The organism is Micromonospora sp. CPCC 205558 (genome assembly GCF_036902955.1).
GTDB lineage: Bacteria > Actinomycetota > Actinomycetes > Mycobacteriales > Micromonosporaceae > Micromonospora.
Genome location: NZ_JBAKHR010000005.1, coordinates 57,672 through 288,357 on the forward strand (window position 1 = coordinate 57,672; position 230,686 = coordinate 288,357).

General features: G+C 72.4%; 209 protein-coding genes and 2 pseudogenes (2 of these 211 only partly in view). 86 read left to right on the plus strand and 125 right to left on the minus strand.

Features of this window, described 5'->3' with window-relative positions; genetic code table 11:
- The 3 genes from V6U86_RS05330 to V6U86_RS05340 all read right to left on the minus strand — a co-directional run.
- Positions 1–44, minus strand: partial view of a hypothetical protein gene (locus V6U86_RS05330; RefSeq protein ID WP_334499070.1) — the 5' portion only. Its footprint begins 175 nt before the window's first position; only the first 44 of its 219 coding nucleotides appear in the window; the start codon lies at positions 42–44; its stop codon lies beyond the left edge, outside the window.
- Positions 45–60: 16 nt separating this feature from the next.
- Positions 61–1,086 (minus strand): sulfite exporter TauE/SafE family protein, encoded by a 1,026-nt coding sequence (locus V6U86_RS05335; protein WP_334499870.1) that lies wholly within the window; start codon positions 1,084–1,086, stop codon positions 61–63.
- Between the two features lie 144 nt (positions 1,087–1,230).
- Complete coding sequence (locus V6U86_RS05340; RefSeq protein ID WP_124770783.1) at positions 1,231–1,695, minus strand: RrF2 family transcriptional regulator; 465 nt, start codon at positions 1,693–1,695, stop codon at positions 1,231–1,233.
- A gap of 267 nt (positions 1,696–1,962) precedes the next feature.
- On the opposite strand from V6U86_RS05340, the gene V6U86_RS05345 reads away from it, so the two are divergent.
- On the plus strand, positions 1,963–2,631 hold the full coding sequence (locus V6U86_RS05345; protein WP_334499075.1) for a YceI family protein: 669 nt from the start codon (positions 1,963–1,965) through the stop codon (positions 2,629–2,631).
- Between the two features lie 45 nt (positions 2,632–2,676).
- Here V6U86_RS05345 and V6U86_RS05350 read toward each other — a convergent pair whose 3' ends face one another.
- The 4 genes from V6U86_RS05350 to V6U86_RS05365 all read right to left on the minus strand — a co-directional run bounded on the left by V6U86_RS05350 (position 2,677) and on the right by V6U86_RS05365 (position 7,118).
- Positions 2,677–3,561 (minus strand): acyl-CoA thioesterase, encoded by an 885-nt coding sequence (locus V6U86_RS05350; RefSeq protein ID WP_196924479.1) that lies wholly within the window; start codon positions 3,559–3,561, stop codon positions 2,677–2,679.
- Positions 3,558–5,006, minus strand: a complete 1,449-nt coding sequence (gene pyk / locus V6U86_RS05355) for a pyruvate kinase (protein ID WP_124770786.1) — start codon at positions 5,004–5,006, stop codon at positions 3,558–3,560. Before pyk ends, V6U86_RS05350 begins: the two co-directional genes overlap by 4 nt.
- Before the next feature lie 234 nt (positions 5,007–5,240).
- On the minus strand, positions 5,241–6,623 hold the full coding sequence (locus V6U86_RS05360; RefSeq protein WP_334499081.1) for an FAD-binding oxidoreductase: 1,383 nt from the start codon (positions 6,621–6,623) through the stop codon (positions 5,241–5,243).
- Positions 6,624–6,755: 132 nt separating this feature from the next.
- The gene (locus V6U86_RS05365) at positions 6,756–7,118 is read right to left on the minus strand and encodes a YciI family protein (RefSeq protein WP_334499084.1); all 363 of its coding nucleotides are present in this window, start codon (positions 7,116–7,118) and stop codon (positions 6,756–6,758) included.
- Between the two features lie 240 nt (positions 7,119–7,358).
- On the opposite strand from V6U86_RS05365, the gene V6U86_RS05370 reads away from it, so the two are divergent.
- Positions 7,359–8,231, plus strand: a complete 873-nt coding sequence (locus V6U86_RS05370) for an aldo/keto reductase (RefSeq protein WP_334499086.1) — start codon at positions 7,359–7,361, stop codon at positions 8,229–8,231.
- Between the two features lie 56 nt (positions 8,232–8,287).
- Here V6U86_RS05370 and V6U86_RS05375 read toward each other — a convergent pair whose 3' ends face one another.
- Positions 8,288–9,112, minus strand: coding sequence for an esterase/lipase family protein (locus V6U86_RS05375; protein ID WP_334499089.1), 825 nt, complete (start codon positions 9,110–9,112; stop codon positions 8,288–8,290).
- 204 nt (positions 9,113–9,316) lie between these two features.
- Between V6U86_RS05375 and V6U86_RS05380 the strand changes: the two genes are divergently transcribed.
- Positions 9,317–10,675, plus strand: a complete 1,359-nt coding sequence (locus tag V6U86_RS05380; protein WP_334499091.1) for a pentapeptide repeat-containing protein — start codon at positions 9,317–9,319, stop codon at positions 10,673–10,675.
- A 15-nt stretch (positions 10,676–10,690) separates the two neighbouring features.
- Here the strand turns inward: V6U86_RS05380 and V6U86_RS05385 are convergent, their stop codons facing one another.
- Positions 10,691–11,272, minus strand: a complete 582-nt coding sequence (locus V6U86_RS05385; RefSeq protein WP_334499093.1) for a TetR/AcrR family transcriptional regulator — start codon at positions 11,270–11,272, stop codon at positions 10,691–10,693.
- 220 nt (positions 11,273–11,492) lie between these two features.
- On the opposite strand from V6U86_RS05385, the gene V6U86_RS05390 reads away from it, so the two are divergent.
- The 4 genes from V6U86_RS05390 (at position 11,493) to V6U86_RS05405 (ending at position 15,178) form a co-directional block, all read left to right on the plus strand.
- The gene (locus V6U86_RS05390; protein WP_334499095.1) at positions 11,493–12,959 is read left to right on the plus strand and encodes an MFS transporter; all 1,467 of its coding nucleotides are present in this window, start codon (positions 11,493–11,495) and stop codon (positions 12,957–12,959) included.
- Positions 12,960–13,065: 106 nt separating this feature from the next.
- Entirely contained in the window at positions 13,066–14,052 is a 987-nt protein-coding gene (locus V6U86_RS05395) for an SEC-C domain-containing protein (RefSeq protein ID WP_334499098.1), read from the plus strand.
- A gap of 202 nt (positions 14,053–14,254) precedes the next feature.
- Complete coding sequence (locus V6U86_RS05400) at positions 14,255–14,701, plus strand: nitroreductase family deazaflavin-dependent oxidoreductase (protein WP_334499100.1); 447 nt, start codon at positions 14,255–14,257, stop codon at positions 14,699–14,701.
- Between the two features lie 69 nt (positions 14,702–14,770).
- The gene (locus V6U86_RS05405) at positions 14,771–15,178 is read left to right on the plus strand and encodes a hypothetical protein (protein WP_334499101.1); all 408 of its coding nucleotides are present in this window, start codon (positions 14,771–14,773) and stop codon (positions 15,176–15,178) included.
- A gap of 15 nt (positions 15,179–15,193) precedes the next feature.
- Here V6U86_RS05405 and V6U86_RS05410 read toward each other — a convergent pair whose 3' ends face one another.
- From V6U86_RS05410 to V6U86_RS05430, 5 genes are all read right to left on the minus strand, one after another.
- On the minus strand, positions 15,194–15,523 hold the full coding sequence (locus tag V6U86_RS05410; protein ID WP_244235774.1) for a hypothetical protein: 330 nt from the start codon (positions 15,521–15,523) through the stop codon (positions 15,194–15,196).
- A 71-nt stretch (positions 15,524–15,594) separates the two neighbouring features.
- Positions 15,595–15,906 carry a hypothetical protein gene (locus V6U86_RS05415; RefSeq protein ID WP_210786230.1) on the minus strand — a complete coding sequence of 104 codons (312 nt, stop codon included), beginning with the start codon at positions 15,904–15,906 and terminating at the stop codon, positions 15,595–15,597.
- Positions 15,907–15,933: 27 nt separating this feature from the next.
- On the minus strand, positions 15,934–16,281 hold the full coding sequence (locus V6U86_RS05420; RefSeq protein ID WP_334499106.1) for a hypothetical protein: 348 nt from the start codon (positions 16,279–16,281) through the stop codon (positions 15,934–15,936).
- Positions 16,282–16,604: 323 nt separating this feature from the next.
- Entirely contained in the window at positions 16,605–16,868 is a 264-nt protein-coding gene (locus V6U86_RS05425) for a DUF6244 family protein (protein WP_030489032.1), read from the minus strand.
- A gap of 297 nt (positions 16,869–17,165) precedes the next feature.
- Positions 17,166–17,384, minus strand: coding sequence for a winged helix-turn-helix domain-containing protein (locus tag V6U86_RS05430; RefSeq protein WP_334499110.1), 219 nt, complete (start codon positions 17,382–17,384; stop codon positions 17,166–17,168).
- Positions 17,385–17,736: 352 nt separating this feature from the next.
- Here V6U86_RS05430 and V6U86_RS05435 point away from each other — a divergent pair, with 352 nt between their 5' ends.
- Genes V6U86_RS05435 through V6U86_RS05445 form a run of 3 tightly spaced genes read left to right on the plus strand, consistent with a single transcriptional unit; the run spans position 17,737 to position 18,982 of the window.
- Positions 17,737–17,892, plus strand: a complete 156-nt coding sequence (locus V6U86_RS05435; protein ID WP_334499112.1) for a hypothetical protein — start codon at positions 17,737–17,739, stop codon at positions 17,890–17,892.
- Positions 17,889–18,527: a hypothetical protein gene (locus V6U86_RS05440; protein ID WP_334499114.1), complete on the plus strand. Its 639-nt coding sequence runs from the start codon at positions 17,889–17,891 to the stop codon at positions 18,525–18,527. Before V6U86_RS05435 ends, V6U86_RS05440 begins: the two co-directional genes overlap by 4 nt.
- Positions 18,521–18,982 carry a hypothetical protein gene (locus tag V6U86_RS05445; RefSeq protein ID WP_334499116.1) on the plus strand — a complete coding sequence of 154 codons (462 nt, stop codon included), beginning with the start codon at positions 18,521–18,523 and terminating at the stop codon, positions 18,980–18,982. Before V6U86_RS05440 ends, V6U86_RS05445 begins: the two co-directional genes overlap by 7 nt.
- Before the next feature lie 168 nt (positions 18,983–19,150).
- On the opposite strand, the gene V6U86_RS05450 is transcribed toward V6U86_RS05445, so the two are convergent.
- Complete coding sequence (locus V6U86_RS05450) at positions 19,151–19,801, minus strand: hypothetical protein (RefSeq protein ID WP_334499118.1); 651 nt, start codon at positions 19,799–19,801, stop codon at positions 19,151–19,153.
- A gap of 287 nt (positions 19,802–20,088) precedes the next feature.
- On the opposite strand from V6U86_RS05450, the gene V6U86_RS05455 reads away from it, so the two are divergent.
- Positions 20,089–22,629: an NACHT domain-containing protein gene (locus V6U86_RS05455; protein WP_334499120.1), complete on the plus strand. Its 2,541-nt coding sequence runs from the start codon at positions 20,089–20,091 to the stop codon at positions 22,627–22,629.
- Here V6U86_RS05455 and V6U86_RS05460 read toward each other — a convergent pair.
- The 3 genes from V6U86_RS05460 to V6U86_RS05470 form a co-directional block, all read right to left on the minus strand.
- Positions 22,619–24,145, minus strand: coding sequence for a hypothetical protein (locus tag V6U86_RS05460; protein ID WP_334499122.1), 1,527 nt, complete (start codon positions 24,143–24,145; stop codon positions 22,619–22,621). The two genes, V6U86_RS05455 and V6U86_RS05460, sit on opposite strands and share 11 nt — an antisense overlap.
- A 363-nt stretch (positions 24,146–24,508) precedes the next feature.
- Positions 24,509–25,477 (minus strand): hypothetical protein, encoded by a 969-nt coding sequence (locus tag V6U86_RS05465; protein ID WP_334499124.1) that lies wholly within the window; start codon positions 25,475–25,477, stop codon positions 24,509–24,511.
- Complete coding sequence (locus tag V6U86_RS05470; RefSeq protein WP_334499126.1) at positions 25,474–28,026, minus strand: FtsK/SpoIIIE domain-containing protein; 2,553 nt, start codon at positions 28,024–28,026, stop codon at positions 25,474–25,476. Before V6U86_RS05470 ends, V6U86_RS05465 begins: the two co-directional genes overlap by 4 nt.
- Positions 28,027–28,231: 205 nt before the next feature.
- On the opposite strand from V6U86_RS05470, the gene V6U86_RS05475 reads away from it, so the two are divergent.
- The gene (locus tag V6U86_RS05475; RefSeq protein ID WP_334499128.1) at positions 28,232–29,764 is read left to right on the plus strand and encodes a M1 family metallopeptidase; all 1,533 of its coding nucleotides are present in this window, start codon (positions 28,232–28,234) and stop codon (positions 29,762–29,764) included.
- Positions 29,765–29,888: 124 nt separating this feature from the next.
- On the opposite strand, the gene V6U86_RS05480 is transcribed toward V6U86_RS05475, so the two are convergent.
- The 4 genes from V6U86_RS05480 to gltB all read right to left on the minus strand — a co-directional run bounded on the left by V6U86_RS05480 (position 29,889) and on the right by gltB (position 38,260).
- Positions 29,889–30,386, minus strand: a complete 498-nt coding sequence (locus V6U86_RS05480) for a hypothetical protein (protein WP_334499130.1) — start codon at positions 30,384–30,386, stop codon at positions 29,889–29,891.
- 70 nt (positions 30,387–30,456) lie between these two features.
- Positions 30,457–31,854, minus strand: coding sequence for an MFS transporter (locus V6U86_RS05485; protein ID WP_334499132.1), 1,398 nt, complete (start codon positions 31,852–31,854; stop codon positions 30,457–30,459).
- A gap of 174 nt (positions 31,855–32,028) precedes the next feature.
- Complete coding sequence (locus tag V6U86_RS05490; RefSeq protein WP_334499135.1) at positions 32,029–33,564, minus strand: glutamate synthase subunit beta; 1,536 nt, start codon at positions 33,562–33,564, stop codon at positions 32,029–32,031.
- The gene (gltB, locus tag V6U86_RS05495) at positions 33,557–38,260 is read right to left on the minus strand and encodes a glutamate synthase large subunit (RefSeq protein WP_334499137.1); all 4,704 of its coding nucleotides are present in this window, start codon (positions 38,258–38,260) and stop codon (positions 33,557–33,559) included. Before gltB ends, V6U86_RS05490 begins: the two co-directional genes overlap by 8 nt.
- 144 nt (positions 38,261–38,404) lie before the next feature.
- Between gltB and V6U86_RS05500 the strand changes: the two genes are divergently transcribed.
- The gene (locus V6U86_RS05500; RefSeq protein ID WP_334499139.1) at positions 38,405–39,250 is read left to right on the plus strand and encodes a GNAT family N-acetyltransferase; all 846 of its coding nucleotides are present in this window, start codon (positions 38,405–38,407) and stop codon (positions 39,248–39,250) included.
- An 18-nt stretch (positions 39,251–39,268) separates the two neighbouring features.
- Here the strand turns inward: V6U86_RS05500 and V6U86_RS05505 are convergent, their stop codons facing one another.
- Positions 39,269–40,456 (minus strand): FAD-dependent oxidoreductase, encoded by a 1,188-nt coding sequence (locus V6U86_RS05505; protein WP_334499141.1) that lies wholly within the window; start codon positions 40,454–40,456, stop codon positions 39,269–39,271.
- A gap of 15 nt (positions 40,457–40,471) precedes the next feature.
- A complete protein-coding gene (gene lgt, locus V6U86_RS05510) occupies positions 40,472–41,653 on the minus strand; it encodes a prolipoprotein diacylglyceryl transferase (RefSeq protein ID WP_334499143.1) in 1,182 nt (393 codons plus the stop codon).
- Between the two features lie 102 nt (positions 41,654–41,755).
- Here lgt and V6U86_RS05515 point away from each other — a divergent pair, with 102 nt between their 5' ends.
- The gene (locus tag V6U86_RS05515; protein ID WP_334499146.1) at positions 41,756–42,334 is read left to right on the plus strand and encodes an NUDIX hydrolase; all 579 of its coding nucleotides are present in this window, start codon (positions 41,756–41,758) and stop codon (positions 42,332–42,334) included.
- Between the two features lie 90 nt (positions 42,335–42,424).
- On the opposite strand, the gene trpA is transcribed toward V6U86_RS05515, so the two are convergent.
- Genes trpA through trpC form a run of 3 tightly spaced genes read right to left on the minus strand, consistent with a single transcriptional unit; the run spans position 42,425 to position 45,310 of the window.
- Positions 42,425–43,228, minus strand: a complete 804-nt coding sequence (gene trpA, locus V6U86_RS05520; RefSeq protein WP_334499148.1) for a tryptophan synthase subunit alpha — start codon at positions 43,226–43,228, stop codon at positions 42,425–42,427.
- 1 nt (position 43,229) lies between these two features.
- A complete protein-coding gene (gene trpB / locus V6U86_RS05525) occupies positions 43,230–44,468 on the minus strand; it encodes a tryptophan synthase subunit beta (protein ID WP_334499151.1) in 1,239 nt (412 codons plus the stop codon).
- Positions 44,469–44,506: 38 nt separating this feature from the next.
- On the minus strand, positions 44,507–45,310 hold the full coding sequence (gene trpC, locus V6U86_RS05530; protein WP_030334428.1) for an indole-3-glycerol phosphate synthase TrpC: 804 nt from the start codon (positions 45,308–45,310) through the stop codon (positions 44,507–44,509).
- Between the two features lie 486 nt (positions 45,311–45,796).
- On the opposite strand from trpC, the gene V6U86_RS05535 reads away from it, so the two are divergent.
- Positions 45,797–46,066 (plus strand): hypothetical protein, encoded by a 270-nt coding sequence (locus tag V6U86_RS05535; protein WP_334499879.1) that lies wholly within the window; start codon positions 45,797–45,799, stop codon positions 46,064–46,066.
- Between the two features lie 27 nt (positions 46,067–46,093).
- Here the strand turns inward: V6U86_RS05535 and V6U86_RS05540 are convergent, their stop codons facing one another.
- The 4 genes and pseudogenes from V6U86_RS05540 to V6U86_RS05555 all read right to left on the minus strand — a co-directional run.
- A complete protein-coding gene (locus V6U86_RS05540; protein ID WP_334499153.1) occupies positions 46,094–46,690 on the minus strand; it encodes a Trp biosynthesis-associated membrane protein in 597 nt (198 codons plus the stop codon).
- Between the two features lie 291 nt (positions 46,691–46,981).
- A complete protein-coding gene (locus V6U86_RS05545) occupies positions 46,982–48,535 on the minus strand; it encodes an anthranilate synthase component I (protein WP_334499155.1) in 1,554 nt (517 codons plus the stop codon).
- A complete protein-coding gene (gene hisI, locus V6U86_RS05550; RefSeq protein WP_334499881.1) occupies positions 48,532–48,966 on the minus strand; it encodes a phosphoribosyl-AMP cyclohydrolase in 435 nt (144 codons plus the stop codon). The genes V6U86_RS05545 and hisI overlap by 4 nt, the downstream gene beginning before the upstream one ends.
- A 231-nt stretch (positions 48,967–49,197) precedes the next feature.
- Positions 49,198–49,482, minus strand: a pseudogene (locus tag V6U86_RS05555) (phosphoribosyl-AMP cyclohydrolase); the annotation flags it as partial.
- Positions 49,483–50,080: 598 nt separating this feature from the next.
- Between V6U86_RS05555 and V6U86_RS05560 the strand changes: the two are divergent.
- The 3 genes from V6U86_RS05560 to V6U86_RS05570 all read left to right on the plus strand — a co-directional run bounded on the left by V6U86_RS05560 (position 50,081) and on the right by V6U86_RS05570 (position 52,281).
- Complete coding sequence (locus tag V6U86_RS05560; protein WP_334499157.1) at positions 50,081–50,836, plus strand: ABC transporter ATP-binding protein; 756 nt, start codon at positions 50,081–50,083, stop codon at positions 50,834–50,836.
- Entirely contained in the window at positions 50,833–51,588 is a 756-nt protein-coding gene (locus V6U86_RS05565; protein WP_334499159.1) for an ABC transporter permease, read from the plus strand. The genes V6U86_RS05560 and V6U86_RS05565 overlap by 4 nt, the downstream gene beginning before the upstream one ends.
- A 96-nt stretch (positions 51,589–51,684) precedes the next feature.
- Positions 51,685–52,281 (plus strand): TetR/AcrR family transcriptional regulator, encoded by a 597-nt coding sequence (locus V6U86_RS05570; RefSeq protein WP_334499161.1) that lies wholly within the window; start codon positions 51,685–51,687, stop codon positions 52,279–52,281.
- A gap of 241 nt (positions 52,282–52,522) precedes the next feature.
- Here the strand turns inward: V6U86_RS05570 and V6U86_RS05575 are convergent, their stop codons facing one another.
- The 3 genes from V6U86_RS05575 to V6U86_RS05585 form a co-directional block, all read right to left on the minus strand.
- The gene (locus V6U86_RS05575) at positions 52,523–53,272 is read right to left on the minus strand and encodes a DUF2470 domain-containing protein (RefSeq protein WP_334499164.1); all 750 of its coding nucleotides are present in this window, start codon (positions 53,270–53,272) and stop codon (positions 52,523–52,525) included.
- Positions 53,273–53,354: 82 nt separating this feature from the next.
- Positions 53,355–55,136 (minus strand): ABC transporter ATP-binding protein, encoded by a 1,782-nt coding sequence (locus tag V6U86_RS05580; protein ID WP_334499166.1) that lies wholly within the window; start codon positions 55,134–55,136, stop codon positions 53,355–53,357.
- A gap of 232 nt (positions 55,137–55,368) precedes the next feature.
- Complete coding sequence (locus V6U86_RS05585; protein ID WP_334499168.1) at positions 55,369–57,252, minus strand: ABC transporter ATP-binding protein; 1,884 nt, start codon at positions 57,250–57,252, stop codon at positions 55,369–55,371.
- Positions 57,253–57,423: 171 nt separating this feature from the next.
- Here V6U86_RS05585 and V6U86_RS05590 point away from each other — a divergent pair, with 171 nt between their 5' ends.
- From V6U86_RS05590 to V6U86_RS05600, 3 genes are all read left to right on the plus strand, one after another.
- Positions 57,424–58,053: a TIGR03085 family metal-binding protein gene (locus V6U86_RS05590; protein WP_334499170.1), complete on the plus strand. Its 630-nt coding sequence runs from the start codon at positions 57,424–57,426 to the stop codon at positions 58,051–58,053.
- Positions 58,054–58,241: 188 nt separating this feature from the next.
- Positions 58,242–59,117, plus strand: a complete 876-nt coding sequence (locus V6U86_RS05595; protein WP_334499173.1) for a terpene synthase family protein — start codon at positions 58,242–58,244, stop codon at positions 59,115–59,117.
- A gap of 137 nt (positions 59,118–59,254) precedes the next feature.
- Complete coding sequence (locus tag V6U86_RS05600; RefSeq protein WP_334499175.1) at positions 59,255–61,081, plus strand: AMP-dependent synthetase/ligase; 1,827 nt, start codon at positions 59,255–59,257, stop codon at positions 61,079–61,081.
- A 66-nt stretch (positions 61,082–61,147) separates the two neighbouring features.
- Here the strand turns inward: V6U86_RS05600 and yczR are convergent, their stop codons facing one another.
- A complete protein-coding gene (gene yczR, locus V6U86_RS05605) occupies positions 61,148–62,602 on the minus strand; it encodes a MocR-like transcription factor YczR (RefSeq protein WP_334499177.1) in 1,455 nt (484 codons plus the stop codon).
- Positions 62,603–62,661: 59 nt separating this feature from the next.
- Between yczR and yczE the strand changes: the two genes are divergently transcribed.
- Together yczE and V6U86_RS05615 are read left to right on the plus strand one after the other, a co-directional pair.
- A complete protein-coding gene (gene yczE, locus V6U86_RS05610) occupies positions 62,662–63,423 on the plus strand; it encodes a membrane protein YczE (RefSeq protein ID WP_334499179.1) in 762 nt (253 codons plus the stop codon).
- Positions 63,424–63,524: 101 nt separating this feature from the next.
- Positions 63,525–63,986, plus strand: coding sequence for a hypothetical protein (locus V6U86_RS05615; protein WP_334499181.1), 462 nt, complete (start codon positions 63,525–63,527; stop codon positions 63,984–63,986).
- 5 nt (positions 63,987–63,991) lie between these two features.
- Here V6U86_RS05615 and hisF read toward each other — a convergent pair whose 3' ends face one another.
- From hisF to hisD, 12 genes are all read right to left on the minus strand, one after another.
- Positions 63,992–64,759, minus strand: a complete 768-nt coding sequence (gene hisF, locus V6U86_RS05620; RefSeq protein ID WP_334499183.1) for an imidazole glycerol phosphate synthase subunit HisF — start codon at positions 64,757–64,759, stop codon at positions 63,992–63,994.
- A gap of 73 nt (positions 64,760–64,832) precedes the next feature.
- Positions 64,833–65,828 (minus strand): NADP-dependent oxidoreductase, encoded by a 996-nt coding sequence (locus tag V6U86_RS05625; RefSeq protein WP_334499185.1) that lies wholly within the window; start codon positions 65,826–65,828, stop codon positions 64,833–64,835.
- Between the two features lie 46 nt (positions 65,829–65,874).
- Positions 65,875–66,306, minus strand: coding sequence for an organic hydroperoxide resistance protein (locus tag V6U86_RS05630; protein WP_334499883.1), 432 nt, complete (start codon positions 66,304–66,306; stop codon positions 65,875–65,877).
- 5 nt (positions 66,307–66,311) lie between these two features.
- Positions 66,312–66,758 carry a MarR family winged helix-turn-helix transcriptional regulator gene (locus tag V6U86_RS05635; protein ID WP_334499187.1) on the minus strand — a complete coding sequence of 149 codons (447 nt, stop codon included), beginning with the start codon at positions 66,756–66,758 and terminating at the stop codon, positions 66,312–66,314.
- An 81-nt stretch (positions 66,759–66,839) separates the two neighbouring features.
- Entirely contained in the window at positions 66,840–67,229 is a 390-nt protein-coding gene (locus V6U86_RS05640) for a RidA family protein (protein ID WP_334499189.1), read from the minus strand.
- Entirely contained in the window at positions 67,226–67,951 is a 726-nt protein-coding gene (gene priA, locus V6U86_RS05645; protein WP_334499191.1) for a bifunctional 1-(5-phosphoribosyl)-5-((5-phosphoribosylamino)methylideneamino)imidazole-4-carboxamide isomerase/phosphoribosylanthranilate isomerase PriA, read from the minus strand. The genes V6U86_RS05640 and priA overlap by 4 nt, the downstream gene beginning before the upstream one ends.
- 14 nt (positions 67,952–67,965) lie before the next feature.
- Positions 67,966–68,289, minus strand: coding sequence for a hypothetical protein (locus tag V6U86_RS05650; protein ID WP_334499193.1), 324 nt, complete (start codon positions 68,287–68,289; stop codon positions 67,966–67,968).
- A gap of 36 nt (positions 68,290–68,325) precedes the next feature.
- Positions 68,326–68,958 carry an imidazole glycerol phosphate synthase subunit HisH gene (hisH, locus tag V6U86_RS05655; protein ID WP_334499195.1) on the minus strand — a complete coding sequence of 211 codons (633 nt, stop codon included), beginning with the start codon at positions 68,956–68,958 and terminating at the stop codon, positions 68,326–68,328.
- Positions 68,959–68,971: 13 nt separating this feature from the next.
- On the minus strand, positions 68,972–69,142 hold the full coding sequence (locus V6U86_RS05660) for a hypothetical protein (RefSeq protein ID WP_167362522.1): 171 nt from the start codon (positions 69,140–69,142) through the stop codon (positions 68,972–68,974).
- A 115-nt stretch (positions 69,143–69,257) separates the two neighbouring features.
- On the minus strand, positions 69,258–69,869 hold the full coding sequence (gene hisB / locus V6U86_RS05665) for an imidazoleglycerol-phosphate dehydratase HisB (RefSeq protein ID WP_030334475.1): 612 nt from the start codon (positions 69,867–69,869) through the stop codon (positions 69,258–69,260).
- A gap of 37 nt (positions 69,870–69,906) precedes the next feature.
- Positions 69,907–70,995: a histidinol-phosphate transaminase gene (locus tag V6U86_RS05670; RefSeq protein WP_334499204.1), complete on the minus strand. Its 1,089-nt coding sequence runs from the start codon at positions 70,993–70,995 to the stop codon at positions 69,907–69,909.
- Complete coding sequence (gene hisD, locus V6U86_RS05675; RefSeq protein ID WP_334499206.1) at positions 70,992–72,314, minus strand: histidinol dehydrogenase; 1,323 nt, start codon at positions 72,312–72,314, stop codon at positions 70,992–70,994. Before hisD ends, V6U86_RS05670 begins: the two co-directional genes overlap by 4 nt.
- Positions 72,315–72,420: 106 nt before the next feature.
- On the opposite strand from hisD, the gene V6U86_RS05680 reads away from it, so the two are divergent.
- Positions 72,421–73,125, plus strand: coding sequence for an LON peptidase substrate-binding domain-containing protein (locus V6U86_RS05680; protein ID WP_334499208.1), 705 nt, complete (start codon positions 72,421–72,423; stop codon positions 73,123–73,125).
- Here V6U86_RS05680 and V6U86_RS05685 read toward each other — a convergent pair.
- The 25 genes and pseudogenes from V6U86_RS05685 to mraZ form a co-directional block, all read right to left on the minus strand.
- On the minus strand, positions 73,040–73,870 hold the full coding sequence (locus tag V6U86_RS05685; protein ID WP_442934882.1) for a DUF2567 domain-containing protein: 831 nt from the start codon (positions 73,868–73,870) through the stop codon (positions 73,040–73,042). The genes V6U86_RS05680 and V6U86_RS05685 overlap by 86 nt on opposite strands.
- 56 nt (positions 73,871–73,926) lie before the next feature.
- Entirely contained in the window at positions 73,927–75,612 is a 1,686-nt protein-coding gene (locus V6U86_RS05690) for a MinD/ParA family ATP-binding protein (RefSeq protein ID WP_334499210.1), read from the minus strand.
- Positions 75,613–75,707: 95 nt separating this feature from the next.
- Complete coding sequence (locus V6U86_RS05695; RefSeq protein WP_334499212.1) at positions 75,708–76,739, minus strand: hypothetical protein; 1,032 nt, start codon at positions 76,737–76,739, stop codon at positions 75,708–75,710.
- A gap of 42 nt (positions 76,740–76,781) precedes the next feature.
- Positions 76,782–77,726, minus strand: coding sequence for an RluA family pseudouridine synthase (locus tag V6U86_RS05700; RefSeq protein ID WP_124854348.1), 945 nt, complete (start codon positions 77,724–77,726; stop codon positions 76,782–76,784).
- Positions 77,723–78,337, minus strand: coding sequence for a signal peptidase II (gene lspA / locus V6U86_RS05705; protein ID WP_334499215.1), 615 nt, complete (start codon positions 78,335–78,337; stop codon positions 77,723–77,725). The genes V6U86_RS05700 and lspA overlap by 4 nt, the downstream gene beginning before the upstream one ends.
- A gap of 64 nt (positions 78,338–78,401) precedes the next feature.
- On the minus strand, positions 78,402–78,821 hold the full coding sequence (locus tag V6U86_RS05710; protein ID WP_124770807.1) for a TraR/DksA family transcriptional regulator: 420 nt from the start codon (positions 78,819–78,821) through the stop codon (positions 78,402–78,404).
- Positions 78,822–79,047: 226 nt separating this feature from the next.
- Entirely contained in the window at positions 79,048–80,547 is a 1,500-nt protein-coding gene (locus V6U86_RS05715; RefSeq protein WP_334499219.1) for a potassium/proton antiporter, read from the minus strand.
- Between the two features lie 22 nt (positions 80,548–80,569).
- Positions 80,570–80,881 carry a DUF167 domain-containing protein gene (locus V6U86_RS05720; protein ID WP_442934883.1) on the minus strand — a complete coding sequence of 104 codons (312 nt, stop codon included), beginning with the start codon at positions 80,879–80,881 and terminating at the stop codon, positions 80,570–80,572.
- Positions 80,882–80,885: 4 nt separating this feature from the next.
- Positions 80,886–81,653, minus strand: coding sequence for a hypothetical protein (locus V6U86_RS05725; protein ID WP_334499223.1), 768 nt, complete (start codon positions 81,651–81,653; stop codon positions 80,886–80,888).
- Between the two features lie 80 nt (positions 81,654–81,733).
- Positions 81,734–82,543: a DivIVA domain-containing protein gene (locus V6U86_RS05730; protein WP_036411965.1), complete on the minus strand. Its 810-nt coding sequence runs from the start codon at positions 82,541–82,543 to the stop codon at positions 81,734–81,736.
- Between the two features lie 44 nt (positions 82,544–82,587).
- Positions 82,588–82,893 carry a YggT family protein gene (locus V6U86_RS05735; RefSeq protein ID WP_124778504.1) on the minus strand — a complete coding sequence of 102 codons (306 nt, stop codon included), beginning with the start codon at positions 82,891–82,893 and terminating at the stop codon, positions 82,588–82,590.
- A gap of 29 nt (positions 82,894–82,922) precedes the next feature.
- On the minus strand, positions 82,923–83,615 hold the full coding sequence (locus V6U86_RS05740) for a cell division protein SepF (protein WP_238660713.1): 693 nt from the start codon (positions 83,613–83,615) through the stop codon (positions 82,923–82,925).
- Positions 83,616–83,806: 191 nt separating this feature from the next.
- The gene (locus tag V6U86_RS05745) at positions 83,807–84,550 is read right to left on the minus strand and encodes a YggS family pyridoxal phosphate-dependent enzyme (protein WP_334499227.1); all 744 of its coding nucleotides are present in this window, start codon (positions 84,548–84,550) and stop codon (positions 83,807–83,809) included.
- Positions 84,551–84,559: 9 nt separating this feature from the next.
- Positions 84,560–85,675: a cell division protein FtsZ gene (ftsZ, locus tag V6U86_RS05750; protein ID WP_088988414.1), complete on the minus strand. Its 1,116-nt coding sequence runs from the start codon at positions 85,673–85,675 to the stop codon at positions 84,560–84,562.
- Between the two features lie 245 nt (positions 85,676–85,920).
- A complete protein-coding gene (locus V6U86_RS05755; RefSeq protein WP_334499230.1) occupies positions 85,921–86,739 on the minus strand; it encodes a cell division protein FtsQ/DivIB in 819 nt (272 codons plus the stop codon).
- Positions 86,736–88,301: a UDP-N-acetylmuramate--L-alanine ligase gene (gene murC, locus V6U86_RS05760; RefSeq protein ID WP_334499232.1), complete on the minus strand. Its 1,566-nt coding sequence runs from the start codon at positions 88,299–88,301 to the stop codon at positions 86,736–86,738. The genes V6U86_RS05755 and murC overlap by 4 nt, the downstream gene beginning before the upstream one ends.
- Entirely contained in the window at positions 88,298–89,404 is a 1,107-nt protein-coding gene (murG, locus tag V6U86_RS05765) for an undecaprenyldiphospho-muramoylpentapeptide beta-N-acetylglucosaminyltransferase (protein WP_334499235.1), read from the minus strand. Before murG ends, murC begins: the two co-directional genes overlap by 4 nt.
- Positions 89,404–90,858 (minus strand): FtsW/RodA/SpoVE family cell cycle protein, encoded by a 1,455-nt coding sequence (locus tag V6U86_RS05770; RefSeq protein ID WP_334499893.1) that lies wholly within the window; start codon positions 90,856–90,858, stop codon positions 89,404–89,406. The genes murG and V6U86_RS05770 overlap by 1 nt, the downstream gene beginning before the upstream one ends.
- Positions 90,859–91,307: 449 nt before the next feature.
- Entirely contained in the window at positions 91,308–92,432 is a 1,125-nt protein-coding gene (gene mraY / locus V6U86_RS05775) for a phospho-N-acetylmuramoyl-pentapeptide-transferase (protein ID WP_334499237.1), read from the minus strand.
- Positions 92,429–93,826, minus strand: coding sequence for a UDP-N-acetylmuramoyl-tripeptide--D-alanyl-D-alanine ligase (locus V6U86_RS05780; protein ID WP_334499239.1), 1,398 nt, complete (start codon positions 93,824–93,826; stop codon positions 92,429–92,431). The genes mraY and V6U86_RS05780 overlap by 4 nt, the downstream gene beginning before the upstream one ends.
- Positions 93,823–95,385 (minus strand): UDP-N-acetylmuramoyl-L-alanyl-D-glutamate--2,6-diaminopimelate ligase, encoded by a 1,563-nt coding sequence (locus V6U86_RS05785; RefSeq protein ID WP_334499241.1) that lies wholly within the window; start codon positions 95,383–95,385, stop codon positions 93,823–93,825. Before V6U86_RS05785 ends, V6U86_RS05780 begins: the two co-directional genes overlap by 4 nt.
- Positions 95,386–95,437: 52 nt before the next feature.
- On the minus strand, positions 95,438–97,645 hold the full coding sequence (locus tag V6U86_RS05790; RefSeq protein ID WP_334499244.1) for a peptidoglycan D,D-transpeptidase FtsI family protein: 2,208 nt from the start codon (positions 97,643–97,645) through the stop codon (positions 95,438–95,440).
- A gap of 3 nt (positions 97,646–97,648) precedes the next feature.
- Positions 97,649–98,254 carry a hypothetical protein gene (locus V6U86_RS05795; protein ID WP_334499246.1) on the minus strand — a complete coding sequence of 202 codons (606 nt, stop codon included), beginning with the start codon at positions 98,252–98,254 and terminating at the stop codon, positions 97,649–97,651.
- Positions 98,244–99,352 (minus strand): annotated as a pseudogene (gene rsmH / locus V6U86_RS05800) (16S rRNA (cytosine(1402)-N(4))-methyltransferase RsmH). Before rsmH ends, V6U86_RS05795 begins: the two are co-directional and overlap by 11 nt.
- 206 nt (positions 99,353–99,558) lie before the next feature.
- Positions 99,559–99,990 (minus strand): division/cell wall cluster transcriptional repressor MraZ, encoded by a 432-nt coding sequence (gene mraZ / locus V6U86_RS05805; protein ID WP_030488958.1) that lies wholly within the window; start codon positions 99,988–99,990, stop codon positions 99,559–99,561.
- 355 nt (positions 99,991–100,345) lie between these two features.
- On the opposite strand from mraZ, the gene V6U86_RS05810 reads away from it, so the two are divergent.
- From V6U86_RS05810 to V6U86_RS05820, 3 genes are read left to right on the plus strand one after another with little or no spacing between them, the layout of a single operon-like run.
- Positions 100,346–101,593, plus strand: a complete 1,248-nt coding sequence (locus tag V6U86_RS05810; protein ID WP_124859488.1) for a MurT ligase domain-containing protein — start codon at positions 100,346–100,348, stop codon at positions 101,591–101,593.
- Positions 101,583–102,302 carry a type 1 glutamine amidotransferase gene (locus V6U86_RS05815; RefSeq protein WP_334499253.1) on the plus strand — a complete coding sequence of 240 codons (720 nt, stop codon included), beginning with the start codon at positions 101,583–101,585 and terminating at the stop codon, positions 102,300–102,302. The genes V6U86_RS05810 and V6U86_RS05815 overlap by 11 nt, the downstream gene beginning before the upstream one ends.
- On the plus strand, positions 102,299–102,982 hold the full coding sequence (locus V6U86_RS05820) for a TVP38/TMEM64 family protein (protein WP_334499256.1): 684 nt from the start codon (positions 102,299–102,301) through the stop codon (positions 102,980–102,982). The genes V6U86_RS05815 and V6U86_RS05820 overlap by 4 nt, the downstream gene beginning before the upstream one ends.
- A gap of 148 nt (positions 102,983–103,130) precedes the next feature.
- Here V6U86_RS05820 and leuS read toward each other — a convergent pair whose 3' ends face one another.
- The gene (gene leuS / locus V6U86_RS05825; protein ID WP_334499259.1) at positions 103,131–105,971 is read right to left on the minus strand and encodes a leucine--tRNA ligase; all 2,841 of its coding nucleotides are present in this window, start codon (positions 105,969–105,971) and stop codon (positions 103,131–103,133) included.
- Positions 105,972–106,377: 406 nt separating this feature from the next.
- Here leuS and V6U86_RS05830 point away from each other — a divergent pair, with 406 nt between their 5' ends.
- Genes V6U86_RS05830 through V6U86_RS05840 form a run of 3 tightly spaced genes read left to right on the plus strand, consistent with a single transcriptional unit; the run spans position 106,378 to position 111,218 of the window.
- On the plus strand, positions 106,378–107,430 hold the full coding sequence (locus tag V6U86_RS05830) for an AAA family ATPase (RefSeq protein ID WP_334499261.1): 1,053 nt from the start codon (positions 106,378–106,380) through the stop codon (positions 107,428–107,430).
- Position 107,431: 1 nt separating this feature from the next.
- Positions 107,432–108,730: a DUF58 domain-containing protein gene (locus V6U86_RS05835; protein WP_334499263.1), complete on the plus strand. Its 1,299-nt coding sequence runs from the start codon at positions 107,432–107,434 to the stop codon at positions 108,728–108,730.
- 16 nt (positions 108,731–108,746) lie between these two features.
- A complete protein-coding gene (locus tag V6U86_RS05840) occupies positions 108,747–111,218 on the plus strand; it encodes a transglutaminase TgpA family protein (protein ID WP_334499265.1) in 2,472 nt (823 codons plus the stop codon).
- A 446-nt stretch (positions 111,219–111,664) separates the two neighbouring features.
- Here the strand turns inward: V6U86_RS05840 and V6U86_RS05845 are convergent, their stop codons facing one another.
- From V6U86_RS05845 to V6U86_RS05885, 9 genes are all read right to left on the minus strand, one after another.
- On the minus strand, positions 111,665–112,063 hold the full coding sequence (locus tag V6U86_RS05845) for a DUF3040 domain-containing protein (RefSeq protein ID WP_030334542.1): 399 nt from the start codon (positions 112,061–112,063) through the stop codon (positions 111,665–111,667).
- Between the two features lie 116 nt (positions 112,064–112,179).
- Complete coding sequence (locus V6U86_RS05850; RefSeq protein ID WP_334499271.1) at positions 112,180–113,439, minus strand: DNA polymerase IV; 1,260 nt, start codon at positions 113,437–113,439, stop codon at positions 112,180–112,182.
- 61 nt (positions 113,440–113,500) lie between these two features.
- Positions 113,501–114,673: an alkaline phosphatase family protein gene (locus V6U86_RS05855; RefSeq protein ID WP_334499274.1), complete on the minus strand. Its 1,173-nt coding sequence runs from the start codon at positions 114,671–114,673 to the stop codon at positions 113,501–113,503.
- Complete coding sequence (locus V6U86_RS05860; protein ID WP_334499898.1) at positions 114,670–115,437, minus strand: methyltransferase domain-containing protein; 768 nt, start codon at positions 115,435–115,437, stop codon at positions 114,670–114,672. Before V6U86_RS05860 ends, V6U86_RS05855 begins: the two co-directional genes overlap by 4 nt.
- An 80-nt stretch (positions 115,438–115,517) precedes the next feature.
- A complete protein-coding gene (locus V6U86_RS05865; protein WP_334499276.1) occupies positions 115,518–115,694 on the minus strand; it encodes a hypothetical protein in 177 nt (58 codons plus the stop codon).
- A gap of 93 nt (positions 115,695–115,787) precedes the next feature.
- Positions 115,788–119,171 (minus strand): error-prone DNA polymerase, encoded by a 3,384-nt coding sequence (locus V6U86_RS05870; RefSeq protein ID WP_334499900.1) that lies wholly within the window; start codon positions 119,169–119,171, stop codon positions 115,788–115,790.
- 225 nt (positions 119,172–119,396) lie between these two features.
- Positions 119,397–120,959 carry a DNA polymerase Y family protein gene (locus tag V6U86_RS05875; protein ID WP_334499278.1) on the minus strand — a complete coding sequence of 521 codons (1,563 nt, stop codon included), beginning with the start codon at positions 120,957–120,959 and terminating at the stop codon, positions 119,397–119,399.
- Positions 120,956–121,681 carry a hypothetical protein gene (locus tag V6U86_RS05880; protein ID WP_334499280.1) on the minus strand — a complete coding sequence of 242 codons (726 nt, stop codon included), beginning with the start codon at positions 121,679–121,681 and terminating at the stop codon, positions 120,956–120,958. The genes V6U86_RS05875 and V6U86_RS05880 overlap by 4 nt, the downstream gene beginning before the upstream one ends.
- 102 nt (positions 121,682–121,783) lie before the next feature.
- Positions 121,784–122,233 carry an SAV_6107 family HEPN domain-containing protein gene (locus V6U86_RS05885; RefSeq protein WP_007463070.1) on the minus strand — a complete coding sequence of 150 codons (450 nt, stop codon included), beginning with the start codon at positions 122,231–122,233 and terminating at the stop codon, positions 121,784–121,786.
- 444 nt (positions 122,234–122,677) lie between these two features.
- Between V6U86_RS05885 and V6U86_RS05890 the strand changes: the two genes are divergently transcribed.
- The 6 genes from V6U86_RS05890 to V6U86_RS05915 are packed head-to-tail and all read left to right on the plus strand — an operon-like array spanning position 122,678 to position 127,946.
- Positions 122,678–123,166, plus strand: a complete 489-nt coding sequence (locus V6U86_RS05890) for a YbaK/EbsC family protein (RefSeq protein ID WP_334499288.1) — start codon at positions 122,678–122,680, stop codon at positions 123,164–123,166.
- On the plus strand, positions 123,163–123,924 hold the full coding sequence (locus V6U86_RS05895; RefSeq protein ID WP_334499289.1) for a monooxygenase: 762 nt from the start codon (positions 123,163–123,165) through the stop codon (positions 123,922–123,924). Before V6U86_RS05890 ends, V6U86_RS05895 begins: the two co-directional genes overlap by 4 nt.
- A complete protein-coding gene (locus tag V6U86_RS05900; RefSeq protein ID WP_334499290.1) occupies positions 123,921–124,472 on the plus strand; it encodes a GNAT family N-acetyltransferase in 552 nt (183 codons plus the stop codon). Before V6U86_RS05895 ends, V6U86_RS05900 begins: the two co-directional genes overlap by 4 nt.
- The gene (locus tag V6U86_RS05905; protein ID WP_334499292.1) at positions 124,469–125,326 is read left to right on the plus strand and encodes a carotenoid biosynthesis protein; all 858 of its coding nucleotides are present in this window, start codon (positions 124,469–124,471) and stop codon (positions 125,324–125,326) included. The genes V6U86_RS05900 and V6U86_RS05905 overlap by 4 nt, the downstream gene beginning before the upstream one ends.
- Positions 125,323–126,447 carry a glycosyltransferase gene (locus tag V6U86_RS05910; RefSeq protein WP_334499294.1) on the plus strand — a complete coding sequence of 375 codons (1,125 nt, stop codon included), beginning with the start codon at positions 125,323–125,325 and terminating at the stop codon, positions 126,445–126,447. The genes V6U86_RS05905 and V6U86_RS05910 overlap by 4 nt, the downstream gene beginning before the upstream one ends.
- A gap of 11 nt (positions 126,448–126,458) precedes the next feature.
- Positions 126,459–127,946: a phytoene desaturase family protein gene (locus V6U86_RS05915; protein ID WP_334499296.1), complete on the plus strand. Its 1,488-nt coding sequence runs from the start codon at positions 126,459–126,461 to the stop codon at positions 127,944–127,946.
- A 6-nt stretch (positions 127,947–127,952) separates the two neighbouring features.
- Here the strand turns inward: V6U86_RS05915 and V6U86_RS05920 are convergent, their stop codons facing one another.
- Positions 127,953–128,642, minus strand: coding sequence for a CDP-alcohol phosphatidyltransferase family protein (locus tag V6U86_RS05920; protein WP_334499298.1), 690 nt, complete (start codon positions 128,640–128,642; stop codon positions 127,953–127,955).
- A 44-nt stretch (positions 128,643–128,686) separates the two neighbouring features.
- A complete protein-coding gene (metF, locus tag V6U86_RS05925) occupies positions 128,687–129,604 on the minus strand; it encodes a methylenetetrahydrofolate reductase [NAD(P)H] (protein ID WP_334499300.1) in 918 nt (305 codons plus the stop codon).
- A gap of 340 nt (positions 129,605–129,944) precedes the next feature.
- Between metF and V6U86_RS05930 the strand changes: the two genes are divergently transcribed.
- Positions 129,945–130,334 carry a helix-turn-helix domain-containing protein gene (locus V6U86_RS05930; RefSeq protein ID WP_334499302.1) on the plus strand — a complete coding sequence of 130 codons (390 nt, stop codon included), beginning with the start codon at positions 129,945–129,947 and terminating at the stop codon, positions 130,332–130,334.
- A 9-nt stretch (positions 130,335–130,343) separates the two neighbouring features.
- A complete protein-coding gene (locus V6U86_RS05935; protein WP_334499304.1) occupies positions 130,344–131,426 on the plus strand; it encodes a polyprenyl synthetase family protein in 1,083 nt (360 codons plus the stop codon).
- Positions 131,427–131,612: 186 nt separating this feature from the next.
- On the opposite strand, the gene V6U86_RS05940 is transcribed toward V6U86_RS05935, so the two are convergent.
- Positions 131,613–132,002 (minus strand): Rv2175c family DNA-binding protein, encoded by a 390-nt coding sequence (locus V6U86_RS05940; RefSeq protein ID WP_334499306.1) that lies wholly within the window; start codon positions 132,000–132,002, stop codon positions 131,613–131,615.
- Between the two features lie 188 nt (positions 132,003–132,190).
- Between V6U86_RS05940 and pknB the strand changes: the two genes are divergently transcribed.
- Both pknB and V6U86_RS05950 read left to right on the plus strand, forming a co-directional pair.
- Complete coding sequence (gene pknB, locus V6U86_RS05945) at positions 132,191–134,182, plus strand: Stk1 family PASTA domain-containing Ser/Thr kinase (protein WP_334499309.1); 1,992 nt, start codon at positions 132,191–132,193, stop codon at positions 134,180–134,182.
- Positions 134,182–135,054, plus strand: coding sequence for a deoxyribonuclease IV (locus V6U86_RS05950; protein WP_334499311.1), 873 nt, complete (start codon positions 134,182–134,184; stop codon positions 135,052–135,054). Before pknB ends, V6U86_RS05950 begins: the two co-directional genes overlap by 1 nt.
- Before the next feature lie 105 nt (positions 135,055–135,159).
- Here V6U86_RS05950 and V6U86_RS05955 read toward each other — a convergent pair whose 3' ends face one another.
- The 4 genes from V6U86_RS05955 to V6U86_RS05970 all read right to left on the minus strand — a co-directional run bounded on the left by V6U86_RS05955 (position 135,160) and on the right by V6U86_RS05970 (position 140,043).
- The gene (locus V6U86_RS05955; protein ID WP_334499313.1) at positions 135,160–136,194 is read right to left on the minus strand and encodes a threonine aldolase family protein; all 1,035 of its coding nucleotides are present in this window, start codon (positions 136,192–136,194) and stop codon (positions 135,160–135,162) included.
- A gap of 44 nt (positions 136,195–136,238) precedes the next feature.
- A complete protein-coding gene (locus V6U86_RS05960) occupies positions 136,239–137,645 on the minus strand; it encodes a class II 3-deoxy-7-phosphoheptulonate synthase (RefSeq protein WP_334499315.1) in 1,407 nt (468 codons plus the stop codon).
- An 87-nt stretch (positions 137,646–137,732) separates the two neighbouring features.
- On the minus strand, positions 137,733–138,236 hold the full coding sequence (locus tag V6U86_RS05965; RefSeq protein WP_334499317.1) for a nuclear transport factor 2 family protein: 504 nt from the start codon (positions 138,234–138,236) through the stop codon (positions 137,733–137,735).
- A gap of 181 nt (positions 138,237–138,417) precedes the next feature.
- The gene (locus V6U86_RS05970) at positions 138,418–140,043 is read right to left on the minus strand and encodes a glycosyl hydrolase family 18 protein (RefSeq protein ID WP_334499319.1); all 1,626 of its coding nucleotides are present in this window, start codon (positions 140,041–140,043) and stop codon (positions 138,418–138,420) included.
- 169 nt (positions 140,044–140,212) lie between these two features.
- Here V6U86_RS05970 and V6U86_RS05975 point away from each other — a divergent pair, with 169 nt between their 5' ends.
- The 5 genes from V6U86_RS05975 to V6U86_RS05995 all read left to right on the plus strand — a co-directional run bounded on the left by V6U86_RS05975 (position 140,213) and on the right by V6U86_RS05995 (position 144,095).
- Positions 140,213–140,707: a glutathione peroxidase gene (locus tag V6U86_RS05975; RefSeq protein WP_334499321.1), complete on the plus strand. Its 495-nt coding sequence runs from the start codon at positions 140,213–140,215 to the stop codon at positions 140,705–140,707.
- A 323-nt stretch (positions 140,708–141,030) separates the two neighbouring features.
- Complete coding sequence (locus tag V6U86_RS05980) at positions 141,031–141,705, plus strand: NADPH-dependent F420 reductase (RefSeq protein WP_334499323.1); 675 nt, start codon at positions 141,031–141,033, stop codon at positions 141,703–141,705.
- 70 nt (positions 141,706–141,775) lie between these two features.
- Positions 141,776–142,447 carry a class I SAM-dependent methyltransferase gene (locus V6U86_RS05985; protein WP_334499325.1) on the plus strand — a complete coding sequence of 224 codons (672 nt, stop codon included), beginning with the start codon at positions 141,776–141,778 and terminating at the stop codon, positions 142,445–142,447.
- Between the two features lie 107 nt (positions 142,448–142,554).
- Positions 142,555–143,421, plus strand: coding sequence for a DUF4397 domain-containing protein (locus V6U86_RS05990; RefSeq protein ID WP_334499327.1), 867 nt, complete (start codon positions 142,555–142,557; stop codon positions 143,419–143,421).
- The gene (locus V6U86_RS05995; RefSeq protein WP_334499330.1) at positions 143,418–144,095 is read left to right on the plus strand and encodes a class F sortase; all 678 of its coding nucleotides are present in this window, start codon (positions 143,418–143,420) and stop codon (positions 144,093–144,095) included. Before V6U86_RS05990 ends, V6U86_RS05995 begins: the two co-directional genes overlap by 4 nt.
- 27 nt (positions 144,096–144,122) lie before the next feature.
- On the opposite strand, the gene V6U86_RS06000 is transcribed toward V6U86_RS05995, so the two are convergent.
- The 5 genes from V6U86_RS06000 to V6U86_RS06020 form a co-directional block, all read right to left on the minus strand.
- Positions 144,123–144,473, minus strand: coding sequence for a DUF2203 domain-containing protein (locus V6U86_RS06000; protein WP_334499332.1), 351 nt, complete (start codon positions 144,471–144,473; stop codon positions 144,123–144,125).
- Positions 144,474–144,519: 46 nt separating this feature from the next.
- Positions 144,520–145,338, minus strand: a complete 819-nt coding sequence (gene proC, locus V6U86_RS06005) for a pyrroline-5-carboxylate reductase (protein ID WP_334499334.1) — start codon at positions 145,336–145,338, stop codon at positions 144,520–144,522.
- A gap of 72 nt (positions 145,339–145,410) precedes the next feature.
- Positions 145,411–146,439, minus strand: coding sequence for a 6-phosphofructokinase (locus V6U86_RS06010; RefSeq protein ID WP_334499902.1), 1,029 nt, complete (start codon positions 146,437–146,439; stop codon positions 145,411–145,413).
- Positions 146,440–146,600: 161 nt separating this feature from the next.
- Entirely contained in the window at positions 146,601–147,104 is a 504-nt protein-coding gene (locus tag V6U86_RS06015; RefSeq protein WP_334499337.1) for a pyridoxamine 5'-phosphate oxidase family protein, read from the minus strand.
- A gap of 77 nt (positions 147,105–147,181) precedes the next feature.
- Positions 147,182–147,679, minus strand: a complete 498-nt coding sequence (locus V6U86_RS06020; protein ID WP_112582786.1) for a polyadenylate-specific 3'-exoribonuclease AS — start codon at positions 147,677–147,679, stop codon at positions 147,182–147,184.
- 264 nt (positions 147,680–147,943) lie between these two features.
- On the opposite strand from V6U86_RS06020, the gene V6U86_RS06025 reads away from it, so the two are divergent.
- Positions 147,944–148,636 carry a Crp/Fnr family transcriptional regulator gene (locus V6U86_RS06025; RefSeq protein WP_091407574.1) on the plus strand — a complete coding sequence of 231 codons (693 nt, stop codon included), beginning with the start codon at positions 147,944–147,946 and terminating at the stop codon, positions 148,634–148,636.
- A 151-nt stretch (positions 148,637–148,787) separates the two neighbouring features.
- Here the strand turns inward: V6U86_RS06025 and V6U86_RS06030 are convergent, their stop codons facing one another.
- Positions 148,788–148,955: a hypothetical protein gene (locus tag V6U86_RS06030; protein WP_334499339.1), complete on the minus strand. Its 168-nt coding sequence runs from the start codon at positions 148,953–148,955 to the stop codon at positions 148,788–148,790.
- 202 nt (positions 148,956–149,157) lie between these two features.
- Here V6U86_RS06030 and V6U86_RS06035 point away from each other — a divergent pair, with 202 nt between their 5' ends.
- Entirely contained in the window at positions 149,158–150,378 is a 1,221-nt protein-coding gene (locus tag V6U86_RS06035; RefSeq protein WP_334499342.1) for an MFS transporter, read from the plus strand.
- A 56-nt stretch (positions 150,379–150,434) separates the two neighbouring features.
- On the opposite strand, the gene V6U86_RS06040 is transcribed toward V6U86_RS06035, so the two are convergent.
- Positions 150,435–150,692, minus strand: coding sequence for a hypothetical protein (locus V6U86_RS06040; RefSeq protein WP_081884176.1), 258 nt, complete (start codon positions 150,690–150,692; stop codon positions 150,435–150,437).
- Between the two features lie 136 nt (positions 150,693–150,828).
- On the opposite strand from V6U86_RS06040, the gene V6U86_RS06045 reads away from it, so the two are divergent.
- Positions 150,829–154,302: an adenylate/guanylate cyclase domain-containing protein gene (locus tag V6U86_RS06045; protein ID WP_334499914.1), complete on the plus strand. Its 3,474-nt coding sequence runs from the start codon at positions 150,829–150,831 to the stop codon at positions 154,300–154,302.
- A gap of 32 nt (positions 154,303–154,334) precedes the next feature.
- Here V6U86_RS06045 and V6U86_RS06050 read toward each other — a convergent pair whose 3' ends face one another.
- Positions 154,335–155,027 (minus strand): lysophospholipid acyltransferase family protein, encoded by a 693-nt coding sequence (locus V6U86_RS06050; protein WP_334499346.1) that lies wholly within the window; start codon positions 155,025–155,027, stop codon positions 154,335–154,337.
- Positions 155,028–155,351: 324 nt separating this feature from the next.
- On the opposite strand from V6U86_RS06050, the gene V6U86_RS06055 reads away from it, so the two are divergent.
- Positions 155,352–156,206, plus strand: coding sequence for a DUF308 domain-containing protein (locus V6U86_RS06055; protein WP_334499348.1), 855 nt, complete (start codon positions 155,352–155,354; stop codon positions 156,204–156,206).
- 158 nt (positions 156,207–156,364) lie between these two features.
- Positions 156,365–157,861: an alpha,alpha-trehalose-phosphate synthase (UDP-forming) gene (locus tag V6U86_RS06060; protein WP_334499350.1), complete on the plus strand. Its 1,497-nt coding sequence runs from the start codon at positions 156,365–156,367 to the stop codon at positions 157,859–157,861.
- Positions 157,862–157,882: 21 nt separating this feature from the next.
- Here the strand turns inward: V6U86_RS06060 and V6U86_RS06065 are convergent, their stop codons facing one another.
- The 6 genes from V6U86_RS06065 to V6U86_RS06090 all read right to left on the minus strand — a co-directional run bounded on the left by V6U86_RS06065 (position 157,883) and on the right by V6U86_RS06090 (position 163,252).
- Positions 157,883–158,677: an alpha/beta hydrolase gene (locus V6U86_RS06065; protein ID WP_334499916.1), complete on the minus strand. Its 795-nt coding sequence runs from the start codon at positions 158,675–158,677 to the stop codon at positions 157,883–157,885.
- A gap of 132 nt (positions 158,678–158,809) precedes the next feature.
- On the minus strand, positions 158,810–160,216 hold the full coding sequence (locus V6U86_RS06070; protein WP_334499352.1) for a flavin-containing monooxygenase: 1,407 nt from the start codon (positions 160,214–160,216) through the stop codon (positions 158,810–158,812).
- A 117-nt stretch (positions 160,217–160,333) separates the two neighbouring features.
- Positions 160,334–161,026: an endonuclease/exonuclease/phosphatase family protein gene (locus V6U86_RS06075; RefSeq protein ID WP_334499354.1), complete on the minus strand. Its 693-nt coding sequence runs from the start codon at positions 161,024–161,026 to the stop codon at positions 160,334–160,336.
- Between the two features lie 10 nt (positions 161,027–161,036).
- The gene (locus V6U86_RS06080; RefSeq protein ID WP_334499356.1) at positions 161,037–161,984 is read right to left on the minus strand and encodes an ROK family glucokinase; all 948 of its coding nucleotides are present in this window, start codon (positions 161,982–161,984) and stop codon (positions 161,037–161,039) included.
- A gap of 76 nt (positions 161,985–162,060) precedes the next feature.
- Positions 162,061–162,765, minus strand: a complete 705-nt coding sequence (locus V6U86_RS06085; RefSeq protein WP_334499358.1) for a hypothetical protein — start codon at positions 162,763–162,765, stop codon at positions 162,061–162,063.
- Between the two features lie 31 nt (positions 162,766–162,796).
- On the minus strand, positions 162,797–163,252 hold the full coding sequence (locus V6U86_RS06090; protein WP_334499360.1) for an SRPBCC family protein: 456 nt from the start codon (positions 163,250–163,252) through the stop codon (positions 162,797–162,799).
- A gap of 117 nt (positions 163,253–163,369) precedes the next feature.
- Here V6U86_RS06090 and V6U86_RS06095 point away from each other — a divergent pair, with 117 nt between their 5' ends.
- The 7 genes from V6U86_RS06095 (at position 163,370) to V6U86_RS06125 (ending at position 171,957) form a co-directional block, all read left to right on the plus strand.
- Positions 163,370–165,184: an AMP-dependent synthetase/ligase gene (locus tag V6U86_RS06095; protein WP_334499362.1), complete on the plus strand. Its 1,815-nt coding sequence runs from the start codon at positions 163,370–163,372 to the stop codon at positions 165,182–165,184.
- 14 nt (positions 165,185–165,198) lie between these two features.
- Positions 165,199–166,890: a sensor histidine kinase gene (locus V6U86_RS06100; protein ID WP_334499364.1), complete on the plus strand. Its 1,692-nt coding sequence runs from the start codon at positions 165,199–165,201 to the stop codon at positions 166,888–166,890.
- A gap of 7 nt (positions 166,891–166,897) precedes the next feature.
- Positions 166,898–167,566, plus strand: a complete 669-nt coding sequence (locus V6U86_RS06105; RefSeq protein ID WP_030337723.1) for a response regulator transcription factor — start codon at positions 166,898–166,900, stop codon at positions 167,564–167,566.
- Between the two features lie 190 nt (positions 167,567–167,756).
- Positions 167,757–168,566, plus strand: a complete 810-nt coding sequence (locus tag V6U86_RS06110; protein WP_334499919.1) for an SAM-dependent methyltransferase — start codon at positions 167,757–167,759, stop codon at positions 168,564–168,566.
- 79 nt (positions 168,567–168,645) lie between these two features.
- Positions 168,646–170,304: a putative bifunctional diguanylate cyclase/phosphodiesterase gene (locus V6U86_RS06115; RefSeq protein ID WP_334499921.1), complete on the plus strand. Its 1,659-nt coding sequence runs from the start codon at positions 168,646–168,648 to the stop codon at positions 170,302–170,304.
- A 385-nt stretch (positions 170,305–170,689) separates the two neighbouring features.
- Positions 170,690–171,274 (plus strand): TetR/AcrR family transcriptional regulator, encoded by a 585-nt coding sequence (locus V6U86_RS06120; protein WP_334499372.1) that lies wholly within the window; start codon positions 170,690–170,692, stop codon positions 171,272–171,274.
- A gap of 20 nt (positions 171,275–171,294) precedes the next feature.
- Complete coding sequence (locus tag V6U86_RS06125; RefSeq protein ID WP_334499374.1) at positions 171,295–171,957, plus strand: lysophospholipid acyltransferase family protein; 663 nt, start codon at positions 171,295–171,297, stop codon at positions 171,955–171,957.
- Between the two features lie 13 nt (positions 171,958–171,970).
- Here the strand turns inward: V6U86_RS06125 and V6U86_RS06130 are convergent, their stop codons facing one another.
- From V6U86_RS06130 to V6U86_RS06150, 5 genes are all read right to left on the minus strand, one after another.
- The gene (locus tag V6U86_RS06130; RefSeq protein WP_334499376.1) at positions 171,971–173,095 is read right to left on the minus strand and encodes a glycosyltransferase family 4 protein; all 1,125 of its coding nucleotides are present in this window, start codon (positions 173,093–173,095) and stop codon (positions 171,971–171,973) included.
- Positions 173,092–174,351 (minus strand): M48 family metalloprotease, encoded by a 1,260-nt coding sequence (locus V6U86_RS06135; protein ID WP_334499378.1) that lies wholly within the window; start codon positions 174,349–174,351, stop codon positions 173,092–173,094. The genes V6U86_RS06130 and V6U86_RS06135 overlap by 4 nt, the downstream gene beginning before the upstream one ends.
- Positions 174,352–174,452: 101 nt before the next feature.
- Complete coding sequence (locus V6U86_RS06140; protein ID WP_334499381.1) at positions 174,453–174,671, minus strand: hypothetical protein; 219 nt, start codon at positions 174,669–174,671, stop codon at positions 174,453–174,455.
- Between the two features lie 381 nt (positions 174,672–175,052).
- Entirely contained in the window at positions 175,053–175,331 is a 279-nt protein-coding gene (locus V6U86_RS06145) for a DinB family protein (protein ID WP_334499383.1), read from the minus strand.
- Positions 175,332–175,513: 182 nt separating this feature from the next.
- Positions 175,514–176,965 carry an NYN domain-containing protein gene (locus V6U86_RS06150; protein ID WP_334499385.1) on the minus strand — a complete coding sequence of 484 codons (1,452 nt, stop codon included), beginning with the start codon at positions 176,963–176,965 and terminating at the stop codon, positions 175,514–175,516.
- Positions 176,966–177,092: 127 nt separating this feature from the next.
- On the opposite strand from V6U86_RS06150, the gene V6U86_RS06155 reads away from it, so the two are divergent.
- From V6U86_RS06155 to V6U86_RS06175, 5 genes are all read left to right on the plus strand, one after another.
- Positions 177,093–178,847, plus strand: a complete 1,755-nt coding sequence (locus V6U86_RS06155; RefSeq protein ID WP_334499387.1) for a DEDD exonuclease domain-containing protein — start codon at positions 177,093–177,095, stop codon at positions 178,845–178,847.
- Between the two features lie 127 nt (positions 178,848–178,974).
- The gene (locus V6U86_RS06160) at positions 178,975–180,768 is read left to right on the plus strand and encodes a RelA/SpoT family protein (RefSeq protein WP_334499924.1); all 1,794 of its coding nucleotides are present in this window, start codon (positions 178,975–178,977) and stop codon (positions 180,766–180,768) included.
- A gap of 53 nt (positions 180,769–180,821) precedes the next feature.
- Positions 180,822–181,364 (plus strand): NUDIX hydrolase, encoded by a 543-nt coding sequence (locus V6U86_RS06165; RefSeq protein WP_334499390.1) that lies wholly within the window; start codon positions 180,822–180,824, stop codon positions 181,362–181,364.
- Entirely contained in the window at positions 181,361–182,230 is an 870-nt protein-coding gene (locus tag V6U86_RS06170; protein ID WP_334499392.1) for a nucleotidyltransferase family protein, read from the plus strand. The genes V6U86_RS06165 and V6U86_RS06170 overlap by 4 nt, the downstream gene beginning before the upstream one ends.
- A 79-nt stretch (positions 182,231–182,309) precedes the next feature.
- Positions 182,310–182,597: an Lrp/AsnC family transcriptional regulator gene (locus V6U86_RS06175; protein ID WP_088988344.1), complete on the plus strand. Its 288-nt coding sequence runs from the start codon at positions 182,310–182,312 to the stop codon at positions 182,595–182,597.
- A gap of 87 nt (positions 182,598–182,684) precedes the next feature.
- Here the strand turns inward: V6U86_RS06175 and V6U86_RS06180 are convergent, their stop codons facing one another.
- From V6U86_RS06180 to ctaE, 5 genes are all read right to left on the minus strand, one after another.
- A complete protein-coding gene (locus tag V6U86_RS06180; RefSeq protein ID WP_334499394.1) occupies positions 182,685–183,380 on the minus strand; it encodes a DUF4142 domain-containing protein in 696 nt (231 codons plus the stop codon).
- A gap of 192 nt (positions 183,381–183,572) precedes the next feature.
- Entirely contained in the window at positions 183,573–185,204 is a 1,632-nt protein-coding gene (gene qcrB, locus V6U86_RS06185) for a cytochrome bc1 complex cytochrome b subunit (RefSeq protein WP_334499396.1), read from the minus strand.
- Positions 185,201–186,289, minus strand: coding sequence for a cytochrome bc1 complex Rieske iron-sulfur subunit (gene qcrA / locus V6U86_RS06190; protein WP_334499398.1), 1,089 nt, complete (start codon positions 186,287–186,289; stop codon positions 185,201–185,203). The genes qcrB and qcrA overlap by 4 nt, the downstream gene beginning before the upstream one ends.
- A gap of 64 nt (positions 186,290–186,353) precedes the next feature.
- On the minus strand, positions 186,354–187,190 hold the full coding sequence (qcrC, locus tag V6U86_RS06195) for a cytochrome bc1 complex diheme cytochrome c subunit (protein WP_334499401.1): 837 nt from the start codon (positions 187,188–187,190) through the stop codon (positions 186,354–186,356).
- A gap of 70 nt (positions 187,191–187,260) precedes the next feature.
- Positions 187,261–187,860 (minus strand): aa3-type cytochrome oxidase subunit III, encoded by a 600-nt coding sequence (ctaE, locus tag V6U86_RS06200; RefSeq protein ID WP_124772807.1) that lies wholly within the window; start codon positions 187,858–187,860, stop codon positions 187,261–187,263.
- Positions 187,861–187,968: 108 nt separating this feature from the next.
- Between ctaE and V6U86_RS06205 the strand changes: the two genes are divergently transcribed.
- The 4 genes from V6U86_RS06205 to V6U86_RS06220 all read left to right on the plus strand — a co-directional run bounded on the left by V6U86_RS06205 (position 187,969) and on the right by V6U86_RS06220 (position 191,325).
- Entirely contained in the window at positions 187,969–188,889 is a 921-nt protein-coding gene (locus tag V6U86_RS06205) for a cytochrome c oxidase assembly protein (RefSeq protein WP_442934884.1), read from the plus strand.
- A gap of 347 nt (positions 188,890–189,236) precedes the next feature.
- Positions 189,237–189,632, plus strand: coding sequence for a hypothetical protein (locus tag V6U86_RS06210; RefSeq protein ID WP_334499405.1), 396 nt, complete (start codon positions 189,237–189,239; stop codon positions 189,630–189,632).
- A gap of 91 nt (positions 189,633–189,723) precedes the next feature.
- Positions 189,724–190,773: an anthranilate phosphoribosyltransferase gene (gene trpD, locus V6U86_RS06215; protein ID WP_334499407.1), complete on the plus strand. Its 1,050-nt coding sequence runs from the start codon at positions 189,724–189,726 to the stop codon at positions 190,771–190,773.
- A 348-nt stretch (positions 190,774–191,121) separates the two neighbouring features.
- Positions 191,122–191,325: a hypothetical protein gene (locus V6U86_RS06220; protein WP_334499409.1), complete on the plus strand. Its 204-nt coding sequence runs from the start codon at positions 191,122–191,124 to the stop codon at positions 191,323–191,325.
- Between the two features lie 142 nt (positions 191,326–191,467).
- Here V6U86_RS06220 and V6U86_RS06225 read toward each other — a convergent pair whose 3' ends face one another.
- Both V6U86_RS06225 and ctaC read right to left on the minus strand, forming a co-directional pair.
- Positions 191,468–191,893, minus strand: coding sequence for a cytochrome c oxidase subunit 4 (locus V6U86_RS06225; protein ID WP_334499411.1), 426 nt, complete (start codon positions 191,891–191,893; stop codon positions 191,468–191,470).
- A gap of 9 nt (positions 191,894–191,902) precedes the next feature.
- Entirely contained in the window at positions 191,903–192,874 is a 972-nt protein-coding gene (gene ctaC / locus V6U86_RS06230; RefSeq protein ID WP_334499413.1) for an aa3-type cytochrome oxidase subunit II, read from the minus strand.
- A 288-nt stretch (positions 192,875–193,162) separates the two neighbouring features.
- Between ctaC and V6U86_RS06235 the strand changes: the two genes are divergently transcribed.
- Both V6U86_RS06235 and V6U86_RS06240 read left to right on the plus strand, forming a co-directional pair.
- A complete protein-coding gene (locus tag V6U86_RS06235) occupies positions 193,163–194,314 on the plus strand; it encodes a cysteine desulfurase family protein (protein ID WP_334499415.1) in 1,152 nt (383 codons plus the stop codon).
- A complete protein-coding gene (locus V6U86_RS06240; RefSeq protein ID WP_334499417.1) occupies positions 194,311–194,544 on the plus strand; it encodes a sulfurtransferase TusA family protein in 234 nt (77 codons plus the stop codon). The genes V6U86_RS06235 and V6U86_RS06240 overlap by 4 nt, the downstream gene beginning before the upstream one ends.
- 255 nt (positions 194,545–194,799) lie before the next feature.
- Here V6U86_RS06240 and V6U86_RS06245 read toward each other — a convergent pair whose 3' ends face one another.
- From V6U86_RS06245 to V6U86_RS06255, 3 genes are all read right to left on the minus strand, one after another.
- Complete coding sequence (locus V6U86_RS06245) at positions 194,800–195,780, minus strand: carbohydrate kinase family protein (protein ID WP_334499419.1); 981 nt, start codon at positions 195,778–195,780, stop codon at positions 194,800–194,802.
- A gap of 200 nt (positions 195,781–195,980) precedes the next feature.
- The gene (gene erpA / locus V6U86_RS06250; protein ID WP_007463211.1) at positions 195,981–196,349 is read right to left on the minus strand and encodes an iron-sulfur cluster insertion protein ErpA; all 369 of its coding nucleotides are present in this window, start codon (positions 196,347–196,349) and stop codon (positions 195,981–195,983) included.
- 175 nt (positions 196,350–196,524) lie between these two features.
- Positions 196,525–197,670: a glycerate kinase family protein gene (locus V6U86_RS06255; protein ID WP_334499424.1), complete on the minus strand. Its 1,146-nt coding sequence runs from the start codon at positions 197,668–197,670 to the stop codon at positions 196,525–196,527.
- Positions 197,671–197,738: 68 nt separating this feature from the next.
- Between V6U86_RS06255 and nadA the strand changes: the two genes are divergently transcribed.
- The 6 genes from nadA (at position 197,739) to V6U86_RS06285 (ending at position 208,061) form a co-directional block, all read left to right on the plus strand.
- Positions 197,739–198,914 carry a quinolinate synthase NadA gene (nadA, locus tag V6U86_RS06260; RefSeq protein WP_334499428.1) on the plus strand — a complete coding sequence of 392 codons (1,176 nt, stop codon included), beginning with the start codon at positions 197,739–197,741 and terminating at the stop codon, positions 198,912–198,914.
- Between the two features lie 212 nt (positions 198,915–199,126).
- On the plus strand, positions 199,127–200,482 hold the full coding sequence (gene murA / locus V6U86_RS06265) for a UDP-N-acetylglucosamine 1-carboxyvinyltransferase (RefSeq protein ID WP_030337972.1): 1,356 nt from the start codon (positions 199,127–199,129) through the stop codon (positions 200,480–200,482).
- A gap of 72 nt (positions 200,483–200,554) precedes the next feature.
- Positions 200,555–201,148, plus strand: a complete 594-nt coding sequence (locus V6U86_RS06270) for a DUF3043 domain-containing protein (RefSeq protein ID WP_334499433.1) — start codon at positions 200,555–200,557, stop codon at positions 201,146–201,148.
- A gap of 157 nt (positions 201,149–201,305) precedes the next feature.
- Positions 201,306–201,866 carry a helix-turn-helix domain-containing protein gene (locus V6U86_RS06275; protein WP_334499435.1) on the plus strand — a complete coding sequence of 187 codons (561 nt, stop codon included), beginning with the start codon at positions 201,306–201,308 and terminating at the stop codon, positions 201,864–201,866.
- A 382-nt stretch (positions 201,867–202,248) separates the two neighbouring features.
- A complete protein-coding gene (locus tag V6U86_RS06280; RefSeq protein WP_442934891.1) occupies positions 202,249–207,018 on the plus strand; it encodes a WG repeat-containing protein in 4,770 nt (1,589 codons plus the stop codon).
- A 44-nt stretch (positions 207,019–207,062) separates the two neighbouring features.
- Positions 207,063–208,061, plus strand: coding sequence for an aldo/keto reductase family protein (locus V6U86_RS06285; RefSeq protein ID WP_334499439.1), 999 nt, complete (start codon positions 207,063–207,065; stop codon positions 208,059–208,061).
- A gap of 116 nt (positions 208,062–208,177) precedes the next feature.
- On the opposite strand, the gene V6U86_RS06290 is transcribed toward V6U86_RS06285, so the two are convergent.
- Positions 208,178–208,972 carry a site-2 protease family protein gene (locus V6U86_RS06290; protein ID WP_334499441.1) on the minus strand — a complete coding sequence of 265 codons (795 nt, stop codon included), beginning with the start codon at positions 208,970–208,972 and terminating at the stop codon, positions 208,178–208,180.
- Entirely contained in the window at positions 208,972–209,172 is a 201-nt protein-coding gene (locus V6U86_RS06295) for a hypothetical protein (RefSeq protein ID WP_334499443.1), read from the minus strand. The genes V6U86_RS06290 and V6U86_RS06295 overlap by 1 nt, the downstream gene beginning before the upstream one ends.
- A 145-nt stretch (positions 209,173–209,317) precedes the next feature.
- Here V6U86_RS06295 and V6U86_RS06300 point away from each other — a divergent pair, with 145 nt between their 5' ends.
- From V6U86_RS06300 to V6U86_RS06315, 4 genes are all read left to right on the plus strand, one after another.
- Complete coding sequence (locus V6U86_RS06300) at positions 209,318–211,108, plus strand: serine/threonine-protein kinase (RefSeq protein ID WP_334499445.1); 1,791 nt, start codon at positions 209,318–209,320, stop codon at positions 211,106–211,108.
- 458 nt (positions 211,109–211,566) lie between these two features.
- A complete protein-coding gene (locus V6U86_RS06305) occupies positions 211,567–213,555 on the plus strand; it encodes a bifunctional adenosylcobinamide kinase/adenosylcobinamide-phosphate guanylyltransferase (RefSeq protein ID WP_334499447.1) in 1,989 nt (662 codons plus the stop codon).
- Complete coding sequence (locus V6U86_RS06310) at positions 213,545–214,318, plus strand: adenosylcobinamide-GDP ribazoletransferase (protein ID WP_334499449.1); 774 nt, start codon at positions 213,545–213,547, stop codon at positions 214,316–214,318. Before V6U86_RS06305 ends, V6U86_RS06310 begins: the two co-directional genes overlap by 11 nt.
- Before the next feature lie 67 nt (positions 214,319–214,385).
- Entirely contained in the window at positions 214,386–215,684 is a 1,299-nt protein-coding gene (locus tag V6U86_RS06315) for a DUF2314 domain-containing protein (protein ID WP_334499451.1), read from the plus strand.
- Positions 215,685–215,766: 82 nt separating this feature from the next.
- Here V6U86_RS06315 and gcvT read toward each other — a convergent pair whose 3' ends face one another.
- Entirely contained in the window at positions 215,767–216,897 is a 1,131-nt protein-coding gene (gcvT, locus tag V6U86_RS06320) for a glycine cleavage system aminomethyltransferase GcvT (RefSeq protein ID WP_334499453.1), read from the minus strand.
- A 162-nt stretch (positions 216,898–217,059) separates the two neighbouring features.
- Here gcvT and V6U86_RS06325 point away from each other — a divergent pair, with 162 nt between their 5' ends.
- On the plus strand, positions 217,060–218,634 hold the full coding sequence (locus V6U86_RS06325) for a leucyl aminopeptidase (RefSeq protein WP_334499455.1): 1,575 nt from the start codon (positions 217,060–217,062) through the stop codon (positions 218,632–218,634).
- Between the two features lie 48 nt (positions 218,635–218,682).
- On the opposite strand, the gene V6U86_RS06330 is transcribed toward V6U86_RS06325, so the two are convergent.
- Positions 218,683–219,012 carry a hypothetical protein gene (locus V6U86_RS06330; RefSeq protein WP_334499457.1) on the minus strand — a complete coding sequence of 110 codons (330 nt, stop codon included), beginning with the start codon at positions 219,010–219,012 and terminating at the stop codon, positions 218,683–218,685.
- A gap of 177 nt (positions 219,013–219,189) precedes the next feature.
- Between V6U86_RS06330 and lpdA the strand changes: the two genes are divergently transcribed.
- Both lpdA and sucB read left to right on the plus strand, forming a co-directional pair.
- Entirely contained in the window at positions 219,190–220,581 is a 1,392-nt protein-coding gene (gene lpdA / locus V6U86_RS06335) for a dihydrolipoyl dehydrogenase (RefSeq protein ID WP_334499459.1), read from the plus strand.
- A 66-nt stretch (positions 220,582–220,647) separates the two neighbouring features.
- Positions 220,648–222,486, plus strand: coding sequence for a 2-oxoglutarate dehydrogenase, E2 component, dihydrolipoamide succinyltransferase (gene sucB, locus V6U86_RS06340; protein WP_334499461.1), 1,839 nt, complete (start codon positions 220,648–220,650; stop codon positions 222,484–222,486).
- 63 nt (positions 222,487–222,549) lie between these two features.
- Here sucB and V6U86_RS06345 read toward each other — a convergent pair whose 3' ends face one another.
- Entirely contained in the window at positions 222,550–223,485 is a 936-nt protein-coding gene (locus V6U86_RS06345) for an SDR family NAD(P)-dependent oxidoreductase (RefSeq protein ID WP_334499463.1), read from the minus strand.
- Positions 223,486–223,638: 153 nt separating this feature from the next.
- Here V6U86_RS06345 and V6U86_RS06350 point away from each other — a divergent pair, with 153 nt between their 5' ends.
- Both V6U86_RS06350 and V6U86_RS06355 read left to right on the plus strand, forming a co-directional pair.
- Positions 223,639–224,976 carry a low temperature requirement protein A gene (locus V6U86_RS06350; protein ID WP_334499465.1) on the plus strand — a complete coding sequence of 446 codons (1,338 nt, stop codon included), beginning with the start codon at positions 223,639–223,641 and terminating at the stop codon, positions 224,974–224,976.
- A gap of 92 nt (positions 224,977–225,068) precedes the next feature.
- Positions 225,069–225,593 carry a hemerythrin domain-containing protein gene (locus V6U86_RS06355; protein ID WP_334499467.1) on the plus strand — a complete coding sequence of 175 codons (525 nt, stop codon included), beginning with the start codon at positions 225,069–225,071 and terminating at the stop codon, positions 225,591–225,593.
- Here V6U86_RS06355 and V6U86_RS06360 read toward each other — a convergent pair.
- Positions 225,548–225,934 (minus strand): MerR family transcriptional regulator, encoded by a 387-nt coding sequence (locus V6U86_RS06360; RefSeq protein WP_334499470.1) that lies wholly within the window; start codon positions 225,932–225,934, stop codon positions 225,548–225,550. The genes V6U86_RS06355 and V6U86_RS06360 overlap by 46 nt on opposite strands.
- A 56-nt stretch (positions 225,935–225,990) precedes the next feature.
- Here V6U86_RS06360 and V6U86_RS06365 point away from each other — a divergent pair, with 56 nt between their 5' ends.
- A complete protein-coding gene (locus V6U86_RS06365) occupies positions 225,991–226,980 on the plus strand; it encodes an aldo/keto reductase (protein ID WP_334499472.1) in 990 nt (329 codons plus the stop codon).
- Positions 226,981–227,141: 161 nt separating this feature from the next.
- Entirely contained in the window at positions 227,142–228,047 is a 906-nt protein-coding gene (locus tag V6U86_RS06370; RefSeq protein ID WP_334499474.1) for a TIGR01777 family oxidoreductase, read from the plus strand.
- A 137-nt stretch (positions 228,048–228,184) separates the two neighbouring features.
- Here V6U86_RS06370 and V6U86_RS06375 read toward each other — a convergent pair whose 3' ends face one another.
- Complete coding sequence (locus V6U86_RS06375; protein ID WP_334499477.1) at positions 228,185–229,426, minus strand: extracellular catalytic domain type 1 short-chain-length polyhydroxyalkanoate depolymerase; 1,242 nt, start codon at positions 229,424–229,426, stop codon at positions 228,185–228,187.
- Positions 229,427–229,643: 217 nt separating this feature from the next.
- Here V6U86_RS06375 and V6U86_RS06380 point away from each other — a divergent pair, with 217 nt between their 5' ends.
- Positions 229,644–230,686, plus strand: partial view of a DUF2079 domain-containing protein gene (locus tag V6U86_RS06380; protein ID WP_334499479.1) — the 5' portion only. The gene runs 802 nt beyond the window's last position; only the first 1,043 of its 1,845 coding nucleotides appear in the window; its start codon is at positions 229,644–229,646; its stop codon lies beyond the right edge, outside the window.

The window sequence follows — 230,686 nt, forward strand, 5'->3', positions numbered from 1 at the left end:
AGCCGGCCGACCACGGCCCGGCGCGGCACCCGCAGGTCGGTCATCCGGTTGTGGTTGGCCTCAGCGACCGGGCACCGAGGCGGCGGGGACAGCGGTGGCGGGGGCAGCGGAGGCGGGGGCAGCGCTCGCGGCGTCGGCGGTGGTGGGGGCAGCGCTCGCGGCGTCGGCGGTGGTGGGGGCAGCGGCGGCCGGGGCAGCGCTGGCCGCCTCGGCGGCTTCGGCGCGGGCGCGGCGGGTCCGGCGTAGGGCACGCACGGCCAACACCAGGGCGGCCAGCCAGCCGGCGGCCAACAGGGCGTACACGGCGGGGCGGGCGGGGCCGCCCAGTTCGGCGGAGCGGATCAGGGTGCGGGCGTTGGTCAGCACGATCACTCCGCCGACTGCCGCGCCGAGCAGTTGGGCGGGCACGATTCGCACCAGCCAGGCGGCCAGCGGGGCGGCGATGAGCCCGCCGATGAGCAGCGCGGCGACGGTGGGGAGCAGGAATCCCTCCGAGCCCAGCCCGATCAGGAAGCCGATGCTGGCCGCGCCGGCCACGACGAACTCGGCAGTGTCCACCGAGCCGATCACCTTGCGGGGCTCCATGCGGCCGGAGACCAGCAGCGCGGGGGTGGCCACCGGGCCCCACCCGCCGCCGCCGGTCGCGTCGACGAAGCCGGCAACCAGGCCCAGGGGGCCGAGGAAACGACCGCGTAGCCGCCCGCCGACCCGGTCGGTACGCAGTGGTCGGGCGAAGCGGATCAGGAGGTACGCGCCGAGCGTGAAGAGGATGCCGGCCATCCACGGTGCGGCGGCCTCGGTGGAGATCGAGCTGAGCACTGTGGCTCCGGCGAAGGCGCCGATCGCGCCGGGCAGGGCGATGCGGGTCACGACCCGCCAGTCGACGTTGCCGAACCGCCAGTGCGCGACCCCGGCGGCGAGCGTGGTGCCGATCTCGGCCAGGTGCACCGAGGCCGAGGCGGCGGCCGGGGCGACCCCGGCGACCAGCAGCAGAGTGGACGAGGTCAAGCCGTACGCCATGCCGAGCGAACCATCGATCAGTTGCGCGACGAGCCCGACCAGAGCGAGGACCAACAGCTTGCGCACGAGCGCCCCCAGACTTTTCGGCATCTCCTATCGACTTGGTCGACAATGCGGGATGGGGCAGCCGGGGTCAAGCCCCCGATCGGTGGATGGGACGCGCAGAGTCAGCGCCCCAGGTGACGCGGAGCTGGCAGGCGAGCCGGCGCGTCAGATCCAGGCGCGCGGGTCGGCGGCCAGCTCGGTGACCCGCCCAGGCAGGGTGCCCGCGGCCACGTCGGCGACGCTGACCAGTTCCAGGATCTCCCGCTCGCTCGCCCGCAACGCGATCCAGACCTCCTGGAGGGCGCGAGCCGGGCCGTGGTAGCCGAGCTGCTCGGGGCGCTGCCCGCGGACGTGGGCGAGGGGCCCGTCGATCACCCGGATCACCTCGGCGAGGGAGATCTCCTCAGCGGGGCGGGCCAGCCAGTAGCCGCCCTCCGGGCCGCGCTGGGCGTGCACGATGCCGCCCCGGCGCAGCTGGAGAAGGATGCTCTCCAGGAACTTCGGCGGGATCTCCTGGGCACGGGCGATCTGGTCGGCCGTGACCGGCCGGCCGCGCCCGGGGCCGCTAGCCGTCGCGGCAAGCTCGGCGGCCGCGCGGAGGGCATAGTCGACCCGGGCGGAGAGGCGCATGTCGGCAAGGTTAGCCCGTGGTCAACCGGGCAGGCGGGCGACCCTCGGCCGATCGGCCACGAATCGATGGAAAGTAGCGCCGTTGGCGCCCGTGTGAGCCATCGGCAGGGACCGGTGAGCCGCATCATGATCCACCGCACGGTGGGGGGCGAAATGCCGGTCCGGAGCGTCCCTATGCTGGGCAGGAGTACGGATGTCTGGTCGTTTACCCGGCCGCCAGCAACATATTGATAAACACCCGGGTGCGCTCGGGGGGAAGGCAACACGATGACCGATATCGCCACACGCACCTGGGATGGCATGACCATCCCGGTCGCCGGCACCTATCTTCTCGATCAGGCGCACAAGCGGATCGGTTTCCTGTCCCGGCACATGATGGTCAGCCCGGTACGCGGCGAGTTCGCCGAGGCCACGGCGCAGATCTTCGTGGCGGAGGACCCGCTGCTCTCCTCGGTCACGGCCACCATCATGTCGGCCAGCATCACCACCGGGAGTGTCGACCGGGACACGCATCTGAAGAGTGCCGACTTCCTCGACGTGGAGCGTTTTCCCACCCTCGAATATCGAAGCACCGGAATCAAATGGCGGGGCAACGAGGATCCCATATTCCAGTGGGCGCGCCTGCGCAACCACCGGTTGGGCGGACGAGGCCGGAGTCAGATTGCTCCGCCGCAGTCCGACGGTCTTCCCGGACGATTCGTCCTCACCGGTGAATTGACCGTGAAGGGCATCACCCGGGCCGTCGACCTGGAGGTGAATTTTGGTGGCGCTCGTCGCGATCCGTACGGGCAGAACATCTTCGGATTCAGCGCGACGGCCGAAATGAACCGCGAGGACTACGGCCTGATCTGGAATGTCGTCCTGGAGAGCGGCGGGGTGCTGGTCGGCAAGACGGTGCAGATCGAGATCGCCGGAGAGGCCATCTACCAGGACTGACCCGCCTCATCCCCGCCAGGTGCCTGGCGGGGATGTATCGACGCGTCAGGCGCCGACGCGGCGCAGCAGACCCTCCTGGACGGCGCTGGCGATCTGCCGGCCGTCGGTGGTGAACATCCGGCCGGTGGCCAGCCCCCGCGCCCCCGACGCCGACGGGCTGAGGCAGTCGTAGAGGAACCACTCATCGGCCCGGAACGGCCGGTGGAACCACAGCGCGTGGTCCAGGCTCGCGCCGACCAACCCGCCCGGCCCCCACACCTCGCCGTGCGCGGAGAGCACCGAGTCCAGCAGGGTGAGGTCCGAGGCGTAGGTGAGCGCGCAGGCGTGCAGCAGCGGGTCGTCCGGCAGTTTGCCGTCGATGCGCATCCAGACGCGCTGGTGCGGGTCGGCGGGCCGGTCGCCGGGGCGGACCCAGCCGGGCTCACCCACGTAGCGCACGTCGATCGGTCGCGGAATCTGGCCCCAGATGCCCAGCCGCTCCGGGTAGCGGGAGAGGCGGTCGGTCATCGTCGGCACGTCCTGCGGCGGTGGCACGTCCAGCGGGGCCGGGGCCTGGTGGTCCAGACCCTCCTCGGCCCGCTGGAACGACGCCGACATGAAGAAGATCGGCTTGCCGTGCTGGAGGGCGACCGCGCGGCGGACCGAGAAGGACCGGCCGTCGCGGATGTTCTCCACCTCGTACGCGATCGGCTCGACCGGGTCGCCGGGGCGGACGAAGTAGCCGTGCAGCGAGTGCACGAACCGCTCCGGGTCGACGGTGCGGCCGGCGGCGACCAGGGCCTGACCGGCGACCTGGCCGCCGTACACCCGTTGTGGGCCGACCGGGGGGCTCATCCCCCGGAAGGTCATCTCCCCGGTCGGGTCGAGGTCGAGCACTTCCAGCAGCTGGTCCACCGCCGCCTGGCCGACCGCGACCCGACCGTCGCTCACTGCAGGGCCCGCGCCGACGCGGCGTCGACCAGCGAGCCGAGCTGGTGTACGCGCAGGGTGTTGGTCGAGCCGGGGGTGCCGGGCGGGCTGCCCGCCACGATCACCACGTAGTCACCGGGGTTGGCCCGGTCGAGGCCGAGCAGCGCCTGGTCGACCTGGCGGAACATGTCGTCGGTGTGCTGCACGAACGGCATCAGGAAGGTCTCCACGCCCCAGGTGAGGGCGAGTTGGTCGCGCACCTCGGGGACCGGCGTGAAGGCCAGCAGCGGCAAGTCGCAGTGCAGGCGGGACAGCCGTCGCACGGTGTCACCGGTCTGCGAGAAGGCGACAAGCGCCTTGGCGTTGATGGCCCGGGCGATCGACGAGGCGGCGACGGTGAGGGCGCCACCGTGGGTACGCGGGTCGTGCTGCAACCGCGGCACCCCGATCGAGCCGGCCTCGGTGGTCGTCACGATCTTGGCCATGGTGCTGACGGTGAGCACCGGGTACTTGCCGACGCTGGTCTCGCCGGAGAGCATCACCGCGTCCGCGCCGTCGAGCACCGCGTTGGCGACGTCGGACGCCTCCGCCCGGGTGGGGCGGGAATTTTCGATCATGGAGTCGAGCATCTGGGTGGCCACGATGACGGGCTTGGCGTTCTCCCGGCACAGCTGCACGGCGCGCTTCTGCACCAGCGGCACCTCGTCCAGCGGCATCTCGACACCGAGGTCACCACGGGCGACCATGACGCCGTCGAAGGCCAGCACGATGGCCTCCAGGTGCTCCACCGCCTCCGGCTTCTCGACCTTGGCGAGCACCGGGCGGAACACGCCCTCCTCGGCCATGATCCCGTGCACGAGCTTGATGTCCTCGGCCGAGCGGACGAAGGAGAGCGCCACCAGGTCGACGCCGAGACCCAGGGAGAAGCGCAGGTCCTCGGCGTCCTTGTCCGACATGGCGGGCACGCTGACCGCCACGTTGGGCAGCGACACGCCCTTGTTGTTGGAGACCGGGCCGCCCTCGGTGACGAGGCAGCGGATGTCGTTGCCGGTGACGTCGGTGACCTCGACGGCGACCCGGCCGTCGTCGATCAGCAGCCGGTCACCGGGCTTGACCTCCTGCGGCAGCTTGCGGTAGGTGCAGGAGACCCGCTCCTTGGTGCCGATGATGTCGTCGCCGGTGATGACGACCGAGTCACCGGTGCGCCACTCGTGGGGGCCGTCGGCGAACCGACCGAGGCGGATCTTGGGGCCCTGCAGGTCGGCGAGGACGGCGACCGGCTTACCTGCTGCCTCCGACGCTTCCCGGACCAGTCGATAGACCGCCTCGTGGTCGGCGTGGCTGCCGTGGCTGAAGTTCAGCCTCGCCACGTTCATGCCGGCCTCGACGAGACCCCGGATGCGCTCCGGGGACGAGGTGGCGGGACCAAGAGTGCAGACGATCTTCGCGCGGCGTGTCACGCCCATCAGGCTAGTCTCTCCTTCGGGTCGGACTCGGGGCCGACCCCTTGCAGGCAGCGGAACATGTGTCCAACGACGCGCGGCGCGCGTCGGGCCGGCGGGCAGAACCGCACCGGGAACGTTGTGGCGACGGGCATCAGCGACCGCGCGCCGGGAATCGTACGCCTCCGTTGGCGTGTGCTGTCGGGGTGCTCCCGGCGGCGGCTCACCGCGGATGCCCCGAGGGCGGCAGGCGACGGCTCATTCCGGGTGTCCCGAGGGCGGCAGGGTGGGCACCGCGTGCAGCAGGTCACGGGGGTCGTAGCGGCGCTTGGCGTGGCGCAGCCGCGCCCAGTTCGCGCCGTAGGCGAGCCGGACCCGCTCGGTCTCCTCCGGGGCGAGCAGGTTGGGGTAACCACCGGGTAGGGCGTGCGGTGCGAGCGCGGTCGAGGTCCGCTCGGCCCACTCGCGGTGCGGGTCGGCCTGGTCGCCGGGCGCCCACACCGCGATGATCTCGGCCATCAGGTGGTCGGTGCGCAGCCCGAACGCCGTGTCGGCGGTGCGGACCCGGCTGGCCGCGCCGTGGAAGTGGTGCACGGCCAGCGCGGAGAACGGCGAGGTGACCTGCCGGGCCGCGTCGACGAGCGTGTCCACCGCGCCGTCGGTGAGCGCGGGCAACCAGCGGGTCCGCAGCAGGTAGTGGTTGCCGTCGACCATCCCGCCGTCGAACATCCGCAGCGCGTCCGCGTACGGCATCGGACCGATCTGGTCGACCAGCGGGGTGCCCAGCGCGCGCAGCCGGTCCATCCACGGCAGCCCGGCGTCCAGGTCCGGGCCGCTGTAGAACGGGCAGACGAAGATCACCGGCTCGCCGGCCGGGCCGGGCAGGAAGCCGGTCATCACGGTCAGCTCGTCCGGGGCCTCGGCGACCAGCGCGCCGTAGCCGCGCAGCACGGCCGGCGCCTCGGACAGCGCGAACATGATCATGCCGGCCAGTACGCCGGGCAGCCGGTGCGCGCGGAAGCGCAGCTCGGTGACGATGCCGAGGTTTCCACCGCCGCCGCGCAGCGCCCAGTACAGCTCGGCGTCGTGCCGGGGGTCGGCGGTGACCCGCCGGCCGTCGGCGAGGACCACCTCCGCGCCGAGCAGACTGTCCAGCGCCAGACCGAACCGGCCGCACAGCGGGCCGTACCCGCCGGCGAGGGTGAGCCCGGCCATTCCCACGTCGCCAACCGTGCCGGTGGGCACCACCAGGTCGTAGGGGCGGGCGGCGGCGATCACCTCGGCCACCGTGGCGCCGCCGCCGATGGTCACCGTGGCCGCGTCCGGGTCGACCCGGACGGCGCACAGCCCGGTCAGGTCGAGCACCAGAGCGCCGTCGCGCAGCGCCCGACCGGCCCAGTCGTGCCCGCCGGAGCGGACCGAGACGGGCAGGTGACACCGGGCGGCGACGCGGACCGCCTCGGCCACCTCGTCGGCCTCCCGGCACTGGGCGACCAGCGCGGGCGTACGCGCCACCGCGCCGTTCCAGAGCCGGGTGGTGGTGGCGAAACCGGGCTCGCCCGGCTCGTGCAGCCGGTCGCCGAGCAGGGCACGCAGTCGGGCGGCTGCCGACGCGACATCACCGGTGGCGGCGGAGATCATGGCGACTCCTCGACCGGGGCCGACCCACGACACCGGGTACGCCCCGGCGGCGGCCCGCGCTGGGCGCGACCGTAACACCGGCGGGCACGCGAGCGCCGTCGCCATCACGACAGCCACCGATGGACCGGGGACTCAGCTCCCCGCTTTCACCAGCGGAAACTCCAGGGAACCAGCCGGGCAGAGGAAGGTCAGCACCTCCACCCGATAGAGCCCGGCCTGCATCGCCGGGTCGGCCTCCAGCACGCTGCGGACGTCGTCGACGCTGCCGGTGCGGGCCAGCCCGAAGCCGATCGGCGGATCCGGCTCGCGCGCCGGCCCGTCCACCGAGCCGGCGACCAGGATGATGCCGCGTCGCTGCAACGCCTGCATGTGCTCGGCGTGCTCGGCCTGCAACCGCTGCACCGTCTCGGCGGGCAGGGCCCGCCCGGCCGAGCCGGGATAGATCACGATGCACTCGTACGTGTCGAGCGCGAAGTTGACCTGCGGCACTCCCATGGGTGCTCCCTCCGCCGTCGCCGGAACGCACCGGCTCCGGCCAGCGTCGCACGGACACCCCGGTGATACCGGGCGCTTCCCGGCAACTCGGCTCGGCGCGCCCACGGCGTGTCCGCGCCCACACTCGGCCGACCGGCGGCATGGCCGTGGGGTTCCGGGGGATGATCTATCGGTGGCGGGTGGGCTCTTCACGCCCGCGCTGTCCACGCCCGCCACGACGAAACGATTGGGGATCGGGCCATGGCGACAAATATCAGTGAGCAACCCGCGAAGGCGTCCGGCACCTACCGGATCGGTGGCGACGTCACCGTCAACCGGCTCGGCTACGGGGCCATGCAGATCACCGGCCCGGGTGTCTGGGGTGACCCGAAGGACCCGGCCGAGGCGGTACGCGTGCTGCGCCGCGCGATCGAGCTGGGCGTGACGTTCATCGACACCGCCGACTCGTACGGGCCGTTCGTCTCGGAGTTGTTGATCCGGGAGGCCCTGCACCCGTACGCCGACGACCTGGTCATCGCGACGAAGGGCGGGTTCACCCGATCCGGGCCGGGCGACTGGCGGGCGGTCGGCCGTCCGGAGTACCTGCGCCAGCAGTGCGAGCTGAGCCTGCGCCACCTCGGCCTGGACAGCATCCCGCTGTACCAGCTGCACCGGATCGACCCGAAGGTGCCGCTCGCCGATCAGCTCGGTGAGCTGGCCCTGCTGCGCGAGGAAGGCAAGATTCAGCACATCGGGCTGTCCGAGGTGAGCGTCGCGCAGATCGAGGAGTCCCGGGCGATCACCACGATCGCGTCCGTCCAGAACCTCTACAACCTCGCCAACCGCCGCGCCGAGGACGTGCTGGAGTACTGCGAGCGCAACGACCTCGCGTTCATCCCGTGGTACCCGATCGCGACCGGTGAGCTGGCCCGCCCGGGCGGCCCACTGGACGCCATCTCCACCGCGCACGGCGCGTCGCCCGCGCAACTCGCGCTGGCCTGGCTGCTGCGCCGCTCGCCGGTGATGCTGCCCATCCCCGGCACGTCCTCGGTGGCGCACCTGGAGGAGAACGTGGGTGCGGCCGACGTGCGGCTCACCGACGACGAGTTCGAGGCGCTCGCCAAGGCGAGCTGACCCGCCGGTCCGGACGCCGCCGGGTCAGCCGGCGGCGTCCGGGTAGCCGCAGTGGGTCAGAGCGCGAGGCAGTTGGGTCGTACCGGGCTGTCGACCAGGGCGCCGCGAACGATGGTGTACGCCGTGCCGTCGAGCACCAGGCCGAGGTGTCCCACCACCCGCAGCGGGCAGTACGCCTGGATCAGCACGTTCGTCGCGCCGTCGTTGACGGCGGCGTTGCCGGTCGGGCGGACCAGCTCGTCCTGGAGGGTGCGGATGGTGGTGTAGCGCACCGCGCCCGGGGTGTCGTCGCCGGCGTTGAGGTCGGCGAGGAACGCCGAGCCGATGGTCATCTGCTGGCAGGCCACGACGCCGGCGCAGTTGCCCAGGCCCAGGAACGCCACGATGTTGGCGACGTACGTGCCGTACTGCGGTGTTCCCAGGCTGACGTACCGGCCGACGGTGCCGGTGCCACCGAGTCGCTTGAGGTAGTACCGGCTGACCAGGCCCCCTTCGGAGTGGGCGACGAGGTCGACAGTCGCCGCACCGGTGCTGGCGCGTACCTGGGCGACATAGGTGGCGAACGCGCGGGCCGAGGTGGGGATGTCGCCGAGGCCCAGCCCGGGCAGTTGGTAGATGAAGGTGCGGTAGCCGTCGGCGCGCAGCCGGGCGGCGATCGGCTCGTACGCGACGGCGATGCCGCTGAGCCCGCCGACCACGATGACGGGGTTGGCCGCCGTGGCGGCGAAGGGGTTGGCCGCCGTGGCGGCGAAGGGGTTGGCCGCCGTGGCGGCGAAGGGGGTGGGGGCCGGATCGGCGGAGGCGGCGGTCGCCGTGGCGGTGGACGCGAGCAGCGCGGCGGTGGCGAGGGCCAGGACGAGGGCGGTCTTTCGGAGCAGCATCGCTGCACCTCCGGGGGGAGGCGCCCGGCGAACCGGGCAGGTGGGTGGGGGTGTCCGGTCGACCGTGCGACGATCATCCCCGTAACAATTCAGAAACGTCAATGACTTGTTACGCGTCGGTAACCCGTTGTTCCGGCGGGGGCGTAAACGGTCATACCGCCGGGCTCCATATCGAACGTCCACCGTGGCTGGCATGCTGTCGCCGTGGCTGTCGACGAACCCGCCGAGCGTGAGCTGCGGGTGATGCCGTGGTGGCTGGTCCTGGTCGGCCTGCTGGCCGCCGTCGGGCTGGGCTGGCTGGTACTGGACCTGCTGCTCACCGAGGCCGACCGCGCCAGCCAACCGGACACCCGCGCCACGCTGCGCATCGACGCGATCCGCACCGGTTTGACAGTCGTCGCCGGCACCGGCGGGGGGCTCGCACTGCTGCTCGCCGCCCGCCGCCAGTGGATCACCGAACGCGCGCAGCGGCATCAGGAGAGCGTCGCCGCACGGGACCAGGCACATCGGGACCGGGTACAGGCGCACGCCGAGGCGGTGGCCGACGCCGCGCAGCGCCACCAGGACCGGCAGTCCGCAGCAGCCGAGCACGACGCGGCGGAGCGGCGACTGACCGAGCTCTACACCCGGGCGGTCGAGCTGCTCGGTAACGACAGCGCGGCGGTACGCCTCGGTGGCCTGCACGCGCTGGAGCGCCTCGGTCAGGACAATCCGGGGCAGCGCCCGACGATCGCGGCGGTGCTCTGCGCGTACCTGCGGATGCCGGCGCCCGACGGCGAGCCGCGCGAGACGGAGGTTCGGCGCAGCGCGCAGCGCGTGCTCACCCGGCACCTGCGCGCGGACGACGACGCCTTCTGGCCGGAGTTGACGCTCGACCTGGCCGGCGCCACGCTCGTCGACTTCGACGCCGCCGGCTGCACGCTCGTCGACGCGAACTTCACCGAGGCGGTGTTCACCGGCACGACCACCTTCGCGGGCGCGACGGCACGGGGGCGTGTCCTGCTGGGGGCGGCGACCTTCGGCGACGTGGTCTTCGAGGGGCTCGCGGCCGAGGGCGAGGCCATCCTGGACGGCGTTCGTGTGGGCGGTCTGGCCAGCTTCGACGGGGCCCGGTTCACCGACGGCCTGTCCTGCCGGCGAGCCACCTTCGCCGGTTTGACCTCATTTCGCCAGGTGACCTTCGGTCAGCCGACCAGCTTCGACGCGACCCGCTTCGCGGACGCCGCCACCTTCCGGGAGGCCGTCTTCGACGGCGCCCTGTCGATGGAGCACACCGAGTTCGGCGGGTCGGCCGGCTTCCACTCCGTCCGCTTCACGAACATGGCGCTGTTCCGCTGGACGATGTTCGGCGCGGAGGCGCTGTTCGACCGGGCCCACTTCCTCGACGCCGCGAACTTCGGCCGGGCTCGATTCCACAGCATGGCCAGCTTCCGCGACGCGCGGTTCAGCCGGCCACCGCAGGTCGAGCAGGCTCGGGCGGTGGCCGACAGTGGTCATCGCTGGCCGGCGGGCACGACTGTGGAGCGCCTAGACGACGAGTGGCTGCTGCTGGTCGACCGCTGATCGGTCGAACGGTCGTCAGCGCGACTCGGCCTGCGGGCGCAGGCCGTCGAGGGCCACGCCGAGCACCCGGTCGCGTTGCCCCGGGGACGGAAACTGGGCCATGGTGAGGCCACTGATCAGCCGCACCACGTCGTCGAAGCCGATGTCGTCACGGACCACGCCGGCGGCCTGGGCCCGACGCATCAGTGGCTTACCGGCGGCGAAGATCTCCGTCCGGCAGCTGGCGAAGATCTCGGAGTCGTGCAGCAACTGCTCGGCGAGCGCGCGCTTGGTGGCGGCGTACGCGACGAAGCGGTGCAGCCAGGCGACGAGCGCGTCCCAGGGTGGCAGCTCGGCCAGCCCTTCGGCCGAGTGGCACAGCTCCCGGACCCCCTCGACGTAGACGGCCTCGAAGAGGTGCCGGCGGGTCGGGAAGTTGCGGTAGAGCGTGCCGATGCCCACTCCGGCCCGGCGGGCCACGTCCTCCAGAGAGGCGGCGGCGCCGTTCTCGGCGAACGCCTCACGAGCCGCAGCGATCAGGGAGTCGTAGTTGCGCCGCGCATCGGCCCGCTTGGGCCGCCGGTCGAAGACCTCGGGCGCCTGCCCCGCGCTGCTCATGACGTGCGTCACCTCACCCTGGTTGCATCCGGAGGCAACCCTCCGCTAGCTTAGTGGAGGCACCCCTCCGGAATCCCGGAGGCCTGCCTCCGGTTAGCTTACCTCGGGATCCGCACGATCGCCGCCTGGCCACCCCCGATCGCCCGGACCCGACAAGCCCGCCCGCCAGAGACGACGGGTGACAAACCTCCCTCCGTACCGTTATCAGGAGTCTTCTCTCGTGGCAGTGACATCCCGACGCAGCTCGCGTCGGCTCACCTTCACCGTGCTCGCGGCCGGCGCCGGGTTCTTCGCGATGCTCCAGTCGCTGATCACCCCGGTGCTGCCGACCATCCAGCAGGACCTGCACACCTCCCAGAACACCGTGACCTGGGTGCTGACCGCCTATCTGCTCAGTGCGTCGATCTTCACGCCGATCCTCGGACGGGTCGGCGACATGATCGGCAAGGAGCGGATGCTGGTCGCCTCGCTCGCCGCACTCGCCCTCGGCTGCCTGGTGGCCGCCATCGCCCCGAACATCGGCGTCCTCATCGTCGCCCGCGTCGTGCAGGGCATCGGCGGCGCCGTCTTCCCACTCTCGTTCGGCATCATCCGTGACGAGTTCCCGGCCGCGCGGGTCTCCACCGCCGTGGCCGCCATCTCGGCGATCGTCGCCGTCGGCGGCGGACTGGGCATCGTCCTGGCCGGCCCGATCGTCAGCACGCTGGACTACCGCTGGCTGTTCTGGATCCCGATGGTCGTGGTCGGGCTGACCGCCGTGGCCGCGCACCTGTTCGTACCCGAGTCGCCGGTCCGTACCCCCGGACGCATCGACTGGCGTGCCACAGTGCTGCTCTCCGGCTGGCTGGTCGCGCTGCTGCTACCGATCAGCCAGGGCGCCACCTGGGGCTGGACCTCCACCCGGGTGCTCGGCCTGCTGGCGCTCGCCGTGGTGTTGCTGGCCGGCTGGCTGATCGCCGAGGTGCGCTCGCCCAACCCGCTGATCGACATGCGGATGATGCGCCTGCCCGGCGTGTGGACCACCAACCTGGTCGCCCTGCTCTACGGCGCGTCGATGTTCTCCGTGTACGCGTTCCTCCCACAGTTCGTGCAGACCCCGACCGCGGCCGGCTACGGCTTCGGCGCCAGCATCAGCCAGGCCGGTCTGCTCATGCTGCCGATGCTCGTCGCGATGTTCGTCGCCGGTCTCGTCGCCGGCCGACTCCAGGCCGTCTTCAGCGCCAAGGCGCAGCTCGCCACCGGTGCCGCGTTCAACGTGGTCGCCGCCGCGATGCTCGCCGCCGCGCACGACACCCGCTGGGAGGTCGCCCTCGCCGGTGGCCTGGTCGGCCTCGGCATCGGCCTGGCGTTCGCGTCGATGGCCAACCTGATCGTCGCCAGCGTGCCGGCCAGCCAGACCGGCGTGGCGACCGGCATGAACGCCAACATCCGCACCATCGGCGGCGCGATCGGCGCGGCCGTGGTCAGCGGCGTGATCACCGCGCACCCGCAGGCCAACGGCCTGCCCCGGGAGGCCGGCTTCACGATGGGGTTTCTCGTCCTCACGGCGATCGCCCTGGCCGCCGCGCTCGCGGCCCTCGCCGTCCCGTCCGCCCGGCGGGCGTCGGCCGGTCGCCGGCCGTCCACCGCGACGATCGTCGAGTCGGAGCTAGCCGGCGAGTTCGCCACCATGCCAGCGACCCGCTAAGGGTCCGTGTCGCAGCCCGGGCGGTTCGCCGCCCGGGCTGCGCCCTGTTCAGGAGTACGCTGACCGCTCCCCCACCCACCGACCCGTCGTCTTTCAGGATGCGCCCATGTCCGAGTTGCTGACCGCCGACCGCATCGACGAGATCGGCGTCCTGGGCTCCAAGAGCCCCGACCCGGCCGCCTTCGTCGCCGAACTGGTGGGCGCTGTCGACGAGGGGCGGGTCGCGGACCCCGCCGACATCGGGTACGCCCTGCTGGTCGCCGTGGACATCCTGGAGCAGGCCGGGGACCGGGCCGACGCGCTCGCCCTCGCCACCCGCGCCATCGCCGAACAGCCGGACGACAACGCGTACGCCCGAGCGGTGCGCGGCGGCCTGCTGCTGCGCCTCGGGCGCACCGACGAGGGCATGGTCGAGCTGACCGCCCTGCGCCCGCTGCTGGAGACCGACCCGGCGGCCACGTACCTGATCGACGAGCTGGCCGAGTCCGGCCAGGCCGAGACGGCGTTGGAATGGCTCACCGGGGCCCTGGACGCCATCCTGGACCGGACCCGCACCCAGCAGCACGAATCCGAGGACGCCCAGGACGAGGCCGCGGCCATGATCTACGGCCTGGCCCAGCGGCGGCACAACCTGCGCGAAGAGCTGGGTCTACCCCACGACGAGTACGACAACCTCGCCGACCGGCTGCGCGCCGCCAGCGACCACGCGCTCGGCGCCGTCGACGACGGCCCGGCGACGCTGCTGTTCTGGCCGCAGGCGGAGTTCGACTCCCTGCTGGTGCGCTGGCCATCGCTGGTCGACAGCTACCCGCCCACCTGGGACGAGCACCGCGCCAGCCTCGAACGTGCCCTCGTCGACGCGTCCGGGATGGGCGGCGCCGACCTGGGCGTGGTCGTCGGCACGGTCGCCGACCTGGCGGCCTTCGCCGAACGCACCGGCAGCGACCCCACCAGCGAGGAAACTCTCGACGAGTACGCGGACAGCCTCGACGAGGCCGGCGTGACCGCCTGGCCACCCGGCCGTAACGACACCTGCTGGTGCGGCTCCGGCGCCAAGTACAAGAAGTGCTGCCTGCCGCGCTCGCGCGGCTGACCCTCCCCCGCCGGCTCGGTCCCTGCGGCCCCGGGAGGCCATGTCCCTGGAGAGCCTGATGCCTGTGAGTCATCACGATGACTCACAGGCATCACGTTCGACCACAACCGCCGGCACCCTCTTGAGCGCAGGCCACCGCATAAGCCCCGCGTATGATCGACACCCCGTTCGACCGTCCAGGCTCGACGATGGAGGCGATGGCGTGACCACACACGAGCAGCACGAGACGGTCGAGGACAGCCCGGTCGGCTGGGTCGCCAGCCACATCCGCCGCTACGTGCGGACCGACGGCGCGGACGGGGGCACCTTCCACGGCGTACCCTCGCTGCTGCTCACCACCCGCGGACGCCGATCGGGCACGCTGCGCCGCACGGCCCTGATGTACGGGCGAGACGGTGACGACTACCTGTTGGTGGCGTCCAACGGCGGCGCGGCCAACCACCCCGCCTGGTACCTGAACCTGACCGCCGACCCGGCGGTGGAGATCCAGGTCGGGGCGGAGCGGATCGCCGGGCGGGCCCGGACCGCGACCGCCGAGGAGCGCGTCCGGCTGTGGCCGGTGATGACGAAGGTCTTCCCGACGTACGCCCGCTACGAGCGGGAGACCGACCGGGAGATCCCGGTCATCGTCATCGAACGCGTCGATTGATATCCGTAATTGCCGCAGAGGGCTATGGTGACGCCAGGTAAGCACCCCACTCCGGCAAGGAGGACCCTCGTGCGCCGCATCATCACCACCATCGCACTACTCGGACTGTCTCTCTCAGTCGCGCTCGCGCCAATGCCAGCCAGCGCGGCAAGTAGCGTCGAAGTCACGTCCGGAACTCTGGTCGCGCGCGGCGTCGCCGTGGACCTCACCCTCACCGTGGTTTGCCAGGCCGGCATGTCCGGCACCTCGAACCTCACCCTTCGGCAGCGGTCGGGCGACCACGTCGCGCACGGGACGGGCTGGGCACCCCTCCGCTGTTCCGGTGAGCCCCAGGTCGTCACGGGGCGGGTCTTCGCGGATGCGGGCGGCTACGCCTTCAACAAGGGCGTGGCGCTCGCCAGCGGACACTTCGAACTGTGCGAGCAGGAGAACTGCGAATTCCTGGACTTCAACAACACGTTCCGCGTCACCCGCTGAACCGGTCCAGGGGCTCTAGCCAGGAAAGCGGATGACCGGAAGGTCACCGCCATCGCCGTACGCCTTACCTTCGCTGGTAAGCACCGAGGCGTCGTGTTCCAGGACAGCCATCACGGCGGCGGCGAGGTCAACCCGACCGGTGACGGAGCGCCAGTACGCCAACTCCTGCCAGTCCTCACCCCAGGTGGGCAGCACCGCGCAGGCGGACCGTTCGAGGAGCCGATGCAGCAGTTGTCGATCGCCGGGATCGTCCACCACCGCGAGCGCCTCGGCCGCGACCACAGCCGGCACCCCGAACCGGACCCCGTCGTGAGCCACCTCGTGGATGGGTTCGGCGACATCCATGGACCCGGCCACGTAGGCGAGCAGCGCGGACCGGTCCAGTATCAGCCGGACCGCCGGCGCGTCGGGAGTCGTCACGCCGCCGGGGCCTGGCTGCCGGAGCCGTCGAGCATTTCCGCTGCCGCACGGCGGGAACGGTCCCGCAGCGCGGCACGTCGACCAGGCGACCACTCCTGCTCGACCTGAGCGCGTTGGGCCCTGGCGCGAGCCTGTCCCTCCGCCGTGACGGTCATGCCCCGGCGGGCCAACTCGGCGTCGAGATCCTCGGCACGCATCCGTGCCCGAATCGTGTCGACTACGTAGGCGCTGGCATTGGGCTCACGCTCCAAGCGCTCCGCCACGTCCTGCGGAAGCGAGAACGACTTCTTGCTCACCGACCCGGTCATACCAGGAAGCCTATCGAATCGCACCACCTATCCACAGCGACACGCGGGGTCACCCTTGCTCAGGTGCCCTTGGGCTGGGCGGCACGCGATGACAAGGCGTCCGCGATGGCGGCGAATTCGCGCAGTGCCGCCTCCAGGTCTTCGACGATCTCCCTGCGCGATCACCTCCGGCGGCAGTAGCGCGTCGGCGTCCTCCAAGGAGGCGTCCTTGAGCCAGGTGATGTCGAGGTTCACCTTGTCTCGGGCGATCAGTTCCTCGTAGGAAAAGGCCCGGAACCGCTCGGTCTCGACCCGCTCGGCGCGGTCCTTGCCGGGCAGGTAGCAGTCGACGAAATCCTGGAGATGTTCGCGGCGCATGTCCAGCGCCGCACGCACCTCACCCAGGTGATCGTGTACGGCCTTGTTGCCCTGATCCCCGGCTTAGCTCAAAGGTCAAGCCACTTCCCACGGCACCCCATGCAGCTCACCCGGCTCGGTACGCTGCCGCCATTAGGGCGTCTCCCCCATTGCACCAGGGAGGAGCCGCCATACCTCCCTGGTCAGCGCCGAGTGCCCTTACCTGGCCGGCGATCGTTGCGTAACTCATTCACATTGCGATGCGCCCGCGGCGTGATCAGCCGCGAAATCCTCGCCCGCAACCCCTGGTCCTGAGGTGGAATTACGCTGTAGCCAAGCCTCTCCGCTACCACCACCCGTGGTCAGTTTCCCAGCGCTCGGACCTTGGCGATCGTCTCCTGGACGTGCTGCTTGGCCGGGTCGCCGCCCTGAGACGCCTGCGCGAGCGCCTGACGGTACGAGTCGATCATGCCGACCAGCGGACCGGCGGCCACACCCTCCAGCGCACCGGCCACAAGTGCCCGCGCCTCGGCCGCGTCCTGTGCTGCCGCTGCGGTCTTGGCCTTCGCCTCGTCCAGCTTCTGCGACGCCGCCGCCAGTCTCGCGATGATCTGTGCTGCGCTCACGCGCACCTCCCCGTGATCGACCATCGCCTCCGCCACCGCACCGGCAGAGACCACCTGGGAGCGTACGAGATTCGTGCACCTAGCGCGACCGGCCGCTCGCCCCCGCGTCACCTCGTGAGCAGAGATCGCCCCGAGCAGGCGACTCTGACGGAGCTTGTCCATGAGGCTTCGACCGGGCCGGATAGCGACTGCCGCCTGCGCCGCTCTGCCGCTCCAGATCTTGGACAGTTTCCGTTATCTCGTAACGGAAACTGTCCAAGATCTGGGGAGACGCGGGGCTGGCGGGCGCTCGGACGTTCAGCGTTCGGCGACGAACACGCCGAGCCCGTGAACGCCCTGCACCCAGCCCTGGGTCTGAAGGACCAGGATGGCCTGGCGAACCACGGTCGTCGAGACACCGTGCTGATCCTTGAGCTGCACAGTGGAGGGCAACTGGTCCCCCGGCGCAAGCTCTCCGGACTCGATCTGGCTCCGGATGTGGTCCGCGAGCCGTTCCCACTTTGGTTTGACGGGCATTTGGACTCCCAGGTCTGCCCCGCCATTTGATCACGCGCTACAACTCGTGACAAGTAACGTGTTGTCGTGCTTGCTTTCCGTGACTAGTTGTGTAAAGTTCGAATCGACCGGCTTTCAGGTCTGCAACCCGGAGTTGGTCGTTCCCACCGCGCAGGAAGCGCCCGGCCGCTCGGTCCCCCCGTTCGGCCGGGCGTGCCGGGGTGTGCCCGCACGCCACCCCGACGCAAGAACCGTGAGCAGCTAGGAGACGACCCGACGGGAGCCCTCGATGCCCGATCGACCCGACGAATCCCCTACCGACCCACCAGCCCCAGCCCCAGCCCCAGCCCCAGCCCCAGCCGAGCATCGCCTTATGTCCGATCAGGACGTCGAGGACGCCGACGACGTCCTCTTCGCCCATCCGCCCCGCGTCGTGCGGCGTTGGCTCTGCGAGTGCGGCGTCGACTGCCCCTGTACCGATGTGCGCTTCGCCCTGCTGGTCAAGTCCAGCGCTGAGGCCGGCGAGTGAGCACCGATGCCGTAGACGACCTACGTGCCGCCTGGCTGGCGACGATCTCCGCCGCCGATCGGGCCGGGGCGCAGTTGCACGGGGCGGGGCCGCCCGGCCGGCGGCTGCCCTGGCAGGACGCGGTCACCGAGTGCTGGCGTGCGCTGAGCCTGGTCTACGCCGGCTTGCCCGCCGATCGCACGTCACCGGGAGGCTCGGTCGGGGACCTGCTCGCCGGTCTGCGCGCCTCCCGGGTCGACGCAGACCGGGCCGCCGCGCTGGCCGCCCGTGTCCGCTGGCAGTTGGGCGCGACCGAGGACCGGCCGCGGCGTACCCGGGAAGTGGCGGATGTGGTCGCGGCCCGGCACCTGGCGGCGGCGATCATCCGGTTGGACCTGGTTGTTGCCCGGCTCGCGGTCGGCGGCTGCCGGATCGAGCGATCGGTGGCGGCACTTACTGGAGAGCCTGTGACACCGCGCCGACCCAACAGCCACGACAACGACGCCGACCACGACAGGGCCAGCGACGCCGGCAGCGCCGAACTGATCGCACGTGGCTGCCGGGCGGCGTGCGCTCTGGTGACTAGGCGGCGCCAACTGGCCAGGCAGCGTCCGCACACGAGAGCATTCACGATGATCAGGGGCCGACGATGGTGACCGAATCGCATGCGGCGCTACGCGGCCTGCTGACCGGGCGGCTGCACGGCCACGAACGGCGGCTGGGCCGGTTTGCCGAGTCGGACTGGCGGCGGTACGCGGATCTGCTCGCCGGTGCGCTGTTGGTGGCGGTACGGCGGCGGTTCGTCGCGGGGCAGGATCGCGCGCCGGTGATCAGGTTCGTGGCGTCCGCTCGGGAACGCTACGACGCGACCGGGCGCGACGTAGATCCGGTGCTGGCCGAGGCGCTGGTGTGGGCGGCGCTCGGTGAGCGTCCGCCCGTGCCCCATGACGTGGCGGCGATCGTCGCGCGGACGGTGTTACTGCTCGCCCTGCTCGAAGACGAAGGTCTCACCGACCGCGAACTCGACGAGATCCTCGTGGCCGCCGCACACGGCACCGACGACTCGACGGCCAGCACGGATCGCGCCACAGTCGAATCCGACCGGCAGTGAGCGCAAGGGGCGAAAGATTGACACGAGTTAGCTGAAGTCGGGGTGTCCCGATGGCACGGATACCCCGACTTCAGTGAAACCGAGTGGATCATGCCCGGCGGCGGGCTGGACATGCCAGCAGCGGGCGGGACAGGCCGCTGACAAGCCGCCGGACGGCCGCGCAGCGCGCTACGGCGACGGCGGGCCGTTCTGCGCCCGGGTGATCAGGTCGTGCAACGGCTTGGTCCCGCTGCCGACCATCACACCGGTCACGACGGCATCGACCCAGACCGCCACCCCGTTCCAGTCGGCACCGGCGACCGCGTGCAGCACATAGAAGCCGCCGGCGCTGGACGCCACGGTGGCCAACCCGCTCGCGAGGCCCCACGCGACGATGGTGCGGTTCGCCTTCGCCCGCGCCACCTTGGCCGTGGCCACGGCGACCGCCGCCTGTTCGGCCTCGGTGGGGCCGCCAACCCGACTGTTCATGTCGGTCACCGTCCGGGACAACGCGGCCTCGGCGGCGCGTCCGGGCAACCACCGTGAGAACGGTTCGACGATCCGCTCGACGGCTGCGGCGAAGACCAACAGGGTGAGGAAGACGCCAGTGGTGTCCTCGGGCTGGATTTTCGCCGCGGAGGCGCCGCTACGCCAGATCAGCCACCCGGCGGCAGCGCCGACGGCGATCAGCCCGAAGCCCGCGACCACCGCGCCCGGGCCGGCCTGCTGCGACGCGGCGACGACCGACCGCCCTGGTTCCTGGTCTGGGCCAGGTGCCGTCGTCCCTGCGACAGCATCGGCTTCGGGTGGCGAAGCGGTCGCGCGCTCCCGCACGGACACCGGATCAACGTGAGTGGACGTCAGTCCCTGCAACTCCCTGACCAACCTTTCGACCTGCCGCCCAGGAGAGACGATCAGGAGCGCCGGTCTCCCCAGCGGATTGCGTACCGACAGCGCTCGGGGCGCGAGACTACGGCACCGGTCCCGGCACAGTGGAGGCGACGGCCGGAAGGCACGGCGTCGAGGCCTGCTTCCACCGTCGAACGGATCATGCCGGTCGTTTCGGCGAGTCGAGCCTCGGCCGCAACACCAGGTAGCAGCGTTAGCGCACCATCGACGGTGTGGACATGGCGCTGCAGTGGCTGCGGATGGTGTGGGGCTGGCTGGACGAGGTCGATCTGGCGCTGGGCGTCCTACTGGGCATTGTGGTGGTTTCGGGTTGGGTGAGGATCCGGATGCATCGGCTACGGCGCGGAGCGCCGGAAGAGCGGTACCGCCGGTGGTTCATCACGGAGCACCGGGTGTACAACCCCTACCTGGCCGCGCCGGAGACGCTACGACTCGAACGGACCCTGGTGCCGCTGTTCGTCACCGAGGATGGGCAACCGGACCGGGCCGCCGACGCCGGCGAGCGGATCGCCGACCGGGACAGCCATGTCGTCCTTCTGGGTGACGCCGGGTCCGGTAAGACGACCACGCTGAAAGCGTTCGGGATCGCGGCCCTCGGCGGCATCGACAATCGCGGTGGAGACGGGCGAAACCGTGAGGTGCCGTTCCTGGTGCCGGTGCGGCTGCTCCGCGGCGTCGTACATCCGGGCACGCTGACCGACTACATCCTTGCGATGCTGCGGTCGCAGAAGGGGCTGGCGCTGACCAAGGAGGAGGCCCAGCAGCTCCTCGCCCAGGTGTTGCAGCAGCGGCGCTGCGTGGTGCTGCTCGACGGGCTGGACGAGGTGACGCCAACCATGTACTCGGCCGTCCGGGACGAGGTGTACCGGTTCCTCAACGACCACACGCCGGAGCTGCCGACCGCCAACGCCCGCATCGTGATCACCTGCCGGCGGCTCACGTTCCTGCGGATCGCCGACGACTGGCGGCCGGAGCGGCTCGGTGCGCACCGCAGCTATGTGCTGGCACCACTGCGGGACACCGAGATACTCGCCTACCTGCGGGCCTTCCCGGATCGGTTCCCAGAGGTGGACGGACCGCAGCGGTTCATGCAGCAGCTCCGCGCCTCGGGCACGCTGGGCATGCACCGCAACCCGCTGGTCCTCTCGATGTCGGTCGGCCTGTACGCGGGGCGGAAGTTCCCCGCCATCGCACACTCGACGGCCCGGCTGTACGACGAGATGATCGACGAGATGCTCGGCCGGCACAGCTTCCGGGCCGATGACCTCTCCAGCGGTGCGAACGAGTTCGACCAGGCCGACAAGCTTCGAGTTCTGCGGGAGTTCGCGCTGCGGGCGGCGCTCGGCCCGCCAGGGTTCGGGCCGTTCGACCGGTTGGCGCTCGTCGACTTCGTGTCAGCGACGGGATATCGGCTACGGCAGAACCTCAACGGTCGAGCCGGCGACTTCGTCGACGAGATCATCCATCGGTCTGGGCTGCTCAGTCGGGTCGCCGACGAGCAGTACGAGTTCGTGCACCGCTCGTTGCAGGAGCACCTGGTCGCCGCCGAGCTGCTGCGCCAACGCGACGACGGCCTACGACTGCTGCGCGAGCGGGCGATGGAGCGCGAGTGGCGTCGAGTGGTGCTCTTTTACACCGCCGTGGCGGACCAGGCCGTCGTCACCGGCTTCATCGAGGATCTGGGCGACGTCGACCCGGCCCTCGCCTGCGCCTGCCTGGCGGGAGCGGACTGCCTCAACCCGGTCGGATTCTCGGTGCTGGAGCGGATGGCCGAGCCCCTGCGCGACCCGAGGCCCGCGGTGATGCTCCCCGCCCTGGCAGCGGTGCTGAACGCCACGGCATCGCCGCGGGCGGCGATCCGCGACGCCGCCCGCGATCTGGCCTTCACCTGGCTGACGAAGGTCGCCGGCGAGGCGGACGCGGCGGACGCGCTCGGCGGCACCCACGAGACGCTGCTCGACGTGGTGACGATGCTGGTGGAACGGTTGGGAGAGAGTGCCGTCAGCCGCCTCATGGTGGCCCGGTTGGTGGGCGTCGTGCCCGATGATCCACGATTCGTCGAGCCGTTGTGGCGCTGCCTGCGCACCGCCGAGGGCGCAGGCACCGACGACCCCTCCCTCGTACCGTTGGTCGACCGACTGCTCCGGCTCGCCACCGACCCGGCCTGCTTCCACACGTTGCAGCGTCAACCTGCCGCGCACCCGAGGTTCGCCACCGCCCCTCTGCGCCAGCAGGTGTATCCGTTCCGGCGCGGGCTGGACCGGGAGTCGAACCTGGTGACCCTGTTGTGCTGGGCCAGGGAGGTCGCCGCGGAGGCAGCTGACGTCAACCGTTTCCTGGAGGCCAAGGCCACCGACCCGGGGCGCTGGGCCAGCCTGGAGGCGGACTGGCGTCACCGGGCCGCCTCGGTCGTCGTTCCGGCCTTCCGGGCGCACCGGGTCGACCGCCACCCGGCCGAGCGGGCAACGGGCGCGGCGCTGACCCTGCTCTCGGTAGCGGCGCTCGTCGCCGTCGGTTGGGATCTGGCCCGGCCCGGCGGCTTGTTGGGCCCGTTCGGCGGCACCGCGGCGGTCCTGCTGGCGACGGTGGAGCTGGGGTTGGCGCTGACCATGCTCGGGCTGCAACCCCGGATCCGGATGCGTGGCGTACGGATGTGGCGACCCAACGAGTGGATCGACGCCTACGAGGACCCCCGCAGCCGACACTGGCTGGTGCCTGACGTCGGCGAGGGCCGGCCGGTGGGCGGCGTCACGGCGTGAGGTACGGCGGGGCGTCGGCCGGCAGCCGGGGGCCGGTCCTGCCGAGTTGCCGGTACGTCACGACCTTGCCGGTGGCCCGCCCGTCGCCGTTGGCCCGGCCGCCGAACGACAGGGTGCCGGACGCGCCAGCGACCTTGTGCGCCAGCGCGAGGTTGCTGAACTGGGTCTGTACGTCTGCGGCTCCCGGCAGGTTGTCCCTCCCGGTGGCCATCCGGATCGCTTTCACAGCGCTCGCGACGGCGTCGTGGTACATCACCGCGTAGCCGTCGTTCAGGTCGTCGGACGGGAACTTCTCATCGACGTGGTAGGCCTTGAGGAAGTCCGCGAAGCCCGCCGGCGTACCGGGTCGCTTGCCGATCCAGCCCGGCGCGTCGGCCGAGGAGGCCCAGATCACCGAGACGTTGGCCTCGTCGAGGAGACTCACCTGCTGCGACGAGAGCTGAAAGCCGGTGGCACCGACCATGACGGTGAGTGGGTGGTTGCGGCAGGTCCGCTCCCGCAGCGCCGCGGCCAGGCTCGGAAAGTCGGCGACCCGGCCGGCGTAGAACACCATCTGGAGTTTGATGGCGTCGTCGGCCACCGCGTTGCACAGGTTCGTCACCACCGGGCTGAAGACGTTCGGCATGGCCGGGTTGCCGACCGTACCGCCGGCGAAGGCCTGCGGAGGAGCTTTGAGATAATCCTTCAGCACGTTGGTGAAGGCCTCTGTCAGCGTCAACGGGTAGGGGTCCTTGTTCTGGTCGTAGACGACGATCCCGTTGCGGGGAAGCGTGTCCCGGTTCTTGTCCAACAGGTCTTTCAGCGACATCGCGTAGTCGACGTTGCTCGGGGACACACTGTGGAACGTCGAGTATCGCTCTGCGCTGAGGCTGGTCGCGGAGGTGACAGCCCCGACCATGGGGATGCCCCGCTGGGACAACGCCGACGCCACCCCTTCGGTGCCCGTGAAGCTGGAGCCGAGACCCACGACGGCCACCACCGGATGCTCGGCGTCGCCGAGCGCCACGATCGCCGGAACGAGTGCGTCGAGAGCCGGTTGCCTGCTGCCCTGGTTGACCAGGAGCAACTGCACGGCGGGTGCGTTCTGGTCGCCGAAGGCCGGCGAGGTGTTGGCCCGGCGCAAGGCCACGTAGGCGCCCTGCAGACTGAATTTGATCGGTTCGAGGGTCATGGCCGAGGCGGCGGGTTTCGGCGCGATGCTCAACGGCGTCAGCAGCACGACCCGGACGTAGCGACGCGACTGGGCGACCTCTCGATTGATGACGAGAATCTTCTCGGCGACGTCCCGGATCGCGGGGTCGAGCGTGGCACTGTCGGTGACCGGGCCAAGGCACTCCTGGGTGCTGTCGTCCAGCAGGCCGATGCAACCGGTCGCCGAGGGCGTCGGGCTGCTCGTTCCGGACGGCTCGGACTCGTCGTTGCAGAAGGCCAGCATGCCGACGAGCGCGACCAGCGCAAGAGCTATGACCCCGGCCATCCCGAACCGCAACGCATTCGTTCCCGTCGAACTGAACACCGACTACCTCCATTGGGCGCGAGCCTTTGGATGCAATTTCTACCGGCACGCCAGATCTGAGGCTCCTACACTTCATTCATCGGCCTGGCGCGGCGACCAGCAGATACAGACACCGTCTCCACCATCGGTCACGCCCAACGAATGGACTCGCTTCAGTCATCTAAATGACTCGGCACCGCGACCGGCCTTTCGATTCACCGCTCACGACACTCCGAGTTGAGACGATCAGAGCCTCAGCAACCGGAATGCGCACCGATAGCGCTCGGGGCACGAAACTGTGGCACCGACGCGAACACGGTGGACGGCCGGTCTACCGCAGACTCCCGTGCGAGGTGATGACCCATCGCCGGGCGCACCCACCCGTCAGCGCAGGCCGCGGAGCAGCAACAGGTAGGAGCAGTAGGCCATCGGCACCAGCAGGAAACAGATCAGGAACCCCAGCGGCAGGTACCGCGGCGGGGTGCCGGCGACCATCGCGGGCCGCCCCCACCGACCCAGCACCAGGTACCCGCCGAAGAACGCCACCGCCGGCAGCCCCGCACAGATCCACGCGCCGAGGGTGAAGCCGTCGACCAGACCGACCCCGGAGGCGAGCACCAGCATCAGCATCAGCACACCGGCCGCCGCGCTGCACCCGGCGTAGACGGCGACCGCCCGGGCCAGCGGCGACCACGTCGGCAGCAGCAGCGGCCGCTGGGCCAGCAGCTCCGCCTGGTGCCCGTGCCGGTCGGCCTCGTCGGCCATCCGCCGGGCCAGCTCCAACTCCACCGCCGGGTCGACCGCCGCCGCGCGCTGCGCCGGCACCCCGCCGCCCGCCGGGCTCACCGCCGTCGGCAGCGCCAGCCGCGCCTCCCCCACCGGCAACTCGGGGTACGCCCCGACCCCCGCCCGCCCCGGCGCGCCGGCTGCGCCGTCGGGTGCCCCGTCCCCGGATCCGGGCCTCACCGACGCGCCCGCCGAGCCGGCCGGCGCGGTGGAGGGGGCGGACCCCCCGGCGGACACCCCTCCAGAGCCGGTCGTCGGCACCGGGCCGGCAGCGGAGGCCGACCCGGAGCCGGGCGGCGGGGCGGGCCAGGTGGTGGCCTCGCCTGGCGTCCCCGTCCCCTGGCTCGGTCCCGGGCCAGCGGACGGGGGTGGTTGGTCGACACCGATCGCCTGGCCCAGCCGGTCGAGGCGCTGCCCCTGGGCGGTCAGCCGCTGCTGGAGGTAGTCGACGGCGGCGTGCAGGTCACGGCGGCGCGCGGACTCGGTGGCGGCGTGTTGTTCCCCGGCACGGCGCTGCTCGGAGAGCTGCCGGGCCAGCGCCGCGTACTCCTCGAAGGACACTGTCACCGTTCCCCGTCCGGCTCGTGCCCGTCGCCGACGAACGGGACTATCAGCCGGATGCGCTGGTCGTGCCGGTCGATCAGCAGCGCCCGGTCGGCGCGGGGCGTGTAGGTCAGGTCGTGCGCGCCAAGGTGCAGGGCCAGCTCGGCGCCGGGCACGTTGAGCGCGACCAGGCAGGCGACGTCGTCGCGGTTCTGGGTGCCGCCGAGGTCGTCGGCGAGCCGGCGGAGGCCCCGCCACCAGCCGAGCAGGTGCACCCCCTGCCCGGGGCCCTGACGCAGGACGGCACGCAGGTCGTCCAGGCCGGAGCGGAACGTGCCGGGGTCGGTGACGCCGAGGATGGGCGCGGCGGCGTCCATGCCGAACACCACCAGGTATTCGCGGCCGGTGGGCTCGGCGGCCAGCGCGGTGATCCGGTCGCGCAGCCCCGCCGCGTCGAGGCGCTGCACCGGGTGGCCGGCGGCCCGCAGCGCGGCCTCGGTGTCGTCGGCTACCGGGTCGGCGGCGCTGACCAGGCAGGCCAGCTGGAACCGGGCGTCGCCCGGGGTGTGCTGGCGGGCCAGGCTGAGCGTCGCGCCGCGCAACACGTCCGCGCCGATCGGTGCGGTGCCCACCACGGCGAGGTGCCGGCCGGGGGTGCCGTCCATCAGGAACAGCGCGGTGGTGCCGTGCACGTCGACGGTTCGGCCGACCAGGGCCATCGGGCGTCGACCACCGGGGCGCAACCCGGCGAACGTGGGGTCGTCCTCGATCCGCGCGGCTTCGTACCCCTTGAAGACCGCCGGTGCCCGCGAGCCCTGCGGGCGGGCCTGCCACAACTGGTGGCGCAGCGCGGCGAGGTCCGCCGCGGCGGCGTGCGCGTCGGGGAAGCGCAGCTCGGTGTCGGCGCCGACCGCGCCGGCGGCGGTGTTGACCACGGCGGAGCCGATCGGCAGGGCCGCGGCGGCGTCGTTGAGCTGGTCGAGCACCCCGCCACCGCCGGGCAGCGCCACCCGCAACGCGAACTGCCCGAAGATCGCCTCGGCCCGCCCGTAGAGGGCTTCGATGCCGGTCATGCTCTGGCTGGCGAGCACCAGGTGGATGCCGTACGAGCGGCCTTTGCGGGCCAACTCCTCCAGCAGGTCGACGGACTCGCGGGCCAGCGCGTCGTTGCCGGCGAGCAGCACATGGAACTCGTCGATGACCGTCACGATGCGCGGCAGCGGATTGTCCCGGGGCAGGTCGGCGAGCTTGGTGACGCCGTGCCGTTTCAGCGCGGTGGCCCGGCGCTGGGCCTCCCGGCGCAGCTCCCGCAGCACCGCGAGACCGTACTCGCGGTCGGACTCGATACCGACGGCGCGGGCGTGCGGCAGCCAGGACGGGTCCCGACCGGTGGGCACGAACTCGGTGAAGCTCACGCCCTCCTTGAAGTCGAGCAGGTAGAGCTGCAACTCGGCCGGCGAGTAGCGGGCGGCCAGCCCGTAGAGGACGTCGAGGAGGAAGACGGTCTTGCCGGCGCCGGTGCGCCCGCCGACCAGCCAGTGCGGGGTGGCGTCGTCGAAGGCGAGCGTCAGCGCGGTGTCGAAGGTCGCGGTCGACCCGCCGCCGGCCCGGCCGATCACCGTACGCAGACCGTTGCTGGCGGACTCGGCCCAGCGCCGTTCGGGCAGCAGGTCGGTGAAGTGCAACGCGTCGGCGCGGCGGGTGGCGGTGCCGAGGTGCTCGGCGAGCGCGCGTACCGAGGCGGGCGGCGGGTCGCCGTCGAGCAGGACCGGTGCGGCGAGCCCGCTGCCGTCGGCGCTGAACGGCGCGCCGGGCGGATCGCCGACGTGCGCGTACCCCTGGTTGAGACGTACCCCGGTGGTGCCGCCCAGCGGCGGCGCGGTCTCGCCGGGCAGCCGGGACGGGTAGCCGGCGAGCAGCACGCACACGGCGGCGGCCGGGCCGGCGTGGGTGAGCGCGGCGAGCCGGGCCAACTCGCGGGGCGGCGGCACGGCGGTGGCGACCACCACCAGCAGGCGGCGGGCGGCAGGCTGACCGTGCTGGGCGGCGCGGGCGTGCTTCTCGGCGGCGTCCAGCAGCGCGGCCACCTCGGCCTCGCTGGTGGCCGGCGCGTCGAGCACCCCGGCGTCGAGCAGTGGGCGCAACGGACCGAAGGTGGCGCCGAGCGCGACGGTGTCGATGCCGGCGACACGGACCTGACCGGGTGGCGCGGTGGCGACCAGCCGCAGCACCAGCGCCCGCAGCAGCCCGGCGACCTGCGGTTCCCGGGCGTCGGTGTCCAGGGCCAGGTGGTAGCCGCCGCCGAGCGGAACCAGCACCGGAAAGCCGCCGTCCGAGGTGGACGCCTCGCCGATCCGCACCGCGGCCGGCGCGTCGGTCAGCGGCGTGACACCCGGGGCGGGGTTGGCCAGCGCACCACCGAGGCGGGCGAGGCGGGCCACGAGATCGTCGACACCGGCCGACGCGACGGCGGTCGGCGCCGCCCCCAGGACACCGCGGACGGTGTCCAGATGGGCCCGGGCCGCCCGGTGGGAGTTGACCGCCTGCCCGTACGCCGACGCGAGCCTGCCCACCCTCTGCCCCCAACGCCACGGCCGCCTGGTCCCAGGAACCCTAACGGACACCGGCTGCACCCGGACAGTCCTGCGAGGACGTGTCACGCCGGACCGGTCCGACCAACGTTCCGCCGGAGCACCTCCGATGGGTGCGGCGGGCCGGCGACGTTCACAGTTGTCGATTAGGTTGGGTGGCGAACACCCGATGGAGGGAGTCCACCCCGTGCGACGAGTCCTCACGGCGGCCACCACCGCCCTGACCCTCACCACTGCCGGCACCATGCTCGCCGGCACCCCCGGCCAGGCCGCTCCGACGGCCTGGGGCCGCCCCGTCGTCTCCGCCGCGCCGCAACCCGGCACGCCCGGACTGGGCGACAGCTACTTCCCCGACTACGGCAACGGCGGCTACGACGTCGAGCACTACGACGTCCGGCTGCGCTACGAACCGGCCACCGACCTGCTCACCGGCACCACCACGATCCTCGCCACCGCCACTGAGGACCTCTCGACGTTCAATCTGGACTTCCTGCTCGACGTCGAGTCGGTCCGGGTCAACGGCTGGGCGGCGACCACCAGCACCGCAGGGGTGCACGAGTTGGTGGTCACCCCGGCCCGCACGGTGACCCGGGGCCAGCAGCTCACCATCGTGGTGCGCTACTCCGGCGTCCCGTCGGAGGCCCTGGTCGACGGTTACACCGGTTGGACGCGTACCGACGACGGTGCTCTCGCCGTCAACGAGCCCGAGTCGGCGTGGTGGTGGTTCCCGAGCAACGACCACCCGCTGGACAAGGCCACCTACGACATCTCGGTGTCGGTGCCCACCGGCGTCGAGGTGATCAGCAACGGCGTGCAGCCGAGACCGCCGGCGGCCGAGGCCGGCAACCGCACCCGGTGGATCTGGCGGACCACCTCCCCCACCGCCACCTACCTGGCCTTCATGGCCATCGGCCAGTACGACATCGTCACCGACACCACACCGGGCGGCCAGCCGGTGATCAACGCGTACAGCACCTCGCTGGGTGCGCTCGGGCCGGCCGCGCGGGCCAGCATCGAGCGGACCGCCGAGATCGTCGACTGGGAGAGCGGGATCTTCGGCCCGTACCCGTTCGAGGCGCAGGGTGGTGTGGCCGGGCCGGTGGACGGCATCAGCTTCGCGCTGGAGACACAGACCCGACCGGTGTACGGGCCGGGTTTCTGGCGACGCGGCGCCAACACGTACGTGGTGACGCACGAGCTGGCCCACCAGTGGTTCGGCGACTCGGTCTCGGTGGCCGACTGGCGCAACATCTGGCTCAACGAGGGCTTCGCCTCGTACGCCGAGTGGCTCTGGTCGGAGGAGCAGGGCGAGGGCACCGCCCAGGAGGTCTTCGACTTCACCTATGCCAGCTACCCGGCCGACGACGAGTTCTGGCAGGTGCTGCCCGGCGACCCGGGTGCCGCTCGGGTCTTCGACAACGCCGTCTACGACCGGGGCGCGATGGCCCTGCACCAGCTGCGGCTGGCCGTCGGCGACGACGCGTTCTTCGAGATCCTGCCGGCCTGGACGGCCGAGCACCGGTACGGCAACGGCACCATCGAGCAGTTCCAGGCCCTGGCCGAACGGATCTCCGGTCTGGACCTGGACGAGGTGTTCACCACCTGGCTGTTCACCGCCGGCCGGCCCGACGTGGCCAGCGCCGCCCGCAAGGCCGCCCCGCCGACCGAGCCGAAGTCCTGGGCCAAGATCCGCGAGTCGCGCCACCTGCTGTCGCGCTAGCCCCACCACCAGCGTCGATCATGGAGTTGTGGTGCCGTACACATCGGACAGGGGCACACCTTCCGCCCACCACAACTCCATGATCGACCGGCGGGGCCGGAGCGGCCCGGCCGGCGACAGGGGCTTACGGGGTTGAGGCTGCCGCCTCTTCGACGGCGCGGATGTGCCGGTACGCGAACCAGAGCGGCGGGAACGCCCCGACGGCGAAGGACAGGTCGACGACAGTCCAGAACCAGGGGATGTCCCGGATCGGGCCGCAGATCAGCGCCAGCGGAACGATGCCGGCACAGGCGATCATGCCGACCTGCACCACCCAGACGTTGCGCACCGGGTCGCGCAGCGGCCCCCAGAACGCCACCGCCAGCACCAGGTGGGCGAAGGCCAACCAGTCGGTGCCGTAGAGCAGGAACGGGTAGTCCTCGCCGGCCGTCACGAGCCCGGTGTGCACCCGCTCGATCCAGGCGACAAGCGCGGGCAGTTGGCCGGCGAGCGGGTCCAGGCCGCGCAGCAGCCAGCGCACCTCGATCTCCAGCGGAAACGCGGTGACACCGCTGAGGAAGAGCCCGATCAGCACGATCCACAGCCATCGGCGGGTACGCCGTAGCCGCTCCTCAATCTCCATGATCGGAGCGTAACGACGATCTTCGTGCCGCCCTGTCCCGGAAACGGGCCGCCGGGGAGTGACAGCTGTCTCAGCGGTTCGCCACCCGCCCGGCGGTGGCCAGCTCCCTGAGCCGGACCTCGCCCGACCCGACCCCACCGGCTTCGGCGGGCGCGATGGCACAGACCGCCCCCGTGGGCCGGACGATGCGGGCGGCCCGGAACGCCGCTCGTCGTACCGGATGGCGGGGCCGCGGCACGACCAGCGCGAGGGTCGCCGTGCGCCCGCGCTGCCGGTCCAGGGCGACGCCCGCCGCCGCCGTGGCGATCGCCGCAGCCGATCCGGCGAGGACGAGCGTCTGACGGGGCCCGGCGTGTTCGGCGAGCCAGCCGAGCAGCGGGGCGCCGACCGCGGCGGAGACCGAGCCGGTGACCGCCAGTGCGGCGAGCACCCGACCACGCATCGCGCCGTCGGTGTCGAGTTGGGCGCGGGTGCCGACGGTGGTGTCGATGACCACCGCGGCGGCGGCGATCGGCAGGATCACCGCGGCGAAGCTCCAGGTGCCCGGTGCGAGGCCGGCGACGATCTGCAACCCGCTGGCGAACAGGCCCGCGACGACCAGGGTCCGGTAGCCCAGGGAGCGTCGACGGGCCGCGATGAGCGCCCCCACCACCGTGCCGACCGCGAAGACTGTCGACAGGAAGCCGTACCCGGAGGCACCGGCGCCCAGCGGCCCGTCGCTCATCGCGGCCATGGTCACCTGGTAGTTGCGGCCCAGGCTGCCGAGCACGAACGACAGGGCGAGCGCGAGGAGCAGCACCGGCTGCCCACGCAGATAGGCGAACCCGGCGCGGACACCGCCCCGGTTCGGTCCGGCGTCGGGCACCGCGAGTCCGGGCACGACTCCCGGTCGCACGGCGAACAGCGCCACCACCACGGCGACGAAGCTGGCCGCGTTGATGCCGAACAGCAGGGCGGGGCCGACGGCGGCCACCACCACGGCGCCGAGGCTCATGCCGAGGATGCGGCCGGCGGAGTTGGTGAGCGAACCGAGCGCCAGGGCGTTGCCCAGCGTCTCCCGGTCGACGAGGCTGGCGGCCCAGCGTCCCATCACCGGGCCTTCGATCGCCGAGACCGCACCGGTGGCCAGGGAGATCGCGAAGATCAGCGGCAGGCCGCCGACGCCGGTCAGGGCGACCGCCGCCAGTCCGGCGGCGAGCATCGCGTGGGCGCCCTGGGCGGCGATCAGCAACGGGCGGGCCGGCACCCGGTCGGCCAGCACGCCGCCCCAGACGCTGAGCAGCAACGTGGGCGCCGCCTGGAGCAGCACGGCGAAGCCCATTGACGTCGCGGAGCCGGTCTCCTTCAGGACGTACCAGTTGACCCCGAGGACCTGCATCCAGGTGCCGATGACCGAGACGAAGCCGGCGAGTGCCCAGATCCGGTAGTTGCGGTGGCGCAGCGCGGCGAAGGTGGCACCTCTGGCCACGACGAACCTCCAGCGATCGGCAGCATGATCCAACACACCGATCGCGACGCGGTTCGGCAGCCGACAAGTCTTGCCGGCTTAAACCCTTTTGCCCACTTCTGTGAGCGGCTTCACCAGCGGGAATGCCCGGCCGGTGCGGCAGCAGACCTGCCGCACCGGCCGAACGCCCGCACCTCAGCGAGCCGCGAGAGCCTGCGTGGCCGGGCCCACCGGGGCCGGCAACACACCAGCACCGCCCAGATAGCCGTGGATGGCGGCGGCGACCGCCCGCCCCTCGGCGATCGCCCAGACGATCAGCGAAGCGCCCCGGTGCATGTCACCGGCCACGAACACCCCGTCGGCCTCGGTCTGCCAGTCGTCGCGGGCGTCGATGGCGCCCCGAGGGTTGCGCGCCACGCCGAACTGGGCCAGCAGCGGCTGCTGCTCGGTGCCCTCGAAGCCGATCGCCAGCAGCACCAGATCGGCCGGCAGCTCCCGCTCGGAGCCCGGCACCACCGTGACGATCCGCCGGCCGTCGCGCTTCTCCACCGTCACCTCGGCGATCCGCACCGCCCGCACCTGGCCGGTGCCGTCGTCCACGAACTCCTGCACCGCCACGGCGAAGACCCGCTCGCCGCCCTCCTCGTGCGCCGGGTAGCTGCGCAGCACCCACGGCCACGTCGGCCACGGGTCCCGTGCCTCGTCGCGCTCCTGCGGTGGCTGCGGGTACAGGTCGAGCTGGTGCACGCCCGCAGCGCCCTGGCGGTGCGCCACGCCGAGACAGTCGGCCGCCGTGTCACCGCCACCGATGATCACCACGTGCTTGCCGGCCGCGTCGATCGGGGTGCCGTCCGGCAGCACCGCCCGCGCCAACCGACGCTCACCGGTGGCCACCACGCCGGCCTGGTCGGTGGCCGCGGTGGCGACCGCGCGATTCGCCGCGACCAGGTGCGCCATCGCCTGGTGTACGCCCCGAAGCGCACGCCCGGGGGTCTCCGGGGTGTCCCGGCCCTGCAACGCCCCACAGGCCAGCAGCACCGCGTCGTGCTCGGCGCGCAACTGCTCGGCGGTGACGTCCACCCCGACGTTCACGCCCGTGCGGAAGCGCACCCCCTCGGCGGTGAGCTGGGTCAACCGGGCGTCGATGTGCCGCTTCTCCAACTTGAAGTCGGGGATGCCGTAGCGGAGCAGACCACCGATCGCGTCGTCACGTTCGTACACCGTCACCGCGTGACCGGCGCGGGCCAACTGCTGGGCGGCGGCGAGGCCGGCGGGCCCGGAGCCGACGACGGCGACCGACCGACCCGACGGTGCCGGCACCGCGCGGGGCGTGAACCCGCGCGCCGCGGCGGCGTCGGCGATCTCCACCTCGACCTGCTTGATGGTCACCGGTTGACCGCCGGAGATGCCGAGCACGCAGGCCGCCTCGCAGGGCGCCGGGCAGAGCCGACCGGTGAACTCCGGGAAGTTGTTGGTGGCGTGCAGCGACTCCACAGCGGCGTCCCAGTTGCCGGTACGCACCAGGTCGTTCCAGTCCGGGATGCGGTTGCCCAGCGGGCAGCCGTCGTGACAGAACGGGATGCCGCAGTCCATGCATCGGGTGGCCTGCTCACGGACCAACTCCTCGCCGGCCGGCGGGTACACCTCCCGCCAGTCGGTGATCCGCACCGGCACCGGGCGGCGGGCCGGCAGCCGCCGGTCGTAGCGCAGGAAACCGTTCGGGTCAGGCACGTGCCACCTCCTGGGCAGCCACCCGCGGGGCGGGCGGCACCGGCGCGGCGGGCGCGCTGAGCGCGCCCATCACCGCGTCGTCGACGTCGTGGCCGGCTGCTTCGGCGGCCCGCATGATCTCCAGCACCCGGCGGTAGTCGCGGGGCACCACGGCGGTGAACTCGGCGACCGCCTCCGGCCACCGCTTGAGCAGGTCCTCGGCGACCGCCGACCCGGTCTCGGCCACGTGCCGTTGGACCAGTTCGTGCAGGAGCGACTGCTCCTGCTCGCCCAGCGGCATCAGGTCGACCAGTTCCGCGTTGACCCGGGCTCGGTCCAGGTGGTGCACGAACGCCGTGCCGCCGGACATGCCGGCCGCGAAGTTCCGGCCGGTCGCGCCGAGCACCACAACGGTGCCGCCGGTCATGTACTCGCAGCCATGGTCACCGACGCCCTCGACCACGGCGGTGGCGCCGGAGTTGCGTACCGCGAACCGCTCCCCCACCCGGCCACGCAGGAAGACCTCGCCCGCCGTGGCCCCGTACAGGATGGTGTTGCCGGCGATGATCTGATCCTCGGCCCGCCGCCCCGGCTCGGCGTCCGGGTCGAGGAACGGCGCGGCGGCGTCCGGACGGACGATGAGCCGCCCCCCGGAGAGGCCCTTGCCCACGTAGTCGTTGGCGTCGCCGTGCAGGCGCAGGGTCACCCCGCGCGGCAGGAACGCGCCGAACGACTGCCCAGCCGTGCCGTGCAGCACGAACTCGATGGTGTCCTCGGGAAGGCCGGCGCCGCCGAAGCGACGGGTCACCTCACCGCCGAGCATCGCGCCGACGCTGCGGTGCTCGTTGCGCACCGCCACCTCGACCCGCACCGGCGCACCATCCGCCAACGCCGGGCGGGCCAGCGCGATCAGCTCGTTGTCGAGCGCCTGCTCCAGGCCGTGATCCTGCGCGCGGACCCCGCGACGGGCCGCACCGGCGGGCAGCTCCGGCAGGTGCAGGACGGGCGCCAGGTCCAGCCCGTGCGCCTTCCAGTGCGTCACCGCCGGGCCCACATCGAGCAGCTCGGCCTGCCCGATCGCCTCCTCGATCGACCGGAAGCCCAGCTCGGCCAGGTAACCCCGGACCTCCTCGGCGAGGAACAGGAAGAAGTTCTCCACGAACTCCGGCTTGCCGGTGAAACGCTCCCGCAGCACCGGGTTCTGGGTGGCGATGCCAACCGGGCAGGTGTCCAGGTGGCACACCCGCATCATCACGCAGCCCTCGACGATCAGCGGCGCGGTCGCGAAGCCGAACTCCTCCGCGCCGAGCAGCGCCGCGATCAGCACGTCCCGGCCGGTCTTGAGCTGGCCGTCGACCTGCACGGTGACCCGGTCGCGCAGCTTGTTGAGCAGCAACGTCTGCTGCGCCTCGGCCAGCCCCAGCTCCCAGGGGGTGCCAGCGTGCTTGAGCGAGTTCATCGGAGAGGCGCCCGTGCCGCCGTCGTGGCCGGAGATCAGGATGACGTCCGCCTTGAGCTTCGCCACTCCGGCGGCGACGGTGCCGACACCGACCTCGCTGACCAGCTTGACGTGCACCCGGGCCGCCGGGTTGACGCACTTCAGGTCGTGCACCAGCTGGGCGAGATCCTCGATGGAGTAGATGTCGTGGTGCGGCGGCGGGGAGATCAGACCCACGCCGGGGGTGGCGTGCCGGGTCCGGGCGATCCACGGCCAGACCTTGTTGCCGGGCAGCTGACCACCCTCGCCCGGCTTGGCGCCCTGGGCCATCTTGATCTGGAGGTCGTCGGCGTTGACCAGGTATTCGCTGGTCACGCCGAACCGGCCGCTGGCGATCTGCTTGACCGCCGAACGGCGGGCCGGGTCGTGCAGCCGCTCGACGTCCTCGCCGCCCTCACCGGTGTTGGACTTGCCACCGAGACGGTTCATGGCGATGGCGAGCGTCTCGTGCGCCTCCGCCGAGATCGACCCGTACGACATGGCGCCGGTGGCGAACCGCTTGACGATCTCGGTGGCCGGCTCGACCTCCTCGATCGGCACCGCCGGGCGGACTCCGGTGCGCAGGGTGAACAGCCCGCGCAGCGAGCCGGCCTGCGCGGCGAGCGCGTCGACCTTGGCCGTGTACTGCCGGAAGACGTCGTACTGCCGGCTGCGGGTGGCGTGTTGCAGCAGGAAGACCGTCTCCGGGTTGAACAGGTGCAGCTCACCCTCGCGGCGCCACTGGTACTCGCCGCCGACCTCCAGCCGGTCGGAGACGGCGGTGCCGGCCGGGGGCCAGGCCAGCGCGTGCCGGGCGGCCACCTCGGCGTGCACGCCGGCCAGCCCCACCCCGCCGATCCGGCTGGGGGTGCCCCGGAAGTAGCGCTCGACCAGCCGGGTGTCCAGGCCGACCGCCTCGAAGACCTGCGCCCCGCAGTACGAGGAGACCGTCGAGATGCCCATCTTGGACATGATCTTCAGGACGCCCTTGCCGAGCGCCTTCGCGTAGTTGCGCACCGCCCCGGCCGGTTCCACCCCGACGAGCGCACCCGTGGAGATCATGTCCTCCACCGACTCGAACGCCAGGTACGGGTTGACAGCCGCCGCGCCGTAACCGATCAGCACCGCCGCGTGGTGCACCTCCCGGCAGTCGCCGGACTCCACGATCAGCGCCGCCTGCGTACGCGTCTGCTCGCGCACGAGGTGCTGGTGCACGGCGGCGGTGAGCAGCAGCGACGGGATCGGCGCCAGGTCGGCGTTGGAGTCCCGGTCGGAGAGCACCAGGATGCGGACGCCGTCCTCGATCGCCTCGGAGACGTGCCGGCAGATCTCGGTCAACCGTGCCTTGATCCCGGTGGCGCCCTCCCGGATCCGGTACAGCCCGGAGACCCGGACCGCCTTGAAGCCGGGCAGGTCGCCGTCCTCGTCGATGGAGAGGATCTTCGCCAGCTCGTCGTTGTCGATGATCGGGTGCGGAAGCACGATCTGCCGGCAACTCGCGGCACCGGGGTCGAGCAGGTTGCCCTCCGGCCCGATCGTCGACGCCAGGCTGGTCACCAACTCCTCGCGGATGGCGTCCAACGGCGGGTTGGTGACCTGGGCGAAGAGCTGGTGGAAGTAGTCGTAGAGCAGCCGCGGCCGGGTGGACAGCGGCGCGATCGGGGTGTCCGTACCCATCGAGCCGAGCGGCTCGACGCCGGTGCGGGCCATCGGCCCGAGCAGGATCTTCAGCTCCTCCTCGGTGTAGCCGAAGGTCTGCTGCCGGCGGCGCACCGAGTCGTGCGTGTAGACGGTGTGCTCGCGGGCCGGCAGGTCGTTCAGCTCGATCAGCCCGGCGTGCAGCCACTCGCCGTACGGCTGGCCGGCGGCCAACTCGGACTTGATCTCCTCGTCGTGCACGATCCGCCCGGCCACGGTGTCGACCAGGAACATCCGGCCCGGCTGGAGCCGCCCCTTCGCGACCACGTGGGACGGGTCGAGGTCGAGGACACCGGCCTCGGAGCCGAGCACCACGAGCCCGTCGTCGGTCTGCCACCAGCGCCCCGGGCGCAGCCCGTTGCGGTCCAGCACCGCGCCGACGATCTCGCCGTCGGTGAAGGCCACCGACGCCGGACCGTCCCACGGCTCCATCAGGCTGGCGTGGAAGCGGTAGAAGGCACGTTTTGCCGGATCCATCCCGGGGTCGTTCTCCCAGGCCTCGGGGATCATCATGAGCACCGCGTGCGGCAGGCTCCGCCCGGCCAGGTGCAGCAGCTCCAGCACCTCGTCGAAGTTCGCCGAGTCGGAGGCGGCGGGCGTGCAGACCGGGAAGACCCGTCGAATGTTGCCCGGGACGTTCGGTGAGCGCAGCAGCGCCTCACGGGCCTGCATCCAGTTGCGGTTGCCCCGGATGGTGTTGATCTCGCCGTTGTGGGCGATGAACCGGTACGGGTGCGCCAGCGGCCAGGACGGGAAGGTGTTGGTGGAGAAGCGGGAGTGCACCAGCGCGATCGCGCTGTGCACCCGCTCGTCGCGCAGGTCGGGGTAGAACGCCGGCAACTGGTCGGGCGTGAGCATGCCCTTGTAGACCATGGTGCGGCTGGACAGCGACGGGAAGTACGCCGGGACGCCCCGCTCGGCGGTCTCCCGTTCGGCCTGCTTCCGCAGACAGAACGCCACCCGGTCCAGTTCGATGCCGCGCAGCGGTGAGCCGGCCGGCCCGGCGGGCGCGTCGGTGAGGCGACGCGCGGCCAGGAAGATCTGGCGGACCCGGGGCATCGCCGCAACGGCGGTCTCGCCGAGGTCACTCGGGTCGGTGGGCACGTCCCGCCAGCCGAGCAGATCGGCGCCCTCGACCAGCGCGTACTTCTCGACCACCCGGCGGGCGCGCGCCTCGGCGGCATCGTCGTCGGGAAGGAAGACCAGCCCGGTGGCGTACTCGCCAGCCGGGGGAAGCGCGACGTCGGCGACCGCGCGCAGGAACGCGTCGGGCACCTGGATCATGATGCCGGCGCCGTCGCCGGTGTTCGGCTCCGCGCCGCGGGCGCCCCGGTGGTCCAGCCGACAGAGCGCGCCGAGCCCGTTGGCGACGACCGAGTGTGAACGCCGGCCGTGCAGGTCCGCCACGAAGGCCACGCCGCAGGCGTCGTGCTCCTGCGCTGGGTCGTAGAGGCCCTGGGCGGCCGGACGAGGGTGGGGCGTCGGGGACGCCTGCGGGCTGTGCGGGTGCGGCTGTGCTGTGTCCGCGTACGGCTGAGCCACCGGGCCTCCTGTCGTCACTCAGGTTGGATCATGGTGGGGACGACGTCGGCCCGTGGGTCTATTGAGTCTACGTTAGGGCCGGGGTCGCACGGCCACCCGAGATTGATCACACCGTCCACTGGCTGGGACGTGTAGTCTCGCGCGGTGGATCCGCTACACAAGCACGTCTTCGACCGGTTGGAACGCTTCTACGACGCGGTGCCCCGCGACGCCGCCGGTGCGGAAGAGCATGGCGGGCTGGTGTTGTTCGTCCGCGAGGGTGCCGGCTGGCCGTTTTACGCCCGCCCACGGATCGACGCCACCGAGCCGCCGTCGCTGGCCGACGTGAACTCCGTGCGCGAGCGCCAGCGGAAGCTGGGCCTGCCGGAAGCCTTCGAGTGGGTGCACGAGACGACCCCCGAGCTGTTGGCGGTGGCCCGCTCGGCAGGGCTCCACGTGCTGGAGGCGCCGCTGATGGTGCTCGACCCGAGCGCGCTGCCCGACCCGGCGACGCTGTCCGACGCGGCGGTGCGGGTGCTGGCAGCGGACTCCCCCGGCTTCGCCGCCGATGTCGCCGCCCGGCGCGCGGTGGCAGCGGTGTCGTTCGCCGCCGCCGGCACCGCCCCCGGTGAGGCCGGCCCGGCTGAACGTGACGCCGCAGTCACCGAGCTCGAACTGGCCGCGCTCGACGAGGAGCGCGCTCGGATCGCCGACGGCCGACGGATCTCCGCGCTGGCCGGCACGCCGACCGAGGGTGCGCTGGCCAGCGGCATGGCGATGCGGGTGGACGACGTCGCGGAGATCGCCGGGGTGGCCACCCTGCCGTCCGCCCGGCGACGCGGGCTGGGCGCAGCCCTCACCGCCACCCTCGCCCGGGAACTGCTGGCGGCCGGCACCGACCTGGTCTTCCTCTCCGCGGGCAGCGAAGAGATCGCGCGGGTCTACCTGCGGGTCGGCTTCCGCCGAATCGGCACCGCCTGCATCGCCGAGCCCGCGGCACTCATCTCCTGACCCGCCCGGCGACCGAGGTCAGGTCGGTGGGCGCCACTGGGCGGCGGAGGCGGCGGCACTGGAGAGCAGCCGCGAGTTGATCGTGCCCAGTGCGGCGTCCCGGGCGCGCAGCGCCAATCGGCCCCGGGTCTGCAGCACCGCCGACATCCGCCGGGTCTGCCGGACCACGGTCGCGGCCCGGGGGCGGCGCACCCGGTCGTACGCCACTACGGCGTCGGGCAGCCGGGCCTCCCGTAGCAGCGACGCGAGTGTGGCGGCGTCCTCGAACGCGAGGCAGGCGCCCTGCCCGAGGTGCGGCGGCATGGCGTGCGCCGCGTCGCCGAGCAGCACCACCCCACCGGGCCCGACCGGAAAGCTGTACGCCCGGGGCAGCGGGCGCAGCTCGCGAACCTCCTGTTGGACCAGGTCGGCCGGGTTGGTGGCATCGAGCAGCGCGCCGACCGGCGCCGGCCAGCCCGCGTACCAGCGGCGCAGCAGAGCGAGCTGGGTCTCCGGTGGTTCCGGGCGTGGCGCCCCGGCGGCGGTGGCCACCCAGTAGATGCCGCCGCGGCTGGACCCGCCCGAGGAGCCGCGCTCACCCAGCGACGCGGCCACGAACCGGTAACCCGCGCCGAGAATCTCACCGGCGAGCGGCTGGTCGTCTGGCAGTCGAGGTGCCTGGTACCAGGGAATGACGGCCCGCCAGGCGGCGCACCCGGAGCTGACCACCCGCGACTCGGGCGCGAGTTGGCGGCGGATGCCGCTGTCCGTGCCATCGGCGGCGACCACCAGATCGGCCTCGATGGTGTGCCGGCCGTCGCTCACACCCGGTCGCTCGCCCGGCTCGACGCGGACGTGGCGCACGGTCACCCCGGTACGCAGCTCGACCCGGTCGCCGAGGCCGGCGATCAGGGCGTCGTGCAGATCCTCCCGGTGCACCACCACCGGCATCCGGTCGGCCGGAATGGGCCGGGGCTGCACGAGCCAGTGCCCGTCCGGGCGACGGACTCCACCGTCGGGCAACGGGGTGGCGATGGCGGCCAGGCCGGCGCCAAGGCCGAGGGCCTGCAGCGCGCGGACGCCGTTGGGCCAGAGCACCACGGCGGTCGGCTCGGGGCGGACCCGTTCGGCGCGCTCCAACAGCGTGACCTGCCAGCCGGAACGGGCCAGCGCGCCGGCCACCGCGAGGCCACCGACCCCTGCGCCGACCACCACCGCGCTTCGCATCGGTGCCGCCCCCGCTCAGCTGTCCCGGTCGGCGGGACGTGCGCCCGTGGCGTCGGCCCGGTCGGTGCGAGCAGCGGACGGCTCGTCCGTCGGCTCGTCGTCGCTCGAACTGAGGTCGGCGGCCACCGCGTCGTCGGACGGCTCGCCGTCCTCCTGCCGGGAGTCGTCGCCCGTCGCCGCCGGTACGACGCCGGTGTCCTGCCAGGCGGCGTACTGCTCCTCGCTCACCACCCGGTAGCCCTCCGGCGCGGCAGCCCGCGCCGGAGTCTCCCGCTCGGAGAGGTCGACCTGGGACAGGTCGGACGTGGGGGGCGGGGTCGTCGTCGCCGCCGCGCCGAGCGGGATCAGGTAGTCGCGAGGGCCGCGCACCAGGACGAAGTAGATCAGGGCGCCGAGGAAGACCAGGGCGGCGGTCCAGACGTTGAGCCGCACGCCGAGGATCTGGTTGGCCTCGTCGGTGCGCATCAGCTCGATCCAGAACCGGCCGGCGGTGTAACCCATCACGTAGAGCGCGAACGCCCGGCCCCGGCCCAGCTTGAACCGGCGGTCGAGAATGAGCACCAGGGCCACGACGCCGAGGTTCCACAGCGCCTCGTAGAGGAAGGTGGGCTGGTAGAGGCCCGGTTCGAGGATGGGCTGCCCGGCGTCGTCGCGGAGCGCGTGCCCGGGGTTGTCCGGGTCCATCCGATGGATCTCCAGGCCCCACGGCAGGGTGGTCCGGCCACCGAAGAGTTCGTTGTTGAACCAGTTGCCGACCCGGCCGACGGCCTGGGCCAGCGGCAGCCCGGGGGCCAGCGCGTCGGCCACCACGCTGAGCGGAATGCCGAGCTGCCGGGCCGCGATCCAGGCGCCGACCGCGCCACCGGCGACCGCGCCCCAGATGCCGAGACCGCCCTCCCAGATGGCGAACGCCTTCATCGGGTCCCCACCGGCGCCGAAGTACTTCTCCGGTGAGGTGATCACGTGGTAGATCCGGGCGCCGATGATGCCTGCGGGCACCGCCCAGACGGCGATGTCGAGCACCGCGCCGGGCGCGACGCCGCGCTGCCGCAGCCGGCGCTCCGTCACCCAGCAGGCCAGCACGATGCCGGCGATGATGCAGAGCGCGTAGGCCCGGATCGGCACCGGCCCGAGCTGCCAGACGGCGGTGCTGGGACTGGGCAGGGCCGCCTGGGGGGAGAGCGAGGCGAGGGTCACGGGTGCACACGCTACCGCTGCACACCCCCGCAGCGGCACCCCGGGCGGCGGGAGCGCGCATCCCGGTGACTTCTGGTTTGCACCGCCGTAGGCTCTTTGTCCATGAGCGCGCTCACCTGGGCGGTAGCCGCGGTCGTCGCCGACGACACCGGTCGGGTGCTGCTCTGCCAGCAGGGCCGGGGAACGCGCCGCTACGCGTTGCCCGGCGGGAGGCTGCGCCCGGCCGAAGGCCCGGTGCGGGCGGCCCTACGGGACATCCGCGCGGAGACGGGCTGGGACATCGAGCTGATCGACCTGGTCGGCGTCTACCACCTGGCCGGCCCGCCGGGCGAGGCTGCGGCCGGTCGCGCCGGGCCGCTGCCGGACGTCCTCGTGCACGTGTTCCGGGCCCGCGCGACCGGGGTCCGACCCGCCACCGACCCACCGCCGGGCTGCCGGTTGTCCTGGCACTCCCCCGATGCGCTGCCCAGGGTGGTCACCCCGCTCACCCGGGCCGCCGTCACCGACGCGACCGCCGGCCGTTCCGGCGTGCTCCGCGACGTCCCCTGGCTGCCCGACACCGTCGCCGCGCCACCCCCCGCTCAGGAGTGGCAACCGACAGCTGACCAGGGCGGCCGACCGGGATCGGGACAGCCACCGGAGCAACGCGGCGAAGCTGCGGACAGTTCCTTGCGCCCCTGACGATTCCGGAAGCGTCCCGAGGCCCGCCGCGTGGTCGCGGACCAGACGTGGCCGGGCCATCCGGCGCAAGATCTCCCCGGGGTGGGGCGTTCAGTGGGTGGGGTTACGGACACCCTCGGCGAGTTCGGCACTGAGCGTGCGCAGCGCCGCCAGCCCATCGGCCTCGGTGGGCGCGTCGAGCACACACCGGACCAGCGCGCTGCCCACGATCACCCCGTCGGCGTAACCGGCGACGGTGCCGGCCTGCGCACCGGTGCCCACGCCCAGGCCGACACCGATCGGCAGGTCGGTGACCGCGCGGGTGCGGGACACCAGCGTCGGGGCGGCGGCGGAGGTACGCGCCCGCGCACCGGTCACCCCCATGACGGCTGTCGCGTAGACGAAGCCGCGGCAGTGCTGCACCGTCATCGCCAGCCGGGCGTCGGTGGACGACGGCGAGACCAGGAACGTGCGGTCCAACCCGTGCGCGTCCGAGGCCGCCAGCCACTCGTCGGCCTCGTCCGGGATGAGGTCCGGGGTGATCAGGCCGGTGCCGCCGGCGGAGGCGAGGTCACGGGCGAAGACGTCCACGCCGTAACGCTCGACCGGGTTCCAGTAGGTCATGGTGACCACCGGAGCGCCGGTGGCCGCCACCGCCTCGACGATGCGCATCGTGTCCGCGGTGCGTACGCCCCCGGCCAGCGCGATGTCACTGGCCCGCTGGATCACCGGCCCGTCCATCACCGGGTCGGAGTAGGGGATCTCCACCTCGATGACGTCGACGCCGGCCTCGACCATGGCGGTCATCGCGGCGATGCTGCCCTCGACGGTGGGGAAACCGGCCGGCATGCAGCCGACCAGCAGTGCCCGTCCGTCGGCGCGGGCCTTGTCGAAGGCCACCCCGATCCGGCTCATCTCACTGCTCCTTGTCGAGGATGCCGAAGTAGTCACCGGCGGTGTGCACGTCCTTGTCGCCCCGCCCGGACAGGTTGACCACGATGGTGGGCTCCCGGCCCAGCTCCGCGGCGAGCTTCGGGGCCAGCGCGACGGTGCCGGCGAGCGCGTGCGCGCTCTCGATCGCCGGGATGATGCCCTCGGTGCGGCAGAGCAGTTCGAAGGCGGCCATCGCCTCGTCGTCGGTGACCGGCAGGTAGCTCGCCCGACCGGTGTCGTGCAGCCACGCGTGCTCCGGCCCGACGCCGGGGTAGTCCAGGCCGGCGGAGATCGAGTGCGACTCCAGGGTCTGCCCGTCGGCGTCCTGGAGAACGAAGGTGCGGGTGCCGTGCAGCACCCCGGTGGACCCACCGGTGATGCTCGCCGCGTGCCGGCCGGTGGTCACCCCGTCGCCACCGGCTTCGAAGCCGTACAGCCGCACGGCCTGATCGCCCACGAACGCGTGGAAGATGCCGAGCGCGTTGGAGCCGCCGCCGACGCAGGCGGTGACGGCGTCCGGCAGCCCGCCGGTGAGGTCCAGGCACTGCTGGCGAGCCTCGTCACCGATGCCCCGGACGAAGTCGCGCACCATCGCCGGGAACGGGTGCGGGCCGGCGGCGGTGCCGATCAGGTAGTGCGTCTCGTCGACGTTGGCCACCCAGTCGCGCATCGCCTCGTTCATCGCGTCCTTGAGGGTGCGCGAACCATTGGTCACCGGGACGACCGTCGCGCCGAGCATCCGCATCCGGGCCACGTTGAGCGCCTGCCGCTCGGTGTCGACCTGGCCCATGTAGACCACGCACTCCAGGTCGAACAGGGCGGCGGCGGTCGCGGTGGCGACACCGTGCTGGCCGGCACCGGTCTCCGCGATCACCCGCGTCTTGCCCATCCGCTTGGTGAGCAGCGCCTGGCCGAGCACGTTGCGCACCTTGTGCGCACCCGTGTGGTTGAGGTCCTCCCGCTTGAGCAGCACCCGCGCGCCGACCTTCGCCGAGAACCGCCGGGCCTCGTAGAGCAGCGACGGCGTGCCGGCGTAGTCGCGCAGCAGCGCGCCGAACTCGGCCCGGAAGGACTCGTCCGCCATCGCCGTGCGCCATGCCCCGTCGAGCTCGTCCAACGCGGCAACCAGGGCCTCGGGAACGAACCGACCGCCGAAGCGGCCGAAGTGGCCGGCGGAGTCGGGCTGCGGGCCGGCCACCGGGGCCAGCGCGTCGGCGCTCATCGGGATTCCTCTCGGTGGGACGTCGGACCGGCGCGGGGTCAGCGCACCGGCCGGGGCGTTGCCGGGTGATTGCCGGCGTTGACCAACTCGGCGACCGCCTCGCGAGGGCTCTTCTGCGTGACCAGGCCCTCGCCCACGAGGACCGCGTCAGCGCCCGCGGAGGCGTACCGGATCAGGTCGTGCGGGCCACGAACGCCGGACTCGGCGATCTTGACAACGCTGCTGGGCAGGCCCGGCGCGATCCGCTCGAACACCGACCGGTCAACCTCCAGGGTACGCAGGTCACGGGCATTGACCCCGATCACCTGCGCGCCGGCCTCCAGCGCGCGGTCGGCCTCTTCCTCGTCGTGCACCTCGACCAGAGCGGTCATGCCCAGCGACTCGATCCGCTCCAGCAGGCCCATCAGGACGTTCTGTTCGAGTGCGGCGACGATCAGCAGGACCAGGTCGGCGCCGTGCGCACGGGCCTCGTGGATCTGGTAGCTGGAGACCACGAAGTCCTTGCGCAGGACCGGCACGGTGACCGCGGCACGGACAGCCGCCAGGTCGTCCAGCGAACCGCCGAACCAGCGCCCCTCGGTCAGCACGCTGATCGCCCGCGCCCCGCCGGCCGCGTAGTCGACCGCGAGATCGGCCGGATCGGCGATCTCGGCCAGCCGGCCCTTGGACGGCGACGAACGCTTCACCTCGGCGATCACGGCCACGCCGGGCTTACGCAGCGCCGCGTACGCGTCCATGGGCGGCGGCGCCGCCGCTGCCAGTTCACGGATCCGCTCCAGCGGAACCTGCTCCTGGCGTCGGGCGACGTCTTCACGTACGCCAGCCAGGATCTCGTCGAGCACGCTTACGGACGCTGCCTGGCCGGCCTCGTCCCCCTCCGCGTGCGCATGCTCAGCAGTCACGAACGGACTCCCCTCTCCGGGCGTCATGGGCCGATGCTAGGGGCAGCCGATCGACGCCGAATGCCGGGGGTATGGCGCGGCTCACGAAAAGGGCTGCGGCATAATGGCCGACCTGCCGTGAATGGGTTGTCACGCAGCGCCACCTCCGGTATCGACCACCGTCACGCGGTATGGAGCCTGGCGGCCACGGTCAGACCGGGCCGATCCATCGATCATGCCATCAGTTTCCGTCCGACGCCCGACGGCAACGATGTCGATCGATGCTGTGAGCAAGCTCAAGGCCGAACGGACGGTCCCTGGTCGCGGCCGAGGCGGGACAGTTGACCGGGCGGTCACCGCGGCGAAACGTCGACGGGCGAGCATCGTCCTCGGGCAGACTCGATGGCGCGCCTGCCCGACCGCCGCAACTCCTCCTGCGAGGTGACCATGAACATTTCCGAGCCGCACCAGACCATCGGACTGACCACCATCTCGCGGACGGTGGCGTCACTCGCCGTCGGGGTGGTGCACACCGTGGAACGGGCCGTGGTGGGCGAGGGCCGGATGCGGACGGCACGGGGCAACGCCTGGGAGGCGGTCTGCGCCGACCGGGCCCGCGCCGACCAACGCGCCGAGCTGAACCGCCTGGTCGCCGAGCTGACCGCCGCCCGCGCCGCCAGTCGCCGCGCCCAGTGGGAACGCCAGCCGGTCGGCTGACAGCCGCCGGCCGCCGCAGCCGCCGCGTCAGTCGTCCGTCGGGTCCTCGCCCCGGTCCAGCGCGTTCCACGCCTCGGTGGTCCGCCGCCCCGCCAACGGCGTCGGCGGCCCGGCCGGGTCGCTCTGCGCCGGCGCGGCCTCCGGGGCGGTCCGCGTCGGACGTTCGTACCGCGCGCCCATCGCCGGCCAGTCACCGCCACGCCACGCCGTCCACCAGCCGCCCACGGCGGCCAGCAGACCACCGAGCAGGCAGAGCGCCGGCCACTGCCGGCTCACCGAGCCACCCATGTCGGCTACCAGCCCATACCCGCCGCCGGCCGCCACGGCCAGAGCGAGCACGCCGAGCAGCACACCGAGCACCCGCCGCAGGCGGCCCCGGGTGGCCAGCACCGCGCCGCCCCCGGCCAAGGTCACCAGGGCCAACGCCGGCAACCAGGGCAGCAGACTCGCACCGCTGCGGGTGTCGCGCACCGGCGGCAGCGGCGCCGGACGCACCGACAGCTCTACCGACCAACTGCGTGTCGCCGCCCACAGCGCCAGGCCCGCGCCGGCCAGGCAGAGCAGCACGGCGTACGTCAACGCGCGCCGACCCGCGACAGACCGCTCACCGCCGCTCGCGCTCACCGAGCGGGCCGTTCGTTCGCGACTGCGGGGCTCCGCTGCGCTGCACTCCTCGCGCTCACCGAACCGGCCCTTCGTTCGCGACTGCGGGGCTCCGCTGCGCTGCACTCCTCGCGCTCACCGAACCGGCCCTTCGTTCGCGACTGCGGGGCTCCGCTGCGCTGCACTCCTCGCGCTCACCGAACCGGCCCTTCGTTCGCGACTGCGGGGCTCCGCTGCGCTGCACTCCTCGCGCTCACCGAACCGGCCCTTCGTTCGCGACTGCGGGGCTCCGCTGCGCTGCACTCCTCGCGCTCACCGAGCGGGCCTCAGAGTTTCGGCGGCTGCGATCGCGGCCAGCACTGCCGCGGCCTTGTTCCGCGTCTCCTGGTCCTCGGCGGCCGGGTCCGAGTCGGCGACCACTCCCGCCCCGGCCTGCACATAGGCGCGGCCGTCGCGGATCAGCGCGGTCCGGATGGCGATCGCCATGTCCAGGTCGCCACCGAAGCCGAAGTACCCGACGGTGCCGCCGTAGAGGCCACGACGGACCGGCTCCAACTCCTCGATGATCTCCATGGCGCGCACCTTCGGCGCCCCGGAGAGCGTGCCGGCGGGGAAGGTCGCGGCCAGCGCGTCGAACGCGGTCTGGTCGTCCCGCAACGTGCCGGTGACCGTGGAGACGATGTGCATGACGTGGCTGTACCGCTCGATGGTCGCGAACTCCGGCACCTCCACGCTGCCAGGCTGACAGACCCGCCCCAGGTCGTTGCGACCGAGGTCGACCAGCATCACGTGCTCGGCCCGTTCCTTCGGGTCGGCGAGCAGCTCGGCGGCGAGCGCGGCGTCGGCCGCGGGGGTGCCGCCCCGCGGCCGGGTGCCGGCGATCGGATGCAGCAACGCCCGGCGCCGCCCTTCCGCGCCCCCGCTGACCTTCAGATGCGCCTCCGGAGACGAGCCGACGATGTCGAACCCGTCGAAGCGGAGCAGGTACATGTACGGGCTGGGGTTGCTGGTGCGCAGCACGCGGTAGACGTCCAGCGGGTCGGCGTGGGTCGTCCGCTCGAAGCGCTGGGAGAGCACGATCTGGAAGCACTCGCCGGCCCGAATCGCTTCCTTGGCCGCCTCCACCGCCTTCGGGTAGCCGCCGTCGGGCGTACGGCAGAGCACCTCGCCGACCGGCTGACGCTCAACTGTGGAGATCATCGGCGGGATGGGCCGGGACAGCGCCGTGGTCATCGCGTCCAACCGGCCCACCGCGTGGTGATAGGCGGCGGCGACCTGCGGGGCGCGGTCCGGGGCGTCCAACGGCGGCAGCACCGCGTTGGCGACCAGGATCGCCGAGCCGTCGTAGTGGTCGAGCACCACCAGGTCGGTGGCGAGCATCATGCCCAGCTCCGGGATGCCCAGGTCGTCCTCGGTCAGCTCGGGCAACCGCTCGAAGCGCCGGATCAGGTCGTAGCCGAGGTAGCCGACCATGCCCCCGGTCAACGGCGGCAGACCGTCGGACGGGTCCCCGACCGGGCCGGCCAGCGCCGCAACCGTCTCCCGCAGCATCCGCACCGGGTCACCCTCGGTGGCCAGCCCGGTCGGCGGCTGGCCGAGCCAGGTCGCCACGCCGTCGCGTTCGATGAGTGTGGCGCTGCTGCGTACGCCGATGAACGAGTACCGCGACCAGGCCATGCCCGCCGAGCCGACGCCCTGCTCGGCCGATTCCAGCAGGAACGTGCCCGGTCCACCGGCCAGCTTCCGGTAGACCCCGACCGGGGTCTCCGCGTCGGCCAGCAGCCGCCGGGTGACCGGCACCACCCGCCACTCGGCGGCCAGTGCGGTGAAGGTGGCCAGGTCGGGGCTGAGGGTGCCGTCGGTCATGGGAGTGCCTCCGGCGTAGTGACGGGCAGCTCGGTGAAGAAGCAGGTCCGGTGGCCGGTGTGGCAGGCCGCGCCGACCTGCTCCACGCTCACCAGCAGCGCGTCCCCGTCACAGTCCAGGGCGACGGACCGCACGTACTGGTGGTGCCCGGAGGTGGCGCCCTTGACCCAGTATTCGCGTCGGCTACGCGACCAGTAGGTGGCCCGGCCGGTGGTGAGGGTGCGGTGCAACGCCTCGTCGTCCATCCAGGCGACCATCAGCACCTCACCGGAGTCGTGCGCGCGCACCACGGCGGCGACCAGACCGTCGGCGGTGCGGCGCAGCTGGGCGGCGATGGCCGGGTCGAGCCGGGAGGGACGCCCGGGCGCGGGCGCGGCCAGCTCGTTCGGATCGCTGGGTACGCCGGTCACCGGCGGGTCAGGTACGGGCACAGTTACCAATTCTCCCGCACGCGGCGCGGGCGCCGCCGACCGCTCCCGCCAGGGCTGCGGCCCGGGCCCCGAGGGGTGGGGTTGCGGCAGCCCCGAGGGGTGGGGTCGCGGCGCGGGCCCGGCTGGCCGGGCCAGTTGGGCGACATAACGGTCCAACCGGCCGTCGACCAGGGCGGCGGCGAGGTCCGCGCCGGCCGTCTCGGCGATTTCCTCCGCGTACGGCCGAATCAACGGCAGCGTTCCGGCGACCAGCCGCACGGCGGCGGCCCAGAGCTGCCCGGTAGCGCCGGGGCGCAGCCCGAGGCAGAGCAGCATGTCCGCCCGGTAGCCCGGTGGGGTCACCGGCAGGTCCAGGGCCGCCGCGAAGGCATTCCGGCGGGAGTGGACCCGCACGGACGGGTTGGCCGGGCGCAACACCGAGGGGCAGAGCCGTGCCAGGTCGGCGACGGCGAGGCGGACCCCGAGGCGATCGTTGACCGCGCGGGCGGCGGCGGCCTTACCCAGCGTGGCGATCATCTCTTCCAGCCGGGGTGGCTCGGCGGGTTGACACAGCACCGGCAGATCGATCCTGGGACGCCAGTGCGGGTCGGCCCAGAGCAGCCGGGCCGGCGCGGTGACCGGCAGCCCGAACGCCCAGTCGGCCGGTTCGCCGAGGCGGTGCACCCAGGACCGGACGTCACGGGCGGCCACCGAGACGTGGGTGACCTGGCCTGCGGTCTCGGTCAGGTAGGCCCGGCGGACCGCGTACGGGGTGCCACCGACCAGCACGTCGAGGTCGACGTCGCTGTGTGCGGTGGCGGCGCGGCGGGCGTGGCTGCCGCGCAACAGGATGCCGACGACCGGCCGCTCGGCGGCTTGCCGCAACCGCGCGGCCCAATCCTCAAGAAAACCGCTATCCGGTAACGGAGCGTGACCCACCGCGCCATCGTGCCGCACGTCCGATCGGTACGCAATGCCCGTTGCCGGACTTCGTGTCCGGTCCGAAGCCTACTGCCCGTTCTCGCGCTCCCCGCGACGGTCGACAATCGGCCGCCGGTCCCGGGCCGTTGCGCCGGGCACGGTATTTCACCTAGCGTTGAGTTCAACAGGCGATGAGTTTCTGTGGAGGTGTGTGATGGACGATGCGATAGCCGTCCACGACCTGGTCGTCGACCGGGGTGGGCGGCGGGTGCTGGACGGCATCAGCTGCCGGGTCCCGCGCGGCGCGGTCACCGGCCTGCTCGGCCCCAGCGGCAGCGGCAAGACCACATTCATGCGCGCGGTGGTCGGGGTGCAGCTGGTCGCCGGCGGGACGGTCACCGTGCTCGGCCAACCGGCGGGCACCCCCGCGCTGCGGCACCGGGTGGGCTACCTCACCCAGGCACCGAGCGTCTACGCCGACCTGACCGTCCGGGAGAACGCCCGTTACTTCGCGGCCCTGTACGGGCGTGGGCGCGCCGAGGCCGATCGGGCGATAAGCGATGTCGGGCTGGCCGAGGCGGCCGGTCAACTGGTCGGCACCCTCTCCGGCGGTCAACGCAGTCGGGCCTCGCTCGCCTGCGCCCTGGTCGGGGAGCCGGAGCTGGTCATCCTCGACGAGCCGACCGTCGGGCAGGACCCGGTGCTGCGGGCCGACCTGTGGGCCCGGTTCCACGCGATGGCCGCCGCCGGCACCACGCTGCTGGTGTCCAGCCACGTGATGGACGAGGCAGCCCGTTGCGACCGTCTGCTGCTGATCCGCCAGGGGCGGTTGATCGCCGACGACAGCCCGGCCGCGATCCGCGCCGCCGCCGGGGTGGACGACCTCGACGAGGCGTTCCTGCGGCTCATCCGGGCCGGCGAGGCCGCCGCCACCAGCACCGACGCGACCGCCGCACGGGAGACACGATGAACCCGCGAATCCTCGCCGCCACCACCGGCCGCATCCTGCGTCAGCTCCGGCACGACCGGCGGACCATCGCGCTGCTCGTGGTGGTGCCGGCCGTTCTCCTCACCCTTGTCTATTTCATGTACGCCGACCAACCGACCCCGCCCGGCCAGCCGACGACCTTCGACCGGATCGCGCTGGTGATGCTCGGCATCTTCCCCTTCGTGATCATGTTTCTGGTGACCAGCATCGCCATGCTGCGGGAACGCACCTCGGGCACGCTGGAGCGCCTGCTCACCACCCCGCTGGGCAAGCTCGATCTGCTCTTCGGGTACGGCATCGCGTTCGGGCTGGCCGCCGCCGTGCAGGCCGCCGTCGCCGCCGCCGTCGCGTACTGGATCTTCGGTCTGGAGACCGCCGGCAGCATCGGGCTGGTGATCGGGATCGCCGTGCTCGACGCCGTGCTCGGCGTCGCCCTCGGGCTGCTGTGCAGTGCCTTCGCCCGCACCGAGTTCCAGGCAGTACAGTTCCTGCCAGTCGTGGTGATCCCCCAACTGCTGCTCTGCGGGCTGTTCGTGGCCCGCGACCAGATGGCCGGTTGGCTCCAGGCGCTCAGTGACGCCTTCCCCCTGTCGTACGCCATCGAGGCGTTGCAGGAGGTCGGCGCCCACGCCGAACCGACCGGCCGGATGTGGCGGGATGTCGCGGTGGTGCTCGGCGCGGTGGTGCTGGCGCTGGTGCTCGCGGCGGCCACCCTGCGCCGCCGCAGCGGCTGACCGCCCACGCCGGGGACGGCGGCCAGCACGGCGGTCGACCCCAGCGTGGGCCGGGCTGGCCCACGACGGGCCCAGGCGGACGAACGAAGGGCGGCGATGACGCGGCGAACCGGCCGGCGACCCGGCAAACCGGGCACCCGGGAGGCGATTCTCGACGCGGCGCGGACGGCGTTCGCCGAACGTGGTTTCGACGCCACCTCGATCCGGGCCATCGCCGGTACGGCGCAGGTCGACCCGGCGCTGGTGCACCACTACTTCGGCAGCAAGGACCAGCTCTTCCTGGCCGCGATGAACTTTCCGGTCGACCCCGGTCAACTGGTGCCGAAGGTGCTCGCCGGTGACCGGGATGCCGCCGGTGAGCGGATGGTGCGCGTCTTCCTCGGCGTCTGGGACTCCCCGGCCGGCAGCGCCGCGCAGGCACTGCTGCGCTCCGCGGTGAGCAACGAGTGGACCGCTCGACTGCTGCGGGAGTTCGTCACCACCCAGGTGCTGCGCCGGGTGCTCGAAAACCTCGACGTCGATCCGGCCGAGCTACCGCTGCGGGGCTCCCTGGTAGCCACCCAGATGATCGGCCTGGCCATGATGCGGCACGTGGTACGCCTTGAGCCGGTCGCCTCGGCAGACCCGGAAACCCTGGTGGCCGTGGTCGGCCCCACCATCCAGCGCTACCTAACCGGCCCCCTACCAAGCTAGCGCCCCACCCCGGCGTCGGCGTCGGCGTCGACCCCAGGCCCTGCGTCGACCCCGGGCCCTGCGTCGATCTTGCACTTCCTGTCCCAGCAAAAGGGACAAGCTTGCGCATTTCAACAACCGAAAGTGCAAGATCGACGCAGGGCAGGGCAGGGCAGGGCAGGGCAGGGCAGGGCAGGGCAGGGCAGGGCGGGGCGGGGCGGGGCGGGGCGGGGCGGGGCGGGGCAGGGCAGGGCAGGTCGGGTCAGCGTGGCGGGCGGGCGTCGGCCGTGAGTCGCAGCGGGGGTAGTAGGCGGGGCAACTCGGCTGGATCGGTTATCGGGCCCGGGAAGGCCAGCCGGACCCGACGCCGGGCACCGGGTTGGCCGAGGGCGACCACCAGTCCGTAGCGGTCGATGCGCACCACCCGGGGTGGCGCGCCCGGGGTCTGCGCGGTCAACCCGAGCTGCCGGCGCAGGTACTCCGTCACCTGGGCGCCGTGGCACTCGGCGAGGTCGGCGAGCAGGCGGGCCTCGACCGGGTGCACCGGGTCCGGCTCAGCCTCGGCGTACTCCACCGGGTCGATCCGGTGCACGACGCCGGCCCGCTCCCAGCGGACCTCGACCACCTCGAAGCGGAACAGCCGGAACCGGGTGCCGAGGTCGAGCAGGTCACCGGTCGGCTCCACCGCGGCGAAGTCGACAGCCGCCCGGCGGGCCTCGTCGCCGCGCAGCTCGGCCGCCCAGCCGGACACCCAGGCCCGACCCAGGCCGGGCGCGCCGGCGGCGGGCGGCAGGTCGAGCACGTCGAGCACCACCGCAACGTCGCTGCCCCCGGCGGCCGGTTGCAGGGCTGCGGCCAGGTGACTGGCAACCGGCACCAGCAGCAGCACCCGCCCATCCGGGTCGGTGACGTGCCGGGCGTGGTGCGGGCCCGGCCGGTGGGCCAGGTGCACGAGACCGGGCAGGCGACCGGCGACGAGGGTACGGACGATCTCGGCGGAGTTGGGCCGCATGGCGCGACCTCCTTCAAAGGTTAGGCTTACCTAACCCGGAGCCTAGAGCACCCGACCGTCGACGTCCACCACACCACGCATCTCACCGGGTCTGCTCCAGCCACGAGGCGTAGAGCAGCCCGTACACCGAGTCGGCGTCCCGGACCAACTCGTCGTGCGGGCCGCGCTGCACCACCCGCCCCCGGTCCACCACGATCACCTCGTCGGCGGCCTGCGCCGTGGAGAGCCGGTGCGCGATCGCGAGGGTGGTCCGACCACGGGTGACCGCATCCAGCGTGCGTTGCAACCGCACCTCCGTCGCCGGGTCCACCGCGCTGGTCGCCTCGTCGAGCACCAGCAGATCCGGGTCGGCCACATACGCGCGGGCCAACGCGACAAGCTGACGCTCCCCGACGCTGAGCGCCTCGCCGCGCTCCCCTACCGGCGTGTCCAACCCCGCCGGCAGACCCTCCAGCCAGTCCGACAGGCCCAGCTCGGTGAAGGCGGTGCCCAACTGCTCGTCGGTCAACTCCGGACGGGCAAACCGGACATTGTCCCCCACCGTCGCGTCGAACAGGAACCCGTCCTGCGGCACCATCACCACCCGGGAACGCAGCGAATCGAACCGGACGTCCGTCAACGGCACCCCGGACAGCCGCACCACCCCGGCCGACGGATCCATCAGACGGGTCAGCAACTTGGCGAACGTGGTCTTGCCGCTACCGGTCTCACCGACGACCGCCACCCGACTCTTCGCCGGGATCTCCAGGTCGATGTCGTGCAGCACCGGCGGGCCACCCGGATAGGCGAACCGCACCCCGGCGAACCGGATGTCCAACGGCCCGCCCGGCAGCTCCCGCCCCTGCTCCCCCGGGTCGGCCACGTCCGGGGCGACGTCCAGCACGTCCAGCACCCGACGCCACCCGGCGATCGCGTTCTGCGCCTCGTTGAGCACCTCGGTGGCGATCTGCACCGGCTGGATGAAGAGCGTCACCAGGAAGAGGAACGCCGTCAGCTGGCCGATCGACAGCGTGCCGTCCACCCCCAACAGCACGCCGAGCACCACCACGCCGGCCAGCGCCAACCCCGCCGCCAACTCCCCCACCGAGCTGCCCACGATGCTGATCCGGATCGCCCGCTGCTGAGCCAGCCGCTGGCTGTCGATCGCCTCGTCCAGCCGCCGCTCAGTGCGCCCGGCGATCCCGTACGCCCGGATCACCGGCGCGCCCACCACGCTCTCGCCGATCGCGCCGAGCAACGTCCCGGTGCGTTGACGCACCGTCGCGTACGCGCCGCCGAGGCGACGTTGCAACTGCCGGATGACGAACACCGCCGGCAGGAACGCGGCCAGCACCACAAGTGTCAACTGCCAGGAGTACGCCAGCATGACGGCGGTGGTGACCACCAGCTGACCCAGGTTGACCAGCAGGATCACCCCGCCCCACTGGAGGAACTGGGTGATCTGGTCGACGTCGCTGGTCACCCGCGAGACCAGCGAACCCCGCCGCTCCGACTGCTGGTGCAACATCGACAGGTCGTGCACGTGTCGGAACGCCCGCGTCCGGACGTTGGCCAGCGCCGTCTCGCTGACAGTGAACAGCCGGCGCATCATCAGGTAGCCGCAGATCGTGGTGATCGTCAGGATCGCCGCGGTGATCGCCACCACGGACCAGACCACGTTCAGATTCAGACCACCGACGAGGCCCCCGTCGATACCCTGCTGCACGGCGACCGGCACGGCGACCCGACCGACCATGTAGACCAGCGCCAGGCCCAACGTGCCGGCCAGACCGATCCGCAGCTCCGGCGAGAGCGCCAGGCCCCGGCGCAGGGTCTGCCAGGTCGTCTCGTCCCTCTCAACCCGCTCTTCGGTCTTGACGCTCACCGGTCTTGCCTTTCGTTCGCGACTGCGGGGCTCCGCTTCGCTGCACTCCTCGCGCTCACCGGTCTTGCCTTTCGTTCGCGACTGCGGGGCTCCGCTTCGCTGCACTCCTCGCGCTCACCGGTCTTGCCTTTCGTTCGCGACTGCGGGGCTCCGCTTCGCTGCACTCCTCGCGCTCACCGGTCTTGCCTTTCGTTCGCGACTGCGGGGCTCCGCTTCGCTGCACTCCTCGCGCTCACCGGTCCACCTCGATTTCCAGGCCCGACGGCAGCGGCGCCACGTCGTCGCCGTACGAACTTTCCTGCGCTCGCTCGACCTCGGCCTGCTCGTAGGCGGTGACCAGGTCGACGTACCCGGGAACGGTGGCCAACAACTCGCTGTGGGTGCCCCGGGCGACCACCCGTCCCTGTTCCACGTAGATGACCTCGTCGGCGAGCGCGATGGTCGCCCGGCGGTACGCCACCACCAGGATCGACGCGGCTGGAACCCCCGCCTCCGCGGTCGACGACCGAAGTCCCGCCAGGATGGCCGCCTCCACTCGAGGATCGACCGCGCTGGTCGCGTCGTCGAGCACCAGCAGGCGCGGTCGACCGGCCAGCGCGCGGGCCAGGGTGAGCCGCTGGCGCTGACCGCCGGAGAGTGAGGTGCCCCGCTCGCCGACCATGGTGTCCAGGCCATCGGGCAGCGCGGCGACGAACCCGTCCGCCTCGGCCAGCCGCAGCGCCGCCCAGACCACCTCGTCGTCGACACCGGGCCGGTCGAGGGCGATGTTGGCGCGGACCGTGTCGTCGAAGATGAAGGGCACCTGGGCGACCAGGGCCATCGTGCCGGCCAGCGACGCGGAGGTCAGCTCGCGCACGTCCACGCCGTCCAGGCTCACCGTGCCGGAGTCCGGGTCGACGAGCCGCACCGCCAGCGAGGCGATTGTGGACTTGCCGGCACCGGTCGGCCCCACCAGAGCCACCGTCCGGCCGGACGGCACCGTGAAGCCGACCTCGCCGAGGACCTGCGCGCCGGGCGGGTGGGCTTCGGCCGGCGGGTAGGAGTAGTGCACGTCGCTGAAGGTGAGGGTGGCCGGGCCGGCGTCGGCCGAGTCCAGCACCCGCTGCCCGTACGGCATCTCGCCGGTGGCGTCGAGCACCCGGCGGACCCGGTCCCAGCCGGCGACGCTGCGCGGTAGCTCGGCCAGCACCCACCCGATGGCCCGCACCGGAAACGCCAGCACGGTGAAGAGGAAGGCCACGCTGACCAGCTCGGTCACGCTGATCGCGCCCTGACGCAACCGGAACGCCCCGACCACCAGCACGGCGAGGGTGCCGAGGCTGGGCAGCGTCTCCAGCAGCGGGTCGAAGATGCCGCGCAGCCGGCCGACCGCGATCAGCGAGTCGCGCAGCTCACCGGCGCGGCCCGCGAACCGGGCGGTCTCCTGGGCCTCGCGGCCCATCGTCTTGACCACCAGGGCGCCGTCGAAGCTCTCGTGGGCGATCCCGCTCACCTCCGCGCGCAGGCGCTGCGCCCGCGCCTGCCGGGGAGCCATCCGGCGGGAGTAGACGACGTTGAGCGCGAACAGCGCGGGGAAGACGGCGAGGCCGACCAGGGCGAGCGCCCAGTCGGTGGCGAAGAGGGACACGATCGCGCCGACCAACATCACCAACGTGCCGACGGCGAACGGCAGCGGCGCGATCGGGTACCAGGCCGCCTCGACGTCGGAGTTGGCGTTGGACAGCAGCGTGCCGGTGGAGTTGCGGTGGTGCCAGGACAGCGGCAGCTCCAGGTACCGACGGGTGACCCTGCGGCGGTAGGAGGCCTGGAGGCGGTACTGCATGTAACCGGCGCCGATCCGGCGGCCGAAGATGCCCGCCACCCGCAGCACGCTGATCCCGAACAACGCGGCCGCGGCCAACGCCAGGGTGCCGGCACCGACCTCGCCGCGTTCGATTGCCGGAAGCGCCACCTCACCGATGACCGACCCGACCACCCGGGCGCTGACGATGATCATCCCGCCGAAGAGCACGCTGCCGATCACGGCCACCGTGAAGATCCTCGGCTGCTCACGGATCGCCTGCCGCAGGACCCCCAGCCCTCGACTGAGAACGTCCCGACTTGTCTTGCTCGCCACGCTCTCCCCCGCCGTAAGCCGCAATTATCTCCCTCATCCTTACCGGTCGGGGCCAGTGCCGCCGACCCAGACGGGATATGTCGACCGTCACGTACCGGACGGCCGCCGACGCCGACGCCGGACGGAGGCCGCCACCGCGCGCCGACGGGTCACCGGGCCTACGATCGGGCCATGCCGCGGTACGCCCGAGTCGAGCGCGAGGCGCTGGCCGATCTCCTGCTGGCCCTCGGGCCGGCCGCACCGACGATCAACGAGGGCTGGGCGACCCGTGACCTCGCCGCGCATCTGGTGCTGCGGGAGCGCCGTCCGGACGCGGCGGGTGGGATCGTGCTGCCGCCGCTGCGCGGCTACGCCGAGCGGGTCCGTCAGCGACTCGCCGCACGGCCCTACCCCGAACTGGTGGCGCAGGTGCGGCGACCGCCGCTGTGGAGCCCGGTCAGCAACCCGGTCACTGACGAGCTGGCCAACACGATGGAGTTCTTCATCCATCACGAGGATGTCCGACGGGCCGGCTCCGGGTGGCAGCCGCGCGATCTGCCCACCGGCCTGCAGAGCGCGCTCTGGAAACGCGCGTTCCCGATGGCCCGGCTGGCACTGCGCCGCTTTCCGGCTGACCTCTACGTGCAGGCGCCCGGCCATGGCGAGGTCTCCGTCGGTCGCGGCGGGGAGCGGCTGCGCCTGGTGGGCTCCCCGGCGGAGTTGGCGCTGTTCTTCTCCGGCCGGCAGCGGGTGGCCCGAGTCCAACTGAACGGTTCAGCGGAAGCGGCTCGACGGCTGCGCGCCGCCAACCTGGGGATGTGACCCCATGTACGTAAACGGTCACCGAAAGACTGTCGGATTCCCCACACCCAACGAAGCGCCCTGACTCTTTCTCCCGTACGCTTCACCGCGCCGGCGGCACGGAGTGGGGGCACACTGTGCGGGAGTTCGCGATTTCGGCGCTGCGGGAACCACCGTTCCCCATGGAGCGCCATGGTGCCACGGACCAGGTGGCGAGTGAGAGCATCGAGTGGGCAAGCACGTTCGGGCTGGTCGATTCCGGCCAACGTGTACGCCGCCTGGCACGGGCCGACGCCGCCGGACTGGCCGGCCGCGCCTGCCCGGACGGCTCGGTGGAGGGGTTACGGCTGCTCACCGACCTGATCAGCTGGCTCTTCGTGATGGACGACGCCTGCGACGAGGACGGCCTGGGCGCCGACCCGGTCCGGCTGGGACCGGCGATCAGCACCCTGCTCGACGTGCTTGACCGGTGTGGTGACCTGGAGGTCGTACCGCCAGCCGTCGGGCCGCTGGGTGATGCGCTGCACGACCTCTGCCGCCGGACCCGGCTGCACGATGACGCTGGACTGCTGCTGCGGTTCGTCAGTCAGATGCGGGAGTACCTGCTGGCGTTGCTCTGGGAGGCGGGCAACCGGGAACGTCGGCGTGTGCCCGAGATGGCGGAGTACGTCCAACTGCGCCGGCACATCGGCGGCGTGCACCCCTGCCTCACCCTGACCGACCTGGCGTCCACGCGACCCTCCGGGCCGACCCAGCGCGTCAACCCGGGGCTGGTCGCCCTGGACCTCCTGGCTGTGGATCTGGTCTGCTGGTGCAACGACCTCTTCTCCTACGGCAAGGAGAGCCAGGCCGACCCGGACGGGCACAACCTGGTCACGGTGATCGCCCAGGACAGCGACGCGGACGAGGCGACCGCGCTCCGGGGTGCGGCACACCGGTTCAACCAGGGGTTGGCGACGTACCTGGACGTGGAGGAGACGCTCCGGGCCGCCGGTGACGACGAGATCCGCGACGCGTTGGCCGCCCGGCGCAACTGGGTCCGGGCCACCTACGACTGGTCAATGGTGGCTGCCCGGTACGCCTGATCGGCCCTACCGGTGGGTGGGATGGGACGGCCGGACGATCACCAGGGCTAGCCGATGCATGGCGACAGGCAATACTCTTCGGTAACCATCATGACGTGACGACCGTCACGCCACCACCCCCGAAGGCGGCTACAGCGATGGCTCTCGATGTACCGTACCGCTCCATCCCGGACATGTTCCTCAAGCGCGTGGCGGCCACCCCCGACCGGCACGCGTTCGCGTCCCCGAACCCCGACGACTCGGGGCCCGTCTGGCTGACCTGGGCGCAGGTCGGCCAGCGCGCAAAGGCGGTCGCCGCCGGCCTGCACGGCCTGGGCGTCAGCCAGGAGGACCCGGTCGCGATCCTCGCCAACACCCGGCTGGAGTGGGTGATCGCCGACCTCGGCATCATGTGCGCCGGTGGCGCGACCACCACCGTCTACCCGACCACCGAGCCGGCGGACGCGACGTACATCATCGCGGACTCCGGGTCGAAGGTGCTGTTCGCGGAGAACCCGGCCCAGGCGGCGAAGATCGCCGGTGCGGCCCTGCCCGCGCTCACCCACGTGGTGCTCCTCGACGGCGCCGTCGACCCGACCGCCGCGATTGCGCAGTTGACGCTCGCCGAGTTGGAGGAGCGCGGCGCCCAGGCGCTGGCCGCGGAGCCGGATCTGATCGACATGCTCGTGGCCGGCATCGGCCCGGACCACCTGGCCACGCTGATCTACACCTCCGGCACCACCGGCCAACCCAAGGGCGTCGAGCTGCTGCACGGCGGCTGGTGCTGGGAGGCCGTGGCGCAGGCGGAGGTCGGGCTGCTGCGCGACGACGACCTGCAGTACCTGTGGCTGCCGTTGGCTCACTCGTTCGGCAAGACCCTGCTCTGCGGCGCCATCCACGTCGGCCTGCCCACCTACGTGGACGGTCGGGTGGACAAGCTGGTCGACCTCCTCTCGGTCATCCGTCCGACGCTGATGTGCGGCGCTCCCCGGGTGTTCGAGAAGGTCTACAACAAGGCGGTGACCACCGCGCAGGGCGCCGGCGGCGCGAAGGCGAAGATCTTCGCCTGGGGCGTCCGGGTCGGCAAGGAGAAGGTGGCCCTGGAACAGGCCGGCAAGCCGGTGTCGGGCGGGCTGAAGCTGCGCTACGGGCTGGCCGAGAAGCTGGTGTTCAGCAAGCTCCAGGCCCGCCTGGGCGGGCGGATGCGGGTGCTGGTGTCCGGCGCCGCACCGCTCAGCCCGGAGATCGCCACCTTCTTCGCCGCCGCGAACCTGCCGATCTCCGAGGGCTACGGCCTGACCGAGACCAGCGCCGGCAACTTCGTCAACCCGCCGGCCGGGCTGCGGATCGGCACGGTGGGCCAGGCGATGGGCGACCTGGAGTGCCGAATCGACACCGACGGGGAGATCCTGGTGCGTGGTCGGCCGGTGATGCGCGGCTACCACAACCTGCCGGAGGAGACCGCCGCCGCGTTCACCGAGGACGGCTTCTTCCGCACCGGGGACATCGGCACTCTGGACGAGCAGGGCTACCTGCGCATCACCGACCGCAAGAAGGACCTGGTCAAGACCTCGGGCGGCAAGTACATCGCGCCGTCGCACATCGAGGGAATGTTCAAGGCCATCTGCCCGTACACCTCGCAGGCGGTTGTCGTCGGTCAGGCCCGCAACTTCTGCACGATGCTGGTCACCCTGGACCCGGACGCGATCCGCGGCTGGGCCGCCGGCGGCCCGCTGGAGGGGCGCAGCTACACCGAGATCGTCGCGTCGGCCGAGGCCCGGACGATGGTCGAGGAGTACGTCGCCGAGCTCAACTCCAAGCTCAACCGCTGGGAGACGATCAAGAAGGTGGCCATCCTGCCTCGCGACCTGACCATCGAGGACGGCGAGATCACCCCGTCGTTGAAGATCAAGCGGCGTGGTGTGGAGAGCAACTTCGCCGCCGAGATCGACAAGATGTACGCCGGCACCCTCGCCGAGCTCTGACACGCCGTCGGTGGGCCGGCACCCGAGCGGGTGCCGGGCCACCGGCGGTCGTGGCAGCGGGGGCGCTCAGGCGATGGCGGCCGGCTCGCGCCACCGCTGGCGACCGGCCCGGTCCAGGTCGTAACGGATCGCCGCGATCCGCCCGACGGCCTCCACGAGGTCCGCCGCGGGCAGGGTGAACGGCAGCCGCAGGAAGCGCTCCAGGGTGCCGTCCAGGCCGAACCGGGGGCCGGGTGCCAGTCGTACGCCGACCTCCTCAGCGGCCCGGGCCAGCGCGCTCGAAATCGGGCCGTCCAGCTCGGCCCAGAGCGTCACACCACCCCGTGGCACCGTGACCCGCCACTCGGGCAGTTGGTGCGCCAGCGCGCCGAGCAGCGCATCCCGCTGCACGGCCAACTGGACGCGGCGGTCGGCGACGATGGCCTCGGCGTCGGCGAGCAGGTGCACAGCGACCAGTTGGTCCAGCACCGGGCTGGCCATGTCGACCCCGACCCGTACGGCGGCCAGTCGCTGCACCTGCGGCGCGGACGCGCGCACCCAGCCGATCCGCAGGCCACCCCAGTAGGGCTTGCTCATCCCCCCGATGCTGATCACTCGGCTGTGCCGGTCGTAGGTGGCGACCGGGGGCGGCAGGGCGGTGTCGTCCATCGACAGGTCCACGAAGGACTCGTCGATGACCAGGTCGGTGCCGACCGCGTGCGCGGCGGCCACCACGCGCTCGCGCAGCGAGGCGGGCATCAGGTGCCCCGTCGGGTTCTGGAATTCCGGAATCAGGTACGCCAGCTTCGGCCGGGTCTGCCGGAGGCTGCCCAGCAGCAGGTCGGGCTCCCAGCCGGCGTCGGCGGCCAGACCGTGGGTGGTGATCCGGGCCCTCCGGCCGGCCAGCGCGGCGAGGGCGTTGGGGTAGGTCGGGGACTCGACCAGCACGGCGCCGCCCGGGGCCAGCGCGAGCCGCAACACCAGATCCAGTGCGTGCTGGGTGCCGCTGGTGACCATGATCTGGTCGGCCGAGGTGGGCAGACCCCGAGCGGTGTACGCGTCGGCCACCGCCTCGCGTAGCTCGATGATGCCGGTCGGGTGGTAGCCGGCCCCGCTCAGGTAGCGGGGCAGGTCCTCGGTGGCGGCCCGAGCGGCCGACAGCAGCTGCGGCGGGGCGGCCAGCGCCGCGACGCCGAGGTCGAGCATCTCCCGGTCGTCCAGCGGGGTCCACAGGCCGGTGCTGGCCACCCGGTGGTTGCCGGGCAGCATCGTCCAGCTGCCGGCGCCCCGACGGCTGGCCAGGTGCCCGGTCTCGCGCAGCTGCCGGTAGGCGGCGGTGACCGTGGTCCGGCTGATCCGCAGCGCCTCGGCCAGTTCCCGTTCGGCCGGCAGGCGGACGCCCAGCGGCAGCCGGCCGTCGGCGAGCAGCCCGCGCACCGAGCCGGCCAGCGCGGCGTAGTCAGGGCTGCGTCGGCGACCCGGCAGGGCATGCCACTGCCCGAGCAGACGGGCCAATTGGACACCGCGTACCTGCCCGCTCATAGCCACTCCTCGGATATTGGCTTCTTCCTCGCGGAGGATTGGCACCTAGGGTGGCATGCATGGCACTGCTTGGCAATCTGCGGCACCGGCCGGTTCGACGGCTGGTCCAGCTCTACCTCGGGCTCGCGCTCTACGGGGTCAGCATGGCCCTGATGATCCGCTCCCACCTGGGCCTCGACCCGTGGGACGTGTTCCACCAGGGTCTCTCCAAGCTGACCGAGCTCTCCTTCGGCACGGTCACCATCGGCGTCGGCGCGCTGGTGCTGCTGCTCTGGATCCCGCTGCGGCAGCGACCGGGCCTCGGCACGGTCAGCAACGTCGTGGTGATCGGCCTGGTCGTGGACGCCACCCTGGCCCTGCTGCCCGCGGGTGGCCCGCTCAGCGTCCGGATCGCGATGCTGATCACCGGCATCGTCGCCAACGGTGCCGCCACCGCTCTGTACCTCGGCGCCCGGTTGGGCCCCGGCCCTCGCGACGGCTTGATGACCGGGTACGTGGCCCGCCGGCCCGGCCGGTCGGTCCGGCTGGTGCGCACCGTCATCGAGGTCACCGTGCTGGCGCTGGGCTGGCTGCTCGGCGGCACGGTCGGTGTGGGCACCGTCGCGTACGCGCTGGCCATCGGTCCGTTGGCCCAGTTCTTCATCCCGCTGTTCGCCGTGCCGGAAGCTCCGGCACCCGAGAGCCCCATGCCGGAAGCTCCGGCACCCGAGAGCCCCGTGCCGGAAGCTCCGGCACCCGAGAGCGCCGTGCCGGAGGGCACCACACCCGACAGTGCCGCGCCCCCGCCGGGTAGCCCCGCGCCGGCCACCCCCGCCGGCTGAACCCTCACCGACCGTCCGCGAACCGGTACGTGGCGGTGGTGCCGGACACCGGTTGGAGGGTGGGTGTTCCCTTCCGCGACGCGCGCCGTCATCATCTCTGCATGGGGGAGAACGGTTGGCGCTGGACGGACGCCTGGATCTTCGTGTCGCTCGTCATCGCGAGCGGCGCGGGACGGCACCGTCGGTCAGCCACAAGTCGACGGCCAGAGGGCGTCCGCCTGGCCGACGTGCTCTCCACCGCCGACCACCTCAACCACGCGATCCCGCAACGGCACGAGGTGGAGGCCGCGGTCCAGCGGCTGGTCGGCGCCGGGTTGGTCAGCGTCGCCGACGGCTGGTTCCGGATCACCGCCGAGGGTGAGCAGCTGTGGCGTACCCGCCCGCGCGCGGGGGTGGCGACCATGGTGGACACCGTGCAGGGTGTGTTGACCCGCCGGCACGAGCCCGGCAGCGCCGACTGGATCCTGGACGAGGCCGACCACGCGGCTGCCGTCCAGGAGTACGCGGTCCGCTCGATCCCCACCCCGCGCCGGTCACTGGAGGGGCACTCCGGCGAGCGCTGACCGGGTCAGCGCACCGGATGGCCGCCGAGGCGCAGCGCGTCCTTGACCTCGGCCACGGTCAGCTCGCCGAAGTGGAAGACGCTGGCGGCGAGCACCGCGTCCGCGCCGGCGCCGATCGCTGGCGGAAAGTGGGCCACCTCCCCGGCGCCCCCACTGGCGACCACGGGCACGTCCACGACCGCCCGCACCGCGGCGATCAACTCCAGGTCGAAGCCTGCCTTGGTGCCGTCGGCGTCCATCGAGTTGAGCAGGATCTCCCCCGCCCCCAACTCGGCGCCCCGGTGCGCCCACCACACGGCGTCGATGCCGGTGCCGCGCCGACCCCCGTGGGTGGTGACCTCGAAGCCACTGGGCGTGCCGCCGTTCGGCGACCGACGCACGTCGAGGGAGAGCACGAGCACCTGCCGGCCGAACCGGTCGGCGATCTCGGCGATCAGCTCCGGACGGGCGATGGCGGCGGTGTTCACGCCGACCTTGTCTGCTCCGGCGCGCAGCAGGGTGTCCACGTCGGCGACCTGCCGGACCCCACCGCCGACGGTCAGCGGGATGAACACCGACTCGGCGGTGCGGCGCACCACGTCGAGCATGGTGCCCCGGTCGCTGGAGGACGCGGTGACGTCGAGGAAGGTCAACTCGTCCGCGCCGGCCCGGTCGTACGCGGCGGCCAGCTGCACCGGGTCGCCGGCGTCACGCAGGTCGAGGAAGTTGACCCCCTTGACCACCCGCCCGGCGTCCACGTCCAGACAGGGGATCACCCGTACCGCCACCGTCATGCCGCGAGCCTATCCTCCGCACGCGCGACGGCGGTCGACCCGATCGGGTCGACCGCCGTACACGAGTTGTGCGTCACACCTTGACGAGCATCTTGCCGAGGTTCTCGCCGCGCAGCAGGCCGAGGAACGCCGCCGGGGCGTTCTCGATGCCGTCCACGATCGTCTCGTCGTAGGAGAGCGTGCCGTCGCGCAGCCAGCCCGAGACGTCGCGCACGAACGCCGCCCGCACGTCGTTGTGATCGTTGACCAGGAAGCCGCGCAGGGTGAGCCGCTTGCCGATGACCAGGGCCAGGTTGCGCGGGGCGGCCGGCGGCTCGGTGGCGTTGTACTGCCCGATCATGCCGCAGATGGCGGCCCGACCGTGCAGGTTCATGACCGAGATCGCCGCCTCCAGGTGGTCGCCGCCGACGTTGTCGAAGTACACGTCGACGCCGTCCGGGGCGGCCGCCCGCAGCGACTCGCGAACCCCGTCGTGGTAGTCGAAGGCGGCGTCGAAGCCCAGCGCCCGGAGCCGCTCGACCTTGGCCGGCGAGCCGGCACTGCCGATGACCCGGCCGGCGCCCTTGAGCTTGGCGATCTGGCCGACCAGGCTGCCCACCGCGCCGGCCGCGGCGGAGACGAAGACCGTCTCGCCGGGCTTCATCGCGGCCACCTCCAGCAGCCCGGCGTACGCGGTCAGGCCGGTCATGCCGAGCACGCTCAGGTACGCGCTGGCCGGTGCCACGCTCGGGTCGACCGGGCGGGCGGCCGTCGCGTCGAGCAGCGCGTACTCGCGCCAGCCGAGCCCGTGCTGGACGGTGGTCCCGACGGCGATGTCCGCCGCCTCGCTGGCCACCACCTCGCCGATCGCGGCGCCGTCGAGCGGCGCGTCGAGCGCGAACGGCGGCACGTACGACTTGACGTCGTTCATCCGTCCGCGCATGTACGGGTCGACGGACATGTACTGGTTGCGGACCACGATCTGGCCCGGTCCGGGCGTCGGGACGTCGGTCTCGACGAGCCGGAAGGTGTCTTCGGTGGGCCAACCCTGGGGGCGGCTGGCCAGGTGGATCTCGCGGTTGCTGGTCACAGGGTGGTCGTCCTCTCGTCCACGGACAGGGGGCTGGGCCGCGAGGTCACGCGGGCTGGGTCTCGCGGACGGTCAGCGTGACGTCGATGTTCCCGCGGGTGGCGTTGGAGTACGGGCAGACCTGGTGGGCCTGCTCGACCAGCTGCTCGGCGGCCTCGCGGGGCACGGCGGGCAGGTCGACGACGAGCTGCACGGTGAGCCCGAAGCCGCCGCTGCCGTTCGGGCCGATGCCCACCTCGGCGCCGACCACGGAGCCGGTCACGTCGGCCTTGGCCCGGCGGGCCACCAGCCGCAGCGCGCCGTGGAAGCAGGCCGCGTAGCCGGCGGCGAAGAGCTGCTCGGGGTTGGCCGCGCCGCCCGCGCCGCCCATCTCCTTCGGCACGGCCAGGTCGAGCGTGAATGTGCCGTCGGAGGTCTCGACGTGGCCGTCCCGGCCGTCGCCGGTGGCGGTCGCGGACGCGGTGTAGAGCACCTGCATGATGGTCACTGCTCCTTCTGTCGGTGGATGGTGTCGGTGACCCGGGTGAGGGTGTCGCGCAGCGCGACCAGCTCGTCGAGGCCCAGCCCGGTGGCCTGCGCGATCCGCAGCGGGACGTCACAGACCCGCTCGCGTAGCGCCCGGCCCTGCTCGGTGAGGCCCACCTCGACCCGCCGCTCGTCGCGGACCGACCGTCGCCGCGCCACCAGGCCCGCCCCCTCCAACCGCTTGAGCAGCGGGGAGAGCGTGCCGGAGTCCAGCCGCAGCTCGGCGCCCAGCTCGGACACCGAGCGCGCCTCGTCGGGGCGTTCCCAGAGCACCAGCAGCACCAGGTACTGCGGGTAGGTCAACCCGAACTCGTCGAGGATCGGCCGGTAGACGTCGGTCAGTGCGCGCGACGCGGCGTAGAGCGCGAAGCACGCCTGCCGGCGCAGCGCCAGGTCATCGGTCACCATCGGACCGTAGCGCACAATTAAGTTGTGCACAATTTATCTGGCTGTGGGTCGGCCAGCAGACCGAGCGGGCCACGTACCTCAGCGATCGCCGAGGTACGCCTCCAACTCCACTTCGACCAGATGCTCCGGGTCCAGCAGACCGGCCACCACCACCAGGGTCGCCGCCGGCCGGACCGCGCCGAAGACCGCGTTGTGGGCCCGACCCACCTCGTCGGCGTGCAACCGGTCCGTCACGTACATCCTGGTCCGGACCACGTCCCCCGGCTCCGCGCCCACCTCAGCGAGCGCGTCCAGCCCGATCCGCAGCGCCTGCGCGGTCTGCGCGGCCGGATCACCCACGTGCACCACCCGGCCGTCCACCGTCGCCGTGCAACCGGCCGTCCAGGCCCGCTCACCGGCCCGGACCACCCGGGAATACCCGTAACGCTGCTCCCACGGGCCACCCGATCCGAGCCGGGTCGTCGTCACGCCTGCGCCAGCGTCCGCAGCGCCTCGGCCACCGTGAAAGCACCCGCGTAGAGCGCCTTGCCGGCGATGACCCCCTCCACCCCGGCCGACTCCAGGGTCGCCAACGCCCGCAGGTCATCGAGGGTGGACACCCCACCGGAGGCGATCACCGGCCGGTCGGTACGGGCACACACCTCGCGCAACAGATCCAGGTTCGGCCCGCGCATGGTGCCGTCCTTGGTGATGTCGGTGACCACGTACCGGCTCGCGCCCGCCTTGTCCAACCGCTCCAGCACCTCGTACAGGTCGCCGCCGTCGCGGGTCCAACCTCGCGCCGACAGGGTGTGACCCCGCACGTCCAGCCCGATGGCCACCCGGTCGCCGTACTCCGCGACCACCCGGTCACACCAGACCGGATCCTCCAGGGCGGCGGTCCCGATGTTCACCCGGGCAGCCCCGGTGCCCAGCGCCGCGCGCAGCGACTCGTCGTCCCGGATGCCCCCGGAAAGCTCCACCTTCACGTCCAACTGGCGCACCACCTCGGCGAGCAGGTGCGCGTTGGTGCCCCGACCGAAAGCCGCGTCCAGGTCGACCAGGTGGATCCACTCCGCGCCGTCCTGCTGCCAGGCCAACGCGGACTCCAACGGGTCACCGTAGACGCTCTCGCTTCCGAGGGCGCCCTGCACGAGCCGGACGGCCCGGCCGTCAGCGACATCCACGGCGGGCAACAGGGTGAGGCTCAAGGTCTTCTCCTCGATCAGGTACGACGGTCCAGGGCGATCACGACGATCGCCGGCAGTACGAGCAGCAAGAGCACGATCAGCGCGATACGCAACGCCAGGTTGTCAACGAACGTCCAGATCAGAATCAACGCCGCGCCGGTGAGCAGCACGATCGCGGCCCGCTCACCACGACTGTGCCGGGCCAGCCGCCCGGAGCGACCCCGCCGCAGCCGTGGCGTCAACCGACGGACCACCGCCCGACGGCGCTGCCGGCGAGCGACCCGGCGCTGCCGGACCGCCCGCTCCCGGGCCTGCTCCGCCTCCCGCTCAGCCCGCCGGCGGGCCCGCTCGCGGCTCATTGCGACGCCCGCCGTTCGGGCGCCGCGCGACGACGCTCAATCACCGCTGGGCAACGTGGCGAGCCAGTTGCGCAGCAGCGCGGCACCGGTTTCGGCGGACTTCTCCGGGTGGAACTGGGCCGCCGACAACGAGCCACGCTCCACCGCCGCGACGAAATCCGTGTCGTGGTGGGCGGTGGTCACCGTGGCACCGGCAGCGGCCAGCGCCGCCGGATCGCCCATCGCGTACGAGTGGACGAAGTAGAAGCGGCTCTGCTCCGTCAACCCGGCGAACAGCACCGACTCCCGAGGAGCCCGGACCGTGTTCCAGCCCATGTGCGGCAACCGGGTGGCGGCCAGCCGGGTCACCCCGCCGGGCAACAGCCCCAGCCCCTTGGTCACCACGCCGTGCTCGTCGCCGTGCTCGAAGAGCACCTGCATGCCCACGCAGATGCCGAGCACCGGCCGACCAGCAGCCACCCGCTCGGCGATCACCGGGCCGGCGCCCAGCGCCTCGATCCCCGCCATGCACGCGGCGTACGCGCCCACACCCGGCACCACCAGGCCATCGGCGGCAGCCGCCGCGGCCAGGTCGTCGGTCACCCGGACATTCGCTCCCGCGGCGGCCAGCGCCCGCTCCGCCGAGCGCAGGTTGCCCGAGCCGTAGTCGAGCACCACCACGTCACTCACGCCGTCACCCCGATCACCCGTTCTCGGGCAGCAGCCGCAGAACCCCGGCGACCGTGGCGAGCACCGCGAGCGCCGCGGTGATCAGCACGGCGGCTTTCGGCGCGCCCTGCCGGTAGAGCGACCAGGTGCCACCCACCAGCACCCCGGCCAGGATCAGCAACAACGTCGGCAACGCCGCACCCATCAGAGCCACCTTCCATTCGCGACTGCGGGGCTCCGCTTCGCTGCACTCCTCGCGCTCATCAGCCACCTTCCATTCGCGACTGCGGGGCTCCGCTTCGCTGCACTCCTCGCGCTCATCAGAGCGCACCCTTCGTGCTGGGGATCGCCCCGGCGGAACGCGGGTCGATCGAGGTCGCCTCGCGCAACGCCCGCGAGACCGCCTTGAACTGCGCCTCCACCACGTGGTGCGCGTCCGGGTGGCCGCCTGGCCGGGCCGCCCGCAGCACATCGACGTGCAGCGTCACCCGGGCCGCCTGGCCGAAGGACTCCCAGATGTGCCGGGTCATGCTGGTCGCGTACACCGGCCCGATGTACGGGGCGAGCACCGGCTCGTCGTGCACCACGTACGGCCGACCGGAGAGGTCCACCGCAGCCCGGACCAGCACCTCGTCCATCGGCACAGTCGCCGACCCGTACCGCCGGATGCCGGCCTTGTCGCCCAGCGCCTGGTCGAACGCCGCACCCAGGGCGAGCGCGGTGTCCTCGATCGTGTGGTGCGCGTCGATCTCCAGGTCACCCACGGTGCGCACGGTCAGGTCGAAACCGCCGTGCCGGGCGATCTGGTGCAGCATGTGGTCGTAGAAGCCGACGCCGGTGCTGATCTCAGCGGCGCCGGTGCCGTCGAGATCGATCTCGACGAGGACCTTGGTCTCCTTGGTGATCCGCTCCACCCGGGCGGTCCGACTCATTGCTCACCTCTCGGTTGCGACTGCGGGGCTCGCGAGCTCACTCCTCGCGCTCCCGCCGCACAGTCTCCATTGCAGAAAGGAAGGCGTCGGTCTCGGCGGCGGTGCCGGCGGTCACCCGCAGCCAGCCGGGCAGGCCGACGTCGCGGACCAGCACCCCCTGTGCCAGCAGGGCGTTCCAGACGATGGTCTGGTCGCCGCCCACCTCGAAGAGCACGAAGTTGGCGTCACTGTCGGCGACCCGCAACCCCCGCTCGCGCAGCGTCGCCACGATCCGGTCCCGCTGAGCCATGATCGCGCTCACCGTACCGAGAAGGGCATCGCGGTGGGCCACCGCCGCGCGTGCGGCGGCCTGGGTGAGCGCGGAGAGATGGTACGGCAGACGGACGAGCTGCACGGCCTGCACCACCGCCGGGTCGGCGGCCAGGTAACCCAGCCGGCCACCGGCGAACCCGAACGCCTTGCTCATCGTCCGGGTGACCACCAGCCGCGGGTGGCCGGGGAGCACCGCGAGGGCGCTGACCGTCCCGGGCCGGGCGAACTCGGCGTACGCCTCGTCGACGACCACCATGCCGGGCGCGACGTCGAGCACCGCGGCGATCACCGCCGGGTCCAGTGCGGTGCCGGTGGGGTTGTTCGGCGAGCAGAGGAAGACCACGTCCGGCTGGTGCTCGCGGACCTGGGCGACCGCCTCCTCGGCGGTCAACCCGAAATCGACGCCGCGCTCGGCGGGCACCCACCGGGTGCCGGTGCCGAGGGCCAGCAGCGGGTGCATCGAGTACGCCGGAACGAAGCCGAGCGCGCTGCGCCCCGGACCGCCGAACGCCTGCAACAGCTGCTGCTGGATCTCGTTGGAGCCGTTGGCCGCCCACACCTGCTCGACGGTGAGACCGTGCCCGAGATATTCGGCCAGGTCGGCGCGGAGCGCCACCGCGTCCCGGTCCGGGTAACGGTTCAGCTCGCGCAGCTCGGCCGCGAGCGCCTTGCCGATCGCCTCGACGACCGGCTCCGGCACCGGGTGGGAGTTCTCGTTGGTGTTGAGCCGCACCGGCACGTCCAGTTGCGGCGCCCCGTACGGCGACAGCCCTCGCAGGTCGGCACGGATCGGCAGCTCGTCCAGACTGGTCACGCCGACCCTCCCGGGAAACGGGCCTGGACCGCCTGGCCGTGCGCGGGCAGGTCCTCCACGTTGGCCAGGGTGACCACGTGCGGGGCCACGTCGCGCAGCGCGGCCTCGGTGTATTCGATGAGGTGCACGCCGCGTAGGAAGGACTGCACGGACAGGCCGGAGGAGTGCCGGGCGCAACCGCCGGTGGGCAGCACGTGGTTGGAGCCGGCGCAGTAGTCGCCGAGCGACACCGGTGACCAGGCGCCCACGAAGATCGCCCCGGCGTTGCGGACCCGCAGCGCCCACTCCCGGGCGTCGACCGTCTGGATCTCCAGGTGCTCGGCCGCGTACGCGTCGACCACCCGCAGCCCCGCCTCGAGGTCGTCGACCAGGACCACGCCGCTCTGCTCACCGGTCAGCGCCGTGGTGACCCGCTCGGTGTGCTTGGTCGCCGGCACCTGCCGGGCCAACTCCGCCTCGACCGCCTCGACCAACGCCACCGACGGGGTGACCAGCACGCTCGCCGCGAGCGGGTCGTGCTCGGCCTGGCTGATCAGGTCGGCGGCCACGTGCGCCGGGTCGGCCGTGTCGTCGGCCAGGATGGCGATTTCGGTCGGCCCGGCCTCGGCGTCGATGCCGACCACGCCGCGCAGCAGCCGCTTGGCGGCCGTCACCCAGATGTTGCCGGGCCCGGTGATCAGGTCGACGGGGTCGCACCGCAGCTCACCCGCCGGGTCCACCGCCGCGCCGTACGCCAGCATCGCCACCGCCTGGGCGCCGCCCACGGCGTACACCTCGTCGACGCCGAGCAACGCGCACGCGGCGAGCACCCGGGGATCGGGCAGCCCACCGTTGTCCTGCTGCGGCGGGCTGACCACCACCAGCGAGCGCACCCCGGCCGCCTGGGCGGGCACCACGTTCATCACCACTGTCGACGGGTACATCGCCAGGCCACCGGGCACGTAGAGGCCGACCCGGTCGACCGGCAGCCACCGCTCGGTGACCGTGCCGCCGGGCACCACCTTGGTGGTGTGGTCGGCACGCCGCTGGTCGGCGTGCACCCGACGGGCCCGGGCGATGGACTCCAGCAACGCGGCACGCACCGCCGGGTCGAGCACCCCTTCCGCCTCGGTGATCGCCTCGACCGGCACCCGCAGCACCTCCGGGGAGACGCCGTCGAACCGTTCACTCGCCTCCCGGATCGCCGGGTACCCATGCTCACGGACCGCCTCCACCAGGGGCCGGATGCGCTCGACGGCGACGGACACGTCGAGCTGGGCACGGGGCAGCAGGCGGCGCGGGTCTCCGAGACCGTCGCGCAGGTCGATCCGATTCAGCACCCTTGCGAGTCTAGGCGGCCGGCCCGACGCCCACCCGAGCCGCCCGTACGCCGGGACGGTGAGCCGGGACACGCCCCGGTGGGCGAGATTGGTTAGGCTCGACCATGTGACCGCACGGCTGCCGGTGTTCCCGCTCGCAACGGTGCTCTTCCCCGGGTTGGTGCTGCCGCTGCACATCTTCGAGGAGCGCTACCGGGCGCTGGTCCGACACCTGGTCGGCCTGCCCGAGGGTGCCCCGCGTGAGTTCGGCGTGGTGGCCATCCAGGCCGGTTGGGAGGTCGCGCCCGCCGGTCCCGGCGCCCCGGCCACGCCGGGCGTCGGCGAGGTCACGCTGCACGAGGTGGGCTGCACCGCCGAGCTGCGCCAGGTGACCGAGCTGGCCGATGGTGGTTTCGACATCGTCACGGTCGGCCGCCGCCGGTTCCGGATCGCCGAGGTCGACGACAGCGCCGAGCCCTACCTCACCGCCGACGTGGAGTGGCTGCCCGACCCGGGCGGCCCGGACGAGCTGGCCGATCTGCTGGCCGCCCGGGTGATCGCGGTGTTCCGGCAGTACCTCAGCCTGATCCGCTCCGACCCGGAGGAGATCTCCGAGCAGCTGCCGGAGGACCCGACCGTGCTCTCGCACCTGGTCGCGGCGACCGCGGCACTCACCGTCGACGACCGGCAGCGGCTGCTGGCGATCGACGACACCGCCTCCCGGCTCCGCGCCGAGCTGCGGCTGCTCAACCGCGAGGCGGCTCTGCTGCGTCGGGTGCGGGCGGTTCCGGTGCCGCTGGCGGAGCTGGCGTCCCCGCCGACACCCAACTGAAATCCGCCGGCTCGGGCTCCGGGCGTAGCCCCGGCCACCGGGACCAGCCGGCCAGCAGGGTGTACATCACCGCGGCCCCGAACGCTGGCAGCAGCAGGTTGCCGTGCGGCACCGGCAGCACCCCGAGCAGCCAGTCCACCCCACCGGCGCGCAGGTCGGCGGGTTTGTTGAAGGCCTGCCCGGGCGGGGCGGTCACCAGCAACCGGTCGAAGGTGGCCAGGCCGATCCGTCGCCCCACCTGCCAGGCCACCGGCGCGGCGACCAGCGTGCCGAGCACCGCGGCGACCAGCCCGACCGGGCCCCGCCGCCGACGCAGCATGAACCACAGGGCGAGCGCCACGATCAGCCCGAAGGCGAGCCCGAGCAGGCTGAACCAGCCGTCGGCCGCGATCGGCTGCTCCGGTTGCGGCTCGGCGTAGATCGCCCCCTCGGCGGTCTTGAGCACCGGAGTGTCCGGCGCGAGCGCGGCCCACAGCAGCCCGAGTGGGACACCCAGCGCGGCCAGCGCGAGCACGGCACCCACCACCGCCGCCACGGCACGCAGCGGACGACGCGGTTCGTCGAACCGAAGTTCCAGCGAGCTCTGGTACGCCGTCGAGGCGGGCAGCTGGTCTGGGCCGAACTCGGCCGGCGTCGTCCCGGCCGACGGGTCGACCTCCGGCGGATTCGCCGCCGGCGTACGGGTTGGCGCGGGTCGGTCGCGCTCGTCGACGGGCCGCTCAGGGTCGGGGTTGTCCGGGCTCACCCGATGATCCTCTCAGGCCCGGTGCGACGTCGGGGCTCGGGTGGGGGCAGACCAGCTCACCGGGCGAACGGCTCCACCATCATCGCCGCGGCCCGCAGCCACGCCTGCCGGGTCTCCGGCTGGAGCTGGTGGTACTCGATCGACGACCCGGTCTCCAGAGCCGGGTCGTACGGCACGACGGCCACCCCACGGGTACGGGTGGCGAAGTGCCGCTCCAGGTCGTCCTGGAGCGTCGAGCGACCCGGGGTCGGGCAGGAGATGAGGGTGATCGCGTTGTCCGCCAACTCACCCATGCCCTCCTCGTGCAGCAGGTCGAGCATCCAGTCCGCGCTGAACGCCGCGTCCTCCCGGGGCACGGTGGTCACCACCAGCTGGTCGGCGGCCTGCATCACGGTGCGCCAGTTGGGGCTCTCCACGTTGTTGCCGGTGTCCACGCAGACCACGTCGTGGGTACGCCGCAGCAACTCCAGCACCCGCCGGACGGTGAACTGGTCCAGTCGTTGGGCGAAGCGTGGGCTCTCCTCGCCGGCCAGCACGTCGTACGAGCCGTCCGAGGCGTGCCGCAGGTAGTCGTCCAGCCGGTCGAGCAGGGTCGCGCCCTCCAGGATCTCGATCTGGGCCAGGTCGCTGATCAGGTGCCGGATCGTCCGGGCGTGCCGGGCGCTGCCGGCGCGCAGGCCGAGGGTGCCGCGCAGCTCGTTGTCGTCCCAGGCCAGCACGCCCTGACCGCGGACGCTGCCGACCGTCGCCGCGGCGAGCACGGTGGCGGTCGTCTTGTGCACCCCGCCCTTGGGGTTGGCGAAGGCGAACACCCGGGGCGTACCGAGGTCCCGCTGGAGCACCCCGTTGGCGCGCTCCTGCTCCTGGTCGACGGCCTGCGGGCGCCACTCGATCCGGGCCGGGTAGGCACGTTCGGCGACCGCTGAGCCGACCGCCGGGGCGGGTGGCGGCGGGGCGACCGGTGGCGCGGGTGGCACGACGACCGGCGGTGGGGCGACCGGCGAGGGTGGTGGCGCGACCGCCGGGTAGCCGGTCTCCGGCTGGTAGCCGGTCTCCAGCAGGGCGTACCGCGACTGCGGCGGCGGCTCACCCGGCCGGTAGCCGTTGTCCAGCAACGCGTAGCGCGACGGGACCGGGTCGGGGCCGCGCGGCGGCGGCTCGGGCTCGGCCCGGTAGCCCGGCTCGGCCCGGTAGTCCGGTGTGGCCCGGTAATCCGGCTCAGCCCGGTAGCCCGACGGCTCAGCCCGGTAGCCCGACGGCTCGGCACGGTAGCCCGGCTCAGCCCGGTAGCCCGGCTCGGCACCGTAACCGGGCTCGGCACGGTAGTCGGGCTGCTCGGCCCGGTACGCCGGCTCCGCTCGAAAGTCCGGCTCGGCCCGGTAACTCGGCTCGGCCCGGTACGCCGGCTCGCCGCGATAGTCCGGCTCAGACCGATAGTCCGGCTCAGACCGATACGTGGGCTCCGCCCGATAGGCGGGGTCGACCCGGTAGGTCGCCTCGGCCCGGTAACCCGGCTCCGCGCCGTACGACAGGTCGGCGGGATGCCCGATGGCGGGTGCCCGCCCGGCGTAGCCGTTGGGGGCCGCACGCCGTGGCAGCTGCTCCGGCGGCGGCTCATCGCCGCGCCGTTCCGGCTCGGTCTGCTCGGCGCCGCGACCACCCAACCGGGCACGATCCAACAACGCGCGCCACCGCGGCGCTGGTTCGGCCGGCCGGCCCCAGCCGGTCTCACTGCCCTCCACGGCCCGCCCTCCCAGCGCCATCGATCTCCGTCTGACAGGCTACGAACCCAACCCTATTCGGACCACACCTCAGAACGCACACCAGCCGGCGCAGATCACGACGACGGTGACGGCGACGGCGGCTCGGCGACGGCGGCGTCCGGCGAGGTGGTGACGCTCGACGGCGTCGGCTCGGTGGGCTCCGGCTCCGACGGTTCAGGTGACGGGATCGTCACGGCTGGTGCGGGTTCCGACGATTCGCCCACGGCGGCCGAGGGCGCTGGTGTGCTGATCACTGGCGCGGGCCGCTCAGACGGGGTCGGTGCGGGGCTCGGCCCGGTGTCGGCCGGCGGGCGCACCACGTCACGCTGCTCGGGCAGGGGCGGCGTGAAGACCGTGCGGTCCAGCCGGTACACCTCGGGGGCGGGGTCGACGGCGCGCACGTCCGGCCGGGCCGCGACGCCGCGCAGCGCCACCGGCGTCGCGCGAACCACCGCCGCGTAGACGCAGGCGCAGCCGGTGCGGTACGCGGCCGCCTCGGCGGCGGCCACCTCGGCGCCGCTGGCGTACTGCTCCCGCAGCTCTCGCTCGCCCACCCCGTCGCCGACGACCGTGGCGGCCCTCGCCCGGTAGTCGGCGGCCTCGGTCTCCTTGCGGGTCGCCACCTGTCGCATCCCGGCGACCACGTCGTCGGGCACCCGCAGCGCGGGGATCTTGACGATCTCGGTCTGCCGGCCGGGCAGCGGGACCCGCCCGAAGACGGTGGAGACCCCGACGTCGCCGAGCACCGTCGCCAGCCGCTGCGGAGGCAGGTACGCGTCGAGCGTGACCAGCGCGTACGTCCCGCCCTCGGTGGCCGGGGCGGACGCGGGCAGCGCGGCCAGGTCGGCCGCGGCCGACCGCAGGTAGGCGGGGACGGAGTCGCCGTCGACAACGCCGACCCGGGTCACCTCGCCGACCGTCCGGTCGCCAACCGGGGCGTCGTCGACGGCCCAGACGGCGGTGCCGAGCACCGCCGCCGCGGAGAGGACCGCGGCCCAGCTGAGCACGCCGGACCGCCCCGACCGGTCGCCCAGCCGGGCCACGGCCCGGGTCAGCGGCGGCAGCAGCTGCTGGTCCAGCTGCCGCAGCAGGTTGCCGGCGCGCACGGGCGGGATCCCCTCTGTGGATCGGTGTCGGGCGGTCGCCGCTCAGTCACGCAGGATCTGGAGCGCACGGTCCAGGTCGTCAGGGTAGTCGCTGACGAACCGGACCTCGTCCCCCGTTCGGGGGTGCAAAAAGCTCAGTTCGCGGGCGTGCAGCCACTGTCGGGCCAGGCCGAGACGGGCCGAGAGGGTGGGATCGGCGCCGTAGGTGAGGTCACCCACACAGGGGTGCCGCAGGGTGGAGAAGTGCACCCGGATCTGGTGGGTCCGGCCGGTCTCCAGCCGCACGTCGACCAGGCTTGCCGCCGGGAACGCCTCCAGGGTGTCGTAGTGGGTGATGCTCGGCTTGCCGCCGGAGACCACCGCCCACCGGTAGTCGTGGGTGGGGTGCCTGTCGATCGGCGCGTCGACGGTGCCCCGCAGCGGGTCCAGGTGACCCTGCACCACCGCGTGATAACCCTTGTCGACCTCGCGGTACTTGAAGGCCCGCTTCAAGGCCGTGTACGCCTGCTCGCTCTTGGCCACCACCATGATCCCGGTGGTGCCCACGTCGAGCCGGTGCACCACGCCCTGCCGTTCGGCGGCGCCGCTGGTGGAGATGCGGTGCCCGATCGCGGCGAGCGCGCCGATCACCGTCGGCCCGGTCCACCCGGGGCTGGGGTGCGCGGCGACCCCCACCGGCTTGTCGACAACGACGATGTCGTCGTCGGCGTAGACCACCCGCAGGCCGGGCACCGCCTGCGGGACCACGGTCGGCGGTGCGACCGGGGCGGGCAGCGTGACGTCCAGCCAGGAACCGGCCTTGACCTTGTGTGAGTTGGGCCGGGCGGCGCCGTCGACCAGCGCGTCTCCGGCGTCGACCAGGGCTGCGGCGGCGGTGCGGGAGAGCCCGAACAGGCGGGACACGGCCTGGTCCAGGCGCATGCCGTCGAGGCCGTCCGGCACGGGCAGGGAACGGTGGTCGCCGCCAGCGGCGAACGCGGAGGTCATGCTCGCTCCCGCTGCTCGGTGCCCGACGCGGCGTCCGTCGTGGCCGGGTCGCCGTCGCGGCCGGCGCGCCGGCCGTCTCGCTGGCGGCCGGTCAGCTCCAACAGCACGGCCAGCAGCACGCCGCACACCAGCGAGCTGTCCGCCAGGTTGAACACCGGCCAGACCTGACCGTACGGGTCGAAGAGGCTGATCATGTCGACCACGTGCCCGTGGAAGGGGGATGGCGCCCGGAAGATCCGGTCGACGAGGTTGCCCAACGCGCCACCCAGCACCAGGCCGAGGGAGATCGCCCAGGGCAGCGAGCGCAGGCGCAGTGCCATCCAGACGATCCAGCCGACCACCCCGATGGTGATCAGCGGGAAGACCCAGGTGTGGTCGGCGCCGATGCTCCAGGCCGCGCCGCTGTTGCGGGTCAGGCTCAGGTAGACGAACCCACCGAGCAGCCGGACCGGCTCCCGGTCGGTCAGCGCAGCCAGCGCGAGGTGCTTGGTGACCAGGTCGGCCAGCAGGGCCACCAGGGCGACTCCGGCGAGAATCGCGACGGCCCGGGGCCGGCGTGTGCCGCCGCCCGGGTCGGTGCGGCCGGGTTCGGCGGACGGTGCTGCGGTCATGCGCTCCCCATCGACAGTCTTGGCGGTGATCGCTCACCGTCTCATCGCCGCCGGGGAGCGGACCTCAGCGCCGCTCCTCCAGCTGCTTGCACGTCACACACTGGGTGGCCGACGGGAAGGCGGCGAGGCGCTCGACCGGGATCGGGTTGCCGCACCGCTCGCACCAGCCGTAACCACCCTCGTCGAGGCGCTCCAGAGCGCGCTCGACCTGCGTGATCCGTTCCAGAATGCTGTTGGCGAGAGAGATCTCCTGCTCCCGCTCGAGCGTCTTGGTGCCCGTGTCGGCCTGGTCGTCCCCGGCCGAGTCGGTCAGCCGATCGCGCTGCAGCTCGGTGATCTCACTCAGCGTCTGATCGTACTCGGCACGAAGCTCGTCCCGCCGCGCCGCCAGCGCCGCCCGGATCTTCTCGGTCTCCGCGGTGCTGCGGGTGGCCTTGGCCACCGGCTTGCGCCCGGCGGTCCTGGTGTCGGCTGGCTTCGCCATGGGTCGCTCCCTCGGCCGGGGAACCGCGCGGTCCGCGGCGCCTGGGTCAGGGGGCGCCAACCAGGGCGTCCCCTATGTACGAAAAGGGGCGCGCGGCGACGATGGCCGCGCACTCCGGAGGTTGGCAAGAATACGGAACGTACAGGCGTCCGACAACGTGCCGCACCGTCGCACCGTCTAACAGCCCCTAGGTCTGCCAAACCAGGGCAAAGGGAACGCTAGCAGATCAATTGACCGCCTCATCCCCGTACTCACCAAACCATCGGGCCAGGTGACCCCGCCGACTGACCGCCCGCAACCGCCGTTCCGCAGCGTCGCGCACCCCGGCGGTCGCCACGATCAGCAGACTGTCGCCGGTCTTCAGCCGGGTGTCCGGTGCGGGCACGAAGCCCACCCCGTCGCGCAGCACCAGCGTCACCGACGCGCCCAACGGGAGCCGCAGCTCGTCGACGTGCACGCCCGCCAGTCGAGAGCCCGGCGGCACCTCCATCTGGAGCAGGTCCGCCCGCATCCGCTCCAGCGGCGCGGTCTCCACGTGGATCTCGGCGGCCTCGGCCGGCGCGGTCACCCGCAACCGGCGGGCGAACGGCCCCAGCGTCCCGGTCTGCACCAGCGTGAAGATCACCACCAGCACGAAGACCACATCGAAGAGCCGCTCCGCGCCGGGCACCCGCTGGGAGAGCGGAATGGTGGCCAGCACGATCGGCACCGCCCCGCGTAGCCCGGCCCAGGACAGGAACGCCTGTTCTCGAAGGCCGACCCCGAACGGCAACGCCGAGACGGCCACCGACAGCGGCCGGGCCAGCAGCACCAGAGCCAGCCCGGCGACCACCGCGGGCAGCACCGCCGCGCCCAGCCGGCCCGGCGAGGCCAGCAACCCGAGCAGCACGAACAGACCGATCTGGGCGAGCCAGGCCAACCCGTCCGCGAAGCCGAGAATCGCCTGCCGGTGCGAAAGGCGGGCATTGCCCAGCAGCACCCCGGCAACGTAGACGGCGAGGAAACCCGAGGCGTGCAGAACCGCCCCCGCGGCGTACGCCAGCACGGTGAAGCCCACCGCGGCGATCGGGTAGAGCCCGGCCGAGGGCAGCGCCGCCCGGCGCAGCGCCCAGATGCCGGCAACGCCCGCCGCCACCCCCACCGCCGCACCGACACCCAGCTCGTAACAGATCAGCGCGACCTCGTACCACCACGGGTGCGCGAAGCCCTCGTGGGACAGCAGCACCACCAGCAGCACCACCGGGGCGTCGTTCATCCCCGACTCGGCCTCCAGCGTCGCCACCAGTCGGGGCGGCAACCGCAGCCGGCGCAGGGTGGCGAAGACGGCAGCCGCGTCGGTGGACGAGAGCACCGCGCCGTAGAGCAGCGCCAACCGCCAGTCCAGCCCCAACAGCAGGTGCACGGCGACGCCAACCGCCACGATGCTGACGATCACGCCGACAGTGGAGAGCGCGGAGGCCAGCCCGAGCACCGGGCGCAGCGTGGCCCACCGGGCGGTGAGGCCGCCCTCCGCGATGATCACGATCAGCGCGCAGAAGCCGAGGGTGCGGGTCAGCTCGACGTCGTCGAAACGGATGCCCAGCCCGCCCTCGCCGATCGCCACGCCCAACGCCAGATAGACCAGGAGGCTGGGCACACCGAGCCGGGTGGAGAGTCGCACCGCCCCGACAGCGACCAGCAGCACGCCCGCACCGAGCAGCAGCGCGATATCCAACCCCGGCGTCACGGCTGCCTTGCCTGGGCTGTCCTCACTCGGCGGATCCGTCGCGCAGGCGGCGCAACACCTCGGGCATCTCGGGGGCGGGCCGATCGACGATGAAGAGCTTGTCCCGGCTGGCCGCGCCGGAACGCAGCGACACCGCGGCCGGTCGGACGCCCAGCGCGCCGGCCAACGCCCGGCGGGCCGCCTCGGTGGCCCGGCCGTCGACGGGCGGGTCGTGGACCGCGATCACGAGGGCCGGCCCGTGCGGGCCGTCGAAGCGGCCACCCACCCGGTCCCGGGATGCGTTGGGCTTCACCCGTACCGCCACGGTGAGCGAGTCCTGCGCGGGCACCGGCACCGCTTCAGAACGGCCGGACGTCGGAGAGGAGAGCGGTCGCCGGCGCGCAGTGCGCGCACGGAGTGAAGCCGAGCTCCACGGCCTCGGCGACCGGCAAGGTTTCGGGCTGCCAACCAGCAAGGTGGGGGCAGGTGTCGAGGTGGTAGCGGGGGCGGCCGTCGACGACCTCGACACTGTCGAGCAGTCGCGCCACCCGGGCCGCCTCGGCGGTCGTGATCTGCTGGGCGGCCGGCTCGTCGACCGCCGGGACCGCGCGGCCGAACTCGTCGTCGGTCGACGCCGCGATCGGCGACGCCGGGCTGACGGGCCGGGCCCGCGAGGGCACCTCGTCGGCCGCGGTCACGGACGTCGAACCCGTGTCGACGCGCGGCGGGTCGAAGGGCGACGCCTCGTCGTTCGGCGACGCGTGGTCAATCGGCGACGCGTGGTCGACCGGCGGCCCGGGTGGTTGCCGCCACCCGGTGCCGCCGGTACCAAACGTCGTGGGCACGTGCTGGACCGGCACCTCCGGCTCGACCAGCGGCGGCCCGTACGCGACACCCGGCGTGGCCTGGCTGGCCGTGCGAGGTGCGTCGGGGTGCCGCCGGTCGGTCCGGCCGGGATCCGCCATGGCGCGGTTGGCGGCTGCCTGGCGGGCGCCCACCACCAACGCCACGGCGGCCAGCAGACTGGCCGCGATGGAGATGACCAAGAGGAAGCTGGAGCCACCGGCCAGGCCGAGCACCAGTAGCACCACCGCGACGAGGATGAGCAGAAGACTTGCGACTATCACGGCTCACCCCCGCCGCGTCGAACCGTCCAGGCCTGGCCGGCGACCGTCACCATTGGCGGACAGCGATCGCCGGCCGGTGCTCAGCGTCCGGCTTCGAGAGCGCCGGAGCGCCCGCCGCCGCCGTACGAGCCAGCGAGGCCCGCTGCCGCCAGCCCGTTGCCGCCAGCGACCCGGCCGGCTTCGGAGCGGGTCATCTCAGCCTCAAGGCCCTGGCCACGACCGTCGAGGTCACGCAGCTGGCTCTCCAGGTACGCCTTGAGCCGGGTGCGGTACTCGCGCTCGAACTGCTTGAGCTCCTCGATGTGCTTCTGCAGCGCCGTGCGCTTGGCGTCCAGGCCGCCCATGGCCTCCTGGTGCCGCTGGCGGGCGTCCCGCTCAAGGGCGTCAGCCTTCGCGCGCGCCTCCCGGGTCACCTCCTCGGCCTTGCTGCGAGCCTCGGACAGCAGCTGGTCGGCCTCGCGGCGCGCGTCGGACACGTGGTCGTCAGCGGTGCGCTGGGCCATCATCAGCACGCGCAGGGCCTGCTGCTCACCGTCACCGGTGACGCCGCCAGCCGGGCCGCCGGTCGCCCGGACCTGCTCCAGCTCGGCCTGCATCGCGCGGGCGGCCTGCTCGGCCGCCGACTTGTCGCGCTGCACCCGGTCCAGTTGGGCCTTGACGTCGTTGAGCTCCGCCGCCAGTCGGGCGTCGCCGCCGGGGCCTGCGGGGGCACCGCCACGGCCGCCGCGCTCCACCTGGGCGCGCAGCTCGTTGTTTTCCTCGATGAGACGGGCGAGCTCGCGCTCGACCTCATCCAGGAAGGCGTCGACCTCCTCCTCGTCATACCCCCGCTTGCCGATCGGCGGCTTTTTGAAGGCGACGTTGTGGACGTCGGCCGGGGTCAGCGGCATCGAAACTCCTCGGGTCAGTTGCGGCCGCGAAAGCGCGTCGGTCATCAGGCAGATGCCGTGATCGACGGCCCTAACACGAACTCCATCAGCACGAACAGGATAACCAGGAGCACAAGGGAGGCCAGGTCGATGCTCACGGTACCAATTCGCAGCGGAGGGATCACACGCCTCAACGCGTTGAGAGGGGGATCAGTGACGCTCCACACGGATTCCAATCCTGCCGATGCTCCACGGCCTGGTTGCCAGCGCCGGCCGTACTGCAGGACGGCGCTCAACACGAACCGGGACAGAAGAAGCAGCAGGAAGACATAAAGGATCAGGTACAGCACCTGCAGTAAGATCGACAACACGGTCAGCGACGTCCCTCGGGTCGGGCGGGTCAACTCAGACTGAAAAAGCCGCCCTCAGCGATCTTGGCTTTGTCCTCAGCGGTGACCTGGACGTTAGCCGGTGAGAGCAGGAACACCCGATTGGTCACGCGCTCGATCGTACCGCGCAGGCCGAACGCCAGTCCGGCGGCGAAGTCCACCAGACGGCGGGCGTCGGCCTCATCCATCTCGGTGAGATTGATGATCACGGGAACGCCGTCGCGGAAGTGCTCACCGATGGTGCGCGCCTCCCGGTAGGTGGTGGGGTGCAGCGTGGTGATCTGGTAACGCTGCTCCTCCTCGGGCAGGGCCCGCTCACGCGACGTGACCTGCGGAGCGAGAGCCAGGTTGTCCCGAGTGTGGTAGGTCAGCGCGCCGGAGGTCTCGCCCGCCGACGACCGGGTGATCGACCGTACGCTGGACCGCTCGATCCGCTCCGGACGCTCACCGTCACCGCGCTCAGACTCGCTCAACCGCCCGCTCGGCCGCTCGGAGAGTCGACCCCGCCCGCTGTCGCGCGGCCGGGGAGCCGGCGGCTCCTCGGTGTCGTCCTCGTCGTCGTCGGCGAACTCCTCGGCGTACCGGCTCTGCCGGTAACGCGAGTCGCGGTAGCCACCCTTGTCGTAGCCACCGTCGTCGTAGGCCCGCTCGTCGTCTTCTTCGACCAGACCGAGCCAGACCCCCGCCTTGCGCAGTGCACCCATCCCGCGCCCTTCCGTCCGCCGTGCGGCACGCGCCCCCGTGCCATGTCGCCCGTCGCGAGTGGACAACCATGCCCATCGGACCGGAACGGCAATCCCCCGGCGCGCGATTCGCGTCGCGCGCCACGACCCCCGACTAGGAGACGCCCGCCCCTGAAACAACACTGATGTAATTTGCTTGTCTCGCGGTCAGGCTACCGCAGCGTGGGACGCATTCCGAGCAACGCGCTACCGACGCGGACATGTGTCGCGCCGTAACGGATCGCGATTTCGAAATCTCCGCTCATACCGGCGGACAACGCGGTGGCTCCCGGATGGACAGCCCGAAAGGCGTCGGCAACCTCGGCGAGCCGGGCGAACGCCCGCTCCGGCTCCCACCCCAGCGGGGCGACCGCCATCAGACCGACCAGACGCAGCCCTGGCGCATCGGCCACCGCCTCCGCCACCGGCCCCAACCCGGCGCCCGGATCCGCCGAATCGGGCAGTGCTCCGCCCCGGGCCGCGTCGCCGTCGATGCTCACCTGAACCAGGGCGTCGAGCGGCGCCTGCCGGTCGGCGGTCGCGGTGGCCAACGCCCGGGCCAGCCGGACACTGTCGACGGAGTGCACCACGTCGGCGTAACGGACCACCGACCGGGCCTTGTTGCGCTGCAACTGGCCGATGAAGTGCCAGCGGGGACGCACCCCGGAGGCAGCCACCTCGGCAGCCTTGCCGGCTGCCTCCTGGTCGCGGTTCTCCCCCATGTCGGTCACCCCGAGCCCGGCCAGCGCCAACACGTCGCTGGCCGGGTAGGTCTTCGTCACCGCGATCATCGTGACCTCGGCGCGATCCCGGCCGGCCTGCGCGCAGGCGTCATCGATCCGGGACCGGACCTGTGCCAGACCGGCCGCGAGTTCCGCGCGCCGATCCGGTCGTACCGTGGCTGAGCTGTCGGTCATCGGCGGTGCTCAGGACCCGTTCTTGAGGAAGTCGGGAACGTCCACGTCGTCGAAGAGCACGCGACGCGGCGACTGGGCCGGAGCCGGGTTGGTGGCCGGCGCTGGCACCGGAGTGCTCTGCGGTGCCGGCTGGTTGGTGTTGGTCTTGCGGGTCGGCTCGGCCGCCTTGTACGCGGGCGTGCCGCCGTCGAAGCCCGCCGCGATGACCGTCACCCGCACCTCGTCACCGAGCGCGTCGTCGATGACCGCGCCGAAGATGATGTTGGCGTCCGGGTGGGCCGCGTCGGTGACCAGCTGGGCCGCATCGTTGATCTCGAACAGGCCCAGGTCGGAGCCGCCGGCGATGGAGAGCAGCACGCCCCGTGCGCCGTCCATGCTCTGCTCCAGCAGCGGGCTGGAGATGGCCGCCTCGGCCGCCTCGACCGCGCGGTTCTCACCGCGGGCGCTGCCGATGCCCATCAACGCGCTGCCGGCGCCGCTCATCACGCTCTTGACGTCGGCGAAGTCCAGGTTGATCAGACCCGGGGTGGTGATCAGGTCGGTGATGCCCTGCACACCCGAGAGCAGCACCTGGTCGGCCGTGCGGAACGCGTCCATCATGCTGATGTTGCGGTCGCCCAGGGCCAGCAGCCGGTCGTTCGGGATGACGATCAGCGTGTCGCACTGGTTGCGGAGTTCGTCTATCCCCGACTCGGCCTGCACCTGGCGGCGCTTGCCCTCGAAGGAGAACGGCCGGGTCACCACGCCGATGGTCAGCGCGCCGAGCTTGCGGGCGATGTTGGCCACCACGGGCGCGCCACCGGTGCCGGTGCCGCCGCCCTCGCCGCAGGTCACGAAGACCATGTCGGCGCCCTTGAGCACCTCCTCGATCTCGTCGCGGTGGTCCTCGGCGGCGTTCTTCCCGACGTCGGGGTTGGCCCCGGCACCCAGGCCACGGGTCAGCTCCCGACCGACGTCGAGCTTGACGTCGGCGTCGCTCATCAGCAGCGCCTGCGCATCGGTGTTGATCGCGATGAACTCGACGCCCTTGAGCCCAACCTCGATCATCCGGTTGACGGCGTTGACGCCGCCACCCCCGATGCCGACGACCTTGATGACCGCCAGATAGTTGTGCGGAGGTGTCATCTCCGGTCCTTTCCTTCGAGATTGGCTTCGGCCGACCGGGTACGGCGTGGCCAGCCCAGCGGCCGACGACAGCTGTCACCAGCGAGGATCAGGGGTGAACCCTAACCCTCTACTAGAGGCTTACAGTTATGTCAACCACTGATCCTCTTCGGGGCAACGTAAGCGCCACCGCCCGATGAGCCAAGGACCCGGGCGGCGTGTCGCCGAGCGGAGCGCGACGGGTCACGTCCGCGCGCGCTCACCGGTCAACGAAAGGTCACCACATCCGGCGCGCTCACGTCGATCTGGTCGGTGTCCTCATCGAGCAGCGCGGTGGCCACCCGGGCCTTGTCCGTGCCCCGGGTCGAGTCGCCCCAGACCACCGTTCGATCTCCCCGTAACCGGAGGCTGATCCGGGCCAGCCCTGCCACGTTCACGTCCACCAGCTCCGCGCGCAGCTGCGGCGTCAGCGCGACGAGCACCTCCAGCGCGGCCCGGGTGCCCGGGTCGTCGGCGGCCGGCCGGGCCACCGTCACCTGCGGCAGGCCAGCGGGGCGTCGCTCCATCGTCCGGAACGCCACCCCGCTCCGGTCGATCACGGCGAACGCCTCCCCCTGCGGCACCACCGCCACCGCGGTCCGCTCGGTCACCCGCACCACCAGCGCGTCGGGCCAGTCCCGGGAGACCGTGGCCCGCTCCACCGCCGGCAGCGCGCCGACCCGCCGGGCGGCGGCGGCCAGGTCCACCTGGGCCAGTGGCACCCCGTCCGGAACGCCGACCGCGTCGTGCACCTGCACCGGAGTGACCAGGTCGGCACCCTCCACGCGCACCTCGCGCACGCCGAACAGCCCGGTGCCGAGCACCGTCCAGGCCACCAGCCCGGCCAGGGCGAGCACACCGGCGGCCACCGCCCACGGCAGCGCCGCACGCATGCGACGCTGCCGCGCCCGCGCCATGAACCGCCGGGTCGATGGCGGCACCGCGTCGCTGCCCGCCCGGACCAGCTGCCACCGCCGGGCCGGACCTCGGCGCGGGGCGCCGCCGTCGGCGGCGCTGGTTCGCCCTCGGGCCGGGCCGGAGCTCATCCGGCCGTGGGCGCCGAGCCGCCGGGCACGGCGGTGCCACCGAGAGCCGCGCCGTCGCCACCGGACGTGGCCCCACCTGGCACCGGATCACCGATCGCCGGGGCGGTGGCCACCGGGTCGACGGTCGCGGTCGACGCCGAGCCGCCCGTACGCTCACCCAGAGCGGCCAGCAGCTCGTCGCCCATCAGCGAGATCGGCGGGGCGCCCATGGTGACCACCACGTCCCCCGAGCGGGCCCGACGGGCCACCTCGACCGGGGCCTGCTCCCACGACTCCACGAAGACCTTGCGGTCGGCGGGCAGCTCCACCGCCGCGATCAGCGCCGCCGAGCCCTCGCCGGGCTGACGCAGCTCACCGGGCCCGAAGACCTCCAACAGCACCACCTCGTCGGCGATGGCCAACGCCGCCGCGATCTCCGCCTGGTTGTCGCGGGTGCGGTACAGCCGGTACGGCTGGAAGACGACGATGAGCCGGCCGTCCCCCGCGACCTCGCGCAGCGTCTGCATCGCCAACGTCATCGAGGTCGGGTGGTAGGCGTACTCGTCGTAGACCAGCACGCCATCCGCGACACCCTTGCGCTCGAAGCGCCGTCGCACGCCGGGGAAGACCGCCAGCGCGGCCTCCGCCGCCTCCAGCGGCAACTCCAGCAGGTACGCGGTCAGCACCGCGGCGGCGCTGTTCAGCCCCATGTGCCGCCCCGGCACCGGCAGCCGGAACTCGCCCAGCGACCGGCCGTCGATCGCGGCCAGGTAGCGCACCCCGCGTGCGGAGGAGACCACCTCGGTCAACCGCAGGTCGGCGTCGTCCGCCTCGCCGTAGGTGAACACCCGCCGCCCCTCGGACCGCAGGCTCTCGGCCAGCCGCCGACCGCCCGGGTCGTCGGCGCAGGTGATGATGAACCCGTCCGGGTTGGTGAGGCGGGCGAACTCCACGAACGCCGCCTCCAGCGTCGCGTAGTCACCGTAGGTGTTCAGGTGGTCCGCCTCGACGTTCGTGATGATCGAGACGTACGGGCGGTAGATGAGGAACGAGCGGTCGCTCTCGTCCGCCTCGACCACGAAGTGCTCGCCGGTGCCGTGGTGGGCGCCCGAGCCGACCTCGGAGATCTCCCCGCCGATCACGAAGGACGGGTCCACCCCGGCCTGCTGAAGCACCATGGTCACCATCGAGGTGGTGGTGGTCTTGCCGTGCGTGCCGGCGACCGCCACCGCCCGGCGGCCGGTCATCGCCGCGGCGAGCGCCTCCGAGCGGTGCAGCACCCGCAGGCCACGCCGACGCGCCTCGACCAGCTCCAGGTGGTCCTGTGGGATGGCCGACGAGTAGACGACGGTGTCCACGCCGTCGAGGTTGGTCACCTCGTGGCTGAGGTGGATGGTGCCGCCGAGCGCCCGCAGGCCCGCCAGCGACGGCCACTCACGCAGGTCGCTGCCGGAGACCCGGATGCCGCGGGTGAGCAGCAGCCGGGCCACGCCGAGCATGCCCACCCCACCCACTCCGATCAGGTGGACGGCGCCCAGGTCCTCGGCGGTGAGCGTGCCGGCCGGGGTGAACTGCGCGGTCATCGGGCCACCGCCGCCAGCACGAAGGAGCGCAGGGCCTCGTCGCCGTCGCGCCGGCCGTACGCCCCGGCGGCGGCGCCCATCGTGTAAAGCCGCTGTGGGTCGCGGATGAGGGGGACGACGGTGCGCTCCAGCCAGTCCGGGGTGAGCTCCGCGTCGTCGACCAGCAGCCCGCCGCCGGCCTCCACCACGGGCAACGCGTTGCGCCGCTGCTCCTGGTTGCTGTGCGGGTACGGCACAAAGATGGTGGGCAGCCCGATCGCGGACACCTCGGCGACGGTCATCGCCCCGCCCCGGGCCAGCATCAGGTCGGCGGCGGCGTAGCCCAGCTCCATCTCCGACAGGTACGGCAGCGTCACGTACGGCACCGGCAGGTCGGTGGGGATCGGCACCGGCTCGTTGCGGGCCCCCATCACGTGCAGCACCTGCACGCCGTTGCGGGCCAGCTCCTTGGCCGCCCCGGAGACCGCCAGGTTGATCGAACGGGCGCCGGACGAGCCGCCGGAGACGAAGAGCACCGGCAGGTCCGGGCGCAGCCCGAAGTGGGCGCGGGCGGCGTTGCGCAGCGCGTACCGGTCCAGACCGGTGATGGCGCGCCGCAGCGGCACCCCGACCACTGTGGCGTCCCGCAGCGACTCGGCCTGGCTCGGCTGGTTCGGGAAGCCGACGGCGACGTTCTTGGTGAACTTCATGCCCAGCCGGTTGGCCACACCCGGTGGCACGTTCACCTCGTGGATCACCATGGGCAGCTCACGACGCCACGCGGCCAGGTAGGCCGGCACCGAGACGTACCCGCCGAAGCCGACGACCACCTCGGCGCGCACCTCGTCGATCACCTTGCCCGCGGCGCGCGCCGCGGTCCACATCCGGCCCGGGGTGCGGACCAGGTTCATGTTGACCGACCGGGGCAGCTGGTACGCCGGGATCTGCCGCAGGTCGTAGCCCTGCGGCGGGATCAGATCGTTCTCCATGCCCCGGGGTGTGCCGAGGCAGGTGATCCGGACGCCCGGGTCGTGTCGGCGCAGGCAGTCGGCGAAGGCGAGCAGCGGGTAGACGTGCCCCCCGGTGCCACCTCCCGCGAGCACCACCGAACGCAGCGGACCCATCAGCGTCTCCTCTCGCTCGCCGTACCCCTGCGGCTTCGGTCCTGTCGGACCCCGCGCGGCGCGGCCTGGTCGTCATGGCGCCGCTCGCGGGACCGGGGCACGGACCCTCGGCCAGCGGGCGGCGTCGCCGGTCGGCGACGCCGGCCGGGAAGCGGCGGCAACGGGGCCCAGAGTAGTCGGACCCACCGGGCTGGCGGACGGGCATGCAGTGCTCTGGCCGCATCGGGTTCGGCGCGGGCGAAGGACGCCAGCATGCCGATGCCGGCCAACGTCACGACCAGGGCACTTCCGCCGTCGGAGATGAACGGCAACGGCAGACCGGTGATCGGCAGCAGCCCCACCACCCCACCGATATTGATCACGGCCTGGCTGACCAGCCAGGTGGTCACGGCGGCGGCGGCGAGTCGGCGGAACGGGTCGTCGACCCGCCGGGCGATCCGGAACCCGGTGTACGCGAGGACCGCGAACAGGCTGAGCACCACGACGCTGCCGATCACGCCCAGCTCCTCGGCGATGATCGCGAAGATGAAGTCGTTGTGCGCCTCGGGTAGCCAGTCCCACTTCAGGCTGCCCTTGCCCAGCCCGACCCCGAACCAGCCACCGTGCTCGATGGCCAGCCGCCCCTGGTAGAACTGCAGACAGCCGTCGAGTTTGCAGGTCTCCGGGTCCGGTGGGTTGAAGAACATGGCCAGCCGGGCGAAGCGGTAGTTGTCCTCGCCGCGCTCACCGGAGCCGGCACCCAGCGAGGCCACCGCGACCAGCAGGCCGATCCCGACCAGCCCGGCGGCAGCCAGGGCGCCGAAGACCCGCATCCGCACGCCGGCGGCCCAGAGCAGGCCGACGACCAGGGCCAGCAGGCAGAGCATCGTGCCCGTGTCGTTGTAGCCGACCAGGACGAAGAGCAGGCCCATCACCGGGAAGAGCGGCGTGGCCAACTCGCGCCACCAGCCCAGCGCGGCGCCCTTGCGGGCGATCAGGTGCGCACCCCAGAGCACGAGCGCGAACTTGGCCAGCTCGGAGGGCTGAAGCTGGATCCCGCCGACGAAAAGCCAGTTCAGCCGCGCCTCGACCGGGCCGATCTGCCCCGATTTCTGGTGGGTCAGCCGGGCGTAGGCGAGCAGCAGGTTGAGCACCAGCAGCAACCCGATCGAGGTGAACAGCAGCGGCCGGCCCAGCGACCGGTAGGTGCTGGCGGGCAGGCGCTGGCAGGCCCAGAACGCGACGATGCCGATCACCGCGAAGATGGCCTGCTTGGTCACCGAGGCCGAGGCGTTGCCGTCCTCGGCGTAGTCCTTCACGCTGGTCGCCGAGAAGACCATGGTCAGCCCGATCAGCAGCAGCAGGCCGGCGCTCGACAACAGCAGGTAGTAGCTGGCCAGCGGGCGGTCCAGCAGGCCGCGCAGCGCGGCGAGCCCGCCCGCCGCGTCGAACCCGCGCAGCGGGGTCGACGCCACGACCTCCGGCTCGCGTCCCGCCGGCCCGGGCTCCCGCGCCCCGGGCTCCCGTGCCCCGGGTTCGCGGGCCGCCGCGCCGCGCTCCGAACCGCGCGCCCCGGCAGCCAACGGTGTACGCGCCGCGCTCGGCGACCGTCGCGGCCGTCCGACAGTCCCATCCTCGGTGCTGATTTCCTCCCCCACCCCGACATCATCACCGCTGAACACGCCCCACCGCCCCACAACGCCCCACCGGGCGTGTCGAACCCACCGCCCCCACGCCGCCCCGCGCCACCCCCGCGCCACCCCGCGCCGCCCCGCGCCACCCCCGCGCCACCCCCGCGCGTCGATCTTGCACTTTCGGTGCCGACGAAACACCCATGAGCGGACGTTCCGCCATTCGAAAGTGCAAGATCGGCGAGGTCAGGGGGTGGGGGGCGGGGCAGGGGTCAGGGGGCAGGGGGTCAGGGTCAGGTCATGTTGGCGAGGAACTCGCTGTAGAACAGGCCCAGGGCGATGGCCACGCCGATGCCGGCGATGATCCAGAAGCGCACCACGATGTTGACCTCGCTCCAGCCGGCAAGCTCGAAGTGGTGCTGGAGCGGAGACATCCGGAACACCCGTTTACCGGTGGTCTTGAAGGAGATGATCTGGATCACCACGGACATCGTGATGATCACGAAGAGCCCGCCGATGATCGGCAGCAGCAGGATGGTGCGGGTGGACATCGCCATGCCGGCGATCAGACCGCCCAGCCCCAGCGCCCCGGTGTCGCCCATGAAGATCCGTGCCGGGGACGTGTTCCACCAGAGGAAGCCCACACAGGCCCCGGCCGCCGCCCCGGCTATCAGCGCGATCTCCAACGGGTCACGGACCTCGTAGCAGTACGGCTGGCTGTAACTCGGGTCGGCGCACCAGTGCCGGTACTGCCAGAACGCGATCAGCGCGTACGCGGCGAGCACCATCACCGACGCGCCGGTGGCCAGACCGTCCAGGCCGTCGGTGAGGTTGACGCCGTTCGTCGCGGCCATCACCACGAAGATGAAGATGATCACCGCGCCGACCTTGCTGACCTCCAGGAAGTCGATGTCCCGGATGAAGCTCAGCGTGGTGCTGCCGACGGTCTCGGTGTTGGTGGCCCTACCCGTCGCGTCGGTCATCGTGCTCGGGAACCACAGCGCGATCACCCCGAAGACCGCGCCGACCAGGATCTGACCGAGCAACTTGCCGCGCTTGTTCAGCCCGGCGCTGTTGCGCTTACGCACCTTGAGGAAGTCGTCGAGGAAACCCACCGCGCCGGAGAACACCATCAGCCCCAGCAGCACCAGCGCGGTGATGGTCGGCTCCACCTGGGCGATCTGCTGGTCCGGCAGGGTGGTCAGGGCGAGGTGCCCGGCCACGTACGCGATCACCGTGGCCAGGATGAAGACCACGCCGCCCATGGTGGGCGTGCCCTTCTTGCCCTGGTGCATGGCGGGGCCGTCGGACCGGATCGGCTGACCGGCCTTGAGCCGGGTGAACACCTTGATCGCGATCGGGGTGCAGAAGAGCGAGACGAGGAAGGCCACCCCAATGGCGACGATGACCGCCCTCATCGGGTGGGCTCCCCGTCGGCGTCGGCGCGCAGGGCGTCGGCCACCTCCCAGGTCCGGTACCGGGAACCCTTGACCAGGACGACATCACCCGGTCGTAGCTCGCTCCGCAGCACCTCGACGGCCGCCGCCTGATCGGTGAGCAGCACCGACTCTCCTCCCCAGTTCGCTACCGCTGTCGCGCCTTCGTGGATCGGCGCGGCCGGCTCACCCACCACGAGCAGCCGGTCGACACCCAGCTCGGCCGCGAGTTGGCCGACCTCGGCGTGGCCGTCGTACTCGAACGGGCCCAGCTCGGCCATGTAACCAAGCACCGCGACGGTACGCCGCCCCTGACCCATGCTTGCCAGCGCCCGCACCGCGACCGCCATCGAGGCCGGGTTGGCGTTGTACGAGTCGTCGATCACGGTCACCCCGTCGGGACGGTCGAAGACGTCCATCCGTCGGGTCGAGACCAGCCCCAGCTCGCCGAGGGCCGCGGCCAGCTCGGCCAGCGGCATACCCAGCTCCCGGGCGACCGCCGCCGCCGCGAGCGTGTTCCAGACCTGGTGACGGCCGGCCAGCCGGAGCCGCACCGGCGCGCGCCCCTCCGGGGTGACCAGGGTGTACGACGGGTGCCCCCGCTCGTCGAGCGTGACGTCCTCGGCGCGCACGTCGGCGGCGGGCGCCTCGCCGTAGCGGACCACCCGGGCCTGCGTACGGCTCGCCATCGCGTCCACCCGCGGGTCGTCGGCGTTCAGCACGGCCAGCCCGTCCGGCGGCAACGCCTCCACCAACTCGCCCTTGGCCAGGGCGATGGCGTCCTGCGAACCGAACTCACCGATGTGCGAGGTGCCGACGTTGAGCACCACGGAGATCCGGGGCGGCACCAGCTCGCACAGGTACCGCACGTGCCCGACCCCGCGCGCGCCCTTCTCCATCACCAGGTAGCGGGTGTCCGGGTCAGCCCGCAGGGCGGTGTACGGGTGCCCCAGCTCGTTGTTGAACGAGCCGGGCGGCGCCACAGTGGCCCCGAGCCGGGCGGTCAGCTGACCGATCAGATCCTTCGTGGTGGTCTTGCCGGACGAACCGGTCACGCCGATCACGGTCAACCCGGGCAGCCGGTCCACCGCCGCGCGGGCCAGCCGGCCCATCGCGGCCAGGGCGTCGTCGACCAGCACCATCGGCACCCCGGGCACCTCGCGGCTGCCGAGCACCGCCACCGCGCCCGCCTCGATAGCAGTCGCCGCGTAGTCGTGCCCGTCGACCTTCTCCCCGGGAAAGGCCACGAAGAGCGAACCGGGGCCCACCTTGCGCGAGTCGAATTCCACGGAACCGGTGACTGTGGCGGCCGGGTCGGCGGCGACCAGCCGCCCGTCGACCGCCGCGGCCACCTCGGCCAGGCTCAGCGCGATCACCGCTGGCCCGCCAGGTCCCCGAAGCGGGCCCGCAGCGCGGCGGCCAACTCGACGCTGTCGTCGAATGGAAACACCTCGCCCGCCACCTCCTGGCCCCGCTCGTGCCCCTTACCGAGCAGCGCGATGACGTCGCCCGGCTCGGCCAGCCGAACCGCCTCGTCGATCGCGGCGCGGCGGCCCGCCACCTCGATGATCCGAGCGGCCGTGCCGGCCCGGTACGCCCCGGCGAGCACCTCGGCGCGAATCTCCCCCGGGTCCTCGGTACGCGGGTTGTCGTCGGTCACCAGCACCACGTCGGCTCCCTCCGCAGCGGCGGCGCCCATCACCGGTCGCTTGCCCCGGTCCCGGTCTCCACCGGCGCCGATCACACAGATGAGTCGGCCGGCGCTCAACTCGCGCAACGCGGCCAGCGCGGCCACGATCGCGTCCGACTTGTGGGCGTAGTCGACCACTCCACGCACCGGCGCGGCCACGTCGACCAGCTCCAACCGGCCCGGGACGCCACCGCAGGCGGCCACACCGGTCGCCGCGGTCGCCGGGTCCACCCCGGCGCCGACCAGGGTGGCGATGGCCAGCAGCGCGTTGGCCACGTTGTGCCGGCCGGGCAGCGCGACACCGGCGGACACTGCCACCCCGTTCGGGCCGTGCGCGGTGAACCGCTGTGCGTACCCCTCGCCGCCCACCCCGTCGGCCCACCAGGTCGCGCTCTGATCACCGGCCGCCGAGTAGGTGAGCGTGGTCGGTTTGAGCAGCGGCTTCAACGCCGGGTCGTCGTGGTTGAGCACCTCGACCGCGCAGCGCCCGTCGAAGAGCTGCGCCTTCGCGGCGAAGTAGTCGTCGCTGTCGGCGTGGAAGTCCAGGTGGTCGGAACCGAAGTTGGTGTAACCACCGACGGCGAACCGCACCCCGCCCACCCGGCCCATGGCCAGCGCGTGGCTGGAGACCTCCATGACCACGGCGGTGACCCCACGTTCGCGGGCGGTGGCCAGCATGGCGTGCAGGTCGGTCGCCTCGGGGGTGGTGCGCACACTGTCGATCACCAGGTCACCGAGCCGGGTCTCCACCGTGCCGACCAGCCCGGTGGTGTGCCCGGCGGCCCGCAACCCCGACTCGATCAGGTACGCGGTGGACGTCTTGCCGGCGGTGCCGGTCACCCCGATCACGGTGAGACCGGCGGTCGGGTCGCCGTACACGGCCGAGGCCAGCTCGCCGAGCACGGCGCGCGGGTCGGGCACCACCAGGGCGGGCAGCCCGGTCTGCGCCGCCAGCTGCGCGCCCGCCGGGTCGGTCAGCAGGGCCACGGCACCGGCCTCGGCGGCGGCGGCGGCGAACTCCGCGCCGTGCCGACGGGCCCCGGGCAGCGCCGCGTACAGGTCGCCGGGGCGGACCTCCTGGCTGGCGTGGGTGACCCCGGTGACGACCACCTCGGCGGCGTCCGCCGCAAGGTCGACGGCGAGTCGGATGGCGAGATCACCGAGCCGAACTCCGGTCACGGTACGTGGACGTGGATTGCCGGGCACGGCGTCAGACCCTACCCGGTCGTCCGGTTCCGGCCGCACAGCCGCCCCGGTGGTTCGTCGGCACTCACCGATGATGTCCCGCCATTGCTGCTCAGCGCGGATAGACCACAAACTTGGGCGCGGATCCGTCGACGGAAGGCGGCACACGGTAGTGACGCAGCGTGAACTGCATCATGTCCCGGAACGCCGGCCCGGCGACCGCCGCGCCCCCGCCGTTGGGCGCGTACACGAAGACGGCGATCACGTACCGGGGGTTCTCGGCGGGAGCCATCCCGATGAAGGAGGACACCTCACCGGGCTGCTTCTTGCCGTTCACCAGCCGCCAACCGGTGCCGGTCTTGCCGGCGACCCGGTAGCCGGGGACCGCGGCGGCCAGACCGGTGGCGCGGTCGACCGTGGTGACCGCCTCCAGCATGGTGCGTAGGGCCGCCGCATTCTGCGGGCTGAGCACCGACCGGGTCACCGGGGGCGGCGCGGGGGTGCGCTTGCCGTCCGGGCCGATCACCTCCTTGACCAGGTGCGGCTGCACGTACGTGCCGTTGTTGGCGATGGCGGCGTACGCGGCGGTCATCTGCAGCGGCGTGGCGTCGACGCTGTGCCCGATCGGCACCGACCCGGCCGACGATTCGCTCCACTCGTCGGCCGGCAGCAGTCGCCCGCTGGCCTCTCCGGGCATCCCCTCGCCGGTGGGCTTACCCAGCCCGAACCGCTTCTGGTAGTCGATCAGCCGGTCCCGCCCGAGCCGGTCGGCGATGGTGATCGTGCCGACGTTCGACGAGTAGGCGAGCATGCCCGGCACGCTCATCCGCTTGCCGTCGGCCGGATGGGTGTCGGAGAACCAGGTGTCGCCCTTCTTGATGGCGTTGGCGACGGGGAACGTGGTGTCCGGCGTGATCACCCCCTCCTGCAGCGCCGCGCCGTAGGTGATCGCCTTGTGCACCGAGCCGGGGTCCACCACGAAGCTGGTCGCCGCGTCCTCCCGGGCGACCGGGTCGCTCGGGAAGGGCTTCGCCGCGTCGTAGGTGGGGTTGCTGGCCTGGGCCAGCACCGCGCCGGAGGGAATCTCCATGACCACTGCCGCTCCGGTGCCGCCCGGCGTCTGGGCCATGCCCGCGCTGAGGATCTGCTGCGTACGGAACTGCAGGTCACGAACAATCGTGAGGGAGAGGGAACTGCCCGGCTTGGCGAGAGTGGTCCGGCTGTAGCCGCCCGGGATCGGCGCTCCGAGGTCGCCGAGGCCAGCCTCGTACACCCGCTTGCCGTCCTGCCCGGCGAGCACGTCGTCGTAGCGGGCCTCCAGCCCTTCCAGCCCGTCCATGTCCTGGCTGGTGAAGCCGATCAGGTTGGCCGCCAGGTCACCGCCGGGCACGTCGCGACGCTCGTCGCGGTGCACCCCGATGCCGGGCAGCTCCAGCGCCTGCACCCGCTTGGCGGTCGGGATCTCCACGCCCCGTGCCAGGTAGGCGAACGTGGACGCGATGCCGTTCTCCAGCTTGCGCGGCTTCATCAACTCCATGAGCTTCGACACCGGGATGCCGAGCAGCGGAGAGAGCGCCTTCGCGGTGCCGGCGGGATCTTCGACCTTGGTCGGGTCGGCGTACACGTACCGCGCCTCGACGCTGCGGGCCAACGGCGCGCCGGTGCTGTCGTAGATCGCGCCGCGTGGCGCTGGCAGCTCGACCGTGCGGGTGCGGTCGGTGACGCCACCCCCGGCGTACGCCGGCGCGTCGACTGCCTGGAGGAAGACCAGCCGGATCCCGATGACGGCGAACAGGGTCAGGGCGAGCACGGTGCCCAGCCGCAGTCGCAGCCGCGAGTCGGCCAGCTTCGGTGGGCGTCGTGGCTTGCGGGAAGGCCGTCGGGCAGCCGGTCGGTCGGCGCGACGCGGCGCACGTGGCGTGGTGCGGCGACGCGGCGGCGGCTCGTCCCCACCGGGGCCACGGGGGGTACGCGGCGCGACGGTGCGCACCACCGCACCGCGTCCGGCCGCCGGAGCGTCGCGCCGGCCGGAACGGGCGGCGGCCCGACCGCCGTCGAGCACCTGCAACGCCGGCCGGAACGGGTCACCGGACCGGGTGCTGCGCGGCGTACGCCGCTGCTCCGCACCCTGGCCGCGCGTCGCCGTGCCGCGCTCCTCGCGGACCGTCCGACCCCTCGGGGTGTACGCCCGGGCGCCGGAGATGCCCCCGATTCCCGGCTCGCCGGTGCGCGGCTCCCCATCGGCGGGCCCGGCATCACGTGCAGAACCGCGCCGGGACCCCGTAGGGTCCCGGCGCGGCTCGTCCGACCTTGGTGGCACCGGTCAGCCTCCCGCGCCCTGGCTGGTCACCGAAGGCTGGCCGTTCGCCGGCTGCGGCACCTCGAGGGTCTTGCCGTCCGGCAGCCGGATGTAGCCGGGCTCGCCGGCGTCGACCAGGCCCAGCCGCCGCGCCTCGGCGGTCAGGTTGCCCGGTGCCTCGGCGTCGGCGATCTGCTTGTCCAGCTGCTGCTTCTCCAGGTCCAGTCGAGACTGCTGCTGCTGCAGCCGCTCCAGCCGGAACGCATTCTCATTGATCTTGGTGTTGACCGCCAGGATGCCCAGCACCCCACCGACCACCAGCACCACGATCAGCGCCGCGAACGGCGCACGCGGCACCGACACCGGCGGCGGCGGTGCCACCCGCAGCCGGGGCGGGCGGGCGCTGGCCGCGCTGCCGGCCTTCTCGACCGGCCGCAGCGCGGCGGCGCCCTGAGTCGGGAACTCGCGCGCCCCCCGGGCGCGAGTCTCCCCCTGCCGGTTCACTCGATCGATGCGTGGCGTACCGTTTCCGACGCGTGAAGCCCGCTCCGCCGCGATCCGGCCCCCCGACCGCGGTGCGCGCTGCCCGCCGCCGGTGACGTCCCGGCGGTCGCGCTTGTCAATGCTCATGTCCCTCCCCCTCAACATCCGTCCCTAGCCGTCCCGGCGCCCCTGACCCCCCACGGATCAGGCGGACCCCGTGCCCGGTTGGTGCATTCCCTTCACCCGTCGGCGGGACCGTTCGCGGTCGGTCCGCCCTTGCTCTGTCGCGTTCGGGTCGAGTCGCTCCGCGGCCCGCAGCCGCACCGAGGCGGCCCGAGGGTTCGCGGCGACCTCCGCCTCCCCGGGCAGTTCGGCGCCCCGGCTGAGCAGCCGGAACGTCGGACCGGACCCGGGTAGCTCGACCGGGAGGTCAATCGGGCCCTTACTGCGGACCCGGTCCGTGAGGGCCGCCTTGGTGAGCCTGTCCTCCAGCGAGTGGTAGGACAGAACCACCATGCGACCGCCCACGGTCAGTGCGTCGAGTGCGGATGGCAACGCTGTCTCCAGCGCTGCCAGCTCTCTGTTTACCTCGATCCGTAAAGCCTGAAACGTTCTCTTTGCCGGGTGCCCGCCCGTTCGTCGGGCTGGTGCCGGAATGGAGTCCCGAACCAGCTCCGCCAGCAGCGCGGACGAGGTGATCCGAGCCCGCTCCCGCTGCCGGATGATCGCCGAGGCGATCCGACCGGCGAACTTCTCCTCGCCATAGACCCGCAGCACCCGCGCCAGGTCCGGATGCGCGTACGTGTTGACCACCTCTTCGGCGGTCACCCCCCGGGTCTGGTCCATCCGCATGTCCAGCGGCGCGTCCTGGGCGTACGCGAACCCGCGGTCGGGCGCGTCCAACTGCAACGACGAGACACCCAGGTCGAACAGGATGCCGTCGATGGCCGGATAGCCCAGCCGGTCCAGCACGTCTGGCAACTCGTCGTAGACGGCGTGCTCCAGGTGCACCCGATCGGCGAACCGGGCCAGTCGGACCCGCGCGTGAGCGAGCGCCTCGGTGTCCCGGTCGAGCCCGATCAGGACCGTCTCCGGATGCGCCTCAAGCACCGCCTCCGCGTGCCCGGCCAGGCCGAGCGTCGCGTCGACGTAGACCGTCCGGCCGCCTCGACCCAGCGCGGGGGCCAGCAGCTCGAGACACCGCTCAAGCAGCACCGGCACGTGCGTGCCGCGCAACTCCCCCATGTTGACCCCCACTGGTTGAAACGTCCGTTCTTCTCGTGCGCCTGTCGTCGGACGGCGCTGCCGTCGTACCGCCAGATCCCCATCCGCTCCCGCCTGACACCGGACCGTCGCCCAATGACTGGATCGTGCGCCTGGCACCGGGGAAGTGATGCCAGGAACTCGAAAGCGGCTGGAGATCTCGCAGTACGTCGGGCGCCGTGACCGCCCTACAGACCGCCGGGCAGCACCCCCTCCTCGATGTCGGCGAAGTCGTCTTCGCTCTCGGCGAGGTAGGTCTCCCAGGCGACCTTGTCCCAGATCTCCACCCGCGTGCTCGCGCCGATGACCACCAACTCGCGGTCCAGTGCGGCATAGGCCCGCAGGTGGGCCGGAATGGTCACCCGACCCTGCTTGTCCGGAACCTCGTCGTGCGCACTGGCAAAGAAGACCCGGCTGTAGGCCCGGGCCGCCTTGTGCGTCATCGGCTGTGCGCGCAACTGCTCCGCGATCCGCTGGAACTCGGGAGTCGGGAAGACGTAGAGGCAGCGCTCCTGCCCTTTGGTGACCACGACACCCCCCGCCAGCTCATCCCGGAACTTCGCCGGAAGGATCAACCGGCCCTTTTCGTCCAGGCGTGGAGTGTGGGTGCCGAGAAACATCGGCCCAACCCCCTCGCCCTTGAGCGGCGTTCGCGGCGCCGCTGACCCCCCGGGCCGGTGAGCCCTCCCGGCCTCACCATTGGTCCCCACTCTACTCCACTTCCCTCCACCTGCAACCAAATTCACCCGCGCGGCGCGCCTGACTCCGGGGCAAAACCGCACGTCACAAGGGGTGGAGCGGAGTGGAGGGCGCCGGGCACCCCTCGGCGTGGTCCGCTTTCCGACATAGATCGACTCCGTCCGGGGGAAGCCGACCCGGCCGCCCGCCCGACCACCACGGCCGAACGGTTCACCGTCGGCGGCGATCTGGTGAGCCCGGCGGTCCGGTAACCTCGCTCGCGTGACGGACGCGAAAATGCCCCTACGGGCCAAGGTGGCCAGCTCCGTGTCACGGACCGCCGCGGCGCTCTCCCGGGCGGCCGGCCGTGGCGACGGTTCGGTGATCGGCGGGTGGATCGGGCTGAAGATCGACCCCGACCTGCTGGCCCACCTGTCGGCCGGGCGCGCGATCGCGCTCGTCTCCGGCACCAACGGCAAGACCACCACCACCCGGTTGACCTCCGCCGCGGTCGGCGTGCTCGGCCGGGTCGCCACCAACTCGTTCGGCGCCAACATGCCCAGCGGGCACACCTCGGCGCTGGCCAAGGCCGGCAGCACCCCGTACGCGGTGCTGGAGGTCGACGAGCACTATCTCGCCCAGGTGCTGGAGGCGACCGAGCCGCACGTGGTGGCGCTGCTGAACCTCTCCCGCGACCAGCTCGACCGCGCCAAGGAGGTCGCCATGATGGCGCAGCTCTGGCGCGCGGCGCTGGTCCGGCACACCGACGTACGGGTGGTGGCCAACGCCGACGACCCGCTGGTGGTGTGGGCCGCCACCCCGCCCGGCGACCCCGCCCGGGGCATCAACCCGCCGCACGTGACGTGGTTCAGCGCCGGCCAACGCTGGCACGACGACTCCTGGGTCTGCCCGGAGTGCGGCTCCACGATCCAGCGCTCCGGTGAGCAGTGGTGGTGCACCGGCTGCCCGCTGCGCCGACCGGAGCCGCACTGGGTCGTCGAGGACGAGGGCGTGCTCGACCCCACCGGCGCCTGGCACAAGGTCTCCCTCCAGTTGCCCGGAAAGGTCAACCTCGGTAACGCGGCGACCGCGCTGGCGGTGGCCGCCGAGTTCGGCGTCCGCCCGGTCGACGCGGTGTCCCGCCTCGGCATCGTCACCTCGGTGGCCGGCCGCTACGCCCAGGTCGACAAGGACGGGCGCAACATCCGGCTGCTGCTGGCCAAGAACCCGGCCAGTTGGCTGGAGGCGTTCGACATGGCCGACGAAGCGCCGACCCTGCTCTCCATCAACGCGCGCGACCCAGACGGTCTGGACACGTCCTGGCTCTACGACGTCGACTTCGCCCCGCTCCGCGGCCGGCAGGTGCTGATCACCGGCGACCGGGCATACGACCTGGCGGTTCGGCTGGACGTCAACGACGTCCCGTTCCAGCACGTCCGCACCTTCGACGACGCGCTCCGGTCGGTCCCGCCCGGGCGGCTGGAGGTCATCGCGAACTACACCGCGTTCCAGGACATCCGAGCGGAGTTGGACCGTGTCATCTGAGAGTCTGCGCATCGTCTGGATCTACCCCGACCTGCTCTCCACCTACGGAGACCGGGGCAACGCCCTGATCCTCGCCCGTCGGGCCCGTCAGCGCGGGATGCCGGTCGAGGTGCTGGAGGTTCGCTCCGACGAGCGGCTGCCCGCGACCGCCGACATCTACCTGGTCGGCGGCGGCGAGGACGGCCCGCAGGCGCTCGGCGCCCAGCGGCTGCTCGCCGACGGCGGCCTGCACCGCGCGGTCGCCCAGGGCTCGGTCGTGTTCGGCGTGTGCGCCGGCTACCAACTGCTCGGCACGTCGTTCTTCGCCAAGGGCGTGCAGTGCCGCGGGCTGGAGCTGCTCGACCTGCAGTCCGACCGGGGCGAGAGCCGTGCGGTGGGCGAGCTGGCCGGTGAGATCGACCCCCGGCTGGGCCTGCCCCCGCTGACCGGCTTCGAGAACCACGGCGGCCGCACCCACCTCGGTCCGGAGGTCTCCCCGCTGGCCCGGGTCACCGCCGGGGTGGGCAACGACGGCGCCACCGAGGGCGCGTGGCGCGGCAAGCTGCTGGGCACCTACTCGCATGGTCCGGCGCTGGCTCGCAACCCCGCCCTGGCCGACCTGCTGCTGCGCTGGGCCACCGGAGCGCACCAGCTTCCGCCGTTGGACGAGACCTGGTCGGACCGGCTCCGCAACGAGCGCCGCTCCGCGGTGGCCGCCGCCCGAGCATGATCCGTGCCGTCCGGCGGCTGCTCCGGCAGCCGTCGGCCGTCCGGTTCGCCCTGCTCGTGCTGCTGATCGGCGCCTGCGGGTTACTGCTGCTGCTGGTGCCCCACCCGGATCCGGCGCAGCTGCCCCTGGTCGCCGACCGGCTGGGTGACCTCGCCCCGGTGGCGGCGATCCTCGGGGGCGCGCTGCTTCTGGTCGCGCTGGTGCCCCGGACCTTCATCACGCTCGCCGCGGGCGCGATCTTCGGCCCGCTGGAGGGTGCCGGGTACGCCCTGGGCGCCGCGCTGCTGGCCGCGGCGATCGGGTTCACTGTCGGCCGGTGGCTCGGCCGGGAGTTCGTAGCCGATCGGGTCCGCGGCCGGCTGGCCCGCCTCGACGGCTGGTTCGCCCGGCAGAGCGTGCTCGGTGTGGTCACCGTCCGGCTGCTGCCGATCGCCGGCTTCGGGCTGGTCAGCTACGGCTACGGCACGACCGGCGCCCGCGTGCTGCCGTTCCTGGCCGGCAGCGTGATCGCCTCCGCGCCGACCGCATTCGGTTACGCGGCGATCGGCGCGGCGGTCAGCTCTCCCGGCCACGTCAACTGGTACGCCGCCGCCCCGGCCAGCCTCGGCCTGATCGCCAGCCTGGTGCTCATCCACCAGTGGTGGCGCGCCGAGCGGCGCCGCCGCACCATGCCGGCCTGACAGCCGGACGCGCGGTCAACCCGTCGTGGCCGACGTGCCGCGCTGGGTCGTGGATCTGCCGGAGAGCGTGATGACTCACAGGCATCTAGATGCCTGTGAGTCATCACGCTCGTTCCGGTGTCCGCCTCGGCGGACGTCACGCTGCGGGTCAGGCGACGACCGAGACCATCCGGCCCTTCACCACGATGACCTTGCGGGGTTCCTTGCCGGCCAGGGTTGCGGCCACCGCGTCCAGGGCCGCCGCGCGGACGGTCTCCTCAGCGGCGTCGGCAGGGACCTCGATGCGGCCACGGACCTTCCCGTTGACCTGCACCGGATAGGTCACCGTGTCGGCTACCAGCAGCGCCGGGTCGGCGGTCGGGAAGTCCGCGTACGTCAGCGAGGTGTCGTGGCCCAGCTTGCGCCACAGCTCCTCGGCCAGGTGCGGGGCGAACGGCGCCACCATCAGCACCAGCGGTTCGGCCACCTCGCGGGGCGTGGCCGACAGCTGGGTCAACCCGTTGGTCAGCTCGATCAGCTTGGCGATCGCGGTGTTGAACCGGATGCCGTCCATGTCGCCACGGACTCCGTCGATGACCTTGTGCAGCAATCGGCGGGTCGCCTCGTCGGCCGGGTCCTCGACAACCCGCAGCGCGCCGGTCTGCTCGTCGACGACGGCCCGCCACACCCGCTGCAGGAACCGGTACGAGCCGACCACGGCCCGGGTCTCCCAGGGGCGGGACACCTCCAGTGGGCCCATCGACATCTCGTACACCCGGAAGGTGTCCGCGCCGTAGGCGGCGCACATCTCGTCGGGGGTCACCACGTTCTTCAGTGACTTACCCATCTTGCCGTACTCACGGTTGACCACCAGGTCTTCCAGGTAGTACGCGCCGTCGCGCTCGACCACGTCCTCGGCCTGCACATAGCTGCCACGCGAGTCGGTGTACGCGTACGCCTGGATCATGCCCTGGTTGAACAGCTTGCGGAACGGCTCGAACGACGACACGTGCCCCAGGTCGAACAGCACCTTGTGCCAGAACCGGGCGTACAGCAGGTGCAGCACGGCGTGCTCGGCGCCGCCGACGTACAGGTCGGTGCCCCCGCAGTCGCCGTCGGCGCGCGGGCCCATCCAGTACCGCTCGTTCTCCGCGTCGACGAACCGGGAACTGTTGGTCGGGTCCAGGTAGCGCAGCTCGTACCAGCAGGAGCCGGCCCACTGCGGCATCACGTTGGTTTCCCGGGTGTAGCGCTTCGGCCCGTCGCCCAGGTCCAACTCGACCTCGACCCAGTCGCGCCGCCGCGACAGTGGGGTCTCCGGGTTGCTGTCGGCGTCGTCGGCCTCGAACGTCTTCGGGGAGAAGTCGTCCACCTCGGGCAGCTCGACCGGCAGCATCTCCTCCGGCAGCGCGATGGCAGCGCCGGTCTCGTCGTAGACGATCGGGAACGGTTCGCCCCAGTAACGCTGCCGGGAGAACAGCCAGTCGCGCAGCCGGTAGGTCACCGCGCCGGTGCCGTGTCCGTTCGCCTCCAGCCAGGCGATGATCGCCGCCTTGGCGTCGGCGACCCCCAGGCCGTTCAGGTCCAGGCCGCGCTCGGGCGCGGCGCTGTTGATCGCCGGGCCGTCCCCGGTGTACGCCTTGCCCTCGAAGCCCTCCGCCGGCTGCACGGTCCGAACGATGGGCAGCTCGAAGACCTCGGCGAACGCCCAGTCCCGCTCGTCCTGCGCCGGCACCGCCATGATCGCGCCGGTGCCGTAGCCGGCCAGCACGTAGTCGGCGATGAAGATCGGGATCTGCCCGCCGGTGACCGGGTTGGTGGCGTACGCGCCGATGAAGACGCCGGTCTTCTCCTTGCTGTCGGACTGCCGCTCGACGTCGGTCTTGGCGGCTGCCGCCTTGCGGTACGCCTCGACGGCCTCCCGGGGGCTGGCGTGCCCGCCGGTCCAGGCGTCCCTCGTCCCGTCCGGCCAGGCGGCCGGGGCCAGCGTGTCGACCAGCTCGTGCTCGGGGGCCAGCACCATGTAGGTGGCCCCGAAGACGGTGTCCGGCCGGGTCGTGAACACCCGCACCGGCGCCGCGCTGGTCGGGAAGTCGATGTGGGCGCCGGTGGAGCGGCCGATCCAGTTGCGCTGCATCAGCTTGATCGGCTCGGGCCAGTCCAGGCTGTCCAGGTCGTCCAGCAGCCGGTCACCGTACGCGGTGATCCGCATCATCCACTGCTTCAGGTTGCGCTTGAAGACCGGGAAGTTGCCCCGCTCGGAACGGCCGTCGGCGGTGACCTCCTCGTTGGCCAGCACGGTGCCCAGCCCCGGGCACCAGTTCACCGGCGCCTGCGAGACGTACGCCAGGCGGTGGTCGTCGACGACCTGGCGGCGCTCGGCGACGCTCAGCTCGGCCCAGGCGCGGCCGTCCGGTGTGGGCCGGTTACCGCCCTCGAACTCGGCGATCAGCTCGGCGATCGGGCGGGCCCGGCCGGCGTCGCGGTCGTACCAGGAGTTGAAGATCTGCAGGAAGATCCACTGGGTCCAGCGGTAGAAGTCGGTGTCGATGGTCGCCACCGAGCGGCGCTCGTCGTGGGCCAGCCCCAGCCGGCGCAGCTGCGCCTTGTACCGCTCGATGTTCGCGACCGTGGTGGTCCGGGGGTGGGTGCCGGTCTGCACCGCGTACTGCTCGGCGGGCAGGCCGAACGCGTCGAAGCCCATCGCGTGCAGCACGTTGCGGCCGGCCATCCGCTGGTAGCGGGCGTAGCAGTCGGTGCCGATGTAGCCCAGTGGGTGGCCGACGTGCAGGCCCGCGCCGGAGGGGTACGGGAACATGTCCAGCACGTACAGCTTCTCCGCGCCGGCGCGCGGGTGGGTCGGGTCGGCCAGCGGCCCGGTCGGGTTCGGTGCGTGGAAGGTGCCCTCGCGCGCCCAGATGTCCTGCCAACGAATCTCGATCTCGTCGGCCAGGGCCGCGGTGTACCGGAACGGGGGAATGTCGCCCGCCGGTGCGGCTGCCTCACTCATCGTCTCTCCTCGCTTCGCTTCGCTTCGTCTCGGCACCGCCGGGCCGGGCCGGCGGCGGGCACAAAAAAGCCCCTCGCGCAGGAGGGGCCGCCGTGCTGTCGCTGCGTTCAGCGCATCAGCACGGCCCGGTAAGAAGCAGGAAGACTCCGGCCATGCCCCGCAGTGTACCTCGCCCACGGTTGGTCCTGCCGGCCCCCGGGGCGGGTCGGAACCCACTCCCCCGAGTTGGCGAATACTGGTGCGTAACCGACGGACTACCTGCGGGGGTCGGCGATAACGACAAACATGGTTAGCCTGAGAGACCAGTGAGATTCCTGCGGCAAACGAGGCTCGGCGTCGCGAACCCAACGGCGGGTCCGGGTGCTCTGCGTAAAGAGCTGCCGTGACGGCGACGAGGAGGAGGCCCGTGACACAACAGACCTGGGACGAGGTGGGCGGCCTACTGCCGCACGACGAGTTCCGCGCCGCCAGCGAGGCCATCGTGGCCAACATCGAGCAGGTCATCGAGGGTAAGACCGCCACCGTGCGACTCGCCCTGGCCGTCCTGCTCGCCGAGGGTCACCTCCTGATCGAAGACGTCCCGGGTGTCGGCAAGACCAAGTTGGCCAAGGCCCTCGCGCGGTCGATCGACTGCACCGTGCGGCGCATCCAGTTCACCCCCGACCTGCTGCCCAGCGACGTCACCGGGGTCAGCGTCTACAACCAGGAGACGCACGACTTCGAGTTCCGTCCGGGCGCCGTGTTCGCCAACCTGGTGGTCGGCGACGAGATCAACCGGGCCTCGCCGAAGACCCAGTCGGCGTTGCTGGAGTGCATGGAGGAACGGCAGGTCACGGTCGACGGGGTGACGTACCAGCTCCAGACCCCGTTCATGGTGATCGCCACCCAGAACCCGATCGAGATGGAGGGGACGTACCCGCTGCCCGAGGCGCAGCGCGACCGGTTCACCGCCCGCATCGCGATGGGTTACCCGGACTCCCACGCCGAGCTGGCCATGCTCGACGGGCACGGGGCCACCGACCCACTGCACGAGCTGCGCGCGGTCTCCGACGCGGCCATCGTCCGGCAACTCATCGCCACCGTCCGGCAGGTGCACGTCGCGGACGCGGTCAAGCAGTACGCGATCGATCTGGTCACCGCCACCCGCGAGGCCCCCGACCTGCGGCTCGGCGCGTCCCCCCGGGCGACCCTGCAGCTGCTGCGCACCGCCCGGGCGGTCGCCGCCCTGGAGGGCCGCGACTACGTCCTCCCCGACGACCTACAGGCCCTGGCGGTGCCGGTGCTCGCGCACCGGATCATCCCGACCGCCGACGCGCAGCTTGCCCGACGCACCACCGACGCGATCGTCTCCGAGCTGGTGCACCGCCTGCCCCTGCCACACGACCGGCAGCGCAACCCGTACGACACCCGGCCCGCCACCGGCAACGGCCGCGCGCCCTACGAGCCGCGGAGGCCATGACGTGCGTGCCGGGCTACGCGGGCTGACCACCCGCGGGCGGTCCTTCCTGGCCGCTGCGGCCGCAGCGGCGATCTCGGCCGGCATTCTCGGCGAGAAGGACCTGCTCCGGGTGGCTGTGCTGTTGGCCATCCTGCCGTTGCTGGCCGCCGCCTACGTCGGGCGGAGTCGCTACAAGCTGGCCTGCAACCGCTCCCTGGACCCGCACCGGGTTCCGGTCGGGGCCAACTCCCGGGTGGTGCTGCGCCTGCAGAACCTCTCCCGGCTGCCGACCGGCACCCTGCTCCTGGAGGACCGGCTGCCCTACGCGCTCGGCAGCCGGCCCCGGGTGGTGTTGGAGCGGCTCGGCGCGCACCAGGCCAGCTCCGTGGCGTACACGGTGCGCGCCGATGTGCGGGGCCGCTACGACGTGGGCCCGCTGGTCGTCCGGATGACCGACCCGTTCGGCCTCTGCGAGCTCACCCGGTCCTTTCCCAGCACCGACCACCTGACGGTGATCCCGCAGGTCACCCCGCTGCCGTCGGTCCGGCTCCCGGGGGAGTACGCGGGCAGCGGCGACAGCCGGGCCCGCTCGGTGGCGGTGCACGGCGAGGACGACGCGGCGACCCGGGAGTACCGGCGCGGCGACGACCTGCGCCGGGTGCACTGGAAGTCCACGGCCCGCACCGGCGAGCTGATGGTGCGCCGGGAGGAGCAACCGTGGGAGAGCCGCGCCACCGTCGTGCTGGACACCCGGGCGTACGGCCACCGCGGTGAGGGGCCGACGGCCAGTTTCGAATGGTCGGTCTCGGCCGCCGCGAGCATCGCCGTCCACCTGCGGCAGGCCGGTTACAAGTTGCGCCTGGTCACCGGCTCGGGGGCGGATGTGGACGCCTCGGAGGCCGGCGGGGACGGGGCGTTGCTCGACCACCTCGCTGAGGTTCGGTTGGATCAGCGCGCCGAGGTCACCGGCCTGGTGCAGCGGGTCCGCGAACGCGCCGACGGTGGTCTGATCATCGGCCTGTTCGGCACGGTGAGCGTGGCCGAGGCGGAGCTGCTGGCCGGGCTGCGGGGCAACGGCGCGACCTGCGTCGGCTTCCTGCTGAACAGCTCCACCTGGTTGAGCCTTCCGGAGAAGGCCCGGGCCGAGGCGGAGCACGCCCACGCCTCCGCCGTCCTCGCCATGCTGCAGAGTGGCTGGCGGGTGGTCGGCGTCGACCACGGCGGCCGGCTACCGGCGCTGTGGCCCCAGGCTGGCCGGGGCGCGCAGGGGTTCGCCCTACGGGCCGCGCTGGCCGAGACGGTCGCCGGCGGTGTGCGATGAACGGAAGGCTCCCCTCATGATCAGCAGTCGGAACATCGGCGTGGTGGCGGCGATCGCCACGCTGCTGGCCGCCGCGCCGCTGTCGGCCATCTTCCGGGGCTGGACGTGGTTGTTCGAGTCCATCCTCGCGGTCGCCGTGGTGGCCGGGGCGGCCGCGCTGACCCGGCTCGCCCGGGCACCACTGTGGGGTCAGGTGCTGGGCATGCTGGCCGGCCTGATGCTCGCCCTGACCTGGTTGTTCCCCAGCGGCGAGGAACTGCTCGCGATCCTGCCGACCCCGGGCACGTTCGCGTACTTCGGTGACCTGCTCGCCGGCTCCATGCAGGACATGCGTTCGTACGGGGTCGAGGTCCCGGACACGGACCCGCTGCTGTTCATCGCCGTGCTCGGCGTCGGTGCTGTCGCCGTGCTGGTGGACGTACTCGCCGTGGGGCTACGTCGGCCCGCCCTGGCCGGGCTGCCGATGCTCGCCATCTACTCGGTGCCGGTCGCCGTCTACGTGGACAGCGTGCCCGCGATGCCGTTCGTGGTGGGCGCCGCCGGTTACCTCTGGCTGCTGGTCACCGACAACGTCGACCGGGTGCGCCGCTTCGGGCGTCGGTTCACCGGTGATGGCCGCGACGTCGACGTGTGGGAGGCCTCTCCGCTGGCGTCCGCCGGCCGCCGGCTCGCGGCGGTCGGGGTGGCCGTGGCGGTGCTGCTGCCGCTGGCGGTGCCCGGCTTGACCGGTGGGCTGCTCGACTCGCTCAGCCGAGGGCCGGGCAATGGCACCGGCAGCGGGGCCGGCTCGGGCGGCACGTCGGGTCGGATCGACCTGTTCGCCTCGCTCGCCGGCCAGCTCAACCAGTCCCAGGTAGCCGACCTGGTAAAGGTGAAGACGTCCGAGAAAGACCCGTTCTACCTGCGCTACGCGGTCGCCGACGAGCTACGCCCCAGTGGTTTCCAGGCCCGCAACCCCAGCGGCCGGTCGGTGAACGAGGGCCTGCCGAACCCGGCCGACCGGGCCGGCCAGGGCGTGCAGCAGACCACCTACCGGGCGACCGTCGAGGTCACCAAGAGCCTGAGCATGTCGCTGATGCCGGTGTACGCCGAACCCACCCGCACCGACGACCTCAACGAAAACTGGCTCTACGACACCAACCAGCAGGTCGTCTTCTCCAACCGCGAAAACTCCCGGGGTCGGAAGTACTCCTTCGACTACGTGCGCTCGACCTTCACGCCCGAGGCATTGCGGGCCGCGCGGACACTGCCGGCCGAGCACCCCCTGAGCCGACAGATGACCGCCACTCCCGGGGTGGTGCCCGAGGTGGAGGAGTTGGTCAAGAAGCTGATCCAGGGCAAGCAAACGGACTACGACCAGGTGTTGGCGATCTACCGGCACTTCTCGGCGGACAACGGGTTCAGCTACCGGTTGAGCACCGAGAGCGGCAGCAGTGGTCAGGACATCGTCAACTTCCTGACCAACAAGGTCGGTTACTGCCAGCAGTACGCCGCCGCGATGGCCTGGCTGGTCCGCGCGGCCGGCATCCCGGCCCGGGTGGCGTTCGGGTTCACCAACGGCAGCAAGCGCGACGGTGACACCTTCACGCTGACCAACCTCAACCTGCACGCCTGGACCGAGGTCTACTTCGACGGGGCCGGTTGGGTGCCGTTCGACGCCACCCCGGCGTACGGCGTGCCCGGCTCGACCCGGTCGGCCTGGGCGCCGAACACCGACCTACCGGAGCCGGACGACCCGAGCCCGGGCGCCCCGAACACCACGGCGGATCCAAATGCCTCGGCCGGGCCGTCCGACCGGGACAACGCCGACCGGGACACCGACCAGGGGCTGTCCCTCGGTGGGACGACGCCGAACGAGCAGCCACCGGTCTGGCCCTGGTGGGCGGCGGGCCTGGTGGCCCTGCTGGCGCTGCTCGCGGTGCCCGCTCTGCGCCGGATGGCCCTCCGCCGCCGACGGGGTGGTCGAGCGGCGAGCGCGGCGATGGCCTCGGCCGCTGTCGACGGCGGCAGCGAGCCGGGAACGCGACCGGTGGTGGTCGGCGTGGACGCCAACCGGGCCCGGGCGGACGCGCACGCCGCCTGGGCGGAGTTGCTCGACACGCTGGTGGACTTCCGGGTCCCGGTCGATCCGACCGAGACGCCCAGAGCAACTGCGGACCGGCTTGTCCGGGACGCCCTCGACGACGGCGAGGCGATCGGGTCGGCGCGGCTGCTCGGCCGGGCGGAGGAACGGGCCCGCTATGCGCGCGATCCGCTCACCGGTGAGCCGTTGTCGCCGGCGCTACGCGCGGTCCGTGGGGCGCTCGCCACCCGGGCGGACCGACGGACCCGCCTGCTCGCCGCCGTGCTGCCGCCCTCGGTGTTGCTGCGGTGGCGTACCACGATGGCGGACAGGTCCGGCCGAATGGTGGCGCTCACCGGGCGGGCCCGGTACCGCCTGCTGCGGTGGAACCCTCGACGGATGTTGGCTGACCGGGCAGCTCGCTGACCAAGCAGCTCCAGGTCCGGGGCAGCTCGCTGACCAAGCAGCTCGCTGACCGAGCAGCTCGCTGACCGAGCAGCTCGCTGGCCAAGCAGCTCGCTGACCGGGCGGCTCGCTGACCGGGCGGCTCGCTGACCGAGCAGCTCCAGGTCCGGGGCGGCGGCCACCACCGCCGCCGCCCCACCCGCCTAAGCTGCCGCCGCCCAAGATCGTGCTCGATCCAGGAAAGAGGCCCCTCCCTGGCGCAGGATGCCACTACACCCAGGATCGAGCACGATCATGCGGAGGGTGGTCCTGCGGAGGGTGGTCCTGCGGAGGGTGGTCCTGCGGAGGGTGGCCCTGCGGACAGTGGGCAGCGGGGAATGGGCGCGCGGATACGACGGAGGTCGCCGGGGGCTGTGCCCGGCGACCGCTCGTCGCGGCGTACGGCCCGCCTCAGCGGCGGGACCGGCTCAGCGGTGCCCCTCCGGGCGCTGCCGCCACCTGTCCTCCATCCGGTCCAGGATCGACGACCGGCGACCGGATCGGCCACCACGGGGACGACGGCGACTCGTCGTGCCGCCCACCACGTGCAGGTCGGGTGACTGCGCCCGCCGATGCGACTGCACCGCGAACGCGGCCGACGCCAGCATGACGACGAAACCCGCCACCGCCAGTGGTGGAGTCTTGATCACCGCGCCATAGACCAGTAGAGCCAAGCCAGCGATGATGACGCCGGCGGCGACGAGCAGGCGACGCCGCGCATGGAAGCGCGGATCGCTGGCGCGCACGGCCGAGGCGAATTTGGGGTCCTCGGCAAGCGACCGCTCGATCTGCTCGAACAGCCGCTGCTCGTGCTCCGAGAGCGGCACGGCACTCCTCCCCGGTCACGTTGGTCGGGCCCACTCGGGCCGACAGACCGTGGCAGCCAACCGGCTGCTTACCCGCAAGTCTACGAGGGGGGTCGCGCGTCGGAAAGCGGGACGACCTATGGGCGGGGTGGATTTTCCTTTCGACGGGGATCACGGTCGGCCATCAGACTGGCCGGACCTATGACGGACCGCCCGAAACGGGCAGCCGCGGCGTCCGCGGCAGCTTCCGCCTCACGCCAGCCGCGCTCGGGCGCACCGAGGGTGAGTTGCCGGGGGGCGCCCTGCGCCGGGGCGAGCCCCTCCACCCGGACACCGACGAGTCGGATCCGCTCGCCCGGGTCCAAGGCGGTGTAGAGCGCCCAGACCGTGTCGAACATCTCGCGGGCGGTGTCGGTGGGAACGTCGAGGGTGCGAGATCGGCTGACGGTGCGAAAATCGGCCAGCCGGACCTTGAGTGAGACGGTGCGCCCGACCTGCCCGGAGCCGCGCAAACGGACACCGACCTTCTCGCTGAGCGCGAGCAACGCCCGGCGGATCTGCAGCGGGTCGGCCACGTCGACGTCGAAGGTCACCTCGGCGCCGATCGACTTGTCCACGTGCTCGGGGCTGACCCCGCGCGGGTCGCGGCCCCAGGCCAACTCGTGCAGGTGGGACGCCGAGGCGGCACCGACGGCTCGGCGGAGCATGCCCACCGGCGCCTCGGCGAGGTCACCGACGGTGGTCAGGCCGAGGCGCCGCAGCGACTCGGCGGCCCGCTCCCCCACCCCCCACAGGGCATTCACCGGCAGCGGGTGCAGGAAGTCGAGCACCTGCCCCGGCGGCACGACCAGCAGGCCGTCCGGCTTGGCCCGGGTGGAACCCAGCTTGGCCACGAACTTGGTCGGCGCCACCCCGACCGAGCAGGTCAGCGCCTGCTCGTCGGCGACCCGGCGACGGATCAGCCGGGCGATGGTGGCCGGGGAGCCGAAGAGCCGACGGGCGCCGGTCACGTCGAGGAACGCCTCGTCGAGGGAGAGCGGCTCGACCAGCGGCGTGACGTCCCGGAAGATCTGCATGACGGCCCGGGAGGCGGCCGTGTAGGCGGAGAAATCCGGTGGCAGGTAGACCGCGTGGGGACAGCGGGCCCGAGCCTGGCTGGTCGGCATCGCGCTGCGTACGCCGTACCGGCGGGCCTCGTAGCTGGCCGAGCTGACCACCCCCCGCGGGCCGACGCCACCGACGATCACCGGCCGGCCGCGCAGCTCGGGGCGGCGGCGCACCTCGACGGCGGCGAAGAAGGCGTCCATGTCGACGTGCAGGATCGGGCTGGCGGAGTCGTCGGCGTCCGGCCCGAAGCGCGGATCGTCGCCCCGGGGCAACGACTGACTGCGACCCATCCCGGCAGGTTAACCCGGGGGTACGACATCACCATCGGCCAGCGGGCCGAACCGCCCCGGGTCAGCCCCGGACGACCAGCAGCGGCACGGTCAGCTCCGCGGCGGTGTCCGACCCGTGGTAGGCCACCAACTTCGACGCCATCGGTCGCTCGGTGCGGCTGGCCATTACCGCGTACGTGTCGTTGCAGGTCACCACCACGTCGCCGATCCGGCCCAGGTGTTCCTCGGGCACCGGCCCGAACCAGCCGGTGGCCACCACCTCGTCGCGGGTGCGTACCCGGGCCGTGGCGCCCAGCACCTCCGACCAGGCGGCCCGCACGTCGTCGAGCGCGCCCGGCTCGACGTGCAGGTAGCGCACCCGGGCCTCGCCGGCCACCACCCGCACACCGGCCCGCAGCCGCGGATCGGTGTCCAGGTCGAAGCGGTGCGCGGCGGGGATGTCGAGCTGCCCGTGGTCGGCGGTCACCAGCAGCGCCGCGTCCGGCGGCAGCCCGTCGACCAACCGGGCGACCAGGGCGTCCACCTCCGTGGCGGCGGCCCGCCAGGGCTCCGAGTCGACGCCGTAGACGTGGCCGTGCCGGTCCAGGTCGGCGTGGTAACCGGAGACCAGGGTGGGCCCGTTGCCGGCGGCCAACGCGGCCACCATGGCGGTGGCCACCGCGTCCCCGCCGGCGGCGCCCCGGAAGTCGCCACCCCGGTTGGCGGCGAGGGTCAGCCCGCTACCGCCGAACTCCGGGCGACTCACCACGGTCGTCGTCACCCCGGCGGCGCGGGCCCGCTCCAACTGGGTGGGCACCGGCTGCCAGCGCAGCGGCGACGGATCGGCGGCCCAGTCGGTGTGGGTGAGCACCCGATCGGTGCCGGGCACCCGCACGGTGAAGCCGAGCACCCCGTGCGCGCCCGGCGCGACACCGGTGCCCAACGACACCAGGCTGGTCGGGGTGGTGGACGGGAAACCGGCGATGAGCGGCCGGGCCACCGTCGCGGCGAGCCCGGCGAGCGTCGGCGCGTACGGCGCGGCGGTCGGCAGCTGGTACCACCCGAGCCCGTCGACGAGCAGCACGGCGATCCGGCGTACCCCGGCCAACGCGGGCACCAACCCGAGCGGGTCGGCCGAGCCGGGGACGCCCAGCACGGCCAGCGCGCTGGGCAGCACATCGGCGAGACGGCCGCCGCCGTGCTGCGGCCCGAGGATCTCCAGCGGTTCCGGCACGCCACCGGCCTCGACGATCATGCCGGCCGGCGGGCGAACAGGTGCAGTTGGGCGGCCAGGTCCCGGTACGGCGATTGGGCGGCCAACGCACGTTCCAACTCGACCAGGGCGGCGGCCTGCCCGTCAGCGACCGCGGCCGGCAGCAGGTCGGCCAGCACGCGTACCCCGTGGATCTCCTCGACCACCAGCCCGGCGGCGTCGAGCAGCGCGGCGGCCCCCTGGGCGTCGTAGCGTCGGCGCAGCATGTCGCGCGGCCCGGCGGTGCCGGCCGGGTCGGCGGCCAGGGTGGTCGCGACGTCCAGGTGCCCGTTCATCGCGCGGCCCAGCACGGCGGCGGCGCGGCCGGCCACCAGCACACTGGCCGCGCCGCCCGGTCGCAGCGCGGTGGCCAGCGCGGCCACCACCGGCGTCGGGTCGTCGACCACCTCCAGTACGGCGTGGCAGAGCACCAGGTCGACGCCGGCCGGCTCGACCAGCTCGGCGAGGGCGTCACCGTCGCCCTGCACGGCGGCGATCCGGTCGGCCACCCCGGCCTCGGCCGCGCGGCGGGTGAGCGCGGCGAGCGCGTCGGGGCTGGCGTCGACGACGGTGACCCGATGCCCGGCGCGGGCCAGCGGAACGGCGAAACCGCCGGTGCCGCCGCCCACGTCCAGCACGGTGAGCTCGGCGTCGCCGCGCCGGTCCAGCTCGGCGCGGAGCACCGACCAGATCACGGCGGTGCGGGGTGTCAGCGGCGGCTCGGCGAACCGGCCTCGGGTCTGCTCCACCCGGCCGAGCCTAGTCACCCGGCCCGGCCCGGCGGTGGCGCGGGCGTGTGGCGGGCGTGCCCACCACACGCCCGATCGGTGCGTGGTGCGGCGGTTGATCAGGCCTCGGCGCCCTCAGCCTCGTCCTCCGCCCGGGACCGGCGCTCGTTGGCCACCGGACCGTTGGTCACCTCGTACTCGCGGGGGTCGGCGAGGTGCGACGGCACCCAGCCGGTGCCCAGCCGGGTCCGCCGGGCGTTGGCGATTCCACCGGTGTACGCGTGATTTCCCGTCACTGTCGTTCCCCCTCACGGATCACGGGCCGCTCTGCCCGCTCGGGACGAGTCTCCCGCTCGACGGCTCGGGAAACCGTAATGTGGATCACTGAATCAGCGGAAGTCCCGGGACGCGGGGCTGACCGGCGGCTCGATGGCGTCCAGCCGGTCGGCGACCAGGTTGGTCACCCCCTCGTGTCGCTGCAACCGCCCCCGGACCACCAGCGCGGCGCTGGTCCGCGCCACCCGCCGATAGCGCTGCCACAGCCCCGGCGAACAGGTGACGTTGAGCATCCCCGTCTCGTCCTCCAGGTTGAGGAAGGTGACCCCGCCTGCGGTCGCCGGACGTTGCCGGTGGGTGACGATGCCACCGACCCGGATCCGTTGCCCCGGCTCCACCCGGCCGAGCCGGGCGATCGGCACCGCGCCGAGCACGTCGAGCTGACCCCGGATGAACCGGGCCGGATGGCTCTCCGGCGACAACCCGGTGGCCCACACGTCGGCGACCAGCCGATCCACCGCCTCCATCCCGGGCAGCGTGGGCGCCGCCGCGCCGGTCACCGTGCCGGGCAGCCGACCCGGCCGGTCCTGGGCCGCCGCCCCGGCGGCCCACAGCGCCTGCCGCCGGGTCAGCCCGAAACAGGCGAAGGCGTCCGCCGTGGCCAACGCCTCCAACTGCGCGGCGGTGAGACCGAGCCGCCGGGCCAGGTCCGGCATGTCCCGGTACGGCCCACCGGCGACCCGTTCGGCCTCGATCCGTTCGGCCACGTCGGCCCCGAGGGTTCGCACGCTGGACAGGCCGAGCCGGACGGCAGGGCCGCCCAGCCCCCAGGCGTGCGGCGGCTCCCCCGGCCCACTGCCCCACCGGGTCTCCGGGGTGGACTCCAGCACCGCCTTCGCGCCGCTGGCGTTGATGTCGGGGCGTCGGACCTCCACCCCGTGCCGGCGGGCGTCGTCGACCAGGGTCTGCGGAGAGTAGAAACCCATCGGCTGGGCGTTGAGCAGCGCGGCCAGGAACGGCGCCGGGTGGTAACGCTTGAGCCAGGAACTGGCGTAGACCAGGTAGGCGAAGCTCATCGCGTGGCTCTCCGGGAAGCCGTAACTGGCGAACGCGGTGAGCTTGCGGTAGACGTCGTCGGCCAGCTCACCGGTGATGCCCCGCTCGGCCATCCCCGCGTAGAGCCGCTCGGCGATCCGGGTCATCCGCTCGACCGACCGTTTGGCGCCCATCGCCCGGCGCAACTGGTCGGCCTCGGCCGCGTCGAAGCCGGCCAGGTCGATGGCGAGCTGCATCAGCTGCTCCTGGAACAGCGGCACACCCAGGGTCTTCTCCAGGGCGTTGCGCATCAGCGGGTGCGCGAAGGTCACCGGCTCCTGGCCGTTCTTGCGCCGGATGAACGGGTGCACCGAACCGCCCTGGATCGGGCCGGGCCGGATCAGCGCCACCTCGACCACCAGGTCGTAGAACTCGCGGGGCTTGAGCCGGGGCAGGGTGGCCATTTGGGCGCGGCTCTCCACCTGGAACACCCCGACCGAGTCCGCCCGGCAGAGCATGTCGTAGACCTCCGGGTCGTCCAGGGTCATGTCGCCCAGGTCGAGCCGGGACCCGATCATGTCGTAGCCGTAGTGCAGGGCGGAGAGCATGCCCAGGCCGAGCAGGTCGAACTTGACCAGGCCCACCGCGGCGCAGTCGTCCTTGTCCCACTGCAGGACACTGCGCCCGGGCATCCGCCCCCACTCCACCGGGCAGACCTCGATCACCGGCCGGTCGCAGATCACCATGCCACCGGAGTGGATGCCCAGGTGCCGAGGAAACGTCTGCAACTCGTTGGCGTACTCCACCACCTGCTCGGGGATGTTCTCGACATCGACCGTGGCGACCGAGCCCCACCTGTCGATCTGCTTGCTCCAGGCGTCCTGCTGCCCCGGCGAGTAGCCAAAGGCCTTGGCCACGTCCCGCACGGCCGACCGGGGCCGGTAGGAGATGACGTTGGCGACCTGGGCGGCGTGCTCCCGGCCGTAGCGGGTGTAGACGTGCTGGATCACTTCCTCCCGGCGGTCGGACTCGATGTCCACGTCGATGTCGGGTGGGCCGTCCCGTTCCGGGGCGAGGAACCGTTCGAAGAGCAGTTGGTGCCGGACCGCGTCCACATTGGTGATCCGCAACGCGTAGCAGACCGCCGAGTTGGCCGCCGAACCCCGACCCTGGCAGTAGATGTCCTGGTCACGGCAGAACGTGACGATGTCGTAGACCACCAGGAAGTAACCGGGGAAACCCAACTCCTCGATCATGTTCAGTTCGTGGTCGAGTTGCGCGTACGCCGCCGGGTGCGCCTGCGGCGGCCCGTAGCGCTCGTGCGCCCCGTCAGCGGTCAGCTTCCGCAGCCAGCTCATCTCGGTGTGCCCCGGCGGCACCGGGTACGCCGGTAGCTGCGGCGCGACGAGCTGAAGGTCGAAGGCCAACTCGGCGCCGAACTCGGCGGCCCGCGCCACCGCACCCGGGTACGCGGCGAACCGGGCCGCCATCTCCGCGCCGCTGCGCAGGTGGGCGGTGGCCGCCGCGGGCAACCAACCGTCGATCTCGTCCAGGCTGCGTCGGGCCCGGACAGCGGCGACGGTGGTGGCCAGCCGACGCCGACCGGGGCTGGCGTAGTGCACGTTGTTGCTGGCCACCGTCGGCAACCCGGCCGCCGCGGCCAGATCGGCGAGCGCGTCGTTGCGGTCGGCGTCGACGGGATGGCCATGGTCGGTCAGCTCCACGGCCACCGTCTCCGCGCCGAAGAGCGCGGTCAGCCGGTCCAACTCGCGGGCCGCCGCGTCCACCCCCTCGGTGAGCAGCGCCCCCGGCACGTGCCCCTTGCGGCAGCCGGTCAGCACCAGCACATGGTCACGCAGCTCGGCGGCGACCTCCTCCAGGTCCCCGTAGACCGGGCGGCCCTTTTCCCCGCCGCGTAGCTGGGCGCGGGCGATGGTGGTGGCCAGCCGGGAGTACCCCTCGTGGCCGTGCGCGAGCACCAGCAGGTGCGCGCCGAGCGGATCGGGCTCGCCGTTCTGCGGGCCGGGCAGGCCAAGGGACAGCTCCGCGCCGAAGATGGTCGGCAGGCCCAGCGTACGAGCCGCCTCGGCGAAGCGGACCACCCCGTAGAAGCCGTCGTGGTCGGTGACGGCGAGCGCGGTGAGCCCCAGCCGGGCCGCCTCCTCGGCCAGCTCCTCCGGATGGCTGGCGCCGTCGAGGAAGCTGAAGTTGGTGTGCGCGTGCAGCTCCGCGTAGGGCACCACATCGTCGGGGCGGGCCAGCTCCGGCGGCTGGTACTGCTCGCGGCGGCGACTCCAGGCCGGGGAGTCGCCGCCATCGGCGTCCACGGCGAGCGGGTCCACCACGTGCAGGTGCCGCTCACCTCTGCTCCCGCGGTTGCCACCCGCTCGGGTGTCACCGGCCCGGCCGGAGAGTACGCGTTCCAGCTCCGACCAGGGCATCTTCGGGTTGTGAAAGCTCATCCGGCCGCTCCGGCCGCGCTGCTCGGCCCGGTACTGCTCGGCCGAGGGACGCTGGGCGACCGGGTCGACGACGAACACGACGGCGGTCGCCCCGCCGACGGCGAGAGGTGCGATGAGCGTGATGACTCACAGGCATCTCGATGCCTGTGAGTCATCACGCTCATCAGGACATCTGCTCCCCGGCCAGCGCGGAGCCAGCCGACGCCGGGCAGGGATCGACCTGACTTAGTCATAGATCGCCTCCACCAACCACTGCCCCGACTCCACGGCCAGCAGCAGGGCAGCACCGTCGGCCAGGCTGACCTGGAACCGGGCCCGGCGGCGGGCCTCGGCCGGCGCCCACCAGCGCTCGTCCACCGGCCACGGCCCGGCCCAACCCACGATCTCCGCTGGCTGACCGGTGCCGACCACCAGTCGGGCGGGCGCGGCGCTCACCGCCAACCGCGCGCTGATCACCACCGGCTCGCCAGCGGCGTCGTGCACGGTCGCGGCGAGCGGACTGGGCAGCACCACGGCGGGCGCGGGCGGCGGCAGCCGGCCCGGCCACGGCGGAGCTTCGGGCCGGGCCGGGAGTCGTTCGTCGCCCCATGGCACCAGTCGCACCTGGTCGGCCGGGGAGCGCCCACCACCGAGCACCGCGGTGACCACCGCTTCCGGGCCGAGGATGCCCTGCACCCGGCTCAACGCCCGGTGCGCGCGGTCCCGCTCCTCGCCGGTCTCCCCCCAGAGGCCGGCCTGCAGACCGGCCTGGGCGATCACCCCGTCCGGGACCAGGCGCAGCCGGATGATGCCGGCCGTCGGTCGGGCCGCTCGGGCACCGGCGCGGCCGTTGCTGCCGGAGAGCCACCCGTCGAGCTGCCAGCGCACCCGGTCGGCGATGGCCGCGGCGGTGAGCAGGCCATCGTGCCGCCACACCCGGTGCAGCTCCTGCCCGTGCTCGGTGACCGCCTCGATGCCGAGCCGGGTGCAGGCCAGCCCGTGCCCGGCCAACCGCTCGTGCAGCTGCTCAGCCAACGCCCGGGCCACGAACGCCGCCGCGTCGACCCGGTCGATCGGCTCGTCGTGCTCCGCGGTCACCGTCAGGTCGGCCGGCGGCTGCCGGACGGCGAGTGGGCGGTGGTCCCGCCCGGCGGCCAGCCGATGGGCCAGCGCACCGTCGAACCCGAACCGGGCCAGCACGTCACCGGCCGGCAACGCGGCGAAGTCACCGAGGGTCCGTACCCCCAGCCGGCGCAGCAGATCGGCCAGCGCCGACCGGCCGAGCGCCTCGACCGGCAACCCGGCCAGGAACTCCGGTGTCCCGCCCGGTGCCACCACCCGACCAGCGCGAGCGGCCAACCCGGCCGCGAACACCCCGTCGGCGACGCCGACCTGGCTCTCCACCAGGCACGACTGGGCCACGTGCTCGATGATCCGCTCGGCGGCCGCCTCCTCGCCGCCGAGGTAACGGCTCGGCCCCCGGGCAGCCACCGCACAGGCGCCCGGACGGACCACCTCGACGCCGGCGACCAGCTCCTCCACCGCGGCGACCACCGGCTCGAACGCCCGGGCGTCCCGGCCTGGGTCGTACTCCACGACGGTGAGCTGCGGGCAGCGACCCTGTGCCTCCCGCTTGCGCAGCCCTCGACGCACCCCCTCGGCGCGGGCCTGCTCGGAGCAGGCGACCACCCGGTTGGCGTGCAGCACGGCGACCGGGCCGGTCGCCGGCACCCCGTCGACGATCTCGGCGGCGAGCACCGGCCAGTCCGGGCACCACAGCAGCAGAGTCCGTGCCGGCGTGCCGGTCACCCCCGACCGACCAGGGCGAGTGGCGCGGACGATCGGCCCACGGGCGACGGCAGCGTACGAGGGATCACCCGGGTCAACTCGTCGCCCGGCAGCCAGACCTTGATCTCCTTGGGTCGGGCGGCCGCCCCGCGCCCGCGCGCCGAGACGGTGATCTCCCGGCGGCGCAACCGCCCCCGACCCAGCCCGAGCCCCTCCCAGACTCCTCGGACCACCTGCAGCGTCACGTCCGCGCCGTCCCACCGGCCGTACGGAACGAGCACGCTGCCGCGCTGCCGGGCCCGGGCGGCCAACCGGGTGGCGACCGAGGCGGAGACCGTCGCCGGCACGGTGGTGACCACGACGTCCACCCCGTCGATCAGCGCGGCGACCACGGTGGCCCACTCGGGGCCGGGGTGCGGCACCAGGGCCAACCGGTCCAGGGCGATGCCCAGCTCGGCGGCCGCGCCCGCGCCGAACGTCGGCACCCCGACCACGGCACACCACGAGCCGGCCCGGGACGCCTCAGCGAGCAGGGCCAGCATCAGTGAGGTGCCGCCGCTGCGGCTGGGCTGGCCGGCGGCGACCGCGATGGTGCTGCCCCGGCGCAGGCCCCGGTTGGGCAGCAGACCGGTCAACTCGGGCACCACCGGCAGCACTCGGTGGCCACCGACCGGGTCGGGTGCGCTCGCTGGGCGCACCAGATCGGCCAGCGCGGCGGAACCGACCACCATGCGGCCCGCCATTGGACCAACTCCCCCGTCGTTGCTGTGGATCAGATCAGGACCGGCACGCCGTGCCACCGGCCGCCCGGCTCCCCCCACGGGACGGCCGGTGGCACGGCGGGATCAGGCGGCGAGGCCGTCCAGGGCCGGTTGGTGGGCCACGCCGAGCGCGGTTTCCACCACCGTGACGAACTGTTCGGCAGCGCGGAGCAGATCGTCGGCCTCCCGGGCGCTGACCACCCGGGGGATGCCGGCCTCGGCGGCGGCACGCTTGCTGGCCCCCGCTGCGAAGAACCGGGACCACTCGTCGAGCTCTGGAGCGACCGCGCAGAGGAGGACCCAGACGCTGGTGATCCGGTTGCGGCGACTCGGCGCGGGTCGGGCCCGGGCGGCGAGCAGGGCCGCCGCCGCGCGCAGGGCAGCCAGGTGGGCAGCCGCGTAACGCAGGCCGTCAGGTCGGGTCTGGCCGGCCTCGACCAGCCCACGGCGGGCCAACGTGAGGAGTTGGGCGGGGGTGCGATGCGGCAGCACGTGCGCCGGCACCGTCGGTGCCTGAGCCGGGTTGGTCGGCATGGATGTCTCTCCTCCACGTGGCCGAGACGTCGCTCCGGTGGCTGGTGCCACCGACGAGACGCCGAGGTCGGGGTGGTGCGGAGGAAGACGCACCGGGTGTGGCCGGCCGGGTGTGGATGCTTCCCCACACCACACCCGGCCGGCGGACCGGCGGGTGCGTCGCCCGCCGCCCGGGGGTCGTGGGCGGCGGGCGACGCTCCTGCCTGATGGGACCAGGCTCGCGACTGCCCGGAAACCCAGGTGCGGCCCGCGGAGCCGCACCGCCCGGAGGTGGCGCCGCGAAACGCCGCGCTCCGGCTGGTTGGAACGGGCGTTCGAGGCAATCGAACACTCGTTCTAACTGCTGCTGACAGTACACCTCCCCGCCGACGAAAATGCAACGTGTGACGCGCTGAGCGTGCCGGCCGGCCGAACCCACCTCGCCGAACCGGGAAGAATGACAACATGCAGCCACACCCGAACGTACGAGCGGTGCAGGACGCGCTCACCGCCGCCGGCACGCTCGACGGCGCCGGTGAGCCCACCATGGTCCGCCTGCTCCCCGACGCGGTGCACACCGCTGCGGCGGCCGCCGAGGCGCTCGACGTCGAGGTCGGTCAGATCGCCAACTCCCTGATCTTCGACGCGGACGACACGCCGCTGCTCGTCCTCACCTCCGGCGCGCACCGGGTCGACACCGCCGGCCTGGCGGCATCGATCGGCATCACCCGGCTGCGCCGGGCCACCCCGGAGTTCGTCCGGGCCCACACCGGACAGCCGATCGGCGGGGTCGCTCCCCTCGGGCACCCGCACCCGCTGCGCACCCTGGTGGACACGGCGCTGGCGGCGTACCCGGAGATCTGGGCCGCGGGTGGCGTACCCCAGGCGGTCTTCCCGACCACCTACGCCGAACTGCTGCGGGTCACCACCGGCACCCCGGCCGAGGTGGCGTGAGCGAGCGAACCAGCAGGCACAGCAGCGCGGTCCCGGAACTGGTCACGCTGCACGTGTGGCGGACCTCCCACGGCGCGCTGCCCCGGGCGCTGACCCGGATGGCGCTGGACCCGCGCCGGCTGCGCGCCCTCCCGGGCGCTCGGTTCGGCAAGCTGCTCGGCACCGGGACCGGCACCGACTTCGGGCCGAGGGACGCCGACCTGACCCGGTGGGCGGCGCTGACCGTCTGGGACTCCCCCGCCGCGGCGGCCGACTTCGACGACTCGTCGGTCGGGCGGGCCTGGGCGCGCATCGCCCAGACCCAGGCCCGGATCGACCTGCGCCCGCTGACCAGCCGGGGCGAGTGGTCCGGCCAGCGGCCGTTCGGTGACCCGTCGGGCGGCCGGGTCACCGGCCCGGTGCTGGCGCTGACCCGGGCCCGGCTGCGGGCCCGCCGGGCTGCCACCTTCTGGCGGGCGATCCCGCCGGTGGCCGCCGCCCTGCGCGACGCGCCCGGGTTGCTGGCTCGGTTCGGGGTCGGAGAGGCACCGTTGGGCTGGCAGGGCACGGTGAGCGTGTGGCGCGACCCGACGGACCTGGTGGCGTTCGCGTACCGTCACCCGGAGCATCGGGCGGCGATCATGCGAACCCCCACCGCGGGCTGGTACGCCGAGGAACTGTTCGCCCGATTCGAGGTGCGCGACGTGGTCGGCGACCGGTCGGTGCTCGGGTGGGTCGCCGACGGCGGCCCGGAAACGGTGAAGGGTGGACGGGCATGAGGTTGGTGCGCTGGACGCCGGACGATCTCGTCCGGCGGCTGGACGACGTGGTGGCCGTCTACGGCGAGGCGATGGGATACCGCACCGACCTGCTGGAGGCCCGGCGCGGTTACATCGCCACCCACGTTCGCCGGCCGGGTTTCCGGGCGGTCGCCAGTCTGACCAGCGAGGGTCACCTCGCCGGCTTCGGCTACGGCTATCTGGGCGCCTCCGGTCAGTGGTGGCACGACCAGGTGCACCGCGCCTTGGACGCCCCGACCCGTACGCGCTGGCTCACCCACTGCTTCGAGGTGGTCGAGCTGCACGTCCGACCACCGGCGCAGGGGCACGGCCTGGGCACCGGTCAGCTGCGCGCGCTGCTCGGCATGGCGGAGGGCGACACCACGCTGCTGTCCACCCCGGAGGCCGACGAGCAGACCTCGCGGGCCTGGCGGTTGTACCGACGGTTCGGCTTCGTCGACGTGCTGCGCGACTTCCACTTCCCCGGCGACGAGCGACCGTTCGGCGTGCTCGGTCGGGATCTGCCGCTCGAGCCACCGGCGTCATGACCCGGCGGATCTCCTGGACACTGCTCGCCGTCCTGGTGCTCGCCCAGATCTGCTACCCGCTCACCACCGGCGCCACCCGGGCCGGGCTCACCGTGGCCACCGTCGTCCTCGGTTGGCTGCTCTCGGTCGGCCACGCGCTGCTCAGCCGGGGTCCACGGGTGGCGGCGGCGCTGGTAGCGGTGGCCACCGGCGGCGGGTTCGCGATCGAGGCGATCGGGGTGGCCACCGGCGTGCCGTTCGGCAGCTACGACTACTCCGGAGAGCTGGGCCCCAAGCTGGCCGGGGTGCCACTGATCATTCCGCTGGCCTGGACCTGGATGGCCTGGCCGGCGTGGCTGGCAGCGGTCCGACTGACCGGCGGCAGCGGGCGGGCAGCCGACGGCAGCAGGCCGACGGTGGGTCGATGGGTGGGGCGGATCGCGCTGGCCACGGTGGGGCTGGCCGCCTGGGACCTCTTCCTCGACCCGCAGATGGTGGCCGAGGGCTACTGGGTCTGGCGCGACGCCACCCCGGCGTTGCCCGGCCTGGCCGGCATCCCGGTCAGCAACTACCTGGGCTGGCTGCTCTTCGCGGTGCTGATGATGAGCGCGCTGCGCCCGCTGGCCGGGTCGGTCGCCGCGCACACCGATCGGCGGGACCACCCGATGGTCGCGCTCTACCTGTGGACGTACTTCTCCAGCATCCTGGCCCACGCCGTCTTCCTCGACCTGCCCGCCTCGGCGCTCTGGGGCGCCGCCGGCATGTCGGTGACCGCCGTACCGCTGGCGGTGACCCTGCTCCGCGCCCAGCGCAGCCATCACCTCCGGCCGGAGGACCACCAGCCACACCGCCGCGGCGTCGACGCGACCCGATGACCGTCCTGCTCGCCCTGCTGATCGCCGTCGCCGCGTTGACCGGGCACACCTGGCTCAACGCCGCCCGCTGGCTGCGTCGGCCCAGCGACCGGCCCGAGGACGTCGACGAACCGGTGGCCGTGCTGCTGCCGCTGCGCGACGAGGCCACCCGGGTCACGCCCTGCCTGCGCGCCCTGCTCGCCCAACGCGGCGTACCCCGGCTGCGCATCGTGGTCCTCGACGACGGGTCCACCGACGGCACCGCCGACGTGGTCCGCGCGGTGGCCGGCGACGACCCACGGGTCACGCTGCTCACCGGGGTCACCCCGCCGCCGGACTGGCTGGGCAAGCCGCACGCCTGCTGGCAGCTGGCCACCCGGGCCGACGCGGACGCCACCGCGCTGGTCTTCGTCGACGCCGACGTGGTGCTCGCCCCGCACGCCGTGGCCGCGGCCGTCACCGAGCTGCGCGCCGCCCGGGTGACGCTGCTGTCGCCGTACCCCCGGATCGTGGTGACGACGGCGGCCGACCGGTTGGTGCAGCCGCTGTTGCAGTGGCTCTGGTTGACCTTCCTGCCGCTGCGCGCGATGGAGCGCTCGCCGCGGCCGTCGCTGGCCGCGGCGGGCGGGCAGTTCCTGGTGCTGGACCGGGCCGGCTACACCGCCGCCGGCGGGCACGCCGCGGTCGCCGACAAGATCCTGGAGGACGTCGAACTGGCCCGGGCGGTCAAGCGGGCCGGCGGGCAGATCGCCCTGGCCGACGGCTCCCGGCTGGCCACCTGCCGGATGTACGACGACTGGCCGCAACTGCGCGACGGGTACTCGAAGTCGCTCTGGGCGTCGTTCGGACACCCGGGCGCGGCGGCAGCCGTGGTGGCAGTGCTACTGCTGCTCTACACCGCCCCACCGCTGATCGCGCTGGGGTTTGCCTCGACAGCTCCCCGGGTGTCAATGGTTGCGCTCATCGCATACCTGCTGGGGGTGGCCGGGCGGGTGCTCACCGCCCGCGCGACCGGTGGCCGGTGGTGGCCCGACGCGCTCGCACACCCCGTGTCGGTCGTGGTCCTCGGTTGGCTGACCCTGCGGTCGTACCATCTGCGAAAGCGACGCCGCCTGACCTGGCGGGGTCGCCCGGTCAGCTAGGAGGGCGCGGCATGGCGCGGATCGTGGTCGTCGGCGCCGGGGTGGGTGGCCTCGCCACCGCCGCCCGGCTGGCCGCCACCGGGCACCAGGTGACCATCTTCGAGGCCGCCGACACGGTCGGCGGCAAGCTCGGCCGGTACACGCACGACACCCCGGCCGGGTCGTTCCACTTCGACACCGGGCCGAGCCTGCTCACCCTGCCCGAGGTCTTCCACGACCTGTTCGAGGCGACCGGGGCGAAGCTCGACGAATACCTGGACCTGGTCCCGTTGGACCCGATCGTCCGGCACGTCTTCCCCGGCGGCGGCCCGACCCTGGACTCGTGCGCCGACCCGGTGGAGTTCACCGCCCGGATCGGGGCCGCCTTCGGTGACCGGGCGGCGGCCGACTGGCAGCGGCTGTGGCGCCGGGCGGCGCGGGTGTGGAACGCCTCCTCGCGGGACATCCTGCGCCGTACCGTCGACTCCCCCCGCGACCTCGCGTCGCTGGCCTGGCGCGTCGGCGACCTGGCCGCCATCGCCCCGGGTCGCAGTCTGCGCGGCCTGGGCCGCCGGCACCTGTCCGACCCGCGGCTGCGGATGCTGCTGGACAGGTACGCCACCTACACCGGCGCCGACCCACGCCGGGCACCCGCGGCGCTGGTCGCGGTCCCCTACGCCGAGCTGACCTTCGGCGGCTGGTACCTGCGCGGCGGGCTGGGCACGCTCGCCGACGCGCTGCTGACCCGCTGCCTGGACCTCGGCGTGGTCGTGCAGACCGACGCCACGGTCACCCGGATCGACGCCACCGGCGGCCGGGTGCACGGGGTACGCCTCGCCGGAGTCACCGCCCCGGTGCCCGCCGACGTGGTGGTGGCCAACGTGGACGCGCTCACCGTCTACCGTGACCTGCTGCCGCACCCGCGCCGGCTGGCCGCGCTGACCGACCGCAGCCTCGCTGGTTTCGTGTTGCTGCTCGGCGTCTCCGGCAGCACCGGACTGGCCCACCACAACGTCTTCTTCCCGGACGACTACGACGCCGAGTTCGACGCGGTCTTCGGTGACCCCGGGCGCGGCGTACGGGCCCGGCCGGCGGCCGACCCAACGGTGTTCGTCACCGTGGCCGACGACCCGATGGTCCGCCCAGCCGGACATGAGGCGTGGTTTGTGCTGGTCAACGCCGCCCGGCAGGGCACCGCGGCGGGCGCGGTCGACTGGCGACGCCCGGGGCTGGCCGACGCGTACGCCGACCGGATCCTGGATGTGCTGGCGCAGCGCGGCGTGGACGTACGCGACCGGCTGTTGTTCCGTGAGATCCGCACCCCCGCCGACCTGGGCGTGGCGACCGGCGCGCCAGGTGGCTCGATCTACGGCACCGCCGGCGGGCTGCTCCGCCCGGCCAACCGGGGCCCGGCGAACGGGCTGTGGCTGGTGGGTGGCTCCACCCACCCGGGCGGAGGGTTGCCGATGGTGACCCTCTCCGCGCAGATCGTCGCCGACGAGATCGGCGCCGCCTGGTAGCGCCGCTCAGCCCGCGTCGAGCAGGGCGCGGCGGATGCTGGAGAGCAGTTGCCCCAGGCCGAAACCGGCCAGCAGCACCCAGACCGCGGTCGCCATGGTGATGGTGCCGGCGGCCAGGTCCGGTTCGATCAGCCCGGCCAGCCCGGCGACCAGCAGGCCGGCCAGCGCCACCGAGACCCGGGTGGGGCGTTCGCCAACTGTCACCGCGCCGATCTCCCGCATACCGGCGGCGACCGCCCGCGCTCGGACGTACTCGTGCAACCAGGACAGCGCGCCACCCGCGACGACCAGCCCACCCGGCGCGCCCACCAGCCAGAACGCCAGCAGCCACGCCACCTCACCGAGCCGGTCGGCGACCGAGTCGTAGACGTAGCCGAGCCGTGTGGTGCGGCCGGTGGCGACCGCCACCGCACCGTCCACGCTGTCCGCCACGGCGGCGAGCAGCACAAACAGCGCACCGAGGAACGGCCCGTCCCCCGGCCGGCCCACCAGCAACGGTACGCAGAAGCAGAGCAGCACCCCGGCCACGGTGACCGCGGTGGGGCTGACCCGCAGCCGACCCAGCACATATCCGACGTGGTACGCGAACCGCAGCCAGGCTCGCACCACCGGCGCCGCGACCCGAGGGTCGAACCCGCCGTGCAACCGCGCCCACGCCGTGGCGTACTGATCCCAGTTCAGCTGTGTGCCCACCACGGATCAACCGTCGCGCCGGGCAACAGGTGTCGCAGGAGCAGCGTTCACACGCGCGCGCCGGCCTTCAGGTTCTGCCAGACCTCGCGGGTCGCGGTGGACCGGTTGAGGGTGATGAAGTGGATTCCCGGCACGCCCTCGTCCAACAGTCGGCGGCACATCTCGCTGGCCTGCTCGATGCCGAGCCGGCGGACGGCGTCCGGGTCGTCGGCGACGCGATCGAAGCGGGCCGCCAAAGCCGGTGGGAACGGCGCACCGGACAGCTGCACGGACCGTTCGATGGTGCCGATCTGGGTCACCGGCATCACCCCGGCCAGGATCGGGGTGTCACAGCCGGCAGCGGCCACCCGGTCACGTAGCCGCAGGTAGTCGTCCGCGTCGAAGAACATCTGGGTGACTGCGAACGCCGCGCCGGCCCGACACTTGCGGACGAACTGGGCGGTGTCGCTGGCCACGTCGGGCGAGCGGGGGTGCTTGTACGGGAAGGCCGCCACACCGACGCTGAAGTCGCCGGCGTCGCGCACCAGCCGGACCAGGTCCTCGGCGTAGTCCACGCCCTCGGGGTGGCGGATCCACTCACCGCTCGGGTTGCCCGGGGGGTCGCCACGAACGGCCAGCACGTTGCGCACCCCCACCCCGGCGAGCCGGCCGACCACGTGCCGCAGCTCGGCGACGGAGTGGTTGACCGCCGTGAGGTGGGCCATCGGCAGCAGGGTGGTCTCGGTGGCGATCCGCTCGGTCACCGCCACGGTGGTGTCCCGGGTCGAGCCGCCGGCGCCGTACGTGATCGACACGAACGACGGGCGCAGCGATTCCAGCTCGCGGATGGCCTGCCAGAGCAGCTGCTCTCCCGCCTCGGTCTTGGGCGGGAAGAACTCGAACGAGAAGGTCGGCTGGTGCTCACGAATGAGCTCCCCGATCGCCGGCTGCGGATTGGGGAGTGTCGAGGGAAGACCGAGCGCCACGACCCCGACTCTAGCGGTCGATGCCGACAGGACCCAGGCCCTTCCCATCCAGCGGCCGACGCCGCCCGGTCCACCCTGAGCCGACAGGTGTCGCCCGGACGTTCCAACCCGACTGGCGCTGCCGCCCGGTCCGCCCTGAGCCGGCGGGCGGTGTCGCACCGCGGGCCGAGCCGGCGGGCGGAAAGGCGTCGTACCTCCGCGGTAGGAAGAGGCGGTGCGGGAGGGGCGGCGGGGGTGGCCCCGGGGGTCCCGTGCGGGGGTCAGCAACCGAGCGGTGACGCCGGTCCAGTCCGGTCGGGCCGGCGGGTCGTCACCGCACCGACGCCCGCCAGGAGGACCCATGATCCCGCCCGCCTCACCGAGCCCCACGCAGCTCGGGCCGCTGCTGACCCGGTGCCGACTGGCCCGGGGCTGGAGCCAGCAGCGAGCCGCCGCCGAGTTGTGCGCCGCCGCCGGGGTGCCGACGCTGAGTCGGCACGAGGTCTCCCGGTGGGAACGACAGCGTCGCGTGCCGGGCGGGTTCTGGCTCGGCTGGCTCGCCGTCGTCCTGGACGTGCCGCTGGTGACGCTCGCCGAGGCCGCAGCGGCCACCCGTCGGGCCGGCCCGACGCGGGCCACCGGGCCGGGACGCGCCGCGCCGCACGGCGTACGACCGGCTGGGCGAACGGGTCCCGGCCGCCCCGGCGGCACTACGCGTGGCGGTGGAGCACGAATCATGACGACCGGCTAGCGTCGGGGCGTGACCCACGCTGCTCCCGTGTCCCCCGTCGACCGCAACGGCCTGCGGGAGCGGGTCGACAAGGCTCTCACCGAGTTTCTGGCCGGCCAACGGGTCCGGCTCGCCGCCGTGGACGACGCGTTGGCCCCGGTGGCCGAAGCGATCGAGGCGTTCGTGCTCGGTGGCGGCAAGCGGCTGCGTCCAGCATTCGCGTACTGGGGGTTCCGGGGGGCCGGCGGGGTGGACGGCGACCAGGTGCTCACCGCCCTGGCCGCGCTGGAGTTCGTCCAGGCCAGTGCCCTGATCCACGACGACCTGATGGACCGTTCCGACACCCGCCGCGGCGAGCCCGCCGTACACCGAAGGTTCGCCACCCGGCACCGGGAGGCCGGTTGGGGCGGCGACCCGGACGGTTTCGGCGACGCCGCGGCCATCCTGCTCGGTGACCTCTGCCTGGTCTGGTCCGACGAGCTGTTGCACTCGGCGGGCCTGGACCTGTGGGCGTTGGCCCGGGCCCGGCCGGTCTTCGACGAGATGCGCACCGAGGTCACCGTCGGGCAGTATCTCGACGTGCTGACGCAGGTCACCGGGGACACTTCGGTGGAACGGGCCAGCAAGGTCGCCCGGTACAAGTCCGCGAAGTACACCGTCGAACGGCCGATGCTGCTCGGGGCCGCGCTGGCCGACGCGCCGGAGGACGTACGGACGGCCTACTCGGCGTACGGGCTGCCGCTCGGCGAGGCGTTCCAGCTCCGCGACGACGTGCTGGGGGTCTTCGGTGACCCGGCGCTGACCGGCAAGCCTGCCGGGGACGATCTGCGCGAAGGCAAGCGCACCTACCTGGTGGCGGCGGCCGTGGAGGCCACCGACGACGCGGGCCGCGAGCTGCTGCTCGGGCGGCTCGGCGACCCGGAGCTGGACGAGCAGGGGGTGGCCCGGCTCCGCGAGGTGATCTTGGGGAGCGGGGCGCTGGCGCGTACCGAGCAGCGGATCGCCACGCTCACCGACGCCGCACTGACCGCACTGACCGCCGTCGACCTCGACACCGAGGCCCGCCAAGCCCTGGTCGACCTGGCCATAGCAGCAACCCGCCGAGCCGACTAACCCCAGCCCCACTCCCCCCGCCCCCGCTCCCCCTCCGGCCCTCACCCCCCACCTCTCGGGGTTGATCATGAAGTTATTGCCACGACACGCCGGGCGGGCTGGCAATAACTTCATGATCAACGGGGGCCAGGGCGGGGTGGGCCGGGTCGGGTGGGGGGTGAGTGGGGCCGGGGCGGGTGGGTGGGGTTAGAAGCCTTGGGCTTGGGCTCGGCGTTTCACCTCGCGGGCCTGGTCGCCGGAGAGGGCGGCTGCCGGGGTGGCGCCGGGGAGGGTGTCGTCCGGCTCGTAGAGCCAGCGCAGGGCGGCCTCGTCGTCGTAGCCGTTGTCGGCGAGCAGGTTGAGCACGCCGGGCAGGTGCTTGAGCACGGTCTGGTTGGCAACCAGGTCCGCTGGGATTCGGCGGACGCCGTCGCGGCGGACCGCCAACAGCTCCCGGTCACGGATCATCTGGTGCACCTTGCTGATCGACACGTCGAGGCGTTCCGCGACGTCGGGCAGGGTCAACCAGCCGGCCGGGTCGGTGGGTCCGGCGAGCTCCAGGCCGGGCGCGGCCTGATCGGGTACGGGTTCGGTCACCCGACCACCCTGCCACGCCGCCGCCGCGACGAGCCACCGGCACCCCGGGCGACCCGTCGGCGCACACTCTCCTGATCGCCCCTGACCAGCGAATAAGGGACACAGAGCCCGGCAGGACGGCCCGGGTCAGCGTCCGGCTGTAGCATCCTGTTCATCCTTAGCCTCTTGGACACATAGACTGCCTGCCGATGGACACTCAGGTCGCCGACACGTTGCTGGGCTCGCTGATCGACGGGCGCTACCGCATTCGCGGTCGCGTGGCCCGTGGTGGCATGGCGACCGTGTACACCGCCACCGACGAGCGCCTTGAGCGCACCGTCGCTGTCAAGATCATTCACCCGACCCAGGCGAGCGAGGCACGGGCGAGGATCGCCAACTTCGTGGCCCGGTTCACCGACGAGGCGAAGACGATCGCCCGGCTCACCCACCCGAACGTGGTGGCGGTCTACGACCAGGGCACGCACGCCGGCCTGCCGTACCTGGTGATGGAGTACGTCCGGGGCCGCACGCTGCGCGACGTGCTGGCCGAGCGACGCCGGCTCAACCCGGACGAGGCGTTGGCCATCGCCGAGCAGATGCTCGCCGCGATCGCCGCCGCGCACCGGGCCGGTCTCGTGCACCGCGACGTCAAACCGGAGAACGTGCTGGTCGCGGAGGCGCCCACCGGCGGCGTCGCCAACCTGGTCGACAGCGTCGTGAAGGTGGCCGACTTCGGGTTGGCCCGGGCGGTCGAGGCGAGCGCCGACGAGGCGCAGGGCAACCAACTGATGGCCACCGTGGCGTACGTCGCCCCGGAGCTGGTCACCGAGGGCCGCGCCGATCCGCGCACCGACGTCTACTCGGCCGGCATCGTGCTGTTCGAGATGCTCACCGGCCGGGTGCCGTACGACGGGGACCGCCCGGTGGACGTCGCCTGGCAGCACGTCGACCGGGACGTGCCGGCGCCCTCGACGCTGGTGCCGGGCCTGCCGTCGGTCCTCGACGACCTGGTGCAGCGGGCCACTCGGCGTGATCCCGGCGCCCGGCCCGCGGACGCCGGCGCGCTGTTGGCCGAGGTGCAGGTTGCCCGGGATCGTCTGGGCGACGCCAACAGCCACACCGCCGTACTCCGCCCGGTCAGCGACGAACCGTCGCTCTCCCAGCCGACCATGATGGTCGCGACGGTCCAACCGCCCAACCGCCCGTCGTGGGCCCGGCTGCCCGAGGGGGCCAGCAACCAGGGGCCGGGACGGCGTCGGGCCGCCCCGGAGCCCGCGGAGGGCCTGGGCGTCCGGCTCGCCGAGCTGCGCCGCACGGTACTGAACAACCCTCGTGGCCGGCTGGCCGTCGCGGCCGTGGTGGTGACGCTGGGCCTGGTGGCCGCGATCGGGGGTTGGTGGATCGGCGTCGGCCGCTACACGGAAGCTCCGCAGCTGGTGAGCCTGAGCAAGACCGAGGCGCAGGCGCGGGCCGACCGCGCCGGGCTGGTCCTCACGTACGCCGAGCCGCGCTTCGATGAGAAGGCCCCGAAGGACAGCGTGCTGGGGCAGAGCCCGGCGTCCACTGCCAAGATCGTCAAGGGTGGCACGATCACCCTGACCCTCTCGCTGGGCCCGGAGCGTTTCCCCGTACCGGACGTGATCGGCAAGGAGTTCGAGCTCGCCGAGGCGGACCTGCTCAACGCGAAGCTGGTGGTGGCCAAGGGCACCCCCCGCTACGACGACAGCCTGCCGGCCGGGGTCGTGGTGGACAGCTCCCCCAAGGTGGGCGCCGAGGTCAAACCGGGGGCGAAGGTCACCCTCATTCTGAGCCGGGGCAGGGCGCCGGTGACGGTGCCGAACCTGGTCGGCAAGACCCTGACCGAGGCCCGGACGGCCCTGGCCCAGCTCAACCTGGTGCTGGCGGAGACCTACAAGGACTCCGACAAGCCGAGGGATGAGATCCTCGGCCAGAGCCCGGCCGACGGCGCAGGCGTGGAGAAGGGCACCCAGGTCAAGTTGGACGTCAGCAAGGGGCCACCACTGGTCGTCATGCCGCGGGTGCTCGACCTGCCATGCCAGCAGGCCAAGCAGGCGTTGGAGGGCCAGGGCTACCCGGTGACGATGGTGGCGATCAACCCGAACGCCGTGGTCCGGATCCAGACCCCGGGCGAGAACTCGCAGGTGGCGCCAGGCACCCCGGTCACCCTGACGTGCTTCTGATGCCGACGATCTCCGCGCGACCGGTGGGCGCGCACACTCCGACCTCGGGTGGGCTGGCGAAGGCTGCCCTGCCGTACGCCGACGTGACGGGCGCGCAGGTGGTGCAGGTCTACGTCTCCAATTCGCGGGGCTGGGCACTGCCCGACGGCGACCCCGTGCAGGACGCCCTGTTCCGTGACGGTTGCGCCGAGCGGGGCATTCCCGCGTTCATCCACGCCGCGCTGCTGGTCAACCTCGGTTCGCCCACCCCGACCACGGTCGAGAAGTCGGCTCAGACGCTGGCGCACGCGCTGCGTCGGGGTGTGGCGATCGGCGCGCGGGGGGTGGTGTTCCACGCGGGCAGTTCGGTGGACGAGGGGCACGCCGAGGCGGCGATGCGACAGGTTCGCGAGGTGTTGCTGCCGTTGCTCGACTGGGCCGCCGACGCTGGCGGGCCGATGTTGCTGGTCGAGCCGAGCGCGGGTGGAGGTCGGTCGCTCGCCTCCCGGGTGGAGCAGCTCGGGCCCTACCTGGACGCGGTGGACGGGCACCCCATGCTCGGGGTCTGCTTCGACACCTGCCACGCCTGGGCGGCCGGCCACGATCTGGCGGCCGAGGGCGGCATGACGGCGACCCTGGACACCCTGGTGGCCACGGTCGGCGCGGACCGGCTGCGGCTGGTCCACGCCAACGACTCGAAGGATCTGTGCGGCTCCACCCGGGATCGGCACGAGAACATCGGCAAGGGCTCCATCGGTGAGCCCGCCTTCGCCGAGTTGATGGCCCACCCGGCAACCGCTGGCGTCCCGACCGTCGTGGAAACCCCCAGCGAGAAGCACGTGGGCCACGCCGCCGACATCACCACCCTCACCCGCCTGGCCGGGTCTTCTTAGGGCTCCGAGGTACTGGGCCGGGCCCGCGCGGCAGGCGTCGTCAACCCGTCGGTCACGCCCGCCGACGTGACTCCCCTGCTGTGCGGCCTGACATTTAAGGCCGGGTCAGGCTGCGGCGAAGATACGGGGTAGGGCTGCGACGGCGCGGTCGATGTCCGCGTCGCTGACGCCCAGGTGGGTGACCAGGCGGGCGGTCCGGGGGCCGAGCACCGAGATCAGTACGCCCTCGGCCCGCGCCACGGCGGCCAGAGCCCGTGCGTCGAGGGTGTGCTTGGTGAGGTCCAGCGCGACCAGGTTGGTACGGACCGTCGTGGCCAGCACACCGAACGGCGCCACCGCCTCGGCGAGCCGGGCCGCCTTCGCGTGGTCGTCGGCCAGCCGGTCGATGTGCTGCGCGAGCGCGTACCGACCGGCAGCGGCGAGAATGCCGGCCTGGCGCATACCACCGCCCATCCGCTTACGGATCATCCGAGCTCGCTCGATCTTGTCCGCGCTGCCCACCACCAGCGAGCCGACCGGCGCGCCGAGGCCCTTGGAGAGGCACACCGACATCGTGTCGAAGAGCCGGCCGTACTCGATCAGCGGCACCCCGTCGGCGACGTGCGCGTGCCAGATCCGGGCGCCGTCGCAGTGCAGCGCGACGCCCGCCTCGTCGGCGACCCCGCGCAGATCCCGCAGGGTCGCCAGCGGAATCACCCCGCCGCCGCCCCGGTTGTGGGTCTGCTCCACGGCGATCGCGCGGGTGGGAACGGCGAAGTAGCCGTCCGGCCGGATCATCCCGGCCACCACCTCCGGGTCGATGTCCGCGCCCACCGCGGGCCAGGTCCGCGAGGAGATCCCACCGTACGCCGCCGCGGCGCCAATCTCGTACGTGACCACGTGCGCGTCGGCGTCGCAGAGCAGCTCGTCGCCGGGCGACACCGACAGTTGCAGGGCGATCTGGTTCGCCATCGACCCACTCGGGGCGAAGAGCGCCGCCTCGTGCCCGAACAACGCGGCGACCTCGGCCTCCAGCGCGTTGACGCTCGGGTCCTCGCCGTACACGTCGTCACCGACCTCGGCGGCGGCCATCGCCGCCCGCATCCCGGCGGTGGGTCGGGTCACCGTGTCGGACCGCAGGTCCACGAACAGATCAGTCATTGTCATCCCTCCGACTTGCCGACTTCGAGGCTGGCGAGCTCGACTCAGCCACGGAGCATCTCCGCTACGAGGAACGCCAACTCCAACGACTGCTGGGTGTTCAGCCGCGGGTCGCAGGCGGTTTCGTACCGGTCGGGCAGGTCGAGATCCTCGATGCCCTGGGCGCCACCGAGGCACTCGGTGACGTCTTCGCCGGTCAACTCGACGTGCAGGCCACCGGGGTGGGTGTCCAGCCCTCGGTGCACCTCGAAGTAGCCGAGCACCTCGTCGACGATGCGGTCGAAGTGCCGGGTCTTGTAACCGTTGGACGACTCGTGCGTGTTGCCGTGCATCGGGTCGCACTGCCAGACCACCTTGGCCCCGGCGGCGGTGACCTTGGCGACGATCGGCGGCAGCGCGTCGCGTACCCGGTGGTTGCCCATCCGGCTGATCAGGGTGAGCCGACCGGGGATGTTGTCCGGGTTGAGCTTCTCGCACAACTCGATCGCCTCGTCCGGGGAGGTGGTCGGGCCGAGCTTGACCCCGATCGGGTTGGCGATCCGGGAGATGAAGTCGATGTGCGCACCGCTGATCTGCCGGGTGCGCTCGCCGATCCAGAGGAAGTGCCCGGAGAGCCCGTAGGCACGCCGGTCGGAGACCCGGGTGAGCGCGCGGTCGTACTCCAGGGCGAGGGCCTCGTGGGAGCAGTAGAGCGTGACGGTGCGCAGCGCCTCGTCGTCAGTCATGCCGCAGGCCCGGATGAAGGCCAGCGCCCGGTCGATCTCCCGGGCGATCGCCTCGTAACGCTCCCCCGCCGGGGAGCTCTTCACGAAGCCCTTGTTCCAGTCGTGCACGGCGTGCAGGTCGGCGAGCCCACCCGCGAGGTACGCCCGGAGCATGTTCATCGCCGCCGCCGAGTTGGCGTACGCGCGGATCATGCGCTGCGGGTCGGCGACCCGGGCGGCCGGGTCTGCCTCCAGCGAGTTGATCATGTCGCCGCGGTACGCGGGCAGGCCACGGGCGTCGGTCGGCAGCGAGCGGGGCTTCGTGTACTGCCCGGCGACCCGGGCGACCTTGACCACCGGCAGCGACGCGCCGTAGGTGAGCACGATCGCCATCTGGAGCAGGGTGCGGGCGTTGGCCAGCAGGTGGCTCTCGGTGTTGTCGACGAACGTCTCGGCGCAGTCACCGCCCTGCAGCAGGAACGCCTTGCCCTCGCAGACCAGGGCGAGCTTCTGCCGGAGCTGGTCCACCTCGTAGGGCGCGACGACCGACGGCACGGTGTCGAGGACCTTGCAGACGGCGGCGACGGCGGCCGGGTCGGACCACGGCGGGACCTGCTCGCGGGGCAGCTCCCGCCATCGGTCCAGACCGAGCGCGGCGTCCTCGGCGGAGTCGACGGTCGGTCGGCTGGTCTGCAGGCCCGGGCTGCCCACCGCGGGATGGCTCAGCTGATGCCACTCATGGCGCATGACGGAAAGCGTACGGCGACGGTCGGGGTGCCCGGGCGGCGAGGGGGACGGTTCCGGCAGATGGGAGATCAATCTGCCGAACGCCGGTCAGGACGCGGGGCTGGGGGAGACGCCGGTCGGCGTCGCGGCCGGCCCACCGGGCGCTTCCCCGGCGATGCACCAGTCGCCTCCGTCCCGGGTGACGGTGAAGACCAGCGGCCGGGTGACGGTGCGCTTGCCGGCCGTTACCGAGACCGAGACGCGGACTTCCTGCCCGAGCGGACCGGGCCGGATGTCGGTGATGGCCGCCTCCGGCACCTGGAAATGGTCGGCGAAGTCACCGTTGGGGCCGGTGGCGCCCAGGTCGAAGCCGTCGTGCAGCAGAGCGCAGAGCTGGCTCCGGCCGGCGTCGACGTCCTTGGCCGCCATCGCGTCGAGGTACGCCTGCACGCGCTCCCGGGAGCGGGTGGCGGCCTCCTCGGCGGGCGCTCGGGCCGGCTTGGTGGCGGACTCGTCCTCGCCCCCACCACCGAGCCCGCAGCCGACCAGGGCGACCGGCAGCAGCATCAGCCCGGCGGCGGTCGCCACCAGCCTGCGGTGCGTCGGGCGCATGACCACCTCCGTCAACGGTGAGATCGAGACGTGCCGAGCCGCGAGTCTGCCACATCGAGCTGATCGAGCCCAACGGTGGCGGCCCGGTCGACGCTGGGCGTCGACCGGGCCGCTGTGTCACGGGCGGGAAGGGGCGGTGCGGGCCCCTTCCCGCCGTGTGGGTGGTGCGCAGGCCTTCGGCTCAGCCGAGACCGCCCTTGATGGCGCCGATGAGCTCGCCGTTGCTCGTGTCACCGGAGAGCTCCCAGAAGAACGCGCCACCGAGGCCCTGGTTGTTCGCGTACGTCATCTTGCCGTTGATGGTCGACGGGGTGTCGTAGCTCCACCAGTTGCTGCCGCACTTGGCGTACGCGGTGCCGCCGACCGTACCGGTGGCCGGGCAGGTGTTCTTGAGGACCTTGTAGTCCTCGATGCCGGCCTCGTAGGTGCCGGGTGCCGCGCCGGTGGCGCTGCCGCCCGGAGCGGCCTGGGTGACACCGGTCCACCCCCGGCCGTAGAAGCCGATGCCGAGCAGCAGCTTGTTGGCCGGGACGCCCTTGCTCTTGAGCTTCTGGATCGCCGCGTCGGAGTTGAAGCCCTGCTGCGGGATGCCGGTGTACGAGGTCAGCGGCGAGTGCGGCGCCGTCGGCCCCTGGGCGGCGAACGCCCCGAAGTAGTCGTACGTCATCGGCATCAGCCAGTTGAGGTTGCCGATGGCGCCGGCGTAGTCGGTGGCGTCGATCTTGCCGCCGTTGCTGCCGTCCGCGGTGATGGCGGCGGTGACCAGGGCGTTGGACCCGAACTTCGACCGCAGCGCGCTGATCACGTTCTTGAAGGCGTTCGGGCCGCTGGTGTCACAGCTCAGGCCGCAGGCGTTGGGGTACTCCCAGTCGACGTCGATGCCGTCGAAGACGTCCGCCCAGCGCGGGTCCTCGACCAGGTTGTAGCAGCTCTCGGCGAAGGCGGCCGGGTTCTGCGCGGCCTGCGTGAAGCCACCGGACCAGGTCCAGCCACCGAACGACCAGATCACCTTCAGGTTGGGGTTCAGTCGCTTGAGCTTGCGCAGCTGGTTGAAGCTGCCCCGCAGCGGCTGGTCCCAGGTGTCGGCGACACCGTCGACGCTGTCCGCCGCGGTGTACGCCTTCTCGTAGTCGGCGTAACTGTCACCGATCGAGCAGCGACCGCCGGTGGTGTTGCCGAAGGCGTACAGGATGTGGGTCAGCTTGGCAGCCGAGCCGCTGGTCTGGATGTTCTTGACGTGGTAGTTGCGGGCGTATACGCCCCACTCGGCGAAGTAGCCGACGACCTTCTTGCCACCCGGGTTCGGCGGGTTGGTGGTCGGCGGTGGCGTGGTGGGCGGTGTGGTGGTGGGCGGCGTCGTCGTCGGTGGGGTGGTGGTCGGCGGGGTCGTGGTCGGCGGAGTCGTCCCACCGCCGCACGCGACACCGTTGACGGTGCAGTTCAGCGGTGCCTTGTAGACGCCGCTGCCGTTGTAGCCCCAACTGAACGATGCGCCGGGGGCGAGGCTGCCGGCCCAGCTCTTCTTGACCGCGACGTAGTGGTTGCCGCTGCTGGTGACGTCGGCGTCCCACGCGCTGGTGATGGTGGTGCCCGACGGCAGGTCGAACTCGATGCGCCAGGTGGTGACCGTGGCGCTGGAGCCGTTGGTGACGGTCACCTTCGCCTCGTGACCGGTCCCCCAGTCCTGCGCCTTGGTGAAGGTGGTGGTGACCGTGCCGGCGCCGAACGCGGTGGTCACCGGCACCGCTGCGACGGTCACGGCGACCACGGCACCGGCCCAGAGGGCCCGGCGGAGCGATCTTTTCATGCGGCGTCTCCCGAACTGTTAGGAAACTTTCCAAAAGGGATGGTGAGACGGTACTCACGGCGTCATCAGTTCGTCAAGATGTGCATGTTTCGATTTCTCCTGGTGCACGGAGTGCACACGCTGCGCCCACACCCGGGGGCGTCTTCGGGCCGGCGCGTAGCCTCGCCCCATGACCGTCTTCGACATCCCCATCGACGCCCTCAACGGCGGCCCCGCCGACCTGGCCAGCTACCGTGGCAGGACGTTGCTGATCGTCAACGTGGCGTCCCGCTGCGGCCTCACCCCCCAGTACGCCGGCCTCCAGACGCTCGCCGACTCCTACGCCGACCGAGGTCTGGTGGTGCTCGGGGTGCCGTGCAACCAGTTCGCCGGGCAGGAGCCGGGCAGCGCCGCCGAGATCAGCGACTTCTGCCAGGTCAACTACGGGGTCACCTTCCCGCTGACCGAGAAGGTCGACGTCAACGGCCCCGACCGGCACCCGCTCTACGCCGCGCTCGTGGACACCCCGGACGCCGACGGGCACACCGGTGACGTGCGCTGGAACTTCGAGAAGTTCCTGGTGGCACCGGACGGCTCGGTCGCCGCCCGGTTCGCTCCCACGGTCGAGCCCGGCTCCGACGACCTGCGCGCGGCCATCGAGAAGACCCTCCCCATCCCGGCCTGAGTCGACTTTCCCGACCTCCGGGCCGCCTTGATCACGCTCGAACATGGATGTAGTGGCCTCCCGGCTTCCGGACGCCACTACATCCTGGATCGAGCGCGATCAAGACCGGACCGCTCACCACCGGAGAGTGGCAGGTCCTCGGAGAGCCCGTCGGCGATCGGCCTGAGCAGTACGTTGGGCGAGCGGGCCCACGTCGTGACCAGCCACCTGCCAGGACGGCGACGGTCGCGAGCGGTCTGCGCAGCTACCCGATGGCGGGTGAGCAAAATAACCCACCAGTCTGGTCGGGAATTCGTCGTGGGTGGACGGAGTTGGGAACGAACATGACAACTGTGGGACTGATCGGCAGTGGCAACATCGGCGGCACCGTGGCCCGGCTGGCCGTCGACGCCGGCTACGACGTGGTGCTGAGCAACTCGCGGGGCCCGGAGACCCTCACCGACCTGGTGGAGACCCTGGGCGAGCACGCCAGCGCCGGCACCGCGCAGGACGCCGCGCAGGTCGGTGACCTGGTGGTGGTCACTGTGCCGCTGAAGGCGTACCGGGCGGTGCCCGTGGAACCGCTGGCCGGCAAGGTCGTCATCGACACCAACAACTACTACCCGCAGCGCGACGGCGCCTTCCCCGAGCTGGACTCGGGCGAGATCACCAGCAGCGAGCTGCTCCAGCGGCACCTGCCGGACTCGCGGGTGGTCAAGGTCTTCAACAACATCTACTTCAAGGGCCTGGCCGCGCTCCCCCGGCCGTCTGGCGCGGCCGACCGCAGCGCCCTCGCGATCGCCGGTGACGACGCCGCCGCGAAGGCCGAGGTGACCACCTTCCTGGACCGGATCGGCTACGACGCGGTGGATGTCGGCCCGCTGGCCGAGGGGTGGCGCTACCAGCCGGACACCCCGGCGTACGGCACGCTCTACTCCGCCAGCCCGACCGACTGGGAGCACCCGGCCCCGGGCGACGCCGCGAAGCTGCGCGCCGCCCTGGCCGCCGCCACCCGCTGAGCGGAAACGCGCCTCTGCCCTCGGCAGAAGGGGGCAGAGGCGGCGAGGGCTGAATCCCTAGCATCGGCGGATGGGGACGACGAGCACACCGGCGTACGACGCCTACGCGGACTGGTACGAGGGCTTCATCTCCGGCGGCGGCGACTATCTGCGCCGGGTGCACTCGACGGTGGCGGACCTGCTCGGCGCGGGCGAAGGTCCCTGCCTCGACATCTGCTGCGGTACCGGCGCGCACGCTCCGGTGCCGATGGGTCTGGGTTGGACGCCGGTGGGTGTGGACCTGTCCGGCGAGCAGTTGCGGCACGCGCGCCGGCGGTTGCCGGTGGCCCGGGGTGACGCGGTCGCCCTGCCGATCGCGGACGCGTCGCTGCCGGCCGCGATGTGCGTGCTGGCCAGCACCGACCTGCCCGACTACCCGGCCATGCTGCGTGAGGTCGCCCGGGTGCTGCGCCCCGGTGGGCGATTCGTGCACGTGGGTGTGCACCCGTGTTTCGTGGGCGCGTTCGCCGACTGGAGTCAACATCCGAGTGTCGTCGTCGACGCCCGGTACGCCGACCGGTCACACACCTTCGACAGCTGGAACAGCAGCGGCGTCCGGGTACGGGTGGGCGCCTGGCACGTCCCCCTCGCCGACCTGGTGAACGCGACAGTGGACGCCGGTCTTCGGCTGGTCCGGGTCGTCGAAGCGGGACCGGGCGGAATCCCCGACCTGTTCGGTCTCCTCGCCATCCGCGATCGGTAGCGACAGCGACAAAAAGATCGCTGTGGCAACTTGCGCCGCAGTCCCGTTCACGGGACCCTGTTTCCCTGGGTTGCCGCCCGCTCACCGAACGTGCTTCCGGAGGCGACATGCACACGCTCCGTACCGCGCCCCGCCGGCTGCTGGCCGGCTCCGGCGTGCTCCTGCTCACCGCCGCCCTCGCCGCCGCCTTTCCGGTTCCGGCCACCGCCGCGCCCGGCGCGGACACCGTCGGATACGTCCGGCTCGCGCACCTCTCCCCGGACACCCCGGCGGTGGACGTCTACCTGGCCGCGCCGGGGGCGGCGAAGCCGCAGGTCTTCCCCGGGGTCGGTTACGGCGTGGTCTCCGACTACCTCGAACTCGCGCCGGGCCGGTACGCGGTGGCCATGCGGGAGGCCGGCGCCCCGGCCAGCGACCCTCCGGTGCTCACCACCGAGGTCGCGGTGACCAGCGGCGACGCCTTCACGGTGGCCGGTGTCGGTCGGCACGCCGACCTTGGCTTGCGGGTGCTCACCGACGATCTCAGCGCCCCCACCGACGGCCGCGCCAAGGTGCGGGTCGTGCAGGCCTCGGTGCGGACCCCGGTGCTCGACGTGGCCGCCGCCGACGGCCCGATGATCGCCGACGGGGTGCAGTTCGCCACCACGACCGACTACCAGCAGGTCGAGCCGGGCAGTTGGCGGCTGAAGCTGACGGGTGCCGGCGGCCCGAGCGCCGACGCCGAGGTGCGGCTCACCGGCGGCGCGGTCTACTCGCTGCTGGTGCTCGACGCGCGGCAGGGCGGGCTCACCGCCGAGCTGCGCCGCGACGCCGAGGGCGGCACCGTCGTCCCGGCCGGCGGTGTGGACACCGGTGCCGGTGGCACCGCCGGGGCCGGGTTCGACGCGTACCCCATGGTGGCCGGCGGCCTGGCCGCGGCGGCCGGCGCGGTGGCCCTGCTGCTCTGGCGCCGGCGGCGGCGCACCACCTGGTGAGCGCCGGGCCGGCCCCGTCGATCCGGCGGCACCGTGACCGTCGGATATCGCTGGCCGCGCTGGTCGCGGCCGGCGCGGCGGTCTGCCTGGCCGCCGGCACCGGGGCCGGGCTGGCCACCGCCGAACGGCCACCGTCGGCGGCGAGCTGGCACCCCGGCTGCGGCGACGACTGCCCGTCGGTGGCCACCGCGCCCACGCCACACGGTCCACCCACCCGGGTACGCGTACCGCGCATCGGCGTCGACTCACCGCTCACGGTGCTCGGCCTGGACCGTGCCGGCGTGCTGATTCCGCCGACCGGCTTCGACACCGCTGGCTGGTACGGCGGTGGCCCGGCCCCGGGCGACACCGGCCCGGCCGTCCTCGCCGGGCATCTGGACTCACGGCGCGGCCCGGCGGTCTTCGCCCGGCTCGGCGAGCTACGGCCCGGCGACCTCGTGCAGGTGTGGCGCGGCGGGCAGCGGTTGTCGTTCCGGGTGACCGGGTCGCTGCGTACCCGCAAGGACCAGTTTCCGACGGCCGTGGTCTACGGGCCGACGCCCGGGGCGGAGCTGCGCCTGGTCACCTGCGGGGGCGACTTCGACCGGCGGCGGGGCCACTACGTCGACAACGTGGTGGTGTTCGCGGTGGCCGAGGCCGGCGATCCGGTCCTGCCGACCTCAGCGGCGGGTTGAGCCGCGCGGGGGCGCGAAGCGGGCCTGTCAGAGCGGGCGACGGCCAGCGAAGCCGCACTCGGCACGGTGGTACCAGCGCACGTCGGAGTCGCCCTCCAGCCAGCACCAGAGCACGGCGCGACCGGCCCGCTCACCGGGGAAATCGAGCAGCACCGGGGCGATGCCCTTGACCTGGATGTCGTGCTGGTGCAGCTCGTCGACGACGGCGTGCAGCCGGGCCTCCAGCGCCTTCTCCTCGGCCCGCCCACCGAGCGCGCTCACGCCGTGCCCGGCCAGGTCGGCGCGCAACTCGGCCAGGTCAGCCCGCACCCGGATCAACTCGTCGACGCGCGGCCGCAGAGTGGCCACCAGGTGCCGAGCCTGGGCAAGTGTGAACACCGGCCCAGTATGCGGCACACCCGGCCCCGCGACGTGCCCCAAATGGTCAGTCGGCCTGTGCCGCCAGCTCGCGGGCCCGGTCCCGGGCGGCCTCCAACGCGGCGAGCAGCGCGGCGCGTACGCCGTGCTTCTCCAGCTCACGGATCGCGGAGATGGTGGTGCCGGCCGGCGAGGTGACCGCCTCGCGCAGCTTGACCGGGTGCTCGCCAGAGTCGCGCAGCATCACCGCCGACCCGATCGCGGTCTGCACGATCAACTCGTGCGCCACCTGGCGGGGCAGCCCGAGCAGGATCCCCGCGTCGACCATGGCTTCGACCAGCAGGTAGAAGTAGGCCGGGCCGGAGCCGGAGAGCGCGGTGACCGCGTCCTGCTGCGACTCGGGCACCCGGATCGTCTGGCCGAGCGGCTTGAACATCTCCTCGGCCAACGTCAGGTGCGCCCCGGTGGCGTACGCGCCGGCGGAGATCGCGGTCATCGCCTCGTCGACCAGTGCCGGGGTGTTGGTCATCACCCGCACCACCGGCGTGCCCTCGGGCAGCCGGCGGCTGAAGAAGCTGGTGGGCAGACCGGCGCAGAGCGAGATGACGAGCTTGTCGGCCGGCACCTTGGGGCCGATCTCGTCGAGTAGCGCGGCGGCGTCCTGCGGCTTCACCGAGACCGCGAGCACCGCCGCCTCGTCCACCGCGGTCAGGTTGTCGACCACCCGTACGCCGTAACGGGCGGTCAGCTCCTCTGCGCGAGCGGGCCGGCGGGCGGTGGTCAGTAGCCGGTCCACCGGCCATCCCGAGCGCAGCAGCCCGGAGAGCATCAGCTCACCGATCTTGCCCGCGCCGATCACCGCGACCGTGTGCACCCCGGCTGACATGTCGGCCCGTACCCCCTCGCATCGGTTCGCGGCGCGGCGGACCCGCAGGCCCGCCGCGCCGTCGACGATCGATCAGCTACCGAAGAAGACCTCAGCCTCGGCGTACCGCTCCAGCGGCACGGTCTTCAGCTCGCGGGTGGCCTCGGCCAGCGGCACCCGGACGATGTCCGTGCTCTGCATCGCGACCATCTTGCCCCAGTCGCCGTCGTTGACGGCGTCGATGGCCTGCAGGCCCAGGCGGGTGGCGAGCACCCGGTCGAAGGCGGTCGGGGTGCCACCGCGCTGGATGTGGCCCAGCACCACGGTGCGGGCCTCCTTGCCGGTCTTGGCCTCCAGCTGCTCGGCGAGCCACTGGCCGATGCCGCCGAGGCGGACGTGGCCGAACGAGTCGAGCTCCTGGTTGGCGAGGACCATCTGGCCGTCCAGCGGCTGGGCGCCCTCGGCGACCACGACGATCGGGGCGTACTGGTGCTGGAAGCGCTTCTCGACGTAGCCGGCCACCTGGTCGACGTCGAACTGGCGCTCGGGCAGCAGGATCACGTTGGCGCCGCCGGCCAGGCCGGCGTGCAGGGCGATCCAGCCGGCGTGCCGGCCCATCACTTCGACGACCAGGGTGCGGTGGTGGCTCTCGGCGGTGGTGTGCAGCCGGTCGATGGCCTCCATCGCGATGTTGACCGCGGTGTCGAAGCCGAAGGTGTAGTCGGTGGCGCCGAGGTCGTTGTCGATCGTCTTCGGCACGCCGATGACGTGCACGCCCAGCTCGTAGAGCTTGGTGGCCACGCCGAGGGTGTCCTCGCCGCCGATCGCGATCAGCGCGTCCACGCCCTGGGCGGCGAGGTTGTCCTTGATCCGCTCGACGCCGTTCTCGATCTTGAACGGGTTGGTCCGGGACGAGCCGAGGATGGTGCCACCGCGGGGCAGGATGCCGCGGACGTCGGCGATGTCCAGCGGCCGGGACAGACCCTCCAGCGGGCCCTTCCAGCCGTCCCGGAAGCCCACGAACTCGTGACCGTAAGTGGCGACGCCCTTGCGGACCACCGCCCGGATGACCGCGTTGAGACCGGGGCAGTCGCCGCCGCCGGTGAGCACGCCGATACGCATGATCCGCTCATCCTCCTGGAGCATCAGGTAAAGCCCGATTTGCCCCAGGGTATGTGTCAGGTCAGACCATCGGCGCCGTTGCCGGCCCGGGGCGGGCCGTCACTGCGCACTGTAGTCGGCCCGCCGGTACGGCGACAGCGCGCCCCGGCCACCCGCCCCGGTCAGTAGGCCACCTCGCGGTTCTCGCCGACCTCCGGTGGCCGGCCGGTGACCGCGGCCTTCGCGTAGCCGAGCAGGTTCACCACGGTGCTGCTCGGCGAGTCCCAGTACTCGGCGGAGCTGGCGTGCACCTTGATCAGCGTCAGGCCGGGGGTGTCCAGCCCGTCGGGGAACCACGCCTTGAGCAGCGGGTTCCACAACTGCTCGGCGCGCGCCCGGTCGAACCCCTCGGTGGCGGTGCCGGAGATCGACACCCACGCGTTGTGCTTCTGGTCGGAGAAGGCGATGTTGACCTCCGGGTTCACCCGGAGCTGGCGGACCTTGGCCGAGTCGGCGGAGGCGAAGAACCACAGCTCGCCGTCGAACTCGGCCTCCTGGAGCCCCATCGGCCGGCTCACCTGCCGCCCGTCCAGAGCAGTCGTGGTGAGCATGCAGATCCGTGCCGCCCGGGCCAGGGCGGTGACCCGGGCACGCGCCTGCACGGCGCTGGTCGGCTGGTCGCTCATGGCAATCTCCCTCGGCTCGGCTGGCCGAACCGTGCCCGGGACAGAACCGGTCAAACCTGCGGTGGCGTGGCCACCGCTCAACGGGCGGTCATCGCCCGCCAGCGGGCCAGATTGTGCCGGGCGTCGACCAGGGCGTCGTGCCGGGCCGCGTCCGCGTCCGGCAGGGGCGGCCTACCCCGGTCGTCCCAGAGTTGCCGCAGCTCCTTGGTGTAGCGGGGAATCTCCCGGGGCAGCGCCGGCATCGCACCCCAGAGCTGGGCGAGCACCACGTGGTCGTACGCGGCGAACCAGGCCCACAACTCCAACTGCTCCCCCGGCCGGTCCCGGATCGGCTCGACCAGGAAGTCGTACAGGTCGTCACGGATGCGCTCACGCGAGCGCCAGGCCCGGTCCGCCGGGGAGGGCAGCTTGTCCAGCACGTTGCGTCGGACCCAGGGCACGGCGCGGGAGTCGTCGAACTCAGTGGAGACCGCGTAGAACTCGCGGCCGTACTCGTCGACGACACCGATCGAGACGAGGTCGACGGTCGTGCCGTCCTCGATGAACTCGCAGTCGTAGAAGTAGCGGTAGACCATTCCGGGCATCTTCGCCCACCGCCGCTAGGCCGCGCCCGGCGGGGCCCACCCGGAGGTGAGCCCCGCCGTGGCGACACCTCGTGAACGGCTCGTCGCAGCTCGTGACGGTCACGGAAGTGCTTCGAGGGGTGTACAGCAAGCGACCGGACCGTCATGATCTGATGTGTACCGCTACCGGACGCCGAATCGGTGTCAGTTCACCTTGTCGGGGCCCATCAGGTTCGCCCGGTGAGCGAGTTGTGGTCCATGGGGAGGGGTTGGGCCGTGGAGGTTCGCCTGCCAGAGCCGGGTGACGCGCTCACGGGTGTCGAGATGTTCGCCGGGCTGGAGCCCGAGGTGCGGCAGCGCGTCATCGCTGCCGCCGTTCCACGCACCTACCGCAAGGGGCAGTTGCTCTTCGTGGAGAACGACCCCGGCGAGTCGCTGATCGTGCTGCGCCGTGGCGCGGTGGCCGTGTTTCGCACCGCACCCACCGGCGAGCGGGCCGTGCTGTCGGTTATCCGTCCACCGGACGTCCTCGGCGAGGTCTCCCTGCTCGACGCGTCCACCCGGTCCGCCTCGGCGGAGGCCATCGAGGACTGCGCGGCGCTCGCGCTCTCGCGGGGCGCGTTCATGGAGTTGGTGCATTCCAACCCGCGCATCCTGGACGCGGTGATGCGCTCACTGGGCGGGCTGATCCGCCGGCTCACCGAGCAGAACGCCGACCACGTCTTCCTCGACCTGCCCGGTCGGGTGGCGAAGACACTGGTCCGGTTGGCCGGCGAGAGCCAGGCCCCGATGATCACGATCGAGCTCAATCAGAGCCAGCTGGCCGAGATGGCTGGTGGTTCCCGGCAGAGCGTCAACCAGGCGATCGGCTCGTTCGCGAGCCGGGGCTGGCTGCGTACCGAGGGCCGTCGGATCGTGGTGACCGACGTGGCCGCGTTGCGCCGCCGCGCCGGCATGGCCGACCGCTGACCGACCGGCCCGCTCCAGCATCGTCGCCGGTCGGGCGTCCGATCTGGACACCCGTCGTCCACCGTCGGCCAACTCTCCCACCCGTACACACGGCTGCGCCGGCTGCCAGTGGCAGCCGGCGTCACCGTTCTCGCGGTTCAGCGCGTCGGGCTCAGCGGGTCGGGCCGATCCAGCGGGTCGGGCCGAGCCAGCGGGCCTCGTCCGACTGGTAGCCGGGGCCGGCCCAGAAGCCCGGTCCCGCCCAGAATCCCGGCCCGGCCCAGATGCCCGGTCCGGCCCAGCCGCTCGCGGTCGTGGTGGTCGTCGTCGTGGTCGCCATGTCGTCTCCCTGGTCGATGGATCGTGCCTGTCTTGCCAAGGACGCTACGACGTGAAGGGGTGGTACAAAATAGGACAAATCGACATGAATCACTGGCTGAAGGGCGGTTGTTGGCCGCCCCACCGCGCTGACAAGGTTGCCGCGCCCGCCCCTGTTCCAGGGCCCGTGCCGACATACCCGCAGCAGTGAGGAGCCACCGGTCATGTCATTACTCCGCGGCAATGTCGCATTTCGTCGTTACTGGTCTGCGCGCCTGGTGTCGTACGCCGGCGACCAGCTGGCCCGGACGGCGCTGCTGATCGCGGTCTACGACCGGCACGGCGGCGGCGCGGTCGCCCTGCTGCTGCTGGCGTCGACGGTGCCCCGGCTGCTCGGACCGTTACTCGGCGCCCTGGCCGACCGATTCGATCAGCGCCGACTGATGATCGGTTGTGACTCCGCCCAGGCGTTGATCTACCTCACCGTCGCGCTGCTCGCGCCGCCCCTGCCCGTCCTGTTGGCGCTGATCACCGCGGCCACCACGGCCGCCACCGCGTTCACTCCCGCCGGTCGGAGCCTGCTCCCCCGCCTGGTCGAACGCGAGCAACTGCCGGCGGCGAACGCGCAACTCGCCACGGGTGTCAACATCGGGATCGCCGCCGGGCCGGCCGTCGGCGGCCTCCTGCTGGCGACCCTCGGGCTGACCGCCACCCTGCTCGTGGACGCGGCGACCTTCGTGCTCTCCGCGCTGCTGATCGGCGGAGTCCGGACGCTCTCGGCGACCGGGGCCACCCGCCGGGCTGAGCCACTGCACACGGTGCTGCGCGAAGGGCTGCGAGTGGTCCGGGGACACAGCGTCGTCCGCGCGGTCTCGGTCGGGTTCCTGGTGATGGTGATGTTCGCCGCGCTCGACAACCTCGCCATCGTCCCCCTCGGACGCGCCGAACTGGGCGCCACCGAGGTCACGATCGGCCTGCTGGGCACCGCCTACGGCGTCGGCATGGTGCTCGGTCCGATGTGTCTGGCGAGAACCGGCGTACGCATCCGGATGGACCTGATGCTCTACGGCGCCTTGCTCGCGCTCGGTGCCGGAACGCTGGTCACCGGCCTCAGCCCGGTGATCGCGCTCGCCATCGCCGGTCAGGCGGTGGCCGGTGTCGGCGCGGGCTGGCACAACGTCGCCGCCGACACCCTCATCCAGCAGAACGTGCCGGCCGAACGGCTCGGCGTGGTGTTCGGCACCGTCTACATGTTCCCGTACGCGGCGGAGGCCCTGGCCTACGCTGCCGGCGCACCGCTGTTAGCGGTGGTCGGGCCACGATGGGTGCTGGTCATCTCGGGGTTGGGGGTGCTGGCCACCCTGGGGATCGTCGCTCCCCTGCTCACCCGGGCCCTGGGGCTACGGCTGCCGGCGCCGGGCAGGTTCGCGGCGGTCAACGGGTGAGGCTGCCCGATGGGTGCGGCCGGCGGACCGGTGGCCCGCCGGCCGCACCCGGGCGATCAGTTCTCCGTGCTGTCGGCCGGCGGCGCACCCGGCCCCGGACCGATCTTCTTCGGGTCGGTCGGCTTACCAGCCGTGGACGTGCTCGACGAGGTGGTCGTGGTCTCCCCCGACCCGCCCGACTGACCTTCAGGCTCTTCCACCATGCCCTGCTCCTCCAGTTCGGCGAGAGTCACCGCATCGACGTCGATCGTGTCGCCCGGAGCCCACTGCGTCCCACCCGGATCGGTCCACGAGGCGGACAATCGCACCTGCACGGCACTCTCCCTGACATGAAACTTCCTGGTACGGAACACTAACCCCGACCGATCGATGACGTTGCCCGCCCGCACGTCGGGTACCCGACTGGCGGATCAACCGCGATACTGACCCCTCTCGCCCACGGAGCTGAACATCGACCTCAAGTGTGGACACTGCGCACGCGCGGCCGGACCGGACGACCGCTTCTGCGGCGGGTGTGGCCAGCCGCTCGGGGTCAACTGTGCGCACTGCGGGCATGCCAACAGCACCGAGGTCAACTTCTGCACCAGCTGCGGCCGACCGCTGCGGGACCACGTCGTCGTGGTGCAGGAGGACCGGCGTCAGGTCAGCGTGCTCTTCATCGACATCGTGGATTTCACCAGGTACGCGGAGCAGGCCGACCCGGAGCAGGCCCGCAGTCTGCAGCAGACCTACTTCGCCACGGTGCGCCGGATCGTGCACCAGTACGGCGGGGTGGTCGAGAAGTACATCGGTGACGCGGTGATGGCGCTGTTCGGCGCGCCGGTGGCAACCGACAACGACGCGTTGCGCTGTGTCCGCGCCGGCCTGGAGCTGCAGCGGAGCCTGGCCCGCCAGCCCGCCGGTCCGCACCCGCCGCTGGGCTTCCGGGTCGGCATCGCCACCGGCGAGGCCCTGGTCGACCTCTCCGCCACCCGCGACGGTGGGCAGGCCTTCGTGACCGGAGACGTGGTCAACACGGCCTCCCGCCTGCAGGGGTTCGCCCCGCCGGGCGGTGTGGTCGTCGACGAGAGCACCTGGTCGGCCACCCGACACGAGATGGAGTACGCCGACCAACCACCGGTCACCCTGCGCGGCCGGTCCGCTGTGAGCCGGATCTGGCTGGCCGTCCAGGTCCGACCACACCGGGACCCGCGTGGCGCCGAACTGACCCCGATGGTGGACCGGGAGCACGAGCGCGGCCTGCTGGTCAACGCGCTGCACCGGATGGTGACCGAGCGGACCTCCCAGTTGGTGACGGTGTTCGGCCCGGCCGGTGTGGGCAAGAGCCGGCTGCTGCGCGAGCTGGCCCGGCACGCCGGCAGCATGCCCGGTCCGCCGGTCACCTGGCTCGTCGGGCAGTGCCCGCCGTTCGGCGAGAACGTCACCTGGGCCGCACTGTCGGACATCGTGAAGACCTGGGTGGGCGTGCCGGAGGTCGACGACCCGGCCGCGTTGCGCGAGCGGCTGCGGGCCCGTCTGGGGCAGCTCGCCGACCCGCACGCGGTCCGGCTGGCCGAGGCGCTCGGGCCGCTGATCGGCGTACCCGGCGAACGGCTCACCCCCGGCGAGACCGAGGCGGCCTGGCGGCGGTTCCTGCTCGCCCTGGCGTCCACCGGCCCGACCGTGCTGGCCTTCGAGGACATGCACTGGGCGGACCAGGCGATGCTCGCCTTCGTCGAGCAACTGGGCGCGACAGCGCGCGGCGTACCGCTGCTGGTCGTCGCGACCGCCCGGCCGGAGCTGCGGGAACGGCACCCGGCCTGGACCGGCACGATCAGTGGCGCGATGTCCATCTCGGTGCCGCCGATGCACGACACCGACATCGACACGCTCTACTCGCTGCTCCTCGGGCAGTCGACGCTGCCCTCCGGCTCGCGTACCCCGCTGATCGAGTTCGCCGACGGCAACCCGCTCTACGCCCAGGAGTACGCCCGGATGCTGCTCGACGGCGGCCTGCTCGACGGGGTCGATCCGGCCGTCCGCCCCGACCTCGACGGTGGCCCGGAGATGCCCCGCACGGTGCAGGCGGTCATCGCGAACCGGCTCGACCTGCTGGACCCGGCCGACCGGGCGGTGCTCCAGGCCGCCGCCGTGGTCGGCGTGGTGTTCTGGGCCGCTCCGGTGGCGATGGCGCTGGGGCGGCCGGTGGAGTGGGTCGAGCGTGCGCTGGACCGCCTGCAACGCCGCGACCTGGTGTACGAGCAGAGCACGTCGACGATGCCCGGCCAGTCCGAGTACCGGTTCCGGCACATCCTGGTGCGCGACGTCTGCTACCAGCGGCTACCCAGGGCCGAGCGGGTGTTGCGCCACCAACGCACCGCCGACTGGATGGCGCAGCTCACCGACGGCCGGCAGTACGACCTGGCCGAGGTGCTGGCCAACCATCGCTGGACGGCACACGAGATCGCCCGGACCGTCGGGCTGGAAACCGCCCCCTACGCCCCGCCGGCACGGGCCGCGCTGCACCGGGCGGCCCGCCGGGCGTACGAGCTGCACGCGCTGGACACCGCCGCCGCGCTGGTCGGCCGGGCGCTGGCCCTGGACGTCGGGCCGGACCCGGCGTTGGAGCTGTTCGACGCCGAGCTGGCGTTCTATCGGGACGGGGACGCCTTCCTGGTGGCGGGGGGCACGGACACCCTCACCCGGCTCGCCGAGCGGCTCACCACGAGCGGCGACCGGACGGGGGCGGCGCGGGCCTGGACGCTGCTCGCCACCGCCGCCTGGAGTCGGGCCGACCGTTCGACGACGTTGCACTGCCTCGACCAGGCGATCGGCATCTACAGCGACCTACCGGACAGCCAGGAGAAGGCGGGCGCCCTGCTGGAGTTGGCCCGGGTGCACATGCTGAACGCGGAGACCGAGCCGGCGTGCACCGCGGCGCGGGCGGCAGCAGCCCTCGCCGAGCGGCTCCAGCTGCGCGAGGTCCAGGCCAACGCGCGGATCACCCTGGCCGTGGCGCGCTACCTGGCCGGCTCCGCCTCGGCGTTTCCGGAGCTGGCGGAGGTGACCGAACACTGCCGGGTGGAGCGGCTGACCAGTCGGCGCCGGGCGGTGCAGAACCTGGCCTGGGCGTTGCAGGAGGAGGGCGACCTGGCCGGCTCGGCCCGGTTGGTTGACGAGCAGCTCACCCTCGACCTGGGCGGCGAGCACAGCCTGGCCACCAGCTTCGCCGACCAGTGGGCGCGGTCGTACTACGCGGGTGACTGGACGGCGGCGTTGGCGATGGCTGCGGAGTCGACCCAACGGCCGACCGCAGAGTGGGATCTGCACATCGTGGCGGTCTCGGGTTGGATGCGCGGGCTGGCCGAAGCCGAGTTGGACGCAACAGCGGGGCCGGGCAGGACGGGTGGGGATCTGGTCGAGCGGGCGTTGGTCGCGGCGCGGCGCAGCGGGTTCCACCGGGTGCTGCGGTCCACGCTGGCGCACGCCGCGCTGTGCCGGGCGGTGCAGGGTCGCCGCGACGAGGCGATGGCGCTGCTCACCGAGTTGGACGAGGACTGGCGGCGGACCCGGATGATTCCGTTCGCGGAGTGGGTGCCCGCGGTCGGGCACGTCGCCGGGGTGCTCGGCGCGGACGCGGCGCGGCTGGTCCGGCAGATGCTCGACCGGGCGCCCCGGATGACCCCGTGGGCTGACGCCGCCGGTCAGGTCGCCGACGCCACGCTGGCCCGGCACGCCGGGGACGCCTCGACGGCGGCGAGCCTGCTGCGCTCGGCGGCGGCCAGCTACGCCCGGATGACCGACGTGACCGACGAGGTCATCACGCTGGCGCTGGCGATCGGCCCGCTGGCCGAGACCGACCCACCCGTCGCCGCGGCGGCCCGCGCCCGCCTGCACGACTTCGCCACCCGTCACCACGCCCCGACCCTGCTCCACCTGCCCTGACCGCCGAACCGGGTCGGCCCGGCGGTGGGTGGTCAGGCGGCCAGCGGAGCCGGAACGGGCTGCTTGAGCTTCTGGGCGTAGATGTCGACGTACTCCCGGCCGGAGAGCTCCATCAACTCGTACATGACCTCGTCGGTGACCGCGCGCTCGACGAACCGGTCGCCGGCCAGCCCCGCGTAGCGGGAGAAGTCCAGGGGCGTGCCGAAGCGGACCCGCACCTGGCCGGCCCGCGGGACGAGCCTGCCGGGCGGCTGGAGTTCGTCGGCGTTGAGCATCGCCACCGGCACCACCACCGCGCCGCTCTCCAGGGCCAGTCGGGCCACCCCGGTCTTGCCCCGGTAGAGCCGCCCATCCGGGGAGCGGGTGCCCTCGGGGTAGATGCCGGCAACTCCCTGAGCGCGCAGGACCCGCAACTGGGTGTCCAGGGCGGCGCGGGCGGCCTGACCGCCGGAGCGGTCCACGGGGATCGTGCCGGTGCCGACGAAGAACATCTTCATCAACCGACCCTTGATCCCCTTACCGGTGAAGTACTCCGCCTTGGCGACGAAGGTGACCCTCCGCGAGACGATCAACGGAATGAAGATCGAGTCGAAGAAGGAGAGATGGTTGCTCGCCAGGATCACCGGGCCGGTCGCCGGCACATTGCGCAGGCCCTCCACCTGCGGGCGGAAGATCAGCTTGAGCAGCGGACCGAGGATGACGTACTTCAGCAGCCAGTAGAGCACCGGCGTCCTTTCCCGTGGTGGGCCCGCGACAGCGCCAGCCGTCGTGCCGACGAGCCTACGAAGCGAGCGCTCTCACCACAACGGACGACGTTCAGGGGCTGAGGCATCGAGCCATGCCACGATCACTGAGATCGCACTTGTCGCGCAAGAACGGACAAAGGAGCCCCGCCGCGACCTGCGGCAGCAGCCGTGACTTTGGAAGACGCGACACAACGCACTCCCGGAACCATGCCCTGACGTGTCACGATTCAGAGCACGGCGTGCGGACGGGCGTCGAAGGGCAGCGGTGGCCGCGCCGGAAGGCGCGTTAAGGGGGATGTCCGGGTGTCAGCGGGTGGGGCCCGCCGGGGACGGCGGGACAACGGGCTCGACGCGAACGAGTACGCCGTCGTCGGCGACGTCGATCCGCGCGTTGGTGAGCACCTGCTCGACGTGCTGGCCGCCGGTGGGATCGCCGCCTACCTCCAGCCCTCCGCCGACCTCAACCCGGTCACCCGTACCACCACCGTGCCGGCCCGGCCGGTCGACCGGCTCTACGTCGACCGCTCGCACCTGACCACCGCCCGGGACTACCTGACCCAGCTCGCCGACGAGACCGCTCCGGAGCAGCAACCGCCGCCTCGCGACGAACCGGACATCGACGCCGAGTGGGCGCGGATCGTGGCCGGCTTCCACACCACCTCCACGCCCGGTGACCACCCGTGGCCGGCCTCCGAGGACGTGGACGAACGGGACACCCGGGACGAACCAACCGCCGGCCCGCTGACCCGCTCCGGCACCGACGAGCCTGGTCCGACCGCCACCGACGTTCGCCGGCTACCGTCCGCCACGGACATCTCCGGGATCTCCGTGGGGCGCGGCACCCGACCGGACGAGCCCTCGCTGCTGGACGGGCTGGACACCTTCGGCGCGGACCTGCCCGACGACGAGGACGACGAGGGTTACCACCCGCCGCCACCGCCGCCGCTGCCCCGGGTCAGCAAGTACGCGGTGATCGGCACCCTGGGGGTGGTCGTCGGGTTCGTGCTGTTCCTCTTCCCGTGGCTGCTCCCGATCGACCGCTCGGCGGTCACGCTGTTCGGGTTCACCGGCATCCTGGCCGGTTTCGTCACGCTGGTCTGGCGACTGCGCCCCGGCGACGAGGACGAGGACGACCCGGACAACGGCGCCGTCGTCTGACGTCGGCCCGCATCCCGGGACAGCAGCGACCCGCCAGCGGCGTAACAGTGGTGTAACTTACTGTCAGTAGGAATACCGCTGTACGTCACTTCCCCCGCTGACTGACCGGTTTTCCCTTGCTCGCGGCGGTCAGTCCTCTGCTGATCGGAATGCCCGAGATGCGACAGAGTTCTCTCGTGGTGGTGGCCAACCGCCTTCCCATCGATGACAATCAGGCGCCCGACGGGGCCTGCGAGTGGCGGCGCAGCCCAGGCGGGTTGGTCAGCGCACTGCACCCGCTCCTGCGGCAGACCCCGGCGACCTGGGTCGGCTGGGCCGGCGGCACCGGGCCAGCCCCCTCGCTGCCGGACGTCGACGGCGTGCGGATGCACAGCGTCGCGCTCAGCCCGGAAGACCTGCGCGACCACTACGAGGGGTTCGCCAACGCCACCCTCTGGCCGCTCTACCACGACGCGGTGGAGCAGCCGCAGCACCACCGCCGGTGGTGGGAGGCGTACCAGCGGGTCAACCAGCGCTTCGCCGAGGCGACCGCGGAGGTGGCCGAGCCGGGCGGCGTGGTCTGGGTGCAGGACTACCACCTGCAACTGGTCCCCGGTCAGCTCCGCGCGCTCCGCCCGGACCTGCGCATCGGGTTCTTCCTGCACGTGCCGTTCCCGCCGCCGGAGCTTTTCATGCAACTGCCCCGCCGGGCCGAACTGCTGCGCGGCATGCTCGGCGCCGACCTGGTCGGCTTCCAGCGCGTGCAGGCGGCACACAACTTCGCCCAACTCGTGACCCGGGTGCTGGAGCTGCCGGCCACCGACCGGCGGATCGGCATCGACGATCGGGTCGTCCGCATCGGCGCGTTCCCCGTCTCCATCGACACCGCCGAAATGGCCGCGCTCGCCGGCCGCCCGGACGTGGCCGCTCGGGCCCACCGGCTCCGACAGGACCTCGGCGACCCCCGGCAGGTCGTCCTCAGCGTGGACCGGATGGATTACACCAAGGGCATCGAGCAGCGCCTCAAGGCGTACAGCGAGTTGCTCGCCAGCGGCGACGTCAAGGTCCGCGACACGGTGCTGGTGCAGGTCGCCATGCCGAGCCGGGAACGCGTCGGCCAGTACCAGATCCTGCGCGAGCGCATCGAGCGCGAGGTCGGCCGGATCAACGGTGAGTTCGGCCGGGTCGGCGAACCGGCGATCCACTACCTCACCCAGCCCTTCGACCGGGCCGAGCTGGCCGCACTCTACCGGGTCGCCGACGTGATGGCGGTGACCCCGTTGCGCGACGGAATGAACCTGGTCGCCAAGGAGTACGTGGCCGCGCGGGTCGACGACACGGGCGCTCTGCTGCTCAGCGAGTTCGCCGGCACCGCCGCCGAGCTGTCCCAGGCGTACCTGGTCAACCCGCACGACCTGGAAGGGCTCAAGCAGGGCCTGCGGGCGGCGCTGCGGGCCGACCCGGCCGACACCACCCAGCGGATGCGGGCCATGCGCGCCCACCTGCACCAGCACGACATCCGGGCCTGGGCCCGCTCCTACCTGCGCGCGCTGGACGAGGGCGGTGCCCTGATCAGTCGTCTGACCAGCCCCGACACTGGCTCCGACGGCACCGCAACGGTGCCCCGACCGGCCACCCCGACCGGCAGCCCGACCGTCCACCAGGCCGGCGGCTGACCACCAGGCCGGCCCGGCCGCTCAGTGCGCCGCGGGCTCCTTCTCCAGCCAGTCCAGGATCGCGTCGATCGGCTCCGCCCACCGCGCGTCCAACATGAGGTCGTGGCCCATCCCGGGGAAGAGCAACGGCGCCGACCCGTACCGGCGGGCCACCCGGGTCAACGTCGAAGCCGGCACCACCCGGTCGTCGGGGCTGCCCAGCACCAGCACCGGGGGCGCACCCACGGCCGGTTCGGCCTCCGGCTCACCCAGCAGCGCCCACTGCGCCCGCCGACCCGCCCGACCGAGGCGTCCGACGTACCGCCGGGCCTCCTCGTCGGGCAACTCGCGACTGAACAGCTGCCCCCGGTTGAGCCGCAACGGCCCGCCGAACACCGCCGGCAGCGTCCCTGCGGGGTTGCGGCGCAACGCCGCGCCCAGCACACCCCAGCCGCCGAAGACCGGCGCCACCAGCACCGCGCCCCGCGCCGGGTAGCGGGCCAACGCGTGCGCCACCACCAGGGCCCCGGCGCCGTGCCCCACCAGCACCGCCTGCCGCGGCAGGCTCGCGGCCACCTGGACCACATCGTGGGCGTACGACCGCAGCGTCGCCTCCGGCGCCGGCTCGCTGCCACCGTGCCCGCGCAGGCTCACCGCGTACGCCGGGAACCCCCGCGACGCCGCGTGACCCAACCAGTGCTCGGCGAACGCCCACGCACCGTGCCCGAACCCGGGAACGAAGAGCAGCGGCGGACGCCCCTCCTCCAGCTCGGGGATCGCGCTGAGCACCTCCCGCCGGGCCGGCCGGACCGGGCGGGACCACTCCCGGCCCCGCATGATCCGCAACTCACTCGCGCTCACGGTGCCAGCCTTTCGTTCGCGACTGCGGGGCTCGCAAGCTCACTCCTCGCGCTCACCGGGCCAGCCTTTCGTTCGCGACTGCGGGGCTCGCAAGCTCACTCCTCGCGCTCACTTGCCCTCCAGTTCGACGAGGGCGCGCTGGACGGCGCGCAGATAGTCGGCGTGCCCGACCTCGAACCAGTGCCGGCTGCTGTCCTTCACCGGCCCGGAGTACCGCTCCCCGGCCCGGTCCCGCACCCGGGACGCGAACGCCGCGGCGCGTTCCGGCCGGTCCCGGCGGGCCCGTAGCAGTCGGGCGAAGAGCACCGTCTGCCAGTGCGACAGGGTGAACAGCCCGGAGTCCGGCTGCAGCAGGCCGGCGACGGCCAGGGTCGGATGCCCCGGGGTGAACGCGTTGAGCCACAGCGTGGGCCGACCCGCGCCCGCGCTGTCACCGAACACCGACGCGTCGAGGAACTCGAAGCGCGGCAGGTAACCCGTGGCGAAGACGACCACCTCGGGGTCGATCTCGCGACCGTCGGCCAACTCCACCGCGTACGGGTGGAACCGGGCGATGTCCGGCACCGGGCCGATCCCGCCGTGGCCCACGTAGTAGACGAGCTGACTGTTCGCGATCGGGTGCGTCTCGTACACCCGGTGGTCGGGCTTGGGTAGACCGAAGCGGGTCAGGTCGCCGACGGTCAACCGCAGCGTCCAGTGGTAGAGCCACTGCCGTACCCGCAGTGGCACCCGCAGCGCCAACAGGGTGTCGTTGACCTGGTCGGCGGGCCGACCGAGGACGTACTTCGGCGCGTACCAGTAACCGCGCCGGGTGGAGTGCCAGCAGCGCGACGCCTGCTGGGCGGCCTCGACGGCGATGTCGCAGCCGGTGTTGCCGGCGCCGACGACCAGCACCCGCTTGCCGCGCAACTGCGCCGGGTCCTTGTATGACGAGGCGTGCATGATCTCGCCACGGAACTGTTCGAGGCCCTCGTAGCGGGGCAGCTTTGGCGACCAGTTGTGGCCGTTGGCGATCACCACGGCGGCGTACCGGGCGGTGCGCTCGGGGCCGTACCCGCCGGTGGACCGGGTGGTCACGTCCCACCGCTCCCCCTCGACGGGCTCGACCCGGATCACCTCGGTGCCGAACCAGATGTGCGAGCGCAGGTCGAAGTGGTCGGCGTACCGCTCGAAGTAGGACAGCACCTGACCGTGGTGCGGGTAGTCCGGCCAGGAGTCGGGCATCGGGAAGTCGGGGAACTGGGTGAACGGCTTCGACGAGATCAGGTGGGTGCTGGCGTACACCGGGCTGCGGTCGTGCCGCCAGTTCCAGGCGCCGCCGACGCCCGTCTCCCGCTCGTAGCAGTCCACGCCGAACCCGTGCTCGCGCAGGTTCTTGATGGCCGTCAGGCCGCTGGCCCCGGCCCCGATGACGCAGACCGTGTCGCCCCGGTCGGAGACCGGACGGCCGTCGCCGTTCGCCGCGGGCGAGGTCGCCTCCGGGTCGGGCCGGCCGTGGTCGGTGGAGGTGGACACCGGGGAGATCTCCTTTTGGTACGGCAGGCGTGCCGGTCGCCGCGAAATCCTCTCCACAACCGGGCCGGATGTCCAGTCCTGGAACTGACGCGTTAACGCTCGGGCCGGGCTCGGAGGTCAGCCGCCGGCGGGCAGGAGCAGGTCGACCAGGACCGGGAAGTGGTCGCTGGCCCGGCGGGTCTGCGGGGTGTCCACCACGTCGTAGTCGACCACGGTGATCCGCGGGTCGACGAAGAGCGCGTCGATGCGTCGGCGCGGGTCGGCGCAGGGGTAGGTGAGCCGCTCGGCCCGGTCGGCCGCCACCGCGGCGTCGGTCAACCCGCGCGACACGGTGGCCCAGGCGGGCCCGTCCGGACCCTCGTTGAGGTCCGCCCCGGCCAGCACCGGGCTGGTCGCCGCGTCCAGGCCACGCTTGAACTCGGCGGCCTGGGAGGGCCGCTCGGCCGGGTCGGTGGACAGGTGCGAGCCGGCGAGGGTGAACTGGGCGTCACCGACCCGGCAGTCGGCGTACGCGGCGCCGCGCAGGTGTCGGCCGGGGGTCAGCGGGAAACGCTGACAGCGGGTGCCGCGCACCTGGACCCGCAGGCTGGTCAGCAGCAGGTTGCCCAGGGCGGGCAGCCCACCGGCGGCCACCACCAGACCGAACGACTCGGCCAACGTGGCGGACTTCTGCCGCCACCGGAACCGGCGCGGCCCCTCCTGCACGATCACCACGTCCGGCGTCGCGGCCCGGACCACAGCCGCCAGCGCCGCGGTGTCGTCGCGCTGGCTGTGGATGTTGTACGACACCACGCGCAGCGGCACGCCCACCCGGCCCGCCTCAGATCCGGCGGGCCAGGTCAGCCGCGCCGATCACACCGGCGCTGTTGCCCAACTCCGCCGGGAGCACATCGGCCACCGGCAGGCGACCGCGCTGGGCGAGCGCGTCGAGGTACGAGCGGCGGGTGGGGCCGAGCAGCAGGTCACCGGCGTCGATCACGCCGCCGCCGACCACCAGGGTCTGCGGGTCGAGGATCTGCGCCATGTCGGCGAGGCTGGTGCCCAGCCACCGGCCGATCTGGGCGAACGCCTCGGCAGAGACCGGGTCGCCGCCCTGGGCGGCAGCGGTCACCATCGGACCGGTGATCGCCTCGGCCTCGCCGCCGGCCAGCTTCAGCAGGGCGGTGGCCCGGTTGGGCTCCTGGCGGGCGCCGGCCCGGGCGAACCGGACCAGGGCGCTGCCGCTGGCGTACTGCTCGATGCAGCCCAGGCGGCCGCAACCGCACTGGTGCCCGTCCGGCACGGCCAGCATGTGGCCCAACTCCGCGGCGATGCCGTGCGCGCCGCGCATCAGATCGCCACCGAGCACGATGCCGCCGCCCACACCGGTGCCGATCGTGAACATGATCATCGAATCGTCGGCGTCGCGGGCCGCGCCGTAGCGGAACTCGGCCCACGCGGCGACGTTCCCGTCGTTCTCCACGATCACGGGCAGATCGACGGCCTGGCTGACGTACTCGCGCAGCGGTTCGTCGCGCCAGGCCAGGTTGGGGGCGAAGAGCACGGTCGAGCGACCGGCGTCGATCCACCCGGCCGCGCCGATGCCGACGGCCTCGATGGTCCGACCGCTGGCCAGCTCGGCGACGAGTTCGATGATGACGTCGCGGGTCTTGGCGACGTCATCGGCGGGAGTGTCCCGTCGGGTCTGCACGAGGACCTTGCCGGTGTCGTCCACGACCCCGCCGGCCACCTTCGTGCCACCGACGTCGACTCCGATGGTCAGCGTCACCGCTGCCGCCCCCCTCTGCTGTGCTGTCCGGCCCAGGCCCCGGCCCACTGCCGGTCCGGGTCGGAATGTCCCGCGCTCAGGCGCCGTCGCCCGATGCTTCCGCGTCGGCGTCATCGGGCACCCGCGAGGCGGGCACCACGGGACGGGTGGTCGGTGCCGGCACGGTCGCCGACCCGGCCTCGTCGACGGGTGGTACGGCGGCCGGGGCGAGTGGGTCCGCCGTCCGGGTGGCGACCGACCAGACATCCCGCTCCGGCGCCGGCTGAGAATCATGCCCGCTACGGGTGGCATCGCGCCACACGCGGTCGTCTCCGGTCGCGCTGGACGGGGCGCTCGGGGCTGGCTCGGGGAGCACGTCGTCGGTGTTCGCGGTGGGTGCCGGCGCTGGTGTGGCGGTCGGCTCGGCGGCCGGCCCGGTGGGGCTCGGCGCGGCCGGTTCCGCCGGGGAGAACGCGCGGAGCAGGCTGGCGACGCCCGCGGCGAGGTCACCGGCGCCGGTCGCGAGACGTTCGGCGAATTCCGGACTCGGGTCCCGCAACGCGGCGATGCCCCGACAGACCGGGCAGACGCAGCATTCGGCCGAACCGGTGGCGAAAGCACCACCGGCGCCGGAGCGTTCGCCGGGGGCCGTGCTGTGACCGAGGACACCGGACAGCATCCCGCCCAACGAGCCGAACGCGCCGCCCGCCGAGCCGGCGGAGGCCAGTCGCGCCCCCGCCAGCAGGGTGGCGACCAGCCGCTCCGCCTCTTCCCGGGCCGAACCCGGATCCGTTCCGCCCACCGTCGGCTCCTCTACCGTGCCACCGGACACGTCACTGCGCCGCACCGGTTGCTTCTACCCGGCGCTTGAGCTGCTTCAACGCGGTGTCCATGATCATCTTTTCGGCTTTGCGCCGAAACATCCCGAGCATTCCGACCGACAGCTCGACCTCCAGCGTGTAGGTCACCGTGGTGCTGCCGTCCGGGTTACCCACCAGGTCGTACGAACCACGCTGAGCCTTCTGCATCTTCGAGGGGGCGACCAGGTGCCACTCGATCCGGGACAAATCCTCGGCGTACTCGTAGGCGAGCACGTACTCGTCGGCCATCACACCGGCATCGATCGTGAAATGCACCTGACTGGCGTAGCCGTCCTCGTACTCCTCGACGACCTCGGCGCGACGCACCGCGTCGGTCCACTCCGGGTAGCGCGCGAAGTCGCAGATGACCGCCGTCACCCGATCCGGTGCGGCGCCGATGATGATCGACTGGGTGGAGGAGTCCGCCATGGGGCGAGGCTACCCGCCTCCTGCTTGTCCCACCCCGACCGCCCGCCGGGTAGGTTTCGACACAGCCGACGCCACGGCGGCGGCCAGCCCGGCCAGTACAAGCACGAAGGAGTGCAGGTGCGCGAGTTCTCCGTCCCGCCGATCGTCGCCGTTGGCGACGCGGCCAACCTCACCGATCCGGTCTGGGACAACGCCGAAGTCGCGCCCGACGCCGTCCAGTTCGCCCGCCCCACCCCGGGCGCCGACGGCACCCTCACCGCCTGGACCGAGGTGACCTGCCTCCAGTTCCGCGACGAGGTGGCCGCCGTGGCCGGCGGGCTGATCGCCGCCGGCATCGAGCCAGGTGCCCGGGTCGGGCTGATGAGCCGCACCCGCTACGAGTGGACGCTGCTGGACTATGCCATCTGGACCGTGGGCGCGGTGACCGTGCCGATCTACGAGACGTCCAGCGCCGAGCAGGCCGCGTGGATCATCGAGGACTCCAATGCGGTCGCCGTCGTGGTCGAGACCGAGGCGCACGCCGCCCTGATCGCCGGGGTCCGACACCGGCTGCCCGAGCTGGGCCAGGTCTGGCAGATCGACCTCGGCGGGGTCGACGAGCTGGTCACGGCCGGCGCCACGGTCGAGCTGGCCGAGGTCGAGCGGCGGCGCAAGGCCGTCCGCGCCGGTGACCTGGCCACGATCATCTACACCAGCGGCACCACCGGCCGACCCAAGGGCTGCGTGCTCACCCACCGCAACATGTACGCCGACATCGCCAACGCGGTGCCGGTGCTGCCGAATCTGTTCAACGCCGGCGCGAGCACCCTGCTCTTCCTCCCGTTGGCGCACGCCTTCGCCCGGCTCATCCAGATCGGCGTCGTGCAGGCGCGGGCCACCATGGCGCACTGCGCCGACACCAAGAACCTGGTCGCCGAGCTGCAGGCGTTCCGGCCGACCTTCGTGCTCTCCGTACCCCGGGTGTTCGAGAAGGTCTACAACGCCGCCAAGCAGAAGGCCGAGGCGGACGGCAAGGGCGGCATCTTCGCCCGCGCCGAGCAGGTCGCCATCGCCTACAGCGAGGCGCTGGAGACCCCGGGTGGACCGGGCCTGGCGCTGCGCGCCCAGCACGCGGTCTTCGACCGGCTGGTCTACCGCAAGCTGCGCGCCGCGCTCGGCGGACGGTGCCGGGACGCGATCTCCGGCGGTGCGCCACTCGGCGCCCGGCTCGGCCACTTCTTCCGGGGTATCGGCGTGACGGTCCTGGAGGGCTACGGCCTCACCGAGACCTCGCCCGCCGCCGCGGCGAACCTGCCCAGCGGCACCCGGATCGGCACCGTCGGCCGTCCGCTGCCCGGCGTGACGGTGCGGATCGAGGACGACGGCGAAATCCTGATCTCCGGCGAGCTGATCTTCCAGGGCTACTGGCGCAACGAGACGGCGACCGCCGAGACGATCAGTGCCGACGGCTGGCTGCGCACCGGCGACCTGGGCCAGCTCGACGCCGACGGCTACCTGAGCATCACCGGCCGCAAGAAGGAGCTGATCGTCACCGCCGGCGGCAAGAACGTCGCCCCGGCGGTGCTGGAGGACCTGGTCCGGGCGCATCCGTTGATCAGCCAGTGTGTCGTGGTCGGTGACGCCAAGCCGTTCATCGCGGCGCTGGTCACCGTCGACGAGGAGGCGCTGCCGGCCTGGCTGGAGAGCGCCGGGTTGTCCCGCGACACCCCCGTCGAGCAACTGCGCGAGCACGAGGCCCTCCGCACCGAGATCCAGTCCGCGATCGACGAGGCGAACCGGGCTGTGTCGAAGGCCGAAGCGATCAAGGTGTTCCGGGTTCTGCCCCGCGACTTCACCGAGGCGACCGGCGAGCTGACCCCGTCGCTCAAGGTCAAACGCCAGGTTGTCCACAAGACGTACGCGGCGGAGATCGCCGATATCTACCGAGGCTGACTACCATCCGTCACGTGCCCGCATCGACAGCAACCGCACCGCACCCGCATCCCCTCGCCGCGGCCGCCCGCCTGGTGATGCTGGCGCTGATCGCCATCCTGACCCTGTTCGCCACCCACGACGTCGCCCAGCTGTGGTGGATCGCGTTGCTGGCGGTGGCCGGGCTGCCGGCGCTGCTGGCACCGCAGCACCGGCTGGTCGGCCCGCTGAGCCGGGTGGCCGAGGTGGTGGTGCTGGGGCTGGCCGCGAGCCACGTCGCCGCGGTGGCGTCCATCGGCGGCACGGTCGACGGCCTGGGCGCGTCGGCGGTGCTGCCCTACCTCGCGGTCCCGGTGACCGTCACCGCGCTGCGCCGCCGCTTCCTCGAGGGTGCCGCCCTGCTCGTGGTCACCGCCGCCATCCTGCTGGTCAGCGGTGCGCTGACCCAGGTCGACGGTGGCCCCCAGCTCGGCCAGCCTGGTTACCTCGCGGTCTGCGCGCAGTGGCTGATCCTGGCGGCGTTGGGGCTCTACGCCGCCGGCACGCTGCACCGGGTGATGGCGGTCCGCGGTGAGGGCAAACCCCAGCCGTACGCCGAAGCCACCCGGCTGCTGACCCAGCTGCGTACGGTGGCCCGGCAACTGCCCGGGGCGACCCTGGATCCGGGCGGCATCTCCGAGCACCTGCTGGAGGAGCTGCGCACGGTGGCCCGCGCGGACCGGGGCGCGGTGCTGTCGGCCAGCGGCGGCGGTCGGCTCGTGGTGCTCGCCCAGGCCGGCGTCGACCGGGTGGACTGGGAGACGACACTGGACGCGGACTCGGCGATCGCCGACGCCTGGGCCACCCAGCAGGCCACCACTGCCGCCCGGTCACAGTCCCGCTCGCACCGTGGCGGGGACGTGTCCGCGCTGATCATTCCGCTGGTCGCCGGGGTGCGCACGGTGGGGCTGGTGGTGCTGGAGGCCGACACCGCGCAGGCGTACCCGCCGCCGGTGGTGTCCCGGGTGACCGCGCTGACGCGCCCGGCCGCGCTGCGGTTGGAGGCGGCGCTGCTCTTCGACGAGGTGCGTTCGCTGGCCACCAACGAGGAGCGGCAGCGGCTGGCCCGGGAGATCCACGACGGGGTGGCACAGGAGTTGGTGATGGTGGGGTACGGCATCGACAACGCCCTGGCCACCGTCTTCGACGACGCCGACGAGACCGCCGAGGCCCTGCGTACGCTGCGCGGCGAGGTGACCCGGGTGATCCAGGAGCTGCGGCTGAGCCTCTTCGAGTTGCGCAGCGAGGTGGACCGGCAGGGCGGGTTGGCCGCGGCGATCGCGGAGTACGCGCGCACTGTGGGCGCGTCCGGCGGGCTGCGGGTGCACCTCTCGCTGGACGAGTCCACAGCCCGACTGCCGGCCGCCACGGAGGCTGAGTTGCTGCGCATCGCGCAGGAGGCGGTGACCAACGCGCGCAAGCACGCCGGGGCGTCGAATTTGTGGGTCACGTGTGAGGTCGACCCCCCGTACGCGCAAATAGAAGTGTCGGATGACGGTCAGGGGATGGCTGACCAGCGCCCGGACGGACGGTACGGTCTTGCGATCATGGCCGAGAGGGCGGAACGTATCCGGGGCCGGTTGGAGATCAGGCCGCGGCAACCGAGCGGCACGACCGTGGCGGTGGTTCTCGGCACCTCGGCCCGGCGCGATAACGTGCGCGGCAGCGCAGCACCAGAAGGGGAGTAACCCGAGGATGACCACAAGTCCGATACCGGCCACCCGTACCAAGGTCCTCCTTGTCGACGATCATGACCTGATTCGCAAGGGTTTGCGGCACGCTTTCGAGCGCGACCGCCAGTTCGAGGTCGTCGGTGAGGCGGCCACGGCGGCAGAAGGAGTACGCCAGGCCGGCGCCTTGCAGCCGGACGTGGTGATCATGGATCTGCGGCTGCCCGACGGCAGCGGCCTGGAGGCCACCCGTGCGCTGCGCAAGTCCAGCGCGTCGATGGGCATCGTGGTGCTGACCATGTACGCCGGCGACGATCAGCTCTTCGGCGCCCTGGAGGCCGGCGCGAGCGCCTTCGTGCCGAAGACCGCCCCGGCCGACGAGGTGGTGGCCGCCGCGCGGCACGCCGCCTCCTCCCCCAGCGCGTTCACCGCGGCCGACCTGGCCGAGGCGATGAAGCGCCGGCTCGCCCCGTCCGGCCCGCAGTTGTCTCCCCGGGAGGGGCAGGTGCTGCGGCTGCTCGCCGACGGGATGAGCGTGGCGGGCATCGCCAAGCAGCTGTTCGTCAGCGAGTCCACCGCGAAGACGCACATTTCCAAGCTCTACGAGAAGCTCGGCGCGGCCAACCGGGCTCAGGCCCTGATGACCGCACTCCGGCTCGGCCTGCTCGAGGCACCGGACGCGCCCAAGTTCTGACCTGTCTCCCGCTCGTCGAGCGGGATGCCGCGACCGACGGTCCGCGCCAGCTTCTCCCCGGCGCGGGCCGTCGCGCATCGACCGACGTCGGCGGGCAACCTCCGGCGCGCTATGGTCTGGCGTGCGTGGCGGGTGCACAATACCCGCGCGGGCGACGACGCTCGCGTCGAGGACTCGAGGGGTGAAACGCATGCAGCGGCCGGACTGGGCACCCGACATCATCGACATCGAGCGCCCGAGCGTCGCCCGGATGTACGACTACTACCTCGGTGGCTCGCACAACTTCGCCGCCGACCGGGCCGCAGCGCAGGCGATGGTCGCCGCGGTGCCCGAGGCGCCGCTGATGGCCCAGGCCAACCGGGCGTTTCTGCGCCGGGCCGTGCACCATCTCGCCGAGGCCGGGATCCGGCAGTTCCTCGACATCGGCTCGGGCATTCCGACCGTCGGCAACGTACACGAGATCGCCCAGCAGCTCGACCCGCAGTCGCGGGTGGTCTATGTGGACGTCGACCCGGTGGCGGTGGCGCACAGCCGCGAGATCCTCGCCGGTAACGAGCGGGCCGCGGTGGTGCAGGAGGACCTACGCCACCCGGAGGCGATCCTGGCCCATCCGGACGTCCGTAAACTGCTCGACCTGAGCCAACCGGTGGCCGTGATGGTCGTGGCCGTCCTGCACTTCGTCTCCGACGACGACCGGCCGGCGGAGCTGCTGCGGACGTTACGGGACGCGTTGGCGCCCGGCAGCTACCTGGTGCTGTCACAGGCCAGCGACGACGGGCGCAGCCAGGACGAACGCGCCGAGGCGGAGCGGGTCTACCAGCGCACCGACAACCCTCTGTGGGTGCGCAGCCGCGCGGAGCTGACCGCGCTCTTCGACGGCTTCGAGCTGCTCGACCCCGGCGTGGTCTGGGTTCCCGAGTGGCGACCAGACACTCCGGAGAGCGCGGAGGACGCCGAGCGCGCGGTCTTCATGGGCGGCGTCGGGCGCCTCGGTGACTGAGTCGCCGGGGAAGACGCCCTATCCGGGCACGTTCGCCCGAGCCTGGGCGAAGGCGGTCTCCGGCACCAGCTACCTACCGATGACCCAGGCCCAGTTGGAGTCCCTGCTGGACCGGCTCACCGGGCAACTGGCCAGCGCGTTGCTCACCGAGCCGTTCGACCTGCGGGCCGGGCACCGGGTCGGCGCCGAACTGGTCGCCGCGCACATCGCCTCCGCCGAAGGGCTGGGCCGTACCGTCGAGGTCATCCAGCTCCGCCTCGTACGCGACCTGGGGTTGGTGGCCGAGGACGTCGAGGACCGGATGGCCCGGCTGTTGGCGGCCGTGGCGACCGGCTACGCCCGCGCCCTGCGCGACCGGACGCTCGACGAGCAGGAGTCGATCCGCCGCGCCGCGATGCGGGCCCGCACGCAGGCCGAGCGGGCGCTGCGGGCCAGCGAGGCACGGTTTCGGCATCAGGCCACCCACGACCCGCTCACCGGCCTGCCCAACCGGACGCTGTTCACCGAGCGGCTCACCGCCGCGCTCAATGAGCCGGGCCGGGGCGCGCAACGGGTCGGAGTGTGCTTCCTGGACCTGGACCGCTTCAAGGTGGTCAACGACACCCTGGGGCACCAGATCGGCGACCTGCTGCTGGCCACTGTGGCGGAACGGCTGCGCAAGGCCATGGGTGAGCACCTGGTGGCCCGGCTCGGCGGCGACGAGTTCGTCATCCTGGTGGAGCGCACCGCCGGCACCGACGACATGGTCGCGCTGGCCGAGACGGCGCTCGCCGCGGTACGCACACCGGCGCTGGTGGACGGGCACGAGCTGCAGATCTCGGCGAGCATCGGCATCGTCGAACGCCAGGTGGCCGGGGCCAACCCCACGGACCTGATGCGGGCCGCCGACAGCACGCTGCACTGGGCGAAGTCCGCCGGTGGGGCGCGCTGGGCGCTCTACGACGCCGAGCGCAACCGACGTGAACTGGCCCGCTACGCGCTCTCCGCGGCCATCCCGGCGGCGTTGGAGCGGGGCGAGTTCTACCTCGACTACCAGCCGCTGACCTCACTGCGCGACGGCAGCCTCGTCGGCGTTGAGGCGCTGGTCCGCTGGCGGCACCCCGAGTTGGGGGTGCTGCGCCCGGACAGCTTCATCGGGTTGGCCGAGGAGACCGGCCTGATCGTCCAACTGGGCGGGTGGGTGCTGGCCGAGGCGTGCCGCGAGGCCGAGGCGTGGTCGGCCGGGGGTGCCGCCGCGCCGTTCGTCAGCGTCAACCTGGCGGTACGGCAGGTGCACCGGCCCGGGTTGGTGCAGGAGGTCCGCACGCTGCTGCGGCAGACCGGCCTGCCCCCGGAACGGCTCCAACTGGAGATCACCGAGAGCACGATGATGAGCACCGCCAAGGAGCCGGTACGCGCCCTGCGGGTCCTTGCCGACCTCGGCGTACGCATCGCCATCGACGACTTCGGCACCGGCTACAGCAACCTGGCGTACCTGCGGGACCTGCCGGTGACCGAGTTGAAGGTGGCCGGCGAGTTCGTGGCCGGCCTGCGGTCGTCCTCTGTCGGCCGCACCGACGAGCGGATCCTCGCCTCGCTGGTCTCGCTGGCGCACGCACTGGATCTGACCGTCACCGCCGAAGGGGTGGAGACCGCCGGGCAGGCCGAGCGGCTACGCGCGATCGGCTGCGACGCCGCCCAGGGCTGGCACTTCGGCCGCCCCGCCCCCGCCGATCGCATCCTGGCCCGCATCCGCTGAACCACCGGCCCCGCGCTCCCCGGCCGCCCGCGCTGGCAGACCGCCCGCGCTGGCAGACCGCCCGCGCTGGCACGCCGCCCGCGCTGGCAGGCCGCCCGCGCTGGCAGACCGCCCGCGCTGGCAGGCCGCCCGCGCTGGCAGGCCGCTCTGGGCCCCGGCCGCTCTGGGCCGCGGAGGGCTGGCCACACCGGCCAGCCCCATGATCGTGCTCGATCATTGATGTAGTGGTTTCAGCGAGCCGCGGAGACCACTACATCCTGGTTCGAGCACGATCACCCGCAACCCGCAACCCGCACTCGCACTCGCACCCGCACCCGCACGCGCACCCGCACCCGCACCCGCCCAGGAGTAGACATCGTCTACGCCCGCCTGGTAGACAGTGTCTATGGACGCGGACGAGCAAGGGCTGCGCACGCGGCTGGTGGCCGCCGGGGCGGACCTGGTGCTCAGCGAGGGCCAGTCAGCGGTGTCCCTGCGGGAAATCGCCCGCCGTGCCGGTGTCTCGCACGGCGCACCGCGCCGCTACTTCCCCACCCACGTCGACCTGCTCTCCGCCATCGCCCGCGAGGGCTTCGCCGACCTCACCGCCCGGGTCGAGCAGACGATGCGCGACGTCGACGCGGACCCGCGTACCCGATTGACCGCGCTGGCCCGGACGTACCTGGACTTCGCGGCGGCCCACCGCGGCATGTTCGAGCTGATGTTCCGGCACGACCTGCTGGACAGCGGCCGGCTGCGGCTGCGTGAGACGAGCCTGCCGCTGTTCGCCGTGCTGGCCGACCTGGTGGCGCAGGTGCGCCGCCCCACCGACGCGCCCGCGACGGTGCTCGCCGGCGCTCTCTGGGCCAACCTGCACGGCATCGCCCAACTCTGGGCCTGGGGCAGCCTGCCGCTGGCCACCGGCGCCACCGACGACGACGCCCTGCTGCACGCCGCGCTCGATGCCCATCTCGGCCCGCGGCCCACCTGAAACTCGACCCCGGAGGACACGTGCCGCTGCTGTACGACCTCATGAAGCTGACCGTCGGCACCACGCTGCGGCTGGCCTGGCGACCGCGCGTCGAAGGACTGGAGCACCTACCCCGACACGGTGGCGCGATCCTCGCCGGTAACCACCTCTCCGTCGCCGACGAGCTGTTCCTGGCCAGCGCGACCCCTCGGCACGTCACCTTCTGGGCCAAGGCCGAGTACTTCACCGGCCGCGGTCCCGGCGGCTGGCTCAACCGACAGATCGTCAACGGCATGGGTGCCATCCGGGTCGACCGCGCCGACGGCCGGGCCGCCCTGCGCGCCCTCGACGCCGCCGTACCGGTGCTGCGCGCCGGCGGCCTCGTCGCCGTCTACCCGGAGGGCACCCGCTCACCGGACGGGAGGCTTTACCGGGGTCGCGTCGGAATGACCCGACTAGCCCGCGACGCCGAGGTGCCGATCATCCCGGTCGGCGTGACCGGCACCGCCGAGGTGCTGCCGGTCGACGCGCGGCTGCCCCGCCGACACCCCGTCACCCTGCGGTTCGGCCCGCCGATCCCGGTCGCCGAGCGGATCAACGGCCCACGCGACATCCGGACGGTCACCGACGAGGTGATGGCGGCGATCCAGCAGCTCACCGGCCAGGAGTACGTGCCGCGCTACGCGCCCGCCCGGGAAGGCTGAACGCGGGCGGCGATCAGCCGGCGAGCAGCGCCGCCATCCGTTCCGCCTGCGCCTCCCAGCGCCACTCCCGTTCCACCCACGCCCGACCGGCCGCGCCCAACTGACGGGCCAGGTCCCGGTCGGCGAGCAGCCTGGCGACCCGGTCGGCGAGCTGGGCGACGTCCCGGCCGCGTACGACGTAACCGGTCTCCCCCTCGCGGACCGCGTCCGGTGCGCCTCCGGAGTCGCCGGCCACCACCGGCAGGCCGGTCGCGGATGCCTCCAGGTAGACGATGCCCAGCCCTTCGACGTCGAGCCCACGGTTGCGGGTGCGGCACGGCATCGCGTAGACGTCGCCGGCCGCGTAGTGCGCCGGCAACTCGACCCACGGCACCGTGCCGGTGAACACCACATCGCGTTCCACACCGGTCTGGCGGGCCAGCTTTTCCAGGGTCGCCCGGTACGGCCCGCCACCGACGATCAGCAGCGCCGCGTCGGGCACCCGGCGGCGGATCTCCGGTAGGGCCCGGATCAGCGTGTCCTGACCCTTGCGCGGCACCAGCCGGGACACGCAGACGACCACCGGCCGGTCGGTCAAGCCGAGCCGGGCCCGGACCTGCTCACCGTCCACGGTCGGGTGGTAGGTGTCCACGTCGACCCCGGGCGCGAGGCGGCGCAGCTCGGTCTCCCCGTCCAGCACACGGGCCAACCGGCTGCGGGTGTACTCGCCGAGATAGGTGGTCACGTCGACACCCCGACCGATACGCCGCAGCGCCGGCCGGGCGGCCGGCACCGCCGCCCAACCGACCTCGTGGCCGTGGGTCTGCGCCACCACCCGGCGGATACCGGCCCGCCGCCGCAGCCCGGCCGCGAGCAGCCCCAGCGGGGCCGCCGCGCCGAACCACACCGTGTCGCAGTCGTACGCCCGAGCCAACCGGGCCGCCCTGCGGGCGATCAACGGGGTGGGCAGCAGCACCCGGGTGCGCTCCCGGATCACCTCGAACGGCTGGTCGGCGTCGAACTTCGCGGCCCCGCGCCAGCTCGACGCGTAGACGACCACCGAGCCGGCCGGTTGACGGACGGCGAGGTTGTGCACAAAGGACTGGATGCCACCCGGACGGGGCGGAAAGTCATTGGTGATCAGCAGGGTACGGCTCATCGACCGACCTTCCGGGCGTACGCGCGGGCAGCGGCCATTCGCTCCACGGTGGACGGATGCGAGGCCGAGTAGAGGTATTCCCAGCGGGGCGGGTCGGGATCGCCGAGGTTGACCGAGCCGAGCCGGCGCTGCATCAACTCGAAGGACCCGGGGTCGTTGGTGAGCGCGAGCGCATGCGCGTCGGCCCGCGCCTCCACCCGGCGCGACATCAGCGCCTGCACCGGAGCGGCGACCAGGCCGGCCACCGTGACCAGTGCGACCAGCAGCGGAAACGCGCGCGGTTGGGCCACCGAGTCGACCCCGGCCAGCCGCAGCAGCGGCCCCCACGAGCCGAGCAGATAGAGCGCCACCACGGCCGCCGCGGCGCCGAGCGCCCCGGTCAGCGTGCCGACCGCCACGTCGGAATCCTTCGCGTGCCCCAACTCGTGCGCCACGACCGCTGTCACCTCGGCCGGGGTCGCCTCACGCAGCAGCGTGTCGTAGACGACCACCCGTCGGGTCGGCCCGAGACCGGAGACGTACGCGTTGACCGCCCTGGTGCGCCGGGAGGCGTCGGCGACCAGCACGTCCCGCACCGGCACCCCGTCGCGGGCGGCCATGCTCATCAGCTCGGTGCGCAACGGGCCCTGCTCCATCGGGGTGAACCGGTTGAACACGGGCTCCACCAGCACCGGCAGCACGAACGACAGCAGCACCACCAGCACCGCGGCGCCGGCCGCGCCGAACGCCCACCACCAGCGCGGCGCGAGCCGGATGACCGCGTAGAAGCCGAACAACGCCACCGCGCCGATCACCGCGCTGACCGCGTACGACTTGAGCAGGTCGACAGCCCAGCCGCTCCAACCGTTGGTGCTCAACCCGTAGCGGGTGAGAACGCTCTGCCGCCAGGCGGCGAACGGGAGCGTCACCACGTCGGCGACGAGCACCACCGCCAGCCCACCGAGCACCGCCTGCGCGGCCCAGTGCCCACCGAACGGCCGGCCCACCAGCTCGACCAGGCGACTGCCCAGCGGGGTCAACCCGAGCGCGAGGGCGACCAGCAGCCCAACGGCGAGGGCGGCATAGCCGCCGGGGCGCAGCGCGGCCCGGAACTCCCGGCCCTTGGCCACCTGCTCGGCCGGCAGGTCGCCCAGCGCGGCGAGCTGGTCGGCCCGGGGCGCCGGCGGGCGGTGCCACGGGATGAGCAGCGCGGCCAGCACGACCAGGGCGACGGTCAGCCCAGCCAGGGCCAGGAGCGCCCACCCGCGCGGGGTCACCCCGCCACCGCCCGTTGTACCCCGCTCATCGCGCCGCTCCTCCCGCCGTGACCGCTCATCCTATGGCCCGCGAAAAGCCCGCTTCCGGGCACGGTGTCGCGCTAGGCGACGCGGCGGGCGGCGCGGCGGCGAGCCGCCTGCGGGCGTGCGGGCGCGGCCAGCACCTCCACGTCGAAGCCGGCCCGGGCAAGCACCTCGATGGCCTCCACCTCGGCGGCGACCAACCCGGCCGCCGGGGACGTCTCGTCGAACAGAGCGGTCAGCGGGCAGCCGGAACAGCCGTCGGCCCGCTTCGCGCACCCGTCGCAGTCGATGAGCATCACGCCTCCTGATCGGCTCGCGGCGCCCGGGCGACTCCTGTCGTCGCCGGCCGAACACCGTCGGTGACATCGACACTAAGCACCGGGTACGACAGGAACCCCGTCCGACCGTCCGTTTCAGGGCTAGATCCACTCCAGATCAGCGATATCGGGGTATCCCACCCGGCCGTGACCCCCGACATCACGGCACCCGACACCACGGAATTCATGCCGATCGAGCGAAAGGGGCATCGCTTGGCCGAACGCCCCGACGCACTGCGTCGTGAGCTGGCCCGGCGACTACCGACCACCTGACTGGCGGCCGCCCGAGCGCCCGACCGGCCCAGCGGCAGAGCGGCCGAGCAGCCTTCTGGGGCGAAATTTCAGCCCTGCGCGTCGAGGTCACGCAACGCGAAGCGGAGGTGCTGCCACTCCTCGTCGAAGATGGTGGAAGGGCTGCGGCAGGCGCAGGATCGCCTTACCCAACCAGGTGTCGGCGGCGAACGCGAGGTGGCGCAGTGTCTGCGCGAACGACCACTCCCCGTCGACCGAGACGTCGACCGCACCCTCGGGCATGGACACAGCCCGGTCGACCGCCGCCGTCCAGGCCCGTTCGAGTGCCGCCCACGCCACGCGGAGGTCGTCCGGATTCCTGGCCTGCCGGAGGTCGCGCCCGGGCACCACGCAGGTCCCGGTCGACGAAGACCTTGACGTCGTCCCGTGCCATGGCGACTCCCATCCCTCGTTGGTCGCGGCGATGCTAGCTCCGGAATGGGACAGGTTGAGGCACAGTGCGACGTGTGGTGCGCCGGCCGGGCTCGCCCAACCCTCGCCGGGACCCGTCGACGTGTCGGCCGCCGCGGTCAGGAGCGGGCGAGCCGCCGCAGCAGCGAGTCCGCGCCCAGCGGGTAGGCCCCGTGCCGGCGTACCCCGTCGGCGACCTCGCGGTCCGACGAGACCACGACCACCGGCCGGCCCGCCGGCTCGGCGCGGACCAGCCGCCGGATCAGCTCGTCGGCGGTCTCGCCCTTGCGGGAGAAGAGCACCCGTACGCCGCGCGGCGCGGGCGGCAGCCCGTGCATCCGCTCGGCGCCGTCGAAGACCACGGTGACCTCGTCGCCGGTCTGCGCGGCGATCCCGCCCAGCCCGGTGATGAGGCGTTTGCGCTGCTGCTCCAGGGACATCTCACCGAAGCCACGCTTGGTGACGTTGTAGCCGTCCACCACGAGGTGCGCCCGGGGCAGGGCGAGCAGTTGGTCGAGGCGGGCCGGGTCGTCGGTGTCGCGGGCGCGGGTCGCGGGGCCGGCCGGAGCGGTGCCCGGCTGCTCGGCGAACGCGTCGGCGACGAAGTCGGCGGGGAGTTTGTCCACCGGGTCGAGCGCCAGCTCCCGGCGCAGCCCGACGGCGGCCTGGCCGATGGTCTCCAGCAGCAGCCAGAGCCGGGCGTCGTCGACCGAGCGTGCCTCCTTGGCGCTGGCCCGCGCCACCCCGGCGGCAGCCTCGGCCTCGGCCAGCCGGGCCCGGGCGCGACGGAGCTCGGCGTCCACGTCGGCGCTGGCACGGGCGGCCCGGCCGCGCTCGGTGGCCAGCAGCTCGGTGGCCTTCCGTTCGCGGGCCTGGGTCTCCCGCAGGGTACGGGCCATCTGCCGGGACTCCTCACGGAGCTGACCCAACTCCTCGCGGACGCGGGCCAGTTCGTCGCGGAGCTTCTCGGCCTCGACCCGGGCCACCGCGCGATCGTGCTCGGCGCGGGTGGCGCGCTGCTCGGCCTCGCGGACCAACTCGGCGACGACGGCGCTGTCCGCTTCGGCGCGCACGGCCGCGCCGCTGGCGTCGATCAGCTCCCGCCAGCCACGGGGTCGGGCCAGGTAGGCCAGTGCGGCCACCTCGACCGGGTCGGCGGCGGCCGGCGCGGTGCCCTCCACCACGGCCGCACCGAGGTCACCGGCGTCGGTCAGGACCCGCGCGGTGACCCGCTGCCGGAACAGCGGGTCGGCGGTGAGCTGGGCGGCGATGACCGGCGCGCCGAGTCGGGCGCGTCGGTTGGGGGCGAACTTGGCCACCCGGCGCAACGGCACCGGGACCTCGTCGGTGGGGAGGGTGGGCAGCACCGCCGCGGTCAGCGTCACGATCCGCTGCCGGACCGGCTCGGGCAGGGTCGGCTCGGGCTCCGCAGCCGGGCCGTCGCCCGTCGTCGAGCCCGATGCGCCCGATGTGTCGTTGACTACGTTGTCGTCCGGGTCGCCCACAACACTGTCGAGCGCGACCGGATCCTCCTGCGGGAGGTGGTCGTCGTACGGCTCGGTGAGGGGCATGTGGCAAGTCTCCCACCGCGACCGGGCCCACCGCCCGGTGAGTGAGCCGATCTCTCATCCTAGCCCCATGGTGACGGATGGGACGGCTGCGACGGGAGTGTCGGACCGGGGCGCTAGCGTGCCGCCGATGGCACAGGCGGAGTACGTCCAGGAGTCACTGGCCGGTCTCGACCCGGCGGTCGGCGGGGTGGACCCGGCGCTGCCGCTCTACGCGACGACCTTCGTGGTGGTCGACCTGGAGACCACCGGCGGCGCGCCGGACGGCGGCGGCATCACCGAGATCGGCGCGGTCAAGGTGCGCGGTGGCGAGCAGTTGGGGGTGCTGGCGACCCTGGTCAACCCTGGGCAGCCGATACCGCCCTTCATCACCGTGCTGACCGGCATCACCCAGGCCATGCTGGTGCCGGCGCCACCCATCGAGCAGGTGTTGCCGAGCTTCCTGGAGTTCATCGACGACGCGGTGCTGGTGGCCCACAACGCCCCGTACGACGTGGGTTTCCTCAAGGCCGCCTGCGCGAAGCACGGCTACCGCTGGCCCAACCCCCGGGTGCTGGACACCGCGGCGCTCGCCCGCCGGGTGCTGACCCGCGACGAGGTGCCCAACCGCAAGCTCGGCACCCTGGCCGCCTACTTCCGCACCACCACCCAGCCCACGCACCGAGCCCTGGACGACGCGAAGGCCACCGTCGACGTGCTGCACGGGCTGATCGGCCGGCTCGGCGGGCACCGGGTGGACACGGTCGGCGACGCCATCGAGTTCGCCCGCGCGGTCACCCCCACCCAGCGCCGCAAGCGGCACCTGGCCGAGGGGTTGCCCAAGGTCCCCGGGGTCTACATCTTCCGGGCCGCCGACGACCGGCCGCTCTACGTGGGCACCTCCGTGGACATCGCCACCCGGGTGCGCAGCTACTTCACCGCCGGCGAGAAGCGCGCCCGGATCTCCGAGATGCTGGGCGCGGCCGAGCGGGTCGAGGCGGTGGAGTGCGCCCACTCGTTGGAGGCGGAGGTCCGTGAGCTGCGGTTGATCGCCGCCCACGCCCCGCCGTACAACCGCCGGTCCAAATACCCGGAACGGATGCTCTGGCTCAAGCTGACCGACGGTCCGTACCCTCGGCTGTCGATCGTCCGCGACCTCTCCCCCACCGACACCGCCTACCTCGGGCCGTTCACCTCCCGGCGGGCCGCCGAGCTGGCCGCCGCCGGTTTCCACGACGCGGTGCCGCTGCGCCAGTGCACGCACCGGCTCTCGCTGCGCACCGTCACGCCGGCCTGCGCACTGGCCGAGCTGGGTCGCTGCCCGGCGCCCTGCGAGCACAAGATCACCCCCGAGGAGTACGACGACAGCGCCGCCGCGCCCTTTCGCACCGCGACGGCCAGCGATCCCCAGCCGGTGGTGGACGCGCTGCTCGCGCGGATCGACGTGCTCTCCCGGGACCAGCGCTACGAGGAGGCCGCCGTGGTGCGGTCCCGGCTCGCCGCCGTGCTGCGGGCCACCGTGCGGATGCAGCGGCTGGCCGCGCTGACCGGCATCGTGGAGTTGGCCGCGGCCCGGCCGGCTGCCGGGGGCGGCTGGGAGTTGGCGCTGGTCCGCCACGGCCGGCTGGCCGGCGCGGGGGTGTCCCCGCCCGGCGTGCACCCGCGGCCCACCTTGATCACGATCCGGGCCACCGCCGAGACGGTGTCGGGCGGGCACGGTCCGGTGCCGGCCGCCACCGCCGAGGAGTCCGAGCGGATCCTGTCCTGGTTGGAGCGACCGGAGACCCGACTCGTCGAGATGTCCTCCGGTTGGTCCTCTCCGGCGAGTGGTGCGGGCCGGTTCCGTGACCTGCTGGCGAAGGCCGAGAGCGGCGCGTCCCACCAACTCTCGACCGAACGCTCATGACCAACTGACCGATCGGACTACGTCGGCTCGCTTAGGCTGTTAGAGAAGTGCAGTCCTGCCCGATTCGTGGGCCTGCTCCCGCCGCCGGGCTCCGGCGACGCGGAGCCGGGGTGAGGAGGTGTCCCTCGTGGACGTCGACGCCGGACACGGCGCCGCCCTGGGGGGCGCCCTGCCGACACAGCCGGGTGAGCTGCCGCTCGCCCGCCGGCTGCGGTCGCTGCTCAGTTGGCCGACCACCGATTCCGACCCGGTCACCCAGCTGGTCCGCACCCACCGGGGCATCCATGCCGGCACCGACCCCGCCGTGCTGCGCCGCGCCTACACGATCGCGGAGAACATGCACCGCGGGCAGTTCCGCAAGAGCGGGGAGCCGTACATCACCCATCCTCTCGCGGTGGCGCAGATCTGCGCCGAGCTGGGGATGGACACCACCACCCTGGTCGCGGCGCTGCTGCACGACACCGTGGAGGACACCCGCTACACCCTCCAGGCGCTCTCCGAGGATTTCGGCGGCGAGGTCGCCCACCTGGTCGACGGGGTGACCAAGTTCGACAAGGCGTTCTACGGCAAGGCCGCCGAGGCGGAGACGATCCGCAAGATGATCGTCGCGGCCGCCAAGGACGTCCGGGTGTTGATCATCAAGCTCGCCGACCGGCTGCACAACATGCGCACGCTCGGGGTCCGCTCCGCGTCGTCGCGGGAACGGATCGCCCGCAAGACCCAGGAGGTGCTGGTCCCGCTCTGTGACCGGCTGGGCATCCAGACCCTCAAGCGCGAGCTGGACGACGTGGTGCTGCTGCACCTTGAGCCCGAGGAGCACGCCCGGCTGGCCCGGCACGTGCACGACCGGCCAGGCTGGGATTCGTACCTCGGCTCCGTGGTCGCCCAGGCCCGGGTGGCCCTGCGGCGCAGTCGGGTCGACGCCGAGGTGAGCCCTCGTCCCCGGCACCTCTACTCGATCTGGAAGGACACCATCGCCGGCGGCCACACCGCCCCGTACGACCTGCCCCGCATCGTGGTGGTGGTCGACGGCCCGGCCACCGACTGTTACGCCGCGCTCGGCGCGATCCACGGCACCTGGCGACCGGTGCCCGGCCGTTTCAAGGACTTCATCGCGTCACCGAAGAACAACCTCTACCGGTCGCTGCACACCAGTGTCTGCGGCCCCCAGGACCGCACGGTGGAGGTGCTGATCCGCACCGAGGAGATGCACCGCTCGGCCGAGTACGGCATCGCCGCCGACTTCCGTTTCCCGCGCTCGGGCAGCGGCAGTGCCGCGGCCCGCGCCGAGCAGTTGGACTGGTTGCGCCGGGTGCTCGACTGGGAGCCGGACGCCGCCGACCCGGCACAGTTCTACGAGTCGCTGCGCTGCGACCTGGCCGAGGGGCAGATCCAGGTCTTCGCCGACGGGCGGCAGGTCGTGCTGCCGGCCGGCGCCACGCCTGTCGACCTCGCCTACGAGCTGGGCAGCGACCGGGGCGACCACTGCCTCGCCGCACGGATCAACGGTCGGCTGGCCCCGCTGAGTTCGGAGCTGGACGAGGGCGACGTGGTGGAGATCTTCACCGAGAGCGACGGTGACAACGGCTTCGAGGCCGGCGTGGCGCCGCGGGGCCCCCGCCGGGAGTGGCTGAGCTTCGTCAAGTCGCCGAATGCGCAGATGCAGATCAACCGGTGGTTCGCCGAGCACACCGAGCCGGGCATCACGATCAGCGACAAGGTGCGCCTCGGTCGGGCCACCATCGGGCTCGCCCTGCGCCAACACAACCGGGGCCTCGCCAGTGACCTGCCGCTGCTGCGCCTCTCCGAGGAGTTGGGCTACCCCGACCTGGAGACCCTGCTGGTCGCGGTCTTCGACCGGGTGATCGAACCAGACACCGTCGTCCGCCAGCTCATCGACCTGGTCGACCATCGTCAGTGACCCGACGAGCCCCAGCGCGTCCGAAGGACATTCGTGACCACTAGCCTGGAGTCATGATCCCCCGCTCCCGCGCCACCGGTCGGGCCCTTTTCTACCAGGCCTTCTACCGGCTGCCGCTGCCGGTGCGCAGACGTCTGGTCCGGCTGGCCGTGCCCAAGTACATCGTCGGCGCGGTGACCCTGGTCCGTGACTCCGAGGCGACGGGTGCGGGTCGGTTGCTCATGCTGCGCCAGCCGCCCGGCAAGGGTTGGTCACTCCCCGCCGGCCTGCTCGACCGGGGTGAGGCGCCGGTGGTGGGTGCGGCCCGTGAGCTGTTCGAGGAGTCCGGAGTCCGGCTCCCACCGTCCCGGCTGCGCCCGGCGACGCCGAACGCGCTCGTGCACTCCAAGGGCTGGGTGGACATGGTCTTCGAGACCGAGGTGCCGGCGTCCAGCACCGAGTTGGCGGTCGACGGCGCGGAGGTCTTCGAGGCCGCCTGGCACCCGCTGGACGACCTGCCGAAGCTGACCTGGCCGACCGCCCGACTGCTCGCCTACTACGACATCGGGCCGCTGGCCGGGCAGTTCCCGCCGCCGATCCCCGACGATCTGCCGTGACCGGCGCGGCGGGCATCCCCGCGGAGCTGTGCGCGGTGGTGCTCGCCGCCGGCGAGGGCACCCGGCTGCGCCCGCTCACCGAACGGGTGCCCAAGGCGCTCTGCCCGGTGGGCAACGTGCCCCTGCTGGATCGGGCGTTGGGGCGGCTGGCCGGGCTCGGCCTGACCGGTCCCGACCGGGTCGCGGTGAACGCCTGCTACCTCGGCGACCAGGTGGTGGAGCACGTCGGGGACCGCGCACACCTGTCGGTGGAGCCGGGCGACCCGCTGGGCACTGCGGGCGGGGTGGCCAACCTGCGGGACTGGATCGACGGGCGGCCGGTGCTGGTCGGCAACGCCGACGCGTACCTCGCCGACCCGGCTGCTCCCCCTGGCCCGGACGTGGCCGCCCTGCTGGACGGCTGGGACGGGCACACCGTACGCCTGCTCGGCCAGCCGGCCGCGGACCCGGCGGCCCCGGGCACCTTCGCCGGGCACTGCTTCACCGGCTTCTCGCTGCTGCCCTGGCGGCTGGTCCGGGATCTACCGGTCGTCTTCTCCGACCTGGTCCGTGCCGTGTGGCGGCCGGCCGAGGCGGCGGGTGCCCTGACGGTGGTGCCCTATCCGGGCACCTTCTTCGACACCGGCACCCCGGCCGACTACCTGGCGGCCAACCTGCACGCCGCAGCCGGCGGCACTCTCGTCGAGGAGTCCGCGACGGTGACCGGCCGTTGCGTGGAGTCGGTGGTCGGCGCGGGCGCGCGGGTGGACGGCGACGTGTGCCGCACCGTGGTCTGGCCGGGCGCGACCGTACGCGCCGGTGAGCGACTGCGGAACGTGATCCGGGCCGGGAGCGACCTGACCGTGCCCTGCGCCGCGCTGGGCTGAGCCCGGACGGCTCCCGCCTCCGGTCTCGGGCCGGAACATCTAGCATGGGCGACGACGCCGACGAACGGAGAAATGCCCCGTGATCACCGCGATCGTGCTGATCGACTGCGCCACCGATGCGATCCCCGAGGTGGCGGAGACCCTGGCCAACCTTCCCGGTGTCAGCGAGGTTTACTCGGTGGCCGGGCACGTCGACCTCATCGCCATCGTCCGGGTCCGCGAGTTCGACCAGATCGCCCAGGTCATCGCGGGCAGCATCTCCAAGGTCCCGGGCGTGCTCAACACCGAGTCGCACATCGCCTTCCGGGCGTACTCGCAGCACGACCTGGAGGAGGCATTCGCGATCGGTCTGGCCAGCGCCGACTGACCCGGTGGCAGGGCCCGTGCCGGTTCCACCGCGCACAGGGCGGCCGGCCCACCCCGTGGGGTGGACCGGCCGTCTGCTGTGGCTACGTCAGCTCTCGCTGGGAGCCGGTACCTCGGTGGTGCCGCCGCCCGGAGCCGGCGACTCGGTGCCGGTCCCGCCGCCCGGAGCCGGCGACTCGGTGCCGGTGCCACCCGGAGCCGGCGACTCAGTGCCGGTGCCGCCCGGGCTGGGCGTACCGCTGGCGCTGGTCTGCGGAACCGGAATGCCCAACTTGTTGGCGAGCGCCACCAACTCGTCGTAGTGCGTCTGCAGCGTCGGAAGCGCCGTCTGCGCCAACTGGACCACCGACTGCTCGGAGCCCTGCGAGATCTCCGTCTGGGTGGCCTGGATGGCCTGGACGTGACCGGCCAGCTCACTGGTCACCCAGAGCCGGTCGAACTCCGCGCCGCTGGCGTTGTTCAGCTGGTCGATGACCGCCTGCTGATCGGCGCTGGGCTCGTTCGGCAGTTCCACCCCGAGCTGTGACGCGGTCTGCTGCACCGTCTGGTCCAGCTGGGTGTGGTCGGTCTTCAGCATCGCGCCCAGGTCCTTGACCCCCTGGTCCTTACCCTTCTGCTGGGCCAGGTCACCGGCGGTGATCTCGAACAGGTTGACCTGGTGTACCGCCTGCAGGTACTGGGTGTCCTGCGTTGACGGCTGTGCCGCGGCCTGCGCGGCCGCGGCCGGCGCGACACCGACCAGTACCAGCGCGGCCAACAGGCCGAGGCGTTTGATACCCAACATGCTTCCCCCCCTTGAGACGTTGGACCGCACGGATACCCGGCTCACCGGGGTTATTCCTGCGATCGCCCGTCGCGCGGGGTCGACCGGTCCCACCGTGGCCGTCCGACTCCTGGTCGGATGGGCGGGGGATGCGGATACGACGTGGCGCCCGCCGGAATCCGGCGGGCGCCACGTAAAGGTACGACTGGGCGGTCAGTGGCGGCTCTCGCCGCTGCCGACCTCCTCGCGCTCGGGCCGGGCCTCGACCGGCGGGTGCCCCGGCGAGACCGGTGCCTCGACCGGCTTCTCGATCGGGTAGAAGAAGCCCCGGATGGCCGGGCCGAGGGCCCCCAGCCGGTTCATCTTCTTCGGTACGACCCAGCCGACGTAGTCGAGTTGGCCGTGACCGTCCGCGTGCCCGTTGGACGCGCTGAGCGGCTGGTGCACCTCGACGAACCGGCCGTCCGGCAGGCGCCGGATGATGCCGGTCTCCACGCCGTGCGCGAGCACCTCCCGGTCGTGCTGCTGCAGACCCAGGCAGAGCCGGTAGGTGACGTAGTACGCCAGCGGCGGGAGCGCCAACAGGCCGATCCGGCCAGCCCAGGTCATCGCGTTCAAGCTGATCTGGAACTTGTCCGCGATCACGTCGTTGGCGCCGGAGAGCGTCAGCACGACGTAGAACGCGACGGCCATGGCGCCGACGGCGGTCCGGGCCGGAGCGTCGCGGGGACGCTCAAGCAGGTTGTGGCTCCGGTAGTCCTTGCGTTGCCGGGCCTCAAGGAACGGGTACATCGTCGACAGGCCCACCAGGATGCCGGGCAGCACCACCGTCGGCCAGAACAGCGGCGGAATGACGTACCCGTCGCCGAGCGGGATGTTGATCTCCCAGGCCGGCATGAGTCGGGTCGACCCGTCGAGGAACATGACGTACCAGTCCGGCTGGCTGGCGGCCGAGACCACCCACGCCTCGTACGGGCCGAACAGCCAGATCGGGTTGATCTGGAACAGACCGCCCATCAGCGCGATGACGCCGAAGACGACCATGAAGAAGCCGCCCTGCTTCAACGCGTACCGCGGGAACATCCGCTCGCCGACCACGTTGTTGTTGGTCCGGCCGGGGCCGGGCCACTGGGTGTGCTTCTGCTTGAAGACCAGACCCAGGTGGACGCTGATCAGCGCGACCAGCAGACCCGGGATGAGCAGCACGTGGGCGATGAAGAACCGGCTGATGATGATCGTGCCCGGGAACTCGCCGCCGAAGACCGACGAGGTGACCCAGGAGCCGATCACCGGGATGGACAGCATGATCGCCGAGGCGATCCGCAGGCCGGTGCCGGAGAGGCCGTCGTCCGGCAGCGAGTAGCCGGTGAAGCCGGCCAGGAAGCCCACCCAGAACAGCAGCGAACCGATGATCCAGTTGGTCTCGCGCGGCTTGCGGAAGGCGCCGGTGAAGAAGACCCGCAGCATGTGCACGACGATCGCGGCCATGAACAGCAGCGCCGCCCAGTGGTGCATCTGCCGCATCACCAGACCGCCGCGGACGTCGAACGAGATGTCCAGGCTGGATGCGTACGCGGCGGACATCGGGGTGCCCTGCAACGGCGCGTAGCTGCCGTTGTAGACCACCTCGGTCATGGCCGGCTCGAAGAAGAAGGTGAGGAACACACCGGTCAGCAGCAGCACGATGAACGAGAACAGCGCGATCTCGCCGAGCAGGAAGGACCAGTGGTCCGGGAAGACCTTGTTCAGCAGCTTGCGCAGCGGGGTGGCTACCGCGAAGCGGTCGTCCACTCCCACCGCGGCCTTGCCCGGCGTCGCCGCAAGGTCAAACTTTCGACGCTTCATGGCCGCTCCCAGAAATCAGGCCCGACGGTCTCGGTGTAGTCGGACTTCGCCACGAAGAAGCCCTCGGAGTCCACCTCGATCGGCAGCTGCGGCAGCCGCCGGCTGGCGGGGCCGAAGACGGGCCGGGCGTTGTCGGTGATCAGGAACTGGGACTGGTGGCACGGGCAGAGCAGCCGGTTGGTCTGCTGCTCGAACAGGCTGGCCGGGCATCCCGCGTGCGTGCAGATCTTGGAGAACGCCGCGTAGTTGCCCCACATGTAGTCGCCGTGACCGATCCGCTCGTTGGCCCGGCGCGACTCCTGCGCGTCGGAGTCGCGGAGGTGGATCAGCAGCGTCGGCGAGTCGGCGTGCTTGTTGCTCACGCCGTGGTCGATGCCGGGGAAGACGGTCAGCTGACCACCGGTGCTGATGTCCGCCGGGCGGATCGGTCGGCCGTCCTCGCGGACCAGGCGGATTCGCTGGCCGCCCTCGGGCGTGGCGAACCCGGTGGTGAACATCTGGTTGTTCTTGTGCGGCTGCGAGATCAGGCCGCCGACCAGCGGCGCCGCGGCGACCGCGGCGACCGGCGCGAGGCCGGCCAGCAGCGAGATGCCGAGCAGCGGGCGACGCTTCACACCCAGCTCGTCCGCCATGTAGAGCATGGTCTGGCCGGTGATGGTGCGGCCTTCGGAGTCCACCTGACCCTCGTGCCGGTCCTGGATCGAGACCTCCTTGGGCAGCAACTTCTTGCCCCAGGTCAGGATGCCGAAGCCGACGGCGAGCAGCGCCACGCCGAGGGTGAAGCCGAGCAGCGGCGTGTAGAACTTGTCACCGCCCCGGCCCGCCTCGTACTGCCACGGCCACCAGATGTAGATGGCCAGGAAGGCCGTCGCGGCCAGGCCGGTGATCAGGAAGAAGCCGGCGACCACCCGGGTCAGCCGACGCTCCGCCTTGGTGCCCGGCAGCACCTGCGGCTCGTAGTGGACGATCTCGATGTCGTCCCGGCGCGCGCCCTCACGAACGATGTCGAACCGGGTCAGCTTGGGGTCGTTCACGTCGAGCGGCTCCTGGCCCTGCGAGGCCTGGTGCTCGGTGTGGGGGCTCATGCCGTCACCTCGCTACGGGTGGCGCCGAGCGGCACCACAGCACTGAATCGGATGGCCTGCTCGATCACGACTTACCCGCAATCCACAGGCTAGCGAAGACGAGCGCCACGATGCCAACCAGGAAGATCGCCAGGCCCTCGGTGGACGGGCCGTACCGACCAAGGTTGAACCCGCCCGGGTCCTGGTCGTGCTTCAGCGTCTCCTGGATGTAGGCGATGATGTCGGCCTTCTGCTCCGGCCGGAGCTGGTTGTCGCCGAACACCGGCATGTTCTGCGGGCCACTCAGCATCGCCGCGTAGATCTGGCGGTCGGTCGCGGGGTGCAGGCTCGGGGCGAACTTGCCCGAGGAGAGCGCGCCGCCGCCGCCGCCGAAGGCGTGGCACTGCGAGCAGTTGATCCGGAACAGCTCACCGCCGGCCGCGACGTTGCCGTCCTCGCGGAGGTCGTCACCCTCGGGAACGACCGGGCCGCCGCCGAGCTCCTGGATGTACTGGGCCAACTGGCGGGTCTGCTCGTCGGTGAAGACCGGGGGCTTGCGGTGCGCCTGAGCCTCCTGGCGGGCCAGCGGCATCCGCCCGGAGCTGACCTGGAACTCGACCGATGCCGCGCCGGCGCCGATCAGGCTCGGCCCGCGGCCCTCGACACCCTGGGCGTTGCGGCCGTGGCAGGTCACGCAGCTCACGTCGAACAGCGCCTTGCCCTCGGCGGCGGCGCCGGTCAGCTGCGGGTTGTCCTGCGCCTGGGCGCCCGGGGCGAAGACGGTGTATGCGCCGCCGGCCAGCATCAGCGCGGCGATCAGCCGGACCGCGGCGCCCAGCCGGCGGCGGCCCCTGCTGCGCGCGGCGGGCCGCTCACGCAACCGCGCGAGCAGACCGCGTCGGCGGTCGTTGTCAGAAGTCATGAGCGGTGTCCTTAACCGGTTGGACCTGTCTCAGGGGACGGAGCAGCAGCGCGGAATGTGAAGCGCAAGATCACTGGAGCCAGTAGATCATGGCGTACAGCCCGATCCACACGACGTCGACGAAGTGCCAGTAGTACGACACGACGATCGCCGACGTCGCCTGCGCCGGAGTGAACCGGCCCATGGTCGTACGGACCATGAAGATGACGAAGGCGATCAGACCACCGGTCACGTGCAGGCCATGGAAGCCGGTGGTCAGGTAGAACACCGACCCGTACCCGTCTCCGTTGATCTTGATGCCGTCGGCGACCAGGTGCCGGTACTCGTTCAGCTGGCCGAGGACGAAGATCAGGCCCATCACGAAGGTGACGGTGAACCAGCGCCGCAGCGCGTGCACGTCACCCTTCTCCGCCGCGAAGACGCCGAGCTGGCACGTCACCGAGGACAGCACCAGGATCACCGTGAAGGTGGTCGCGTACGGGATATTCAGCGCCTCGGTGTGCTTCTCCCACTGCTCCGGCGCAGCCGCGCGGATCGAGAAGTACATCGCGAACAGCGCCGCGAAGAACATGAGTTCGCTGGAGAGCCACACGATCGTCCCGACGCTGACCATGTTCGGTCGGGTCAGAGAGTGGATCCGGCTCTTGTCAATGGCTGGGGCCGCAGTCACGCCGTCATTATTGCCCCTGACCGGGGCCGGCGATCAGCGGGGGGCCAAACCTGCGCCTTCCGTGGCCCGAGCGTCAGGGTCCGGTTCGCCTGGCCTAGCCTGAAAAGCGTGCTGCACGTCGATCCGATCTTCGCCACCACCTCGGCCCCGCCGCCGTTCACCGTCGGCGCGGTGCTGAGCGAGACCCGGCTGGACAGCTGGCTGGCCCTCGGCCTGGTCCTCGCCGCCGGCCTGTACCTCTACGGGGTGTACCGGCTGCGCCTGCGGGGCGACCGCTGGCCGATCACCCGAACCGTGTTCTTCCTCGGCCCCGGGCTGGGCGGCATCGCGCTCGTCACGGTGAGCGGGCTGCACGCGTACGACACCGCGCTGCTGTCCGTACACATGATCCAGCACATGGTGCTGTCCATGGTGGCGCCGATCTTCCTCGCGTTGGGCGCGCCGATGACCCTGGCCCTGCGGACCCTGCCGGTCGGGCCGCGCAAACGGCTGCTCGCGATCGTGCACAGCCGCGTCGCCCGGGTCTACAGCTTCCCGTTGGTGGCCTTCGCCATCTTCGTGGTCAACCCGTTCGTGTTGTACTTCAGCGACCTGTACCGCTTCACCCTGGAACACGCCTGGGCGCACGAGCTGGTGCACGCGCACTTCATCATGACCGGCTGCGTGTTCTTCTGGCCGCTGCTCGGGCTCGACCCGCTGCCCGGCCGCTGGCCGTACCCGGCGCGCGCCCTGCTGATGCTGCTCTCCGTGCCGTTCCACACGGTGCTCGGCCTGACCGTCATGCAGAGCAGCACGCTCTTCGGCGGCGACTGGTACCCCTCGCTGAACCTCGGCTGGGTCGACCCCTGGCAGGACCAGGTGGTCGCCGGTGGCATCCTCTGGGCCGGTGGCGAGTTCGTCAGTGTGACCATGCTCGCGGTGCTGGTGGTGCAGTGGGTCAAGCAGTCCGAGCGGGAGGCCCGCCGGGTGGACCGCGAGCTGGACCGCCAGGAGGCCCGCGAGCGCGCCGCCGACGCCGCGCCCGCCTGAGCTGCCCGGACGGTACGCCCCGACGCGGACGCCGGGCGGGATGTCGGCTACGTCACGCCGACCGGTACGATCTGCGGGCAGCTACGAGGTGGAAGCGGAGTGCCGGCATGAGCGAGCGCAGCGAACGAATCATCGGGCTCAGTGCGATGGTGCCTCATGACGGCACGGAGCGAAGCGGAGTGCCGGCATGAGCGAGCGCAGCGAACGAATCATCGGGCTCAGTGCGATGGTGCCTCATGACGGCACGGAGCGAAGCGGAGTGCCGGCATGAGCGAGCGCAGCGAACGAATCATCGGGCTCAGTGCGATGGTGCCTCATGACGGCACGGAGCGAAGCGGAGTGCCGGCATGAGCGATCGTCTTTGCACCGTCCTGCTCTACAGCGACGACCCGCAGGTCCGTGATCGGATGCGGATGGCCGTCGGCACCCGGCCCGCGCCCGGTCTGCAGATCGAGTTCGTCGACGCGTCGACCTACGCGGAGACCATCCGGCTGGTCGACGACTATGAGATCGACCTGCTGCTGCTCGACGGTGAAGCGAGCCCGGGCGGCGGCATCGGCATCGCCCGACAGATCAAGGACGACCGGGACGACGCTCCCCCGACCTGCCTGGTGATCGCCCGCGCCGCCGACCGATGGCTCGCCGCGTACGCCGAGGTCGACGGGGTGCTGGTGCACCCGCTCGACCCGGTGACCACCGGCGGCACGGTGGCCGAGCTGCTGCGGACGCACGCACCCGCCTGACGTCCCCTGCTCCTCCGGCACCCCCACGGCGCCGGATCTCCTCGGCGCCGGTTCCAGCCCACCCGCACTTCGCATGCTCGGGAGGCCCGCCATGGGCGATCGGACCTGGCCGCACCTGCTCAACGCGCTGCTGCGCGGTGACGAACTCTCCACCGCCGACACCGCCTGGGCGATGGACGAGATCATGACCGGCTCGGCCAGCGCGGCGCAGATCGCCGCCTTCGCCGTGGCGCTGCGCGCCAAGGGCGAAACCCCCGCGGAGCTGGCCGGCCTGGTGGAGGCGATGCTGGGTCGAGCCGTCCCGGTGGCGCTCCCCGAGGAGCTGCGCCGTACCGCGCTCGACGTGGTCGGCACTGGCGGTGACCTTGCCCACACGGTCAACATCTCCACGATGACGGCGCTGGTGGTCGCCGGCACGGGCGTCCGCGTCGTCAAGCACGGCAACCGGGCCGCCTCCTCCCTGTGCGGCACCGCCGACCTGCTGGAATTCCTCGGCATCCCACTGGATCTCGGCCCGGAGCAGGTCGCCCGCTGTGTCGAGGAGACCGGCATCGGGTTCTGCTTCGCGGCCCGGTTCCACCCCGGAATGCGGCACGCCGGCCCGGTCCGCCGCGAGGTGGGCGTGCCCACCTTCTTCAACTTCCTCGGCCCGCTGACCAACCCGGCCCGCCCCCGGGCCGGCGCGGTCGGCTGCTTCGACCTGCGGATGGCCCCGGTGATGGCCAGCGTGTTCGCGGCCCGTGGCGACTCGGCGATCGTGATGCGCGGCGAGGACGGGCTGGACGAGTTCACCACCGCCGCGCCGACCCGGATCTGGGCGGCGCAGGGCGGCACCGTACGCGAGGCCGTGCTGGACGCCACGGACCTGGGGGTACCCCGGTCCACCCTCGCGGATTTGCGCGGCGGTGACGCGGCGTACAACGCGGGCGTGGCCCGTCGCCTGCTGGCCGGTGAGACCGGCCCGGTCCGGGACGCGGTGCTGGTCAACGCGGCGGCGGCGCTGGCCACCCAGGGCCCGCTGGATGGCGACCTGACCGAGGCGCTCCGCGCCGGCCTGGCCCGCGCGGCCGAGTCGATCGACTCCGGCGAGGCCGCCGCGACCCTGGACCGCTGGATCGCCACCGCCACCGCCACCGCCTGACCCGCCACCGCCTGACCTGCCGGTGCCGTCTGCGTGCGCCTGACCTGCCGGCGCCTGACCCGCCACCGCCTGACCTGCCGGTGCCGTCTGCGGGCGGAATCCAGGGCGTGATCGACTCGGGTTTCTTGAATCCGCGGTGTCCCAAGCAGCCCGGACACCCCGACTTCAATGAAGTCGAGTGGATCACACCGGGCGGCCGGCGATCACACCCAACAACCGACGCGTGGGCGAAGGTGTGCGGAGATTTGTCGGACCCGCCTGGAAAACTACAGCTGAGTAGTTCTCTGCCGCCGTCGGTGCGTCGCTGTCGCATCCGAGCGGGCCGGCTTCTATCGAGAGGAGACGCCCGTGTCGCACCGCGAGCTCTACTGCGACGTCTGCGAGGGCGTGGTGCTGTTCGAGGCGCCGCCCTGCGTCGACGGCCACGGCACCGACTGTCCAGAGCTGATCTGCACCGACTGCGGCGCCGCCGTGGTGGTCGGCGCGATCGCCTTCCCGGTCACCCGGCTGGCCGTCCGCCACCGCCAGCCCGCCCACCGCCGCGCCGCCTGACCGCCCACCGCCGCACCACCCGACCCGCCGCCTGAGCGCAGCGCCACGCGAGGCCGGGTGCCGCATGACCGAAGGCCCGCTCCCCCACTGGGGGAACGGGCCTTCGTCGTGTGCGGGTCGGTCGCGACGGCGACCGGGTGGATCAGTGCTCGGCGGTACGCCGGGTGCCGCTGTAGTACTCGAACAGGAGCCCGCAGGCGGCGAAGACGACGGCCACCAGGCCGGCGCCGATCAGCCAGTACTGCCAGAACACCAGGCCGAGCGCGGCGATCGCGGCCGCCAGCGCCAGACCGAACGGCCAGTAGCTGCCCGGGCTGAAGAAGCCGACCTCGCCAGCGCCGTCGGCGATCTCGGCGTCCGGACGGTCTTCCGGGCGCAGGTCGATGCGGCGGGACACGAACCAGAAGAAGCCACCGCACATCGAGCAGAGCAGGAACGACAGCAGCAGGGCGACCGTGCCGACCCACTCGACGCCGCCCGACTCCCCGTTGGTCCAGGCACCGTAAAGAATGGTGGCACCGAAGAGGAACACGGCGATGATCAGGAAGATACGCCACTCGGTCTTCATGCCGCTGCCTCAGCTTCCGGTGCGGGCCGGAACTTTGTCCGGGTTGAAGTTGTCCTGCGTCCGCCGGGTGTCGAACGGCTCCGTGGTCTCCGCGTACGGGTCCTCACCGATCGCGGACAGCGCGTCCTGCGTGGACTTGCCGCTCTGCTTGGCCGCCAGGAACTGGTCGTACTTCTCCGGCGACACCACCCGCAGCTCGAAGTTCATGAACGCGTGGTAGCTGCCGCACAGCTCGGCGCAGCGCCCGACGTAGGCACCCTCGGTCTCCAGACTGGAGACCTCGAACACGTTACGGATCTTGCCCGGCATGACGTCCCGCTTGAAGAGCAGCTCCGGCACCCAGAAGGAGTGGATGACGTCGCGGCTGGTCTCCTCGAACCGGATGGACCGGTTGGTCGGCAGCACCAGCACCGGGATGACCTCGCTGGTGCCCAGCGTCGACGCGGTGGTCTTGGCCTCCGGCCCCTGCCCGTCGCGGTAGTTGAACTGCCAGTTCCACTTGAACGCGACGACCTCGACCGTGACGTCCGGGTTCTTCGACAGCTTGTCCACGTCGGTCTGCACGATCGCCGTGTAGTAGAAGAGCACGGAGACGATCAGGATCGGCGCGATGGTGTAGAGGAACTCCATCGGCATGTTGTAGCGGGTCTGCACCGGCAGCGTGTTGCCACGCTTGCGGTAACGCACGACACACCAGAAGATCAGACCCCACACGAAGACACCGACCGCGAGGGCGGCGATGCAGGAGGCGATCCACAGGTCGTACATCCGCCGGGACTCCGCCGAGATGCCCCCCTGCGGCCAGCCGAAACCGTGGAACGTGGCTCCAACGTCACAGCCCGTGAGCAGGACCAGCAGCGCCACGCCGCCGAGACCGAGCCCGGCCAGCCGACCAGCACCGCGCCGCCGGCGCCCACCGGCCCCTGGGGTAGCGCTGTGCCGTACGGCCGACGGCCGTACCTCCGAACTCCTTGCGACCACCTGGTCCTGCCTCCCTAGCGCGCCGCGGTGCGTCTTTCCTCGGCACCGACGGCAAAGGCGTCACCGACGGTCGCAGATTACTCGACCATGACGGACTCGGCCGTGGTGGGGTCACTGTCCGCCCCCCATTGGGGGGAACCTAGGCATACCGCCGCGATACCGTCGGGCCTGTGAGTGCGAGGAGTGAGCCGGGGTTGCGAGCCCCGCAGCCGCGAACAATGGCGGACCTGTGAGTGCGAGGAGTGAGCCGGGGTTGCGAGCCCCGCAGCCGCGAACAAGGGTGGCACCGTGAGCGCACCCCCGGTCTATCTGGACGCGGCGACCGCCGCGCCGATGCATCCCGTCGCGCGGCAGGCGTTGCTGGCCGCGCTCGATGACGGTTGGGCCGACCCGGGCAAGCTGTACACGCAGGCCCGCCGGGCCCGGCAACTGCTCGACGCCGCCCGCGAGGCCACCGCGTCGACGCTCGGCGTCCGCGCCGACGAGGTGTCCTTCACCCCCAGCGGTACGACCGCAGCCCACGGCGCGGTGCTCGGGGGCCTGGCGGGGCGGCGCCGGGTCGGTACGACGCTGGTGCACTCGGCGATCGAGCACTCGGCGGTGCTGCACGCGGCGGAGCGGCACGTCGGCGCGGGCGGGACCGCCAGCGTGGTGCCGGTTGACCGGCTGGGCCGGCTGGACCTGACCGCGTGGTCGAGCGCCGTCCGGGCCCCGGGAGTCGCGCTGGCCGCGTTGATTACCGCCAGTCACGAGGTGGGAACCGTGCAGCCGGTCGCCGAGGCGGCGGCCGCGTGCGCCGACGTGGGGGTGCCGCTGTACGTGGACGCGGCGCAGTCGGTGGGCCGGGTGCCGCTGCCGGCGGGCTGGTCGGTGCTCACGGCGAGCGCCCACAAGTGGGGCGGGCCACCCGGGGTGGGGGTGCTGGCGGTCCGCAAGGGCGCTCGCTGGGAGTCACCGTGGCCTGCGGACGAGCGGGAGAGCGGACGTACCCCCGGGGTGGTCAACCTGCCCGCGGTCGTGGCGGCGGCGGCGAGCCTGCGGGCGGCGGCGGCCGACGCGGCGACCGAGGCGGCACGGCTGGCCGCGCTGGTGAACCGGATCCGGGAGCGGGTCGCGGCGGAGGTGCCCGACGTGGAGGTGGTCGGCGATCCGGTGCTCCGGCTCCCCCACCTGGTGACCTTCTCCTGCCTGTACGTCGACGGGGAGGCGCTGCTGCACGCCCTGGACCGGCGGGGGTTCGCGGTGTCGTCCGGCTCGTCCTGCACCTCGTCCACGCTGCGTCCGTCGCACGTGCTGGAGGCGATGGGGGTGCTCTCGCACGGCAACGTGCGGGTCAGCCTGCATCGGGAGACGACCGAGGCGGACGTGGAGCGGTTCCTGACCGAGTTGCCGGGGATCGTCGCCGGGCTGCGCGCCGAGGCCGGGGTGGTGGGGCTGTGACGATGCCGGACGAGGTGATCGACTGCCGGGGGCAGCGGTGCCCGCTGCCGGTGATCGCGGCGGCGCGACGGATGCCCGAGGTGCCGGTCGGCACGGTGGTGCGGGTGCTCGCCGACGATCCGGCGGCGGCGGTCGACATTCCCGCCTGGTGCCGGATGCGCGGCCAGGAGTTCCTCGGCGCGATCAACGGCCCCGAAGGCCCCGCCTACAACATCCGCCGAACCCACTAACCCCACCCCGCGTCACCCCCGCTCACCCCCGCGTCACCCCGGCTCACCCCCGCGATCTTGCAGTTTCTGCGTGGACAAAGGGGTGCAGAAGCCGCGATACGGCGACAGAAAGTGCAAGATCGCCGGGGTGGGGGCGCGGGGTACGCCGGGATCGGGGTGGGGGCGCGGGTTACGCCGGGATCGGGGTGGGGGCGCGGGTTACGCCGGGATCGGGGTGGGGGCGCGGGCTACGCCGGGATCGGGGTGGGGCGCGGGCTACGCCGGGAGGAGGTGCGGGCGGATCTCGTCCGCTGCGGTGTCGCCGTAGGACTCGGCCAGCCGCTTGACGAACAGGTCGCGGCGCACGTCGTACTCCTGGGTGCCGACGGTTTCCAGGACCAGCGTGGCCAGCAGCGACCCGACCTGGGCGGCGCGTTCCAGGCCGAGGCCCCAGGAGAGCGCGGTGAAGAAGCCGGCCCGGAAGCCGTCGCCGACGCCGGTCGGGTCGACCGCCCGGATCTCCCGCGCGATCGGTACGTGGATCGGGTCGATGCCACGTCCGGCGATCTCCACACCGTGCTTGCCCAGCGTGGTGACCCGCACCTTGACCAGGTCCAGCAGTTGGTCGTCGCTCAACTGCGCCTTGCTCTGCAGCAGCGACTTCTCGTAGTCGTTGGTCATCAGGTACTCGGCGCCTTCGATCAGCGCCACCACGTCCTCGCCGCCCATCCGGGCGAGCTGCTGGGACGGGTCGGCGGCGAAGGCGTACCCGCGGGTGCGGCACTCGGCCGAGTGCCGCAGCATCGCCTCGGGGTCGTTGGCACCGACCAGCACCAGGTCCAGACCGTCGAGCCGGTCGGCGACCGGGGCCAGCTCGATGTTGCGGGCCTCACTCATCGCACCGGCGTAGAACGACGCGATCTGGCACATGTCGGTGTCGGTGGTGCAGACGAAGCGGGCGGTGTGCGCCACCTCGCTGACGTGCACCGAGTCGCAGTCCACGCCGTGGCGCTCCAGCCAGGAGCGGTAGTCGGCGAAGTCGGCGCCGACCGCGCCGAGCAGCACCGGGCGCAGGCCGAGCTGGCCCATCCCGAAGGCGATGTTCGCCGCCACGCCGCCGCGGCGGAGCACCAGGTCGTCCACCAGGAAGGAGAGGGACACCTTGTGCAGTTGATCGGCGATGAGCTGGTCGGCGAAGCGACCGGGGAAACTCATCAGGTGATCCGTGGCGATCGAGCCGGTGACGGCGATCTTCATGTCAACCCTCGGGGTCGGGAGCAGGGCGCGGTCAGCCTACCGGGACGGCAACCCGATGGTCACCGCTCGGTCGGAGAACGGCAACCAGCCCGCCACGGCCCCCTTCGGGACCGCTCCCAACCGGTGTGAGACCCCCCGACCGGTACGACGATGGGGCCGTCCCGGAGAACGGCCCCATCGTCGTTGGTGTGTGGTGTGACTCAGTTGAACGAGTCACCGCAGGCGCAGGAGTTGCCCGCGTTGGGGTTGTCGATGGTGAAGCCCTGGGCGTCGATCCGGTCGGCGAAGTCGATCGTCGCGCCGGACAGGTACGGGGCGCTCATCCGGTCGACGACGACCTCGACACCACCGAAGTCGGTCACGACATCACCGTCGAGCGAACGCTCGTCGAAGAAGAGCTGGTACCGCAGGCCGGAGCAGCCGCCCGGCTGCACGGCGACGCGGAGCCGCAGGTCGTCGCGGCCCTCCTGCTCGATCAGGGCCTTGACCTTCTGCGCCGCGACGTCGGTGAGGACGACGGAAGTAGGGGCCTGGGCCTCGGTCGACTCGGTCTGCGCTGGCGTGGTCACGTGGAAGTCTCCCTGCGCGGTTTGGGTCCGGACGCACTGGCCAACGTCGCGCGCCGTCCAGTGATTCCCGGTTGTGGTCCTCGACCGATCGTACGCCGCCCCGGCCGGGTCCACCCGCGTGGCGTGACCCGCGCTCCAGGTCGGCCCGGTCCTGGTGGTGCCGACCGAGTGGTCGTCACGCTCGGCGGCTCCACTGCCGGGCCAACCGGGCGCCCAGCTCGCGCAACCCCTGGGCGGGCCGGCTCAGCGCCGCGTCGAGCCCGCCGCCTTCCTCGCCACCGAAGTGCTCGACCAGGCTGTACGCGTCGGTCACCCCCGCCGAGGCAGCCTCCCGCCGGCCGGTGCTCACCTGCCCGGCCACCACCACGCAGGGGACTCCCCGGTCGCGGGCGGCGCCGGCCACCCCGGCGACGACCTTGCCGCGCAGCGACTGGTGGTCGAACGACCCCTCACCGGTGATCACCAGGTCGGCGGTGTCCAGGGCGGCGTCGAGGCGGGTGGCCCGGGTGACCAGGCCGATCCCTGACTCGCAGTCGCCGCCCAGGGCGAGGAGCGCCGCGCCGATCCCGCCGGCGGCCCCGCCGCCGGGCAGCGCGCCGAGCCCCGCCGGGCACCCGGCCAGGTCCCGTTCCAGCACCGCCGCGAAACGCTCCAGGGCCGCGTCGAGCAGCAGCACGTCAGCGCGGTCGGCGCCCTTCTGCGGGCCGAACACGTTGCTCGCGCCGTGCAGGCCGAGCAGGGGGTTGTCCACGTCGGTGGCCGCGACCAGCCGGACGCCGCGCAGCCGGGGCGCGCCGTCCAGCGCGTCGACCGCGGCGAGCGCCGCCCCGCCGTACGCCAGCGCGGCGCCGCCCAGGTCGAGCGGGGTCACGCCCAGCGCGGCGAGCATTCCGGCGCCGGCGTCGTTGGTGCCGGAGCCGCCGAGCCCGATCACCACCGTGCGGGCGCCGCTCTCGACCGCGGCGGCCACCAACAGACCCAGCCCGTACGAGGTGGTGGTCTTCGGGTCGCGTTCGGCTGCCGAGAGCAGGTGCAGCCCACACGCCTGCGCGCTCTCCAGATAGGCGGTCGCGCCGTCGGCGGTGAGTAGGATCTCACCGGCTGCCGGCCGGCCCAGCGGGTCGACCGTCGACACCGGCACCCGCCGACCGCCGAGGGCGTCGGCGAGCACCTCCACGAAGCCCGGCCCGCCGTCGGCGAGCGGCCGGATCAGCAGGTCGTCTCCGTCTGTGACGGTGCGCCAACCGTCGGCGACCGCGGCGGCCACCTCCGGTGCGGACAGGGTGCCGGCGAACTTGTCCGGGCAGAGCAGCACGCGCATGCCGAGCAGTGTGGCAGCCCACACCGAGCGACGCCGCGTCGCGCTCGCGCTGTGGGAGCATGGGTTACGTGACTTCGACCTGGGTGGAACCCTCCAACACGGCGACGGCTCTGCTGCTGCTCGGCCGGGGCAGCGACCCCGACACCGAGCGCGGCGTCGAGTGTCCGGGCGACCTGCCGGCGCCCAGTGATCCAGATCTGGTGGCCCGGGCCACCGCCGCGAAGGCGAAGCTGGGCAGCAAGGTCTTCGTGCTGGGGCACCACTACCAGCGCGACGAGGTGATCCAGTTCGCCGACGTGACAGGCGACTCGTTCAAGCTGGCCCGGGAGGCCGCGGCCCGTCCGGACGCGGAGTACATCGTCTTCTGCGGCGTGCACTTCATGGCCGAGAGCGCCGACATCCTCACCACCGACACCCAGCGGGTGATCCTGCCCGACCTCGCGGCGGGTTGCTCGATGGCGGACATGGCGGTGCTGGGCCAGGTCGAGGCAGCCTGGGACACGCTGACCGAGTTGGGCATCGCCGGCGAGACCGTGCCGGTGACGTACATGAACTCGTCGGCCGACATCAAGGGTTTCGTGGGTCGCAACGGCGGTGTGGTCTGCACCTCGTCCAACGCCAAGCGCGCCCTGGACTGGGCCTTCGAGCAGGGGTCGAAGGTGCTCTTCCTGCCCGATCAGCACCTGGGCCGTAACACCGCCGTGCTGGAGATGGGCCTGTCGCTGGACGACTGCGTGCTCTACGACCCGCACAAGCCCGGTGGTGGGCTCACCCCGGAGCAGCTGCGCGACGCCAAAATGATCCTCTGGCGGGGGCACTGCTCGGTGCACGGCCGGTTCACGCTGGACAGCGTCAACGACGTACGGGAGCGGGTGCCCGGGGTCAATGTCCTGGTCCACCCGGAGTGCCGGCACGAGGTGGTCACGGCCGCCGACTACGTCGGCTCCACCGAATACATCATCAAGACGATCGAGGCGGCGCCGGCCGGCTCGGCGTGGGCGCTCGGCACCGAGCTGAACCTGGTCCGCCGGCTCGCGCTGGCGCACCCGGACAAGCAGATCATGTTCCTGGACAAGGCGGTCTGCTACTGCTCGACGATGAACCGCATCGATCTGCCACACCTGGTCTGGGCCTTGGAGGAGCTGGTCGCGGGTCGGGTCGTCAACCAGATCACGGTGGACGCCGACACCGCGCACCACGCCCGGGTCGCGCTGGACCAGATGCTCGCCCTACCTGGCGCCTGATCACGATCCGTAGCGCTCTTGGTACGCAAAAGTGCCGGATCACCGATTAATGCCACACACGCCGATGTGACCGAGTCCTTTTTCGTCACCGAGGGCTATGCTGCCCAAGCGACGACACACGCGGGCCGTTTCGATATGGCCGCATCCGGGGTAGCGAGAAGGTTCAGGCGCCCCACCACCAACACGGCAGCACCGACGCGCTGGAGGTTGCGTTGACCGACGACGTCCTGGTTGTGCACGGAGGCACCCCGCTCGAGGGGCGGATCCGCGTGCGCGGCGCGAAGAACCTGGTATCGAAGGCGATGGTCGCCGCACTGCTCGGCGACAGCCCGAGCCGATTGTTCGACGTGCCCAAGATCCGCGACGTCGAGGTGGTGCGAGGTCTGCTCGGCCTGCACGGCGTCAAGGTCACCGACGGCACCGAGGACGGCGAGCTGGTCTTCGACCCGGCGAACGTGGAGAGCGCCAGCACCGACCAGATCAACGTGCACGCCGGTTCCAGCCGCATCCCGATCCTGTTCTGCGGCCCGCTGCTGCACCGCCTCGGGCACGCGTTCATTCCGGATCTCGGCGGCTGCCACATCGGCCCGCGCCCGATCGACTTCCACCTCCAGGCACTGCGGGAGTTCGGCGCCACGGTCGACAAGCGGCCGGAGGGTTTGCACCTGTCCGCACCGAACGGGCTGCACGGCACCAAGTTCGCCCTGCCGTACCCGAGTGTCGGCGCCACCGAGCAGGTGCTGCTGACCGCCGTGATGGCCGAGGGCGTCACCGAGCTGCGCAACGCCGCGGTGGAGCCGGAGATCATCGACCTGATCTGCATCCTGCAGAAGATGGGCGCGATCATCAAGGTCCACACCGACCGGGTGATCGAGATTCAGGGCGTGCCCAAGCTGCACGGCTACACCCACCGGCCGATCCCGGACCGGATCGAGGCGGCGAGCTGGGCGGCTGCCGCCCTGGCGACCCGTGGTCACGTCGAGGTGCTGGGCGCGCAGCAGGCCGACATGATGACCTTCCTGAACATCTTCCGCTCGGTCGGCGGCGAGTACGAGGTCACCGACGCCCGCGCGCCGAAGCTGGGCGACCCCGGCCAGGAGGGCGGCATCCGCTTCTGGCACCCCGGCGGCGAGTTGAACGCGGTGGCGCTGGAGACCGACGTGCACCCGGGCTTCATGACCGACTGGCAGCAGCCGCTGGTCGTGGCGCTGACCCAGGCCCGCGGCCTGTCGATCGTCCACGAGACGGTCTACGAGCAGCGGCTGGGCTACACGGAGGCCCTCAACTCGATGGGCGCCAACATCCAGGTCTACCGGGACTGCCTCGGCGGCACCCCGTGCCGATTCGGCCGGCGCAACTTCAAGCACTCCGCGGTGATCGCCGGGCCGAGCAAGCTGCACGCCGCCGACCTGGTCATCCCGGACCTGCGGGCCGGGTTCAGCCACCTGATCGCGGCGCTCGCGGCCGAGGGCACCTCCCGGGTGTACGGCGTGGACCTGATCAACCGGGGCTACGAGGACTTCGAGGCGAAGCTCGCCGACCTCGGCGCGCACGCCGAACGTCCGTAAGCCCCGACACACTCTTCACGCCCGGTGCACCGCGATGTGCACCGGGCGTGGACCGTTGGCTACCCTTGCCGCGTGCCGTCGCTCTTTCGCCGCAAGTCCAACGACCTCGTCGACGAGGCGGTCACCTCGGTGACCCCCGAGGAGACCGCTGAGCGTCCCCGGGGTTACACCCCGGCCAAGGGTCGGGAGACGCCCAAGCGGCCGACCGTCGGCCGTCGCCCGGCCGGCCCCACTCGCCCCCTCACCAAGGAGGAGGAGCGGGAGCGTCGCCGTCAACTGCGCGCCGAGGCGGCGTCGGAGTTCCGCCGCGAGGGTGGCCCCCGCGACCGTGGCCCGGAGCGGCTGCTGGCCCGCAACGTGGTCGACTCCCGGCGTACCGTCGGCACCTGGTTCTTCGGCGGCGCGCTCATCGTGCTGGTCGGGTCGAACGCGGCGATGCCGCCGCTGGTCCGGCTGATCTCCAACGTGCTCTGGGGTGCGCTGGCGCTGGGCGTGGTCATCGATTCGGTGCTGATCTGCCGCAAGATCAGCAAGTTGGTCCGGGAACGCTTCCCGAAGACCGACCAGCGGATGGGCTCGCTCTTCCTCTACGCGGTCATGCGGTCGATCACCTTCCGGCGGATGCGCGCTCCGGCCCCCCAGGTCAAGCTCGGCGACAAGGTCTGATCCCGGCTCCCACACCTGCACGTCCAAGCGGAACTGCTGCCTCAGCCATCTCGGAGGCAGCAGTTTTGCCGTATCTGCGCGGATCTTGTCGTGCGTTCCTCATGCTGAACGGGTTGCTGTTCGCCACACCGAACGTTCGACCCAATGGAGCGAAGGCATGCCTTCGGAACCGGCCGCCCCGCTGGCCACCATCGCCGCCGCCCTGCGCCGGGAGCGGGAACGGGTCGGCATCTCACTGACCGAGCTGGCCCGCCGGGCGGGGGTGGCCAAGTCCACCCTCTCCCAGCTGGAGTCGGGCACCGGCAACCCGAGTGTGGAGACGCTCTGGGCGCTGGGCGTCGCCCTCGGCGTGCCGTTCAGCCGGCTGGTGGAGCCCGTCGACGACGTCGTACGGGTCATCCGGGCCGGCGACGGGCCGCACGTCCGCTCCGAGCAGGCCGACTTCAGCGGAACTCTGCTCAGCGCCGGTGCGGCGCACCTGCGCCGGGACGTCTACCTGATCACACTGGAACCCGGGGCGGTCCGGGCCGGCCACGGACACACCCCCCGCAGCATCGAACACGTGGTGGTCGCCGCCGGCCGACTGCGGGCGGGGCCCGAGGGCGCGCTGGTCGAACTCGACCCCGGTGACTACGCCACGTTCCCCGGCGACACCCCGCACCGTTACGAGGCGCTCGCTCCCGGCACGTTCGCCGTCCTCATCATGGAGCATCCCTGACCGGTCGCTGCGATCCGCAGCAGCCCGCTGGACGTCGAGTGCGGTATGGTCGGAGACCAGATTCGCTTATAGGACCAAATGTCCGAAACCAATGGGATAACGTTTGCGCCGGTGGGCCGTACCACAGTGGCGGTGAGCGAGCCCGCGCCGTTACCCTCCATCCGCAGCCACGGCCTGCCAAAGCGGCGACCTGACCGGCATGTGCGGCCCCAGCGCGACAATTTGCAACGAGGTGACAACGCGTGAGCGAGCGGACGCGAGCCGGCCACCGGGGCGTGGCAGGCGGCGACCGGACGCCCAGCGGTCACCCGGCGGCGGCTGCGGACAGCTCACCCCCGGCGAGGATCGGCCCGGCGGCCGGGTGTGGCGACGGGCTCGCCGGATGAACGGCCGCTACACCGACCGGTGGCCAGACCCGAACGAACCGTCCTGGGTGATCGAGCCGACCGCCGAGTGGCACCCCCAGTTCCCCGGCCAGCGCTACCCCGGCGACATCGGCATGCCGCACCAGCCGCCGCCGCGCGGGCGGGCGACAGTGTCCGGCCGCGCCGAGGTGCCACCGCTCGCGCCGACCCGCCCGGACGGCACCTACCTCGGCCGGTCGTGGTCCGACGAACCACCGGAGGAACAGGCACCCCACGGCCGGTCCTGGGTGGACGACGAGCCGGGCGAGACACCCGTCTACGGCCGGCCCCGAGGCGACGAGCGCTCGGCGGACACGTCGACCTACGGCCGGCCCGACAGCGCCGACTCCCGCCACTACGACCACGAGCCGTACCGTCGTCCGCTGCCCGAGCCACCCCGCCGCGACGAACGCCGCTCCCCCGAGTCGGACCGGCGCACCGCCTGGTCCGACCGGCGCGCGGCCGACGAGCGAGGACCCGCGCGGGAAGCCGCCTGGCACCGGGAGCAGCCCACCCCCGAGCGGTACGACAGCCGCCGCCCCCGGCCGGAGCCCGCCGAGCGGGATCGGGGCTACCGGGGCACACCGCCGGTCTCCCCCGCGCCCCGGCCCGAACCCGGCTGGGTGCCCGAGCCGGACGACGCACCACGCCGGCGCGGCGCACCGGAGCGACCGGCCGCCGGTTACGAACGGCACCCCGGAGACGGGTACGGAGCCCGACCCGCCCGCGACCACGACGGCCGGATCGCCGACGGGGCCGCCCCCTGGGCGCCCGTGGACGGCCGCACACGGTACCGCGCCGACGGGTACCCGGACCGGGCCGGCGACGACGTGCGCCGCCCAGAGCCGCGCTACCGCGCGGACGAGGGGATGCCCCCACCCAACGGTGGACGACGGCGTCGACCCGAGCCGGACCTGCCCGACCAGCCCCGCCTCGACGACGACCGGCGTCGGCCCGACATCGACCCGCACTGGCAGCAGCCCCGTGAGGCGGCAGCCCGCGCCGAGGCGTACCCGGACCGGCGGCCCCGCGAACAGGCCCGCCCGGACGCGTACCGCGAGAACGCGCCGCGTGAGGACGCGTACCGCGAGCCCCGGCCGCAGCCGGGCCAGCGCTCGGACGGCAGTCTGCCCTGGCCACCACCGGGTCCGGTGCGCCAGGACCGCAGCCCGGACCGCACCCGCGAGCCGGGCCGTCGCACCGAGCCACCCCGCAGCGCGGACCCGCACCGCACCGAGCCACCCCGCACCGCCGACCCGCACCGCACCGAGCCACCCCGCACCGCCGACCCGCACCGCAGCGCCGAGCCGGGCATCGCGTCGCGGCCGGCCGCCCGGCCCGAACGGCCGGCGGCCCCGGCGCGGCCCGACGAGCGACCTGCGGCAGCCCCGGCGCGGCCCGACGAGCGACCGGTACGCCCGGCCGCGACAGCGCCGCCCGCGTCCGGCCGTGCCATGCCGGTCCCACCGGCCTCCCCGGAGCGACCGGTGTCGCTGGCACCCGTGGCCCCCGATTGGGACCGACCGGTGTCGTCAGCCCCCGTCTCACCCGGTTGGGACCGACCGGTGTCGCCGGCGCCCGTGCCCCCCGGCCGGGACCGACCGGTGTCGGCAGCCCCGATCTCCCCCGCCTCCCCGCAACGGCCGGTGTCGCCGGCACCCGTCTCCCCCGCGCCACCCGGCCGGGACCGACCGGTGTCGGCCGCCCCGGTGTCGCCCGCCGCCGACCTGCCCGTCTCGGGACCGCCCGCCGCGCACCTGCGGCTGGAGTACCGGTCGGCGCCGGTGGAGCCGCCCGGCGCCGACGAGCGGTCCGATGCCCCACCAGCATCGGGACGCCGGCCGCTGACCGAACCGCCGCCGGCGTCTGGGACGCGCCACAGCCCGCCGCCGCGTTATCCCGGACCGGGCACCGGGGGCCACCCGGTGGACCAGCGGCGCGGCGAGGAGCCGGGCCCGGACCGCCGTCGGGTCGACGGCCCGCTGGCCGGTACCCCACCGACCGATCGCCGCCCGGTCTCCCCGGAGCGCTTGCCCTCCGTGGAGCGGCCGCACTCCCCCGATCGACCGGCCGCGCCGCAACGGCCGGCCGTGCCCCAACGCCCGTACCCGCCGGAGCGGCTGACCCCGGCGGCCGACGCACGCCCGTCGGTCGCCCCGCCGCCCACCTGGCAGGCCCCGGAGCCACCAGCAACCCGCCCCGCCCCCACCCCGGCCGAGTCGACCCCGGTGGCTGCCGCTCCTACCGTCTCGCAGCCGCCACCGGTGGACGTCGCGCCGGTGCTCCCGCCGGCCCCCGGTACGCCGCGCCGCTACGTACCCCCGCCGCCCTCGGAAGAGCCGGTGGCACCCGACCGCGAGCCGGACGACGTCCCGAGCACCCGTGGGCCGGAGGCGTGGTTCAGCCCGGCTCACCCCGCCGATTCCGAACCGGCCGAGCCGGCGACGGATCAGCGGTCGTTCGACCCGGCCGACGATGAGTCGACGGCCGGCGACCTCTCCACGACAACGGCCGCAACGGACGCCGAGACCTCCACACCAACCGCCGACACCCACCTCGACGTGGCCGACGAGCAGGTCGGCGGGTCGACATCGGACGACACCTTCGCCCCGGTCTCCGCGCCGCCCGCTGACCCGGTCTCCGGTGCTCCCCGGCGCTGGGTGGACGACCTGGACGACGACCCGCAGCCCGCATTCGACACGGGACCGGTGGACGGCGACCAGCCCGTCTCCGGCGCACCCGTCGTCGCGGTTCCCCACCAGCAGGCGGAACCCGACCTCGAAGCCCGGGTCGAAGTTGCCGTCGATGGCGGCCAGCAGCCCTCCACCGCCTCGTCCACCGAGGACACCGGTTTGGTCGAGCACGACCCGACGGACGAACTCGCGCGACCCGACGAGCAGGCGGCTGACGCTTCGAACACGAGCCCGTCGGACGGATCGCGAGCCGACGACTGGCCGGACGACGTCGCGCCGTCCGTGACGGCCTCGGACGACAGGAATTCGCCCGTCTCGGCACCACCCTTCTCGGCACTACCGGTCTCGGCACCGCCCGCCGCGGTCACGCCGGTCTCCGCGCCCCCGGCGTCGCCGGTATCGGCCCCGCCGGCAGCACCCGTCTCCGCGCCCCCATCACCCGCCGCGTCGCCAGCGCCCGTCTCCGCCCCACCCGCCCCTGCGCAGCCGTACTCCATCTCGCCCGTGTCCGCGCCACCGGCGCCCGTGTCCGCGCCACCGGCGCCCGTGTCCGCGCCACCGGCGCCCGTGTCTGCGCCGCCGGCCTCGACACCGCCGTCCGACACGGCACCGGTCTCCGGGCCACCGGCGTCGGTGGAGCCGACGTCCGCGCCGCCAGCCTCGGCCGTACCCGGCCAACGGAGCGGCTCGGACGCGGAGAACCTGCCGGTGTCCGCGCCACCCGACGAGGCGCCGCCGGTGGTGACCCGCCCGTCGCTGGCCGACCCGGGCGACCCGGAGCAGGTGCTGGCCGCGTACCGCTGGCGGTTGGACCCGGTCACCCTGCGCGAGGATCTGACCGAGTCGGACGACCTGCGGGCCATCCGGCGACGGCTGACCGAGAAGTTGGGCTCGGCGGTCGACAACCGTGCCCGGGCCCGCCTGCTCAGCCTGCGGGCGGTGGCCTCACGGATTCTCGGCGAGTTGGACGACGCGCTGGCCGACGGTCGGCTCGCCCTCACGTACGCCGAGGCCACCGGCGAATTGCGCCGGACCGCGCTGGCGCAGGCCCGGCTGGCCCACGTGCTGCGCTGGCGCGGCGACTTCGCCGAGGCCGACCAACTCTTCGCCCAAGCCAACTCGGTCGAGTTGCCCGACCGGTTGCGGGCGGCGCTGCACGAGCACGCCGGGCGGTCGTGTTACGACCAGGGGCGGCTCATGGAGGCCTGCGAGCACTTCGAAAAGGCGCTCGACCTGCGCGGCGCTGGCGACGCCGAACTGCTGGACCGGGTCCGGGTGGCCCTCGATGCGGTCACCGTCCGGGCCGAGGCGGACGGCTTCGGGCCGTACCCCCGGAGTCGGGACGAGGTGCTCGACCGGGACCGGCCCCCGTTGCCGGACCGGGACGGGCCGCTGTGGGGTTACACCAGCCAGGACGGCGAGGTGGTCATCCCCGCCCGGTACGCCGAGGCGCAGCCCTTCCACGACGGCCTGGCCTGGGTCCGCCGGCCGGACACCGACCGCTGGTCGCTGATCAACCTGCTCGGCACGACGGTGATCCCGCCGTCCTTCCGGGCCGCACATCCGTTCAGCGACGGCCTCGCCTGGGTGGTCGGCGAGGGCGGTTGGACGGCGATCGACGCGACCGGGGCGGTGCAGGTCGCGCCCAACTTCGCCGAGGTACGACCGTTCCGGCGCGGGCTGGCCGCCGTACGGCGCGAGGGGTGGGGGGCGGTCGACCGGACCGGCCGAATCGTCGTGCCCACCCGCTACCACGGCTTCGTCACCGAGTTGGCCGACGGTCAGCGGATCGACGGTTTCACCGACGAGGGGCTGGCCGTTGTCGACGTGGCGGGTCAGCGGGGCGTGGTCGACCGCACCGGCACGGTGCTGGTCCCGCCGGCGCACCCGATGTTGGTCATCCACCCGGTGGCGTTCCTGGTCGAGAACGACAACGGGCGGTGGGGCGCGCTGGACCGGCGCGGCGTACCGCTCATCGACCCGGTGCACCGCGACCGCGCCGAGGTGCTGGAGGAGATCGACCGACTACTCACCGACGCGAACCCGGTGCTCTGAGTCACCGGTCAGCACTGTTGATCAACTGGGTCTAGGGTCGGCACATGGAATTCCGACACCTGGGCCGTTCCGGCCTGATGGTCAGCGAGATCTCGTACGGCAACTGGATCACCCACGGTTCGCAGGTCGAGGAGGACGCGGCGTTCGCCTGCGTCCGGGCCGCCCTCGACGCGGGGATCACCACCTTCGACACCGCCGACGGGTACGCCGGGGGTCGAGCCGAGGAGGTGCTCGGCCGGGCGTTGCAGAACGAGCGCCGGGAAAGCCTGGAGATCTTCACCAAGGTCTACTGGCCCACCGGGCCCAGCCGCAACAACCGTGGCCTGTCCCGCAAGCACATCATGGAGTCGATCAACGGCTCGCTGCGCCGACTGCGCACCGACTATGTGGACCTCTACCAGGCCCACCGCTACGACAACAGCACGCCGCTGGAAGAGACGATGGAGGCGTTCGCCGACGTCGTCCACTCCGGCAAGGCGCACTACATCGGCGTCTCCGAGTGGACCGCCGCCCAACTGCGTGCCGCCCACCCGATCGCTCGGGAGCTGCGCATCCCGCTGATCTCCAACCAGCCGCAGTACTCGCTGCTCTGGCGGGTCATCGAAGCCGAGGTCGTGCCGGCCAGCGAGGAACTGGGCCTCGGGCAGATCGTCTGGTCGCCGATAGCCCAGGGCGTGCTCTCCGGCAAGTACCTGCCGGGCCAGCCGCCGCCGGCCGGTTCCCGCGCCACCGACGAGAAGTCGGGTAAGGGCTTCATCTCCCGGTTCATGAACGACGACGTGCTGACCCGGGTCCAGCAGCTCAAGCCCCTCGCCGAGCAGGCCGGGCTCAGCATGGCCCAGCTCGCCGTGGCGTGGGTGCTGCAGAACCCGAACGTCTCGTCGGCGATCATCGGCGCGTCCCGCCCCGAGCAGGTGCACGACAACGTGAAGGCGGTCGGGTTGAAGCTCGACGCCGACCTGCTCAAGGCGATCGACGACATCGTCGAGCCGATCGTCGAGCGGGACCCGGCGAAGACCCAGTCCCCCGCGCAGCGTCCCTGACGCCGTTCCGGCCCGGCCGGCGCGAGGGTTTCGCACCGGCCGGGCCGGGTCAGGTCAAATCCGTCTGGTCGCCGGGTCAGGTCAACTCTGCCCGGTCACCGGTCACCGGTCACGGGTCACCGCCAGAAGCGGATCAGCTCCAGGCCGGTGGCGTAGAGCCACGACGGCAGACCGAGCAGGTCACCGACCGCGAAGACCGCGTCGAAGAACCAGCCGCCGATGCGCGGGTTCCACAGCAGCGCGAAGAGCAGGATGAAGCCGTACGGCGCGAACAGGTCGTACATCTTGCGCCACTGCGGGTTGAGCCACGGCTGGATCATGTTGCCGCCGTCCAGGCCGGGCACCGGCAGCAGGTTCAGCACGCTGGCGGTGAGCTGGAGGAAGGCCAGCAGCGCCACCCCGGCCCAGAACTCCACCGGGCCACCCGACTGGGTGCCGAACCGCACCGCCGCCACCAACACCAGCGTGAACAACACGTTGGTCGCCGGACCGGCGAGGCTGACCAGGGTGTGCCGCAGTCGGCCCGGGATGGCGTGCCGGTCGACCCAGACCGCGCCACCCGGCAGGCCGATGCCGCCGAGCAGCACCACCACCACCGGCAACACGATCGACAGCAACGGGTGGGTGTACTTCAACGGGTTGAGCGTCAGGTAGCCGCGGTGCGCGATGTCCCGGTCGCCGGCCCGGTAGGCCACCACCGCGTGCGCGTACTCGTGCAGGCAGAGCGACACCAGCCAGCCGGACACCACGAAGAGGAACACGTTGAACCGGACGCTGCCGTACCCGTTCCAGGTCAGCACCCCGCTGACCACGAAGAGGGCGACCAGGCCGAGGAAGACCGGGCTGGGCCGGAACGCCGCCCTGGGTACGCCGAGGACCAGCCCTTCACCGCCCGGGCGGTCGTAGGCCATCACTCGCCCGTGGGCAGCAGGCTCATCCGGTACTCCACCCGGTCGTCCTCCACGAGCGCGACCGAGGTGACGCCGGACGCCGCGAGCTCCCGCCAGGCCTGACCGATCCAGGATTCGGCGTCGGCCTGGCTGCCGAACGACTCCGCCGGCCCCTCGACCGTCTGACCGTCCGTGCCCTCGTACCGCCAGCTCCACGCCATGCCGCGTCTCCCCTCGCCGCTGAAGTCCCCGTGGGACGAACCCCCGCCAGCGTAGTCGGCTCCGCGCGCAACGGCCGCTCGCTCGCCCCGGCGGGGACCGACGGGGTGGATCAATCCGATTGACGCCGGCCGGTACGGTGGCTCGGTGTTGACGCGGGGAGTGCTGCTCGACGACCGGTACCGGCTGGGCGAGCGGGTGGCGACAGGTGGGATGGGCGCGGTCTGGCGCGGCACCGACGTGCTGCTGGAACGCGAGGTGGCCGTAAAGGTGCTGCTGCCGTCGCTGGTCGCCGATCCGGAGTTCACCACCCGGTTCCGGGCCGAGGCGCGGATGCTGGCCGCGCTGCGGCATCCGGGCGTGGTCCCGGTGCACGACGTGGGGCAGGCCGCGCTCGACGACGGCAGCCGGGTCGACTACCTGGTGATGGAGTACGTCGAGGGCGAGCCGTTGTCCGCCCGGGTACGCGCGTTGGGACGGCTGGATCCGGCCACCACCATGTCGGTGCTGGCCCAGGCCGCGGACGCGCTGCACACCGCCCACCTCGCCGGCATCGTGCACCGGGACGTGAAGCCGGGCAATCTGCTGGTCAAGGCCGACGGCAGGGTGGTGCTCGTCGACTTCGGCATCGCCCGGTCCCGCGACATGGCCGGGCTCACCGCCGCGAACATGGTGCTCGGCACCGCCTCGTACATGTCCCCCGAACAGGCCACCGGGCAGCCGGTCTCGGCCGCCACCGACATCTACGCGCTCGGCGCCGTGGCGTACTTCTGCCTTGCCGGGCAGCCGCCCTTCCACGGTGACAACCCCCTCGCGGTGGCGCTCCGACACGCCCAGGAGGACCCGGCGGCGCTGCCGGCGGACACCCCGCCAGCGGTCGCCGCCGTGGTGACCCGCGCGCTGGCCAAGCGCCCGGAGGACCGATTCGGCAGCGCCGCCGAGTTGGCCGCTGCCGCCGCCGATGCCCGCGACGCCACCCTGGCAAGCATCCCGGTCTCCGCCCGCCCACCGTGGGCGCTGGCCGCTCCGACCCCGGGCGTCCCGGCCTCCGCCGCTCTCCCCGCGCCGCTGGTCGGCCCGGATGCCGCGCCGCCGGTCGCGGCGACGCCGCCCGCCGGGCCGGTGCCGGCGGGGCCCGCCGCGCCGCGCCCACCAGCGAGTGTCGCGGCCGAACCGACGACCGAGTCGAAGCCGACCCGGGAGGACGCGCTCCGCAGCGGGCCGACGGGCCGACGCCTTCCACTGCTGGTCGGGGCCGGCGCGGTCGTCCTCGTCGCGCTGATCGTCGCGGTGGCCGTGGTGGCGCTGCGACCCGGAGCCGACCCGGGTTCGGCGGATCAGCCACCCGCGTTGGCCGGTGAGACGGCGGTGGCGGCCACCGACGACTCGCTGCCGCAGCCCGGAGAGGCGACCACCACCGGGCCCCGGCCCAGCGGAACGCCGGGCGCCAGCCGCACCGCGACCGCCAGCCCGACCGGCTCCTCCCCCGCCGACGCGACGACCAGCAGCGACCCCGCCCGCACCGGGGCACCGGGCGCCCCGCCGACCGCCACGGCCAGCAGCCGCCCCACACCCAGCCGTACCCCGTCCAGCCGGCCCAACCCGTACACGGCCGCACAGGCGTGCGGCAGCGGCTACCAGGTGATCGACTCAGCGACGCTGACCAGTGGGGACGGGCAGCGCAAGGGCCGGGTCTTCCTGCTGTACCACGCGGGCACCGGCACCAACTGCGTGGTCACCCTCAAGGACACCGCGGTCGGAGCGAAGTCGGCCGCCTCGGCGTACCTGGAGGTGCAGGGCCGGGCCCGCAGCACCGACAGCGGGTCCTTCGACTACTACGCCGGACCGGTGCGGGCCAGCGCCGCCGGGACGTGCGTCAAGTGGGGCGGCTCCACCGGCGGGGTCAGTTACGGCAGCGGGTTCGAACACTGCGACTGATCGACCGCGAGCACCGGGCCGGCAGGCACCGCGGGACGCCGGGTCACCCTGCGGACTCTCGCCGGACTTCCGAACGCGCAGCCGCCATCCGGGGTAGGGGTACCCGCCTGCCTACCTGTCGCTGGCATAGGTACCGCGCTGCGGCACGGTCATCACCAAACCGTGCTCCCGGAGCAGGCGCACCGCCGCTCGGACCGTCCCACGAGCCACGCCTCAACCGTCGCTCAGGGGCCACCCGCGTACGGGCCGTCCAAACCGAAGGCGTTGGTGCGCCTGACGGTCGAAGACTGTGCCGGCGACGCCGTCCCGGGGTGCGGGAGCGAGTTGGCAGGGTAGATCTTGGACACTTTCCGTTCCGAGCTGACGGAAAGTGTCCAAGATTGCCGGCGGCGGCGGGTGAAGCGGCCGGGGCCGGGGCGACGTGCCCAGCCCCGAAGGATGAGAACTAAGGTACGGGCATGTCCGTAGACGGGTGGAACACGGTCCTGGTGCTCGGCGGTATCCGGTCCGGCAAGTCCGAGTTCGCCGAGTCCCTGGTCACCGACGCGCCGGTGGTCCGCTACGTCGCCACCGCGCCCGAGGGCGACCCGGAGGACACCGAGTGGGCGACCCGCCTGGCGGCGCACCGCGCCCGTCGGCCGGGCAGCTGGACCACCGAGGAGACCACCGAGGACCCGCGCCGGCTGGCCGACGTGCTCGCGTCCGCCGAGGCCAACGAGACGCTGCTCGTCGACGACCTCGGCGGCTGGGTGACGGTGCTGCTCGACCCGGACCACCAACCCGCCGACGACGTGGCGACGATCGCCGAGTTGGCCGAGGCGGTCCGCGGGTGTGCCGCCCGGGTGGTGCTGGTGAGCCCCGAGGTGGGGCTGTCGCTGGTGCCGACCACCCCGCTGGGCCGGGCGTTCACCGACGCGTTGGGCGCGGCCAACCGCGCGGTCGCCGACGCCTGCGACGCGGTCGTGCTGGTCGTCGCGGGTCAGCCGGTCTGGCTCAAGCCGGTCGCCGGCACGACCGGGACGACTGCCACACCCGCGACCGCGACCGCCACGACCGGCGCACCCGCGACCGCCGGCGCACCCGTCACCGCGCCGTCCGTCGCCGCGACCGCAGCGGTGGTGCCGAACCTGGCCGACGACGAGCCGACGCCCGAGGTGCAGCTGCCCGACGTGCTGACCCACACGCCACCGGCCACCCCGACCCCGGAGCCGGGCGACCCCTGGGCGGCACCGACCATGGCGCTGCCCGTGGTGGCCACCGGGCTGGTCATCCAGCCCGGCATGGAGCTGCCGATGCCCGACGAGTACGCGGGCCCGCAGGCGGTGGACCGGCTGGCCACCCTGGACGTACCGGGCGCCGGCCTGGGCGTGCTGGATCGGGTGGTGGGCTTCGCCGCCGCCACCCAGGGCACCTCGACCCCCGCCGCCTGGGGCTCGGTGCGGGTGCTGCTGCTGCACGGCGACCACGCCGGCGGGGCGTCGGCCGGCACCGTCGCCGGAGAGTCGGCGCGTCGCGCCGCGCAGGCCCGCGCCGGCCGGGGCGCGTTGGCCCGGCTGGCCGCCGAGAGCGGCGCCAGCCTGCAGGTGGTGGACACTCCGGCCGCCGCACCGATCGAGGACCAGCCGGCCCTCACGCCGGAGCAGGTGGAGTCCGCGCTGCGCTACGGCTGGCGGTTGGCCGAACAGGCCGCCGACGCCGGCGTACAGCTGCTGGTGCTCGGGGCGTGCGGCGCCGGCACCGAGGCGGCGGCCGCGGCGGTGCTCGCGGCGACCGCGGGCGCGGAGCCACCCGCGGTGCTGGGCCGGGTGATCACCGACTCCGGCGAGATCGACGACGCGGCGTGGATGACCCGCTGCGCGGCGGTCCGCGACGCGCTGCACCGCACCCGGCGCTCGTCGCGGGGCGCCAAGGACATCCTCGCCGAGCTGGGCGGCGGCGACGTGGCCGTGGCCACCGGCGTGCTGCTCGGCGCCACCGCCCGCCGGGTGCCGGTGCTGCTCGACGGGCCGGTCGGGTTGGCCGCCGGCATGGTGAGCCGTGACCTGGCCGGGCAGGCGCGGCACTGGTGTCTGCTGGCCGACCACGGCGGGCACCCGGCCGTGCGGCTCGCCGCCGACGTGCTGGGCCTCACCCCGCTGCTCGACCTGCGGCTGGATCTCGGCGAGGGCGCGAACGCGCTTGTCGCGCTGCCGCTGCTGCGCTCGGTGCTGGCGCTCGCCGCCGCGCTGCCGGTGCACCCGTCGCTGGGCGGCGGGGACGACGCCGACCCGGCGGGCGACGAGCCGGAGTCCACCGACCCGAGCTACGCCGACCCGGACCTCACCGAGCCCGACTTCGCCGAGCCCGACCTCACTGAGCCCGACTTCGCCGAGCCGGAGCCGGCCGGACCGGGCCCGGCCAGCACCGGGACGGACGAGCAGCCGGCGTCGGGTCTGCGTGCCGGCTGAGCCACGGCTGCTCGCGGGAGCCCGGCTGGCAGTCACCACGTTCACCACCCTGCCGGTGCGGGCCGGGCGCATCGATCGCCCGGTCGCCGGCACGGCGATGGCCCTCGCCCCGGTGGTCGGCGCGCTGCTCGGCGCCCTGCTGGCCGGTGTGCTGCTGGTGGTCGGCGCGCTCGCTCCCCCGCTGGTGGCGGCCGGCGTGACCGTCGGCGTCGGCGCGCTGCTCACCAGAGGGCTGCACCTGGACGGGCTGGCCGACACCGTGGACGCGCTCGGCTCGTACCGGCGGGGCGCGGCCGCCCTGGAGATCATGAAGAAGCCGGACGTCGGCCCGTTCGGGGTGGTCGCCCTGGTGGTCGTACTGCTGGTGCAGGCGGCGGCGCTCGCCGACCTCGCGGGCCGGTCCTGGCCGGCGGCGCTCGCGGCGGTGGTCGCGGCGACCGCGGCCGGGCGGTTCGGTGTCACGCTGGCCTGCCGACGGGGAGTGCCGGCGGCCCGGCCCGACGGGCTGGGCGCGCTGGTGGCCGGCACGGTCGGCCCGGTGGCCCTCGCCGTCGGCGCGGTCGCCGTCGTGCTGCTGGCGGTGCCCGCGGTGCCGGGCCGTCCGTGGCAGGGGCCACTGGCCGTCGTCGCCGCGATCGCCGTCGCGCTACCGCTGCTCAGCCACGTGGTACGCCGGCTCGGCGGGATCACCGGCGACGTCCTCGGCGCGACCGTCGAGGTGGTCACCACGCTGGTCTACCTGGGTCTGGTGCTGTCCGGCTGAACCTGGCACGGCGGGCCGGGTAGCGTTCGCCTCGACAACACCGGCGCGGCCACCGGGGGATCCCACAATGCTCATCACGGACGACTTCCTGCCCGTACCGGTGCCGGAGTCGCTCAGCGCGACCTACCTGGTGCCGATGGTGGGGCTGCCGAAGGTCAGTGCGAAGACCGCGGTGGCGGCCCTGACCGGCCGGCTGGCCGAGCCGGTGCACGGGCTGGCCCGGCAGATGCTCGACAGCCCGCTGATGAGCGTCGACACCCGGCCGATCGCCGAATTTCCCGAGCTTCCGCCGGACCTGCTCACCGCGTTCGGTGCCACCAAGGAGCAACTGGCCCGGCTGGCGGCGGCGACGCACCTGGTGGTCGTACAGGCCGAGTACCGGCCCGGCTGGCCGCCCGCGCACGAGTGGGCCGCCCGGGCCGTCGCGGCGGCCGTGGCCGAATCCGTCGACAGCGACGTGGTGGACGTCTTCGGTCTGCAGTTCCTCGACCCGGCAACCGCGCTGCGTTCCCTCCCCGACGAGCAGGGCCGCATCCGACTCGTGGACTGGGTGCTGGTGCCGTACTCCTCGGACACCGAGGGCCTGTGGTTCACCACCAAGGGGCTACGCCGCTTCGGCCTGCTGGAGTTGCAGACCCAGGGGGTGCCCGACCACCTCACCCGCGCCTGGGGTGCGGTGATGACCGGGGCGGCCCGCCGGCTGCTGCGGGACTGGACCGACGGGCTCACCGGCGAGGAGGTGCCGGCGTTCGTGCAGCTGCCGGTGCTGGCGACAGTCACCGGGCATGACATCGCGGTGGCGTACGGCAACCCGGAGCAGCACGGCGCCACCGCCCCGGTGCTGCTGCGCCTCGAACTGGACCCGGCGACCGACCCGGAGGCCGACTCGTTCCTCAGCCTGCGCCCGCCAGCCGGGCATCCCGGCCCGGACGGGCGCTACTACGCCGCCGCGTGCGCGACCCTGTTCTCCGGCATCCAGCCGGACGTGCGCTACGCCCGTTCCGGTGACGCGATGAGCCGGGCGGTCGCCACCGCCCGGGCCGCGCTGGGTGACGCGCGGGCCCGGTTCGTCGCCGGCCAACTCCCCACCGAGTCGCAGCTGGTGGTGAAGTACGGCCTGCCCGGCGACGACGGCCCGGAGTACGTCTGGGCGGGCGTCACCTCGTGGGAGGCCCCGGAGCGCATCGTCGGCGTGAGCGCCAGCGACGCCAACACCGACCAGAGCGTCCGCATCGGCGCCCCCGTGGTGGTGGAGGCGTCCGACGTCGTCGACTGGGCCGTCCTGGACGCGACGGGCGTCATCGAAGGCGGCTGGACCCAAGCAGTCCTGGACTCAGGCGAACCCCCCACCCCTTCTCCGCGTTGATCATGAAGTTATTGCCACCGCCGTCGGCGTGTCGTGGCAATAACTTCATGATCAACGCGGAGAAGGGGTGGGGGTCTGGGGGTTACTTCACTGAGGGGGTTACGAAGGGGGGCTTGGTGAGGGTCAGGGGGGCTCGGCGGCCTCGGATGTCGATCTCTACTTCGGCGCCGTCCGCGAGGTTGGCGTCGGTGTTCAGCAGGGCCAGGGCGATGCCCTGCTTCCTCGTCGGGCTGAAGGTGCCGCTGGTCACGATGCCAACCTGGGCGTCGCCGACGTGCAGGGTCATGCCGGGGCGCGGGATGGCCCGGTCGACGGCCACCAGGCCGCGCAGCGTACGCCGAGGGCCGGCGGCCTTCTCGGCGAGCAGCGCGTCGCGGCCCCAGAAGGCCGGCTTGTCCCAACCGACCGCCCAGCCGGAGCGGGCCTGCACCGGGCTGATGTCCAGGGAGAGGTCCTGCCCGTGCAACGGGTACCCCATCTCGGTACGCAGCGTGTCCCGGGCGGCCAGCCCGCAGGCGCGTAGCCCGAACGTCGCGCCGACGGCGAAGAGCGCGTCCCAGACCGCGACCGCGTGCTCCGCCGGCACCACCAGCTCGTAGCCCAACTCGCCCGTGTAGCCGGTACGGCAGACGGTCAGCTCCATCCCGGCCAGGCTCGCTGCGGAGAAGCTCATGTAGCCGTGCTCGGTGGGCAGGTCCAGGGCGGCCAGCAACTCGGCCGAGCGGGGGCCCTGCACGGCCAGCACCGCGTACGCCTCGTGCTCGTCGGTGACGGTGACCTGCGCGGGCGCGGCGGCGCGCAACCGGCGCACCACCTCGGCGGTGTTCGCCGCGTTCGGAATGAGGAAGACGTGGTCGTCGGCGTAGAGGTAGGCGATGATGTCGTCCACGACGCCGCCGGTGGCGTCGTCGCAGCAGAGCGTGTACTGCGCCCGGCCCGGGCCGATCCGGCCCAGGTCGTTGCTGAGGCAGGAGTTGACGAAGTCGGCCGCGCCGGGGCCGCTCACCCGGGCCTTGCCCAGGTGCGACACGTCGAAGACCCCGACCGCGGTACGCACTGCGGTGTGCTCCTTGAGCACGCCACCGCCGGCGTACTCCAGCGGCATCTCCCAGCCCCCGAAGGGGGCGAACTTGGCGCCGGCGGCGGTGTGCCGCTCGTGCAGCGGGGAACGGCGCAGCCGGGTCTCGGCGGCGGCGGAGGTCACGTCGGTCATGGGTGGCAACTTACCGGGGGCGACCTGGCTGGTTAGCATCGGCGGGAGCCCACTGACCCGGTCAGCGGGACAACCATGACGTCCGGCGGGTAGGTTCCGCCGGAGACCTTCACCGCTGGTACGCGACGCCGCGACCGGCCCGGCCCGCCCGGAGTAGCTTCAGTGACTTCACCCCGCACCACCAACCTGAGCCTGGTCGACACCGACCCGGCCGAGCTCGCCGTCGACGCGATCGTGATCGGCGTGCACAGCCAGACCGGAGAGCAGGGCGCCACCAGCGGCCTCGCCGGCACCCTGCTGCTCGCCAGCGGCGCGGAGAGCATCGCGGCCGCGTTCGATGGCAAGCTGACCGAGACCCTCGCGCTGCTCGGCGCGACCGGCGGGCCGGGTGAGGTCATCAAGCTGGCCACCCTGGGCACCGTGACCGCCCCGCTGGTCACCGCGGTCGGGCTCGGCCCGGAGCCGTCGGGTGCCGCACCGGCCCCGGAGACGCTGCGCCGGGCCGCCGGTGCGGCGATCCGGGCGCTGGCGGGCGCACCCAAGGTCGCGCTGGCGCTGCCGCTGCCGGACGACGCGGACGCGTCGGCCGAGCTGCGCGCGGTCGCCGAGGGCGCGCTGCTGGGTGGGTACCGGTTCGCCGGCTACAAGACCCGGCCCCAGCCGACCCGGCGGGAGCCGGTGGCCGAGGTGCTCATCGCGGTGCCGGACGCCGGCGACGCGGACGCCCAGGCGGAGGTCGCCCGGGCGCAGGCGGTGGCGGGCGCGGTCCGGCTCAGCCGGGACTGGGTGAACACCGCGCCGAACGAGCTGCGTCCGCCGTCGTTCGCCGACGCGGTCGCGAGCGCGGCGCGTGAGGCGGGCCTCGGCGTCGAGGTGCTGGACGAGGCGGCGTTGGCCGCTGGCGGGTACGGCGGCATCGTCGCGGTCGGTCAGGGCTCGGAGGCCCCGCCGCGGCTGGTGAAGCTGACCTACACCCCGCAGGGCGGCGGCAACGGTAAGCGGGTCGCGCTGGTCGGCAAGGGCATCACCTTCGACACCGGCGGCATCTCGATCAAGCCGGCGCAGGGCATGTGGGAGATGAAGTCCGACATGGCGGGCGCCGCCGCGGTGGGCGCGACCATGCTGGCGATCGCCGCGCTGAAGCCGTCGGTGGCGGTCAGCGCGTACCTGCCGATGGCGGAGAACATGCCGTCGGGCACCAGCTACCGGCCGGGTGACGTGATCACCATGTTCAACGGCAAGCGGGTCGAGGTGCTCAACACCGACGCCGAGGGCCGGATGATCCTGGGCGACGCCATCGCCCGGGCCTGCGCGGACGGCACCGACTACCTGTTCGAGACCTCCACCCTGACCGGCGGCCAGGTCATCGCGCTGGGCAAGCGGGTGGCCGGCGTGATGGGCACCCCGGATCTGTGCGACCGGGTGAAGGTGGCCGGCGACGCCGTCGGCGAGCCGGCCTGGCCGATGCCGCTGCCCGACGACGTCCGTAAGGGCATGGAGTCGGACGTGGCGGACATCTCGCAGGTCAACGCCGGCATGGACCGGGCCGGTCACATGCTGCAGGGCGGCGTGTTCCTGCGCGAGTTCGTGGCCGACGACGTGGCCTGGGCGCACATCGACATCGCCGGGCCGGGTTACCACTCGGGCGAGCCGACCGGCTACTGGACCAAGGGCGGCACCGGCGTTCCGGTCCGCACCCTGGTGCAGCTCGTCGAGGATGTCGCCGCCAACGGCTGACGGAACGACTGAAAGCGAGGGGCCTCCGGTCGACGCCGGGGGCCCCTCTCAGTACCGCTCGGGGCGGCGTTTGCGGCGCTCGTTGAAGTCGCGCATCCGCTGCGGGTAGCCCATCAGCCGGACGTCGTAAACCGGGATGCCCATCCGGTACGCGAAGCGCCGGGCCCCGTCGGGGCCGTCGATGCGCCGACGGGTCCACTCCCCGTCGTCGGCGATCAGGATCACCGTGGTCTCCGTGACGGTCGTCCGGGGCTCGATGTACGCCTCGACGCCGCGCCGGCTCCGAATGAAGTTCTCCAGATGATCCAGATCGCCACGATCGGCGGCACGGTCACGACTCGGCACAGCCGCCTTTTTGCGGCGCCGGAACAACCCCACCGGTTCTCTCCCCCACCGTGCGTCATCGACAACGGTGCCAAGGGTACGTGTCGATGACGTGTCGTTGGGCACCTCACTACGCACCCTGTGCCCAGTGGTGACAAGATGACCGAGGTGGGGTGTGTCCGTGTTACATCCCGTGACCCCCGATGCAGCGACGCGACCTGGGAGTTGGACGTGAGCGAGCCGAACGAAGCGACCTTCGACATTGTCATTCTCGGAGGTGGCAGCGGCGGCTACGCGACCGCGCTGCGCGCCGCCCAGCTGGGCCTGAAGGTCGCGCTGGTCGAAAAGGGCAAGCTCGGCGGCACCTGCCTGCACAACGGTTGCATCCCGACGAAGGCTCTGCTGCACGCGGCCGAGATCGCCGACCAGGCCCGCGAGTCGGAGCAGTTCGGCGTGAAGGCCGAGCTGATCGGCATCGACATGGCCGGGGTCAACTCGTACAAGGACGGTGTCATCTCCCGCCTGTACAAGGGCTTGCAGGGCCTGGTGAACGGTTCGAAGAACGTCACCTTCGTGGCGGGCGCCGGCAAGCTGATCGGCAAGAACGTGGTCGAGGTGGACGGCAAGCGCTACACGGGCCGCAACATCGTCCTGGCTTCCGGCTCGTACGCGAAGAGCCTGCCCGGCCTGGAGGTCGACGGCGAGCGGATCATCACCAGCGACCACGCCCTCACCATGGACCGGGTGCCGTCGTCGGTGATCGTGCTCGGTGGTGGCGTGATCGGCGTCGAGTTCGCCAGCGTGTGGAAGTCCTTCGGTGTGGACGTGACGATCGTCGAGGCGCTGCCCCGGCTGGTCGCCGCCGAGGACGAGGAGTCGTCGAAGGCGCTGGAGCGGGCGTTCCGCAAGCGGAAGATCAACTTCAAGGTCGGTAAGCCGTTCGAGAAGGTCGAGAAGACCGAGAACGGCGTCAAGCTGACCATCTCCGGTGGCGAGACCGTCGAGGCGGAGCTGCTGCTGGTCGCCGTCGGTCGCGGCCCGAACACCGCCAACCTCGGGTACGAGGAGCAGGGCGTCAAGATGGACCGCGGCTACGTGCTGACCGACGAGCGGCTGCGTACCAGCGTGCCGAACGTCTACGCGGTCGGCGACATCGTGCCCGGCCTCCAGCTCGCCCACCGGGGCTTCCAGCAGGGCATCTTCGTGGCCGAGGAGATCGCCGGGCAGACCCCCGCCGTGATCGACGAGGTCGGCATCCCGCGCGTCACCTACTGTGACCCGGAGTTGGCGTCGGTGGGTCTCACCGAGGCCAAGGCCAAGGAGCAGTACGGCGCGGACAAGGTCAAGACGTACAACTACAACCTGGCCGGCAACGGCAAGAGCCAGATCCTCAAGACCACCGGCTTCGTGAAGCTGGTCCGGGTGGAGGACGGCCCCGTGGTCGGCGTGCACATGATCGGCGCCCGGGTGGGTGAGCTGATCGGTGAGGCACAGCTCATCTACAACTGGGAGGCGTACCCGGCCGAGGTCGCCCAGCTCGTGCACGCCCACCCGACCCAGAACGAGGCCCTGGGCGAGGCGCACCTGGCCCTCGCCGGCAAGCCGCTGCACTCGCACGCCTGATCATCCAAACCGCGGCGTCCGGCGACGGGCGAAGATCCCACCAGGGGAATGAAGGAGTCTCAGAACATGCCGGTATCGGTCACCATGCCCCGGCTCGGCGAGAGCGTCACCGAGGGCACCGTCACTCGCTGGCTCAAGCAGGAGGGCGACACGGTCGAGGTTGACGAGCCCCTGCTCGAGGTCTCGACCGACAAGGTCGACACCGAGATCCCGTCGCCCGCGGCGGGCGTGCTGAGCCGGATCGTGGTCGGCGAGGACGAGACCGCCGAGGTCGGCAGCGAGCTGGCCGTCATCGCCGGTGAGGGCGAGTCGACCGGCGGTGGCGGGGCTGCCCCGCAGGAGCAGGCTCCGGCCGAGGCGGTCGAGCCGGCCGCCGAGCCGACGGCCGCCGCCGAGGGCACCGCCGACGAGGTGGCCCAGGACGAGGCCCCGGCCGAGGCGTCGGCTCCGGCCGCCGCGCCGTCGGGCGAGGGCACCGCGGTGAAGATGCCGGCCCTGGGCGAGAGCGTCACCGAGGGTACGGTCACCCGCTGGCTCAAGCAGGTCGGCGAGACCATCGAGGTCGACGAGCCGCTGCTGGAGGTCTCCACCGACAAGGTGGACACCGAGATCCCGTCGCCGGTCGCCGGCACGGTGCTGGAGATCAAGGTCGCCGAGGACGAGACCGCTGCGGTCGGCGCCGACCTGGCGATCATCGGCGTTGCCGGCGCGGCCCCCGCCCCGGCGCAGCCCGAGCCGAAGCCCGAGCCGAAGGCGGAGGCCAAGCCGGCGCCGAAGGCCGAGCCGAAGCCGGCGCCGAAGGTCGAGGAGCCGACCCCGGGCGCGTCGTACAACGAGCCCGCCGCGGAGACCGAGAGCTCGGCGCAGCCGGCGAAGACCGAGCAGGCCGCGCAGCCGGCCGCGGCGGCCTCGACGCCGCCGCGCCCGTCCGCCCCGGCACCGGGTGCCGGCGAGGAGGCCGCCGGGTACGTGACTCCGCTGGTGCGCAAGCTGGCCAGCGAGCACGGCGTCGACCTGGCCGCGCTCAACGGCACCGGCGTGGGTGGCCGGATCCGCAAGCAGGACGTGCTGGAGGCTGCCGAGAAGGCGAAGGCCGCCAAGGCCGCTCCCGCCGCCGCGCCGGCCGCCGCACCGTCGGCGGCTGCGGCCAAGCCGGCCGCCAAGCCGCAGCCGAGCGGCAAGCGGGGCACCACCGAGAAGCTCCCGCGGATCCGTAAGGCCATCGCCAAGCGGTTGCACGAGTCGCTGCACGAGATGGCGCAGCTGACCACGGTGGTCGAGGTGGACGTCACCCGGGTCGCCAAGCTGCGGGCGCAGGCGAAGGACTCCTTCGTGCAGCGGCACGGGGTGAAGCTGTCCTTCCTGCCGTTCTTCGCGCTCGCCGCCATCGAGGCGCTCCAGACGCACCCGATCGTCCAGGCCAGCATGGACCTGGAGGGTGGCACGATCACCTACCCGGCGGCCGAGCACCTCGGCATCGCGGTGGACACCGAGCGGGGTCTGCTGACGCCGGTCATCCACAACGCCGGTGACCTCAACCTGGGCGGCATCGCCAAGCGCGTCGCCGACCTGGCCGAGCGGACCCGGACCAACAAGATCAGCCCGGACGAGCTGGCCGGGGCGACCTTCACGCTGACCAACACGGGCAGCCGGGGCGCGCTCTTCGACACCCCGATCGTGCCGTCGCCGCAGTCGGCGATGCTCGGCACGGGTGCCGTGGTGAAGCGTCCGGTCGTGGTGAACGACCCGGAGCTGGGCGAGGTCGTCGCGATCCGGTCGATGGTCTACCTGGCCATGTCGTACGACCACCGACTGATCGACGGCGCCGACGCCGCTCGCTTCCTGACCACGGTCAAGGAGCGGCTGGAGGCCGGCAACTTCGAGGCGGAGCTGGGCCTGGCCTGATCGAAACGCAACGCCGATAGGGCGCCCCGGTCATCGACCGGGGCGCCCTTCCCGTTCTGGTGCTCAGCTCTTGAGCAGGGCGGTGGAGACCTGCCAGAGCCGCTCGGCGGCCTCCGGGTCCAGCGCGTAGTCGGCGACGCCCGTCCGGCCACCGGGCTGGGCGGGGGCGGCCTGCTGACAGTCCTCGAAGTAGCGCCCGCCCACACCGTCGAGCAGCGGCGAGGCGGCGACCAGCACCGAGGTGGCGGCGCCCTGCTCGGTGGTCTTCCAGGCCGCCGCGTTACCGGCGCGCATCCGGGTCAACTCCTCCTCGCTGACGTAGCGCTGGAGGTTGGTCTGGATCGCGCCGGGCATCAACGAGTTGGCCAGAATGCCGTCGTCGGCCCATCGCCGGGCCGCCTCGACGGCGAAGAGCACGTTCGCCGTCTTGGACTGCCCGTACGCCTGCCACGGCTCGTACTCCCGTTTGTCGTACTGGATGTCCTCGAAGACCACCGGTGAGCGCAGGTGGGCGGCGGAGCTGACCGAGACGATCCTGGCCCCGTCGGCGGCCGCGAGGGCCCGGTGCAGCCCGGTGGCGAGCGCGAAGTGCCCCAGATGGTTGGTGGCGAACTGCATCTCCCAGCCCTGCGGGGTCCGGGACAGGGGTGCGGCCATGATGCCGGCGTTGCCGACCAGGATGTGCAGCGGGCCGTCCCAGTTGGCCACGAAGTCGGCAATCGAATCCTGGTCGGCGAGGTCGAGCGTGGCGACCAGGACGCGGTCGTTTCCGGTGGTGCCGGTGATGTCGTTGGCGGCCTGCTGGCCCGCGTCGGGGTTGCGGACGGCCAGCGTGACCGCCGCGCCGGCGCTGGCCAGGGCGCGGGCGGTCTCCACGCCGATCCCGGAGGATCCGCCGGTGACGACCGCGCGTCGCCCGACGAGGTCCACGCCCTTGATCACGTCCATCGCCGTGGAGTGATGGGCGAACGGGGTGGTGATCGGGTTGCTCGTCGTCATTGTCCATCCTTGTCCGAGTGTGGCGGACCGGCCGGCCCGCTGCGTGCGGCCGTGGTCCGGGTGTTTCCCCGGCCCGGGACGGAGGTAACGCCGGACCACGTCGCCATCGCCGTTCGGGCCTCCGACCAGCCCGAACGCTGCCAGAGTTGGGGCGTGGGCGGCTACCGGCGGGGTGGACAGCTGGGACCGGCCATCCCGATCGCCCCCGGTGCCCGGGTGGACAAGTTCGAGGTCTTCTTCGACCTGGTCTTCGTCTTCTCGTTCTTCATCATCACCCGGGCCACCGCGGCCAACATCTCCGGCCGGCAGCTGCTGCACGCCGGCCTGGTGCTCGCCGTGCTCTGGTGGATCTGGGTGGTGCACAGCCTGGTCGCCACCCGGGTCCGGCTCGGCGAGGGCTACGTCCCGGTGCTCATGGTGATCGCGATGGTCGCCCTGTTCGCGTTCGCCCTGGCGCTTCCGCAAGCGTTCAGCGACCCGAAGGGGAGCGCCGCCGGCCCGATGCTGGTGGCCATCAGCTACGTCGTGGTCCGGGCCGTACACATGATCCTCTATCAGCATGTGGTGCGGGACAGCCCACAGGAGCGGCGGCAACTGCGGCGGTTCGCCCCGGAGCTGGCGGTGAGCATCGTGCTGCTGTTGGCCGCCGCGCTCATCCCCCCGCAGATCACCGACCCCGACGAGGCCGCCATGGTCCGCGACGGGCTGTGGATCGCCGTGGTGGTGGTGCAGTACGCCACCGGCTTCATCGTCGGGACCTGGGGTTGGGGGGTGACCAGCGCCGAACACTGGACTGAACGCTACGACCTCATCCTGATCATCGCGCTGGGCGAGTCGATCATCTCGACGGGGGTGGGCGGCAATCTGCTCGGCAAGCCGGTCACCTGGCCCGCGGTGGCCGCCGCCGCGCTCGGCATCGTGGTCACCGCCGCCCTCTGGTGGGCGCACTTCGACTTCATCGGGCCGGCCGCCCGGATCGCCCTGCACGCGGCCGAGGGTGGCCCCCGGGTGGCGATGGCCCGCGACGCGTACGCGTATCTCTACCTGCTGATGATCGCCGGGGTGATCCTCTTCTCGATCGGCAACGAGGAGGTACTGCACAAGATCACCGACCCGGCCGGTGGGATCGCGGAGAAGGTCGAGGGGCCGGCGGTGCCGATGCTCTTCGGCGGTTTGATCTGCTATTTCGTCGTCAATCTGTTCTTCCAGCTCCGCACCCTGCACACCGTCACGTGGACCCGCATCGGCGTCATCGTGGTGCTCACCGCCGCCCTCCCGATCGGCCAGCACCTGCCGGCACTGGGCGCGCTCACCCTGGCGGCGGTGATCTGCGTGGCGCTGGTGGCCGTGGAGGTGATGGCCATGTCGCAATCCCGGCACGCTTTGCGGGCCGCCGTCTTCCAGGAACGGACCAGTCACGAGGCCCACGAGGCCGGCTGGCGTGCGCGCTGGCACGACGTCCGGGAGACCGACGAGCCGACCACGCCGTGACGCAGCCGGTATAGGATCCGGCGCAGCGTCGCGGTGCACCCGGCACAAAGGCCGCCGTGGGCATGGAGGCGCGGGGACAGCATGGGACGAACGTGCACCCAACCGATTCACCGGCCGACCGGCTCGCCGCCGTCGGCAATCAAATGATCGAAATCCATCTCTGGCTCAGCGCGGAACTGGCCCGGTTGCAGGCCAGCCTCGACACCCCGTCCCGGGACCTGCGGGCGCACTGCCTGACCTTCTGCGCCGCGCTCGGCCGACACCACACCGGTGAGGACGGGGGCGCGTTCCGGCTGCTGGCCGAGGAGGTCCCCGAACTGCGCCCGGTCATCGACAACCTGATCACCGATCACGAGGTGGTGGCGGGGATCCTGGAACGGGTCGAGGCCCTGCTGGGCCGCGATGCGGCGGTGCCGGTCGCCCAGGTGCGCGCCGAGCTGGGCGGGTTGGCCGCCCTGCTGGAGTCGCACTTCCGCTACGAGGAGAAGCGACTGGTCACCGCCCTGAACGCGCTCACCGGTCGCCCCGGAACGACCGAGCAGCTGCTCGGCCTGAGCGCGCCTGGTTCCCCTCAGTCGGCTTCCGATCCCGGTGCGGTGCCGGGCAGTCGCTCGTAGAAGCGGATCTTCTCCCGGAGGTGGTCGTACTGGTGCTGGAGCAGGCGCATCTGCTCCTCCACCCGGGCCGCGTGGTGGCGCAGCAGTTCATGCCGCTCGTCGGCGGTGTGCTCCCCGGCGCGGGCCAGTTGCGCGTAGCGGCGCATCTGCGCGATCGGCATCCCGGTGTCGCGCAGGCAGCGGAACAACACCAACCAGCCGAGGTCGTCGTCGGTGAAGACCCGCTGCCCGCCCGCTGTCCGCTCCACCTCCGCGAGGAGGCCGATCTTCTCGTAGTACCGCAGAGTGTCCAGGCTGAAGCCGCTGCGGCGGGCGGCCTCCGAGGGGGCGTAACCGCTCATGTCGCGACAGGGTAGTGCTTGACCTGGAGCGCGCTCCAGGTTGGAAGCTGGTGACCATGACGACGACACGGACGCTGGGGCGCAGCGGCATCACGGTGAGCGCGATCGGAATGGGGTGCTGGGCCATCGGCGGCCCGCTCTGGGGTGACGACGGGCAGCCGTTCGGCTGGGGTGAGGTCGACGACGACGAGTCGATCCGCACCATCCACCGGGCGCTCGATCTCGGGGTGACCCTGTTCGACACCGCCAGCAACTACGGCGCCGGGCACAGCGAGCGCATCCTCGGTCAAGCCCTGGCCGGGCGACGGGACAGCGTGGTGATCGCCACGAAGTTCGGCAACGTCAGCGAGGAGAGCACCCGTCGGGCGCTCGGCACCGACGCCAGCCCGGCCTTCGCGGTGCGCAGCCTGGACGACTCGCTGCGCCGGCTCGGCACCGACTACGTCGACCTCTACCAACTGCACATCAACGCACTGCCGGTGCCCGCCGCGCTCGACCTGGTCGACACCCTGGAGGCCCTGGTCGACCAGGGCAAGATCCGGGCGTACGGCTGGAGCACCGACGACCCGGCCTCGGCGGAGGCGTTCGCGGTCGCCGGCCCGCACTGCGTCGCCATCCAGCACGACGAGTCGGTGTTGCGCGACAACGCGGCGGTGTTGGCGGTCTGCGACAAACACGACCTGGCCAGCCTCAACCGTGGGCCGTTGGCGATGGGGCTGCTCACCGGATCGACCCGGGCGGTCGGGCCCGACGATGTGCGCGGACGGGCACCGGAGTGGCTGGAGTGGTTCACCGACGGCCGGCCGACGCCGCACTGGGCGGCCCGGGTCGACCAGGTCCGCGCGGCGCTCACCGCCGACGGGCGCACCCTGACCCAGGGCGCGCTCGGCTGGTTGCTGGCACGCAGCCCACGTACCGTGCCGATCCCCGGCCTGCGCACGGTGGCCCAGGCCAACGAAAACCTGGCCACCCTTGACCAGGGCCCCCTCAGCCCCAAGTCCTACGCCGAAGTCGAGCGCCTCCTAACCAACCTCCGCACCCCCTAACCCTCCCCCACCCCCCACCCCACCCCACCCCACCCCACCCTCGTCGATCTTGCAGTTGCTGCCCCGACGAAACGGATGTGTCGGGGCAGAACGGTGACAGAAAGTGCAAGATCGGCGAGGGGGTGCGCTGGCGGTGCGGGGGTTTGGACGAAGATGGGGGTATGCGGATCCTTCTGGCCGGCGCGTCCGGCTTCCTTGGCGTCCGGCTGGCCAACCGGCTCGCCGCCGACGGGCACCAGATCACCCGGCTCGTCCGCAGGGAGCCGCGCGACTCGCAGGAGCGCCAGTGGGACCCGGCCGCCGGGCAGCTCGACCCGGCCGTTGTCGCCGAGGCCGATGCCGTGGTCAACCTGGCCGGCGCGGGCGTCGGCGACAAACGCTGGAACGACGACTACCGGCGGTTGATCCGCACCAGCCGGGTGGACAGCACCACCACGCTGGCGACCACCGCCGCCGGGCTCCCCGGCGCGGACCGACCCCGGGTGCTGCTCAACTCGTCGGCAGTGGGCTGGTACGGCAACACGGGCGACCGGGCGGTCGAGGAGGACGCGCCGGCCGGCGAGGGCTTCCTGGCCGACGTCTGCCGGGTGTGGGAGGCCGCGACCCGGCCGGCCGAAGATGCCGGGGTACGCGTGGTCCGGCTGCGTACCGGCCTGCCGCTGCACCGCGAGGGCGGGCTGCTCAAGCCCCAACTGCTGCCGTTCAAGCTGGGCATCGCCGGCCGGCTGGGCAGCGGCCGGCAGTGGTTGCCGTGGATCTCGATGGCCGACTGGCTGGACGCGACCCGCTTCCTGCTCGACCGCGACGACATCGCCGGCCCGGTCAACGTGGTGGGGCCGAGCCCGGTCACCAACGCCGAGTTCACCCGCGAGCTGGCCCGGCAACTGCACCGGCCGGCGATCATCCCGATCCCCGGGCTGGCACTCAAGGTCGCCCTCGGTGGCTTCGCCCACGAGGCGCTCACCAGCACCCGGGTCCTCCCCGGAGTCCTGACGAGAGCCGCCTACCCCTACCACCACCCAACTCTCCCAGCCGCCCTAAAAGCAGCCCTAAACCCCACACCCTGAGCCCGCCACCCCCGCCGACCCTCGTCGATCATGAAGTTATTGCCACGACACGCCGAGGTGAGTGGCAATAACTTCATGATCAACAGGGGTCAGGGCGGGGGGTCAGGGGGGTGGGGGGGTGGGGGGTTAGGGGTGGGTTAGCAGCCGATTACCCAGTGGTTGGGGGCGGTTTGCTTGAGGACGCTGGTGTAGAAGGTGTTGTAGAGACCCATCCGCTGGTTGGAGCCGTTCGCGTAGGCGTAGCCGCCGGACTGGTACGCCCGACCGGCCACCACGTGCGCGTAGTTGCTCGCCGTCACGCAGGTCGGCGACACGGTCGGGGTGGGCGTTGCCGTCGGGGTCGGCGTCGGGGTCGGCGTGGGGGTGGGGGTGGCCGTCGGGGTCGGGGTCGGGCCGGTCCCGCCACCGTTCAGGCCGAAGAAGAGCGCGTCACGGTACGTCGAGCAGATGGTGTCCAGGAAGTACGCGCCGGCGGTGCCGCACTGTTCGGCCGCGGAGCCCGGGTCGACCGGGGTGCCGTGGCCCATCCCGGAGATCCGGTACAGCCGCACGTCGTCGTTGCCGTACACCTCGAGGCTGGTGTTGCCGGGCAGCGACACCGTGCTGGTCGGCGTCTGCGACACGCCCCGCACGTTGGTCCACTGGTCGCGGGACTCGGTGCCGTTGAGCGGGGTGACCGTGGTGTCCGAGGTGCCGTGCCAGATCGCCACCCGGGGGCGCGGGCCGGTGTAGCCGGAGTACGCGCCACGGACCAGGTCGCCCCAGGCTGCCGGGGTCTTGTCCGCACCCGGGTTCATGCAGCTGAACGCGTTGACCATGCTGGTCGCGCAGCGGTACGGGATCCCCGCGATGATCGATCCGGCGGCGAAGACGTCCGGGTAGGTGGCGAGCATGACCGCGCTCATCGCCCCGCCAGCGGAGAGCCCGCTGACGTAGACCCGGGAGCCGTTCACCCCGAAGTTCGTCTTGGCGTGGTCGACCATCTGCTTGATCGACAGGGCCTCGCCCTGACCCCGGGTGGTGTCCCCCGCCTCGAAGAAGTTGAAGCAGGAGTTGGCGTTGTTGCTGGCGGGCTGCTGGGCGACGATCAGGGCGAACTTCCACTGGTCGGCGTACTTCTGCCAGCCGGAGTTGGCGAAGTAGCCGGAGGCGTTCTGGACGCAGCCGTGCAGCAGCACCACCGCCGGGGAGTTGGCCGGTAGGCCGTCCGGTCGGTAGGCGTACATGGCGAGGTTGCCGGGGTTGGAGCCGAACCCGGTGACCTGGGTGAGGGTGGCGGCCTGGGCGGGTGTGGCGATGGCGACCGCGCCGGCGGCGGCGAGGGCGACCCCGGCGACCGCACCGAGCAGCCGGGTGAGGATGGACGAGGAGCGGCGCACGGCGGCCTCCTGAGGGGCGGACTGTGAACTGGGTCACGGTCGAGTTGCCGAGACGTTACGACGGTGTGTCGCCGCTATGACATGGGGCACACTCACACATTCACGACGGACGCTGTGTACGCCAGACCGTCGACGTGGCGGACCGAATCTGTCCCCAACGGTCCCGTCCTTGCAGGTCTGACCGGCCCGTCCAGGTCCGGTTGGTAACGTCCGCTGCGTGCCGTCCTCCCCGTCGCTGGCCACCGGGCCCGCACCCGCGTCACCGCCGCGTACCGTCCGGGACCGCCGGGCCGACCTGATCGTCGCGCTGGTGGCGCTCGCGCTCGCCGTGTGGGTGACCAGCGGGCTGTGGCAGGACCCGAACGTCCGCACCATCACCGTCAACTCCAGCGACCAGGCGCTGTTCGAGTGGCTGCTGGCGTTCGGCGGGCACGCGGTCACCCACGGGGAGAACCCGCTCTTCACCTACCTGATCAACGTCCCGGACGGCGTGAACCTCGCGGTCAACACGACGATCACCGTGTACGCGGTGGTCTTCGCCCCGCTCACGTACCTGATCGGCCCACCGGCGACGTTCCTGGTGATCCTCACCCTGAACCTGCTCGCCACCGCGCTGGCCTGGTACTGGCTGCTCTCCCGACACCTGGTCCGCAGCCGGCTGGCCGCCGGCGTCGGCGCCCTGTTCATCGCCTACTCCCCCGGCATGGTGTCGCACGCCAACGCGCACCTGAACTGGACCGCCGGTTGGCTGGTGCCGCTGCTGATCTGGCGGCTGTTCGCGCTGCGCCGCCCGGGGCGTTGGCTCCGTGACGGGGTGATCCTCGGCGTGCTGGTCGCGGTGGCCTTCTCGATCGCCGCCGAGGGGCTCTTCTTCACCGCGCTGGCACTGGGAGTGTTCGTCGCCATCTGGGCGCTGCACCCGGCGAACCGCGTGGAGGCTCGTGCCGCGCTGCCCACCTTCCTGCACGGGCTCGGGGTGACAGCCGTGGTCGCCGGGGTGCTGTTGTCGTACCCGTTGTGGTTGCACTTCGCCGGGCCGCAACGGTTCCACGGCACCGGCTTCGACCCGGTCATCCATTCCGAGGACATCGCGGCGTTCGCCGCCTTCCCCCGCCGCTCGCTGGCCGGCGAGGTCGGGTTGGGCACCTCGCTGGCGCCCAACCCGACCGAGGAGAACTCGTTCTTCGGCATCCCGCTGCTGGTGCTCACCGTTGTCTGTTTCATCGCACTCTGGCGGCGGGCCGACGCGCACCGCCGCGC

Coding starts and splice junctions, on each gene's coding strand:
- V6U86_RS05810 (WP_124859488.1), top strand. CDS start 100,346: ATGCCCCTACGGGCCAAGGTGGCCAGCTCCGTGTCACGGACCGCCGCG.
- V6U86_RS05370 (WP_334499086.1), top strand. CDS start 7,359: ATGGCGACAAATATCAGTGAGCAACCCGCGAAGGCGTCCGGCACCTAC.
- V6U86_RS06225 (WP_334499411.1), bottom strand. CDS start 191,893: ATGAAGACCGAGTGGCGTATCTTCCTGATCATCGCCGTGTTCCTCTTC.
- V6U86_RS05375 (WP_334499089.1), bottom strand. CDS start 9,112: ATGCTGCTCCGAAAGACCGCCCTCGTCCTGGCCCTCGCCACCGCCGCG.
- V6U86_RS06140 (WP_334499381.1), bottom strand. CDS start 174,671: ATGCTCATCGACTGCGACGGGTGCGCGAAGCGGGCCGACGGCTGTTCC.
- V6U86_RS05910 (WP_334499294.1), top strand. CDS start 125,323: ATGACCGTCCTGCTCGCCCTGCTGATCGCCGTCGCCGCGTTGACCGGG.
- V6U86_RS05570 (WP_334499161.1), top strand. CDS start 51,685: ATGACGCGGCGAACCGGCCGGCGACCCGGCAAACCGGGCACCCGGGAG.
- V6U86_RS06345 (WP_334499463.1), bottom strand. CDS start 223,485: ATGACGACGAGCAACCCGATCACCACCCCGTTCGCCCATCACTCCACG.
- V6U86_RS06090 (WP_334499360.1), bottom strand. CDS start 163,252: ATGGCGGACTCCTCCACCCAGTCGATCATCATCGGCGCCGCACCGGAT.
- V6U86_RS05890 (WP_334499288.1), top strand. CDS start 122,678: ATGCAGCCACACCCGAACGTACGAGCGGTGCAGGACGCGCTCACCGCC.
- V6U86_RS05905 (WP_334499292.1), top strand. CDS start 124,469: ATGACCCGGCGGATCTCCTGGACACTGCTCGCCGTCCTGGTGCTCGCC.
- V6U86_RS05850 (WP_334499271.1), bottom strand. CDS start 113,439: ATGGGTCGCAGTCAGTCGTTGCCCCGGGGCGACGATCCGCGCTTCGGG.
- V6U86_RS06150 (WP_334499385.1), bottom strand. CDS start 176,965: ATGCCCCTCACCGAGCCGTACGACGACCACCTCCCGCAGGAGGATCCG.
- proC (WP_334499334.1), bottom strand. CDS start 145,338: ATGTCAGCCGGGGTGCACACGGTCGCGGTGATCGGCGCGGGCAAGATC.
- V6U86_RS05840 (WP_334499265.1), top strand. CDS start 108,747: ATGATCAGCAGTCGGAACATCGGCGTGGTGGCGGCGATCGCCACGCTG.
- lspA (WP_334499215.1), bottom strand. CDS start 78,337: ATGACCGCAGCACCGTCCGCCGAACCCGGCCGCACCGACCCGGGCGGC.
- V6U86_RS05360 (WP_334499081.1), bottom strand. CDS start 6,623: ATGATCTCCGCCGCCACCGGTGATGTCGCGTCGGCAGCCGCCCGACTG.
- V6U86_RS05700 (WP_124854348.1), bottom strand. CDS start 77,726: ATGACCTCCGCGTTCGCCGCTGGCGGCGACCACCGTTCCCTGCCCGTG.
- trpD (WP_334499407.1), top strand. CDS start 189,724: ATGGGCGATCGGACCTGGCCGCACCTGCTCAACGCGCTGCTGCGCGGT.
- hisB (WP_030334475.1), bottom strand. CDS start 69,869: ATGAGTCGGACCGCCCGGGTGGAGCGGATCACCAAGGAGACCAAGGTC.
- V6U86_RS05385 (WP_334499093.1), bottom strand. CDS start 11,272: ATGAGCAGCGCGGGGCAGGCGCCCGAGGTCTTCGACCGGCGGCCCAAG.
- V6U86_RS06030 (WP_334499339.1), bottom strand. CDS start 148,955: ATGGCGACCACGACGACGACCACCACGACCGCGAGCGGCTGGGCCGGA.
- trpA (WP_334499148.1), bottom strand. CDS start 43,228: ATGAGCCGGATCGGGGTGGCCTTCGACAAGGCCCGCGCCGACGGACGG.
- qcrA (WP_334499398.1), bottom strand. CDS start 186,289: ATGAGCCCCCACACCGAGCACCAGGCCTCGCAGGGCCAGGAGCCGCTC.
- V6U86_RS05870 (WP_334499900.1), bottom strand. CDS start 119,171: ATGAGCTTTCACAACCCGAAGATGCCCTGGTCGGAGCTGGAACGCGTA.
- V6U86_RS05545 (WP_334499155.1), bottom strand. CDS start 48,535: ATGACCGACGGCACCCTCAGCCCCGACCTGGCCACCTTCACCGCACTG.
- pyk (WP_124770786.1), bottom strand. CDS start 5,006: ATGGGCGTGACACGCCGCGCGAAGATCGTCTGCACTCTTGGTCCCGCC.
- V6U86_RS06155 (WP_334499387.1), top strand. CDS start 177,093: ATGGCACAGGCGGAGTACGTCCAGGAGTCACTGGCCGGTCTCGACCCG.
- ftsZ (WP_088988414.1), bottom strand. CDS start 85,675: ATGACACCTCCGCACAACTATCTGGCGGTCATCAAGGTCGTCGGCATC.
- trpB (WP_334499151.1), bottom strand. CDS start 44,468: ATGAGCGCCGACGCGCTGGCCCCGGTGGCCGGCCCGCAGCCCGACTCC.
- V6U86_RS05885 (WP_007463070.1), bottom strand. CDS start 122,233: ATGCCGACCAACCCGGCTCAGGCACCGACGGTGCCGGCGCACGTGCTG.
- V6U86_RS06290 (WP_334499441.1), bottom strand. CDS start 208,972: ATGGCCTACGACCGCCCGGGCGGTGAAGGGCTGGTCCTCGGCGTACCC.
- V6U86_RS05730 (WP_036411965.1), bottom strand. CDS start 82,543: ATGCCGCTGACCCCGGCCGACGTCCACAACGTCGCCTTCAAAAAGCCG.
- murC (WP_334499232.1), bottom strand. CDS start 88,301: ATGACCGCGCAGTTCACCCCGGCCGGCACGCTCACCGCCGAGGACCTG.
- pknB (WP_334499309.1), top strand. CDS start 132,191: ATGGACACTCAGGTCGCCGACACGTTGCTGGGCTCGCTGATCGACGGG.
- V6U86_RS05820 (WP_334499256.1), top strand. CDS start 102,299: ATGATCCGTGCCGTCCGGCGGCTGCTCCGGCAGCCGTCGGCCGTCCGG.
- V6U86_RS06060 (WP_334499350.1), top strand. CDS start 156,365: ATGCGACAGAGTTCTCTCGTGGTGGTGGCCAACCGCCTTCCCATCGAT.
- V6U86_RS06285 (WP_334499439.1), top strand. CDS start 207,063: ATGGAATTCCGACACCTGGGCCGTTCCGGCCTGATGGTCAGCGAGATC.
- V6U86_RS06315 (WP_334499451.1), top strand. CDS start 214,386: ATGCTCATCACGGACGACTTCCTGCCCGTACCGGTGCCGGAGTCGCTC.
- V6U86_RS05970 (WP_334499319.1), bottom strand. CDS start 140,043: ATGAAAAGATCGCTCCGCCGGGCCCTCTGGGCCGGTGCCGTGGTCGCC.
- qcrB (WP_334499396.1), bottom strand. CDS start 185,204: ATGAAGCGTCGAAAGTTTGACCTTGCGGCGACGCCGGGCAAGGCCGCG.
- V6U86_RS06360 (WP_334499470.1), bottom strand. CDS start 225,934: ATGAGCGGTTACGCCCCCTCGGAGGCCGCCCGCCGCAGCGGCTTCAGC.
- V6U86_RS06275 (WP_334499435.1), top strand. CDS start 201,306: ATGCCTTCGGAACCGGCCGCCCCGCTGGCCACCATCGCCGCCGCCCTG.
- mraY (WP_334499237.1), bottom strand. CDS start 92,432: ATGAGGGCGGTCATCGTCGCCATTGGGGTGGCCTTCCTCGTCTCGCTC.
- V6U86_RS05955 (WP_334499313.1), bottom strand. CDS start 136,194: ATGACTGATCTGTTCGTGGACCTGCGGTCCGACACGGTGACCCGACCC.
- V6U86_RS05950 (WP_334499311.1), top strand. CDS start 134,182: ATGCCGACGATCTCCGCGCGACCGGTGGGCGCGCACACTCCGACCTCG.
- yczE (WP_334499179.1), top strand. CDS start 62,662: ATGGCACTGCTTGGCAATCTGCGGCACCGGCCGGTTCGACGGCTGGTC.
- V6U86_RS06210 (WP_334499405.1), top strand. CDS start 189,237: ATGAGCGATCGTCTTTGCACCGTCCTGCTCTACAGCGACGACCCGCAG.
- V6U86_RS05575 (WP_334499164.1), bottom strand. CDS start 53,272: ATGCGGCCCAACTCCGCCGAGATCGTCCGTACCCTCGTCGCCGGTCGC.
- V6U86_RS05560 (WP_334499157.1), top strand. CDS start 50,081: ATGGACGATGCGATAGCCGTCCACGACCTGGTCGTCGACCGGGGTGGG.
- qcrC (WP_334499401.1), bottom strand. CDS start 187,190: ATGACTTCTGACAACGACCGCCGACGCGGTCTGCTCGCGCGGTTGCGT.
- V6U86_RS05535 (WP_334499879.1), top strand. CDS start 45,797: ATGAACATTTCCGAGCCGCACCAGACCATCGGACTGACCACCATCTCG.
- V6U86_RS06015 (WP_334499337.1), bottom strand. CDS start 147,104: ATGAGCGACCAGCCGACCAGCGCCGTGCAGGCGCGTGCCCGGGTCACC.
- V6U86_RS05880 (WP_334499280.1), bottom strand. CDS start 121,681: ATGGCGGGCCGCATGGTGGTCGGTTCCGCCGCGCTGGCCGATCTGGTG.
- V6U86_RS06165 (WP_334499390.1), top strand. CDS start 180,822: ATGATCCCCCGCTCCCGCGCCACCGGTCGGGCCCTTTTCTACCAGGCC.
- V6U86_RS05755 (WP_334499230.1), bottom strand. CDS start 86,739: ATGAGCTCCGGCCCGGCCCGAGGGCGAACCAGCGCCGCCGACGGCGGC.
- V6U86_RS05965 (WP_334499317.1), bottom strand. CDS start 138,236: ATGCGCCCGACGCACCGCAGGCTGGTGGCGACCGCCGCCGGGCTGATG.
- V6U86_RS05985 (WP_334499325.1), top strand. CDS start 141,776: ATGGGGACGACGAGCACACCGGCGTACGACGCCTACGCGGACTGGTAC.
- V6U86_RS06365 (WP_334499472.1), top strand. CDS start 225,991: ATGACGACGACACGGACGCTGGGGCGCAGCGGCATCACGGTGAGCGCG.
- V6U86_RS05650 (WP_334499193.1), bottom strand. CDS start 68,289: ATGAGCCGCGAGCGGGCCCGCCGGCGGGCTGAGCGGGAGGCGGAGCAG.
- V6U86_RS05855 (WP_334499274.1), bottom strand. CDS start 114,673: ATGATCGTCGAGGCCGGTGGCGTGCCGGAACCGCTGGAGATCCTCGGG.
- V6U86_RS05795 (WP_334499246.1), bottom strand. CDS start 98,254: ATGAGCATTGACAAGCGCGACCGCCGGGACGTCACCGGCGGCGGGCAG.
- yczR (WP_334499177.1), bottom strand. CDS start 62,602: ATGAGCGGGCAGGTACGCGGTGTCCAATTGGCCCGTCTGCTCGGGCAG.
- V6U86_RS05990 (WP_334499327.1), top strand. CDS start 142,555: ATGCACACGCTCCGTACCGCGCCCCGCCGGCTGCTGGCCGGCTCCGGC.
- V6U86_RS05365 (WP_334499084.1), bottom strand. CDS start 7,118: ATGGGAGTGCCGCAGGTCAACTTCGCGCTCGACACGTACGAGTGCATC.
- V6U86_RS06035 (WP_334499342.1), top strand. CDS start 149,158: ATGTCATTACTCCGCGGCAATGTCGCATTTCGTCGTTACTGGTCTGCG.
- V6U86_RS05445 (WP_334499116.1), top strand. CDS start 18,521: ATGGTGACCGAATCGCATGCGGCGCTACGCGGCCTGCTGACCGGGCGG.
- V6U86_RS06010 (WP_334499902.1), bottom strand. CDS start 146,439: ATGCGTATCGGCGTGCTCACCGGCGGCGGCGACTGCCCCGGTCTCAAC.
- V6U86_RS05395 (WP_334499098.1), top strand. CDS start 13,066: ATGTCCGAGTTGCTGACCGCCGACCGCATCGACGAGATCGGCGTCCTG.
- V6U86_RS05480 (WP_334499130.1), bottom strand. CDS start 30,386: ATGGAGATTGAGGAGCGGCTACGGCGTACCCGCCGATGGCTGTGGATC.
- V6U86_RS05505 (WP_334499141.1), bottom strand. CDS start 40,456: ATGCGAAGCGCGGTGGTGGTCGGCGCAGGGGTCGGTGGCCTCGCGGTG.
- V6U86_RS05660 (WP_167362522.1), bottom strand. CDS start 69,142: ATGGGTGCGGCGTTGCCGACGTTGTTGCTGATCCTGGCCGGGGTGCTG.
- murG (WP_334499235.1), bottom strand. CDS start 89,404: ATGGGTCCGCTGCGTTCGGTGGTGCTCGCGGGAGGTGGCACCGGGGGG.
- V6U86_RS05340 (WP_124770783.1), bottom strand. CDS start 1,695: ATGCGCCTCTCCGCCCGGGTCGACTATGCCCTCCGCGCGGCCGCCGAG.
- V6U86_RS06120 (WP_334499372.1), top strand. CDS start 170,690: ATGGACGCGGACGAGCAAGGGCTGCGCACGCGGCTGGTGGCCGCCGGG.
- V6U86_RS06020 (WP_112582786.1), bottom strand. CDS start 147,679: ATGGTCTACCGCTACTTCTACGACTGCGAGTTCATCGAGGACGGCACG.
- V6U86_RS06245 (WP_334499419.1), bottom strand. CDS start 195,780: ATGAAGATCGCCGTCACCGGCTCGATCGCCACGGATCACCTGATGAGT.
- V6U86_RS06370 (WP_334499474.1), top strand. CDS start 227,142: ATGCGGATCCTTCTGGCCGGCGCGTCCGGCTTCCTTGGCGTCCGGCTG.
- V6U86_RS06295 (WP_334499443.1), bottom strand. CDS start 209,172: ATGGCGTGGAGCTGGCGGTACGAGGGCACGGACGGTCAGACGGTCGAG.
- V6U86_RS06280 (WP_442934891.1), top strand. CDS start 202,249: ATGAACGGCCGCTACACCGACCGGTGGCCAGACCCGAACGAACCGTCC.
- V6U86_RS06110 (WP_334499919.1), top strand. CDS start 167,757: ATGCAGCGGCCGGACTGGGCACCCGACATCATCGACATCGAGCGCCCG.
- V6U86_RS06255 (WP_334499424.1), bottom strand. CDS start 197,670: ATGCGCGTGCTGCTCTGCCCGGACAAGTTCGCCGGCACCCTGTCCGCA.
- V6U86_RS05710 (WP_124770807.1), bottom strand. CDS start 78,821: ATGGCGAAGCCAGCCGACACCAGGACCGCCGGGCGCAAGCCGGTGGCC.
- hisF (WP_334499183.1), bottom strand. CDS start 64,759: ATGACGGTGGCGGTACGGGTGATCCCCTGTCTGGACGTGGACGCCGGG.
- V6U86_RS05410 (WP_244235774.1), bottom strand. CDS start 15,523: ATGGATGTCGCCGAACCCATCCACGAGGTGGCTCACGACGGGGTCCGG.
- V6U86_RS05600 (WP_334499175.1), top strand. CDS start 59,255: ATGGCTCTCGATGTACCGTACCGCTCCATCCCGGACATGTTCCTCAAG.
- V6U86_RS06180 (WP_334499394.1), bottom strand. CDS start 183,380: ATGTTGGGTATCAAACGCCTCGGCCTGTTGGCCGCGCTGGTACTGGTC.
- V6U86_RS06130 (WP_334499376.1), bottom strand. CDS start 173,095: ATGAGCCGTACCCTGCTGATCACCAATGACTTTCCGCCCCGTCCGGGT.
- V6U86_RS05455 (WP_334499120.1), top strand. CDS start 20,089: ATGGCGCTGCAGTGGCTGCGGATGGTGTGGGGCTGGCTGGACGAGGTC.
- V6U86_RS05630 (WP_334499883.1), bottom strand. CDS start 66,306: ATGCAGGTGCTCTACACCGCGTCCGCGACCGCCACCGGCGACGGCCGG.
- V6U86_RS05590 (WP_334499170.1), top strand. CDS start 57,424: ATGCCGCGGTACGCCCGAGTCGAGCGCGAGGCGCTGGCCGATCTCCTG.
- V6U86_RS06115 (WP_334499921.1), top strand. CDS start 168,646: ATGACCCAGGCCCAGTTGGAGTCCCTGCTGGACCGGCTCACCGGGCAA.
- V6U86_RS05745 (WP_334499227.1), bottom strand. CDS start 84,550: ATGACCGACAGCTCAGCCACGGTACGACCGGATCGGCGCGCGGAACTC.
- leuS (WP_334499259.1), bottom strand. CDS start 105,971: ATGAGTGAGGCAGCCGCACCGGCGGGCGACATTCCCCCGTTCCGGTAC.
- V6U86_RS05430 (WP_334499110.1), bottom strand. CDS start 17,384: ATGCCCGTCAAACCAAAGTGGGAACGGCTCGCGGACCACATCCGGAGC.
- V6U86_RS05900 (WP_334499290.1), top strand. CDS start 123,921: ATGAGGTTGGTGCGCTGGACGCCGGACGATCTCGTCCGGCGGCTGGAC.
- V6U86_RS06065 (WP_334499916.1), bottom strand. CDS start 158,677: ATGCGGGGCCGGGAGTGGTCCCGCCCGGTCCGGCCGGCCCGGCGGGAG.
- V6U86_RS05345 (WP_334499075.1), top strand. CDS start 1,963: ATGACCGATATCGCCACACGCACCTGGGATGGCATGACCATCCCGGTC.
- V6U86_RS05435 (WP_334499112.1), top strand. CDS start 17,737: ATGTCCGATCAGGACGTCGAGGACGCCGACGACGTCCTCTTCGCCCAT.
- V6U86_RS05740 (WP_238660713.1), bottom strand. CDS start 83,615: ATGGGTGCACTGCGCAAGGCGGGGGTCTGGCTCGGTCTGGTCGAAGAA.
- sucB (WP_334499461.1), top strand. CDS start 220,648: ATGCCGGTATCGGTCACCATGCCCCGGCTCGGCGAGAGCGTCACCGAG.
- mraZ (WP_030488958.1), bottom strand. CDS start 99,990: ATGTTTCTCGGCACCCACACTCCACGCCTGGACGAAAAGGGCCGGTTG.
- V6U86_RS05515 (WP_334499146.1), top strand. CDS start 41,756: ATGAGCGCGCTCACCTGGGCGGTAGCCGCGGTCGTCGCCGACGACACC.
- V6U86_RS05415 (WP_210786230.1), bottom strand. CDS start 15,906: ATGACCGGGTCGGTGAGCAAGAAGTCGTTCTCGCTTCCGCAGGACGTG.
- V6U86_RS05915 (WP_334499296.1), top strand. CDS start 126,459: ATGGCGCGGATCGTGGTCGTCGGCGCCGGGGTGGGTGGCCTCGCCACC.
- V6U86_RS05980 (WP_334499323.1), top strand. CDS start 141,031: ATGACAACTGTGGGACTGATCGGCAGTGGCAACATCGGCGGCACCGTG.
- V6U86_RS06305 (WP_334499447.1), top strand. CDS start 211,567: ATGTCCGTAGACGGGTGGAACACGGTCCTGGTGCTCGGCGGTATCCGG.
- V6U86_RS05930 (WP_334499302.1), top strand. CDS start 129,945: ATGATCCCGCCCGCCTCACCGAGCCCCACGCAGCTCGGGCCGCTGCTG.
- V6U86_RS05615 (WP_334499181.1), top strand. CDS start 63,525: ATGGGGGAGAACGGTTGGCGCTGGACGGACGCCTGGATCTTCGTGTCG.
- V6U86_RS05565 (WP_334499159.1), top strand. CDS start 50,833: ATGAACCCGCGAATCCTCGCCGCCACCACCGGCCGCATCCTGCGTCAG.
- V6U86_RS06105 (WP_030337723.1), top strand. CDS start 166,898: ATGACCACAAGTCCGATACCGGCCACCCGTACCAAGGTCCTCCTTGTC.
- V6U86_RS05975 (WP_334499321.1), top strand. CDS start 140,213: ATGACCGTCTTCGACATCCCCATCGACGCCCTCAACGGCGGCCCCGCC.
- gcvT (WP_334499453.1), bottom strand. CDS start 216,897: ATGACCGACGTGACCTCCGCCGCCGCCGAGACCCGGCTGCGCCGTTCC.
- V6U86_RS05960 (WP_334499315.1), bottom strand. CDS start 137,645: ATGCGCCATGAGTGGCATCAGCTGAGCCATCCCGCGGTGGGCAGCCCG.